This is a genomic window from Ruegeria sp. AD5 (assembly GCF_056542345.1).
Map to the genome: position 1 here is coordinate 1,070,441 of NZ_JBQFZR010000002.1, position 227,197 is coordinate 1,297,637.

220 protein-coding genes, 1 tRNA gene and 6 pseudogenes (2 of these 227 cut by a window edge) are annotated in these 227,197 nt (G+C 55.9%); 87 read left to right on the plus strand and 140 right to left on the minus strand.

The genetic code is table 11. The annotated features are described in order from the left end of the window. The 5 genes from ACR0JG_RS13890 to ACR0JG_RS13910 all read right to left on the minus strand — a co-directional run. Positions 1–886, minus strand: the 5' portion of a protein-coding gene (locus ACR0JG_RS13890; RefSeq protein WP_170403549.1) for an ABC transporter permease. The gene continues 110 nt to the left of window position 1, outside the view; 886 of the gene's 996 nt are visible here — the first part of the coding sequence; it begins with the start codon at positions 884–886; its stop codon lies off the left edge, out of view. Positions 887–889: 3 nt separating this feature from the next. Then, a complete protein-coding gene (locus ACR0JG_RS13895; protein WP_170403552.1) occupies positions 890–1,867 on the minus strand; it encodes an ABC transporter permease in 978 nt (325 codons plus the stop codon). Next, entirely contained in the window at positions 1,852–3,387 is a 1,536-nt protein-coding gene (locus tag ACR0JG_RS13900; RefSeq protein ID WP_255612040.1) for a sugar ABC transporter ATP-binding protein, read from the minus strand. The genes ACR0JG_RS13895 and ACR0JG_RS13900 overlap by 16 nt, the downstream gene beginning before the upstream one ends. A gap of 67 nt (positions 3,388–3,454) precedes the next feature. Then, positions 3,455–4,429, minus strand: coding sequence for an ABC transporter substrate-binding protein (locus ACR0JG_RS13905; RefSeq protein ID WP_170396129.1), 975 nt, complete (start codon positions 4,427–4,429; stop codon positions 3,455–3,457). Between the two features lie 55 nt (positions 4,430–4,484). Further along, positions 4,485–5,951, minus strand: a complete 1,467-nt coding sequence (locus tag ACR0JG_RS13910) for an aldehyde dehydrogenase family protein (RefSeq protein ID WP_480459264.1) — start codon at positions 5,949–5,951, stop codon at positions 4,485–4,487. Positions 5,952–6,189: 238 nt separating this feature from the next. Here ACR0JG_RS13910 and ACR0JG_RS13915 point away from each other — a divergent pair, with 238 nt between their 5' ends. Both ACR0JG_RS13915 and ACR0JG_RS13920 read left to right on the plus strand, forming a co-directional pair. After that, positions 6,190–7,218: a LacI family DNA-binding transcriptional regulator gene (locus tag ACR0JG_RS13915; RefSeq protein ID WP_170396944.1), complete on the plus strand. Its 1,029-nt coding sequence runs from the start codon at positions 6,190–6,192 to the stop codon at positions 7,216–7,218. 10 nt (positions 7,219–7,228) lie between these two features. Further along, positions 7,229–8,866 carry a GMC family oxidoreductase gene (locus ACR0JG_RS13920; RefSeq protein WP_480570519.1) on the plus strand — a complete coding sequence of 546 codons (1,638 nt, stop codon included), beginning with the start codon at positions 7,229–7,231 and terminating at the stop codon, positions 8,864–8,866. Positions 8,867–9,006: 140 nt separating this feature from the next. Here the strand turns inward: ACR0JG_RS13920 and ACR0JG_RS13925 are convergent. After that, a pseudogene (locus ACR0JG_RS13925) lies at positions 9,007–9,195 on the minus strand (cupin domain-containing protein); the annotation flags it as partial. Between the two features lie 19 nt (positions 9,196–9,214). On the opposite strand from ACR0JG_RS13925, the pseudogene ACR0JG_RS13930 reads away from it, so the two are divergent. Further along, positions 9,215–9,811: pseudogene (locus tag ACR0JG_RS13930) on the plus strand (recombinase family protein). A gap of 87 nt (positions 9,812–9,898) precedes the next feature. Next, entirely contained in the window at positions 9,899–10,894 is a 996-nt protein-coding gene (locus ACR0JG_RS13935) for a recombinase family protein (protein WP_480570523.1), read from the plus strand. Between the two features lie 429 nt (positions 10,895–11,323). On the opposite strand, the pseudogene ACR0JG_RS13940 reads toward ACR0JG_RS13935, so the two are convergent. Then, a pseudogene (locus ACR0JG_RS13940) lies at positions 11,324–12,034 on the minus strand (IS6 family transposase). 153 nt (positions 12,035–12,187) lie between these two features. Between ACR0JG_RS13940 and ACR0JG_RS13945 the strand changes: the two are divergent. The 6 genes from ACR0JG_RS13945 to ACR0JG_RS13970 all read left to right on the plus strand — a co-directional run bounded on the left by ACR0JG_RS13945 (position 12,188) and on the right by ACR0JG_RS13970 (position 16,756). Then, complete coding sequence (locus ACR0JG_RS13945; RefSeq protein WP_170399737.1) at positions 12,188–12,808, plus strand: glutathione S-transferase family protein; 621 nt, start codon at positions 12,188–12,190, stop codon at positions 12,806–12,808. Between the two features lie 36 nt (positions 12,809–12,844). Beyond that, entirely contained in the window at positions 12,845–13,513 is a 669-nt protein-coding gene (locus ACR0JG_RS13950) for a cupin domain-containing protein (protein ID WP_170511673.1), read from the plus strand. Positions 13,514–13,516: 3 nt separating this feature from the next. Next, positions 13,517–14,200 (plus strand): SDR family NAD(P)-dependent oxidoreductase, encoded by a 684-nt coding sequence (locus ACR0JG_RS13955; RefSeq protein ID WP_480561279.1) that lies wholly within the window; start codon positions 13,517–13,519, stop codon positions 14,198–14,200. Positions 14,201–14,203: 3 nt separating this feature from the next. Further along, a complete protein-coding gene (locus ACR0JG_RS13960; protein WP_170512677.1) occupies positions 14,204–15,265 on the plus strand; it encodes an NAD(P)/FAD-dependent oxidoreductase in 1,062 nt (353 codons plus the stop codon). 6 nt (positions 15,266–15,271) lie between these two features. Further along, a complete protein-coding gene (locus tag ACR0JG_RS13965) occupies positions 15,272–15,835 on the plus strand; it encodes a TetR/AcrR family transcriptional regulator (protein WP_480570526.1) in 564 nt (187 codons plus the stop codon). Positions 15,836–15,898: 63 nt separating this feature from the next. Continuing rightward, positions 15,899–16,756 (plus strand): SDR family oxidoreductase, encoded by an 858-nt coding sequence (locus ACR0JG_RS13970; protein ID WP_480570529.1) that lies wholly within the window; start codon positions 15,899–15,901, stop codon positions 16,754–16,756. 4 nt (positions 16,757–16,760) lie between these two features. Here ACR0JG_RS13970 and ACR0JG_RS13975 read toward each other — a convergent pair whose 3' ends face one another. Beyond that, positions 16,761–16,964, minus strand: a complete 204-nt coding sequence (locus ACR0JG_RS13975; RefSeq protein ID WP_480570532.1) for a CGNR zinc finger domain-containing protein — start codon at positions 16,962–16,964, stop codon at positions 16,761–16,763. A gap of 600 nt (positions 16,965–17,564) precedes the next feature. On the opposite strand from ACR0JG_RS13975, the gene ACR0JG_RS13980 reads away from it, so the two are divergent. Further along, positions 17,565–18,572 (plus strand): adenylate/guanylate cyclase domain-containing protein, encoded by a 1,008-nt coding sequence (locus ACR0JG_RS13980; protein ID WP_480570535.1) that lies wholly within the window; start codon positions 17,565–17,567, stop codon positions 18,570–18,572. Between the two features lie 297 nt (positions 18,573–18,869). On the opposite strand, the gene ACR0JG_RS13985 is transcribed toward ACR0JG_RS13980, so the two are convergent. Further along, positions 18,870–19,562: a class I SAM-dependent methyltransferase gene (locus tag ACR0JG_RS13985; RefSeq protein ID WP_480504124.1), complete on the minus strand. Its 693-nt coding sequence runs from the start codon at positions 19,560–19,562 to the stop codon at positions 18,870–18,872. A 51-nt stretch (positions 19,563–19,613) separates the two neighbouring features. Here ACR0JG_RS13985 and ACR0JG_RS13990 point away from each other — a divergent pair, with 51 nt between their 5' ends. Beyond that, positions 19,614–20,513, plus strand: a complete 900-nt coding sequence (locus ACR0JG_RS13990) for a LysR family transcriptional regulator (protein ID WP_170508695.1) — start codon at positions 19,614–19,616, stop codon at positions 20,511–20,513. A gap of 16 nt (positions 20,514–20,529) precedes the next feature. After that, a complete protein-coding gene (locus ACR0JG_RS13995) occupies positions 20,530–21,021 on the plus strand; it encodes a P-loop nucleotide/nucleoside kinase family protein (protein ID WP_170399709.1) in 492 nt (163 codons plus the stop codon). A gap of 99 nt (positions 21,022–21,120) precedes the next feature. Here the strand turns inward: ACR0JG_RS13995 and ACR0JG_RS14000 are convergent, their stop codons facing one another. Both ACR0JG_RS14000 and ACR0JG_RS14005 read right to left on the minus strand, forming a co-directional pair. Continuing rightward, positions 21,121–21,555, minus strand: a complete 435-nt coding sequence (locus ACR0JG_RS14000; RefSeq protein ID WP_170399705.1) for a DUF4345 domain-containing protein — start codon at positions 21,553–21,555, stop codon at positions 21,121–21,123. A 28-nt stretch (positions 21,556–21,583) separates the two neighbouring features. Further along, a complete protein-coding gene (locus ACR0JG_RS14005) occupies positions 21,584–22,411 on the minus strand; it encodes an SDR family oxidoreductase (protein ID WP_480570539.1) in 828 nt (275 codons plus the stop codon). Between ACR0JG_RS14005 and ACR0JG_RS14010 the strand changes: the two genes are divergently transcribed. Then, on the plus strand, positions 22,405–23,544 hold the full coding sequence (locus tag ACR0JG_RS14010) for an AraC family transcriptional regulator (protein WP_170399653.1): 1,140 nt from the start codon (positions 22,405–22,407) through the stop codon (positions 23,542–23,544). The genes ACR0JG_RS14005 and ACR0JG_RS14010 overlap by 7 nt on opposite strands. A 313-nt stretch (positions 23,545–23,857) precedes the next feature. On the opposite strand, the gene ACR0JG_RS14015 is transcribed toward ACR0JG_RS14010, so the two are convergent. From ACR0JG_RS14015 to ACR0JG_RS14025, 3 genes are read right to left on the minus strand one after another with little or no spacing between them, the layout of a single operon-like run. Beyond that, the gene (locus ACR0JG_RS14015; protein WP_480570542.1) at positions 23,858–25,831 is read right to left on the minus strand and encodes a pyridoxamine 5'-phosphate oxidase family protein; all 1,974 of its coding nucleotides are present in this window, start codon (positions 25,829–25,831) and stop codon (positions 23,858–23,860) included. Positions 25,832–25,857: 26 nt separating this feature from the next. Next, entirely contained in the window at positions 25,858–26,334 is a 477-nt protein-coding gene (locus ACR0JG_RS14020) for a nuclear transport factor 2 family protein (RefSeq protein ID WP_480570546.1), read from the minus strand. Further along, positions 26,331–26,969, minus strand: coding sequence for a glutathione S-transferase family protein (locus tag ACR0JG_RS14025; protein ID WP_480570549.1), 639 nt, complete (start codon positions 26,967–26,969; stop codon positions 26,331–26,333). Before ACR0JG_RS14025 ends, ACR0JG_RS14020 begins: the two co-directional genes overlap by 4 nt. Positions 26,970–27,076: 107 nt before the next feature. Between ACR0JG_RS14025 and ACR0JG_RS14030 the strand changes: the two genes are divergently transcribed. Both ACR0JG_RS14030 and ACR0JG_RS14035 read left to right on the plus strand, forming a co-directional pair. Further along, entirely contained in the window at positions 27,077–27,979 is a 903-nt protein-coding gene (locus tag ACR0JG_RS14030) for a LysR family transcriptional regulator (RefSeq protein WP_480570552.1), read from the plus strand. Between the two features lie 353 nt (positions 27,980–28,332). Further along, entirely contained in the window at positions 28,333–31,947 is a 3,615-nt protein-coding gene (locus tag ACR0JG_RS14035; protein ID WP_480570555.1) for an autotransporter domain-containing protein, read from the plus strand. A 624-nt stretch (positions 31,948–32,571) separates the two neighbouring features. Here the strand turns inward: ACR0JG_RS14035 and ACR0JG_RS14040 are convergent. Continuing rightward, positions 32,572–33,267: pseudogene (locus ACR0JG_RS14040) on the minus strand (IS6 family transposase); the annotation flags it as partial. Between the two features lie 228 nt (positions 33,268–33,495). Between ACR0JG_RS14040 and ACR0JG_RS14045 the strand changes: the two are divergent. The 3 genes from ACR0JG_RS14045 to ACR0JG_RS14055 all read left to right on the plus strand — a co-directional run bounded on the left by ACR0JG_RS14045 (position 33,496) and on the right by ACR0JG_RS14055 (position 34,759). Next, positions 33,496–33,834 (plus strand): hypothetical protein, encoded by a 339-nt coding sequence (locus ACR0JG_RS14045; protein ID WP_480570558.1) that lies wholly within the window; start codon positions 33,496–33,498, stop codon positions 33,832–33,834. A 10-nt stretch (positions 33,835–33,844) separates the two neighbouring features. After that, positions 33,845–34,138, plus strand: coding sequence for a metallophosphoesterase (locus tag ACR0JG_RS14050; protein WP_480570561.1), 294 nt, complete (start codon positions 33,845–33,847; stop codon positions 34,136–34,138). A 66-nt stretch (positions 34,139–34,204) separates the two neighbouring features. Next, the gene (locus ACR0JG_RS14055) at positions 34,205–34,759 is read left to right on the plus strand and encodes a hypothetical protein (protein WP_480570564.1); all 555 of its coding nucleotides are present in this window, start codon (positions 34,205–34,207) and stop codon (positions 34,757–34,759) included. A 596-nt stretch (positions 34,760–35,355) separates the two neighbouring features. Here ACR0JG_RS14055 and ACR0JG_RS14060 read toward each other — a convergent pair. The 6 genes from ACR0JG_RS14060 to ACR0JG_RS14085 all read right to left on the minus strand — a co-directional run bounded on the left by ACR0JG_RS14060 (position 35,356) and on the right by ACR0JG_RS14085 (position 39,440). Further along, the gene (locus tag ACR0JG_RS14060; protein ID WP_170402030.1) at positions 35,356–35,964 is read right to left on the minus strand and encodes a MarC family protein; all 609 of its coding nucleotides are present in this window, start codon (positions 35,962–35,964) and stop codon (positions 35,356–35,358) included. Continuing rightward, a complete protein-coding gene (locus ACR0JG_RS14065; protein WP_480570568.1) occupies positions 35,961–36,443 on the minus strand; it encodes a hypothetical protein in 483 nt (160 codons plus the stop codon). Before ACR0JG_RS14065 ends, ACR0JG_RS14060 begins: the two co-directional genes overlap by 4 nt. A gap of 12 nt (positions 36,444–36,455) precedes the next feature. Further along, positions 36,456–37,163, minus strand: a complete 708-nt coding sequence (locus tag ACR0JG_RS14070) for a hypothetical protein (RefSeq protein WP_170402024.1) — start codon at positions 37,161–37,163, stop codon at positions 36,456–36,458. Between the two features lie 14 nt (positions 37,164–37,177). Next, entirely contained in the window at positions 37,178–37,972 is a 795-nt protein-coding gene (locus ACR0JG_RS14075) for an SDR family oxidoreductase (RefSeq protein ID WP_170736344.1), read from the minus strand. A 68-nt stretch (positions 37,973–38,040) separates the two neighbouring features. Next, positions 38,041–38,808 carry a 7-alpha-hydroxysteroid dehydrogenase gene (gene hdhA, locus ACR0JG_RS14080; protein ID WP_480570571.1) on the minus strand — a complete coding sequence of 256 codons (768 nt, stop codon included), beginning with the start codon at positions 38,806–38,808 and terminating at the stop codon, positions 38,041–38,043. 98 nt (positions 38,809–38,906) lie between these two features. Then, on the minus strand, positions 38,907–39,440 hold the full coding sequence (locus tag ACR0JG_RS14085) for a helix-turn-helix domain-containing protein (RefSeq protein WP_480570574.1): 534 nt from the start codon (positions 39,438–39,440) through the stop codon (positions 38,907–38,909). Positions 39,441–39,799: 359 nt separating this feature from the next. On the opposite strand from ACR0JG_RS14085, the gene ACR0JG_RS14090 reads away from it, so the two are divergent. Further along, positions 39,800–40,432 (plus strand): tyrosine-type recombinase/integrase, encoded by a 633-nt coding sequence (locus ACR0JG_RS14090; protein WP_171329876.1) that lies wholly within the window; start codon positions 39,800–39,802, stop codon positions 40,430–40,432. A gap of 211 nt (positions 40,433–40,643) precedes the next feature. Here the strand turns inward: ACR0JG_RS14090 and ACR0JG_RS14095 are convergent, their stop codons facing one another. Then, positions 40,644–41,558 carry a LysR family transcriptional regulator gene (locus ACR0JG_RS14095; RefSeq protein ID WP_480570578.1) on the minus strand — a complete coding sequence of 305 codons (915 nt, stop codon included), beginning with the start codon at positions 41,556–41,558 and terminating at the stop codon, positions 40,644–40,646. A 189-nt stretch (positions 41,559–41,747) separates the two neighbouring features. On the opposite strand from ACR0JG_RS14095, the gene ACR0JG_RS14100 reads away from it, so the two are divergent. From ACR0JG_RS14100 to ACR0JG_RS14130, 7 genes are all read left to right on the plus strand, one after another. After that, entirely contained in the window at positions 41,748–42,368 is a 621-nt protein-coding gene (locus ACR0JG_RS14100) for a class I SAM-dependent DNA methyltransferase (protein ID WP_171329872.1), read from the plus strand. Positions 42,369–42,402: 34 nt separating this feature from the next. Then, on the plus strand, positions 42,403–43,059 hold the full coding sequence (locus ACR0JG_RS14105; RefSeq protein WP_010443832.1) for a DUF2306 domain-containing protein: 657 nt from the start codon (positions 42,403–42,405) through the stop codon (positions 43,057–43,059). 62 nt (positions 43,060–43,121) lie between these two features. Then, positions 43,122–43,541, plus strand: a complete 420-nt coding sequence (locus ACR0JG_RS14110; protein WP_010443833.1) for a DUF6326 family protein — start codon at positions 43,122–43,124, stop codon at positions 43,539–43,541. Positions 43,542–43,591: 50 nt separating this feature from the next. Next, positions 43,592–44,248 (plus strand): methyltransferase domain-containing protein, encoded by a 657-nt coding sequence (locus ACR0JG_RS14115; RefSeq protein ID WP_171329870.1) that lies wholly within the window; start codon positions 43,592–43,594, stop codon positions 44,246–44,248. Positions 44,249–44,296: 48 nt separating this feature from the next. Beyond that, positions 44,297–44,668 (plus strand): VOC family protein, encoded by a 372-nt coding sequence (locus ACR0JG_RS14120; protein WP_010443837.1) that lies wholly within the window; start codon positions 44,297–44,299, stop codon positions 44,666–44,668. 76 nt (positions 44,669–44,744) lie between these two features. Beyond that, a complete protein-coding gene (locus ACR0JG_RS14125; protein ID WP_010443838.1) occupies positions 44,745–45,218 on the plus strand; it encodes a GNAT family N-acetyltransferase in 474 nt (157 codons plus the stop codon). Between the two features lie 264 nt (positions 45,219–45,482). After that, positions 45,483–45,941: a hypothetical protein gene (locus ACR0JG_RS14130; RefSeq protein ID WP_480570585.1), complete on the plus strand. Its 459-nt coding sequence runs from the start codon at positions 45,483–45,485 to the stop codon at positions 45,939–45,941. 167 nt (positions 45,942–46,108) lie between these two features. Here the strand turns inward: ACR0JG_RS14130 and ACR0JG_RS14135 are convergent, their stop codons facing one another. Both ACR0JG_RS14135 and ACR0JG_RS14140 read right to left on the minus strand, forming a co-directional pair. Beyond that, a complete protein-coding gene (locus tag ACR0JG_RS14135) occupies positions 46,109–46,522 on the minus strand; it encodes a VOC family protein (protein ID WP_170403748.1) in 414 nt (137 codons plus the stop codon). Positions 46,523–46,703: 181 nt separating this feature from the next. Further along, on the minus strand, positions 46,704–47,636 hold the full coding sequence (locus tag ACR0JG_RS14140) for a VOC family protein (RefSeq protein ID WP_480570588.1): 933 nt from the start codon (positions 47,634–47,636) through the stop codon (positions 46,704–46,706). A 190-nt stretch (positions 47,637–47,826) separates the two neighbouring features. Here ACR0JG_RS14140 and ACR0JG_RS14145 point away from each other — a divergent pair, with 190 nt between their 5' ends. Next, on the plus strand, positions 47,827–49,137 hold the full coding sequence (locus tag ACR0JG_RS14145; RefSeq protein WP_480570591.1) for an MFS transporter: 1,311 nt from the start codon (positions 47,827–47,829) through the stop codon (positions 49,135–49,137). Positions 49,138–49,342: 205 nt separating this feature from the next. Here ACR0JG_RS14145 and ACR0JG_RS14150 read toward each other — a convergent pair whose 3' ends face one another. The 5 genes from ACR0JG_RS14150 to ACR0JG_RS14170 all read right to left on the minus strand — a co-directional run bounded on the left by ACR0JG_RS14150 (position 49,343) and on the right by ACR0JG_RS14170 (position 55,083). After that, the gene (locus ACR0JG_RS14150; protein ID WP_480570593.1) at positions 49,343–49,894 is read right to left on the minus strand and encodes a 2OG-Fe(II) oxygenase; all 552 of its coding nucleotides are present in this window, start codon (positions 49,892–49,894) and stop codon (positions 49,343–49,345) included. Between the two features lie 252 nt (positions 49,895–50,146). After that, the gene (locus tag ACR0JG_RS14155) at positions 50,147–50,416 is read right to left on the minus strand and encodes a hypothetical protein (RefSeq protein WP_480570596.1); all 270 of its coding nucleotides are present in this window, start codon (positions 50,414–50,416) and stop codon (positions 50,147–50,149) included. 402 nt (positions 50,417–50,818) lie between these two features. Next, positions 50,819–51,682, minus strand: a complete 864-nt coding sequence (locus ACR0JG_RS14160; protein ID WP_170403762.1) for a LysR family transcriptional regulator — start codon at positions 51,680–51,682, stop codon at positions 50,819–50,821. Positions 51,683–52,033: 351 nt separating this feature from the next. After that, positions 52,034–53,608, minus strand: a complete 1,575-nt coding sequence (locus ACR0JG_RS14165; RefSeq protein WP_480570599.1) for a trypsin-like peptidase domain-containing protein — start codon at positions 53,606–53,608, stop codon at positions 52,034–52,036. 452 nt (positions 53,609–54,060) lie between these two features. Beyond that, complete coding sequence (locus ACR0JG_RS14170) at positions 54,061–55,083, minus strand: helix-turn-helix domain-containing protein (RefSeq protein WP_480570602.1); 1,023 nt, start codon at positions 55,081–55,083, stop codon at positions 54,061–54,063. Between the two features lie 96 nt (positions 55,084–55,179). On the opposite strand from ACR0JG_RS14170, the gene ACR0JG_RS14175 reads away from it, so the two are divergent. Beyond that, on the plus strand, positions 55,180–56,691 hold the full coding sequence (locus tag ACR0JG_RS14175; protein ID WP_214648678.1) for a DUF1214 domain-containing protein: 1,512 nt from the start codon (positions 55,180–55,182) through the stop codon (positions 56,689–56,691). A 34-nt stretch (positions 56,692–56,725) separates the two neighbouring features. Further along, positions 56,726–58,219 carry a DUF1254 domain-containing protein gene (locus tag ACR0JG_RS14180; RefSeq protein ID WP_170380003.1) on the plus strand — a complete coding sequence of 498 codons (1,494 nt, stop codon included), beginning with the start codon at positions 56,726–56,728 and terminating at the stop codon, positions 58,217–58,219. Between the two features lie 138 nt (positions 58,220–58,357). On the opposite strand, the gene ACR0JG_RS14185 is transcribed toward ACR0JG_RS14180, so the two are convergent. Genes ACR0JG_RS14185 through ACR0JG_RS14195 form a run of 3 tightly spaced genes read right to left on the minus strand, consistent with a single transcriptional unit; the run spans position 58,358 to position 60,321 of the window. Then, the gene (locus ACR0JG_RS14185; RefSeq protein ID WP_214648679.1) at positions 58,358–58,660 is read right to left on the minus strand and encodes a hypothetical protein; all 303 of its coding nucleotides are present in this window, start codon (positions 58,658–58,660) and stop codon (positions 58,358–58,360) included. A 60-nt stretch (positions 58,661–58,720) separates the two neighbouring features. Then, positions 58,721–59,491, minus strand: a complete 771-nt coding sequence (locus ACR0JG_RS14190) for a nuclear transport factor 2 family protein (protein WP_170380001.1) — start codon at positions 59,489–59,491, stop codon at positions 58,721–58,723. 35 nt (positions 59,492–59,526) lie between these two features. Further along, on the minus strand, positions 59,527–60,321 hold the full coding sequence (locus tag ACR0JG_RS14195; RefSeq protein ID WP_480570605.1) for a VOC family protein: 795 nt from the start codon (positions 60,319–60,321) through the stop codon (positions 59,527–59,529). Positions 60,322–60,425: 104 nt separating this feature from the next. Between ACR0JG_RS14195 and ACR0JG_RS14200 the strand changes: the two genes are divergently transcribed. The 3 genes from ACR0JG_RS14200 (at position 60,426) to ACR0JG_RS14210 (ending at position 62,624) form a co-directional block, all read left to right on the plus strand. Beyond that, complete coding sequence (locus ACR0JG_RS14200; protein ID WP_170379999.1) at positions 60,426–61,307, plus strand: LysR family transcriptional regulator; 882 nt, start codon at positions 60,426–60,428, stop codon at positions 61,305–61,307. A 334-nt stretch (positions 61,308–61,641) separates the two neighbouring features. After that, positions 61,642–62,211, plus strand: a complete 570-nt coding sequence (locus ACR0JG_RS14205) for a peroxidase-related enzyme (protein WP_170403770.1) — start codon at positions 61,642–61,644, stop codon at positions 62,209–62,211. A gap of 68 nt (positions 62,212–62,279) precedes the next feature. Continuing rightward, positions 62,280–62,624, plus strand: coding sequence for a cupin domain-containing protein (locus tag ACR0JG_RS14210; protein ID WP_170403774.1), 345 nt, complete (start codon positions 62,280–62,282; stop codon positions 62,622–62,624). A gap of 401 nt (positions 62,625–63,025) precedes the next feature. On the opposite strand, the gene ACR0JG_RS14215 is transcribed toward ACR0JG_RS14210, so the two are convergent. Both ACR0JG_RS14215 and ACR0JG_RS14220 read right to left on the minus strand, forming a co-directional pair. Next, the gene (locus ACR0JG_RS14215) at positions 63,026–64,720 is read right to left on the minus strand and encodes an adenylate/guanylate cyclase domain-containing protein (RefSeq protein ID WP_480570608.1); all 1,695 of its coding nucleotides are present in this window, start codon (positions 64,718–64,720) and stop codon (positions 63,026–63,028) included. Beyond that, positions 64,717–65,199, minus strand: a complete 483-nt coding sequence (locus ACR0JG_RS14220) for a GFA family protein (RefSeq protein ID WP_170800053.1) — start codon at positions 65,197–65,199, stop codon at positions 64,717–64,719. The genes ACR0JG_RS14215 and ACR0JG_RS14220 overlap by 4 nt, the downstream gene beginning before the upstream one ends. 212 nt (positions 65,200–65,411) lie before the next feature. On the opposite strand from ACR0JG_RS14220, the gene ACR0JG_RS14225 reads away from it, so the two are divergent. Next, the gene (locus tag ACR0JG_RS14225; protein WP_170517372.1) at positions 65,412–65,906 is read left to right on the plus strand and encodes a DUF6714 family protein; all 495 of its coding nucleotides are present in this window, start codon (positions 65,412–65,414) and stop codon (positions 65,904–65,906) included. A gap of 179 nt (positions 65,907–66,085) precedes the next feature. On the opposite strand, the gene ACR0JG_RS14230 is transcribed toward ACR0JG_RS14225, so the two are convergent. The 3 genes from ACR0JG_RS14230 to ACR0JG_RS14240 form a co-directional block, all read right to left on the minus strand. After that, positions 66,086–66,226 carry a hypothetical protein gene (locus tag ACR0JG_RS14230; protein WP_170403785.1) on the minus strand — a complete coding sequence of 47 codons (141 nt, stop codon included), beginning with the start codon at positions 66,224–66,226 and terminating at the stop codon, positions 66,086–66,088. Between the two features lie 69 nt (positions 66,227–66,295). Next, positions 66,296–67,129 (minus strand): alpha/beta hydrolase family protein, encoded by an 834-nt coding sequence (locus ACR0JG_RS14235; RefSeq protein WP_170403787.1) that lies wholly within the window; start codon positions 67,127–67,129, stop codon positions 66,296–66,298. A 328-nt stretch (positions 67,130–67,457) separates the two neighbouring features. Beyond that, entirely contained in the window at positions 67,458–67,892 is a 435-nt protein-coding gene (locus tag ACR0JG_RS14240; RefSeq protein WP_282154233.1) for a hypothetical protein, read from the minus strand. Between the two features lie 346 nt (positions 67,893–68,238). Between ACR0JG_RS14240 and ACR0JG_RS14245 the strand changes: the two genes are divergently transcribed. Further along, complete coding sequence (locus ACR0JG_RS14245) at positions 68,239–69,150, plus strand: homocysteine S-methyltransferase family protein (RefSeq protein WP_480561245.1); 912 nt, start codon at positions 68,239–68,241, stop codon at positions 69,148–69,150. Positions 69,151–69,473: 323 nt separating this feature from the next. Here the strand turns inward: ACR0JG_RS14245 and ACR0JG_RS14250 are convergent, their stop codons facing one another. Then, complete coding sequence (locus ACR0JG_RS14250; RefSeq protein ID WP_170403795.1) at positions 69,474–71,033, minus strand: winged helix-turn-helix domain-containing protein; 1,560 nt, start codon at positions 71,031–71,033, stop codon at positions 69,474–69,476. A 172-nt stretch (positions 71,034–71,205) separates the two neighbouring features. On the opposite strand from ACR0JG_RS14250, the gene ACR0JG_RS14255 reads away from it, so the two are divergent. The 6 genes and pseudogenes from ACR0JG_RS14255 (at position 71,206) to ACR0JG_RS14280 (ending at position 76,919) form a co-directional block, all read left to right on the plus strand. Continuing rightward, positions 71,206–72,558, plus strand: coding sequence for a tetratricopeptide repeat protein (locus tag ACR0JG_RS14255; protein WP_480501175.1), 1,353 nt, complete (start codon positions 71,206–71,208; stop codon positions 72,556–72,558). Between the two features lie 74 nt (positions 72,559–72,632). Next, positions 72,633–73,178 (plus strand): GNAT family N-acetyltransferase, encoded by a 546-nt coding sequence (locus ACR0JG_RS14260; protein ID WP_170403801.1) that lies wholly within the window; start codon positions 72,633–72,635, stop codon positions 73,176–73,178. A 70-nt stretch (positions 73,179–73,248) separates the two neighbouring features. After that, on the plus strand, positions 73,249–74,712 hold the full coding sequence (locus ACR0JG_RS14265; RefSeq protein ID WP_170403804.1) for a cytochrome c peroxidase: 1,464 nt from the start codon (positions 73,249–73,251) through the stop codon (positions 74,710–74,712). Positions 74,713–74,966: 254 nt separating this feature from the next. Then, positions 74,967–75,755, plus strand: coding sequence for a hypothetical protein (locus ACR0JG_RS14270; protein WP_480570613.1), 789 nt, complete (start codon positions 74,967–74,969; stop codon positions 75,753–75,755). A gap of 144 nt (positions 75,756–75,899) precedes the next feature. Then, positions 75,900–76,085, plus strand: a pseudogene (locus tag ACR0JG_RS14275) (peptidoglycan-binding domain-containing protein); the annotation flags it as partial. Between the two features lie 165 nt (positions 76,086–76,250). Continuing rightward, positions 76,251–76,919 carry a hypothetical protein gene (locus ACR0JG_RS14280; RefSeq protein ID WP_480571137.1) on the plus strand — a complete coding sequence of 223 codons (669 nt, stop codon included), beginning with the start codon at positions 76,251–76,253 and terminating at the stop codon, positions 76,917–76,919. 251 nt (positions 76,920–77,170) lie between these two features. Here ACR0JG_RS14280 and ACR0JG_RS14285 read toward each other — a convergent pair whose 3' ends face one another. From ACR0JG_RS14285 to ACR0JG_RS14320, 8 genes are all read right to left on the minus strand, one after another. Beyond that, positions 77,171–77,851, minus strand: a complete 681-nt coding sequence (locus tag ACR0JG_RS14285) for an NAD-dependent epimerase/dehydratase family protein (RefSeq protein WP_170624466.1) — start codon at positions 77,849–77,851, stop codon at positions 77,171–77,173. After that, positions 77,835–78,314, minus strand: coding sequence for an SRPBCC domain-containing protein (locus ACR0JG_RS14290; protein ID WP_480562591.1), 480 nt, complete (start codon positions 78,312–78,314; stop codon positions 77,835–77,837). Before ACR0JG_RS14290 ends, ACR0JG_RS14285 begins: the two co-directional genes overlap by 17 nt. A gap of 187 nt (positions 78,315–78,501) precedes the next feature. Then, the gene (locus tag ACR0JG_RS14295) at positions 78,502–79,209 is read right to left on the minus strand and encodes an IS6 family transposase (protein WP_170403704.1); all 708 of its coding nucleotides are present in this window, start codon (positions 79,207–79,209) and stop codon (positions 78,502–78,504) included. Positions 79,210–79,466: 257 nt separating this feature from the next. Further along, a complete protein-coding gene (locus ACR0JG_RS14300; protein WP_170567740.1) occupies positions 79,467–80,429 on the minus strand; it encodes an ion transporter in 963 nt (320 codons plus the stop codon). After that, entirely contained in the window at positions 80,422–81,612 is a 1,191-nt protein-coding gene (locus tag ACR0JG_RS14305; RefSeq protein ID WP_120981189.1) for a low temperature requirement protein A, read from the minus strand. Before ACR0JG_RS14305 ends, ACR0JG_RS14300 begins: the two co-directional genes overlap by 8 nt. Before the next feature lie 200 nt (positions 81,613–81,812). After that, entirely contained in the window at positions 81,813–82,466 is a 654-nt protein-coding gene (locus tag ACR0JG_RS14310) for a DsbA family oxidoreductase (RefSeq protein ID WP_259462648.1), read from the minus strand. 3 nt (positions 82,467–82,469) lie between these two features. Next, positions 82,470–83,189, minus strand: a complete 720-nt coding sequence (locus ACR0JG_RS14315; RefSeq protein ID WP_170567742.1) for a glutathione S-transferase family protein — start codon at positions 83,187–83,189, stop codon at positions 82,470–82,472. Beyond that, the gene (locus tag ACR0JG_RS14320) at positions 83,176–83,784 is read right to left on the minus strand and encodes an NAD(P)H-dependent oxidoreductase (protein ID WP_170510850.1); all 609 of its coding nucleotides are present in this window, start codon (positions 83,782–83,784) and stop codon (positions 83,176–83,178) included. Before ACR0JG_RS14320 ends, ACR0JG_RS14315 begins: the two co-directional genes overlap by 14 nt. A 213-nt stretch (positions 83,785–83,997) precedes the next feature. On the opposite strand from ACR0JG_RS14320, the gene ACR0JG_RS14325 reads away from it, so the two are divergent. Further along, positions 83,998–84,282, plus strand: coding sequence for a winged helix-turn-helix transcriptional regulator (locus ACR0JG_RS14325; protein WP_259462647.1), 285 nt, complete (start codon positions 83,998–84,000; stop codon positions 84,280–84,282). Positions 84,283–84,378: 96 nt separating this feature from the next. Here ACR0JG_RS14325 and ACR0JG_RS14330 read toward each other — a convergent pair whose 3' ends face one another. From ACR0JG_RS14330 to ACR0JG_RS14365, 8 genes are all read right to left on the minus strand, one after another. Then, positions 84,379–84,732 carry a GFA family protein gene (locus tag ACR0JG_RS14330; RefSeq protein ID WP_170567744.1) on the minus strand — a complete coding sequence of 118 codons (354 nt, stop codon included), beginning with the start codon at positions 84,730–84,732 and terminating at the stop codon, positions 84,379–84,381. Between the two features lie 300 nt (positions 84,733–85,032). Beyond that, the gene (locus ACR0JG_RS14335; RefSeq protein WP_120981185.1) at positions 85,033–85,989 is read right to left on the minus strand and encodes an ABC transporter substrate-binding protein; all 957 of its coding nucleotides are present in this window, start codon (positions 85,987–85,989) and stop codon (positions 85,033–85,035) included. 28 nt (positions 85,990–86,017) lie between these two features. Next, complete coding sequence (locus ACR0JG_RS14340; RefSeq protein ID WP_120981184.1) at positions 86,018–87,679, minus strand: BCCT family transporter; 1,662 nt, start codon at positions 87,677–87,679, stop codon at positions 86,018–86,020. Positions 87,680–87,765: 86 nt separating this feature from the next. Further along, a complete protein-coding gene (gene dddP / locus ACR0JG_RS14345) occupies positions 87,766–89,112 on the minus strand; it encodes a dimethylsulfonioproprionate lyase DddP (RefSeq protein ID WP_170567746.1) in 1,347 nt (448 codons plus the stop codon). 260 nt (positions 89,113–89,372) lie between these two features. Beyond that, positions 89,373–90,371, minus strand: a complete 999-nt coding sequence (locus tag ACR0JG_RS14350) for a GlxA family transcriptional regulator (protein WP_170567748.1) — start codon at positions 90,369–90,371, stop codon at positions 89,373–89,375. 14 nt (positions 90,372–90,385) lie between these two features. Next, complete coding sequence (locus ACR0JG_RS14355; RefSeq protein WP_170567750.1) at positions 90,386–92,836, minus strand: GcvT family protein; 2,451 nt, start codon at positions 92,834–92,836, stop codon at positions 90,386–90,388. A 172-nt stretch (positions 92,837–93,008) separates the two neighbouring features. Then, positions 93,009–94,568 (minus strand): trimethylamine methyltransferase family protein, encoded by a 1,560-nt coding sequence (locus ACR0JG_RS14360; protein WP_170567752.1) that lies wholly within the window; start codon positions 94,566–94,568, stop codon positions 93,009–93,011. A gap of 263 nt (positions 94,569–94,831) precedes the next feature. After that, entirely contained in the window at positions 94,832–95,425 is a 594-nt protein-coding gene (locus ACR0JG_RS14365) for a helix-turn-helix domain-containing protein (protein ID WP_083829029.1), read from the minus strand. 85 nt (positions 95,426–95,510) lie between these two features. Between ACR0JG_RS14365 and thrC the strand changes: the two genes are divergently transcribed. Both thrC and ACR0JG_RS14375 read left to right on the plus strand, forming a co-directional pair. Then, the gene (thrC, locus tag ACR0JG_RS14370; protein ID WP_170567754.1) at positions 95,511–96,908 is read left to right on the plus strand and encodes a threonine synthase; all 1,398 of its coding nucleotides are present in this window, start codon (positions 95,511–95,513) and stop codon (positions 96,906–96,908) included. Then, positions 96,905–97,693, plus strand: a complete 789-nt coding sequence (locus ACR0JG_RS14375) for a hypothetical protein (protein WP_170733134.1) — start codon at positions 96,905–96,907, stop codon at positions 97,691–97,693. The genes thrC and ACR0JG_RS14375 overlap by 4 nt, the downstream gene beginning before the upstream one ends. A 144-nt stretch (positions 97,694–97,837) precedes the next feature. Here the strand turns inward: ACR0JG_RS14375 and ACR0JG_RS14380 are convergent, their stop codons facing one another. Further along, positions 97,838–98,767 carry a LysR family transcriptional regulator gene (locus ACR0JG_RS14380; protein WP_170567758.1) on the minus strand — a complete coding sequence of 310 codons (930 nt, stop codon included), beginning with the start codon at positions 98,765–98,767 and terminating at the stop codon, positions 97,838–97,840. A gap of 80 nt (positions 98,768–98,847) precedes the next feature. Here ACR0JG_RS14380 and ACR0JG_RS14385 point away from each other — a divergent pair, with 80 nt between their 5' ends. The 6 genes from ACR0JG_RS14385 to ACR0JG_RS14410 all read left to right on the plus strand — a co-directional run bounded on the left by ACR0JG_RS14385 (position 98,848) and on the right by ACR0JG_RS14410 (position 105,316). Further along, positions 98,848–99,897 carry an ABC transporter ATP-binding protein gene (locus ACR0JG_RS14385; protein ID WP_170567760.1) on the plus strand — a complete coding sequence of 350 codons (1,050 nt, stop codon included), beginning with the start codon at positions 98,848–98,850 and terminating at the stop codon, positions 99,895–99,897. A gap of 78 nt (positions 99,898–99,975) precedes the next feature. Further along, a complete protein-coding gene (locus ACR0JG_RS14390) occupies positions 99,976–101,220 on the plus strand; it encodes an ABC transporter substrate-binding protein (RefSeq protein WP_029622133.1) in 1,245 nt (414 codons plus the stop codon). A gap of 76 nt (positions 101,221–101,296) precedes the next feature. Beyond that, entirely contained in the window at positions 101,297–102,328 is a 1,032-nt protein-coding gene (locus ACR0JG_RS14395) for a carbohydrate ABC transporter permease (protein WP_170567761.1), read from the plus strand. Between the two features lie 10 nt (positions 102,329–102,338). After that, positions 102,339–103,220 carry a carbohydrate ABC transporter permease gene (locus ACR0JG_RS14400; RefSeq protein ID WP_010442720.1) on the plus strand — a complete coding sequence of 294 codons (882 nt, stop codon included), beginning with the start codon at positions 102,339–102,341 and terminating at the stop codon, positions 103,218–103,220. A 76-nt stretch (positions 103,221–103,296) separates the two neighbouring features. Then, positions 103,297–104,295 (plus strand): ester cyclase, encoded by a 999-nt coding sequence (locus ACR0JG_RS14405; protein WP_170567774.1) that lies wholly within the window; start codon positions 103,297–103,299, stop codon positions 104,293–104,295. A 25-nt stretch (positions 104,296–104,320) separates the two neighbouring features. Continuing rightward, a complete protein-coding gene (locus ACR0JG_RS14410) occupies positions 104,321–105,316 on the plus strand; it encodes a nuclear transport factor 2 family protein (RefSeq protein WP_170512638.1) in 996 nt (331 codons plus the stop codon). A gap of 891 nt (positions 105,317–106,207) precedes the next feature. Here the strand turns inward: ACR0JG_RS14410 and ACR0JG_RS14415 are convergent. The 4 genes from ACR0JG_RS14415 to ACR0JG_RS14430 all read right to left on the minus strand — a co-directional run bounded on the left by ACR0JG_RS14415 (position 106,208) and on the right by ACR0JG_RS14430 (position 110,066). Further along, positions 106,208–106,588, minus strand: coding sequence for a hypothetical protein (locus ACR0JG_RS14415; protein ID WP_170337130.1), 381 nt, complete (start codon positions 106,586–106,588; stop codon positions 106,208–106,210). Positions 106,589–106,702: 114 nt separating this feature from the next. Then, the gene (locus ACR0JG_RS14420) at positions 106,703–107,881 is read right to left on the minus strand and encodes a carbohydrate porin (protein ID WP_170337128.1); all 1,179 of its coding nucleotides are present in this window, start codon (positions 107,879–107,881) and stop codon (positions 106,703–106,705) included. Continuing rightward, the gene (locus tag ACR0JG_RS14425) at positions 107,878–108,642 is read right to left on the minus strand and encodes a DUF3299 domain-containing protein (protein WP_170337125.1); all 765 of its coding nucleotides are present in this window, start codon (positions 108,640–108,642) and stop codon (positions 107,878–107,880) included. Before ACR0JG_RS14425 ends, ACR0JG_RS14420 begins: the two co-directional genes overlap by 4 nt. A gap of 26 nt (positions 108,643–108,668) precedes the next feature. Next, positions 108,669–110,066, minus strand: a complete 1,398-nt coding sequence (locus ACR0JG_RS14430) for an amidohydrolase family protein (protein ID WP_170337131.1) — start codon at positions 110,064–110,066, stop codon at positions 108,669–108,671. A gap of 132 nt (positions 110,067–110,198) precedes the next feature. Between ACR0JG_RS14430 and ACR0JG_RS14435 the strand changes: the two genes are divergently transcribed. Then, positions 110,199–111,206 carry an AraC family transcriptional regulator gene (locus ACR0JG_RS14435; protein ID WP_170567763.1) on the plus strand — a complete coding sequence of 336 codons (1,008 nt, stop codon included), beginning with the start codon at positions 110,199–110,201 and terminating at the stop codon, positions 111,204–111,206. A gap of 404 nt (positions 111,207–111,610) precedes the next feature. Further along, positions 111,611–113,209 carry a GMC family oxidoreductase N-terminal domain-containing protein gene (locus tag ACR0JG_RS14440; protein ID WP_170565535.1) on the plus strand — a complete coding sequence of 533 codons (1,599 nt, stop codon included), beginning with the start codon at positions 111,611–111,613 and terminating at the stop codon, positions 113,207–113,209. A 272-nt stretch (positions 113,210–113,481) separates the two neighbouring features. Here the strand turns inward: ACR0JG_RS14440 and ACR0JG_RS14445 are convergent, their stop codons facing one another. After that, positions 113,482–113,925: a hypothetical protein gene (locus tag ACR0JG_RS14445; protein WP_010442727.1), complete on the minus strand. Its 444-nt coding sequence runs from the start codon at positions 113,923–113,925 to the stop codon at positions 113,482–113,484. Between the two features lie 37 nt (positions 113,926–113,962). Further along, positions 113,963–114,331: an antibiotic biosynthesis monooxygenase family protein gene (locus ACR0JG_RS14450; RefSeq protein ID WP_010442726.1), complete on the minus strand. Its 369-nt coding sequence runs from the start codon at positions 114,329–114,331 to the stop codon at positions 113,963–113,965. A gap of 103 nt (positions 114,332–114,434) precedes the next feature. Here ACR0JG_RS14450 and ACR0JG_RS14455 point away from each other — a divergent pair, with 103 nt between their 5' ends. Further along, positions 114,435–114,932, plus strand: a complete 498-nt coding sequence (locus ACR0JG_RS14455) for a MarR family winged helix-turn-helix transcriptional regulator (RefSeq protein ID WP_480570632.1) — start codon at positions 114,435–114,437, stop codon at positions 114,930–114,932. Positions 114,933–115,347: 415 nt separating this feature from the next. Here the strand turns inward: ACR0JG_RS14455 and ACR0JG_RS14460 are convergent, their stop codons facing one another. The 3 genes from ACR0JG_RS14460 to ACR0JG_RS14470 form a co-directional block, all read right to left on the minus strand. Further along, positions 115,348–115,884 carry a hypothetical protein gene (locus ACR0JG_RS14460; RefSeq protein ID WP_480570635.1) on the minus strand — a complete coding sequence of 179 codons (537 nt, stop codon included), beginning with the start codon at positions 115,882–115,884 and terminating at the stop codon, positions 115,348–115,350. Next, positions 115,868–116,638: a hypothetical protein gene (locus ACR0JG_RS14465; RefSeq protein ID WP_480570638.1), complete on the minus strand. Its 771-nt coding sequence runs from the start codon at positions 116,636–116,638 to the stop codon at positions 115,868–115,870. Before ACR0JG_RS14465 ends, ACR0JG_RS14460 begins: the two co-directional genes overlap by 17 nt. A gap of 74 nt (positions 116,639–116,712) precedes the next feature. Then, positions 116,713–117,228 (minus strand): DUF805 domain-containing protein, encoded by a 516-nt coding sequence (locus tag ACR0JG_RS14470; protein ID WP_117870863.1) that lies wholly within the window; start codon positions 117,226–117,228, stop codon positions 116,713–116,715. Between the two features lie 393 nt (positions 117,229–117,621). Here ACR0JG_RS14470 and ACR0JG_RS14475 point away from each other — a divergent pair, with 393 nt between their 5' ends. Together ACR0JG_RS14475 and ACR0JG_RS14480 are read left to right on the plus strand one after the other, a co-directional pair. Next, complete coding sequence (locus ACR0JG_RS14475) at positions 117,622–117,921, plus strand: hypothetical protein (RefSeq protein WP_170471152.1); 300 nt, start codon at positions 117,622–117,624, stop codon at positions 117,919–117,921. Between the two features lie 199 nt (positions 117,922–118,120). After that, positions 118,121–119,590, plus strand: a complete 1,470-nt coding sequence (locus tag ACR0JG_RS14480; protein WP_170791961.1) for a ShlB/FhaC/HecB family hemolysin secretion/activation protein — start codon at positions 118,121–118,123, stop codon at positions 119,588–119,590. A gap of 1,544 nt (positions 119,591–121,134) precedes the next feature. Here ACR0JG_RS14480 and terL read toward each other — a convergent pair. The 3 genes and pseudogenes from terL to ACR0JG_RS14495 form a co-directional block, all read right to left on the minus strand. Further along, the gene (gene terL / locus ACR0JG_RS14485) at positions 121,135–121,791 is read right to left on the minus strand and encodes a phage terminase large subunit (protein WP_170565491.1); all 657 of its coding nucleotides are present in this window, start codon (positions 121,789–121,791) and stop codon (positions 121,135–121,137) included. An 86-nt stretch (positions 121,792–121,877) separates the two neighbouring features. Beyond that, positions 121,878–122,585, minus strand: a complete 708-nt coding sequence (locus ACR0JG_RS14490) for an IS6 family transposase (protein ID WP_170565495.1) — start codon at positions 122,583–122,585, stop codon at positions 121,878–121,880. A 57-nt stretch (positions 122,586–122,642) separates the two neighbouring features. Next, positions 122,643–122,807, minus strand: a pseudogene (locus ACR0JG_RS14495) (IS6 family transposase); the annotation flags it as partial. 163 nt (positions 122,808–122,970) lie between these two features. Between ACR0JG_RS14495 and ACR0JG_RS14500 the strand changes: the two are divergent. Beyond that, entirely contained in the window at positions 122,971–124,782 is a 1,812-nt protein-coding gene (locus ACR0JG_RS14500; protein ID WP_170565501.1) for a BCCT family transporter, read from the plus strand. A 21-nt stretch (positions 124,783–124,803) separates the two neighbouring features. Here the strand turns inward: ACR0JG_RS14500 and ACR0JG_RS14505 are convergent, their stop codons facing one another. Then, positions 124,804–125,412: a TetR/AcrR family transcriptional regulator gene (locus tag ACR0JG_RS14505; protein WP_170565504.1), complete on the minus strand. Its 609-nt coding sequence runs from the start codon at positions 125,410–125,412 to the stop codon at positions 124,804–124,806. Positions 125,413–125,583: 171 nt separating this feature from the next. On the opposite strand from ACR0JG_RS14505, the gene ACR0JG_RS14510 reads away from it, so the two are divergent. After that, positions 125,584–126,978, plus strand: coding sequence for an aminotransferase (locus ACR0JG_RS14510; RefSeq protein ID WP_170565507.1), 1,395 nt, complete (start codon positions 125,584–125,586; stop codon positions 126,976–126,978). Positions 126,979–127,042: 64 nt separating this feature from the next. Here the strand turns inward: ACR0JG_RS14510 and ACR0JG_RS14515 are convergent, their stop codons facing one another. The 7 genes from ACR0JG_RS14515 to ACR0JG_RS14545 all read right to left on the minus strand — a co-directional run bounded on the left by ACR0JG_RS14515 (position 127,043) and on the right by ACR0JG_RS14545 (position 135,848). Further along, on the minus strand, positions 127,043–128,611 hold the full coding sequence (locus ACR0JG_RS14515) for a trimethylamine methyltransferase family protein (RefSeq protein ID WP_170565509.1): 1,569 nt from the start codon (positions 128,609–128,611) through the stop codon (positions 127,043–127,045). A 25-nt stretch (positions 128,612–128,636) separates the two neighbouring features. Then, on the minus strand, positions 128,637–129,836 hold the full coding sequence (locus tag ACR0JG_RS14520; protein ID WP_170565514.1) for an aromatic ring-hydroxylating dioxygenase subunit alpha: 1,200 nt from the start codon (positions 129,834–129,836) through the stop codon (positions 128,637–128,639). An 8-nt stretch (positions 129,837–129,844) separates the two neighbouring features. Further along, entirely contained in the window at positions 129,845–131,911 is a 2,067-nt protein-coding gene (locus ACR0JG_RS14525; protein WP_480570642.1) for an oxidoreductase, read from the minus strand. A gap of 94 nt (positions 131,912–132,005) precedes the next feature. Beyond that, positions 132,006–133,061 (minus strand): ABC transporter substrate-binding protein, encoded by a 1,056-nt coding sequence (locus tag ACR0JG_RS14530; RefSeq protein ID WP_170565520.1) that lies wholly within the window; start codon positions 133,059–133,061, stop codon positions 132,006–132,008. Then, positions 133,058–134,173, minus strand: a complete 1,116-nt coding sequence (locus ACR0JG_RS14535; RefSeq protein WP_170565523.1) for an ABC transporter ATP-binding protein — start codon at positions 134,171–134,173, stop codon at positions 133,058–133,060. The genes ACR0JG_RS14530 and ACR0JG_RS14535 overlap by 4 nt, the downstream gene beginning before the upstream one ends. A gap of 20 nt (positions 134,174–134,193) precedes the next feature. Then, the gene (locus ACR0JG_RS14540; RefSeq protein ID WP_170565526.1) at positions 134,194–134,988 is read right to left on the minus strand and encodes an ABC transporter permease; all 795 of its coding nucleotides are present in this window, start codon (positions 134,986–134,988) and stop codon (positions 134,194–134,196) included. Further along, positions 134,985–135,848, minus strand: a complete 864-nt coding sequence (locus tag ACR0JG_RS14545; RefSeq protein ID WP_170565529.1) for an ABC transporter permease — start codon at positions 135,846–135,848, stop codon at positions 134,985–134,987. Before ACR0JG_RS14545 ends, ACR0JG_RS14540 begins: the two co-directional genes overlap by 4 nt. Positions 135,849–136,040: 192 nt before the next feature. Here ACR0JG_RS14545 and ACR0JG_RS14550 point away from each other — a divergent pair, with 192 nt between their 5' ends. The 3 genes from ACR0JG_RS14550 (at position 136,041) to ACR0JG_RS14560 (ending at position 137,875) form a co-directional block, all read left to right on the plus strand. After that, on the plus strand, positions 136,041–136,682 hold the full coding sequence (locus ACR0JG_RS14550) for a TetR family transcriptional regulator C-terminal domain-containing protein (protein WP_170565532.1): 642 nt from the start codon (positions 136,041–136,043) through the stop codon (positions 136,680–136,682). A 473-nt stretch (positions 136,683–137,155) separates the two neighbouring features. Continuing rightward, a complete protein-coding gene (locus tag ACR0JG_RS14555) occupies positions 137,156–137,449 on the plus strand; it encodes a hypothetical protein (RefSeq protein WP_170567765.1) in 294 nt (97 codons plus the stop codon). Positions 137,450–137,488: 39 nt separating this feature from the next. After that, complete coding sequence (locus ACR0JG_RS14560; protein ID WP_170567776.1) at positions 137,489–137,875, plus strand: DUF805 domain-containing protein; 387 nt, start codon at positions 137,489–137,491, stop codon at positions 137,873–137,875. 182 nt (positions 137,876–138,057) lie between these two features. Here the strand turns inward: ACR0JG_RS14560 and ACR0JG_RS14565 are convergent, their stop codons facing one another. Next, positions 138,058–138,426: a helix-turn-helix transcriptional regulator gene (locus ACR0JG_RS14565; protein WP_480570645.1), complete on the minus strand. Its 369-nt coding sequence runs from the start codon at positions 138,424–138,426 to the stop codon at positions 138,058–138,060. A gap of 9 nt (positions 138,427–138,435) precedes the next feature. On the opposite strand from ACR0JG_RS14565, the gene ACR0JG_RS14570 reads away from it, so the two are divergent. Further along, on the plus strand, positions 138,436–138,681 hold the full coding sequence (locus tag ACR0JG_RS14570; RefSeq protein ID WP_480570648.1) for a hypothetical protein: 246 nt from the start codon (positions 138,436–138,438) through the stop codon (positions 138,679–138,681). A 375-nt stretch (positions 138,682–139,056) separates the two neighbouring features. On the opposite strand, the gene ACR0JG_RS14575 is transcribed toward ACR0JG_RS14570, so the two are convergent. Further along, positions 139,057–139,146 (minus strand) — tRNA-Ser (locus ACR0JG_RS14575). 204 nt (positions 139,147–139,350) lie between these two features. Here ACR0JG_RS14575 and ACR0JG_RS14580 point away from each other — a divergent pair. The 8 genes from ACR0JG_RS14580 (at position 139,351) to ACR0JG_RS14615 (ending at position 146,934) form a co-directional block, all read left to right on the plus strand. Then, positions 139,351–140,664, plus strand: coding sequence for an SPOR domain-containing protein (locus ACR0JG_RS14580; RefSeq protein ID WP_170635360.1), 1,314 nt, complete (start codon positions 139,351–139,353; stop codon positions 140,662–140,664). Positions 140,665–140,682: 18 nt separating this feature from the next. Beyond that, positions 140,683–141,849, plus strand: a complete 1,167-nt coding sequence (locus tag ACR0JG_RS14585; protein WP_170396992.1) for a D-alanyl-D-alanine carboxypeptidase family protein — start codon at positions 140,683–140,685, stop codon at positions 141,847–141,849. Continuing rightward, positions 141,846–142,478, plus strand: coding sequence for a dTMP kinase (gene tmk, locus ACR0JG_RS14590; protein ID WP_170612259.1), 633 nt, complete (start codon positions 141,846–141,848; stop codon positions 142,476–142,478). The genes ACR0JG_RS14585 and tmk overlap by 4 nt, the downstream gene beginning before the upstream one ends. A 1-nt stretch (position 142,479) precedes the next feature. Then, complete coding sequence (locus ACR0JG_RS14595; protein ID WP_480570651.1) at positions 142,480–143,598, plus strand: DNA polymerase III subunit delta'; 1,119 nt, start codon at positions 142,480–142,482, stop codon at positions 143,596–143,598. Next, positions 143,598–144,404, plus strand: a complete 807-nt coding sequence (locus tag ACR0JG_RS14600; protein WP_480570654.1) for a TatD family hydrolase — start codon at positions 143,598–143,600, stop codon at positions 144,402–144,404. Before ACR0JG_RS14595 ends, ACR0JG_RS14600 begins: the two co-directional genes overlap by 1 nt. Beyond that, positions 144,401–145,198, plus strand: a complete 798-nt coding sequence (locus ACR0JG_RS14605; RefSeq protein WP_480570657.1) for an MBL fold metallo-hydrolase — start codon at positions 144,401–144,403, stop codon at positions 145,196–145,198. The genes ACR0JG_RS14600 and ACR0JG_RS14605 overlap by 4 nt, the downstream gene beginning before the upstream one ends. A gap of 44 nt (positions 145,199–145,242) precedes the next feature. Then, entirely contained in the window at positions 145,243–146,175 is a 933-nt protein-coding gene (locus ACR0JG_RS14610; protein WP_170397001.1) for an AEC family transporter, read from the plus strand. 72 nt (positions 146,176–146,247) lie between these two features. Further along, on the plus strand, positions 146,248–146,934 hold the full coding sequence (locus ACR0JG_RS14615) for a CbiX/SirB N-terminal domain-containing protein (RefSeq protein WP_480570660.1): 687 nt from the start codon (positions 146,248–146,250) through the stop codon (positions 146,932–146,934). Between the two features lie 25 nt (positions 146,935–146,959). Here ACR0JG_RS14615 and ACR0JG_RS14620 read toward each other — a convergent pair whose 3' ends face one another. From ACR0JG_RS14620 to ACR0JG_RS14640, 5 genes are all read right to left on the minus strand, one after another. After that, positions 146,960–147,958, minus strand: coding sequence for a diguanylate cyclase domain-containing protein (locus tag ACR0JG_RS14620; protein ID WP_480570663.1), 999 nt, complete (start codon positions 147,956–147,958; stop codon positions 146,960–146,962). Next, complete coding sequence (locus ACR0JG_RS14625) at positions 147,955–148,542, minus strand: heme NO-binding domain-containing protein (protein WP_480570666.1); 588 nt, start codon at positions 148,540–148,542, stop codon at positions 147,955–147,957. The genes ACR0JG_RS14620 and ACR0JG_RS14625 overlap by 4 nt, the downstream gene beginning before the upstream one ends. Positions 148,543–148,665: 123 nt before the next feature. Further along, positions 148,666–150,225: a trimethylamine methyltransferase family protein gene (locus ACR0JG_RS14630; RefSeq protein WP_170663800.1), complete on the minus strand. Its 1,560-nt coding sequence runs from the start codon at positions 150,223–150,225 to the stop codon at positions 148,666–148,668. 113 nt (positions 150,226–150,338) lie between these two features. Then, positions 150,339–151,034, minus strand: a complete 696-nt coding sequence (locus tag ACR0JG_RS14635; RefSeq protein WP_480570669.1) for an HAD family hydrolase — start codon at positions 151,032–151,034, stop codon at positions 150,339–150,341. A 19-nt stretch (positions 151,035–151,053) separates the two neighbouring features. Further along, complete coding sequence (locus tag ACR0JG_RS14640) at positions 151,054–151,338, minus strand: DUF3572 domain-containing protein (protein ID WP_170397013.1); 285 nt, start codon at positions 151,336–151,338, stop codon at positions 151,054–151,056. Positions 151,339–151,421: 83 nt separating this feature from the next. On the opposite strand from ACR0JG_RS14640, the gene ACR0JG_RS14645 reads away from it, so the two are divergent. Further along, positions 151,422–152,828: a diguanylate cyclase gene (locus tag ACR0JG_RS14645; protein ID WP_480570672.1), complete on the plus strand. Its 1,407-nt coding sequence runs from the start codon at positions 151,422–151,424 to the stop codon at positions 152,826–152,828. 4 nt (positions 152,829–152,832) lie between these two features. Here the strand turns inward: ACR0JG_RS14645 and ACR0JG_RS14650 are convergent, their stop codons facing one another. From ACR0JG_RS14650 to ACR0JG_RS14665, 4 genes are read right to left on the minus strand one after another with little or no spacing between them, the layout of a single operon-like run. Further along, complete coding sequence (locus tag ACR0JG_RS14650; protein WP_480570675.1) at positions 152,833–153,306, minus strand: periplasmic heavy metal sensor; 474 nt, start codon at positions 153,304–153,306, stop codon at positions 152,833–152,835. After that, complete coding sequence (locus tag ACR0JG_RS14655; protein ID WP_170647710.1) at positions 153,303–153,647, minus strand: hypothetical protein; 345 nt, start codon at positions 153,645–153,647, stop codon at positions 153,303–153,305. The genes ACR0JG_RS14650 and ACR0JG_RS14655 overlap by 4 nt, the downstream gene beginning before the upstream one ends. Then, complete coding sequence (locus ACR0JG_RS14660; protein WP_170403958.1) at positions 153,640–154,254, minus strand: RNA polymerase sigma factor; 615 nt, start codon at positions 154,252–154,254, stop codon at positions 153,640–153,642. The genes ACR0JG_RS14655 and ACR0JG_RS14660 overlap by 8 nt, the downstream gene beginning before the upstream one ends. A gap of 6 nt (positions 154,255–154,260) precedes the next feature. Continuing rightward, positions 154,261–154,716, minus strand: a complete 456-nt coding sequence (locus tag ACR0JG_RS14665; protein ID WP_170403961.1) for an EF-hand domain-containing protein — start codon at positions 154,714–154,716, stop codon at positions 154,261–154,263. Positions 154,717–154,937: 221 nt separating this feature from the next. Between ACR0JG_RS14665 and ACR0JG_RS14670 the strand changes: the two genes are divergently transcribed. Together ACR0JG_RS14670 and ACR0JG_RS14675 are read left to right on the plus strand one after the other, a co-directional pair. After that, positions 154,938–155,336 carry a DUF983 domain-containing protein gene (locus tag ACR0JG_RS14670; RefSeq protein WP_170397024.1) on the plus strand — a complete coding sequence of 133 codons (399 nt, stop codon included), beginning with the start codon at positions 154,938–154,940 and terminating at the stop codon, positions 155,334–155,336. After that, positions 155,333–156,034 carry an NUDIX hydrolase gene (locus tag ACR0JG_RS14675; protein WP_480570678.1) on the plus strand — a complete coding sequence of 234 codons (702 nt, stop codon included), beginning with the start codon at positions 155,333–155,335 and terminating at the stop codon, positions 156,032–156,034. Before ACR0JG_RS14670 ends, ACR0JG_RS14675 begins: the two co-directional genes overlap by 4 nt. Here ACR0JG_RS14675 and ACR0JG_RS14680 read toward each other — a convergent pair. The 33 genes from ACR0JG_RS14680 to ACR0JG_RS14840 all read right to left on the minus strand — a co-directional run bounded on the left by ACR0JG_RS14680 (position 156,031) and on the right by ACR0JG_RS14840 (position 184,914). Then, the gene (locus tag ACR0JG_RS14680; RefSeq protein WP_170424091.1) at positions 156,031–157,698 is read right to left on the minus strand and encodes a ribonuclease J; all 1,668 of its coding nucleotides are present in this window, start codon (positions 157,696–157,698) and stop codon (positions 156,031–156,033) included. The two genes, ACR0JG_RS14675 and ACR0JG_RS14680, sit on opposite strands and share 4 nt — an antisense overlap. After that, positions 157,695–158,474: a type III pantothenate kinase gene (locus ACR0JG_RS14685; protein WP_170397028.1), complete on the minus strand. Its 780-nt coding sequence runs from the start codon at positions 158,472–158,474 to the stop codon at positions 157,695–157,697. Before ACR0JG_RS14685 ends, ACR0JG_RS14680 begins: the two co-directional genes overlap by 4 nt. 12 nt (positions 158,475–158,486) lie before the next feature. Continuing rightward, positions 158,487–159,236 (minus strand): biotin--[acetyl-CoA-carboxylase] ligase, encoded by a 750-nt coding sequence (locus tag ACR0JG_RS14690; RefSeq protein WP_480570682.1) that lies wholly within the window; start codon positions 159,234–159,236, stop codon positions 158,487–158,489. Positions 159,237–159,290: 54 nt separating this feature from the next. After that, the gene (nuoN, locus tag ACR0JG_RS14695; RefSeq protein WP_480570685.1) at positions 159,291–160,733 is read right to left on the minus strand and encodes an NADH-quinone oxidoreductase subunit NuoN; all 1,443 of its coding nucleotides are present in this window, start codon (positions 160,731–160,733) and stop codon (positions 159,291–159,293) included. A gap of 15 nt (positions 160,734–160,748) precedes the next feature. Further along, positions 160,749–162,293, minus strand: a complete 1,545-nt coding sequence (locus ACR0JG_RS14700) for an NADH-quinone oxidoreductase subunit M (RefSeq protein ID WP_170403976.1) — start codon at positions 162,291–162,293, stop codon at positions 160,749–160,751. Then, the gene (nuoL, locus tag ACR0JG_RS14705) at positions 162,293–164,422 is read right to left on the minus strand and encodes an NADH-quinone oxidoreductase subunit L (protein ID WP_170564948.1); all 2,130 of its coding nucleotides are present in this window, start codon (positions 164,420–164,422) and stop codon (positions 162,293–162,295) included. Before nuoL ends, ACR0JG_RS14700 begins: the two co-directional genes overlap by 1 nt. Before the next feature lie 6 nt (positions 164,423–164,428). Next, on the minus strand, positions 164,429–164,734 hold the full coding sequence (gene nuoK, locus ACR0JG_RS14710) for an NADH-quinone oxidoreductase subunit NuoK (RefSeq protein WP_005984024.1): 306 nt from the start codon (positions 164,732–164,734) through the stop codon (positions 164,429–164,431). A gap of 4 nt (positions 164,735–164,738) precedes the next feature. Then, complete coding sequence (locus ACR0JG_RS14715; protein WP_170397038.1) at positions 164,739–165,341, minus strand: NADH-quinone oxidoreductase subunit J; 603 nt, start codon at positions 165,339–165,341, stop codon at positions 164,739–164,741. Continuing rightward, positions 165,338–165,748 (minus strand): carboxymuconolactone decarboxylase family protein, encoded by a 411-nt coding sequence (locus tag ACR0JG_RS14720; RefSeq protein WP_010442761.1) that lies wholly within the window; start codon positions 165,746–165,748, stop codon positions 165,338–165,340. Before ACR0JG_RS14720 ends, ACR0JG_RS14715 begins: the two co-directional genes overlap by 4 nt. After that, positions 165,745–166,239: an NADH-quinone oxidoreductase subunit NuoI gene (nuoI, locus tag ACR0JG_RS14725; RefSeq protein WP_170397042.1), complete on the minus strand. Its 495-nt coding sequence runs from the start codon at positions 166,237–166,239 to the stop codon at positions 165,745–165,747. The genes ACR0JG_RS14720 and nuoI overlap by 4 nt, the downstream gene beginning before the upstream one ends. 1 nt (position 166,240) lies before the next feature. After that, entirely contained in the window at positions 166,241–167,278 is a 1,038-nt protein-coding gene (gene nuoH / locus ACR0JG_RS14730; protein WP_039534288.1) for an NADH-quinone oxidoreductase subunit NuoH, read from the minus strand. Then, on the minus strand, positions 167,271–167,486 hold the full coding sequence (locus tag ACR0JG_RS14735; protein ID WP_170424099.1) for a hypothetical protein: 216 nt from the start codon (positions 167,484–167,486) through the stop codon (positions 167,271–167,273). The genes nuoH and ACR0JG_RS14735 overlap by 8 nt, the downstream gene beginning before the upstream one ends. Further along, positions 167,483–169,504, minus strand: a complete 2,022-nt coding sequence (gene nuoG, locus ACR0JG_RS14740) for an NADH-quinone oxidoreductase subunit NuoG (RefSeq protein WP_480570688.1) — start codon at positions 169,502–169,504, stop codon at positions 167,483–167,485. Before nuoG ends, ACR0JG_RS14735 begins: the two co-directional genes overlap by 4 nt. A gap of 2 nt (positions 169,505–169,506) precedes the next feature. Beyond that, on the minus strand, positions 169,507–169,911 hold the full coding sequence (locus ACR0JG_RS14745; RefSeq protein ID WP_480570691.1) for a DUF5333 domain-containing protein: 405 nt from the start codon (positions 169,909–169,911) through the stop codon (positions 169,507–169,509). 98 nt (positions 169,912–170,009) lie between these two features. Beyond that, positions 170,010–170,369: a hypothetical protein gene (locus tag ACR0JG_RS14750; protein ID WP_170403988.1), complete on the minus strand. Its 360-nt coding sequence runs from the start codon at positions 170,367–170,369 to the stop codon at positions 170,010–170,012. A 76-nt stretch (positions 170,370–170,445) separates the two neighbouring features. Then, positions 170,446–170,949 carry a DUF3291 domain-containing protein gene (locus ACR0JG_RS14755; RefSeq protein ID WP_480570694.1) on the minus strand — a complete coding sequence of 168 codons (504 nt, stop codon included), beginning with the start codon at positions 170,947–170,949 and terminating at the stop codon, positions 170,446–170,448. Next, a complete protein-coding gene (locus ACR0JG_RS14760) occupies positions 170,946–171,362 on the minus strand; it encodes an MAPEG family protein (RefSeq protein WP_170424105.1) in 417 nt (138 codons plus the stop codon). The genes ACR0JG_RS14755 and ACR0JG_RS14760 overlap by 4 nt, the downstream gene beginning before the upstream one ends. A 5-nt stretch (positions 171,363–171,367) precedes the next feature. Beyond that, a complete protein-coding gene (gene nuoF / locus ACR0JG_RS14765; RefSeq protein WP_480570697.1) occupies positions 171,368–172,666 on the minus strand; it encodes an NADH-quinone oxidoreductase subunit NuoF in 1,299 nt (432 codons plus the stop codon). A gap of 7 nt (positions 172,667–172,673) precedes the next feature. Further along, positions 172,674–172,901: a DUF5337 domain-containing protein gene (locus ACR0JG_RS14770; protein ID WP_480570700.1), complete on the minus strand. Its 228-nt coding sequence runs from the start codon at positions 172,899–172,901 to the stop codon at positions 172,674–172,676. Between the two features lie 30 nt (positions 172,902–172,931). Then, the gene (gene nuoE / locus ACR0JG_RS14775; protein ID WP_480570703.1) at positions 172,932–174,032 is read right to left on the minus strand and encodes an NADH-quinone oxidoreductase subunit NuoE; all 1,101 of its coding nucleotides are present in this window, start codon (positions 174,030–174,032) and stop codon (positions 172,932–172,934) included. Then, complete coding sequence (locus ACR0JG_RS14780; RefSeq protein ID WP_480570706.1) at positions 174,032–175,255, minus strand: NADH-quinone oxidoreductase subunit D; 1,224 nt, start codon at positions 175,253–175,255, stop codon at positions 174,032–174,034. The genes nuoE and ACR0JG_RS14780 overlap by 1 nt, the downstream gene beginning before the upstream one ends. Further along, entirely contained in the window at positions 175,255–175,380 is a 126-nt protein-coding gene (locus ACR0JG_RS14785; protein WP_480570709.1) for a hypothetical protein, read from the minus strand. The genes ACR0JG_RS14780 and ACR0JG_RS14785 overlap by 1 nt, the downstream gene beginning before the upstream one ends. Then, positions 175,380–175,553 carry a hypothetical protein gene (locus tag ACR0JG_RS14790; protein WP_170397057.1) on the minus strand — a complete coding sequence of 58 codons (174 nt, stop codon included), beginning with the start codon at positions 175,551–175,553 and terminating at the stop codon, positions 175,380–175,382. The genes ACR0JG_RS14785 and ACR0JG_RS14790 overlap by 1 nt, the downstream gene beginning before the upstream one ends. Positions 175,554–175,556: 3 nt before the next feature. Then, entirely contained in the window at positions 175,557–176,159 is a 603-nt protein-coding gene (locus ACR0JG_RS14795; RefSeq protein ID WP_170511208.1) for an NADH-quinone oxidoreductase subunit C, read from the minus strand. 12 nt (positions 176,160–176,171) lie between these two features. Further along, the gene (locus ACR0JG_RS14800; RefSeq protein ID WP_010442777.1) at positions 176,172–176,705 is read right to left on the minus strand and encodes a NuoB/complex I 20 kDa subunit family protein; all 534 of its coding nucleotides are present in this window, start codon (positions 176,703–176,705) and stop codon (positions 176,172–176,174) included. After that, a complete protein-coding gene (locus ACR0JG_RS14805) occupies positions 176,696–177,061 on the minus strand; it encodes an NADH-quinone oxidoreductase subunit A (protein WP_010442778.1) in 366 nt (121 codons plus the stop codon). The genes ACR0JG_RS14800 and ACR0JG_RS14805 overlap by 10 nt, the downstream gene beginning before the upstream one ends. Before the next feature lie 182 nt (positions 177,062–177,243). Next, positions 177,244–178,026: a crotonase/enoyl-CoA hydratase family protein gene (locus ACR0JG_RS14810; RefSeq protein WP_480570712.1), complete on the minus strand. Its 783-nt coding sequence runs from the start codon at positions 178,024–178,026 to the stop codon at positions 177,244–177,246. A 3-nt stretch (positions 178,027–178,029) separates the two neighbouring features. After that, the gene (locus ACR0JG_RS14815) at positions 178,030–178,884 is read right to left on the minus strand and encodes a hydroxymethylglutaryl-CoA lyase (protein ID WP_170397063.1); all 855 of its coding nucleotides are present in this window, start codon (positions 178,882–178,884) and stop codon (positions 178,030–178,032) included. A 79-nt stretch (positions 178,885–178,963) separates the two neighbouring features. Continuing rightward, the gene (locus tag ACR0JG_RS14820; protein WP_480570715.1) at positions 178,964–180,892 is read right to left on the minus strand and encodes an acetyl/propionyl/methylcrotonyl-CoA carboxylase subunit alpha; all 1,929 of its coding nucleotides are present in this window, start codon (positions 180,890–180,892) and stop codon (positions 178,964–178,966) included. A gap of 3 nt (positions 180,893–180,895) precedes the next feature. Further along, positions 180,896–181,321 (minus strand): ASCH domain-containing protein, encoded by a 426-nt coding sequence (locus ACR0JG_RS14825; protein WP_480570718.1) that lies wholly within the window; start codon positions 181,319–181,321, stop codon positions 180,896–180,898. A gap of 1 nt (position 181,322) precedes the next feature. After that, complete coding sequence (locus ACR0JG_RS14830; protein WP_480570721.1) at positions 181,323–182,930, minus strand: carboxyl transferase domain-containing protein; 1,608 nt, start codon at positions 182,928–182,930, stop codon at positions 181,323–181,325. Then, a complete protein-coding gene (locus tag ACR0JG_RS14835) occupies positions 182,927–183,391 on the minus strand; it encodes a lysozyme inhibitor LprI family protein (RefSeq protein ID WP_170424125.1) in 465 nt (154 codons plus the stop codon). Before ACR0JG_RS14835 ends, ACR0JG_RS14830 begins: the two co-directional genes overlap by 4 nt. Then, the gene (locus tag ACR0JG_RS14840; RefSeq protein ID WP_480570724.1) at positions 183,388–184,914 is read right to left on the minus strand and encodes an AMP-binding protein; all 1,527 of its coding nucleotides are present in this window, start codon (positions 184,912–184,914) and stop codon (positions 183,388–183,390) included. The genes ACR0JG_RS14835 and ACR0JG_RS14840 overlap by 4 nt, the downstream gene beginning before the upstream one ends. Before the next feature lie 136 nt (positions 184,915–185,050). On the opposite strand from ACR0JG_RS14840, the gene ACR0JG_RS14845 reads away from it, so the two are divergent. Further along, on the plus strand, positions 185,051–185,656 hold the full coding sequence (locus ACR0JG_RS14845) for an OmpW/AlkL family protein (RefSeq protein WP_170404039.1): 606 nt from the start codon (positions 185,051–185,053) through the stop codon (positions 185,654–185,656). 47 nt (positions 185,657–185,703) lie between these two features. Here ACR0JG_RS14845 and ACR0JG_RS14850 read toward each other — a convergent pair whose 3' ends face one another. The 3 genes from ACR0JG_RS14850 to ACR0JG_RS14860 all read right to left on the minus strand — a co-directional run bounded on the left by ACR0JG_RS14850 (position 185,704) and on the right by ACR0JG_RS14860 (position 188,932). Beyond that, positions 185,704–186,867, minus strand: coding sequence for an isovaleryl-CoA dehydrogenase (locus ACR0JG_RS14850; RefSeq protein ID WP_480570727.1), 1,164 nt, complete (start codon positions 186,865–186,867; stop codon positions 185,704–185,706). A 163-nt stretch (positions 186,868–187,030) separates the two neighbouring features. Further along, positions 187,031–188,221 (minus strand): aminotransferase class I/II-fold pyridoxal phosphate-dependent enzyme, encoded by a 1,191-nt coding sequence (locus ACR0JG_RS14855; RefSeq protein WP_170424131.1) that lies wholly within the window; start codon positions 188,219–188,221, stop codon positions 187,031–187,033. A gap of 39 nt (positions 188,222–188,260) precedes the next feature. Next, on the minus strand, positions 188,261–188,932 hold the full coding sequence (locus ACR0JG_RS14860) for an HAD-IA family hydrolase (RefSeq protein WP_170424133.1): 672 nt from the start codon (positions 188,930–188,932) through the stop codon (positions 188,261–188,263). Positions 188,933–189,066: 134 nt separating this feature from the next. Between ACR0JG_RS14860 and glmU the strand changes: the two genes are divergently transcribed. Genes glmU through ACR0JG_RS14875 form a run of 3 tightly spaced genes read left to right on the plus strand, consistent with a single transcriptional unit; the run spans position 189,067 to position 192,936 of the window. After that, positions 189,067–190,419, plus strand: coding sequence for a bifunctional UDP-N-acetylglucosamine diphosphorylase/glucosamine-1-phosphate N-acetyltransferase GlmU (glmU, locus tag ACR0JG_RS14865; protein ID WP_480570730.1), 1,353 nt, complete (start codon positions 189,067–189,069; stop codon positions 190,417–190,419). Positions 190,420–190,422: 3 nt separating this feature from the next. After that, a complete protein-coding gene (gene glmS, locus ACR0JG_RS14870) occupies positions 190,423–192,246 on the plus strand; it encodes a glutamine--fructose-6-phosphate transaminase (isomerizing) (protein WP_170404054.1) in 1,824 nt (607 codons plus the stop codon). A 6-nt stretch (positions 192,247–192,252) separates the two neighbouring features. Further along, complete coding sequence (locus ACR0JG_RS14875) at positions 192,253–192,936, plus strand: DNA alkylation repair protein (RefSeq protein WP_480570733.1); 684 nt, start codon at positions 192,253–192,255, stop codon at positions 192,934–192,936. Here ACR0JG_RS14875 and ACR0JG_RS14880 read toward each other — a convergent pair. Beyond that, complete coding sequence (locus ACR0JG_RS14880) at positions 192,924–193,337, minus strand: hypothetical protein (RefSeq protein WP_480570736.1); 414 nt, start codon at positions 193,335–193,337, stop codon at positions 192,924–192,926. The genes ACR0JG_RS14875 and ACR0JG_RS14880 overlap by 13 nt on opposite strands. Before the next feature lie 91 nt (positions 193,338–193,428). Between ACR0JG_RS14880 and moaA the strand changes: the two genes are divergently transcribed. Both moaA and ACR0JG_RS14890 read left to right on the plus strand, forming a co-directional pair. Then, positions 193,429–194,436: a GTP 3',8-cyclase MoaA gene (moaA, locus tag ACR0JG_RS14885; RefSeq protein ID WP_170404063.1), complete on the plus strand. Its 1,008-nt coding sequence runs from the start codon at positions 193,429–193,431 to the stop codon at positions 194,434–194,436. Position 194,437: 1 nt separating this feature from the next. After that, positions 194,438–195,736: a 3-deoxy-D-manno-octulosonic acid transferase gene (locus ACR0JG_RS14890; protein WP_480570739.1), complete on the plus strand. Its 1,299-nt coding sequence runs from the start codon at positions 194,438–194,440 to the stop codon at positions 195,734–195,736. 74 nt (positions 195,737–195,810) lie between these two features. Here the strand turns inward: ACR0JG_RS14890 and ACR0JG_RS14895 are convergent, their stop codons facing one another. The 5 genes from ACR0JG_RS14895 to ACR0JG_RS14915 are packed head-to-tail and all read right to left on the minus strand — an operon-like array spanning position 195,811 to position 202,351. Then, positions 195,811–196,974 carry a M20 aminoacylase family protein gene (locus ACR0JG_RS14895; RefSeq protein WP_170511235.1) on the minus strand — a complete coding sequence of 388 codons (1,164 nt, stop codon included), beginning with the start codon at positions 196,972–196,974 and terminating at the stop codon, positions 195,811–195,813. A 17-nt stretch (positions 196,975–196,991) separates the two neighbouring features. Beyond that, on the minus strand, positions 196,992–198,155 hold the full coding sequence (locus tag ACR0JG_RS14900) for a M20 aminoacylase family protein (protein ID WP_170397097.1): 1,164 nt from the start codon (positions 198,153–198,155) through the stop codon (positions 196,992–196,994). A gap of 14 nt (positions 198,156–198,169) precedes the next feature. Beyond that, a complete protein-coding gene (locus ACR0JG_RS14905; RefSeq protein ID WP_170424149.1) occupies positions 198,170–199,336 on the minus strand; it encodes a M20 aminoacylase family protein in 1,167 nt (388 codons plus the stop codon). A gap of 22 nt (positions 199,337–199,358) precedes the next feature. Then, positions 199,359–200,525 (minus strand): acetylornithine deacetylase, encoded by a 1,167-nt coding sequence (gene argE / locus ACR0JG_RS14910; RefSeq protein ID WP_480570742.1) that lies wholly within the window; start codon positions 200,523–200,525, stop codon positions 199,359–199,361. 5 nt (positions 200,526–200,530) lie between these two features. Beyond that, the gene (locus ACR0JG_RS14915) at positions 200,531–202,351 is read right to left on the minus strand and encodes an ABC transporter ATP-binding protein (protein WP_170397103.1); all 1,821 of its coding nucleotides are present in this window, start codon (positions 202,349–202,351) and stop codon (positions 200,531–200,533) included. A 285-nt stretch (positions 202,352–202,636) separates the two neighbouring features. Between ACR0JG_RS14915 and ACR0JG_RS14920 the strand changes: the two genes are divergently transcribed. From ACR0JG_RS14920 to ACR0JG_RS14930, 3 genes are all read left to right on the plus strand, one after another. After that, positions 202,637–204,343, plus strand: coding sequence for a peptide ABC transporter substrate-binding protein (locus ACR0JG_RS14920; protein WP_170397105.1), 1,707 nt, complete (start codon positions 202,637–202,639; stop codon positions 204,341–204,343). Positions 204,344–204,437: 94 nt separating this feature from the next. Further along, positions 204,438–205,445 (plus strand): ABC transporter permease, encoded by a 1,008-nt coding sequence (locus ACR0JG_RS14925; RefSeq protein WP_170397107.1) that lies wholly within the window; start codon positions 204,438–204,440, stop codon positions 205,443–205,445. After that, complete coding sequence (locus ACR0JG_RS14930; protein WP_170397109.1) at positions 205,438–206,418, plus strand: ABC transporter permease; 981 nt, start codon at positions 205,438–205,440, stop codon at positions 206,416–206,418. Before ACR0JG_RS14925 ends, ACR0JG_RS14930 begins: the two co-directional genes overlap by 8 nt. Before the next feature lie 6 nt (positions 206,419–206,424). On the opposite strand, the gene ACR0JG_RS14935 is transcribed toward ACR0JG_RS14930, so the two are convergent. The 6 genes from ACR0JG_RS14935 to ACR0JG_RS14960 form a co-directional block, all read right to left on the minus strand. Beyond that, on the minus strand, positions 206,425–207,561 hold the full coding sequence (locus ACR0JG_RS14935) for an MFS transporter (protein WP_170397111.1): 1,137 nt from the start codon (positions 207,559–207,561) through the stop codon (positions 206,425–206,427). Positions 207,562–207,630: 69 nt separating this feature from the next. Beyond that, complete coding sequence (locus tag ACR0JG_RS14940) at positions 207,631–208,908, minus strand: DUF3422 family protein (protein ID WP_170404096.1); 1,278 nt, start codon at positions 208,906–208,908, stop codon at positions 207,631–207,633. 107 nt (positions 208,909–209,015) lie between these two features. After that, on the minus strand, positions 209,016–209,372 hold the full coding sequence (locus ACR0JG_RS14945; protein ID WP_480570745.1) for a VOC family protein: 357 nt from the start codon (positions 209,370–209,372) through the stop codon (positions 209,016–209,018). Between the two features lie 159 nt (positions 209,373–209,531). After that, the gene (locus ACR0JG_RS14950) at positions 209,532–210,986 is read right to left on the minus strand and encodes an NAD(P)(+) transhydrogenase (Re/Si-specific) subunit beta (protein WP_170397117.1); all 1,455 of its coding nucleotides are present in this window, start codon (positions 210,984–210,986) and stop codon (positions 209,532–209,534) included. A 13-nt stretch (positions 210,987–210,999) separates the two neighbouring features. After that, complete coding sequence (locus ACR0JG_RS14955; RefSeq protein ID WP_480570748.1) at positions 211,000–212,571, minus strand: Re/Si-specific NAD(P)(+) transhydrogenase subunit alpha; 1,572 nt, start codon at positions 212,569–212,571, stop codon at positions 211,000–211,002. Between the two features lie 132 nt (positions 212,572–212,703). After that, positions 212,704–213,153, minus strand: a complete 450-nt coding sequence (locus ACR0JG_RS14960; protein WP_480570751.1) for a methyltransferase family protein — start codon at positions 213,151–213,153, stop codon at positions 212,704–212,706. Between the two features lie 196 nt (positions 213,154–213,349). Here ACR0JG_RS14960 and kynU point away from each other — a divergent pair, with 196 nt between their 5' ends. Further along, positions 213,350–214,543 carry a kynureninase gene (gene kynU / locus ACR0JG_RS14965; protein WP_480570754.1) on the plus strand — a complete coding sequence of 398 codons (1,194 nt, stop codon included), beginning with the start codon at positions 213,350–213,352 and terminating at the stop codon, positions 214,541–214,543. Here the strand turns inward: kynU and ACR0JG_RS14970 are convergent. Further along, positions 214,536–215,114, minus strand: a complete 579-nt coding sequence (locus ACR0JG_RS14970; RefSeq protein ID WP_480570757.1) for a TetR/AcrR family transcriptional regulator — start codon at positions 215,112–215,114, stop codon at positions 214,536–214,538. The genes kynU and ACR0JG_RS14970 overlap by 8 nt on opposite strands. Positions 215,115–215,213: 99 nt before the next feature. Between ACR0JG_RS14970 and ACR0JG_RS14975 the strand changes: the two genes are divergently transcribed. Both ACR0JG_RS14975 and ACR0JG_RS14980 read left to right on the plus strand, forming a co-directional pair. Continuing rightward, on the plus strand, positions 215,214–215,678 hold the full coding sequence (locus ACR0JG_RS14975) for a (2Fe-2S)-binding protein (RefSeq protein WP_480570760.1): 465 nt from the start codon (positions 215,214–215,216) through the stop codon (positions 215,676–215,678). 3 nt (positions 215,679–215,681) lie between these two features. Next, positions 215,682–217,922 (plus strand): xanthine dehydrogenase family protein molybdopterin-binding subunit, encoded by a 2,241-nt coding sequence (locus tag ACR0JG_RS14980; RefSeq protein ID WP_480570763.1) that lies wholly within the window; start codon positions 215,682–215,684, stop codon positions 217,920–217,922. A gap of 51 nt (positions 217,923–217,973) precedes the next feature. Here the strand turns inward: ACR0JG_RS14980 and ACR0JG_RS14985 are convergent, their stop codons facing one another. The 5 genes from ACR0JG_RS14985 to ACR0JG_RS15005 all read right to left on the minus strand — a co-directional run bounded on the left by ACR0JG_RS14985 (position 217,974) and on the right by ACR0JG_RS15005 (position 223,272). After that, positions 217,974–218,849, minus strand: a complete 876-nt coding sequence (locus ACR0JG_RS14985; RefSeq protein ID WP_480570766.1) for an autotransporter outer membrane beta-barrel domain-containing protein — start codon at positions 218,847–218,849, stop codon at positions 217,974–217,976. Positions 218,850–218,885: 36 nt separating this feature from the next. Continuing rightward, the gene (locus tag ACR0JG_RS14990; protein ID WP_480570769.1) at positions 218,886–219,311 is read right to left on the minus strand and encodes a hypothetical protein; all 426 of its coding nucleotides are present in this window, start codon (positions 219,309–219,311) and stop codon (positions 218,886–218,888) included. Positions 219,312–219,715: 404 nt separating this feature from the next. Then, positions 219,716–220,495: a gamma-glutamyl-gamma-aminobutyrate hydrolase family protein gene (locus ACR0JG_RS14995; RefSeq protein WP_170397133.1), complete on the minus strand. Its 780-nt coding sequence runs from the start codon at positions 220,493–220,495 to the stop codon at positions 219,716–219,718. 134 nt (positions 220,496–220,629) lie between these two features. After that, positions 220,630–221,055 (minus strand): heme-binding protein, encoded by a 426-nt coding sequence (locus ACR0JG_RS15000; protein WP_170424166.1) that lies wholly within the window; start codon positions 221,053–221,055, stop codon positions 220,630–220,632. Between the two features lie 81 nt (positions 221,056–221,136). Next, the gene (locus ACR0JG_RS15005; protein WP_480570771.1) at positions 221,137–223,272 is read right to left on the minus strand and encodes a malate synthase G; all 2,136 of its coding nucleotides are present in this window, start codon (positions 223,270–223,272) and stop codon (positions 221,137–221,139) included. A 204-nt stretch (positions 223,273–223,476) separates the two neighbouring features. On the opposite strand from ACR0JG_RS15005, the gene pepN reads away from it, so the two are divergent. The 3 genes from pepN to ACR0JG_RS15020 form a co-directional block, all read left to right on the plus strand. Beyond that, entirely contained in the window at positions 223,477–226,029 is a 2,553-nt protein-coding gene (gene pepN / locus ACR0JG_RS15010) for an aminopeptidase N (protein WP_480570774.1), read from the plus strand. Beyond that, positions 226,026–226,454, plus strand: coding sequence for a hypothetical protein (locus tag ACR0JG_RS15015; RefSeq protein WP_170397141.1), 429 nt, complete (start codon positions 226,026–226,028; stop codon positions 226,452–226,454). The genes pepN and ACR0JG_RS15015 overlap by 4 nt, the downstream gene beginning before the upstream one ends. Before the next feature lie 126 nt (positions 226,455–226,580). Next, a protein-coding gene (locus ACR0JG_RS15020; RefSeq protein WP_480570777.1) for a hypothetical protein crosses the window boundary here: on the plus strand, positions 226,581–227,197 show its beginning. 643 nt of this gene lie beyond the right edge of the window; 617 of the gene's 1,260 nt are visible here — the first part of the coding sequence; the start codon lies at positions 226,581–226,583; the stop codon falls past the right edge of the window.

Genomic DNA, 227,197 nt, shown 5'->3' on the forward strand with positions numbered 1-227,197 from the left:
TGCCCTGACCGTTTTCAAAGTTTAGAACGTTGAAGACCAGCCCCAGCAACAGCGCGCCAGCGACCGTCGCAGGGATCGATCCCATCCCACCCGTCAACAAAGTGCCGCCTACAACCACAGAAGCGATGGCTGACAATTCCCATCCGATGCCTTCAAGGGGTTGCCCAGCTCCAAAACCCGAGGCCAGAAAGACTCCAGCTAGCCCCGCACAGCCACCCGACAGCAGGTAGACAAAAGCCTTGGCGCGATTGACCTTCAGACCCATGAGGTTCGAGGCATCCTCGCTGCCACCGATCGCCAAGACGGTCCGCCCGATGGTTGTTCTTTCCAGCACCAGCCAAAGTGCCAGAGTCAGTCCGGCCACGATGACGATCGCCCATGGAAACAGACCAAAGGCCTGCCCCATGCCAAGCTTGGTGAAGTTCGACCCCCAATCGACCGAAATTGTCTGGGCGCCCGAAATCACCAATGCGCCGCCTTTTGCGGCCAGCATGGTGGCCAGCGTGGCGATGAAGGGCGGGATCCGAAGGATGATTATGCAAAAGGCGTTGATCGCCCCGAAACCAACCCCGGCAAGAACGGCCCCCGGCAACGCAACCTGAATCCCATACGGGCTGAGATAGGCCGCAACAACCGAGGTAAACGCCGCCACGGATCCGACCGACAGATCAATCCCGCCGGTCATGATCACAAAACACATGCCCAGCGCAATCGCGATGAACATCGCGTTGTAATTCAGGAAAGACGAGAAATTGTAGGCGCTGCCAAAGTTGTCATAGCGCATCAGCCCGAACAGAATCAAAGCCAGCAGTGCGATCCACACCGTCACCGAGGCCGAATTACGTCGAAGGTATTTTCGCAGGTCAAAAGCCGTTTCATCCAACATCGATTAAACCCTCCGAAACTGCTGGACCCAAACGGCCAGGATAATGATGACGGCCTTGGCGATCAGTGCAACTTCGTCCTCTACCCCGTTGGCCAACAATGTATATTTGACCAACTGGATGATGACGGCACCCAGTATGGCACCAAAGATCGGCGCTCGCCCGCCTTGCAAAAGAGCCCCGCCAACAACCGCGGCCGCGATGGCATCAAGCTCCATCAGATTGCCGTTGCGCGCGGCGTCCGAGGCCGAGTTGATTGCAACCACGATCAAACCGGCTAGGCCCGCAAGCACCGCGCAGATGACATAGGCCCCGATCTTGACCCGTCGGACGGGACCACCCGACAGATAGGCCGCACGTTCATTGCCCCCTATGGCCAACAGGTAACGGCCCCATGTGGTTCTGGTGATCACCCAAAACAGCACACAGGCAATGGCCAGCGCCAGCCAGCCCTGGAACGGCAAACCAAGCACTTTACCAGTTCCAAGATAACTGAATGAAGGGTTTGAAAACGTCTGCAGGTTCCCGTTCGTCAAGACTTGGGCAATACCGCGACCAGAGATGAAGAGAATGAGCGTCGCAACAATGGGCTGCACGTTCAACACGGCAACCATCACGCCGTTGAATACCCCGCATAGCCCCGCAATGAACAGCGGCAGGACAATGGCCAAAGTGACGCCTAGCATCGGATTGGCAGCGCCCAGATCCGACAGAAAGATCAGCGGAGCAAGCGCCCCCGCCAGCGCCATGACCGCCCCAACCGACAGATCGATCCCACCCGTGGCGATTACCAGCGTCATCCCCATGGCCACGATGGCGATCGTAGCGACCTGGCTGATATTTACGAACAGGGTTTGCAGTTGCAGGAAATTAGGTGTGAAAAACGCGTTGAACACTAATAGGGCGACCAACGCGGCGATGCCGCCGTGAAAGCGGAAGGGCATTGATGCGACCCGTTGCGGCAACTTCATTGCGCGGTCCATGAACCAGTTCCTTCTTCATGATGCGCAAGCGCGCGCACCAGTATGTTCTCGGTGACCCCGGGGTTGGTCAGTTCCTTGACCGAGCGTCCCTCGTGCATGACAACGATGCGGTCAGCGCCTTCCACCAGTTCTTCGAATTCCGAACTGATGAGGACGACACCAAACCCCTTCTCGACATAAGACCGAATGAACGATTGGATCTCTCGCTTGGCGCCAACATCCACGCCTCGGGTCGGCTCGTCGAGTATCAGGATGTCGGGCTGCGTCGCCAGCCAGCGGGCAAGCAACACCTTTTGCTGGTTGCCGCCGGACAACTCGCGAATGGGCTGGTCCATATGCGCCGCCTTGATGCCCAGATCGTCGATGAACGCCTGAACGATTTCGCGCTCGCGGGCAAAGTCGATTTGACCACGGCTGGCCAGTTTCGGCAGCAGGGCCAGCGTCATGTTCTCGCGCACGGACATGTCTGGAATGATCCCTTCGGCCTTGCGATCTTCGGTCAGAAAGCCGACGCCGTTCGCGATCGCGTCACCCGGTCCGGACGGTTGACCGACCGTGCCATGCAACTCGATTGCGCCGCTGCGTTTCCCGTCCACTCCGAACAAAGCGCGCGCCGCCTCGGTCCGGCCAGAGCCCAGCAATCCGCCCAGCCCAACGATTTCCCCGCGGTGGAGCGTGAGGTCGAAATGCGTCAGCCGCGGGCCTGTTGAAACAGAGTCCGCCCGCAAAACGATATCGCCTTTCTTGGCCTTGGCACCTGCGAAGTCCGTCAGACCGTCTGCCGCGATCTCATCCTTGTTGCGGCCCAGCATGTCCGCGATCATTTCCAGTTTGGTCGTGTCCTGGACGTTACGCCTGCTGACGGTGCGCCCATCTCGCATCGTTGTGACTCGATCGCATATTTGGAACAGCTCATCGAGGAAATGCGAAACATAAAGAACAGACACGCCCTGTTTCTTCAACTCGCGCACAACACCGAACAGCACCTCGACTTCGCTGGCATCCAGCGACGACGTAGGTTCATCCATGATGACAAGTTTCGCATCCAGCGATACAGCCCGCGCAATTGCAACCAACTGCTGGATCGCTGTCGAGAAATTTCCTAACGGCTCGGTCACGTCGATATCTATGCCAAAGCGCGTAAGCACCTCGCGTGCGCGCCTGTTGCCCTCGCGCCAGTCGACCAGAAAGCCGAGACGTTTGGGCTCGTACCCCATGATGATGTTCTCGGTCACTGACCGCAGCGGTACCAGGTTGAGCTCTTGATAGATGGTGGCAATTCCGGATTCCTGCGCTTCGCGCGGAGTGGAGATGCGGCTCGGCACACCCGCCAGATGAACGTCGCCGGCATCCCGATCGTAAACTCCGGTCAGAACCTTGATCATCGTCGATTTTCCGGCACCGTTCTGGCCGATCAGCGCATGAACCTCGCCGGGCGCGATTTCCAGGTTGGCCTGGCTCAGTGCCGGTACGCCGGCAAACGACTTTTCAATTCCCGACATCGAGACGAGCGCATTCATGAGATGTCTTCCTCCGATTGCTTGCAGGCGGCGCCGACCACAGGCCAGCACCACCCACCAGGGAGAATCAATAGGCTTCGTCGATGTGATCGGCCGCATTGTCCTTGGTAAAGATGCGATCTTCGACTTTCACCCATTCCGGGATCGCCTCGCCAGCTGCGTATTTTTTCATGACTTCACAAGCCAGAGGGCCGAAGAAGGGTGAGCTTTCCACCGTCACCCCCATCTTGCCATCGATAATAGCCTGAAGTGCATCGCGTGTCCCGTCGATCGAAACGATTGTCACGTCCTCGCCGGGCTTGCGGCCGGCCAGTTCCAGAGCCTGGATCGCACCGATTGCCATCTCGTCATTGTGGGCGTAGACCACGTTCACATCGGGGTGCGCCTGCAGCAGGGTTTCCATCACCTGACGACCCAGGTCGCGCGCAAAGTCACCGGTCTGAGAAGCCACGATCTCAAAGCGGTCATCCGCTGCAATCGCGTCGTCGAAACCTTTTTTGCGGTCATTTGCAGGTGAAGAACCAGTCGTGCCCTCCAACTGGACGATGACGCCATTGTCGCCGTCGAAATTCTCCATCAGCCACTGTGCGGCCCGGTTGCCCTGATCAATAAAATCCGACCCAAGGAACGCCACAAAATGCTCGCCCGGCTTGGCAACGGCCGGATCAACCGAGCGGTCCACCAAAAAGGTCGGGATTCCCGCTGCACGGGCCTTCATAACGGCTGGGATCAACGGCTTTTCTTCCCGCGGGGGCAGGAACAGAACGTCGATGCCTTGGGCGATCATGCTGTCCACATCCGCAACCTGCTTGGCCGCAGATCCGGCCGCATCCGTCGCGATCAGATCCCAGCCACAGGCCTCGGCTGTGTCATGGAAAGATTTCGTTTCGGCAATGCGCCACGGGTTGTTCGATTCCATCTGCGCAAAGCCGACCTTGTAGCGATCCTTCTGCTCAAGCGGTGGCAGATCCTGCGCGATCACCGTGGTGCCCAACAGCGCACCCGCGACAACCGTCGAGATCAAAAGAGTTCTGCGTTTCATGGTTATTCCTCCTCCATTGGTGCGGTCGCCTCCGTTTTGACCGCGAGTTCTCAGGTCATGCCCAATTCATGTATGTCGTCTGTTTCCTCAGATAGCCATCGAAGCCATACGCGCCGTCTTCGCCCCCAACCCCGGACAAACCCCAACCGGTGTGAAATCCCTGTACGGCCTCACCATTGGAGCGGTTCAGGTACAATTCGCCGAACTTCAAACGGCTCGGGGCCTCCATCAATCGCCGGTGCGATCCCGTAAAGAGATAGGCAGACAGCCCGAATGATGTGTCATTCGCAAATTCTATCGCCTGATCAAAATCTTCGACTCGCATGGCTGTCGCCACAGGGCCAAAGACCTCCTCTTGCATCGCGGCATTGCCGTTGTCTGAGACCTCAAGAACCGTCGGGGACATCCAGTGTCCTTTGCGGTGCGCACTGTCCAACAGGGGCCCGCCTTCCAGATGGACCGTGGCACCTTCCGTGATGCTGCGCTTGATGATTTCGTCGACCTTGGACACCTCGGCCTTGCTGACTTTGGGACCCAGATCGCAGTCCTCCATCGGATCCCCGATCGACAAAGCACGGGCCGCAGACACGAATTTTTCAAGAAACTGATCCGCAATGCCGCGATGTAGATACATACGCTCGTTGCAGGTGCAAATCTGGCCGCAATTGGCAAACCGGGCGGCAATCGCGGCCGAAACGGCGGCGTCAATATCCGCATCCTCCATCACGATGAACGGAGCCTTGCCGCCAAGCTCGAGCCGGACAACCTTGATCCGGTCGGCCGCGGCGCGAAAAATCTCTTTACCGGCTCGTGTGCTGCCGGTCATTGTGATCAGTGAGGTATCGGGGTGTTCGACCAACCGCTGCCCTACCACCGGCCCCTTGCCTGTCAGAACATTCAGAACACCGGCCGGAAACCCGACCTTTTCGGCAAGCTCGGCGATCGCGAGACCGGACAGCGGCGTGATTTCGTGCCCCAACAGAACAACAGTATTGCCCGCGACCAGCGCAGGCCCGACTTTCCTGGCGGCCAATGCCAGCGGATAGTTCCAGGCCGTCAACGCAACAACAACGCCATAAGGATGACGCCGGATCTGGATTTCCTCGGACTTGTTGTCCGATGCCACTATGTCACCCGAAATCCTCCGGGCCTCTTCAGCCGCATGGCAAAGAAAGGTAACAGCGGCATCAACTTCACTTCGGGCCTGCGTGATCGGCTTGCCCTGCTCGACCGTGATCAGAGCGGCCAGACGCCCGGCGTCAATCCGGATGGCCTCGGCCAACCGCTGAACCAGTCGCGCCCGCTCGATCGCCGGGCGCGAGGACCACGAGCCAAAAGCACGATGGGCCGCCTCGACGGCCGCATCCGCATGAGCGGCACCGCCATCTGGAACTTGCGCAAAGATCTCTTCATTTGCAGGGTTCTCGACACCAACCGTGTCCGCGTCAGAGTCGGTAAAGCGGCCATCGATGAACATCGAATGCCGAACCACCTGACCCAACTCCCCCACAACAGACCGCAATTTCGCCTCCCGCGTTTGCTCGGTCAGACCACATTGGCGACCGCACTGCCGATCAAAACACTAATAATATTATTTCGTCAACACTAATATTAATTACTATTCACTAATATTAGTTGCGTGTCCTCCGCATAGTCGATAAAAAGGAAGCGAACAAAAAGGTTGAGCGATGAACGATCAAGCGAACAAGACCGGGCAGCACAGGGGCGTGGGACGAGTCGCGGGCCGGCAGCGCATAACGATGCATGATATTGCACGCGTCGCCGGGTGCTCACAGACGACAGTATCGCTCGTTCTAAACAAGAACGATTCCGTCAAAATCTCCGAGGACACAAAGCAAAGAGTCCTGGATGCCGCCAACACGCTTGGATACGCCATGCCCTCTCAACTCAGGAAACCCCAGGACAGCGCGCCTCGACCCTCGGCGTTAGACGGCACCATCGCTTTTGTCGTGGACGATCTGGCGTCGAGCCCCGAAATGGTAAACGCGTTTAATGGCGTGAAACAGGCCGTTCGGGACACGGGAAATCTTGTATTGCTGGCAGAAACCCAAAACGACCCCGAGGTCGAACCCAGAACGCTTAGGTATTTCCTCGACCAACAGGTTGCGGGCATCATTTACGCAACCGTTTTCACCCGGCGGGTGGTCGTTCCGGAAATACTCAGGCAGACCGCAACCCCGGTTCTGCTGCTGAACTGCTTTTGCGACGACCTCTCTTTTCCTGCGGTGATCCCCGGCGAAGTCGCTGCTGGACATACGGCGACCAACGCCCTGATCAAGGCGGGGCACAAACGAATCGCCACCATCACCGGCGAGCCGTTCATGGAATGCGCCGCAGGGCGAACGACCGGGTACAGAAACGCCCTTGCTTCCGCCGACATCCCATTTGACGAGGATTTGGTCATCGAGGGCAACTGGCTGCCCAGCGCAGGCTATGCTGCCACGCGCGAATTGATGGACCTGCCCTCTCCGCCAACCGCCATTTTCTGTCAGAATGACCGAATGGCAATCGGCTGCTATGAGGCGCTCAAGGAACTTGGCCTATCCATCCCCGAAGACATCTCGGTCATCGGATTTGACGATGACGAAACCGCGCGACACCTGTCGCCCCCCCTGACCTCGATGATCCTTCCAACTAGGGCGATGGGACGCTGGGTCATCGAACAGTTGTTCCACGGTCCGACGGATGGTCAGCGACACCCTCTCGTGAAGCTTGAATGCGAACTGGTGGAGCGCGACTCGATCAGCGAACCCAAACGCCGGGCCTGAAGGCGAACTCATGACGGAAACCTTCGATCATATCGTCATCGGCGGCGGCTCTGCCGGCGCAGCCGCTGCAGCGCGACTGGTCAACCAGGGCAAGTGCAGGGTTCTGGTGCTGGAGGCCGGGCATTCGCACCGCCATCCGTTGCTGGACATGCCGCCGGGTATCTTCAAGATGATCAACGGGTCCAAGTTCATGACCTACCACCAGACCGAACCGCAGGACCACCTGGACGGTCGCGTGCATGACATTCCGCAGGCCAACGTGCTGGGTGGCGGGTCGTCTGTGAATGCCCAGGTCTATATGCGCGGCCGCCCTTCTGATTATGACGCGTGGGACGACCTGCTACGACAGACCAACGACGGGGTCGGCTGGGGATGGGATGATGTGCTGCCCTACTTCCGTAGAATGGAAGACAATAACAGGCTTCACAATGACCTGCATGGCAGCAACGGTCCGGTGCAGGTCTCGGATCCGGGGCATATCGACGACATGTCACGTTGGTTCGTTCAGTCGGTCCAGGCCCTTGGCGAACCATTCAACACGGATTTCAACGGCGCAACGCAGCGCGGTGTCGGGTTCTATCAGTTCACCAATCGCGCCGGTAAGCGCAGTTCGTCGGCCTATGCTTTTCTCGCCCCTCTCGAGACGAACCCGAACTTGACCATCCAGCTTGGCGCAACGGTCAGCAAAGTCATCATCGAAAACGATAAGGCCGTCGGCGTGCAGTATCGAGACAAACGCGGAGCCCACACGGTCCGGTGCGATGGTGAAGTTGTCGTTGCGGCGGGCGCTCTGGTGACGCCAAAAATCCTAATGCTATCAGGCATCGGACCTGATGCACATCTTGCCGATCACGGTATTCCCGTGATCTGCCCATTGCCTGGGGTTGGCCAGAACCTGATCGACCACCCCGAAGTTCCAATTACCGCCTTTGCCAACGGTCCCTACGGATACTTCAAACAAGGTGAGGGCTGGCGGATGCTTCGCAACGGCATCCAGTTCAAACTGTTCGGCAGCGGACCGGTGACTTCCGCCGGAGTCGAAGCCGGCGCGTTTGTCAATCCGTCGATTCCTGATGGAGAACCAACCATTCAAGCTTTTTGCGTGCCAATTGTTTATCTGGATCGCGACGCTCTGGACGAGGTGCAGGATGACTTTGGCCTGACCGTTACGACCGTCGTGGTCAAACCGAAATCACGCGGAGAGGTCCGGCTTCGCTCGGCCGATCCTCACACCATGCCAGTGGTCTCGCCCAACCTTCTGAAGCATGAAGACGACATGCAGGAGATGATCCGGGGGCAGCGGTTCTTTCGCCGGGCATTCACGTCGGGCCCGCTTGCTCAAAGGGTTCGCGAAATCGTCATTCCCACAGCGGACGACGACCAGACGCTACGAGCACATTGTAAGCGATTCGTAAAAACCAACTATCACCCGGCGGGCACTGCCAAAATGGGCCGGGACGGCGACGGAATGGCCGTGCTGGACGCCAGGATGCGCGTGCGCGGAATTGAGAGCTTGCGGGTGTGCGACATGTCAGCCGTGCCCGACATCAACGCCGGCAACACAAACGCACCTGCCATGATGCTGGGCGAACGATGCGCCGACCTGATTCTCGGCATCGGATCAGCCCGCAAGATACGCAATTCCTAACCTGAGCTGCGGCGTCGCCCGTCATTGATCCGATTTCTAACGCAGAATATGGCGTCGCCCTGCCCGACCCACCGAAAATAGACTACCCTGCCTCAATGCGCAGAACGTGGCCAAAGGTCATGGCGCGGACGGAAAACGCCTTACAGAAAATTGTCCCGCCTGGGCGTGAAGCAGTCGATCAACTCTCCGGCAGCCAGGCAAACAAAACCATGGCTTACACCGGACGGAATGATCAGGCTGTCACCGGGCTCCAACGCTCGCTCCTGATCTCCGATGACAAAGTTGAACCGCCCGGATCGCACAAATGTCGACTGCACATGCGGATGGGCTCACCGGAAAGGTGGCCAAATGAGCCCGCGCCGCAAAATCCGATGCGCGATTTACACGCGCAAGTCATCTGACGAGGGGCTGGATCAGGACTTCAATTCCTTGGACGCGCAACATGAGGCCTGCGCGGCCTATGTCGCCAGCCAGCGACACGAAGGCTGGATCCTATTGGCCAAGCATTACGATGACGGCGGCCTGTCGGGCGGCACACTCGAGCGACCCGCCCTGAAGCGCCATATTGAAGAGATCGATGCAGGGCGTATCGACATGGTTGTGGTCTACAAGATCGACCGGCTGACCCGGTCGCTCGCCGACTTCTCGAAGCTGGTCGAACGGCTGGAACAGGCGAACTGTTCCTTTGTCTCGGTTACATAGGCCTTCAATACCTCCTCATCCAAGGGCCGACTGACCCTGAACGTGCTGTTGTCCTTTGCTCAGTTTGAACGGGAAGTCACCGCCGAACGTATCCGCGACAAAATCGCGGCGTCCAAGAAAAAGGGACTTTGGATGGGTGGCAACCTGCCCCTCGGCTATGACCGCCACCCCGATCCGAAGGCAAGAACGCTGGTGGTGAATGAGGAGGAGGCCAGAACGGTCCGGCATCTGTTTGGGCTTTAAGGCGAGCTGGGTTGCCTGCGCAAAGTAGAAGAACGGGCAACGGCAGAAGGGCTGCGGTCAAAACGGGTTGTTCTGGCCGACGGAAGCGTGAAGGGGAATCGTCCGCTGTCACGCGGCCAAATCTATTACCTGCTGCGCAACCCGGTTTATCTCGGAAAAATTCGCCACAAGAATAAGATCTGGGACGGACAACATACGGCGATCATCGACCAAGGCGTTTGGGACCGGGTACAGGAAAAAATGCGACAGGCCTCCAATCGCTCCCGTGCACGCGGCGGCTCCGATACGCGCCAACACTCCAATGACCCCGGCGCCTGGCTCACCGGTCTGCTGCAGGACGAAACAGGTAATCGGTTGACGCCAACCCACACCACGCGCAAAGGCCGACGGTTGCGCTATTACGTCTCCAATCGACTGATCTCGGGTGGCAAGGATATCTCCGGCTGGCGACTGCCCGGCCCGGCGCTGGAACACGCAGTCATTGATGTCATCGTCAGACATCTGCAAGACGCCGCCGCCGCGCACCAGGTGCTGGCGCAACCGGAGGCCGGGTCAACGGAGGCAGTTCAGACTTCAGCTGCGGATTTAGTAACTCGGCTTCGAGGCCAAGGCGCTCAGGTCGGTGCTGATATTCTGGCCAACGGCAGAATTGCACGCGGACAGATCGACCTCGAATTGAACCCTAAAACTCTGGCAAGCGCACTTGGCATCGCGGCCGATCATCTGAACCCGGATCTCACACACATCACCTCATCCTTCGATCTGCGACGACGCGGCGTCGAGGCCAAGGTCATCGCTGGAGACATGGCACCCCAACCCGATCCCCACCTCCGGTCCATGCTGATCCGCGCTCATGGCTGGGCGCGTGATCTAAAAGCCGGCGTTCAACTGATGGAAATTGCCCGCCGCGAAAACCTCCCCGGCGCCTTCATCCGTACCCGTGCTCAGCTCGCGTTTCTTTCACCGAAGATTCAGGTCGCGATTCTCGACGGCGCTCAGCCGACCGAATTCACACTCAAGCGTCTTGTCAGCATGACCCACCCACTAGACTGGTCTGAACAGGAACGCCTGTTCGGCTTCTGACATCTCCAAGTCCTTCGTCCCTGTTACAGGGTTTGCCCTCCCTGATCCGTAGGCACAATTCCCTGTTCCCACGAGAAAATTCCCTGTTCCACCTTTTAGGGAATTTGCAACATAAACCTCTGGAAAACATGCAGTTCCGATAGGAGAAATGACGGAACTCAGACCTGTTTCACGAAAATTCCCTGTAAATTGCCGGGTATCAGGGAAATCCCGCCCAAAGCGACCCCGCCAAAATGCGCCACAGAGACTGCGGCCGGAATTGCGCTCTGAGTGTGCGATCTGCTCCGTCTCTGATTGAAAGCGCATGCGCCAACTCGCGGGAATTGCGGCACAATTCCGGGTCAGAAAACACAACTGAAGTGAGACAGGTATGAGTGGCGGGGAGACAGGGATTCGAACCAGTCTCAGCTAGGCCAGTATAGCTGTCCTTCATTCGTCACAAAGACCCCGCCACTCGGCGAGAGCGGAGGTGAGTATCAGCTTGAAGGTGCCTCGGCTGGCAAGCGCTCTTTCTCGTTGAAGTGGTTGTAGACAGAGGAGTTGACGGCGGTGAGCTTCTGCAAACTTCGCATCCGCCTGAAACGTTGCATGGCGCGTTCGAGTCGTCGGAAAGGCAGGTGCGAATTCTCGACGCAGTTGTTGAGCCACCTGCCCGTTTTCTGTTTTTTTCAGCACCAAGCTCTCTGAAAGCGGTTCTGTATGGGGCGAAGCGATCTGTGACAACGTTTTCCGCTTTACCGTGTCGCTCCATCAATTTCTTGAGGAATTTCAGCGCTGCAGCTTTGTTTCGGCGTTTGGTGACAACGGCTCCCAGCACCTTGCCCTCATGATCTACGGCCCGCCAGAGGTAATGCTTCTTGCCATTAACCTTCACAAAACCTCATCCACATGCCACTTCCATTTCGAGAATGCACGCAGTTGTTGCTCCCGCTTTTGTCTGATCTCAGAGGCGAAGATCGGACCGAACCTGTTCCACCCATATCGGACAGTTTCGTGGCTCACGTCGATGCCTCGCTCGTGCAGCAGATCTTCGACATTCCGAAGCGAGAGCGGGAACCGGATGTATAGCATCACCGCAAGGCGGATGATCTCAGGACTAGTTTCGAAGTACTTGAAGGATGCAGGTCCGGTAATGGGCAATAGCTACGCAACACCCCTGCCCCACTCAAACAAAGTTCTTCTGACAAGACCATCAGAGCAATTCAATCTGAAGAGACGTAATAAAGGCTTGCAATGCATTCTACCTATAGATAGGTAGATTTGAGCACTGCAAGCCCCGACGGAGGTACTCAGATGAAGATTTATGATGTAGAAGGGTTCCCGAACCCTGCCCGTGTTCGTATTGCGCTGGCTGAGAAAGGCGCGTCAGACAAAGTTGAATTCATCCCTGTGGATGTGATGGGCGGCGAACATCGTACGCCTGAGTTCAAAGCCAAAAACCCCGATGCCGCGGTGCCTTGTTTGGAACTGGAAGATGGATCGCACATCGCTCAATGCAACGCGATCACTGAATATATCGACGCAACCTTCGATGGCCCATCATTGACCGGCGTGACTGCGCAAGAGCGCGCCCGAATCTCGATGATGAACCTGCGCGCGGAAAACGGTCTGTTGAATGCGGTCGGCACCTACTTCCACCATGCCACACCTGGCCTCGGCCCGGACCTGGAAACCTATCAATGCGCCGAATGGGGCAACAAACAGAAAGAGGTTGCCGGAAACACCATGGCCTATCTGGATGCGGTATTGGCCGAAAACGAATACTTGGCCGGGGACACATTCTCGGTGGCTGATATCACCGCCTTTGCAGGATTGGCGTTCGCCGATTTTGCCAAAGTTGAAATTCCTGAAACCCTGACCAACCTGCAAGCTTGGCGTGCTAAGATGGCGGCCCGTCCATCTATCGCCGGCTAAGCGAGAACTGCCATTTAAGTTGAAAGGACCCCTCCCATGGAACTCAACTCGGACTTCTCTTCGCGTGTCGTTGTTCACTCTGATCAGCTTGAGTGGCAGGCCTCGCCCATGAAGGGTGTGGACCGGCGCATGCTGGACCGAATTGGTGGCGAAGTCGCCCGCGCCACCACCATTGTGCGCTATGCACCAGGCAGCAAGTTTTCGGCCCACACCCATACAGGCGGTGAAGAGTTCATCGTTCTGGACGGCGTCTTTCAGGATGAGCATGGCGATTTCCCGGAAGGCACCTATGTGCGCAATCCCCCAACGACCGAGCACACGCCCGGCTCAGAACCCGGCTGCACGATCTTCGTCAAACTCTGGCAATTCGACATGGATGATCGCAATCAGTTCCGCAAAACCATGGCCGACGAACTGGCCGCACCCGTGAACGGGGTCGCCACTGCGACGCTGCACAAGGATGACCGCGAGGTTGTCACTTACAGCCATGTTGATGCAGGCACCGAGATTACTTCGAATGCGCCGGGTGGTATCGAGCTGTTAATGATTGGCGGATCGCTGACCTCAGGCGGTGACGTGCTGAAAAAGAACGACTGGCTACGCCTGCCTGAGGGTGAAGCGCTGTCGGCTATGGCTGGCCCAGACGGGGCGAAGGTCTGGATGAAGACTGGCCACCTGCCCTTTGCACAGCCACCGGTGGTTTAATTCATGAGTAGCAAGAAACCTCTGGCGATTGTCGCCGGTGCGGGGACTGGCCTTGGCCAGTCCCTTCTCGCGCGGTTTCAGGCAGGTGGCATGACGGCCATTGGTCTTGGACGGACGCAGCCGCAGGAAACGATCGCGCCGTTTCATCAGGTCGATCTGTCCGATCCGAGTGCGGTTGCGCCAGTGATTTCTGAATTGATCGCTACGCATGGCCCGCCGAAGTTCGTGGTACACAATACGGCTGAGCTGGTGATCGCGCCATTCCCCGAAACCGCATTGGAAGACTATCAGAGAACGTGGACATCAATGGTGCAATCTTTGGTCCTGCTGGGGCAATGTGTTCTGCAACCGATGGTGCGCGGCGGTGGTGGCGCGCTGATCGTTTCGGGGGCCACAGCGTCGCTGCGCGGCGGCCCACGGTTTTCCGCTTTTGCGTCGGCTAAGTTCGCCCTGCGCGGGCTGACACAATCGCTGGCACGTGAATATCAACCGGCTGGCGTACATATCTCGCACGTCGTTTTGGACGGGATCATCGATACACCCCGCTCGCGGGATTTGCACTCGCTGGATCCGTCGAAGATGATGAAACCGGACGAGATTGCCGAGGCCTACTGGCAGTTAGCCCATCAACCGCAATCCACCTGGACCCATGAGCTGGACCTGCGCCCGGCATCTGAGGGGTTCTGAGCGATGCAGACGCAAACTCTGATCATTGGCGCAGGCCTTTCTGGCCTCTGCCTTGCGCGACAGCTACAGGCACGAAACCATGACTACCTGCTGGTCGAAGCGCGGGGTCGTCCGGGCGGACGTATCTTGACGGAAAGGCTGGAGGGTGGGTACTTCGACATGGGTCCCGCCTGGTTCTGGCCCGGGCAGCCGCGTATTGCAGCGTTAATAAAGCGGCTCGGACTGGAGTGGTTCGAGCAATATTCAACAGGCGCTCTCAGCTTTGAAAACGAGATCGGCCAGGTCGAGCGCGATCGCGGGTTTGCCTCGATGCAAGGATCTTATCGCTTGAAAGGTGGTCTGGGCGCCCTCACTGATGCGCTTGCCGCTGAGATACCGTCGAAGCGGCTCATCTTATCCGCGCCAATCGTCGGGTTAGAGAAGTCTGCGTCTGGGATCACCACGAACGCTCAAACTGGGCAAGTCATCCATGCTCAGGAAGTCGTACTGGCCCTCCCTCCTCGCGTGGCGAGCAAGATCGCGTTCTCACCTGCTTTACCAGATGAAGCTTTAGCGGCAATGACCGGGATCGCGACTTGGATGGCCGGACAGGCCAAAGTCATCGCTGTCTATGATACCCCGTTCTGGCGCACGGCCGGGCTGTCCGGTGACGCGATGAGCCGCAGGGGGCCGATGGTGGAAATACACGACGCCTCCCCTGCCGAGGGCGGACCTTACGCGTTGTTCGGCTTTATCGGCTTACCCCCGCGCACCCGCAGCAACGAAGAACGGCTGAGGCAGTTGCTCAAAGAGCAACTGTCCCGGCTGTTCGGCGCCGAAGCTGCGGAGCCAAAGACACTCTTTGTCAAAGATTGGGCCTTTGACCCGTTCACCTCTATCGAAGCGGATCAACAGCCGTTATACGCTCATCCGCAATACGGGCTGCCCCATGCGATGACCCGTCTGTGGGATGGCCGACTAATCTTTGGCGGGACCGAAGTTGCACCACAGTTCGGGGGCTATATCGAAGGCGCCCTGGAGTCTGCGGAAAACGCGCTGGCCCTGATCATGACGGAAAAGGTTTGAGCACGTATGACGAGTGATACCAAGACGGCCCTTCTGGATGTTGCCGAACACGCTGCGCGCGCGAGGGGGTTTGACGGGTTCAGCTATGCCGATCTGGCAGAGGCGGTGGGTATTCGCAAGGCGTCAATCCACTATCATTTCCCGACCAAAGCGGCGCTGTCGGCGGCACTCATGGGTCGCTATCATGAGACCCTGCAGGCAAAGTGCAACCGCATCCGGGTAGAACACAAAACCGGGGCCGAGCAATTGCTGGCCCTGATCGACCTCTACCGGGATGCACTCAATGACGGGAAAACCTTGTGTCTCTGCGTGTCGCTCATCAGCAGCCGTGAAAGCCTTTCGGATGACGTGATCCAAAAGATCAGAAAATTCCGCGCCATGATGGTTACCCAAATTGAAGAGATCCTGAAGCTTGGCCAAGAGGACAAATCAATCACCGGCGCCACCGATCCTACCTCGGAGTCCCGCGCGGTACTGGCCCTTTTGGAAGGCGCGCATCTGACCGCACGCGCAGAAGAGAATGTGAATATCTTCGATGAGGCTTTGGGCGTTTTGAAGTCCCGCTGTTGACCTTCGCCCCGACACATCGGATCGTTGCCGCAAGCAATTCATTTGATATTCGGAGCTTCCATTATGCCCAAAGTCATTCTGATCACCGGCACGTCAACCGGCCTTGGTGTTCAAATCGCCGTACAAGCAGCCCAAGCGGGCCATACTGTCTACGCGACTATGCGAAACCTCGCCAAGCGCGGCATCTTGGATACGGCCGCCTCTGACGCTGGCGTCAATTTCAACGTGCTTGAGCTGGACGTACAGGACAGCGCCAGCGTAAACGCCGCAGTCGATCAGATCATCGCGAACGAGGGGAGGATCGATAAGCTGATCAACAATGCAGGCGCTGGATTTGTCCGCACAACCGAACAAGCCAGCGAAGAAGACGTCGCCTGGGTCATGGATGTGAATTTCATGGGAGTCGTGCGCTGCACAAAAGCGGTGATGCCACACATGCGCGCAGCACGCTCGGGTCACGTCATCACAATCTCATCCGTAGGCGGCCTAGTGGGTCAGCCGTTCAACGAGATCTACTGCGCCGCAAAGTTCGCCGTTGAGGGATACACTGAGGCTCTGGCCAGCTATGTCACGCCCAATTTCGGTATCCATTTCTCGACAGTTGAACCGGGCGGTATTCAATCCGAGTTTGCGACCAATGTGCTTAAACATGTCGAGGCCACGGGCGGGATGCTTGAGGATGAGTATCTACCTATTCTCCAGAAGTATATAGGCGGCGCTCAGGCGCGAATGGATGGCAGCGATATCTATCAAACTTCGGAACAAGTGGCATCAGTTGTCTTGGGCGTGATTGAAGCCTCTGACCCGCCGATCCGCGTTCGCACCTCAAACTGGGGTGAGGCGTTTACTCGCCTGAAAACCGAAGCAGACCCGGATGGAAAAAAGCAACAAGCAGCCGTGATTGAGCAGTTCCTACGCTAAAACCTTACTGGTGTAAGTCTGCTCTGAATGCAGCAGCCTTGCTGCAATTGCCACAGGTTTCCATGCTGCACCATCGGCGACGTCCGCTTTTTGCGATGTCGAGGAACACCAGCACGCGTCGATCATGCGTACAATCCCTGATCCTTTTCGGATCGGTTTCTGTCGGCAATGTCGTAAAGCTTTTCGCGACCAGCGCCATGAAAACCATTGCACGCGTCACGTCATTTCACTCTGTGATAGACCATTCAGCATCATCCAAATGTCGCCGTTTCTCGAATTGGTCTGGGGTATAAGCCAGACCGCTTAGAGAAAAGGTGCCTGTAGGCAATCGCGGCGTCCGACAATCCAATGATAACACCCCGCGGTGGGAGCTTTGCCTGATCCAACGCAGGGCCTTCGATCCGGTCGCCCGACAGACTCACCGTCGAACCCAACAATTTCGCACAGAATCATAAAAAAGCACTCGCTCGTTTATCTGGCACTCGCGGCACTCGTAAACGTGGGTAGACGCACTAAAGCGCGTTCGACAATCGGAAGCGCGAGCCAACTGGATTGCATTCAACGGCCCATACCAGGCCTTTGACCGACCTTGAGGGCGCTGCGGCGCGGCCCGTCAGACCGGACTATCGGCGCAATCGCAAGGCGGGATGGCAGACTTCGTACGATTTGCGGGTCAAAGCGCCAATTCGCTGCATTTGCCTATGAATTCTCCGCGTGACAAAGTGAATGCGCCGACCCTTGAAGTTCACGTTCCCGCCACCCAACGATTCTGATAGCAAAACAGAGAATTCTCGTTCCGGGGGCAGCGTTGATCGACAGACTAACAGCGATTTTTGCTTTGAAGGTCATTGCAGTTTCTATGTGCATTGGCGCGCTCACGCCTCTCATATTCGTAGACGGATACGAGAAACCAGTGGATGCAATTGTCGGCAGTTTGACCGGGTTAATCATTGGTGCAGGATGCCTAACGGTTGAGCTCACCTTTCTCTCTAATCAATCGATCCGATGGCTGCGGCAGACCCCGCTTATCGTAATAATCGGCTTTAGGGCCGTCATTTATAGTCTGATTATCGTTATCGGGATCATACTTCCCGCGCGCGTACTGCTTGATCAGAAACTCTGGCAGGAACCTGAGTTTGCATTCAACTTTGCTCTATCCGCTGCGATCGCTTCTGTCATTTCCACGTCAGTTGAACTGCTAAGACTGTTAGGCCGGGAGGCAACTTTGGCAATCTTCACCGGACAATATCGACGCCCCCGGCTAGAAAACCGAATTGTTCTTTTTGCCGACCTGGTAGGGTCGACCTCGCTCGCGGAGCGGATTGGCGATTTGAGATTCCACGAGTTCCTTTCTGACGTGTCCTACGATCTGTCCCAGCCCATAGAAAGCAGTGGGGGCAAAGTGCATCGATACGTGGGAGACGCAGTCATCGTGACATGGCCGACAGCAAGCCCGAAGAGTTACGAAAGGAGTTTTGCGTGCGCGAAGGAAATGCCCCGCACGTTAGAGAGTAAGACCGAAGAATACGTCGCCAGATTTGGGCAAGAGGCAAAGATCAGGGTGGCTCTACATTGTGGGCCGGTTGCGGCAGGTGAGATCGGGACATGGAAAAAGGAGGTAGCCTTGCTGGGCGACACAATGAACACCGTCGCCCGGATAGAAAGTGCTGCCAGAGACTTCGGAGTAGAAGTGGTGATCTCGGATGCTGTCAGGGAACAACTGTCCGATGAAGTTAACAAAATGCTATCCCAACTTCCCGCCTACAATGCCCGCGGAAAAACCGATCAAATGGCGCTTTGGACCATCGCTAAGTGATTTGCCATTGCAGAAGCTATCGAAATCTAAACACTTGGGCCGTTCGTGTGGACGGCTCAGACCTTCTATTGGCAAACAGTTCTCAACGCTGAATCGCGGCCCGACAGACCTTACTTTCGCCGCGGCCGCAACATCTGGTTCTTATAAACTCATGGTTTTCGGGCAACGCCGCCAATCGCAATAGCTTTCTAAAGGTGGAAACAAACCTGAATGCAGTCCATTCATTCACGAATGTACTGTTACTGGTGATGTGACACAGATAGCGTTTCCACTTGCAAAGCTGAATGAACTAGAGCTTCAAGGTTTTTGCGCGACAACATAACGACTCTGGAGCATCGAGGCTTGATCGGAAGTATACAGGATTTCAAAGCCTGCACGCTCAATTTTCCTATCAAGCATCGACATAGAAACGAAATTCACAAACGGGGCTTTCCCAAAAAACTGCATGATAGGGATCGCGACACGACTGATCATCGCATACTTGAACCCACCATTCTCAGGCGCACACACCGTTTTGGATATGAAAACCCCACCGGATTTTGTCAATTTGGCAATATGCTCTAGCGCTTGATCCAAATCAGGCAGGAGATGAAGCAGGTTATGCGCCAGAACCGCATCGTAACCACCTTCAACAGGATCGTGCTCGAGAACTTCGGCCACCTTGAAAGTGACATTCTCCAATCCTTCTTTAGCACGCTTCTCGTTGGCAATCTCGATCATGCCCGGAGCGAGATCCGAGGCGGTGATATGGTTGACATGCGGTGCAAGCAACAGCGCGGTTGAACCCGTCCCGCAACCGATTTCCAGTACACTGTCTTCTGCTTTTAGGTGCGACTTCGTACGTTCGAGTGTGTTCAGATACCCTTCCATGTTCCGGATTGGGTCCGCCGCATACTTTCGCGAGATTCTGCTCCAGAACGCGGCATCTTTGGACAAAGCAGCCATTTTATTACTCTCTTTCAAATTTGTTGTCGCATCCCATACATCCATACACACATTTACTAAATTGCCATAATTCGCAGAAGTGTTATGCATAAATGCATGAACTGGAATGCCATCAATTTCGACTGGAATCAGGTACGGACCTTTCTTGCGACGGCTGAAGAAGGCTCGTTTTCCGCAGCGGCGCGCGTTCTCGAGCAAACTCAACCTACTGTCGGTCGTCAGGTTGCGGCGCTGGAATTGGCGCTTGGGATCACCCTGTTTGAAAGAGTTGGTAAATCGCTTAGTTTAACGACCGCTGGCGCCGAGCTTTTGTTGCATGTCAGAGAAATGGCGGATGTCGCGCACAGGATCTCCCTTACTGCTACAAGCCAGTCGCAAACTGTCGAAGGGCAAGTCAGGATCACCGCGTCAGATGTGATGTCTGCCTATCAGCTGCCGCCCATACTGAAAAAGATCCGACTTGCAGCACCGCGTCTTGAGATCGACGTCGTAGCTGCCAATGACTTACGAGACATACAGAGACGTGAGGCTGATATCGCCATCCGACATGTACGCCCGACGCAACCAGATCTGACCGCAAAGCTTGTTGCCGAGGCGACGGCACATTTTTACGCAGCACCTGCGTACCTTGATCAGTTGGGAAGGCCGAAAAATGAAAACGAGCTCGCAAAGTTGGATTTCGTGGGGTTTGGCGACATTGACACGATGATCGGTTTTCTCGATCCGGCGGGCGTTAAGGTCACTCGAAAGAGTTTCCGGATTGGCTCGCAAAGCGGAATTGTATCCTGGGAGCTGGTGCGCCAAGGGTTTGGCATCAGTGTAATGTCGGATGACGTGGCTGCCTTGACACCAGGTGTGGAGCGCGTGCTACCCGACCGAGAGCCGTTTAAGTTCCCGATTTGGCTGGCGACGCACTCGGAATTACATACTGCGCGAAGGATCAGGTTGGTGTTTGATCAACTTGCAGATCAACTGAGCACAGGGGCCATTAGGTAGTCCGGGAGTTCACCCTATGTCACAGGTCCAACCAACGCTTCACTTGCTTTGTGGTAAAGTCGCCTCAGGAAAATCAAGTCTGGCGGCGAAACTTGCGAATAGCGGCGGGGCGGTGCTCATTTCAGAAGATGAATGGCTTAGCGTCCTATTCGGCGACCAGATGAACTCCCTGCAGGATTATGTAAATTGCGCTTTGAAATTGCGGCCGGTCATGGGGCGGCACATCGCATCGTTGCTGAAGGCCGGGGTTTCTGTCATTCTCGACTTTCCGGCGAACACAATTGAAAACAGAGCCTGGATGCGCAAGCTGCTGGAAGAAACTGCTGCGACGCACCAGCTTCACTTTTTAGACTTACCGGATGAGGTTTGTCTGCGCCGGCTGCACAAGCGCAACAGTGAAGGTGCGCATGCCTTTGCAGCAACGGAAGATCAATATTGGCGTTTGGCGAGGTATTTCGAGGCACCATCACCCGAAGAAGGTTTTAATGTCATAACTCACAATCGGTAGCGCCAGCCATTCAGTATTTCGCGGAGTCACTCAGATATTTTGGCCACCCACTCTGTATCGGTGAATGGCCAAATGCACTCAGGCAGCTTTCACTGTGTCTCAAATCCGAAGTTTACGCGACGACATGAGGTGCATGCCAGCTTTCGTTAGCCGCCCTTTGCTCGCGGCCCACAAACACAGCAGTCCAAGTACCATCTCTATCCCAAGAGCAGAAAGGATGCTGTCCGATGGTCGTCCATCAAGCATAATGCTGACCACGCGCCCCGCGGCAAAGGCGAAGAACACAGTGGCTCCAAGCCAAGCTGATGTCTGGGCCATCTTTTGGTATAGCGCTCCCGACAGAATGATCAGGCCAAGTGCAGCCAGATTGGCAGCAGGTGCGCGCAATTCGCTCATCAAGTTCGGTTGCGGCGAAATATCAATGCCGTAGCTGGAGTAAAAGGCCAGTGGGGCCAGCGTGATGATCAGCCCCAGGGTGGCTGCAACAAGACCCGCCAACCCCAGGACAAGCCTGCGTTTTACGTCAAACGTCATGATTGTGTTCCTTTGTCGTCAGACCGACTCATGCAGCTTGTGCCCAAGCGCCAGACTTTGCGGCTTCATCAGCAAAATCAGAGAAATCGCGCGGAACTCTCCCCAAGGCACGTTGAACACCGTCCGCAGTGTTCGCATTGCGACCATCAAGCGTTTCCCTCGCTATGTCAGTAATCACGTCAGCAATCATCTCTCCGCTCGCGTTGATGATTTCCGCATGGAAGTCTTCAAACGAAATCGGCACATATTGCACGGTTCTGCCCATTGCGCGCGAAAGTTCGGCAGCCATTTCGGCAAATGTCATGAGACGCGGCCCTGTAACTTCATACAGCTCACCAGTGTGTCCTTCCTCGGTCAAGGCGGCGACGGCAACGTCGGCAATGTCGTCCACGTCGATAATCGGTTCACGCACGTCACCTGCGGGCATGGGCAACACACCGGCCATTACCGGCTCCAGCAATGCACCTTCAGAGTAGTTTTGCGCAAACCACGCCGCACGGACGATCGTAAAGGGCACACCGGAGTTCCGAACAACCCCTTCAGCACGTTCGGCATGAAATTCTCCGCGACCTGTTAACAGCACAAGTCGCTGCAGTCCTTTTTCTCGAGCCAATGCCGTGAAGGCCGCAACTTGCTCGACCGCGCCCGGAAAGGCGATGTCAGGAAAATAGGAAATATAGGCGGCAGAAACACCGTCCAGGATTGCGGGCCATGTCTGCGGTTTTTCCCAATCAAATGGGGTTTTGCTATTCCGCGATCCACGCCGAACTGCATGACCCCTGTCTTCAAGGCGCGTCACGATACGTGATCCGGTTTTACCTGTTGCGCCAAGTACGAGAATGGTTTGCTGTGTCATCGGTCATCTCCTTAAAATCAGTCAATGACCCCAAAATAGGTAAGCACGAAGGACGAAAAAGTCTGCATTGTCCTAACTTTTTATCCATTCATCCAAATACTGTAGACAATTGGGAAGATATCGAACAGTCTGGTGCAGTGAGCCAGATCAACCCCCATATTCCCGACCCCCATGCACTGGCGCAGCCAATCGGTGATCCGCTCGGGGAAATTCTTCATCTTCTGAAACTGACGGGTACATTCTATTGCCAGTCGCGCATGTCTGCGCCTTGGGGCGTTTCTATACCGGGTTTCCCCGAAATACTGAGCTTTGCGGTCATTACGCACGGGCGTTGCTTTATGAGGGTCGGAGAAGATGTACCGTTTGAAGTCGAGAAAGGCGACTTGGTTCTGATGACAAATGGCGCGCCAGTTGGGTTCTCCAGCTCAAAAGACACCCCACTTTTGAAACTGGAAGAACTGCCCATACGCAAGGTGACCGAGCTCTACGAAACGCTAGAGCACGGCGGTGGTGGAGCCGAGACCGGAATCATGTACGGGCTCGTCAGGATAGATCACGCGGCCAGCGGCATGTTGATGGCCTTGCTTCCCGACGTACTCAAAATCGATCCGTGGGAAGAGGATGCAGGGAGCTGGCTACAAGCAACTTTGCAATTCATTGCAAGAGAGGCGCGTGAATTACGACCGGGCGGCGAAACAGTGATTACACGCTTGGCCGATGTGGTTGTCATCGAGGCTATTCGCCGATGGTTGAACAGTGCGCCCGACGCCAATCGAGGTTGGCTGAAAGCCGCCAGAGACCAACAGATTGGCCGCACTATTGTTTCCATTCATCGCGCACCCGCAGCAAACTGGACAGTCGAGTCTCTTGCACAGGTTGCAGGTATGTCCAGATCGGCATTTTCCGCACGGTTTACCGAGCTCGTCGGTGTGCCGGCAATACAATACCTTGCGACCTGGCGGATGCATCTGGCGCGAGAACGATTAATTGCTACCGATCAACCAATCTCGCAAATCGTGGCTGAGATCGGGTACCTATCTGAACCTTCTTTTAACAAAGCATTCAAACGGGTTTTTAACATGCCTCCAGGGAAAGTCCGCAAGCTGCAACATCAGTCACAAGGCGCTGTTTAGTCGAAAATAGACACGTCTTGCGAAAAGCGTATTTGCTTTGAGTCTAAACAGGTCGGCTTCAGGCTCGTTGCAGACTTCGGTGCAGACGCAGCGCAAGCGCCTTCCCCGTTCTCCACGATACATCCAACGGCCTAAACCGGGCCTTGCGCGGAGCGATCAGTTTCCGCGAGTGCAGCCCACATAGCGGTCATCGATCCGGGATAGCACTGAGGAAACCGGTATCGTTTCGACTTGGTGAAAACCTTTCCAACACTCAATCATAGAGTTGATTATGCTGCCCGGAGACGTCATGGGCAGGCTTTTTATCCCCCTATCAAAACACAAACGTCTCACGGTGAAGCCTTGCTTCCTCGAGGCCCAAATCGTTAAGCGCCGCTTCAGAACTGGTCATCAAAGTTTCAGGGCCGCACATATATACATCTCGCATTCCGAGATGCGCGACCGATTGAATGTCTTTGCTATGCATGCGTCGCTCCTGAAGCTGCAGCGGCTGATCGGTGAATGCTGCGTTCAGATCATCGCGTGCGGATTTCGCAGCCAATGCGTTTTCGCCTGCGCTTTGAAACGCGACAATACGCAGTGTCACCTGGTCCGAAACAGAGCTGTTTTTTTTCGCAAAGTGCTGCAGAACTGCAATGTCATCGTCCCGACCGGAAAACAGAAACACGATATCGATGGGCTGGTCCTGCGGGTAAGTCTCTACCACTTGTTTGACTCCGTCCCACATCACCATGAACGGGGTGATGCCAACGCCACCCGCGATCCAAAGCATCTTTGCTGGGAACTTTGGGGGGCTGCCCTCAGCCACTTCGGAAAAACAGGAAAAGCCCGCTCCGGTTCCCTTGAATTTAACTGGAAGATTGTACGTGATCAGCTTCTCCGCATAGTTGTGCAGGAGGTTGGACATCAGACCGCCTGGTTTGCGTTTGACCGTAACACTGATCCGATTGGTCGTGCGAAACGCGTTGTTCTCTTCGTCAAACTTTGGCGCTCCGGAAAGCGTCCATGTGCGGACGTAGTCCTCGTTCACAAGCTGAGGGTTTGTCTCGTTCATGTGGCTGTATCCGGCGTCCACCAGGTCGGAGAAGTCAAAGACGCCAAAGCCACCAGGCAATGGGGCATTGATTGCCTCAGACAACTCGAATTCGAAAGTACTGATTGTGCTGGACAGGGGTTTTGTAGCGATAAGCTTGGCGGTCAGCGGGATAGCGGCGTCGTGCGCCTTGATTGCATGCCCCATCTTCTCCAACTCTGCGCGCAAATATTTGACCGGCGGATTGTAGGGGGAGAGTTGCTCTTTTGATGCCAGCTTGAGGTTTAGGCCTCCACGCACAAAAACCGCGCCCGTTACCTTGATACGTGTCAGCAGGCTCACGCGCGGCATCAGCGCATCTGCGTCATCCCCAAGCAGATTTTCAGCATCCCCCGTAATGTAGAGGATCTCACCGGTTTCAAAGTCTGGAAAGACCAGCCCAACCTTCGGGTCCGTTTCGATATTGCCCAGCGACTGGTAGAAGCGATTGCCAGAATGATCGGGCAGAACCAAATAGGTCGTAACCCGCGCCCCGTCGTTCTCCTCGTAGAGCCGGGTAAAGCCGGGCGCGCCGCCGCGATGATTGACGCCCATATCGGTCTGAGCGCCTGCAGTGGTGGCATCGCTTGTATGTTTTGTCGCCAAGAACAAGGTGCTGGCGCGCGCCACGACGGATTTGGCCTCATTCGACAGCACAGATGAGTGCACATCGAAGCCGTCATGGATAATTTCAGGGTTGCGTCGCGTGTGCCCTAAGGAACGGACTGTAATGTACTTTGGACAGTTCCCCAAGTGCTGATCGGACAACAGTTGTAACCTGATCTTCTCCTCGCCCTCGACATCTGCGGTACGTATGGAGCCCGCAATTTTGTTTCGTCGGCGGTTACCGAAATCGATCCCAACCCCGGCAAAGAGCCGCGCTTCAAGGCCCGATGCGGGATCCTGGCTCACAGCACGCACAAAGGGATCATGCGGATTGGTTTCCGCGACCACATGCGTGGTGTTCTGGCCCGCAACCTGAATGCCAACAGAAGGGTCGCTGTCTGATTGTGTAACCAGAAGGCTGACCCACGGACGCCCATTACGATCAAGCGTTGCGAGCGGCAAATAGGACAGACCCGCAAAGAAATCCGCATGCTGTTTCGGCATGTCGCTTTCGATGTAGTGCGGAATCGCATCGCTCACCTCTTTGGGAGTGTGACGCCGCTCTTGCAGCATCAACTCACCTCTGTGCGATTTATGTATCTGTGCCATCGCTTGATCCTTTCACCTGAGCCACACTAGAGCCCGAGATCGCTCAGACCGGGGTGGTCATCCGGACGGCGCCCCGGCGGCCAGCGGAACTTTCGATCCGCCTCTTGGATGGGGTGTTCATTGATGCTGGCAAACCGGCGTTCCATGTAGCCATCCTTGTCGAACTCCCAATTTTCATTGCCATAGGCCCGGAACCAGTTTCCGCCGTCATCGTGGTACTCATAGGCGTAGCGGACCGCGATGCGATTGCCGTAATGTGCCCAAAGCTCTTTGATCAGACGGTAGTCCAGTTCCTTGGCCCATTTCCGGGTCAAGAACTCCTCAATCTGATCGCGCCCTTGGGGAAACTCGATCCGGTTGCGCCACTTGCTGTCCGGCGTGTAGGCCAGCGCGACCTTGGCCGGATCCCGGCCGTTCCAGCCGTCCTCAGCCAGGCGCACCTTTTGAATGGCGGTTTCTTTTGAGAACGGTGGCAAAGGATGCCGTTGGGCTTCGGTCGTCATGGGTTTGCCCTTTCACTCTGCAACAAGACCAACAGCCGTCGCCGGCATCGCTTCAAAACCGGGTATGGCCTCAAACCGAGCGAGCCAGGCGCGGACGTTCGGGTATGGCTCGAGAGAGACATTCCCCTCCGGCGCGTGTGCCGTATAGGAGTAGCTAGCCACATCAGCGATGGTGGGCTGCTCGCCAACGAGCCAGTCGCGACCCGTGAGCCCACGCTCCAGTTTCTGCATCGCTTTTCGGCAGTCGCGGCTGCAAAGTTCGGGTCCAGCGGCGCGCCAAAGACGGTGATCAACCGCGCAGCGCAAGAACCAAACGCAATCTCTCCAGCCGCTAAAGTGAGCCAACGCTGCACGTTTGCTTCTCCGACCGCATCACTTGGTATCCAATCAGGCGCATATTTCCGCGCAAGATAGACAAGAATCGCGTTCGAGTCGGACACAACAACCTCGCCATCCTCAAGAACGGGCACTTGCCCATTTGGGTTCATGGCAAGAAATTCAGGCGACTTATGCGCGCCAGCTGCCAGATCGACGGGAACAACCTCATGTGCAATCCCGGCAAGTTTCGCAAAGACCAAAGCGCGGTGTGCATGGCCAGATTTGGCGAAATGGTGAATACGAACAGCGTTGGACATGGGTTTCACCGGTTGGTTGCAGGTGTTGAACAAGCAATACACATTGCGCTTCTTGATGATAATCTCCTATATTTGACGAACTTTAAGCCCTCAGAAGGCGCAATGAGATGGACAAGATAGACCGCATGCGGGCCTTTGCGCTGGTTGCAAAGAACACGTCGTTCACCGTCGCTGCGCAGCGCATGGGGCGGTCTGCGCGTTTGGTCAGTAAGTACGTAGCTGATCTGGAAAACGCGCTTGGTGTACAGCTGCTCAATCGCACGACCCGCAGCGTGTCGTTGACAGATGCGGGTGCAACATACCTGATGTTGTGCGAGCCGCTTCTCGACGGATTCGACGAACTCGAAGACAGGGTCAGAAATGAGCAGGCGTCCCTTCGCGGTGTGATCCATATCTCGGCGCCAACGGGGTTTGGCGCATTGCGGTTGGTACCTTCGCTCGCAAAATTCGCTGAGAAACACCCCCATGTAGAGCTCGATCTGAAGTTTTCTGATCGCAGAGCGTCGATTGTTGAAGAAGGCCTCGACCTTGCTGTCAGGATTGGCCCAATGCGGGACAGCTCGCTCAAGGTTCGGCAGTTGGGCCGCATGCCCTTGGTTGTGTGTGCCTCACCCACCTATTTGGAACGCGCAGGGCGCCCGGACCATCCCCGGGCACTGGCCAAACATGAGTGCATCCTCGATGGCAACATGACAGAGCCTACAGTGTGGAGGTTCGACTTCGGCGGCCAAGAAGAGGCTGTCCAAGTGACCGGACGCTTCCGAATGAATGCTCCCGCTGCGTCAGCTCGCCTTGCTCAACAAGGCGCCGCCATCGCACGGTGCCCGGCATATACAGTCGCAGATGCCTTACGGTCCGGCGATCTGGTCGAGCTGTTTCCCGAGAACCGGGTGTCGCCATATGTCGTCGCTGCATTGTTTCCACAGAACAGGCGCATTACAACTCGGGTGCGCGCGCTTCTGGATCACCTAGCAGGCGACACGACTTTATGTCCTGATGGAAAGCGTTGACGGCCCGTTGCAGACATTCGACACGTATCCGAAGTTTTGCGCTAAGAGCGCTCAGCAGAAATTCGAGTGGGCACGAGTTCTAAACCCGTTTGGCATTCATGCAGACAGATGGAGGTTATTTGAATAATTCTATCATTCCACCGGATCCAAGTAGGGAGCTGCCGCTGGCCGGTTTTTTCAGAGCATGCATGTGATCAAATTGCATCATACAAAAGACCAGTCAGAAATTCGTTAATATATCGTTAATCGGAACATCAAAAAGCCATCTTTTTTTTTGCTGCTAACAAATACGCGGAGGTTTTCGCGCAAAAAAGTTGCGGTGGTTTCCAGACCACTCTTAAGGGGTGAACAAGATGTTACGAGTAAGCGGTTTGAACCGCAAAGCGCGCCGTCGTACAGCGGCACTTTCCAAAGCGCAGACGAGCAAATACCATCAAGGAAAATCCGCTGCATATCGCGCTTTCGCTGCTCCAGTTGCTGCCGGTGCGATAGGTTTGGGTGCATCGATTGGAGTGGCAACTCCTTCGATCGCGCAAACGGTTGTTCCTCCATCAAACGGTCCGTGCAGTGTTGCGGGTGACCTCGCCACCTGTACGGGAGATGTTTCAACGGGTGTTCAGGCAAACGGGCCAGCAATCGAAACGCTCAATATCAATAACGTGACTGCTCCGGGAATTGCACCAAGCGGTGGAACAGACGGAGTGGCTTTCAGCACACCAACAGGTAACGTAACCCTTAACATCCAGACGAATGGAACCGACGGCATTGTCACGACGGGGAACGGCGCGGATGGGATTGTTGTGGATGCGGACGGCGACGGGGATGTTTCGATCACATCGACGGGCGGAATTGCAACCGACGGACGTCGATCCTTTGGCATTCGATCCGATCTTGAGGGTGACGGTGCCATTTCGGTTAACTCGACCGGCAATATCACGACATCCGGACCCAGCAGAAGCGCCGGTATCAGCGCTACTCAACAAGGTGGTGATGGCGATGTGTCAGTGGTTTCAGCGGGTCGTATAAGCACATCGGGCAGCCGTTCAGACGGAATTTACGCCAATCAGGACGGTGGAGACGGCACGGTATCGGTCAACTCAGCGGGCGATATCAGCACAATTCGAAATCGATCAACAGGCATCACCGCACTTCAGAGTGGCGGCGAAGGGGATGTCTCGGTGGTGTCGAATGGCAATATCTCAACGGCTGGAAACAACTCTGGCGGTATACTTGGACAGCAAAGCGATGACGATGGCGATGTCGCGATCCTATCAACCGGAAACATCACAACAGAAGGAAACAACGCGAACGCCGTCTTGGCGCGTCAAAATGGCGGCGATGGGGATATCTCCATTGAATCCGAGGGCAACCTCTCGACTTCTGGAAATAACGCCCGCGGGATCTTTGCACGGCAAGACGACGGTGACGGCGATATCACGATCCGCTCGACCGGAAATATCACGACAGAAGGAAACAACGCTGACGGCATCTTTGCCCGCCAAAGGGGCGGAGACGGAGATATCAGCATCACTTCGTCGGGCAATATTTCGTCCGCAAGGGACGGCATCCGCGCGCTTCTGACCAATGATGGCGACATTACAATTTCGAACCGGGGCGATGTCAGCGGCGCAGCAGCGGGCGACGGTATCAACGCCACGGTGAATGGCGCTGGTGATGTCGTCGTCGACAGCATCGGGGATATTACTGGCAGAGAATACGGGATTTACGGCGTAGCAAATGGAACAGGCAACGTAACGGTCAATTCTAACGGCAACATTTCTGCTGAAGAAGAACATGCGATCTTTGCTGACGCGGAGGACGGGAATGTGACCGTCAATGTGACGGGCGACGTCCAATCCCTCGATAGCGATGCAATTGATGTGGAAACCGGCAGCCCCGGAGGCGTGATTGACGTGACTGTGGTGGGCAATATCACTGGCGATGCGATCGGCATTGACGCTGATGCCGAGGATTCCGGTGATATCAACATTCAGGTCACAGGTGATATCCGCGCCGGTTCGGATGACGGCATCGAAGCCGAAGTTGATGGTGACGGCGACATCTCGATCACGATTAACGGTGATATCGAAACAAGCGAACACGGGATCCGCAGCTTTGTTGCTGGCGACGGAAACATCTCGGTTGAAGCGTCGGGTGAAATTGCGGCGGAAAATATTGATGGCATTAACGCTGAAATAGACGGAAACGGCGATGTTACTATTTCGGCATCCGGTACCATCGATGCCGAAGTTGACGGAATCTTCGCCCATGTGACCGAGAACGGCAACATAAGCATTACAAACGCTGCATCCATAACCGCCAGAAACGACGAGGGAATTGACGCCGAAATCTTCGGAGATGGCGATGTCTTCATTAGAAACTCTGGGCGGATAACCTCTCGCGAAGACGATGCGATCGAAGTGGATGTCGAGGGAAGCGGCGATGTCAGCATTGTGAACTCTGCCCGGCTTACCGCCGATTCCGACGCGATCGATATCGAACTAAACGGTGACGGCGATGCCCGTGTGACCAACAGCGGGGCGTTGCGTTCGCTGGACAATAACGGGATCGAAGTGGACGTGGACGGAGCCGGTTCAATTACCATTGTGAACACCGGAAATATTGATGCGTTCGAATACGGTATCGAGATCGAAGATCGCGACAACAACGCCGCTGCAATAATCACAAACTCCGCCCGCATCACCGGTCGAGAAGGCTTTTCCATCGTATATGGCGGCGATGGGAACGACACGTTGAATCTCGAGCCCGGCTCGATTCTGAACGGATCGGTCGATTTCGGCAATGGCAACGATGGCATGGGGGGCACGAACCCGAATGACATTGACACGTTGAACTTTGCGCGCGGCATGAATTCGGTTGTAAATTTTGCTGATGCATCGGGTGACGATAATGACCTCGCATCCGCCCCCGAAGTCGTCAATTTTGAAGGGGCCGGCGTTGTGGCCAACAATGGCCTCACTGCGGTTTCGGTGGATACGACGGGATTCGTGGCCCAAGGTACTTTTATCAGCGATCTCACCGACGCGGTGTTCAATACGATTGACACCGCCAGCCCCTATGCGTCCGGCTCGTCCGGTGGCCAGGTTAGCAGAAACCTGGGTCCTTTCGGGTATGTTGAACAGGATAACGGCCCATATGTCTGGGGTTCAGCCTTCGGAGGAGATCGCGATGTTGAAGAAGACGGTTCAAATCTTGGATTCAGCCATCGTATGTACGGTTTCGTAGTTGGTGCCGAGACGAGTGAATTTATCGATAACAGCGATTTTGGTGTTCTTGTCGGATATGACGACAGCCATGTCTCGCTGGATCAAGACGCAGGAGATACCGATATCACGTCATATTTTGGGGGCGTTTACCTCGAAAGGGACTACGGACGATACAGCCTCAACGCAGCGCTTCTTGCTGGCGTAACCGACAATGAAGCGACCCGAAACGTTGATGGCGGCGAAGCGAAAGGCGATTTTGACGGCACGTTCGTTTCGCCATCGCTCTCGATCTCGGCACCCATCAACGCCTTGCCAATTCCTGCCTTCTTCAGTGCACGCGCAAGCTATGTCTTTCTGAAACTTGATGAATATACCGAAACAGGAACCGCGTATCCGCTGACTGTCGAAGATCGGAACGTTTCGCTGTTCAACACGCGGGCTCAATTGAACTTGCCCCGCCTCTACGAGGCCGCAAATGGATCGAGTACCTACCTGAACTGGGCCGTTGGAGTAGATGCAACTTTTGATGCAGGATCCGACGATGTGGACGCAATCGTAGCAGCGACACCCTTTTCTTTCGTAGCTTCAACAGAAGATGAAGCTGCAGGGTTTCTTGGCTTTACGCTTGAACATACCTCTGCAGATGGAAACCGATCGATAGGCTTCAGCGGCGAGTTTCAATCAACCTTTGGTGGTGGATCCAGTGTTGTCGGAGAACTCACAGCTTCCATAAGGTTCTAAACCAACGAATTGCCGTATTGTTTGGTCAAATGTTGGTTCTTAACAGCTTCTTCAAACTGACCGCCTGAACGTGGGAGCGTCTGTTTAGTTTCGTCACGCATGTCCAAGCCATCTACGCCTACGAAATCACACGGACTTTTTTGTATTTTCGAATCTAGCCGTAGGCGTCGACCGCGAAGGTCGGATTTCACCTCCGCTACCGGATAGGTTTACAACTGCAAAGAATGTCAGCTTCCCGCCCTTCGGGCCCAATGGTCAAGGTTTCGCTGGGCGGATCAAGGTCGACGATTGGCGCTTAACCTAGCTTTCTGCTCTAGCGCCACCGGGACCGCTCGCGATTGCGCTCCCGACGTTCAATGTTGATCTGATGATTGCGACCCAGCGCCCGATAGAAGCCCAGCTCCTTGGACCAATTAAGAAAATGGGCAAAGCTGTTGACCTGGTCGTCTTTGCGCCCGCGTGGAAAGGACTGCAATTCCCGTTTGAATGTCCGCAGCCAGGGCGCGTCTACGGGCAGATACACTTTGCCCTCTTCGACAGGACCGCAAGCGGACTGGAGATTGCTGTCAGACGAATTCGAACCAGTCTCAGTGTGCCGCGGAAACCGTGAACTTGTCCGGAACAAAGTTGACGCCACTCGCTAATTGCGGCGGCGCGGGTCAGCTTGAAGGTGTCTCGGCTGGTCAGTGATCTTTCCTGGTCGAAGTGGTTGTAGACGGAGGAATGGACGGAGGCGAATTTCTGTAGACTTCGCATGCGCCTGAAACGCTGCATCGCGCGTTCGCGTCGTCGAAACGGCAGGTGCGAATTCTCGACGCGGTTGTTGAGCCACCTGCCCGTCTGTTGTTTTTCAAGCGCGCCCAGCTCACTGAGCGCAGCTCTGTATGAGGCGAAGCAATCCGTGACGACGTTTTCCGCTTTACCGTGTCGCTTCATTAACTTCTCGAGGAATTTCAGTGCTGCAGCCTTGTTTCGGCGTTTGGTGACAACGGCTTCCAGCACCTCGCCTTCATGATCAACAGCCCGTCAAAGATAATGCCGCTTGCCATTCACCTTCACGAAAACCTCGTCCACATGCCACTTCCATTTGGAGAACGCGAGCAGTTGCTGAACACGCTTCCGCCTTATCTCAGCAGCAAACATCGGGCCAAACCTGTTCCACCAATACCGGACAGTTTCGTGACTCACGTCGATGCCTCGCTCATGCAGCAGATCTTCGACATTCCGAAGCGAGAGCGGGAAACGGATGTACAGCATCACTGTAAGGCGGATGATCTCAGGGCTGGTTTTGAAATACTTGAAAGAGGCAGGATTGGTCATGTGCAAAAGCTACGTAACCGCCCTGCCCGCCTCAAGACAAGTTCTTCTGACAAGACCGTTTTGCGAAGTAAACCACGAGAGGGATCAGGCGCTGAAGCTTATAGGCGCCTTAACGGATGTTCTGAACTGAGTTCCTTTTGTTCCGCTTGCGTCAGCAGGATTTGAAATTCACTGGACTTGCGAGGCCTCATACCTAAGCTTGTCGCATTTTCCGAAAGAGGGTTCGGGATGTTGACCAAAACCGCTTCACTTGTTTTCGCGGCATGGGTTTGGCTGTGTTTCACGGTTTTGTCTTCCAAAGCCGACGTGTTGCATAGTTGGGTCCAACTCGGACCCAATGATCAAATCATTGTAAGAGCAGTCTCTGCCTCACCTGACTGCCCTTTGTCGCAAATCGATGGTCAGGTTGTTGCGACGAATAAGCGAGCAATGCCAGAGGACCAGTTTCCTCATCTGGTTTGCGAATACCGCGCGCCAAAACTGGCGCAAAAAATAATGCTTGATGAAAACGCGCTGCCAACCCTCAATCCAAACGTGCAACGCATTGCGGTGATCGGTGATCGGTGATCGGTGATCGGTGATCGGTGATAACGGGTGCCGAATTCGCGGCACTAGAGTAAAGAATTGCAATGACCCGTCCGCCTGGCCCTTGAATTCCATCCTGGAGGAAATCGCATTCAGGTCACCGGATCTAGTTATCCATGTTGGCGACTACCTGTATCGGGCATCGGAATGCCCGGACCCAGAAAAATGCGGCGGATCTCCTTATGGTGACACCTTCAAATCCTGGTCCGCGGATTGGCTGGACCCAGCGGGTAGTCTGCTCGGGCGCATCCCGTTTATCTACTTGAGGGGCAATCACGAAACCTGAGGACGCGGCGACAAAGGGTGGTTCCGGTATTTAGAAGCCGGGTCCGTTCCCTTGAGTTGTCCTACTGTGACCCTGCCGTGGGTCGCTTCCGTTGACGGTCTTGATCTGATTTCGTTTGATTCCTCTGCCGGCCCGGCACCGCAAAGCAGCCCTGGCTTATCAAACGTCTACGGTCGAATGGCCAGAGACTTGTTTGGAAATACCGGCAGCGAAGCTTGGTTTCTCACACACCGACCGCTTTGGGTGAACATGCACGCATTTGGAGAGTTGATTGATGGTGACGACACACAGCGGGCGGCGTTCAGCGGGGTCATACCAGAAACAGTCAACCTTGTTTTGTCAGGCCATATCCACGCCTTTCAGGCCATCGATTTAATGGACGGGCCAGTGCAGGGGATAAGCGGCAATGGAGGAACGCAGCTTGATCCGATGCCCACCGAAATCGCTACCAACGTTGAAGTTGCTGGCAGCCTTGCAAGTATAGTAGTCAGCAACAGCGATTTCGGCTTCTTAATGTTGACCCGGGAGTCGAATGTTAGCTGGTCGATGGATGCAATAAATGCAAAGGGGAAAACTCGAAATCAATGCCGTCTTATCGGGCGCTCGCTTTCTTGTAAGTGACGCAAACCTGACTGTGGTTTGAAAGGTTTCGTAGCCGTCACTCGCGGCCCATTCCGGACACTGAGCACCCAGGCAAGATTCTGCGGTCGCAGCCCGCTTTGCGGTCATTCGCTGCAAGCGCAAAATCTGGTCTGGTTCGAATTCACAGATCGCAGGACGAAGCCGAAGTTCAACCCACGGACGGAAATGACTGCTCTCAGCCCCAAAACGGTCGTTCACAGTCCGACGCGGGATCGTTGGTGAGCGGACAAAGCCGCATATCGTTTGAAAACCACAAAGGTCAGTACTGCGACGCTATGCGGGCATTCAAGGCTAATCTCACAGGCCGTGTATATCTATATTGCTTTATCCCTATCAAGGCGCGCATGTCACCCACATCCTCCAAGCTCCTGACGAAGGATTTTCAGAGTTGGAAAGCCTTTCAGGGGACTGAATCGACGTCGAAGCTTTTCCATCAGTGCGTTGTTTGAATTCAAGTGTTTTGGTCAATTTTGCGCCGAACTTAAAGTCATCTTCCTTTGGAACGCTGAAAGCTATCAGCGGTAATTGTTCGCAACCGAAAATGAAGAACAGCGCGCAGCACCGATTTTGCCTGATCACGCTAGCATCATCACCGCATCGTATATGAACTGCAGTGACAAGGCGAGTTGCAACACACCGAAGACGGCACCAAAGAGTTGCAGAGGCACAGGTCCTATTGCACGCAAAATTGCTTTGGACCGCAACATCAGCATGTAGTTTAGCGCAATCATACCGAGCCCCATGGCGAGGATGCCAAGCTTGTTCTCAATCCCTGGAAAAGCTGTCGCAAAGATGAGCGGCACGACGACAGCAATGGGCGGAAAGATCCCAGGAAAAGCGATAGCCGATGCGTCGACCTGAGACGGATCAATTTGACGCGCCGGGGCGGGCTGGCTCAAAAGGTCCCGCAGCGACAGGGCAAACAACGCCACTCCGCCTGCGCCAATCAAGATCGGGAAGCTTACGCCCCAGGCTCCTAGCGCCCCGAAACCAATCACGACCGCGACGACGAATGCGCCCGCAACCAATGCACTGGCGCGCCGGGCGATTGCATTGACTGATGGATCTGCATCATCCGATCCGACGCGCGAGAACACTGCGATGGCACGAATTGGTCCCATCGTCATGAACAGCAGCCCAAACAGCTGTCCCCAAGGGACCTGCGCGAGTGTGTCGGAGCTCATGCCTGATCCTCGACAACAGCGGTGATCGTCATGTAATTCACTATGGCAGCGACCAGACCTGCGACGAGAGCAAGAAGCACAACTGCGGCTCCGAGACCCACCTCTACCGAGCCCATGGCGCGTTGCCAGACAACAGCCAGCGCAACCACGGCACCAAATGCGAACAGACCGTGCTTGATGACGAGCCACAGGGTCGTGGGCACGAATGGCTTTTTTGTACCTTTCACTGTGAAATGCGCCACTGCCGTCAAAATCATCGCCAATGAAACAGCCAACGGCACAGATGACCCGAGGACCGTATGTGCCTCAGTTCCGATCGAATCCACGGTGAGGGGCATCGGCATGGAATTTCGTAGCAGGAAGTACTGGATTGCCCCGTTGATCACGGCATTGATCACGCCGGAGATCACTGCGCCCTGAAGGATTTGGTGCTTCGTCAAGGTTAGGCCCGTAGCCGGCAATGAATTTGTGGTGGTCATGGTTTGCTCCTGTCACCGGCCTGCCGTAGCGACGTCGTCAAAACTGGGAAAGAACACCTCACGACACCGATCAAGCCGTTCGAACCGGCGTTCGAAATTTACGGTGGCGATGCGGAGGTCGGCTTCGCGGGCAAGCACGGTTTCCTCGGACAGGCTGCCACGTGCCTGCAACTGCCGGGAGCGTTCCAGCGACTTTTCGGCATAGGCCATCCACGCTTCGTTGGCGCGCGCCTCAATGGGGCCCTTGTCGCAGCCCGCTTCCCAACCGCGCAGGTAGATGGCGTAAAGCTCGCCCAAATCGACGGGAGTCCCCGCGAAATGCTCGTTCAGCATGCTGATCGCCGTCACCTGCGCCGCGACGGCAGCCAGGTTCCTTTCCGCGACTTGCAGTTGCAGCCTGTTCCACGCGTCCTTGAGTTGCGAAACCTCCAGCTCTAAAAGGGAAACGGCGTTGCGCTCATAAAGGGCGCGGTTGCGTTCCAGGATGGCAGCGTCTCGGTCAAGCTGCGCCTTGATGGTCTCCAGATGAATGCCGGACAACATGCTTTGATAGCCAACGGTTCGCCCTTGATCGGCAAACATCAACAGCATGACCTGATCCATGGTGGCGGGGCCTGTTGTCGGTATAACGCCGGAGTCTTCTGCGCTGGCTCCCGCACCGCCAAGAGCGACGAGGGCCAGCGAAAGCACAATACCGTGCAGGCGGGCAGATATGCGCATCGCCGGCCCCTTCATCAGCTGCCAAAGAGGCGCACAACAGCACCGCCGCCGTGCACGTTGATCGTCTGACCGCTGACCCAGCCCGCGGCAGGCGAGCAAAGAAACAGCATCGCATTGGCAATGTCCTGGGGCCGGCCCGGGCGGCCGGTCAGGTTATCGGGATGTGCCAGTTTCTCCTGCATCTCGGGCGAGATGCCGGCATCGCCGTATCCCGCCGTCATCACAGTGCCGATCAGGATGGAGTTCACTCGAACCCGTTTGTTCAACATGTGTGCCATGGACACCATCATCTGGTTCAGCGCGGCTTTCGCCGTGCCGTAGGGCAGAATGTCATAGGCTGGCACCGCTGAAGAGAACGAACCCGAGTTGGTAATCGAAGCGTTCTCGGCCTTCTCAAGATAGGGAAGACAGGCCATGCTCATCCGGTATGCGCTGATCGTATTCAGCTTGTAGGAGTTGATGAATTCCTCGTCCGGAATTGCGGTCGTGTCTGGCTGGCGCCCGCCCCAGCCAACATTGTTGACGAGCGTGGAGATGCCGCCAAACGCATCGACCGTGGCCTGCACCAAACCGTTTATGTCATCCTGCGAGGTTACGTTGCACGCCATACCCCGGCAATCATTGCCGGTCTCCTTGGCGATCTCGGCGGCTGTCTCGGCAGCCATATCACCGTTCAGATCGCCGATCATCACCTTTGCGCCGGCGCCCGAAAGCGTCTTTGCGATACCGGCACCAATGTTCTGCGCACCGCCTGTGATTATCACATTGTGGCCGTCTAGCCGAAATTCTGCAAAAGCATCAAAGCTCATGGTTATCTCCGTAATTTCATATGTGGTAGGCAACACAATGCGCGGTCGGCCTGAATGCGTTTCGGGTGTCAGTCCAGTTCCTGCACACCGCCGCCTGACACAGTAAGGATCTGACCGCTGACCCAAGCCGCCGCAGGCGAGCTGAGATATAGCGCGGCACCCGCGATATCTGATGGCTCACCAAGACGCTTGATTGGCGTATGCATGAGCATGGCCTGCTCAACCTCTGGCGTGAGAACCGTGGCCAGCGCTGCCGTCCGGATCGCGCCGGGCGCGATCCCGTTCACCCGGATCTTCCGGGATCCAAGGTCATGGGCGATGTTGCGGGTCAAATGGCTGATCGCGGCCTTGGAAGAGCCGTAAGACGCCATGCGCACGTTCTTGTTCTCGGCTGACATGGAAGAGATGTTAAGCACCGATCCCCCGCCGGCGGCTTCGATGTGCGGCGCTGCAAGTTGCGTTAGGCGGAAGGCAGAAAAGACGTTGATTTCATACGCCCAGCGGAAGTCATCCATCGGCATGTCAAAGGGCTTTGGCCCACCGCCACCAGCGTTGTTCACAAGGATAGTCAGCTTGCCGAAATTATCGATTGCCGTCTGAACTGCGGTCTCAAGGTCGCTTTCCTTGGTCACGTTGCACGCAATGCCCACGGCCTTGCCACCAGCTTCCACAATGCCCTTGGCCACGTCGTCAGCCGTCTCCTGCTTGAGGTCGCTCACGACGACCGCCGCTCCCGCGCCGGCGAACATCTCTGCAATGCCCCTGCCGATACCAGCGCCCGCGCCGGTGACGAGGGCCACCTGATTTTCCAATTGAAATGCCTTTGGATCGAACATGCATGTCTCCGTTTCACCTTTGGAATGCGAACTAGGCGTGCGGGAATGGTTGACAATAGAAGGGGTGCTCATTTTGAGCACCATAGTGCGACCTACTGCTATCTGCTCTTGGCGATCAGGTGCTGATGCTTTTCGACGATGGTCTCGAGATCGGCGACCAGCCGTGCAACGCGATCGATTGCCCGGCGATCCGTCTCTGCAAGATCGCGGCGGGCAGTGGATTGGCCCCCATTGGACACCAGCCGATACGCCCCGGCGTCATCCCGCTCGATCCAGCCGCGCGCCTCGAGTGACGCCAGCTTGCGTCGGACTGTTTGGCGCGGGATATTGGTGATGTCTGCGATCCTGGACGCGTTGGTGCTTTCTTTGGCAGCCTCGATGTCCGGCAGAGTCGAGCCCGGGCTGGAAGCAGTACGCACGGCGCCCAGCCGGGCTTGCCCAATAACCGCCAACACCAGCATCTCCTGATAATCCCCGTCGAAAGCACCCGCCGCGTCAACCAAATGAGCGATCAAAAACTCGACAAAAATGTATTGGTAGTCGGAATAAAAACTGTCAAACGCTGAAGCGACCGCATCCGCCCGACAGGATCCCTTTGGCGAACCGCCCGTGCGTGTTGCGCTTAAAGACAAAGTGACTTCCTTTTTCGACTTGACTGAATGATCCGACCATATCCGCCCGTCCAACTCGCTTCAGCAAGCAAATTTATTGGCTCTGTGGACGAAAACGCAGTTTGCTCATGTTCCGACAGGTGGCGCGGGGCGTTAGAGACCAATTTCAGCCTGGATCGCCGCCATCCTTCACAGGACAAACTCACATGTCGCTTGGAACGGCAGGTATGCTCGGTTTAGCAGCTGTCGGGGCACAAAACAGCATTAGGTACCTTGGGCTCATCGCGGACCTTGGAGGCAGCGCGGCATGCTGTGATAAAATTTTCCAGTCAACGTCGGGTTGTCGTTGTGGGCGGGCATGGCGGATCGGAGGATCAACCATGGAAACACCAAACTTACCTGCCATTCGTGCTCTTCGCCCAGCCTGGAACAAAGGACGCATCGTCGGCCAGAAGCGACCGCTGAAACCAAAACATGTCTGGGCAATCCGAGTTCGCCTCGAGCTTGCCGAAAATCATCGCGATCTTGCGCTCTTCAACATGGCAATCGACAGTAAGCTTCGCGGCTGCGATCTGGTGAAGATGAAGGTCGCCGATGTCATGTCATCGGGTCAGATTAAGGAACGGGCTTCGGTCCTTCAAAGCAAGACGCAGAAACCCGTGCGCTTTGAGATATCAGAGGGCACACGTGCCTCTGTTGAGAAGTGGATGGAAGATGAGCTGATGGTCGGTTCGGAGTACCTTTGGCCCGGCCGATTTCATGAACGCCTGTACATCTCGACACGCCAATATGCACGGATTGTCCGCGATTGGGTCACGTCGATCGGCCTCGAAGCAAGCGCCTACGGCACCCATTCCATGAGGAGAACCAAGGTCACTCAGATCTACAAGAAGACCGGAAACCTACGCGCTGTTCAGCTTCTGCTTGGCCATACTAAGATGGACAGTACAGTCCGGTATCTCGGCGTCGAACTCGAGGATGCCCTAGCAATCGCCGAAGCGATAGAGATCTAAAATCAACGGGCCGCTCTCGCGGGCGGCCCAAACCAGCCGTTCATCGCGAGATAAGTTGCCGCATTGCAGCTTCCCCAAAGCGGAAGTTGATCGATTGCGCAGCATTTCCAACATTAACGTACACTCATCGGACAAAACGAACTCGTGCAAGCGCAGCTTCAACTATTGCCACGCGACCTTACTTGCTCCGGGTTCGGCGCTTTTGCACCTGTTAATCGCCACCACTTCGGCGCTTCGCAACGTCTGACAGACCCCGGGCCAGCAGGTCGAATACGATCCGGATACGACGGCTGGTCTGTAACTCCCGATGGGTGACCAGCCAAATTGGAAACTCAAGCGAAGGGAAATCCGGCAAGACCTTCTCTACGCCAGATTCAGCCTCGCCCAACGTTTCGGGCTGCATAGAGACGCCGTAGCCCGCTTTCACCAATTCCCATGCGACGACACCGCTCTCGCTCGACATCACGAAGCTCTCTGCGCGAACGGGCACGCCCATGTTGTGCAGTGGGGCCATTAGCCTCTCGGGGTCGGCATTGCCGACGAAATCGAGTGCAGCCACATCGCGCGGTGTCCGTGGGCGGCTTGCACGATCGAGATAGTCGGTCGCGGCATAGAGAGTGGCGCGAAAGTCGCCCAAGTGCCGTGCGATCAGGTCCGGCTGATCTGGGCGGACGTGGCGTATCGCGATGTCTGCCTCGCGCTGCGTCAAATTCTGCATCTCACTCGACGCGAGAATGCGGACGCGGATGCCCGGCGCCATCTGTCTCAACGGCTTGAGCACGCCCGGCAGAATCGCTGCTGACAAGAGGTCCGTTCCCGTGACCGTGACCTCTCCGGTGACATCCTGAGATTTACCGTCGGCCACCATCGAGATGAGCGTCGCAGCCTCGCCCATCGTGCGCATGTGATCAATCAGGTCGCGCCCTGCTTCCGTCAAGGTAAGACCACGGACGCTGCGTTCTACCAACGTGACGCCAAGTGCCTCCTCCAACGCACCGATCTGCCGCCCTATCGTCGGCTGCGTTGTCTTCAGCACGCGCGCCGCACCGCTGAACGAGCCTTCCTCCGCTGTCGCGAGGAAGGCGCGTACCTGGTTCCAATCGAAGGAAACGGCCTGCCAGTTCATTCATGAGCGTATAGCAGGTGGACGAATTTAAGCAATCGACCTTTTATGAGCGCATGGATGATACCGGATGCGAAACGAGATCGGCCCGGTCTCTGCAATCGAAAGCGACACAATGCATTCCGCAGTTTCTTACGACTGGCGCATCCGCGCCGCTTCAAACCTGAAGTGCAACGCGCAAAGGAAACCGACATGACTGCCCAAGCCTTCTGGGACCGGCATGCGCCCAAGTACGCCAAGAAACCTATTGCCGATGTCACCGCCTACGAAGAAAAGCTGGAATGCGTCACTGCGCTTCTTCGATCGACCGATCGCGTTCTTGAAATCGGCTGCGGCACAGGCGGCACAGCCAGGAAGATCGCGCCTGTCGTCGCTCATGTGACCGCAACCGACCTCTCTGCCGAGATGATCCGGATCGCCCGGTCACGATCAGGTGGCGATGCCGCGGGAACACCAGAATTTCTTCAGGCGGAGGCGGCGCAACACATTCCTAGCCAACCGTTCGACGCCATTTGCGCGTTCAGCTTGCTTCACCTGGTGGACGACATACCCACCGTACTGGATGCAGCATTCCACCAAATGAAACCCGGCGGTCACTTCATATCAAAGACGGTTTGTCTGAAGGACGCGCCGCGCTGGATGCGAGCCATGGTTCGCGTGCTCATGGCCGTGCGGATCGCGCCTAATGTGATCATCTTGAGTCGCGCTGAATTGACCCGACACCTGATCCGCGCCGGGTTCGAAATCGAGCAGACGCGGTACTTCGGAAAGAACCGACTGAGCCCCTTTATCGTCGCGCGCAAGCCCGCCTGAGGCAGACCGACGCCTTATTCTGAGAGACCGAAGCATGCACTTTATCAGCCGTCGCGAATGGGCGTTCCTTGCCCTCGTGTTCCTCTACTCTTTCATTCCGGCAGTCGTAGGGCTGGTCCGGCTTCCGGAACTTCTCGGCGCTCGGGCGATCATCCCGCCGAACCCGCGTGCGGTGTTCGATCCCCTCCCGATCACATTGCATATCCTCGGCAGTTCAGTTTTCTGCCTTGTGGGGGCTGTGCAATTCCTGCCGAGCCTGAGGCGCTACCGCTCGGCCCTGCACAGGACCCTCGGGCGGATTGTGGCGGCAGCGGGATGCATCAGCGCACTAACCGGGCTCTGGATGACCGTGTTCTACGCATTTCCCGATGCCCTGCAGGGACCAGTACTTTACGGGGCAAGGGTCACGCTCGGCCTCGCGATGGTCACCCTCATCGCATGGGCCATCGTCGCGATCCGGTCGCGAAACGTCGCCGCGCACCGCGCCGCGATGCTGCGCGCCTATGCCATCGGCCAAGGGGCCTCAACGCAAACCGCGCTCTTTCTGGTCGCAATGGCCCTCTTTGACACCGAACTGCAGGGGTTTTCGCGAGACCTCCTGATGGTTGGGGCGTGGGCCATCAACCTTGCGATTGCGGAACTCCTTATCCGCCGCGCCTTTGCGACGCGTACATCCGGCGCGGTGATCTGAACCCGGTCGTGCTCTCGACCTGATACCGGCAAACTCCAGAAACACAGAAAGAAGACACCAAAATGAGACGGCTCGATCCCCGTATTCTTCTGTCGGCCCTGTGGCTGTTCATACTGCTCAACATCATCTTTCGCGATATTCACCAGTTTGTCCTCGCGTCCCATATCGAGATGCTGCTGACAGGCCATTACAACGGCATCGAGATCACCGAAGGGCTGATGCTTTTGGGCGGTTTCCTCGTCCAAGTGCCGATTGCGATGGTGCTCTTTTCGCTCCTGCTAACCCGCAGGATTGGTCGCCCTGTCACCTTTCTTGCAGCGATCGTCACAACCGGTACGCTCCTTTCCTCGGCCCCCACCGACATGGATGACACCTTCCACCTCGTCATCGAGATCGTGGCTCTAATCGCAATTCTCTGGACCGCATGGACGTGGCCCGAGAACGAACACACCGCGCCGCAATCCGACGCAAGTTCTCCGTAAAAAACGTGCGCGCACCGCGGACACGATGAATGAATAATAGGACCAAATAGATGTTGGAAGAAACGCCTTTAGACGATGCGTTTGATCTTTATGACAAGCTCGCACCTCGCTACGACAAACTTCATCATCGATGGCTGCGTCACGCAGGCGGCGAGGCGCAGGCCGCCCTGGAAGGTCTGGTGCGTGCACTTGCGACGCCGAATTCGAGGCTTTTGGATGCTGGCTGCGGCACCGGCAACCTGGCACGTAGACTGATCGCCGAGGGCATGCCGCCGAATTTGATGACCCTTCTCGACCCGTCCGCAGCGATGCTTGCACGCTGCGCCGACATTCCTGTGCCGAAGATACAAGGACGGTTGGAGTCCCTGCCGTTTGAAGATGGCACGTTCGATCTTGTGACGTGTGCTTGGGCTTTGGAAACCGTCCCCGATCCCCACCTGGCTTTGAGTGAGCTTTGCAGGGTTGTTCGAGCCGGCGGCGCGCTTTGTCTCGCGTTTTGCGCGGATGAGCCTGCCCGTGGTCTTGCCGGCAGCCTCATGCGCCAGGCGCTTTTGTTTCGCGGGACCGGCCGATTTATGTCCCGCTCCCGATTGATGCAGGCAATCGAGCGTTTCGAAAATTTTGAAGTGAGGGCAATTCCGAGCCATGGTCCGGCCTCGACCTTACTTGCTAGGCGGTCTGGCGCAGCAACCCAGGGGTCTTTGTAGCCGGGCTTAAAGTTGAAAATGACGACCACAGAACTACGGAGATCAAGCATGATCGGATATGTTACCCTCGGAACCAACAACTTCGAGGCCGCGCTGAAATTCTACGACGCCTTGTTTTCGAGCGTGGGCGCAAACCGTCTTTGGAAACACGGCGATATGGCCGCATGGGGCCGCTCAAGGGCCGAGCCTGCGTTATGCCTTGCTTGTCCATTCAATGGGGCACCGGCAAGCGTTGGAAACGGGGTGATGGTCGCTTTGAAAATGACCAACAGAAAAGCCGCCGATACGCTTCACGCCAAGTGCCTCGAACTTGGCGGAACAGATGAGGGACCCCCCGGCACACGCGGAGATCATGGTTTCTACGGAGGGTATTTCCGGGATCTGGATGGCAACAAACTGAATGCGTATGTCCCAGCGTGACAGCAGGCAAAGAGTTGGCTGTTGAAATATCGCGTCCAGCGGACAATGAGAGACGAGCACATCGAAAGACGCCGCAATGAGATCTGAAATAAAATTCGTCCGATTGTCGGAAATCGACCCAACCGAAATCTTAGCGCACATGTCCGACCCTCGTGTCGCCGAGCATATGCCGCTTCTGAGATTTACTTGGAATGCCGAGACAGTGGCGCGGTTTGTCGCCAAAAAGGAAGAGTGTTGGCACCGTGACGGACTTGGACATTGGGCATTCTTGTCCGATGACCGATATGTCGGCTGGGGTGGATTTCAAAAAGAAGGAGCCGAGTGGGATTTCGGATTGGTCTTGCGGCCCGACACGTTTGGCCTCGGGCCGCGCATCTCGCGAAAGGCGATCGACTTTGCAATTTCCGATGAACGCATCCCGTATGTGACCTTCCTTTTACCACCGTCACGCACGAACCTGCGGGCACTCGACAGACTTGGTGCTTGGCGGGTTGGCGAAGTCGACTATGACGGGGCGACCTTCCTCAAATTTCAACTTGCGACAGAGTGACAGCATTGTCCGATTTCTGGTACATCGCCAGCTCCAGAGTGTGTTGTAACTCGCGGCCCTGAACTGCCGTTCACCGACACATGTCGCCGCTGCGGTGCGGCCCGTAGAACCGGCCATTCGCTGCAGGCGCAAATTCTCAGGACGCACGGACTCACAGTCAGCGGACAAAGCTGACTCCGCAGGTCTGGCTACGAGTTCCCTTCCTAGCAATAAATTCCGTAGGCTCTATCATGCTGGCTTTGCCCCACTGTCGAAGGAAACAACATGTTGCGTTCAATGCTAATCCCCGCAGTTCTTATTGCACCTCATTGTCTGACTGCTGCAGAGAAAGTGTCGGTAACGAACTTCTATGTCGTCAACCAAGAGCAAATTTCCGCGGGCGAGGACGTGTTCTGGAAAGAGGACAACTATGGGACTTATACCGTTGACGAGGGACCAATCGATCCTGGGTTTGTCCGGTGCGTTGGCTCGGGTTTCGGCGGACCCAGCGGTGTCAGTGGCGGTGGCGTCTGCGTTTATGGTGAAGAAGAAGACACGTTCACCATGAGATGGGAGGTTGTTGCCTTCGGCGTCAACAACTGGCGGATCGTTTCCTCGACCGGCAAATACTCGGGGATGACTGGAAGTGGAACGACCAAAACACATGTGGCGTCAAAATTCCTGGCGCTACCGCACCGTATTTCTGACTGGGAAGGCGAGGTTGCCTTGCCCGCTAGGGATTGAAACTCGAACTGAAAAGGTCGGGGATGATGGTGATTTGAAAGGTTGGCAAAGCCCGCATTGGGCTCTCGCCGGACCTACACCGCCAGACGTTTGGGAGGACGTAGCGCAGCGCTTTTCGACAGTTTGTCAAAGCTCCGCATTTGGAGCACTGGTGATAGTTTGATGTCTCAACTGCTTTCACCATCTTTGTGGCAGACAACCTCGAGCTTAATGCCGTGTGGGTCGAGCCAATAGGCCGCATAGTGGATCCCGTATTGAGGAAACTCCTGGGGTTCGTCCAGAATATGTGACTTCCGCGAGAGTGCCCAATTGTACGCCTCATGCACGATCTCACGCTTTTCCACCGAGAATGCCAGGTGCTGTAGCCCGGTAGCGTGGCGCAAATAGTGCCCATCGTCCCTCGCCTGGTAGAAGAACAGCTGCGTCCCGAGTTTCCCATCCGGTCCGTAGTTGAATGCCGGTTCGGTTTTGAACCACTCCTTGAGGCCAAGGATCGGCATTAGCTCATCATAGTAGGCCTTCGCCGCCGCAAGATCCGGCACCGCGATGCCGATATGATCTATGAATCCCGTTCTGGGCATGACTGCTCTCCAGTTCTTAGAGCCTCATGGCCCCTACCTTAGCTGTGATCAGCCAGCTGATTTGTGCTCTTGGTTTCGACATCGAGGCTACAATGATTACTCTCTACGATGCAAAATTCGAAAAGCTTGTGCTCGTTCCCGACCCTGGTTGCGTGGCTGACATCGTGTTGCACTCCGTTTATTACGCCAGCCTGTTGCTTACCTCGACCAAATTGTCATCTGGATCGCGGAAGTACACGGACATAAGCCTGCCGACGGCGCCCAGTTTCTCAGAAGGACCTTCCACGATAGTGACGTCATGCGCGCGAAGCGTCGCGGTGATTTCCTCAATTGGTGTGTCGGTCAGTAGGCAGAAATTACCGCTTCCCGGAACGGTTTTATTCGCCAGATCCGGTGCTGTGCCCACACGTTGAAGACTGATTTTGTTTGAACCGAAGTGTAGGGACCATTTGCCGGGGCGTTCCTCTCGCGGGGTCATGCCTAACACTTGTTGATAGAACTCAAGCGTTACGTCGACATTATGAACGCAGAGAACGATGTGATCGAAGCAGTGGATGTTCATGGACAAAGCATACCTTTGGTCAGTTTCCCTGCAAGAGGTGAGCACCGTGATGTCGATCAGACCAAGCTGTCCGACCAAGCGGTTTTGAATTTGCTCGTTTGTCAGAGTTTCAATTGTCTTGCTCAGTATCCAAACATTTCCGAAAGGATCGCGGACGCGGCCCTCTCGCTTACCAGGAGGTCGGTCCTCGATTTCGATGACAACTTCCCCGCCGAGGTCCGTCATCGCCATGGTGATTTCATCCCGGATTTGCGAAACTCGGAGCTGACGCAGCATAAGCCCCTGCCCTGTTTTTCGAGACATTTTCAACGGCCCATTGCCGACTTTGAGCGAGGCCATCAGGTGTTGCAGCAGCAGCCCGCTTTGCCGACATTCGCTGCGGCAGCAAAATCTGGGCGAGCCTGAATTCACAGATCGCGGAAAAAACCGACTTTTGCAGCCACGACTTTTGCTCATGCTGAAAGTGCTCGCATCCGCAGCGGTAGATTTTTCGGTCGTGCAGTGATTTCCCGTTTGCGGCCATTCTACTGGGCGAATCCAGCCCGAGTTCAAGCTATGCTTTCGCTGGATTCAGCGCTTAAAATTGAACGCCAGCGAAGCGGGTTCCCAAAAAGAAAAAACGAAATTCAGTTATGGAATTTTTGTAACTTACACGATTAGCAAAAACGACATCGGGTCGCTGCCAGGAGAGAAAAAATGAGGAAACAGGTTTGACTGATTCCCAGTCCATTGAGCACTTCTCATGCATGAACGCCGAATACCAGAATGGCTTCGCCATGCGCCAGCACCCAGTGTGCCGGGATTCGCCATTCTGGCGGGATCAGAGGCGATTGCCAGGGGTATTTTGATCTCTGTTTTTCCGGTAGCGATATACAACGCGCTGAAGGATGCGCGATTTGTATCCGAAATTTATTTCGCCATTGGCACAGTTTCACTCTTGATCGGTCTTCTGGTTCCCTACCTGATCCGGTTTGTCCCAAGGAGATGGGTCTATGTATTCGGCACTCTTTCGTACGTCGCGGGTGCGGTTGTGACGACCGTTGCGACCCCTGCTGCCGTTATTGCGGGGCTCGCACTCACGACTTTCGCCGTTGTGACGACATTTGTGTGCTTCAACGCCTATGTACTCGACCATGTTGCCAGGATTGAACTGGGACGTTTTGAGACATCTCGGCTTTTCTACAGTGCGCTGGGTTGGACGGCTGGCCCTGCACTTGGCGCGATATTGTACGAGTGGTGGCAACCTGCACCGTTCCTGATTGCAGCCGGTGCAGCGATTGTCATGCTTCTCATCTTTCTTGTTATGCGCCTCGGAAACGGCAGGCTCATCACCAGAAGCCAATGCGCTCCCGCAAATCCGTTCGCCTATTTCGGGAGGTTTTTTGCGCAACCGCGATTGGTTGCCGGATGGGTATTCGCAGTCGTTCGTTCCTGCGGGTGGTGGATTTATGTCGTATATCTGCCCATCTATGCGGTTCAGAACGGGCTAGGCAGCCAGCTTGGAGGGATTGCTTTATCGATTTCCAATGCCGCCCTGTTTTGCACCCCGCTGATGCTTAGGTTTATGCAGCGCAGTTCGGTGCGCGCAGCAGTCAGAACCGGATTCCTCATGTCCGGGCTGCTATTTCTTTTTGCTGGAGTTCCATTCGGAATCCCTGAAGTCACAATCGCGTTCTTGATGATGGGCTCGATTTTCCTGATCTTACTTGATGTTTCCGCAGGTTTGCCTTTCCTTCTCGCAGTCAAACCTTCCGAACGAACTGAGATGTCAGCAATTTACGCGAGCTTTCGCGATGTTTCGGGTATTATTACACCTGGTGCCGCCTGGCTGGTTCTTCTCGTGGCACCGCTCTCTGGCGTGTTCGCCGCGGGTGGCGCGGGTTTGCTTTGGACGTGGGTTCTGGCTCGTAAGCTGCACCCCCGGTTGGGTCAGACACGCATATCTGTCGAAAGTACTTCAAAGGCAGCTGGCAAAGTTGCTTCTGATATGGTGAGCCTGCCAAACTTAGTCCATGAGAAATCAGTCGCCAGTCGCTTACCGACGGATACATAATAGAGGCCAGCCATTGAGTGACCAAAGCAACTCAGGCGTCAGTACCGTGCGGATTCCAGGATTTAGCAGATACGTTGGACTACAGGAAATGCCATTTCAGCGAATATGTTAAAGGCAAGCCTAACTCTTTCGACTCTGTTTCCTACATGAAAGGAATCGTTAGCCTTGTAGTCTCGGACTCTTAATCAAGCGAGTTCGGAAATCATCACCGAAACGCCGGGCCATGCGCCCAGACCGTCAACGAATACCGATCACCATTCTCGACCGGTGTCACCTGATGCAACAAGAAGCTGGGAAAGATGGTTGCGCTGCCCTGATGCCGGCTGGCCGTTACAGCATAAGCGCCCGGCATTATCTCCAAGTCTCCGCCGTCGTACATTCCGGGTTTGCTGAGTTGAACAACCAGCGACAGCTTTCTTTTTCGGGCAACGGGCCCGTCGCCAATATCGGAATGCCACGCAAAATGACCACCATCTGATGCTTTATAGCAGGCAATCTGCGGACTTTCGGCGAACTCGCTCAGATCGAAGCCAAACTTGTCGGTGTTGGAGCGACGGACCACATCAATCAGGCGTGACATCACCCAATCAGAGCCGTCGACGTCGTCCAGCCAAGTCACATCCGCTCTGCGCAGATTATGATCCTTGTTCTGCCCAACAAGCAGGGCCTCGTTTGCCGGGGCTTTTTGTGATTCAGCAACAATTTGCTCACATTCCCGCGCGGTAAAAGCGCCGGGAATCGAATGAACTTCCAGCATTCTGTACACCGTTTTTGATTGGTACTGGATTTTGCCAAAACACACAGAAGGCGCTGCGCTGTTTTCGACCTAAGAGGCCGAAAGCGACGTAATTTTTTTCCATAATCTCAAATGTATTCGGTCATGCTATCCGGAGTGGGAATTCATCTTCGGTGCGCTCGGATCCCAAACGGTATGCGATGCGGGATCAGGGGACGCGAGTATTGCGTCACCTGAGACTGTAATAACCAATGTTCAGGCCTTGGATTTCCCTCAACCTCCTTTGAATCGGTGATTGTGCCCGCGCCAAGGAAGTTCGCCGGTTGCTTCCCATTCGTAATCGCTCGGGCGCAAACGTCGTTCCCGGTTTTCTTTTTCCGGGTCGAATTCGGACGGGTCCCATATCTCGGCGGCATCGTCCCAATCTTGTGGGCTTTGCAAATCCTGCTGTTTTGCTGCCGAATGCTTCACGATCCCGAACCGTTGTGACGCAATGAAACGCCTTATGTGTTCGGTAACGCGATTAATCCAACGCCTATCCATCGAAACCTCCTTTCCCTCTGCTTCGATATTTTAGGGGATCAATCTTCGTTTTCGGAGTGCCAAACCTTATGATTTTTTCTCAACTGTGCTATCGATGATCTGAATAGATGTTTGTTTTCAGTATATTGCCTCTTTGAGGGTCAGTCCCCACGATTTGGCAGATTTCTATCCCTCCTTATACTGTTCTGGTCTCGATGGACGACCGTGGAGAGAAAAATGCGTTTGCACAGGTCTTTTGGTTGGAGGTACTGGGCCATCATGGGCGGCGTTTTGATGGTCGGGATTACTGCAGGTCTAATGTTCGAGTCTGGCAAAATGCAACCCGCAGCAACCGAAGCCCTGGAGGCTTCCGAAAACTGACCATTCGCCTTCTACATGGTAAGCCGTGAGTAGTCCGCCATCTCAGGCCGTGACGGGAAACTGTTCTTTTGCAAAGGCACTCAATAGCTGGGCGGCCTTGCAGGGGAGGCTTTCAGGATCATCGTCTGCAAAAACAGCATAGGCGGCATAAGCAAACCGAGGAGCATCCTCAATCACCTTCAACCAACCGGTTTCGACTTCCTGCGCTACTACCCGCCAGGGGAAAAATCCGGCTCCCGGCTGGGCTTTCAAGTAGTTCAGGCCAAGAGTGCCAATTCCAAGCTGCAACATTGGCGTCGGAATTTCCGGAAAGTTCAGCAGGTGATCGGCACGGAACTCCGGCCCCCAGTCGATTAGAACATAGTTTTCTTCAAATGGGCTTCGCGAGGTATCAAAATCGCTGCTTACGAGTACGAAATCATCTTCGAACAACTGCATTGCGGTCAGCCCGACAGTGTTTCGCGGATCATACATCACAGCCAAATCCAGCGCGCCCGCAGTCGTTTGGCTTAGCAGTGTTTCAGTTGAAACCGTAGACCCGTGAACCGCCACATTCGGAAACGCTTGCATAAACTCTGGCATCGCGTCGATCAGGAACCCGTCCCACAAACTGGGCACAGCACCGATTTCCAGAGCAGCTTCCACCGCATCAGGCAGGGAGGCGTCGATCCGGGCCTGTGTCCAGCACCTGACAAGTGCCTGCGCGTGTTTATGAAAGCGGTGCCCGGCCGGAGTAAGTGTAGCACCCGATTTTCCGCGCTCGAACACTGGTCGTCCAAGCTGTTGTTCGAGTGACCGAATACGCATGCTCACTGTTGATTGCGTGACGTAAACCTTGTTGGCAGCCTCCAGAAAACTGCCCGTTTCGACAATCGCCAGAAATGTTCGCGCGAGTTCAATATCCATGGGGTATCTATTCGATTTTCAAATATAATGCATGAAGCAATTTCGCTATTCAACTAAAACAGTATGTGGCAGATTTGGCTCGTAGCATGAAACTGCTGCCGCTGTTCGGTTGCGACCCCAGGGTCTCAGAGTCCCCCATCTCGAAGTGAGTGTCGAAGAACGGCTCCCGGCAGCGCGAAGCATCTTTCATGCTACACGACCTGCCTCAGCTGATCGGGTACGCGTTGGCCTGCGTTCCCGATCCATAACAAGGAATACAATGTTTAGACCCTAGCTAAGCGCAGAACTGATACAATTCTGAGCTATCTCTGTTGACGGTAACAGTCAGCGGGAGTTTCGCCCCAGTGGCTGCTACCGGATTTCCTCCAGAAGCACTTTGAGGTGCGATACAGGAACACCGATGTTGGAGCCGCCAAATTCAGGTAAGATCGCGGCATTGATAGCCACCACCTCGCCATTTCGGTTCAGGGCAGGTCCGCCGCTTCCGCCGGTTGTGGTTTCAGCATCATAAACGACTGCACCGGGACTGGTCTGGGCGACGATTCCCCGGCTGGCCAGAGGCCTGATCTTGTTCTGCTCTGAAAGATTTTTTGCAATCGTCCAGAAGTCGACGGCGCCATCGCTCTCCAGCGTTTTCAGAAAATCCGGCCCGGCCTGCACAATCAAGGCCTTTAGGCCAGTTGGAAATCCAAGCAGGAAAACTTCTTCACCTGCACGCGGCGGGTCAGGTGCCAGTGTAAGCCCAAGCCCTTGAACACGGTTCGCATCAACGGACAGAAGCGCCAGATCGGCCGTTTTGCTTGCCCTAAGCAATACCGCTTCCATTGGCTCGGATTGTTCTGGCAGATAAGCCAGCAGACTAAGTATCTCGGCTTCAAGCCCTGCTGCCTTCAGGGCCTGTGCCCGATCCCCGGTCGTCCAGGGCAAGGCGACATGACGGTTGGTCACCAACAGAGAGGTGTCCTGCAAAAGAAACCCGGTCCCGGTGAACTGAAACTCTGCCGGCGCGCCTGCCGCATCTGGCTCAATCCACGGTTTCCCGAATGGAGTTTTTAGTTTCTCCCCGTCTGGGCCAAGCACATGCCGCAGTAATTTGCCGCTTTCGGTTTGACGCAATCCGTAGGCCCCTTGGATAAAGGCAATGGATCGCGTCGAGCCCGTTATTACCCGCCTGGATGCACCAGCACGCTCTTCCAATGTCCCAAGGCGCTGTTCGGTGGAAAGCACCTGATTGTCAAACGCTTCTCTGAGCGCGACCAGATCATCCGCCGTCAATGCATCTTCTCGCGTCTGCGTAAGCATGACAGCAACCGCCTCGATCTTGAGAGATTCCTGTTTCAGGCTATCCGCCAGCTTCCGATCGTTCTGAAAAAGCAAATAGCCAAAGGCTGTAATCAGTAGAAGTAGACCGATAACGGTAAACCGGAACAAAACCGTGGTTTGTGATGTCAGTCGACGTCCGCCTTCGCGCAGCGCACTGGATATTTTGCTGGCGAAGGGTCGTCGGCTGGAGCGCGCATACACATAAGCGTCACCTATTATGTCTTCGACCGTGTGATGTGCAGGGAATGAGTGGTCACACATCCTGTAGCGCGACATGGGACCCTTTTCACCAAACTCGATCATGTCGCCATGCCTAAGAACTGCCGAAGCAGTCTTTTGACCATTGACCCAGATTTCCCGGCCGGGCAGCGCGTTTAGCGTGTAACCGCCTTGCGACCATTGAAAGGTCGCCACATCTTCGTCATGTGGGGGTACATCCTCTTTCCGCCTTATCTTCAGGATACGGTCTTGACCTAGTGAAGCGGACAAAGCGGTGCCGACAAGCCAGGTTACGGTTCCGCGAGACGGACCGGTCAAGCTTTCCAGAAATGCCCGGACATTGCCCGCTCCATATTCCGTATCGCTTTCATCCGGTAACCGCATGGTTCATCTCTGATCTTATGCGTTGCAAGCAGTTTATCATGCGCAATTGTGAAGCCGCCACAGCTTCCACGGAAAATGTTTGGATCGCGAGAACGGATCGTCAAGTTATAGATGACAACCCCATTTGTCCGGCTCAACTCCGGCTTGATAGACGTTCCCTCTACACGAGCAGCAGTGACCATACTTAACGTTTGCAACACTTCTGGTACTGCGGCTGCACCAAGCGAGAAATTCGAATTCACAGGCTAGGCTCACAGTTGACCTAGGGTGCATCACAGTATCAGCGACAGGGCCAGCAGACGGCCCAGAGCCAACTTTGAACACCACATCGAATTTCTGCGGTCGCAGCCCGCTTTGCGGTCATTCGCTGCAAGAGCAGCGTTTTGACAAGGCCGAGCTCACAGTTTGCAGGACAAAGCAGACATTGGAAGATTGCTCTCGCGACCCACAAGTCAACTATTGTCGGAGTTCATCTTGCGATAGTCAGAGGGCGTCAGTCCCGTCACCTTCCTAAATGCGCGGCTGAAATTATTTGCGGTTTCATATCCTAGCATGGAGGAGATACTGGAGACTGTCTCGCGCGTATCTGTGAGGAGTTCCTCGGCCCTTGCTACCCTGACATCGTTGACGATTTCGCGAAAATGAACCCCTTCGGTTGCTAACTTCCGTTGTAGTGTGCGAACGCCAAGATCGAGCGAACGCGCGGTGGCATCAATCGACATTTCCTCCCGATGAAGTTGTTGCCAAACCACTTCCTCGACTTGTCCTCTAAGTGTTTGAGGTGGGCCGCCCAATCGTTCGCGAGAAATATCTCCGACGGTTGTCGAGCCGCCGGTAAGTTTTTTGGGCGTGGTTTCGGCTCGCAAAGCCGATGCATCAAAATCAACCCCAAGCCGGGAGGCGTTCCAGATTACAGGACAAGCGTAGGTGTCTTCTGCCTCGACAAATCCAGGAACCTTCGGGAAGTCCAAGAGCACGGCAGATGGCTTCCAGTCGCTTCCTAAATACGCGCGGAATATGCTCAAAAAAACCCCAACGGCCGAGAAGCCGATGTCCGGATACGCGAAATGCGAGCGAAGTCCAAAACGATAACAGTAGCGCGCGCTTGTGCCCGAAGTTTCAAGCCACGCGCGATCCGTAGACGAATGAAATGGCATGACGGCAGAAGCTCGTATTAGCGCTGCCCCCAGCGTTGGAGCAGAAAGAACGTAACTCCCCCAGGCGCCGTAGTCAGCGACAGTGAGATACGGTGACCACAACAATCCGATGTTTTGTTGTCCCGTGGATCGTGCGGCTTCGTGCACAAAGGTCGCCAAGGCATGCTCCGAGATGTAACCGCCTCTTTCCTCAATGAAGTGAACAGGAAGATCGGCAGAGTCAAAAGCACGCAACAAGCGTCTTTCCCCAGCGGCCTCAAGCACAAACTGGGGCATCGCGCCCAAGGCCTTAGCCGAAATCATCGGTGGTAGGTTCAATCCGTCAACCCGCTTGTTCGCCCGCGTGTCGTGAAATGATACGCATCGGCTGAACGGATGTGCAAGCTTTCCCTAAACAGCAGGGAGCATTGCAATATGAAAATACTTCGGCCATTACACGGCGGTTTTTCGATGCATTTTTTGGGAATGGTGCTCGGCGCAGGTATTTCTGCTTCACCAGTTTTCTCCCAGTCCTTCAACGACACGGGCGACATCCTTGCACGATCAGCCGAGGTCGAGGACATCGAGTACAAGATTATGGTGCAGCGTGCCACCCAGACGGCCATCTGGGGAATGCCTGCCGCCGGTATGATCGATTTCCTCAAGGGCATTCGCCGCGACCTCGGTGGCGACTACAATGACATCATTTATCTCAACAAGCCGTTCGACTCCAAACATGGGTTTCTTACGGCCAACGATGTTACGGCCTATGCTTGGGCTTCAATGACCTCCGAACCCGGTCCCCTTGTCATTGAAGTGCCCGCTGCCACCGACAAGGTGAACTACTTCGGTACAATCGTGAATGCTTGGGATGTTCCTATTGTGGACGTAGGTCCCGATGGTTTCGATGAAGGTGCCGGCGGCAAGTACCTCATGCTACCCCCAGGCTACGAAGGGGAAATGTCGCTGGAGGAATTGACTGAAGCGGGATACCTTCCCTTTGAAACAGATACCTACGAATATGGTTTTTCGTTCCGGCCAAAACTGACGAATGGCGGAACGGACACCGATGCGGCCGAGTACGCTCAGACGATCAAAGTGTACTACCTGTCTGAGGCTGACAATCCACCACCCAACAACTATCTCGAAGCGTCAGAAGTGCCGTACGACTCGCTTCCATACTACAACGAGACCTTCTTTCAGGACTTGAATGATTACGTTCAAAACAACCCCGTCAGACAACAAGACAAGGTCATGGTAAATTTCCTGAAGGATCTCGGGATCGAAAAGGGAAAACCTTTCGAACCATCGGAAATTCAGTTGAAAGCAATGAATGAGGGTTTGTTGTTGGCGTATGCCTCTATGCAGAACTACTTTGTTACGCCCGGCAAAGCCATGATACCGCTCTGGGTCGACGATAGCGGCGAGATGAAAAGCCAGTGGCTGATATGGGACTTTGCCGAAGGTCAACCCGAGGCAGGCTTCCCGTATGAGACTGAGACAGAGGTACTTGTGGATGCGCGTGCGGGCGGCAGCTACTTCTGGATCACGTACCTGCCGAAACAACTCGGTGGCGGTACCTTTTATCTGACGGGCCTTCGCGACAGCGACGGCGACATGTACGACCACAATCAGACTTACAGACTTAACGTGCCAGCAGACACACCTGCCGACGATTTCTGGTCCGTGATTGTTTATTCGATGGAGACCAAGAGCTTCATCCGGAACGTTGATCCAGTGGGTCTGTCCGAGCGCGACACAGACTCTATGCAAGCCGATGAAGACGGTTCTTACGACATCTTTTTTGGACCGGAGGCACCGGAAGGCAAGGAAAGCAACTGGATACCAACCACAGAGCCGTACTTCCTTTTGTTCCGTCTATATGGGCCGCAAGACGGATGGTTGGAAAGTGGCTGGATGCTGGGCGATCTAGAAAAAGTAAACTGATCAAAACAAACAAAAATTCCCAATGGAGTGAACAATGAAAACAAAGTCGTTAGCCGTGCTGACCGCCCTGGTACTCGCATCGCAATCTCCAGCCCAAGAGTACAAGGCTGAAGTTCCGGATAGCATAATCGTACCGGATCAGGTGGAGACACGATTTGGAACGTTGGAATATTTTGACGGCTTGCCGACGCCGGATACAGCTAAGCTGTCGTATAACGCATTAAATTTCATGCGTGGCATGCAGGTATTCATGGATGGAATGCCTGCAGCCTCAACATATGCAATGTGTCACGGGCTCGAAGAGGGCGCTGGCGTTGATCCGATGAAGATCGGGATCTTTGAAGACCTGTATAACGCCCGTTCGCTTCTTCTCACGCCGAACACCACGACAATCTACATTCTTAACTGTACGGACCTGTCCGAAGGGCCAGTGGTTTACGACGTGCCGCCGGGCATGCTGGGGTTCGTGAACGATGCCTATATGCGTTATGTCACTGACATCGGGAACGCTGGGCCTGACGCTGGCGAGGGTGGGAAGTTCTTGATCGTTCCGCCCGACTATGAAGGTGAGTTGCCGGACGACGGTTACTATATTGTGAAGCCGCCAAGCTATCGGAACTGGTTTCTGTTGCGTGCGTTTTATGGGGAAGACGGCGTTGGAGCCGCAGTGGATCGTGTGAAGGAAACTCTTCGTGTTTACCGGTGGGAAGACCGCGACGCGCCGCCCGATCAGGAATTTGTGAACCTGACTGATCTTCAGTTCAACACGATACACGCCAATGACTTTTCCTTCTTTGAAGAGATGAAGGCCGTTGTAGACAACGAAGCGGAAGGAGCACTTCCCGATGAATTGATGGGAGCAATGTTCTCGCTGGGTATCCGAAAAGGTGAACCATTTGAACCCGATGACGAACTGAGGCTGCTGCTCACAGAGGCAGTCGCATTGGGCACGGCGGCGGCTAAGTCGTTGAATTTTGCTCCTCGCTCGCGTGCGCCATTCTACTATGACGAAGGGTATTGGAAGACGGCGTTCGTCGGTGGCAATCATGAGTTCCAGGCGGGGGACGTGAAAATCCTCGATGCGCGGACCCTGTTCCACTACTACGCGACTGGCATTACGCCTGCCATGGTTGCACAAAAGGTTGGTGTCGGGTCGCAATATGCGCTGGCAAACCGGGACAGTGACGGGAACTACTTCGATGGGAGCAACACCTATTCCGTCACCATCCCGCCAAATCCGCCCGCGCAGGATTACTGGTCTTTCGTCGTTTACGACACCCAAACCCGTTCACTGCTCGAAACTGATCAGAAACTCGCAGGGGTCGACAGCAACCAAGCTACATTGGAAGCGAATGAAGACGGAAGTTACACTGTCTGGTTCGCGCCTGAAGCGCCTGAAGGCAAAGAGGGCAACTGGATACAGACGATGCCGGGCAAATCTTGGTCGACCGTACTGCGATTGTATGGCCCTCTCGAGCCTTGGTTCGACGGATCGTGGCGCCCGGGCGAGATCGAACTTATGGAGTGATAGACTGTCAATTTAGCGCCCTAACAGTTCGCTATCGAGAACGAGATGTCGTGCCATGTGAGTGCGCATCCCGAACAACGCGACAACAACCAGGGGAGGGCGGCAACTACCTCGTAGTGCCGCCCTTCTGTTTGTCTGCTATCGCGCTAAATTGTAGCGTGTCATCGACATTGTGGTTGCATCGATCATGCTCATGAATCGTTCAGCAGCGGGTGCTGATGCAAAGCTATCCATGGACGCTTGGGCGTCTTCGGCACTTTCCCAGTTAACTACCACTGCCCATTTGCCATCTGTGAATGCAGCTTGGCGCGAGACAAAGCCTGGTTGTTTGCTGACATGCTCATCTTCGATGACTTTATCAACAGGTTCGAACTCTTGCGGTGTAACGCCTTCAGCAAGGTCCATCGTCACAATTTCAATGACGCCGACGTCTTGTGCCATTGCGTTACCTCCTACGAGCATTATCAGGGTGATCAAGAACGCTTTCATGATGGCACCCGATCAAAACTTTCCATTGTCGTGGGCCATCTCGGACGGGATGTCCGCGATTACGTCCCAATGCTCAACGATCTTGCCGTCTTCGACGCGGAACAGGTCATAGAAGGCAGTCGGCTTGTCGGCAAACGTGCCCTCGGAGGCGGTGAAGACAAAGTTGCCCTCGGCCACAACAATGTGGACGTCCGTGTAGATCATCTGGATGCCTTGCTCGGCCATGCCTGCAAGAGCCGCACCCAAACCGTCCAGACCGTCGGCAATGTTGCTGTTGTGCTGTATGTAGGTCTCCGTCGACAGAAATTCGGTTATCCGGTCAACGTCGCCATCCTTCAGGATGGTGTGCACAAAGTCTGTGACCAGCGCCTTGTTCTCAGCGGTCTTATCCAGATCGGTTATCTCAGTTGGACCATCGGTCTGAGTATGACCCGACGGGTTCGGCGGTGTGATTGGTGTCAGGTTGTCCCAGTGTTCTGCAACCTTTCCGTCCTCGACGCGGAAGACATCAAAGCCAACCAAGGTGTCTGCACCAAACGCCTGGGCGTTGTTGTAGGTGGTATGCAGGACGACGATATCGCCCTCCGTGATGACCCGGTGGATGTCCACCTCGATCCCGCTTTCCTTAAGACCGGGGATAAACCCCAGGATTGGAGCGGCACCTGTGGGTACAGCAGGGTTGTGCTGAATGTAGTCATTTGCCAGCAGTTGTTCGGCTGCGGTTGCGTCGAAGTTGACGAAAATGGCGGCTACAGCCTCCAATACGAGCTCTTTAGGTGTCATTGTTGTTGTCCTCTCTTGGTTTGATTTGACGATATTCACGCGGCGCAGGCTTGCGCCGAGTTGATCGTGAATTCAGTGCCCCACGGGTCGACCTTGCGGCCGGGCGTGAGAGTTTTGGGGTCTGCCAACAGCTCAACACTTGTGAGACCAGCGGCCCCAGCAGAGCGCGAGCCTGCTCCCTTGGATTGCCAAGCGTTTGTAGCTAGGTGGTGATGGTAGCCACCGGACCCGAACCAGCGGGCTGAGGGCAGCTCAAAGGTCTGAACCATACTCAGTTCGTCAGTAACGAATTTCGCTGCTTTGCTGACATCACCGACACGTAAATGAACGTGTCCGATGACTGTGCCTTGTGGTGCGCCTTGCCACTGTGTGGCATCTTCTGTGAGTGATTTCAGATCGAGCGGGTGCGTTGTCATGTGGACGGTGTCGCCCTCGCGTTTCCACATTTTGCGAGGCAGGTCACGATAGATTTCGATGCCGTTTCCTTCGGGATCGTTCAGATAAAGCGCCTCGCTGACACCGTGGTGGGATGCCCCGTCCAGGCGAACACCGCGCTCATCCGCGTAGATCAGCCATGCGCCGAGGTCTTGTTTGGAAGGCAACAGAAATGCCGTGTGAAACAGCCCCGCCTCTTTAGGAAAGGGTTTGGCGTTTCGGTCCTGGCGCAGCTCGATCAGCGTTCCAGCCTCGGTGCCGAGGTAGGCGCTTTCACCGTCGCGTTCGATCAGGCCGAGGCCAATCACGTCTTCATAGAAGGTGGCGGTCTTATCCAGATCGCGCACCGTCAGGGCGACCTGACCTATTGAGATGGGGGCGTCTGACGCTGCCATGTTCTTTTCTCCTGCGATTAAGCTTGAGAGGAACTTAGCGATGGTCTTTTCTCCATAAAATGGCGATAAGAGCGAGTGTGTATCGCGCAAATGGAGACAATTCTATGGACCGGATCGACGGGATGCAGAGCTTCGTGGCTGTTGTGGAATCCGGTTCTTTTGCCGCCGCCGGACAACGGCTTGGCATTTCAAACAAGCTGGTCAGCAAGCGTGTCGCACAGCTCGAAAACATGGTTGGGCTGAATCTTCTCCATCGCACCACCAGGTCTATGTCGCTGACCCACGAGGGGGAGCGATATCTGGAAGGAGCGCGACGAGTGCTGGCTGAGATGGAGCAGTTGGAGACTGAGTTTGACGCTTCAGAGGGCTTGAAGGGCATCGTTCGTGTGGCCGCGCCCCTTACCTATGGCGACACGGCGGTGGCTAAAGCAGCAAGCCGCTTCGTAGAGCAACACCCGAACGTCACGGTCGAATTGGACTTGTCGGATCATTATGCCGATCTGGCCAAGGGCGGTTTCGATATCGCAATACGGATCGGCGCGCTCAGTGACTCCAGTTTGGTCGTTCGCAAGCTTGGTGAAACGCATATGAAAGTCGTCGCGACCCCTTCCTACCTTGAAGAACATGGCGCACCTTCACATCCTGCGGAACTCTCGGACCACATTTGCATTCGAGATGCGAACAACCCGGATCCAAACCGCTGGCCCTTCCAGATCGAAGGGCAAACCGTGCAGGTGCCTGTCTCTGGCCCATTTCTCGCAAACAGTCCTCCCGCCTGCCTCGTTCCGACGCGCGCAGGGAGCGGCATCTTCATATGCCCAGATGTGTTTTTGGGGGACGACCTTGAAACCGGACGTCTTGTGCAACTCTTTCCGGAGTTCCATTCCCGCACTTTGCCGATCCAAAGCGTGCAGTTGCCTTCGGCCTTTCGAAAGCCGCGTGTTAAGTCCTTTGTCGAGTTTATGCGTGAAGAGATTCGAGCGTAGGAAGTCCAAAGCAGTCACTCGCGCTATGCGCAGCATTTGGTAGGTATGGGCTCATTCCGGACCTCGAAGCAGGTGCAGCAAGTCCCCTGCCCCGCAGTCAGTTGATCGCGTAGAACGGCCCATTCCAGCCATTCATCGTGTAAGCTCACGCTGCAATGCAGCTTCACCGAACCGGACTTTCGCTTCGGGAGCGATGTCCGTCGGTAGTCGAACTCACGGCCTAGCGGACCAAGCTGACATTTGTGAAGACCGAGCGAGATGTTAGTCTGATGCCAATGAGGCGTTTTGGGCAGCACATATTTCTGTCAAGATTTCTTGTCGTGGAGGACACCAAATGAAAAGGCTTTTCCCGTCACTTTCCGACGGCGCTACGCTCGGCGACGTATTTCAGATGTTTCCAAAAAAGTTGGCTCCATGGTGTGAGTATGAAAGCCTAGTAATGCGGGGAGAGAGCGAACTTTCTGCTTCTGAGCGGGAGCTTATTGCCGCCTATGTTTCTGGTTTGAATGCATGCTCATATTGCTACGACGCCCATACAGTCTTTGCCCGTGCTTATGGCATTGATCCAAAGGTGATTGAGGCACTGATGGAGGATCCAAACTCTGCCTCGGTGGATACTCGGATCCGGCCCATTCTCGCCTACGTCGCAAAACTCACACTCTCACCTGCCCGTATGACAGAAGAGGACTCACAGGCGGTCTACGATGCTGGATGGTCAGAAGAAGCATTGTTCGATGCTATTCAGGTTTGCGGCGTGTTCAATTTGGTGAACCGTATCATTGAAGGCTCTGGTATCAGCAAAATTGTGCACGACTCCGGAGCACTCGATGAGCAAACGCGCACAAAACTAACCAGCGATTCCTTCTACACCGATTTTGGCCGAGCCAACGGTCTCAATGTCTGAATTTGGGACGAAGCTGGCATATGGTTGCGCCGTTGTTATACTGCCCGTCTCAAAGAGAGGGACTTTCCATGTCTTGGCGACTTCTCCGAAAAGCTGACTGGGCTTCTAGCGACGGTTGGAACGGAAAGTTCGAAGGGGCGGATGCCGGCGTGGGCGTGTCATTTCTTTTCAATGAAGTCAGCGATGCGGGCAAAGGTCCCCCACTTCACAAGCATCCATACGATGAAGTCTATATCGTCAGGCAAGGCCAGGCACATGTAATTGTTGGAGACGACACAACGGAAGTGACCGTTGGTGATATTCTGATAATCCCGGCCGGCACCGCACACAAAGTCCTGACGGCGGGGTCAGGTCCGACCGAAATAATTAGCGTTCAATTGTCCGGAAAACTCGAGGTGCAATTCCTGGAGTAACGCCGTGCGTTTGAATCTTATTTGGCCTGACATGCTAAAGGCCCGCACCGGGATAATTGCTGCCATCAGTGTAATGGCAGTATCTTAAACCTGGCACTGTCTCGCTCTGTCGAGGACAGCCCGAACTGGACATTGAACATCGCCTCCGAATGCTGCTATTGCAGCCCACGCTCGCGGCATTCGCTGTGACTGCGAAAGTTAGCATCAGTAAAAATTGCCACTTTCCAGGGTTAAGAAATTTTCGCTGAACAAATCGTCATCGACGTCCGCATTGCGAATTGAGCGCTTTCACTGCTTGCAAATCCAAATTTAGGTTTAGGATTGTGAGCACGTCTCGTGGAGTTGGAAACCGATCATCGCATCCAACTCAAATTGCACACGACACTGTCTCGGGCGAACTTCTATTCAGGCAGCCCCACCGCGCGAAGCCCATCTAGGATTGCGTCCCACCGTGTGGGATCCTGAAAATGGAAACTGCGCACGCCGCTAATCCGGAAGTCCGGATCTGATGCCAAAAGGGCCTCCCGCGCCCTTTCTCCCTGAGCATTTAGACCGGCCTGACCCGCTGCGCTGGCAAGATACAATTGCGCGACCGGCAGCCCCGGCGAGTTTTGTAGAGCCCGGTTGGCATTGGCGATGGCATTCTCGAAGTCGCCCATAACCAGATATGTCTGGGCCAACGCTTGTGGGACACGGTGATATATCCGGTTCTTGGCCAGAGAAAATGAGCCCTTTTTGATGGAGTTCAGCGCTAACTCTGGTTGGCCCATCAGGTTCTGAATCCAGCCCAGTACCATATGTCCCTGGGCAAACTGCGGACTGATTTCGAACCCACGTTCAACACACCGCACCGCCGCATCCAAATCGCCGGTAATGCCGTAGTGAAAAATCCCCCGGATCAGGTGCACGTAGTCGCTTTGATCATTCAACGACACCGCCTTGCTCAGCCCGGCGTCGGCGGCTTCAATATCCTCCGGGCTTATCGGACGGTAACCCCATACCAATTCGCCGATCAACGTGTTCGCCTTCATCCCAACGGCCATGAAATTGCGTGGCTGGACCGTCAGGATCCTGTCCAACAGACGACCCGCCGCCTCCCATTCTTCGGGCTGCGATCCCATCATGTAATGCCCCGCAAGATTCAGCATTACCTCGGGGTCGCTTGTCTCAGTCTCGGCCGCGTGCTCAGCAATTCGTTGCAGAATTCCGTATCGGATCGTTGTCGCGATTTCCCCTGACAACAGATCTTCTGCCACGAAAGGGTCGGAAAGATCACCGTTCATCCGCTGGGTCAGATAGGTTGCTGACGTGCTCGTCTCGCGTAGCTTTAGGGTGGTACGGACCTGGTTGCCGGACGCCTGAAACACCGCCGTGGCGATATGATCCGGGTCCGCGTCGGGGGCGATCAGATCCAAACCCGTCAGATTGGCCAGCGCCGCCTCCACGGTGTGATTGCAGGCTTCTGCCAGCATCTTGGCATCATCATTGCTGCCAAGGGCTTCGAATGCCGCGAGGGCTATGGTCGGTTTCCTGGATGTACCACCGATGGGTGGTGTGCTGACACTGTCCTGCGCACCATCTTGGTCCGGGGGCCAAACAAAGGCGCGGATCGGGCGCGAGATGTTTTTTAATGTCAATTCACCGACATCCGCAAATAGCTCGTCCATTACGCCAACGATCTGGTCACGAACGGCAGCGGAGATGCAAATCCCGCCCGTCGGGGCTGCGCCCTCTAAGCGAACTGCGAGATTCACACCGTCACCATAGATATCGCCGTCATCAACAACCACATCGCCTATGTGAAGTCCCATGCGGTAACTGATCTGCCGATTTTGAGGAGCGGATTCTTCCTCTGAGCGAACTGCTTCTTGCGCCGCTATCGCAAACCGTACCGCTTCCACTACGCTTGAAAACTCGGCCAGAAATCCGTCGCCCGTTGACTTGATAATCTTACCACCTGCCTGCTTGATGCCGGGATCAAACACGGACACGCGCAGTTCTTTCTGACGCGCCAGCGTGGCTTCCTCGGCGGCTTCCACAAGCCGCGAGAAGCCGACAATGTCGGCAGCCAAGATCGAGGTGAGTTTGCGTTTCACCCTTCGGCTCGTGTGTTCAAGGAAATCCAACCGGTTTTATCCGGTTCAGCCACAGCAACCCCATCCCCACCGAACGATATTGGGACCGTCTGCCATTTCGGCAGGCCATCGGCCATGTCGAAAACACGCTCGCCGTAGAAGATGTGAAAGGCCGGCTCGAAGCTCAAACCAGATTCAGCCAGCGACATTGCGTAGACCGCGACGATGTCCTTTCCGGGTTTGATATTCACCAATGCACCCCCACATTTACCACAGGAAACACGATGGCTTTCATCATTCTTGTCCGAGTGAACCGTCGGTCCTGACAACGAGACATTGTCTGCCGACCAGAGGCACCAGGCATTGACCGGCGCCGAATGCCATTTTCTACAAGAGTGGCAATGACAATAAGCCATAACCATCGGCTCACCGACAGTAGAAACTCTACATGCGCCGCAGTAGCAGATTCCTTGGTAGGTTTCAGAATCGCCGCTCATCATCTTTTCCCAAATCGATCAAGGGCGCTCTTTGTAACACACTAAGGACACCCGGCTTCCGCAATACATTTCTAAACATACAACCCAATTTTGCTGCCCCAAAGTAGCTTCTTCATCTCCGCTGCTGAACTTCGAACGATATCCTGAAAAAGCCTTTGTCCGGTGTCCATGGCAATCACTCGATTTCGGGGTTTCAGCCAGTTTAATATGTCACCATGCCAAAGGTAACGACAACAACGGAAGCTCTTGCAACCCGGATCACTGCTGCATTTGACGGCCTTGATCCACCTGCTGATGATGAACTTCTTCACCCCGAAAGTATGGATGACGTGGATATTCTTGAATTCTATGGAGGGGTCAAATGGCATGAGATGACCGATCAAATGATCGTATACGGGTACGCAGCCCCCACTGCCTTCAGCGCCAAGGCCTTTCAGTATTATTTGCCCGCGTATCTGCTTTGGACTCTGCGAAATTCAGACAGTCCGGAATATGCCAGTGAAAGCATCCTACTTGCACTCGACCCCGGCACATCGAAAGAACTGCTGCATGAGTTCAGGAAGTCCAAGTTCAACCAATTGACGCCTGCACAGAACGAGGCCGTGTTGAGGTTTCTGTACTATTTTAGCGACCATCCTGATCTCGGTGAGTTAGCGGAAACTGCATTGGTCAACTACTGGATTGACCAAGGCGTGCGGTCACCGGGTTGATTATTTCTACCTATCTGATGTGGCTCTTCGCAGCGCTTTTTTGTCCTAACCGGTTTACTGCTGTCAGTGACTGAGAATGAGCAATGGCAACGGCTATGGGGCGGTTCCAGTGCGCTGTCACTTGGCCTTTTTGCAATATCCATGGCAGCGGGTGGTTTACTCAGAGGCCAGATAAGAATTCATTTTTCGATTATCCGCCGCTCCAGCCAGCCGCGTTTGTTCTTCAGCGCTATCGCATTGGTGTCCGCCGCCTGCGCCGGTGTCATCATTGCTGCTATCTGGGCAATTTCCTTTAAGGGTAAGTGAAGTTCACCCGACACGGTGTGCCTCGGAGCAAATGGGCTAGTTTTGGCTGAGCGATCACCCGACCGCTGTGATTTCGTGGTTCGTCAGTTTTCCAGGCTTTCGAACCAGTCGAGCGCCATCGTTCCCCATTCTTTTGGATAGCCGTGCCCACCGTCGTGCAAAAAGAGTTCAAGACTACCGTGTTCGCATTCCCACCGTTTGCGCCAAAGATTGGCCGTTACTTCGTTTTCTGTCGCGTTGTGTTGGCATTCGTTTCTTCGCCGCCATAACGCAAGACCCTCCCAGACATCGGCCTGGGTAATGTTGATATCGAACTCTTCATTGTGTATTGATCTGCCCTCAAGCGGCACAACCTTGTCAGTGAAACCGTGCGTATGAAGCATATGTACCGGGCCAAAACACTCCTCAGTCATGGGAAGCCAGAAGCCACCGGACGCAGGGGCATAGCCACGCGCCAGGTCAGGCGCGAGGCACGCAACTTCCCACACCATGGAACCACCTCGTGAGAACCCTGTCAGCAGCACCTGGTCCGGGTTTACGTCTGCACGGATCACGAGATCCGCCAGCACGTCACGGAGAAACCTGACATCAGAGCGGGGATAGGTAATCCACCCATCCCTAACCGACCAGTCAGCAGGTTTTCCTTCCAGCCATGGCAATGCGGTCGGTGCCACAAACGCATAACCCCGCGCAGTGAATGTTTCGACGAACTGCTTGTTTTTAAGTACCTTTGCTCCGGACCCGCCATAACCATGCAAGTGCATCACGACCGGCCCGCCCCGCCATTCATCTGGCAGGGCGATGTGGTATTCACCGGTGTCTATTTTGCAGGGATTGGATACATCTCCACAATCAAGCGCAAAGGCCTGCCCCGAAATCAGAAACATGGACAATGCGATTGTTACCTTTTCGAGCATATCTGGATCCCTCCCGATGTCTGACCGTACCATATTACGGAAAGGGCTTTTTTGAGACGGCGGTGGTGCAGAATTCCACTTTGCTGAGCAGCCTCACCTGACTGATCCAAAATGATCGTTAGTGCATCAGCGGCTTTTGCTCCATGGGTATGATGGTTTGAGGTGCTGGCGGACGATACACGAACTCACATTTCGTGGGACTAAGCGGACGTACGCCGCACTAATGCAAGTTATCCCGGAAGGATTGAGGCCAAGCCGCAAAAGCCACTTAAGACCGAATTAGTTCGAGACCAATCGAAACTGGACAGATACTAGATCCGCTGCCGTCCTAGTCCGGGATTTCCACGGTTCCGACAATATGAGTTCGCCTCAGGGGCAGCGCTTGGTATGCTGAGGCGATATCTGTTGTCGCTATGCCGCTGCCAGTCATTCCTTCGTAGCGCCCCGTCCCGGTGACGATTTCCCAAGTGTTTGCCTCGCCTTTTTCCCCGGCCTTCCATCGCATGATAAAAGTGTCATCACCTTCACCGAAAACGCATATTCCATTGATTGAGTTGGTGCCGTCTTCAAATCCAAATCCAGAACCCAAACATCTGGCAGGCCCATCATCCATTGGACCCTCAATTACTTCGAAACCACCCCGATTGTCTGTTAGGTGAAAAATGTGATCCCCAAGGTCAAAGTTCTCTTGATTTAGAGGGTAGACATTGTTGATTTCGATGCGTTGCTCGTCAGCACTGGCGGGAACACCGAGTGTCGCCAAAAGCAGGCTAATCCGTAGGACTCTCATCTGGTCCTCCAAAGATTGCCACTCATCTTAAGGGCCTTCAAAGCATTTACAATCAGCAATAACTCTGCGGACCCACCACTAATGGTGTACGGGGTTACGCGGTTCCAGCCAATTGATGGCGGCCCAGATCGGGCATCGGCAAGGGCTTGATGACGCTGCGGTGCAGTCCGCCGAAGGGGACACTCGCTGCAGTAGCGAGTTGCCCGGGAAGATGAGGTCATGCTCGCGGAAGACACTCTGTCGCCGCCCTAAGGTTCACAGGAGATCCGAGACAATGTAGATTTCTATGAAGATTTGACAGCAATAGGCGTGGATCAGAATGGCGCGACAGTTCCCACTCGAAGGTGACAAGACCTTTCTGGTTTATGCCGGCACTGGCACAGACCTGATATTCAATCATGGAGTCGAGCTACCCGGTTTCGCGTCGTTTCCATTGCTGGAAGAACCTGACACCAGGGCAATACTGGCTGGTCAAATGCAGGCACTTGTCGATCTCGCCGGTGAAATGAGTGTCGGATGCATCCTTGATGCGCCCACATGGATGGCGAACGCCGACCGGGCAGCGCCTTTGGGGTACGATGCAGAACGGCTCGTTGAGGTGAACAAAGACGCGGTCAGTCTAATGGAAGACGTGCGCCAAGCTTCCGCTCGCAATGATATACTGGTGTCGGCCTGTATCGGCCCGCGCTATGATCCTTACGCCGACATCCCTCCGGTGACGGTCGAAGATGCACGCCAATACCACGCCGCACAAATGCACAGCCTGAAAGACACAAGCGTCGACCTGGTCACCGCTTATACGTTCAACCGTTCAAGTGAGGCTGCGGGATGCATCCTCGCCGCCGGAGACGCAGATCTGCCGATCATCATGTCTCTGGTTGTCGAAACGGACGGGTGTCTGGCGGACGGGACCAAACTTGTGGACGGAATTGATCAGATCGACGAGGCAACCGACTCGGCGGCGCTGTTTTTTATGGTCAACTGCGCTCATCCGACCCATTTCGCCGGAGCGCTTGGCAACCACCCCCGGCTGAGAGGCATGGTGGCGAACGCTTCGAGTTGCTCGCATGCGGAACTTGACGAAGCAGATGAGCTGGACGAAGGCGATCCAATTGAACTTGGTAAGCAGATTGCCGCGATTGCGAGGCAGAATCCGTCGATCCAAGTATTTGGAGGATGCTGCGGTACCGACATGCGCCATCTGAAGTCGATTGTCAGCGAATTGGCGTAGCCAACTTGGTACAATCTGAGCGATAGCACTGATATATAAGGTGATACCGTGATTTTTTCCACAACTTGTTAGGAGACGGCCCAAAGGCGACATCCATCCCGCTCAGCATTGCTGCGTTGCAGCTTCCCTAAAGCGGACCTCTAGAGCGCCCCATCAGATTTGGGCCATTGTTTTGTTTGAGCGTCGGAGGGCACCCCAATCCAGACTTTCGCAACTAGGTTCTACGAATCTCGATCATAAGACCAGACCGACGTCTGCTCATGCAACAAATGCCGAAGATGCACTTTGCAGCTCGCGCCAATTCCAATTTTGCGTCGCGACCACTAGTCGGGAAGACCAAGCGCGATCGCAGCCTCTTCAGTTAAGGCGCGAAATTCGGTGTGACTATTCGGAACCAGAGCCTTTGCTTTTGCTTTGCTGAACCCCGGGTTACGGCGTTTCGTTTCTTTTAACCACCGCGACACACCGTCATCATTGCCAATCAATCGGTTTGTCATCGCCGCAAACATCGCGTGGCCCGCATGCGCACCAGGCGTCAGCGCGGTTTGCTGTGCCCACTGAACGGCAGCATCATAGTCCTTCGCGGCAAGCGCGATCCACATCTTGTTGCAGAGCATGCCGCCTCGAAGCGGGTCAAGCGGGCTAAGAGCAATTGCGAGGTCAGTCATTTCGTTTCCACCTTCGTAGTCCGATGTGAAGACCTTTGCCCAACTGGAAGCGTAACGGCCAAATGCGTAATTCGGACTTTCAAGGACTGCCCGATCAAACCAAGGTTTACTCGCTTCTGTATCTCCTGTCAGCCATAGGCTTCTGCCCATCACAACATTCGAAAACGGGTCACGCGGTTGAAGTAGAACACTTTCCTCGGCGCTGCGCCTGGCAGCCAGTCGGTCCGCGGCGAGGTCGGACGAATACCCCAGAAACACGCGTTGAAAAGTGGTGAACGAAATTCCAGCATGCGCGCGTGCCAATGTTGGTTCCAGTGTTACAGCACGTTCGAACATCTTTCGGGCTATTTCTGTATCTGACTTGTTGAACCGATACATATGACGAATTCCCAGATGCAAAGATGACCATGCATCCAGGTTTTCCGCATCATCCACTTCCAGAAGTCGCGCCTCGTGTTCGGGAAGCTCAAATTCAGAGATATTGAGCACGGCCCCGGCTATTTCGGTTCGCAATCGTTGCACCTCGTCAATCGGGGCTTCTTTTCGAATTGCCCAGACGACCTCACTGGTACGGGTATCGGCCATTTCTACTTCCACATAGAGACGGCCAGCCAACGCCTCCACCATTCCCGAGATGCAGTACTGTGCACCCAGTAGGGACTTTACGTCTTCAAACTCAATCGTCTGTCCTCGGAACCTGAATGACGATCCGTGTGCAATGACACGCAACCAACGCACACTGGAAAGCGATCTGATCAATTCGCGCGGGACTGCATCCGCCAGTGATCTTCCGATCTCCAGGTCGCCGATCGCCGAAAACGGCAATACCGCGATACATGGTGGCGCCCCGACTGTTTTCTGCTCGGCTGTTTCAGACGCTTCCAGTGCCGTGGCACTTTCTACCGATACCAATTTGGCGGGTGCCACAAAGCGAAACCCTTGCCCGCGCAACGTACGAACGTATTTCTGAGCGCTCCCATCATCGCCCAATGCCTGACGTAGCGATTTTACGCGGCCGAGGATGGTCCAGTCCGAAACCACGCGTCCAAACCATACGCGTTGGACAATCTCATCCTTGGAAACCACCCGATGGCGATTTTCAAGCAAAAGAACTAACAGATCAAAGACTTGCGGCTCAAGCGCGACAGCGGTCGCACCATGGCGAAGCTCGCGGGTGTCAGTGTCTAACGTAAAGGCATCAAACTCGTATCGCATTCTCGTACTGCTCCCTCGGTCTTGCCATTTTATCCCAAGTGAAGTCTCAAATACAGATTTCCAATGATCTCCCAAAAATCTCCCAGTTGGCTTCAAGCAGAGCAGGCGGCGGCGCGGTAGAGCCATCGCATTCGGGCAATCCGCCCAGTCAATAAAGAGTTTGGAGAATGACATGTCCCATCAAGAAACGAGATTGTCCGGAAACTGGCCTGCTGCGGGCTCAAAAGAAGTCGCCGCAGACTATTTCAACGCCGCCATGCGCGCGTTCAACATCTACAGGGGCGATCCCGTGGCGCTCGTCGACCAGGCGATTGAGGCCGCTCCGGACTATGCGATGCCGTATATTCTGAAAGCCTATCTGTTCGGATTGGCAACCGAGCCTGATGCCGCGGTCGAGGCACGGAACATTTTGGCGACAGTCCGCCCACTTGCCAAATCCGACCTGGAACAATCGCATGTCGATGCCCTGAATGCGCTTCTTGCCAACAATTGGACAGAAGCTGCCGTCAAGCTGGATCGTCACAACATGTCGTTTCCACACGACATTCTGGGCTTGCAAGCTGGTCACCTGATGGACTTTTACCGCGCCAATGCTCGCGACATGCGGGACCGAATTGCACGGGTCCTACCGAAGTGGTCGGAAGACCAGCCGGGCTATTCCATCCTCCTGGGCATGTACTCCTTTGGGCTGGAAGAGACTGGTGATTATGGCCGTGCTGAAGCCGTCGGTCGGGAAGCGATTGAACGCGATCCCTTAGACTGCTGGGCGCAGCACGCTGTCGCGCATGTGCTGGAAATGCAGGGGCGTGCTGAGGACGGCATCGAATGGATGGCGTCGCGCGAACTGAATTGGTCGGGTGATGACAACTTCTTTAAAGTCCACAACTGGTGGCACAAGGCGCTTTATCACCTCGACCTTGGTCAGGCCAATGAGGCGATCAAGCTGTACGATGCGCGGATCCGCGAAGGAAAAAGCGACGTGGCACTGGATTTGGTCGATGCCTCGGCCTTGCTGTGGCGCTTGCATCTGGAAGATCACGACATTTCCGACCGCTGGGCCGATGTTGCAGCGTGCTGGGACAACCACGCCGATGGCAAGCTGTACCCGTTCAATGATTGGCACGCAGCCATGGCCTATCTGGGATCCGGTCGCGATGAAGAGGTCGATCGTATCGTTGATCAATATCGCAATGCACCCGCCGGTGGCGGCGAGACATCGCTGTGGGCCGCGGCAACAGGGCTGCCCTTGATCGAAGGGTTCCGGGCATTTTGGCAGGGCCGCTACGAAGATGCGACCGAAGCGCTTCATGGTGCGCGGTTTATCGCGAACTCGTTTGGCGGCAGTCACGCGCAACGCGACATCATCGATTGGACGTTGACCGAAGCTGCGCTGCGTTCTGGTAATCGAAATGCGGCAGAAGCGCTGGCAAACGAGCGGATTGCTGTCAAACCACACAGCCCCATCAACAAACGCTTTTTGGGTCGTGCGAATGCGCAGCCCCAAGGTTCCATGATCGTGGCCTAGAAGCCGACGTCGCAAAGAATCTGGCGCGGGCAAATATTCGCGCGCGCCAGATGACCTGATTGAGAGGACAAAATATGAGAATTGAAATCCGCCATGTCGAAGCACAGGACGTATCGGACATCAAACGCATATTAACTGATGATTCCGTGATGTTGGGCACAATGCGCCTGCCACATGTTGCAAACGCCAATGTCGAAGCGCGTATCAACACGGGACCGGGCGACTACAAACTGGTGGCTGAAGTAGACGGTAGTGTCGTTGGCATCTGCTTTATGTCGTCGACGCCGGACGTGCCACGCCACAATCACGCAGGCGAAATTGATCTGGTCGCGGTCCGCAGCGACTTTCAGGGCAAGGGAATAGCCAAAGCGTTGTTGGGCGCGATGCTGGATCTCTGTGATAACTGGTTGCAGCTGGAACGAACCGGCCTCTTGGTGTGGTCGGACAACACTCACGCCATCGAGCTTTACGAAGCATTTGGATTTGAGCGGGAAGGCGTCATTCGCAAATACGCCCGTCGTCCGGGCGGCTTTGTCGATGCGGTGATGATGGGCCGATTGTCGGATCATCATGCGGCGACTGATTTGCGTGTCGGCCACCAGGCAAACCATTCCAATTAACCAGCGAACCCAAAGCTGCTGCGTTTCAATCGAACGTGGCGAGAGGCGTCAGCTTGCGAAGGGAAAAGACATGACTCTCAAATATTGCGCCAAGCGCTCGGCGAAGCTGATCATCTCGATAGTATGCCTGACAATGGTGATAGCCTGCAGGGCTGCGCGGGCTGACGTTCAACACCTGCCCCCGCCTCTGATGGATACAGATTTTCTGTGGGATGGAAATCCTGACCAGGCGCTCGTCACTCTTGGACAAAATCTCTTCTTTGACCCCATTCTTTCGGGCAATCGCAACATTTCCTGCGGAACTTGTCACGACCCGTCGCTAGGTACTGGGGACGGATTGGCACTGGGTATTGGCGAGGGCGGCCAAGGCGCTGGTCAGAAGCGCGAGACGAAGGACGGCGTTATCGGACGCGTACCACGCAATGCCCAGCCGCTCTACAATATTGGCGCGAAAAGTTACACGCGTATGTTCCACGATGGCAGGCTGGAGCCCGATGATCAAAAGACCTTCCCAAGCGGTTTCTGGAGCCCCGCGCGCGAACACTTGCCCGCCGGACTGCCCAACGCGCTGACCGCGCAGGCAATGTTCCCTGTTCTGTCGCCCATCGAAATGGCAGGCCAAAAGGGTGAAAACCCGATCGCGACCGCAGTAGCCGAAGATCGGGTAACTGATGCTTGGGACCTGATCGCTGAGCGACTGGGCGGTATTCCCGGATATCAGCACCTTTTTGAGGAGGCTTTCGGACCGGGTCAGATAACTTTCAGTCAGGCTGCCGAAGCCCTGGCGGCGTTTCAAAGCGTGGTGTTCCGGTCAGTGGACAGCCCCTTTCATTGGGCTTTGGCATCCTCTGATTCTTCAAGTCTATCGGACAGCTCTCAAAGGGGGATGGATCTGTTTTATGGCTCTGCAGGATGTGCGGAATGCCATGAAGGGCCGCTTCTTACGGATCATGAGTTTCACGCAATTGCGATGCCGCAGATCGGCCCGGGCAAAGGTCACGGAAAGGATACAGGCTACTGGCGGGCCTCTGGTTTTATGGACCGGCTCGAGGATGAGGGGCGCTATCGCGTAACCTACGAGGTTGAGGATCTTTTTCGGTTTCGCACGCCGTCACTGGTCAACGTCGCTTTGACAGGGCCATGGGGACACAGTGGAGCATATGACACGCTTGAAGATGTGGTTCGGCATCACACTAATCCTTTGGAAAGCCTTGAATCCTATGACGCGCCGCCTTTGCAGCGGATCAACGACGTAATCGAGCAGACTGGAAGAGGCTCAGTTCTGATCTTTCAACCGCTGAATCCTGCGCGGCGGCACGCGTTCGATGCGCGGGACGGGTTTGTTCAAGGCTCAGAACGATTGCGAGGTCGCATCGCCGAAGCCAACGATCTTATGCCCAAACCAATGACGGACAAAGAGATCGCCGACATTGTCGCATTTCTCAACGCCTTGACCGACCCAACGATGACTGACTTGTCCGCGCTGGTTCCTGACAGCGTGCCGTCGGGGCTTCCACCACAACCAAAGCGTTGAACCAATAGCAAGTTTCCGATGACACATTGCGCAAAACCCTACTTTTTCTGGTTGGTCAAATCCGAAAGCAATCCGTGCCGCTTAGCTTCCGTTCGTCGTGTGAATGTGACGCGGTGCAAGTATTGCGACCATCTATCCGGCTTTCTGATGCGTGACGCGGGCCTGCCCCACAACGCGCATAGAAAACTACTCAGCCCGCGCTCCCTAGGCGCATTTTGAGAAGTTCATCTGCGAAAATTGAAAAGGAGATTCCCATGCTTCGCATTTTGAAAACCACAACTGTTCTGTTTTCGATGACCCTTACGGGCATCGCTGCGGCAGATGATTTCAGCCACACAGAATACGACTCGGGAGGTGCCGTTGGGCCGATTGAACACGCGCCCGAGGTCAACATCATGATGGCCGCCTATGAAGCAAAGCGGACAATGTCGCTCAGCTTCATGTTCCACATAGACGAAGGGCTGACCGAGCAGGATGTTTTCTTCGAAAAAGTCCCTGGCTCAGGCGAGGTGTTCCGCCCGACGGCCGCAACACGCGATATGAATGCGCCGCTCTTTGCTCCAGCGAATCCAGTGCCACACACACCGCTACAAACGGAAAACACTGGACCGTGGCCGAAAGGCAAGCCGCTTGGTATCACGCTTGGTGAATGGTTCGCCGCCAAAGGTGAGGGTACGTACCGGTGCGAGGACGGCACAGGTGAGGTGGATTTGCGATTTGAGAATCTCGTGCCAAACGGTCTTTACACGATGTGGCACGACTTTGCCGTCTGGCCGCCAACCGATCCGTTCAAAGGGTTTTATGACCTGCCTTTTGGCGCCCTCGATGGTTCGGAAAACGCGTTCAGGGCCGATGCTGACGGGTTCGCACATTTCCAACGCACGATAACGCCTTGCCTTCAGCTTACCGGTGAACAGCTAATTTCAGAACTTGCCATTGCCTGGCACAGTGATGGGCAGACCTGGGGACCGGACACAGGTGAATTTTCGACCAAAACACACGTCCAACTCTATGTTCCGTTACCAAAGCGGCACGGACTTTGATCCTCTGGTGAGTCACTCCTTCAATGCACTCTGCGTAATGCCATTCAAACGCAGAGTGTTCTCTCTCTCAATCCATACACCTCATCCCGCAACCTCGAGTGTCCAGCGGGAAAACCGAAGCTGACTTTGAAAAAGGAATTTACGATGAAGAAATTACAGAATGGATCAAAAGGCTCTGACGTCAAATCCCTTCAGAAAGCCTTGAACACTTCAAAAATTAAGGCGCGCTTAAAGGTCGACGGAAAGTTCGGCGCCAAAACGGAAGACGCGGTTCGAAAATGGCAAAAACACAGTCGTCTGAAAGTGACTGGAGTTGTGGATAAAACAACACTTGCCTCGCTTGGTCTTGGTGGCAGCACATCGCGGCGATCAAGACAAGAATATCCTTTTGTGGCCCCAGACTCGATAGTCATTGATGCCAAGAAACGCCGAAACGAAGGCCGTGCACGAATGCAAAAGGTCATGCGCCTTGCCGCCAAAAGCAAGGTTCCCAAAATGTCATACAGGCAAAAACTCATGCCCAAAGTCTGGAAAACGGCAGAAGCGCGATGGCGTGAGGTCGAAACGCCAACAATTGCATTGGTCTTTGCCGAAGGCGTCTTCATTTCCGCAGATGGTCAAGACCCTCGGACGAAATCCAAACTTCTCAAAGATGGCAAAGCCAACCTGGCTAGGGCGCTGAGGGCTTTGAAGTCCTACAACAAAGCGATGGACGAAGTGGAACGCATCATGGGCGATATGGAGCAAATCGCGCAAGACGAAGTGCTTTACACACCAATTCTGTTGACCGCCCGCAGTTTGCTACGTGACATGAAGAAATGGCGAAAGGACCAGCAAGACAGCGTTCTGCAGAAAATGAAAGTCTGCAACACCTATCGCAGGCCTGAGTTCGAGGCAATCCGTCGGCGCTACTTGCAGATTGAATCGTTGCTGGACAAGAAATTCAAAGCAGTTTGGACTCATCAGGAGATCCTCGCCAACCAAGAGGACATGTATAACAAATACATCAATTCAAAACCCCGCCAATCGCTGATCGATCTCAAGAAACGGATGGAACGACAGAAAAAGAAGGTCGATTCCGTCGTTGCTTCATGGGACGCGGTCAGCCAGCAAAAATACGCTTTGGATGACGAATTGTCAGCTTTGGCGCGAGCGGCGGCGTAAACTTCCACCTCATCGTGAACTGACAAGGGCTGCTTTGGCTGAGTTGGACCAACAACAGACGTGGAAAGCAATGCAACATCCACTCGCAATTCCACCAATACGCCATCACTAACGGCCCAGAGCCGCCGTCCCTGCGAAAGTTGAATGCTGCATTGCGGCTTCCCAGAAGCGGACATTGAAAGACGCCTGTTCAAAACTGAACAGCTCGAGGCGCAGCAAAGAGTGGATTATACTCAGGCGCAGCCGCAGCCTCATCCGAGCAACCTACGCATCTCACCGTTTTCGAGGACAGCGGTACGACGTGGATCGTGAATCGCAGTATGAAGCATGGCTTGAGCCAATTCATCGGAAGTTACACCGATGGACGGCATCAGCCTTTGGAGCGGTTTGAAAAGATAATCAGCCATCTTCCATGTGTTCTTCAGGCCTGACGGCGCAATATAGCCTGGACGAAAGGCGAATTTCCGTTCGAGGTCAGATGCAAACAATTTGCTCTCCGCTTCGCCCTTAGTCTTCAACGCAAAGGACATGCCACCGCCATCTGGCCGAGCACCTTGAGCGGAAAACAAGCAGAACGTCGCATTGGGCGCTGACCTCTCGCAAGCCGCCAGCAAAGCGCGCAACCAATCGACTGTGATCTCCTCATATTCCACTCGGCTGACTCGCGCGGAATAGGTGGCAAGGCAATGGAAAACAGTGTTGATACCATCGAGGTGGGGCTCAATGGATTGAGTTTCGTCGAATGCTACAAACTTCACATCGATCAGCATTGGGTGATCTAAACCGGACGGCCTGCGCCCAAGCGACACGACCTCACACACAGTTTCTTCGCTCAGCAATGCCGCAAGTACCGATGAACCCACCATCCCCGTCGCACCGGTCAGCAGGACACGTCCAAGTGGTCGAGATGTCTTGTCAGGCAGACTGGGCACGGCGCTCTGCCTCGGCTTTCAAGCCGCGATTGAAAGCTTGGTAACCTTCGACATACATTTTTGCCAAGCGCCCGCCCATCAGGAATGTGATGCCCCCCATGATTTCATCGGATTGTACGAAGCGGGTTTTGCCACCCTCCAACGGCTCAACACAAAAGTGGTGGTTATCGCGAATGCCACCCGGCCCCTTTTCAGCCCAGAAAAACTCCGTCCCCTCCACGACTGAAATCGTGTGATCCAAGGTGGTCAGTTTCTCCTTTGATGAATCAAGCTGAAAGTCGACAGTAATTGTCGATCCATCCTTGATTTCTCCCTTGATACCCACAAGGAACACAGCCCAGTCCTTGTAGTTTGCCGTGTCGGTCAGAACCGACCAGACCAAGTCCGCCGACGCATCGATCAAAATGTCTGTGTGGATTTTGTGATGTGAGAGGTTCACTTTTTCCGATGATCCGGTTTCCATGACTGTCCTTCCGTTGCGGTCTCAAGCGTTCTGTGGCGAGACGCGATCCCCGCCCTGAATTGTGATCCGCCCAAAACGATCCCGCATGCGCTTGGATCGAAAAAGGTAGGTCGAGATGATGATGTAATTGACGCGGTGCTGTCAGACGAATTCGAACCAGTCTCAGTTTGCCGCGGGAACCGTGAACCTATCCGGAACAAAGTTGACGCCACTCGGCAAGAGCGGCGCTGCGTGTCAACTTGAAGGTGTCTCGGCTGGTGAGCGATCGTTCCTGATTGAAGTGATTGTAGACGGAGGAATGAATGGAGGCGAATTTCTGTAAACTTCGCATGCGCCTGAAACGTTGCATCGCGCGTTCGCGTCGTCGGAAAGGCAGGTGCGAGTTCTCGACGCGGTTGTTGAGCCACCTGCCCGTCCTTTGTTTTTCGAGCGCACCCAGTTCTCTGAGCGCGGCTCTGTATGAGGCAAAGCGATCCGTGACGACGGTTTCCGCTTTGCCGTGTCGCTTCATTAACTTCTTGAGGAATTTCAGTGCTGCAGCTTTGTTTCGGCGTTTGGTGACAACGGCTTCCAGCACCTCGCCTTCGTGATCAACAGCCCGCCAAAGACAATGCCGCTTGCCATTTACCTTCACGAAAACTTCGTCCACGTGCCACTTCCATTTGGAGAACGCGCGCAGTTGCTGAACACGCTTCCGTCTGATCTCAGCAGCAAACATCGGCCCGAACCTGTTCCACCAATATCGGACAGTTTCGTGGCTCACGTCGATACCTCGCTCGTGCAACAGATCTTCGACATTCCGAAGCGAGAGCGGGAAACGGACGTACAGCATCACCGCAAGGCGGATGATCTCTGGGCTGGTTTTAAAGTACTTGAAAGAGGCAGGCTTGGTCATGGACAAAAGCTACGCAACCGCCCTGCCCCGCTCAAGCAATGTTAATCTGACAAGACCCTTGAAAGAGGCCAGATTGGTCATGGGCAAAAGCTACGCAACAACCCTAACTCGCTCAACCAAAGTTCTTCTGACAAGACCTTTTCAGTTTCATTGACTCCGATTTTTGGGATCAACGAAAGAGCGCACGCTAAAGAACTGACAGACAGTTTTTCCCCGCAAATCTCGAACTCCGTAGACAAGCAGTCCGATGCTGGCGTTCACGACTTGGCCTTTTGCTTGGTCGGCTGACCACATGTGGGACAGTGATCGACCTGTGATATTGTTTCGGCATGCACGCGGTTTCGGATATGATCGGCAGCTCGGCGCGAGAGACCCAATTGCTTGCGAACTGCGTTTATCTCTTTCTCATCGGCCTCGCAGATATCGCCGTCTTCCAAGGCCTTTCGAAATTCACGTTCCAGGCTGGCCCGTCGGCGGTGCAACTGGTCGTTCAGGCCGCTGGCAATGATCCCTGCAGGCAACGCAGCCATACCGATGCCAATCACGGTGATCGCAGCGCCGAAGATCTTACCGGCAACTGTCACGGGCGTCACGTCGCCATAACCAACGGTCGTCAGCGTTGCCATCGCCCACCACATCGCTGCGGGGATCGAACCGAAGGCATCCGGTTGCGCTTCGTGCTCGGCCAGCCAAGCACCACTGGCCGCAAAAATCAGCATCACCATCAGGATGAAGAAACCTGCAAAAAAGGCGCCAGCCTCTTCCTCAAACACAGCAAGCAGCATGCCGAGCGCGGGGGAATACCGCGTGAGTTTAAGCAGTCGCAACATGCGGAAGGTACGCAGCAGACGCAGGTCAACCGGGAAGATCAAGTAGAGCAGCGCAGGTAAAATCGCTAGTAAATCGATGATGGCGATCGGGGAGACGGCCCATGCAGCGCGCGTTTTGTAACTTGGATTTTCAGTGGCGACCCACAGCCTTGCCGCGTATTCGACCACGAAGACAAACAGAGAAAGACCCTCAAAGAGGTTCAGAGCCAGGCCCCAACGGAAATATATGGAGTCAACCGTTTCCAGGATAACGGCGGCCACGTTCAGCGTGATTAGGGCAATTAGAGCTATTTCAAGCAACCAGGGACCGGTGGCCGCCCGGTCCGGGCGCTCGAGCCACCAATAGACTTTTCTTTTTAGATAGCCTGAACTTGTAAGTGCCTCACTCATGTCGAAACTGCGTCCAGGCGCGCGTCAGGGGGATCGCGATTTGCGATAGCAAAGCTGTCCCCCAGATCAGATTGCCTAACAAAGAGGGGACATGTGGGACGACAAAGAAACAGATGATTGCCAGCACTATCCCGAATACACGCACGTCCCATCGCCCGAAATCCGACGCCAAACGATGTTCTATGACGTTTTGAAGCACCCAAAGCATGGCAATGTAACCGGCAAGACCGAAACAGCCTATGGCGGCATATTCGGTTGGATATGGCTCCCAAAATCCGACTTTGACCTCGGCAGCAAGAGCCACGCCGACCATGACGCCGCAAAGCATCAAAATCAGGTGCGCAAGCCACCAGATGACCAACGTCGACACCTTTTTGTCTTTTGGTTTGGCATTGCCGACAAAGTCGAAATAGATCCAACACATCACGAACATCGAAACGCCACCGATGACGAAGTTGACGAGTACGTCCGGTGATACTTTGTAAATTCCTTTTTCGGACAGGGTGACGACCAGTTTGAAGAACCCTTCGCCTAATACGATCAACGTTAAAAGAGCAAACCGTTCAGCCATATGGCCAAGACGCGGGACAAACCTCTCGAAACGCAGGACTGTGACACCGGGGATCATATACATTGCCTGCGTGGCCACCATCGCGACGGCAAACACCCAGTAAGCAAGAGGAGCAGGCAAAAAGGCTGCAATCGCAAAGATCACCGCAAAGACCGAGAAATTGCGGATCTGGGCCGTCGACATCGACTCGCCTGATGAATTGGCCCGCCGGGCTCGATAGTACAGCGCCGCGATCATGGCCCTGTTCGCAGCAAATCCTAACGCGAAGAAAACCCAACCCTTTCCGTCAATAGCCGGGATCGCCGCTGCCATGAACATCACCGTGCAGATCATCACGGCCATAATCAGCCGATGCCAAAAGTCGGTACTGACGTAGATCGAGTTGAATATGCTGAGTTCGCCCCAAGCGTACCAGAGCGTTATGAAGACTCCGGCGAACACAAGAAACCCATGCAGATCGAGATGATGCGACAGGTAATTGCCCAATAGAAAGATCGTCACGACGTGGATCAGGTCGTAGAACAGCTCGGCCCAGTGGACATGGTCGTGCGCGTGGTCGAGGTCTTGGTGATGTTGCGGCTTCCGCCAGATGGGGTGATCATGCAGTGCCATAAATTAGGAACTCTTCCAAGTTGAAGGGCTGTAGCGGCCGGCATGCGGCCACTCCGACTGAGTTTTTAATTTAAGAGGAAGGTTGTCGCGGAGACTTACGTCATGCAACCCCCACAATGGTTGTTCAGCGATGGCAGGCCGGGCGACACCTGTCCGATCGTGGTTTTTTTTGCGCCGGAAGTGCCTGGTATTCACTGGTGTCACGCGGCCCTGTCGTCTCGTAGATGCAGCAGGATGCGGGCGTAGTTTTCCTCGCCCTGCGCACCGGTCACGAGGTGACGTTGATCGAACACCATTGCAGGCACGCCCCGAACACCTTGGCTGATCCAGAATTGCTCTTTTTGGCGCAAGTGATTGGCCCGATCTTGGCTTTGCAACATGTCTAGCGCATCCACGCGGTTCAGCCCGATGCCTGCGGCCGCGTCGGCGAGAACCTGCATGTCCGAGACGTCCTCGCGACGGGTGAAGAAGGCCGCAAAAAGTGCCTGCTTCATCTCGTGGCCTTTTCCTAGTTCCGTTGCCCAGTCAATCAACTGATGCGCTCGGAAGGTGTTATACATCCGCATGTCATCAGCGTAGTTGAACTTGAACCCAAGTGCTGCGCCCATCTCGCTGAGGCGGGCACGCGCCTTGATCGATCCTTCCAAAGTGGTCCCGTATTTTGCCGCCAGATGTTCGCGTAGGTTCTCGCCACCCTCGGCCATCTGCGGGTTCAGCTCGAATGGATGCCAATGGATATCTAGTTCGGTCTGGGTGTCGCGCGCAGCTTTGGCAAGTTGGTGGTAGCCGATCACACACCAAGGGCAAACAACGTCTGACACGATATCGACGCGAATGGGCAGAGCAGCTTGCACGGTTCAGGTTCCTTTTACATCGCTGGAAAAGCGCGACGCGTTTTCCTTAGCAAAGGCGCTGGCATCTGCGTTGGTATCCCAGAATTGGGGGTTGGCCTTTGGGATGGTCAACGCCCGTTGCACGGCCGGCCGGGCGTCAATACGGTCGAACCAGGCGTTCAGATGCGACAGGTCCGACACATCTACCCTTGCCCAGACATATGCACGCGCCCATGGGAACAGCATCATGTCAGCTATGGTGTATTCGTCTGCAGCAATCCATTCGCGCCCGTCCAGACGAGAGTTCATCACCTCCATCAAGCGGCGGCTTTCGTCCACGTAGCGACGGATTGAAAAGGGCTCTTCATGGCCATTAGGCGCAGCGATGTGCTGGAAATACATCGCCTGTCCCATCATCGGTCCTACGTGCCCAACCTGAAACAGCATCCATTGCATGACCTCGGACCGTTTGACCGGGTCCGATGGCAGAAATTTTCCGTATTTCTCGGCCAGATACCACAGGATCGCGCCGGATTCGAAAATCGCGCGCCCTTCCGAACGGTCTTCGATGGTCGGGATCTTTCCGTTCGGGTTCAGCGCCAGATAATCCGGCGCTTTTTGTTCCTGTTTGGAAAAGTTGATGTGAGTCAGGTCGTATGGGACACCTGCCTCTTCCAGAAAGATGACCGGCTTGTAACCGTTCATCGTACCGGCGGTGTAGAGATGGATATCAGGCTGGGACATGTTCAACCTCGGCAAACGTGGTTTTCAGATGCGCGTCAAAACGAGCGAAATCGGTGTCGATTTCTGGGTTCTTCATTACATCAAATGCCGCAAAGGTCGGAAGCGGCTGCATCGCAAAGAACTTTGCGTTCAGGTGCATCGGGCGCAGCAAATCATCGACGCTACCACCGGCAAAGAACGGTTCGGCCTCATTGTTAAACGCTTCTTTCGGGGCGTTGAACGTCACTGAAAGCATGTAAGTCTTATCGCTCAGCGCGCCTCCCATCCCATAATTGGCCTTCGGTGCTTCTGCCGTCCGACCGTCACCGGTACTTAGCCGCCCATCCATTCCAGCGGTGTAAACTTCATCCATGTACTTCTTGAAAACCCACGGAACGCCCATCCAATTCACCGGAAACTGCATGATGACCGTATCGGCCCACATGTGCGCCTCAACCTCAGCATTCGCGTCATAGCCGTCGGCGACAGTTGCCACGCGTACCTCGTGACCCATTGCGGTAAGCATGTCGCGCGCGCGCTCCGTTAGGCTGGCGTTCAACTGCCCGGGGGCGAATTCGTAGGGCTGAGTACCGTTCACGATCAGGATTTTTCTCATGTCCATATCCTATTTGTGTAATCTTGAACCCTTGACTTTCTTCGGGCTCAGAGAGCATTTGATGGTACAGGTGTTGGAAATCAACTAGTATACTTTTGGTAACCTAGTTGCCTAAGCTAAAGGATGACGATGCGAGCGCGGATTGACGAAGATGCCAAAGGGCGCCGACTGGTCTCGGAGGCCTGTGTGGAGCCATGTGCAATAGAACGAGGTATGCGGATCATTGGCGGAAAATGGACCGGGTCTATCTTATGGCACCTCAAAGATGGTCCTGTGCGTTTCAACGATCTGTCGCGCATGATCGGCGGGGCAAGCAAGAAGATGATCACCGAGCGATTGCGTCAACTTGAGGAGCAGGGCTTGGTTGCGAGGCAAGTAATGGATACTGCCCCTATTTCCGTTCAATATTCCATTACCAAGTTTGGCAGAACGGCGCTTGGATTTCTCGATGAACTGCGAAAGTGGAGTGAGGAGTTACCCAACGGTTTGAATCGATAGCATCGGTGTGTGTTATTGTTTCTTCTGATCGCCGTTTGTCAAAATGCAACGACTCGATTTTGATGTGTACAGTTCCCTTCAGACGTCTTGGTTGCGTCAGAGATTTCTTCCGTCATAGATTATCTCAGGAAGGCGAAGTGCGTCCAACTCATCTATGCATCCCAGGTTAACTCGATAGTGGCCAGGGTTCAGCCGCGTCTCGACGAATGTATGAATTCCACAGCGATTGCAAAAATAGTGCCGCGCCGATTCTGTGCCAAATTGGTAGGTTGAGAGAGCGCCCTGCTCACTTCTGATTTTAATTTCTTCAGGCGGGATAACCGTTGCACTCATCACCATGCCTTTGCGGGAACATAGTGAACAATCGCATCGCATTGCATGATCGATGTCGGGTATCGAAAACGTGAATTTTATAGAACCGCAATGACAGCTGCCTTCGAATTTTTTCACCTTTCACTCCACCGGTTGAGTGCGGAAAGAGCGCCCACAAACGATCTGTAGTCACTCAAGGATTGTTCACACTTTTATTCGGCACAATTGGGTCCGTATCCGGAACTGTAGAGGTAAGACCAACTGCGTTCCGGCGGCTACCGTTGATGATTGCCTTGATCAGAGCAAGGCCGATCAGCGGCATTGCCAGCCTCCCGGTCTTCTGGACCGGAAGGCCTAAGGGTATCAGACACTTAAGCCGAATTCACTTCCAAGCTTGGAATTCGTTACCGCCTAAAGCATTCTTGGAAACGTATGTCACTACGGGAACCAACTGTCGACAACAGCCGAGTTGTCTTCAACCCATTGCTTTGCAAATGCTTCGGGGTCCTTTTTCTCGACCGCCAAGGCAAAGGACATTTCCGAGAGCATCTCGGTCTCCAACTTGACATTGCTTAGCATTGCGACGGCATCAGGCTGCGCGCTTTCCAAACTGGTCGCATAACTGACATGAAGATCGTCAGTATCCCAGGCAACGCTGGCGGTCGATTTCTCCAACCAGCCCGGGATCGAGTTGGGCGGCACGATAATCCACTTTGAACTTACGTGCGCTGGCTCGCTCAGAACGACAAGTTCGTGCACTTCGAACATGTAGTGCGGCTGATAACAATAGAATACGACATTCTCGTTCTGTCCGGCAGCAGCCCCCAGTTCTGCCAAGGCGTCGGCTTCATCCATGATCCTGAGGCTCATAGTCTTGTGATAGCCGTAGGAACGTGCACGGACTTGTTCGATGGAAGTGGAAGTCCAACCTTCAGCGCCGATCCAGACTTCACCTTTTCCGTCTCCGTTACTATCAAATTTCTGAGCCATTTCCGGATCGGAAAGCTGCTTGATATCCGTGATACCAGTGCGTTCCGCCGTGCCCTTTGTCACGCACATTCCTTGCGCCCCCTTGGGGCCACTGGACTTTACCTGAACCGTTTTTCGGCCGTCGACATATTCCCGTCGAAGGTAGTCGAGACTGGGCAGCCAGACCTCAGGATGCACATGCAGGGTTCCGGCATCCATAGCCGCAAACATGGCTGCATTGGTGCTGTCCTGCAGTTCGACGTCCAAGTCCAGCCGACTTTCCAAGGCAACCTTCAGAATATGTGCGGTGGCTTCCCCCGATGGCCAGTTCGGGACGCCAATGACCATGTCGGCCGCCGAGACTGTAGAAGCGGCAGTTACCGCGGACGCCACACTGATAGCTGCAAAAGATTTACGCGTTTTCATCTCGAAGTCCTTTCATCACTATCAAGCTTCATTCCGCAGCAGATGCCGGGGCGGTGGTCGGAACACCTTCGGCAATTCTTCGACTATCGTTGTAGATCGCCTTAATCAGTGCAAAGCCCATCAGAACCATCGCCAAACTGAATGGCAAAGCCGCAATAACCATCGCGGTTTGAATGGCTCCCAGACCCCCAATGACAAGCAGGGCTCCGACCACCAGTGCCAGGGCGACACCCCAGAAATAGATGTGCGGCTTGGCTTTCGGGCCGTCATCGCCTGCGGCGTTGATTGTATTTACGATCAAAACAGCGGAGTCTGCCGTGGTCACAAGATATGTCAAAAGAAGTACCACAACGATAACTGAGAACACCCATGTCAGATTGTCGTTGAGAATAACGGCCAGTGTCGCAAACAGCTGGTCTGAGATTCCTGCGCCCAGAATCGAGCCCCCAGCCTCACCTGTAAGTTCAAGGTGGATGGCCGTACCGCCAACAAAGGCGAACCAGATGAAACACATCATTGCCGGGACAAGCATTGCACCCAACACAAACTCGCGCACTGTGCGCCCACGCGAAACTCTGGCAAGAAACAGACCAACGAACGGGGTCACTGCGATCCACCAGGCCCAGTAGAACACCGTCCAGCCGCCTTGCCAGCCGGCAAGTGCGGCGCCCGTTTCGGTTCCATCATCTGACCAGACGGTAAAGCTGATTCCCGGCAGCGCCAGCAGGTAATCCCAGATACCGACGAACATGGCCGTCAGACTGAAGAATGTTGCACCGAAAATCAGGAAGAACGCCAACAAGAAAAAGCTCAGCCCCATATTGATATTGGACAGCCACTTGATCCCCTTGCCGACACCGGAGAGTGCGGACAAGGTCGAGGCACCCATGATAACCACAAGAGCGAAGATGATGGCGGCAAAGGACGCTTTTTGTGTTCCTCCCTCGCCGGTCACCAGCAACCAGTCACCGAAACCAATCCGATTAAGGCCGGCTACAAACTGCTCGACACCAAATCCAAGGGTCTGGGCAACGCCCAGGATAGTTGCCACCACGGCCACGATATCGATGACATGACCGATTGGGCCCGAAAGCGATTTGCCGAAAAGCGGGATGAGCGCGGTGCGCACCGTAAGTGGCAGGCCCCTTCGGTATGAGAAATACGCGAACCCCAGTCCGGCAATTGCATAGCATGCCCAGGCCGATAGCCCCCAATGCGCAAATGACCAGATATAGGCTGACCTTACGGTTTCAGCTGTCTGAGCGGGCACGTCTCCCATAATCACGTGGGGGTTGTTCTGAAAATGGTAAATCGGTTCAGCCGTCGCAAAAGTCAGCATCCCAATGCCGATCCCGGCGCTGAACATCATTGAAAACCATGAGAAATTCGAAAATTCAGGCCTTTCATCGTCCTGGCCCAGCCGAAGCCTGCCAGAAGCCGGCAATGCTGCGAGAACAAGGCAAAGTATCAGGAAAAACGCTACCGCGTAGATGTACCAAGAGTTAAAGCTTGCCAGAATGAAGCCATTCAATGCTCCTAGTGTCTCCGCGGCACTCTCCGGAAAGGCTACGGCCCACACGATGAGCAAACCCACGAGGATTTTCGCGGACACGGCAACGTTCTTTGAGAACCCTTCATAAAAGCCGCTCTCGGAAACTGGAATGTCCAATTCGCCTAAAGGTGGTTTCATACTTTCCTCCATTGTATGCTGATTTTGAACCGTCAGCGGACCGTGTCATGGGTTTGCTGGCGGGCTTTGGATATTGTGAATGCCAGCTAGGCCGTTTCTCCCATCAGGCGCTTATCGAGCGGGTAGGTCGAAATCGTTTCGAACCCGCTTTCAGTCACAACTCCCTGATCCTCCAGCTTGACCATGTGGTCGCCGCCGACCTCACCCACCAGCGCTTCGACACACAGCGTCAGCCCAGGTTCGAGAATGGCGTCGAAGGCGCCGTCCACCAGTCGGTCGGGATAGGCGATCAATGGCCATTCGTCGCACAGGCCCACACCATGCATCGGAGAGGAATATTTCAGCGCCTGATACTTGTCCTGCAGCACATGCAATGAGCGTGTCAGCTCCTCCATGTGGAGGCCGGGGCGCAGGAGCGCCGTGTTGTAGCGGATGTGCTCGACGGCCTCGGCGTAGCTCTCGCGCATATGCTTCGGCGCCAGTTCGTCACCGATCCACCATGTACGGCTGAGGTCCGCGCAAATGCCATATGGCCCGATCAGATCAGTGTCGAAGGCGAGGATCTCGTTCTCGGCGATGACCCGAGGTCCACATTCCTGAAACCACGGGTTCGTGCGTGGCCCCGAGGTGAGCAGCCGTGTCTCGATCCATTCGCCGCCACGCTTGATGTTCTCGGCATGGAGCACGGCCCAGACATCGTCCTCGGTCACCCCGCCCTTTGGAATTTCTGCGCGCGCGAACTCTTCCATGGCGGCCATCGAACGCTCGCAGGAATGTATGGCGCAGCGCATGGCGCGTAACTCGTGCTCGGTCTTGATGCCCCGTGTGCGTTCGGTGACTTCCTCGCCGTCGCGATACTCCAGCCCCGCTCGGCGGATCGCGTCCAGTCCCGCAGGCTGGATCTTGTCTATCCCGATCTGTGTATAGCCCGGCGCATGGGTGGCCAGCAGGTCCGCCACCTCGGCAGCGAAGGTGTCGGCCGCTGGCCCAATCCGGTCGCCACGGGCGAAGTAGAACATGTCAGCGCCAGATCGGCTCTCGCGGACAAGCGGATTATACTCGGCGAGGAACGGCGCATTCTTGTAGTCCCAAAGCACCATGTATCCGTCGGCACATAGCAGGCAGGCTCGGAACGGGTTGTGGGTGTTCCACAATTGCATGTTTGTCGTGTCGGTCGCATAGCGGATGTTCAGGGGATCGAACATCAGCAACCCCCCATAGCCGCGGGCCACAATAGCGTCGGTCAGGCGCTGATGCCGGGCCTTGCGCATCTCGGTCAGATCGGGCAACGCCAACCTCGCCTCGCGCCATTCAGCATGTGCAAGTGCGGTCGGCCCAATCTCGACCCGGTCGCCGTCATTTGCCGTCCCATCGCCAAGACGAACGCCCTGGCTAGGGTCAATCTTGCGCCGATGACTGTAATGGGTGTTCATACTATGGCTTCCTTTCAGGCGCTTGATGGCAAGCAAAAAAAGGCCGCGTCCTGACGTGCGCGGCCTTTCATTCAAGCTGCGTTGATAGCTTGATCTGCGAATTCCCCCATTGACGTATCCGGGGTGCGATCTTTTGCAGTGTTGTTGATCGGAACACCGAAGGCACAAGGGATCATTCTGCGCTCTGCTTCGCCGTAGGCACAGTTCAATTTCGTTGTGATCAGTGTTGTCTGAGTCGATTGCATTGCCGTTCTCCGAAGCTAGTGCGCAAGCACAACCTTTTCGTCACGAGGCAGTATCCCGAAGTGTCTTTTGTAGTGTTTGGAAAACAGGCCTTGTGTTGAGAACCCGCAGGCCGTGGCAACGTCGATCACGCGCATCTGAGTTTGCTGCAGCAATGCCCTCGCCCTCTCGAGCCTCAGAACCATCATGTAGGTCTTAGGACTCATCCCCAGATATCGACTAAACAGCCTTTCAAGTTGTCGTGTCGATATTCCGACCTGGCGAGCGACTACCGACGGTGAAACAGGCTCTTCCCAGGTTTCCTGCATATAGCTCAGCGCTTTGGATAGCTTTTCGTTCCGGTGTTTCGGACCATAAAGACTGGAGATACTCTGACGGCAATTTCCGTCACGCATAGACCCACAAAGGAGCTGGTCAGCAACCTGACTAGAGGCTTCCGGACCTGCTTTTTGGCGGATCAACGCAGAAAAAAGGTCCAGAGTGGCGGCACCTCCCCCGCAGGAGACGATATTTGAAGCCTCTTCAAAAATTGTGCAGGTAGGCTCCAGATCCAGATAGCCTTCCTCAAAGACAGGCTTCATTCTCCAGTGTGCGCTGATGGGCCCTTCGATCGCTATGCCGATCCGGGCGAGAAACAGTGCACCACCTCCTAGACCGCATAGTCGTGCTCCTAGTCTTGCGGCTTGCCGTAGCCAAGCCGCAGTCCTTCCAGACTTAGAATAGTTTTGGGAATTGAAGGCGCAGCAAACAACGATGCAATCTCCACGGTGCACATCAGGCAGGGCACTATCGACTGCTACTTTCAGCCCTGAAGAAGATTTTATGCTATCGCCCGTTTCGCTGGCTGTTTTCCACTGAAAGAAGGCCTTACCCATTGCTTCGTTGGCGGCGGCCAGAGAGTCGATGCCGGATCCCAGTTCCAATGCCGAGAACCCGGGCATCAATAAGAATACGAAGCGGTTCACCTCAACAAGTTCACTTAGAACCACATCTATGTCTTTCTCTGGCCGCCCCATGGTTTTTCTCCTGATCAAGAACGCATGTTTGCGCCGTTGGCGTCGTAGATTGGTCCTGCCAGAACCAGCGCGTCGTAGAAGTTGCCCAGAATTTCCACCTGAAGCGTCGTTCCCGGCAGTGCGAACTCGGCTGCGACGTAACCCATCGCCATCGACTTGCCGACATGGTGCGCATAGCCGCCCGAGCTGACGTAGCCGACCGGTTCACCATCTTTCAGGATCGCCTCGTCATGGGCCACGTCGATCCCCTCGACGTCGATGGTCATTGTCACCAACTTCTGCGAGACCCCTTCATCGCGGGCTTTCAGCGTTGCTTCTTTGCCGACGAAGTCCTTCTTCCAGTTGATGAAGACATCCATGCCGGATTCGACAGCGTCGAAGTCGGGACGGTATTCCATCGTCCAGACACCCCAGCCCTTCTCGAGTCGCATCGACAGCAACGCACGCGCGCCGTACCAGCGATAGCCCAGATCGGCGCCGGCCTCTTCGATGGCGTCTGCCAGGCGCATCAGGTATTGCGGTTTGCAATAGATTTCGTAGCCCAATTCGCCAGAGAAGCTGATCCGGTTGATGATCACCGGCACGCCGCCGACAAAGGTCTGGCGCAGGTCGCGGAACTTGAAGGCTTCGGCTGAAACATCGTCCCGCGTGATCCGGGCCAGCAGGTCTCGCGATTTCGGGCCAGACAATGCAATGCCGTGCCAGTCGTCTGAAACGTTGGCATAAGAAATGCCCGCAGGCAGGTCTTTTTCGAACCAGCGGCGGTGTGCCTCTTGCATCGCGCCCGAGCCGAACAGCATAAAGTGATCCTCGGCCAGGCAAGCAACCGTCAGGTCGCCGTAAAGCTTGCCCTTGGGCGTCAGCATCGGCGTCAGCGCCAGGCGTCCGGGCTTGGGAACGAACCCGGCAAGGATTTGGTTCAGGTATTCGCGAACACGCTCACCCTTGAACTCATGCTTGGCAAAGTTGGCAATCTCAATGCCACCTACGGCCTCGCGCACGGCCTTGATCTCCCGTCCGACATAATCGTGAGACCGGTTGCGCTCGAACGAGGGAACCTCATGCGCATCTTCCGGGCCGTCGGCATACCAGAGTACGTTTTCGAGGCCGAAACCCTGATCCATCACCGCACCTTTGGCGATCATGCGATCATAAAGCGCGGTGGTCTTCTGCTTGCGGCCCTTGGGCAGGGTTTCATTCGGGAAGGTCATCACGAACCGGCGTTCGTAGTTTTCCGACGACTTGACTGTACCCCAATCCGGTGTCGCGAACTCTCCAAAACGCGCCACGTCCATCGCCCAGACATCGATGGATGGCTCGCCGTCGATCATCCATTCCGCAAGGGTCAGGCCCACGCCGCCGCCCTGGCAGAAGCCCGCCATGACACCAACCGCCACCCAGTAGTTCTTCATGCCCGGAACAGGGCCGATCAGCGGGTTTCCATCAGGGCCAAAAGTGAACGGACCGTTGATCACATCCTTGATCCCGGCATTGGCCATGGCCGGAAGGCGTTCAAATGCGGTTTCCAGACGATCTGCCACGCGATCCAGATCCGGCGGCAGCAGTTCATGACCAAAATCCCAGGGCGTTCCGCCGACTTTCCACGGGGTCGCCTGGGCTTCATAAGTACCCAGCAACATGCCCTGCCCTTCCTGACGGCAGTACACGTTGGCCTCGAAGTCGATGCCGTGCGGTAGCTGCTGACCGAAGTTCACGACTTCGTCCATGCGCTCGGTGATCAGGTAGTGGTGCTCCATCGGCTGAACCGGCAGATGAAGGCCCGCCATATGGCCCACCTCACGCGCCCACAGACCGCCGCAGTTCACGACATGTTCTGCATTGATCGTGCCTTTGGGGGTGACAATGTCCCAGCTGCCATCGGGGCGCTGTGTCATATCGGTGGCGCCACAGTGGGTGAAATACTGGGCGCCATGCGCCTTGGCCGCCTTGGCAAAAGCGTAGGTCGTGCCGGACGGGTCCAGATGGCCGTCCTGTGCGTCCCACAGAACCGCGTGATAGTGGTCCGGATCGATCAGCGGATGACGCTCGGCCAGTTCCTTGGGCGAGATGAATTCCTGATCCAGCCCCATGTAGCGCGCTTTCGAACGCTCGCCCTTCAGGTAATCATACCATTCCTTGGTCGAGGCGGCATAAAAGCCACCAGTTTGATGTAGACCAACGGATTGCCCGGACAGTTCTTCGATCTCTTTATAAAGATTGATCGTGTATGATTGCAGGCGCGAGATATTCGGATCCGAGCTGATGGTGTGGATACCGCCGGCCGCGTGCCAGGATGAGCCGGATGTCAGCTCGTCACGTTCAAGCAGGACCGCATCCTTCCAACCGAACTTGGCCAGGTGGAACAGGATCGAGCAACCAACAACGCCGCCGCCAATAACAACGACTTTGGCGTGCGACGGCAGTTTCTTTCCGCCTGTGGACTCGTCGGTCTGAATAGTAGGCATATTTCGTTTTTCCTCAGGAATTCAGCTTTCACTCTGACTGCATTTGGGTGCGCGCTCCTCGTTTTGACCCAAAGCATCTATCTCGGAGAAAAGGGGTTCTCTTCTTTGCAGTGGATTGCTGGTAAGCGGAACGATCCCGGTTGTCGCGACCGTCCTGGCGAACCTGCAAGTGTCAGAAATCCGTGGCAGCACCGCCCTCGGCCTTGCGCTTGACGACAAAGGCGTCAAGCTCGTCCCTGATCGCCGGGTCCAAGGCCGGGGCCTCATAGGTGGCAAGGCGGTTTTTCCACTCTGCGTTGGCACGCCCAATCGCAATCGGCGATCCCGCCTCCTGCCAAGTCTCAAAGTTGCGCCAGTCACTCAGGATTGGCGAATAGAAGGCATCGCGGTAACGCGCCTGGGTGTGTTCAGTGCCAAAGAAGTGACCCGCTGGCCCGACCTCATTGATGGCTTCCAGCGCCAGGTTTTCCGGGCTGGTCGAAACAGGTTGAAGGAATTCCGTGACCATCTGCAGCAGGTCGATATCAAGCATCACCTTCTCATACGAGCAGCACAGCCCTCCTTCGAGCCACCCTGCCCCGTGCATGAGCATGTTGGCGCCGCCATTGATCGCACCCCAAAGCGAGAAGACCGCCTCATACGCCGCTTGCGAGTCAACCGTATTGGCCGCGCACACATTCGAAGAGCGATACGGTATGCCGTAGCGCCGCGCCAGCTGTCCACCGATATGCTGCGCCTTCATGTATTCCGGTGTGCCAAATGCTGGCGAGCCGGTCTTCATATCCACGTTGGACGTGAAGCCGCCATACATCACCGGCGCACCTGGCCGCACAATTTGGGTAAAGGCCACACCCGCCAGAGCTTCGGCGTTTTGCAGCGTGACGGCACCCGCAATCGTAACGGGCGCCATCGCCCCTGCCAGCGTGAAGGGTGTGATCACAACAGGCTGGCCCATCTCGGACAACGCCATCACGCCCTGCATCATCGGAATATCGAGCTGGAGAGGAGAGTTCGTGTTGATGATCGAGAACATACAGGCCTGATCACGCATCTGGTCGTGCGTCAGACCATGGGCAATCCGCGTCATCTCGATTGCATCGGAGACACGCTCCTCACCAAGTGAGTAGATGCAATAGGCCTTGTCGGTCAGCGTGATGTAATCCTGAATACAGTCAAGATGGCGGATAGATGCGTGAATATCGACAGGCTCCACCGGATACCCACCCGTCACGTGTAGAACGTTGTGCATCTGGGCCAATCGGAGGAAGTTGCGAAAATCTTCCTGATTGCCTGCGCGCCGGCCCCGATCCGTATCCGAACAATTCGGCGCGCTTGCCATCATGTTGAATACAATGTTGTTTCCGCCCATGGTCACGTTGTGCTGGGCGTTTCGCGCGTGGAGCGTGAATTCAGACGGCACGCTTGCAATGGCTTCGTTGATCAGATCAGGATCGAAGCGCACACGTTCTTCACCGTCCCGGACATCAGCCCCCGCTTTTTTCATCGCTGCACGCGCGTCGTCATGCAAGACATCCAGGCCGGTTTCTGAAAGCAGTTTCAGGGATGCCTGGTGAATGTGTTCAACCTGATCATCCGAAATCAGCTCAACGGCAGGATAGGAACGCTTAAGCTGCGCGAACGGGCGCTGCACGATTGCCGGGGCTGGTACCCCGCCATCACGGCGACGCCCACGGCGCCCGCGCGCTTTCTGGGCCAGTTGTTCAGTTGTCATCCGATAGTACCTTCATTGCCGGAGTTAAGCCTGAGAACGAGTGGATTGGGCGTTACGCCTCAAGTCATTTGCTGCTTACGGCGGCAGGCAAAGAAACCTGACCGCGATTCGTCGCTCAATCCTGCGTGGGCCCGCGAACGGAAAAGTCCGCTATTACTTGGAGGTACCAGTCGCTGTTTCATTTTTAATTTTCCAATATGCCGCACGAGATACGGTATATTGGATAAATACCATATTTCAGTCAATAGGTTTTATAGGCCCTCTCAGACTGACGCTGTAGGTTCCTGATATTGAGTCGGCTGAGCCACAAGAAGGATGGCCTCCGTTTCTCCATCCGCCTCGTTGTTAATGCGATGATTGCAGTCACTGCGGTATCGCAATGTATCGCCCGCCTCAGCCCGAACAGTTCGTCCAGCGACCGTTACCGACAGTGAGCCGGACAGGCAGGTCAGGTGCTCGAAGGTTCCAGGCGCATGGGGCTTTGAATCAAGCTCTGCTCCGACCTTCATTAGAAGCCTGTGCCACTCTACGGGAAGAACAGTGCGTCGCGGGCTCAGCATATAAATCTCGCATTTACCGTCCGCACTTCGCTGCATCGGCGTGGAATAGTGATGAAGATGCTCGATTGGATCCTCGCCACCAGGCGTGCCCTCAAGCAAGCTAAGGTCAACGCCAAGTGCCTGAGAAAGGGCCCAGACTATGGAAAAGGTCGGGTTGGTGGCACCCCTCTCAATGGCGGATAGCATCGATCGGGACACCCCTGTACGCTCAGAGAGTCGCTCAAGGGTCAGGCCCAGCGATTTCCTGGCTTCCTTCATAATTTTCCCGATTTCAGGTGTAGGTAAAGGTGTGTTCATTCCGTAATTCCACTATATTAGATTTTTGTTTACGAACGATAGAGGTCTTGCTAAATCCACAATATTAGAAATCTTGGAAAATGCCATGCTCTACTCAAGTACTCGCGGGAACGCACCCGCTCGATCTCTCCGAGAGTTGCTAAGCCGTGGAACTGCCGAAGATGGCGGTCTTTACGTGCCTGAGGCCTGGCCCGAACTTACATCCAGCGAATTGGCCACGCTGAGCGGGCGGGCCTACGACCAGATTGCATCGGATGTTCTGGCACTGTTTGGCGGAGCTGAGTGGCAACAGTGCGACTTCACCGCAGGCATAAGAAAAGCGCTGGCCGGTTTCGAACGCAATGATGGCCCACCTCTGTCTCGCCTGGATGACCAGATGTGGAGCATGGAGCTTTTCCATGGCCCCACGCTCGCTTTCAAGGATTACGCCCTCGCCCCTTTGGCGGAAGCGATCGATCGGGAACTCACAATCACTGACAAGCGCGCGACCGTACTCTGCGCAACGTCGGGAGATACTGGCGCAGCCACCGCAAATGCCTTTGCGGGACGTTCGCGAGCCAATGCAGTAATTCTGTTTCCGGAGGGCCGCGTCTCTGATGTTCAACGCAAACAGATGACCTGCCTGGGAGCCGCAAACGTTCAGGCAATTTCCGTTCGAGGCGACTTTGATGACTGCCAAAGCCTAGTCAAAAACCTGTATCAAAGCGAAGTTGCCAAAGAATATAGCTATACGGCTGTGAATTCGATCAACCTGGCCCGGATCCTCCTTCAGACGTCCTACTACATTTACGCTTCGGTCAAAATCCACAACGATTGCGGCCAACCCGTGAACTTTGCTGTCCCCAGCGGGAATTTTGGAAATGTCTTTGCGGGCTATATCGCGAAGCAAATGGGCGCTCCCATTGGGAAGTTGATCGTCACATCGAACGAAAATGATGCCCTCCCCCGGCTGTTCGAGACCGGTATGATGTCGAAGGCAGAGACAATACCGACGATCTCGCCAAGCATGGATATTCAGGTTTCCAGCAACTTTGAGCGTATGCTGTGGATCCTGAAAGGACGCGACGGGAACGCAACGCGCGACATGCAAAAGCAGCTCGCTGAGAAGTCTATTTACGAACTTTCGCAATCCGAACGTTCCCGACTGACCAAAGACTTCGACGCGTTAAAGTGCGGCAAACACGATGCCTTAAACACCATGCGCCAGATCCATAAGCAGTTCGGCAAGATCATTTGCCCACATTCGGCAACCGGCTACTTCGCGGCGGATCAGCTGAGGGCAACGCTTAACGGACCCATTGTTGTCGCTGAAACAGCCCATCCGGCAAAATTCCCGACGGCAGTTGAAGAAGCGCTTGGAACACTCCCAGAAACTCCGGCGCGGCTGGAAGACTTGTTAGCCCGCGAAGAAGAGTTCGCAACCGTCGATCCGACGGTTGAAGCGGTGCAAAGTGTGATTGATGGAATATTCGCAACACCATGAAGCTGACGTGTGTAACCCCGGAAGTTCTATCTCTTCTGAGTGAACCGCGTGACATCCTTCTGATCGGGATGTCGGGAATTGGAAAGACGCTCCTTTCGAGCTTTTTGAACCAATCCGGGGCGTGGCGCTATGTGTCGATAGACGCCCAAATCCAAGGGCAGTATTTGCGCAAGCAGATACTTGACGCATTCAATGCCGAGGTCAGCAAGGGAGCTATGCTTTCCAGGCTGCAGGAACTGGGCATTCTCAACTTGGACGACGAATTGTGCAAAGACACGCTTGCGCCATTGACTTCCTATTTGGGGATGCCTGGAGACCCAGACAGAGGCGGGATTGAATTCAACGAATATGTGAAACGGCAGAACTTTCATAGGCAGGCTGAACTTACCGCAGTCGAAGACCTTCTTAGCCTGGAATCCGATCAGCCAGTTCTGGCTGATTCAAGCGGGTCGTTCTGCGAATTGTTTGCGGCCGGTGATCCCACATTTTCTGCTTTGAAAGACAGGTTCCTCATCGTTTCGCTTAGGGAGAACGATGAACTCGTCCAGAACCTGATAGTCAGGTACGTTGAGAACCCAAAACCAATTTACTATCCTCCAGACCTGCTTTCTGAATATTGGAGCGAGTATTCAGAAATGGCCGGAGACCGAGACGGTGACATCGATCCAACGATGTTCGCGCTTTGGTCGTATCAGAAGCTAATTTCGGTCAGGCGAGATAAATTTGCGGCACTAGCTAGGCACAGCGACATATCTATTAGTGCCGCAGATTTGCGATACGCCTGAGTCTTCATCGACCAACGAGCCAGGCCATGTTGAGAACGATCATTCTTCGAACACTATTATGTCTTGCGTCAAGTTGACCTCCATCACAGATACCAGCTTGTTTCATGTCGGAAAGTAGATGTGAGCCCCTTTTGTGAACACGGCCTAATCGGAAACAACTTCTATCAGTTGATTGATTAGCCAGATGTGTAGAGGACTATTGGCGTCTCGAATATGACGAACTGCATGGAGTTTGAATATTCCCCCTGCGATCGGTAGGGGTCGGTGGGATATATCGAACCTCCGAATGTTGTTATTTGCGGCCCGCTTAGGCAATGTCATCACAAGGTCGGAGCTTTCCACAATCGAAAGAGCGGAAAAAAGTGAAGGCACAATCGTCTGAATGTTTCTTCTAAACCCTTGAAGTTGCAGAGCTTGGTCGACCAAGTTTCTAGTAGGACCATGCGGTGAAATGAGCAGGTGGTTCGCCCTGGCTATTCGTTCAAATGTCAAATCTTCCTCCAAAAGAGGATGACCCTTGCGACCTACCAGCACGTAATCTTCTGAAAAGAGCTCTTCTGAAACAAAGTGATTTTCACTTTTTGCCGGAAAGTCGAAATATCCTATCGCGAGATCAATGCGCCCCTGCGTCAGGGCCTCAAGAGCTTCGTCGTTGAATAATGAAAATGCGTGGATATTGATGCCCGGACTCACCTTGCGCAGCTTCGCAACCAGCGGCGGAATTACCCCGGTAAGCTCGTAGTCAAATGCACCTATCTTCAAGTCGGTGGAAGTAGAACTCGGTTCGAATTCATCGGCACCTTCTAATGTTTGTGAAATGAGTCGAACAATTCTGCGAACTTTCGGTTCCAATTCGTGCGCTAAAGCAGTTGGTTCTAGCCCATGCGCGCGCCTTAGAAACAGCGGGTCATCATAGAGTTTTCGAAGACGCTTTAAGGCATGGCTGACGGCAGGTTGGGTCAGCCCCATCTCGCGCGCGACGGCTGTGGCCTGCCTGTGGCGCATGGCCCCGAGAAACACCAGGAGTATGGTGGTGTCGACAAGTCTGAGATCAATTTGATTTATATCACTCATAGAATGAATTCATTATTCTGAAAGTGGCTGACCGTCTAGCCTTATCTGAATCGTATGCAAGGCGATTCCGGGAGGGATAGATGGCGGAAATCCAACTTCGCAACATTGGCAAGCGTTGGGGCAGCTTCATTGGGGTGGACAATTTCGACCTTACGATTGCGGACAAGGAGTTCTTAGTCCTTCTGGGCCCTTCGGGCTGCGGCAAAACCACAACCATGCGGATGATTGCAGGGCTCGAAGACGCCAGCGAAGGCGACATTTTGATCGACGGCCTGCGGGTTAATGAAATGGAACCAAAGGATCGCGATGTGGCAATGGTGTTCCAGAGTTACGCGCTTTACCCGAACATGAACGTTTATGAGAACATTCGCTTTCCGCTGAAAGTGCGCGGCGTCGATCCAAATATCCATGACGAAAAGGTGCGGCGAGCCAGCGCGATGGTTGAGTTGGATGACTTCCTACATCGGAAGCCTGCTGAACTATCGGGCGGACAGCGGCAGCGTGTGGCGTTGGCTCGGGCAATTGTACGTGAACCAAACGTTTTCCTGATGGACGAACCGCTTTCGAATCTGGATGCGAAGCTTCGGGTTTCGACGCGGGCGCAGATCAAAAACCTGAGCCACGAACTGGCGGTGACCACCATTTATGTAACCCACGACCAGATTGAGGCGATGACCTTGGCGGATCGGGTTGTGATCATGAAACAGGGTGTTGTGCAGCAAGTGGGTACACCTGTTGAGATCTACGACAGCCCCGCCAACGCTTTCGTCGCCAGCTTTATCGGCAACCCTGCAATGAACCTGATGGATGGCGATATGTCAGGTGGAACTTTCCGCGCACAACATGTCGACGTGCCGGGATTGAGTGCACCAGATGGCAAGGTCACCCTTGGCTTCCGGGCCGAGGACGCCAACGTCGTCGAAATCGGCGGCCAGATCAACGCTCCAATCTACACGATGGAACTCCTGGGTGACGCGACCATGGTTTCGGTTCGCATCGGCGGCGCGCTTGTCTCGGTAAAAGCAGACAAATCTTACCGCGCCGAGATCGGTGAAATTGTTTCGATCAACGTCGCCCCTGAACACTTCCATCTGTTTGATCAGAAATCTGGAGCACGCATCGGAAGCTGACACATAGCACATTCCGAAACAGCCGAGAAACCGGGTGCAAAGTTACAAGATGCGCCCAACATCAAAGGGAGAAAACACATGCTCATCAAAAAACTATTCGTTGCTGGAGCAATGGCAGGACTAATGGGGACGACTGCTTACGCGGCAGATTGCGGCCCGTCTGATCAGTCCATCCGTATACTTGCGAGTGATTTTCCCGCCATTCACGCTGTGGCGGGCACCGCAGAAGGAAATTGCGCTGAAGCAGCCTCAGAGTTTTCGCGCAATCATACGACCGAAGCCCGACAGATCATGAACGCAGCGCTCACTCCGGATCCTGCCGAATACACCAGCGTAATTGTAGCTAATTCAACACTGACACAATTGATGAATGATGGACTGGTCCGTCCGCTGAACGATCTAATCGAAAGCCACGGTCAGAATATTCCCGACAATCTAAAGATCGCCATTGACGGCAATGTCATGGCCATTGCTTTCATGGCTAATGCGCAGCACCTGTTCTCACGCTCCGACATTCTGGCGCAAGTGGGGATCGACAGCGCTCCGAGCACCTATGACGAGGTGATTGAAGCTGCAAAGGCGATCCGGGATGCCGGAATCATGGAATATCCCATCGTCATGAACCTGAAGACCGGCTGGAATGTAGGCGAGTCCTTTAATCTGGTCTTTCTTGCGCACGGTGGTGAGTTCTTCAAACCCGGCACCGCCGAACCAACTGTCAACAGCGAAGCTGGTATTGCTGCCTTGGAAACACTGAAAGCGATGGTGGAATACGCGCATCCAGACCATCTTACGCAAGCCTCGAACGAAACGCAGGGACTTTGGGAAGCTGGCGAGGCCGCACTTGGTATCATGTGGGGGTCTCGTGGAGCGCCAATCCTCGACGATGAAGGGTCAAGCGCGGAAGTTACATCGAATACAGTTCTATCCGCTGCGCCCTCAGTTGAACCGGGTGGCATCCCCGGAGCAACACTATGGTGGGATGGCTTCACAATCTCCACGAATGTATCTGACGCTGAAGCAGAAGCGACATTCGCTGCACTGGCAAGCGCGTTGACGCCGGAAATGGTCGCGGCCAACAACGACGACGCTGTTTGGTTGCTCGAAGGATTTACGCCTGGCCCAGCGGCAGCTGGTGTTGCGGCAACTGTTCAAGGCGGGGCGCAACCGTACCCGATGCTTCCTCAGATCGGATTGCTGCACGCTGCATTGGGTTCCGAGCTGTCGGACTTCCTAAAAGGTGACGAAAGCGCCGAGAAGGCGCTTGCCGATGTTGAGGCAGCATACAGGACAGCGGCGAAAGAAGCGGGCTTCCTTCAGTAACTCCCCTGATCGAGCGCGCGAGGGGGGTACTTGTAAGCCCCTCTCAACCTAACACCCACCGACGGGGACATTTGACATGAAGCATCGCACATTCTTCTGGTTCATCCTGCCAACTCTTTCAGCAATGATTTTGTTCATCGCTCTGCCAATTGTTTCTGTCTTTATCCAATCGCTTTTCGTTCAACACGAACAAGTTCTGGTTGTTTCGGAAAGTTGTGGACCATTTGGATGCAAGGAGTCCACCTCGGTCGATCTTGAGGCGACACAGAAACTTCGTGATGAAGCACCTTTAGGCAAGTTCAATGGATTGGGTACCTATACAAACCGCTCGCACCTGGCCTTTGCCGAAATTGGCGAGGCTTGGGCAAACACCGAGACAATGGGCGCGTTCTGGCGAGAGCTGGGTGACCTGCCATTTTATAATGCTCTCACCTTTACCCTTGCATACACGCTCATAGTAACGCCGATGGTCCTGATCCTCGGTATGGCCGTAGCGGTGGGTGTGAACACCCTGCCGCGCAAGCTCAAGGGCGCAGCGATCTTTGTCTCACTCTTGCCCTTCCTTGTCACACCGCTGGTCGGCTCGCTGATCCTGTTCTGGATGGTGGATGGCGACGGTGTCATCGGCGCAACCATTCAAAACATCTTTAATGACCCGAACCTCAGCTTGAAAGCTTCCACCGGTCTCATGTGGTTCATGCTTATGGTATATGGTGTCTGGCACACTTTGCCTTTCAGCTTCATCACATTTTATGCCGGGCTACAAACGGTTCCCGCGGACACAATGGAGGCCGCGCAGATCGACGGAGCCTCGAAGTGGCAACGCTTGGTCTACGTCGTAGTGCCACATCTGATGCCACTCGTGACCTTCGTGACACTGATGCTAATCATGGACAATTTGCGGGTGTTTGAACCGATCGTGAGTTTCTCTGCCGAGGCCCACGCCCGGTCACTGAGCTGGATTATCTTTAACGACCTGCGCGAAAGCGGCAACCCACTCTACGGTTCGGCCGGGGCAACGTCTTTGATCACAATCTTCTTGGTTGTCATCCTGATGATGCCGGTACTCGTTCGCACTTGGCGCGATTTCACGCGCAAATCTCACTGAGGACAAGATCATGGCGAGAAAAGCAGAAACACGCATGACCCCACTGAAACTGTTCTCCTTCACGATGGTAGGGTTATGGCTGCTTATCGCAGCGTTCCCCTTCCTTTGGACCTTCTGGGGAAGTTTCAAGGTGCAAGCCGATTTCCTGTCCAAAGCGGATTGGATGAACGCCGTGCGAGGGACCAACACACTCGAACAAACCGGCAGCACATTCACTGGACAAGGCTATTACGGCGCGTGGGTGACGGAAGATTTTTGGTTCAACTTTAAGAACACCAGCATTGTCGTGTTCTTTACAGTCGTCATTTCTCTGACGTTCGGCACGCTTGGAGGCTATGCGCTGGCGCGCTCGGGTTTTCGGTATGCATTTTGGATTCTCATGGCCGCACTCGTGTTTCGTGCCATGCCACATATAACATTGGTTTCGGGTTATCTGTTGTGGTTCTTCGAGTGGAATGTCTGGGGCATATTGCCGACCACAATCATAGTGTTGGTGGCAATAAATCAACCCTTTACCCTTTGGATGCTGCATTCGTTTTTCAAGAACATCCCTAAAGACATGGACGAGAGTGCCATGGTCGACGGTTGTACACGTTTTCAGGCCTTCAGACACGTGATTGTTCCCGTAATGTGGCCTGGTGTAATCACCACCGGTTTGTTCAGCTTTCTGCTGGCGTATAATGATTTCACCGTCGCCGTGATGCTTCTCAGCGAAGAGAACGAGACGATAATCCCCGCAATCAACAGCTTCATGGGGACCACTCAAGTCGAAGGCAAGGTAATGTATGCGGTTGCCGCCGTGGTATCCGCAACAGCACCGCTGTTCGTCCTGATCCTATTCTTCCAGCGCCAAATCGTAAGCGGTCTGACCGCTGGAGCAGTCAAAGGCTAATACTATGAACGACGCTAGTCCCGTCTCAGACATACACACGCGAAACAAGGCGATCTTGGAGCCTCTTCGAAATGCGATGGTCAATTTTGATCTAAGTAACGTTCGCTCGGCCATTGCCGATATCTTTACGGCAGATGCGGTCATACACATGCCGCACCCGTTTGGTGATTTTTGCGGCCCGACGGACTTTTTCGACGCCTGCTATGTGCCACTTTTCGAAGCAATGCCCGACCTTGAGCGTCGAGATTGGATTGTAATGGCAGGCCGGACCGAGCGGGGGGATGATTGGGTCGGATGCGGCGGCCACTACGTTGGCACCTTTGTAGGGCCGTGGTTGGACATTCCGCCAACCGGGCACCTGACACATATGCGTTTTCACGAGTTCTATCGGATTGTGAACGACAAAGTTGTCGAAATTCAAACCCTTTGGGACATTCCGGAAGTGATGATGCAAGCCCAGGCTTGGCCGATGGCGCCGTCATTGGGGCTAGAGTTTTGCATACCGGGCCCCGCCACAAACGACGGCATCATACCCGGACCGTGGGACGAAGTGAAGGCGAACGCATCCTGCGACCACATCGTTACAATGCTGAAGCATATGAAAAAACACCCGAGTCAGGGCGGCCCCGAAAAGATGGAAATGCCGCGTTTCTGGAGCGAACGCGTCAACTGGTACGGCCCGGCCGGAATTGGCACAGGCCGAGGCATCGCTGGTTTCCGCAATTGGCATCAGATCCCATTTCTGAATGGGATGCCGGATCGCGGCCGATACGTAGATGAAATAACCTATCACTTCTTCGGTGACGGCAACTATGCAGCCGTGACCGGGTGGCCGAATATGATCCAAACCGTGACCAACGATGGGTGGATGGGTATTGCACCCACGGGTAAACGCATCACCATGAAATCATTGGATTTCTGGCGCCTGGAAAACAATAAGATTCGGGAAAACTGGGTCATGGTTGACCTTCTGGATGCCTATCAACAACTCGGCGTGGACGTTTTTGCGCGATTGCGTGAATTCAACAAGGTGCGCGTTCCGGGTCGACTATCCTTCCCGATTGGAGACGCTTGATGCCGTCATACCAAGGACATTAGACATGAACGGTTTTGACCCAAAGTTTGTCGATTTGCCCGACTATATCATCAGCATCACGAAAGAACTGTGGGAAGACCGCCGCATCGCCAAACTGCACGACTATTACGCCCCAGATATTGTCGTTCGCTCGCCCGCGTCGGTTGTTGTAGGCAACAAGGACGTGATCGCAGCGACTATGGCGACGCTTTCAGAGTTTCCAGACCGCAAGTTGCTGGGCGAAGATGTGATTTGGTGTGGTACGCCAGAAGACGGAATGCTGTCATCTCACAGGCTTTTGTCGACGGCGACGCATACGCATCCCGGCGTTTACGGCGCACCCACGGACAAACAACTTCAATACAGGATCATCGCCGATTGCCACGTCATCAACAACCAGATCAACGACGAATGGCTTATTCGCGATCAAGGCGCAATTGTGCGACAATTGGGTCTGAACCCGAAAGAATACGCACGCGGTTTGATTGAACGAGAAGGCGGACCGAGCAAATGCGTCCAGCCCTACTCTCCAGCGAATGATATCAGTGGTCCGTATTCCGGGACAGGCAATAGCAATATCTGGGGCACGCGATTGGCGAACTTGCTTGAACGTTTGATGCACGCCGAATTCGAAGCAATCCCCGAAGAATATGAACGTGCCGCGCAGTTGGAGTATCCAGGTGGGGCAGCAGCTGTTAGCTTTGACGGTGCAGATCAATTTTGGATGGGATTGCGGGCCAGCTTCCCAACGGCTGAATTCAAGATACACCATATAATTGGTCGTGATGATCCCGCGATGCCACCTCGTGCCGCCGTTCGCTGGACGCTTCACGGAATACACGAAGGATATGGCGCATTTGGTGAGCCGACAGGTGCCGAGGTTTTCGTCCTGGGCGCAACCCACGCCGAATACGGTGAATTGGTTACAGGAAAACCAAAGCTTCGTCGTGAGTGGACCCTTTACGACGAAACAGCCATATGGAAACAGATCCTATTGCAACCGAAAGTAGGGTGTCATTGAGCGTTCAAGACAATGTTGAATGTCGCCAGTGCCTGCGGTGTCTTTGCAAATTCGTATATCTCCAAAGTAATAGTCGTATCACCGGCAACACATTTTGGGCCGGCGAAATCAAAAGTGCAAAAACGTCAAAAAATCTACGTTCGACGCCGCATCCCGATTAATGCTCTCGCTCCAAGAAACCCGAGTCGTCTCAGAATTGCGCCGGGTTTAGATCTGGTTTCTGAAATCCGTCATTGGGCGCAGTGCCACGAGATCACACTCTATTGCGCATTGCGACAATAGTGGACGGACTGTCACATGGCATGCTTTGCGACCACCGGATGTTCTGCGCCACGATAACACAGTACGAACATCGCAGTAGGGGTGTTATGTGAACCGCCTTATGGTTGAGCGCACCACCCATCACCGCTTGTCGCGAACCACCCCACAAGTCTTCTGCCCATTCGGCCCGCAGAGTTGCCGTGACTTTCATCCAAAGCGGGCATTCGAAGACTCTACACCCGCCGTTCGGGCAGAATGCGGAAAACGGCGGGATTGAGCCCAAACTTACTGATGCTGCACGAAACTCCAATGACAGCAATGCGCAGAAAGCAGACTTTGCAAAGTCCGGTTGACCACATTGTCCACCAAAGGCGACAGTTCTGCTTCGCGACTGGGCTATACATAGCCCTCAAAGCGTATTGTTTGCGGGACTTCAGTTGCACCGTTTTCCTGAGCGAGTAGGGCGCGTGCTGACGAAAAGGTAGCAAGCGCAAAAAGAACAAGAAGGGCCTTTATCATCGTAGCGCCTCGGATCCGGGTTTTGAACTTGGGCCGGGGTTCACAAATGATCGCCCCGGCCAGCGTCAGGGCAAACGAGGTAGTTCTTGCCCTGAAACATCGTACTTTCGCCTAATTTAGAAGATCACCGACGATGCCGACGGCATCGACCACGGTAGACAGGTCATTCGTAACTTCGAGGACTTCGTCATCGACCAGAATGTAGCGGTTTCCTTTGCCCGGCTCCCCAAGCTTCCATTTGGAAAGGTCCCCAATATCCTCGAACTCCAGGTCAGATGGGAGCTTGGCACCGCGCGTGTAGCGCTTGATCTGTCCAGGTGGTACAGCTTTTGGGCCTTTGCCGGGTTTGTCTTCTATCTGAATGCTGACATCACCGTTCTTGCCCCCCTTGTTCGGCTTTTTACCCTTGTTGTCTTTGGCATGGGCATCGCTGCCTCCAAGGATGAAAAACACAACTGCTAAGGCTGCAAGAATTCCGTATGCAATCTTCATAGATTGTTCCTTTGCTTCCCAACTTCATTCGACCGGCGTTGAAAATTCCGGCACGCGCTTGATCTCTCTTAGTTGCCCTTTGGCACACCCCTTAGTGACTGCCTTCACCCCGCATTAGAAAACGATCCGGGTTCTTAGACCGAACAGGGTAATCCGGTCCTGATCGGGATTTAGAAGCGGGTCGGAAATGAATTGTACCGATGGCGTGATCTGCAGTCCGGGTGAGATTGAAAAGCGGTAGAAAGCTTCAAGCGTGAACTGATCGCCATCTATGCCTCTTGCTTCGGCCCAGTTTAGGCCCAGACCGGCCAAATCGGTGTTGCGACCATAGTAACCGAGACCGGCAGAAATCGACCGTTCATAAAGCGCTGCGGTTCCCTTCGAGGCCCCTGCACGGAAGAACGGCATCCATTTATTGTCAACAAACCATGCGGCGGAAAACGCTGCGCCGTAATCTTCTGCTCGACTGCCATCGTCAGCCGCATCTGCATGCCAGAGGGTCAGATGGATATTGTCGAAGTAGATGCGATCAAAGCCGGACGTGTACCCAAGTTCGAGCGACTTGAAGAGATTGCCGTCGCTAAACACATCAAAGTTTGGATCGGACGGGTCGGCGTTTGCGTCTGATACGCTGGCAACGGCGTAGAGGTTCTCGCTCAGCTTTACCCCACCGGCAATACCAAGGCCTTGGTTGGGCGTGTTGATTGTCGGGTTGGTATTGAAAGACAGGTTTTGAAAACCACTGTAGGGGCTTACCAACCCGTAGATATCCACAAAGTCCGTTACATCAATCTGGCCGACTTGCAGCGCCCACGACCCATTCTCAGCCCTTTGGGTCCAGAACAAATTGGTCAGAAGCAAACCGTTGTCATTGAAGGCTGTTCCCGTGATTGAAAGGGCTCCGCCATCCAGCCCGAGAAATTGCGGAGCAACGTCAGTATAACTGTGCCTGTCTTCGATCTTGAATGTCAGAGACCCCCGTTCAGTTGCCTGCCAACTGCCGTAGAACCGCGCAATTCCGCTGGCTGCTTCGCCGGTTCCCAGATCAGCATCCGTGGTTTGGCCCAATGCCAGGTAGTCAATGTTGAACCGAAAACCACCCTCAGCCAGTCGGTCTTTCCACTGAAACCAACCCGGTGCGATGTTGCGTGGAAAATCGGAACGATATTGCGGATCGGTGAGCCCGTCTCCGGGCGCAAGATCGGCTTCGACTGAAGATGGCCCGGATAGTCCCTGAGCCGACGCTGCGCCAGCAAATGCAATGCTCAATGCGGCAACCAGAAGTCTTATCATTTTGACGCCTGTGCCCCACCGGTCTTGCGATTTCCTGCCGCGCGGATGCGATCAGCAGCACGCTGCTTCCATTCCAACCTGTCTGCCTCGGTTTCCAGAGTTTCGACACGTTCCGCCTCTAGCTGGAAAGTCGCATTCATAGGCATGAGGCCATCCACAACCATCATATTATGAACGGAAGGATCGATAGTCAGCGTGCCTGTCAGCCGAACGGGTTCGTGGAAATAGCTAGGCGCCCAGTCCCCGTTCAACCGCACACGGATCATCTGGTTAGGCGGAGGTGGAGGCATGTGGCTGCACATCCCTCTTTCTGGCACCAAATACGCCACAGGCCGGCCGTCCGGATCGCTTGGAGCAGGAATGGCAAAGCCCGCGAGTGTGATTGTTCTGCCGTCGAATTGCGGGTTTCCGCTCGTTCCAGCCTTTCTTCGACGTTCAGTCACAACCTCGCGCTGATCGAGTAACCAGTCGACGTCAATTCCGTCTGACACCAAGGCGTCTTCGGTCTCTGCTAAAAGCAATTGCCATTTCTGCCGTTCTTCGGCGCTGCCAACCTCCTGCTGCAACCTGCCGCGTATACGCACAACGAAAAGAACATCGTCGAACTGTTCGGGGCTGAGTTCACGATAGGGGTCATCAAAGACCTGCGCAGACGGATCTGGCAGATCTGCCCAGTCCAACGCGGTTCCAGGCGTCGCCGCAGCATCATAACCGCACAAAACCAACCCTGCGAATACTGCGGAGCAAAACCAATTTCGCATGAATGCTCTCCGGCTGCTTTATCTGGTCAATCCAGTGTGTTTTTGTAGATCACACCGTCCTTCATGATCAGGCGGATTGTTTCCGGGCTGTCCGGCCTCGGGTCCGCACCGAACCACTGATCGCCTGTTCCAACGACAGAGAAGTCTTCGAGGGGGTTGCCGTCTATCAGCAGGATGTCGGCATAGGCGCCTTCTTCGATCACACCCAGTTTGCCTTCCGGATAGGGGTTCATGAAATCACCGCTAAGTGCCGCGATCTCGCCACCTACCGAAGTTAGGGTTACCATCGACGCATAGGGGCCGAAGAAATGGTTATTCAGATGTTTCTCGTAGGCGATCTGGATGTTGCACGCTTCGACCGAGCCGACGCAATCGGTTTGGAAACCGCGCGGCGCCGGGCATTCCTTCATACTTGGAATGTAGGCTTCGAAGGTCGCCGAGGCCGATTTGGCCTTCCTCAAACTGTTGGGGTTGTTTTTCACGGAAGGAACATCAAGTAGGCCTGGATCAAATGCTGTGATGTTCGTCGTGATGTACGCTCCTTTTTCTTTCATCAAAGCAGAAATCTCGCAGTCAAAGTGAAATCCGTGTTCAATGGTTCTGACCCCTGCATTCAGGGCATTGATGATCGCTTCTTTGCGGTAGGAATGTGCCATGACATAGGTGCCGTACTCGTTGGCAACCTGAACAGCGGCCTCGATCTCTTCTTTCGAACCGGCGAGCAACTGCCATGGATCGAATGCCGAAATCACCCCACCTGATTGCATGAACTTCAATTGCGTGGCACCCATGCGCAGGTTGTTGCGGCCATACATGTAAATTTCGTCAACACCGTTGACCTGTTGGGCCATATTCAGAGTCCCAAAGTTGGTCACCCCACCCGGCGGAGATGTGAAGGATGCGAAATCGGCGTGACCACCACGTGTTCCGAGAAATGCCCCGGAAGGATAAAAGCGGGGGCCGACGATCTGGCCGGCGTCAATTGCGCGCCGCAGCCCGCCCCCAGCGCCCCCGGCATCGCGAACGGTCGTGAAGCCCTGCATCAGGTACATTTCGGCCATCCGGGTCCCGTGGATGGCGAAATCCTCCCAGGTCGAGTTGGTTTCCATCTCGGCAATCGATGGCCCCATGAGCATCAGGTGCGCGTGATTCTCTATAAAGCCCGGTGTCAGAGTGCGCCCACCGCCGTCGATAACCGTCGCGCTCGGCGCATCAATGGCATCGGTTGAGACGGACTTGATCAGATTGCCCTCGACCAGAACACTGGCATTTTCAATGCGTTGCTCATTCACACCGTCGAAGACATGCACGTTGGTAAACAGCGTTTGGGGTTCTTCTTGATCCTGAGCCTGCGCGGTCGCCGAAAAAGAAAGAACTGCCGCGACAATTGCCGTCGAGCAAAGAGACATTCGTAAGCCGGACATAAGTACTCCCTTCATATTCATGTTTTGCCAACTATAGTCTGGAATTCATTGGCTCGGTTGCCCCTTTTGAATTAAGATGTACGAATGTGACTGCAAAAATGGCCACTTCTTAAAGCTAATCCAACAAGGGTTATGAGCTTGCCTTTCAACTCCACCTCCCGAGAGCATAGCGAGGGCTTTGTTCGCCTCTCTTTAGCCGCTCCCTTTCTGCAATATCTCACCGAACGTAAGATCAATCCGCAACCAGCATTGGATCAGGTCGGCTTGAAAGCTGAACTGATGACTAACCCATCCGTGTTCGTTCACTCCGAGTTGGTTTACGGCTTGGTAAATGCTTTCTCAGAAGTATCAGGGGATCGATACCTAGGACTGAATGTAGGGGAAGCGTTTGACCTGCAAGAGTGGCCGCCCTTCGCTCAAGCCTTGCAATCTACAAAAACGCTGTTCGAGTTTTTTACCCGCTTTGTTGAGCTCGTGCCGCAGGAGTCCAATTCTGTGCGGCACAGCCTTGTCATTGAAGCAGACAAAGCGACTTATCGTATCGAGAGGCAACAGGAACCAACCGTCCCACCCATTCAGGTGACCGGTTTTGGTGCCGCAATCTATGTACGCCTATTGCAGACCGTCGTCGGAGAGTCCTGGGACTCTTCCCGTGTGCGATGGGAAAGCAGATACATCAATGGGCTGCCTATCGACTACAAAGGGATCGAGGTTGGCCTTGGAACCGATCCCGGAATGCAAATTAGTTTTCCTGTGGAATGGTTGTTTTTGCACCATGTCTCTGACGGCTCTGCCAAGCCGATGGCCTCACCGCGACAAGATGAAGAAGTAACTGTGGTGGCTGCTTTGCGCTCTGTGTTGCGCGGCAAACTGGATGAACCCGATTTGGGGCCGGAGATGGCGGCCGAGTTGCTGGGAATACAGCCGGAACGGTTCCTGAAAGCGCTTCATCAACAAGGCACAACGTTACCGCGCGAAATCAAACGGCTGCGTATCGATGTCGCCAAGGAGCACCTCAAACAAAACCAGATGACAATTGCAGAGATCGGACTGATGCTCGGCTATTCTGACAAGTCCCATTTCACTCGCTTTTTCCGAGGTCAGACCGGAATGACACCGACCAAGTTCCGAAGCAAGTAAATGTGGTCGAGCCAAATGAACGCTTCGAAGATTAGGTCCTCGTGGGATCAGTTCGGAGAAGTTGTAGTGCGACGTTGAACAGGTTAGTCGACGACATGAATGGTTGGTTGCCACCGCCGATACAACCTCTGCAACTGGCCGTTTCGTTGTGTATTTCGGAGTTAGCAAAGCTTGGTTGCGAAGGTCCGCTTCGGGCTGACTGCGGTTCTTTGGAGTAATATTGCGGATGTCCGCAGAATGGTCATTCGTCGCAACTCTGTTCAATGTCTGCTTCGCAGGACAAAGCTACCTTTGCTCGCATAAATCCCAACGGCTGCTTTCATAAAAAACACACCCAAAGCTTCGCGGGTTAACTATGGACTAGGGCGGCCTATTGGTGCTTGGATCGATTTGGGGGGAACGCAATGCTCAATCCAAATAATTTGTTCGATGTGATAATAGTAGGGGCCGGCAGTGCAGGATGCGTGTTGGCAAACCGCCTGAGCGAAGATTCGAACCGTCGGGTGCTTTTGCTCGAGGCTGGTGGAAACGACGACGATCCTCGCATTTCGACGCCCGCGACTTTTGGTACCCTGCCTAACACTCGGTTCGACTGGGGGTTTCGCACCGGGCCGCAAGAGCACCTTTCACGGCGTCAAATCAACTACCCGCGTGGTCGATGCATCGGTGGGACTGGGTCGATCAATTACATGATCTACCTGCGGGGTCACCCCTCGGACTACGACACATGGCAACAGCTGGGAGCTACGGGTTGGGGCTGGCAGGATGTTCTCCCCTATTTCCGTAGAGCAGAGAACTGGCAAGCGCCCGGCCAATCCGATTTGCATGGCGACGAGGGCCCTTTGACCGTCAGCCAACAGACCGAGCGATCCCCTTTAACCGAAGTCTTTCTAGTAGCCAGCCAGCAAGCGGGCATACCGTTTAACGAGGACTTGAACGGTGAGGATATTGAAGGCTGCGGTTATTTTCCTGCGACCTTGTTCGAAAATCAGCGCGGGAGCACGGCGCGGACATACCTTAAACCTGCCTTGGACCGGCCGAACCTTGAAGTCGTGACCGGAGCAACGGTTCTGCGCCTCAACATGGACCGCCATCGAGTTTCGGGGATTAGCTATCTCTGTAATGGCGAGGTGCATATCGCAACAGCTCAGGAAACTGTCCTCTCGGCTGGGTCAGTAGGATCTCCACATATTCTCCAAGTCTCGGGCATTGGCCCTGCTAGTGTCCTGGAAGCCGCAGGCGTGCAAGTCCGCCACGACCTGTCTGGCGTGGGAGAAAACCTGCAAGACCACCTGCATTACCGCAGCAGATGGGAGATCGACAAACCGCTCACGTTCTTTGGGCGCTCTGCCGAGGATTTGGCCGAAGCCCAAAGCCAATTCGAACAGGGGCGCGGGCCGCTGACCACGAACCATTTTGAATCCGGCGCCTTTTTGCGGTCAAATCCGGGGGCGGAGGCCCCTGACATCGAACTCCTTATGATTCCCTACTACATCAGTCTCGGAGCGCCTGAGATGCGTCCACCAGACAGACACGGTTTTACTATTTCAGGCTTTCCACTTAGGCCCAAAAGCACGGGCCGGGTTGCCATCGTCTCGGACAATCCTTTGGACAGGCCAATGATCGACCCGGGATACCTCAGCGACCCGGCTGACATAGACCTCATGCTGGGTTGTATCCGAGAGGCGCGGCGGATTGTGTCGCAACCCGCGTTCAAGGAACTTGGGGTAAGGGAGATATCTCCGGGTCCGAAGCGTGAAAGTGACGCCGACCTCATATCTGACATCCGTGAGGTTTCATCGACCTCGTGGCATCCGGTTGGCAGTTGCCGCATGGGACAGGACGACGGAGCGGTCGTTGCCCCTGATCTGAAGGTGCACGGTCTCGAAGGCCTCAGCATTGCAGACGCCTCGGTCATGCCGCGAATGAATACGGGACACCCGAATGCCCCAACAATAATGGTAGGGGAAAAAGCCGCCGATTTGGTCATAGGGCGTAGCTAACAGAGCACGGTTTTGAGAATTGCAGAAGTCGCTGAGCAAGGGTGCGCTTTAAGCGCTTTCTCAACGCGCCAAAATGCAGAGGCGAACTCGGCATGGCTTAGGATCGCAACGAAAGCAGCCTTTCGCTGTGCTGCAGCAACCTGGTAGGTTTGGGCTCAGAGCAGACATTGAACATAATTCGTTGAATGCCTGCTATGCAGGACAGAGCGCCAATTCGCTGCGTTTGCTCGAATGTCGGCAAATTGGCCAATGTATGGATTGGAACCACATTTTCAGCGAGGCCTCCGAATTCTACCGGTCATTCGCAAGCCGTCGCGAATGTTCAGTCCCATCATAGTGAGGTTGGCAGCCCCGGCGATCAACTCAATTACCTGAACCGTGTAAAAGGTGCTGTCAAATTCACCAGCGGCGGCTTTTCCAGCCAGAAACCAAGCGGCAGGTACGAGGATGAACAAGCCGTTCAGCGCAATGACAGGCATGCGGCTTTTCTTGGCCTTCGTAAGTGCATCCTTGCGTTTCCGGCCCATTGCCATGCCCGACCCGCCAGCGATGGCCATTGCCGGGATGAGGATGAACATGCCTTTCAAGATCAATGCCTTGACGGTTGCGACTGTTTCATGGCTCGCAAAGAGCTCGCTGGTGGCCGTTGATGTCCAGAAGAGCAGGATCATCACAAAGCCGATGCCCCCTGCAATAGCGTGAATCTTTGTTTTCATAGCGGCTCACTCAAATTGGCATTTGGAAAGGATTTCGTCAGGCCGTGCAGCAATTCGGCACCGCAACCTTCTCAAACAGATGGGGGGCGGTCACAGCGCTTGAGGGATAATGGCTGAGCTGCTGCTGAAACTCGGGGTTTGAAAACGCCGCGCGGAAGTTCGCAACAGACTCCCAGATCGCGTAGTTCATATACATGCTGCCGTCACCAACAGCTTTGTGCAGTTGGGTGCTGATGTAACCTGGCTGCTTTTGCATCCATTGGGCATCGCTCTTCCAGGCTTCAACCAAGGCGTCTTGTTCATCGGGATCGACTGTGAAGAGATTGACGAGAACGACGGGTCCAGCGTCGATGCCCAATTGCCGCTCAATGGGAAACTCAGGGTCGAGTGGTTTGAAACTTACCATTTCGGTACTCCTTGAAAGTAGCTTCGTTTTGGTGCCATGTTGTCATATTTGGGAAACATCAAACATAATGACAACACGTTGTCAAATCAAATGAGGAATCGACATGCCGGATGCGCGAAGAACCGAAGAAGGAGAAGCCGTGACAGCGTTGATACTGGATGTGTTTCGGCTAAACGGTCGATTGCAGCTTGCCGGTGATCGCCTCGTGTCAGAACTCGGTCTTACAAGTGCTCGATGGCAGATTCTTGGTGCCATCGCATATTCTGATCGACCGGAATCCGTTGCCTGGCATGCTCGGATGATGGGCGTTCACCGGCAGGGCGTACAAAGGATCATCAATGAATTAAGCAAAGAAGGCATAGTGGAGTTTCAGTCGAACCCACACCACAAGCGGGCGCACTTGGTTGTCATGACTCCAAAGGGGCAGGAGTTGTACGAAGCTGCGATTGCGAAGCAAGTCCCATGGGTGAATGAACTCTCGGAAGGTCTGTCGCCAGATGATATTGCGACAGCGCAAAATGTTGTTGACCGTCTTAAATCACGTCTCGAAGAAGCATCAATGCGACAAGATCAGAGCCCGTCTCAAAGCGGACGTTCATAGAGAGCGCAGCATCGGTCATTTTGGGCTCAGTGTTGCCGTTCTCCGCAGCAAGCATGATTGGCTGGTCCCAGCCTGAAGCAGGCATTCACAATCACGCTTTTCAGTTTTGCACCAAGCCATTGACTAGGACATGCGCGACGTTCAGGAAATCATGTTGTCTGCTGTAAACGACTGAATTGGGCTCGGTGCCATCGTTGTCTGCTGTTAGCATGATTGGCCGCACGCAGCCCGAAGCGGACATTCGTAACAAGATTTTGCAATTTCCGAGACTGGGTGTAGGTGCGTTTAAACTGCTACATGTATAAGATTGATTTTATAAATTAATATGCTGAAACTTCGCCCAAAAGTTTGCATGCTACAGAGAACCCATCGAACAAACAGGCTCTCAGGCTTCTATACGGTGCCCAATTGCAGTTTACTCCCAATCACCAGCAGACGAGCGCCACGTTTTAGCTTCCGCGTCCCAAACACTGGCCGTAACGCAAGGCGTTGGGTTTATTCCGTCGCAATTGGATCCATGAATACCTGCCACAACAACGCGTTGGCGCCCAAGATCAACGACTGTCCAGCCTTGATTGAGCAAGGAGTGCACCTCTTCACCAACCCAAAAATGCGACATGCATCCGCCAGTTCCGCAATAAAGAGATGCGGCGCTTGAACACGCGAAACCAGACTCATTCAGAACCCAGTCGCGTCGTAGATCTCCGTCGAGATCGGCCCTCTCAACCGCACCCCAGTCTAAGTCAAACTGACCGTCGTTGAACTCCGCGCAGGCCTGTGCCGCCAGATCAACCTTCGCCTGCAAACCGGGCGGAAGTTGCGATACATCAGCCGCGACAGCTGGTGAGTTCCATACTAGACCAGAGACCAGCACAAACCTGGAAACTAAACCTTTCAATTGACGCACTATTTGGGAAGCTGTTTGGAAGGTGGCATCAATTGCACTGATCATATCTGTAGTCCCCGTATTCCAGCCAGTTTACCGAGCCTTCGCTAAAAATCAGAAACTCGGACCTGTCTTCCCCAAGCAGGGCGACGACAAATCCGGCGGGAGGCTCATAGTTTCCAAAGTAACTGTAGGCCGTCATGGCTCTGATCGACTTGCCGTTGACCGTTACTCGCGCGTCCCATTCTCCCTCCGGGTTGTCCAAAATTACCGGTTCGATGACACGCTCTACCGCTCCGCCACCACAATAGACGATGCCTTCTGGGGGTTCGTAGGAGGCCCCCTGGCTAGCACCTGAATCGCAGGCGGAGCGAAGCGACCGAATTGCCGCGCTGGAACCTTTTAAGTCAAAGATTCCGTAGCTGACATCCTGATCAATCATGGACAGGTTAACGGATGCATTGGCCGCGAGCTGTTCCAGTACAAAACCATAATACTGCTGACTATTGAAACTGACCTCGACAGGATAATTGTCGACGATCTGCACGTCAGCGTTTTCTGCGCCAACCTGAAATGCCCCGACTTCGGTGGTGCCGTTCTTCAAAAATCGAATGGAGAGCCCCTGCTTTTCCACGATGTCCTGGCTATCCTCATACCCAGCCGGAGCAAAGCGGATACGATTACACTGAAGTTCCAGCGTCATGTTTCCGGTCTGAAAAAAAGCATTGGGGTTAGGCCCGGAGTTGAACGACCACTCCGCTGATGCCGTAGTCGACATAGCCATCAGTAGCATTCCAATGGAAATCGATTTGAAACTCATTTTCTCTCTCCATGGTGTTGTGGTTCGTACTGTCGTTCAGCCAGAGTTTCCGGCCCGTTACTCGGGCAACCAGGTTAGGAAACAGGTGCGCCGTATTCGTTTGCGCCTTCTTGGGAAGGTCGCGTCAGCCACCAGATCATCAGGATGGACAGAACCAATTGAAGAATTGAGACAACAACAATGCCGGTCACGCCCAGGACGGCCGCAGGTCCTCGCAATGCATCGGGGTTTTCGGTCCCTTGCTCCAATACCGAGAAGAACGCCACCCCACCCAGCATAACAAAAAGAGTTACAATGCTGAGCGCCATCGGCAGTAGCAAGTACCAGCCAGGTCGTCCTGTATCGTGCAGCCTCCGCCAACCGGCGGCCAGCATAGGTATGAGAACGGCCAGTTGGAAAACAGAGGACAAAACCCGTGATCCCTGCCCCGTTTCAGGGTTGGTCCCGAATAGGATCGTATCCAGCACAGCTAAAGCCGCACTCACGAGAACCACAAACAAGAAGAACCACCAGTATTCTGAGCGTATAGCCCGACCGGAAAACTGGAAGTATTTCGAGAAACACGTTTTAACGGCTTCACCAAATCCCATTTTTCAATCCTTTCTTAGTTTCTGTGCGGCCTCAGAACGCCTCGCGGACCCAAATGCACGCCTTCGCCCTTCTGGGTTTTCCCGCCTTCTATTTTTGTTTGAACGCCAAAAACCTATCTTTCAAAAAGGTAGCGAAATTTACGCGCGGAAAAAATGTTGATTTATGAAAAATAAGATTCAAACATGCGAATTCGACTAAGCTTTATTTGACCCACGTTGTTATCGGCCCCGGCAATCAACTCGATATCGTTCCCCCGACCAATCCGTTGGCGACAAATCTTTGAGATAGGTAAGCACCGGATCGAGCTGTGCTCAATTGGCTGAGTAGAAGCGGACGCTTCAAAAAGGAGCATCCAATTTCACTAGATTCGATGGACCCTGATGGAGAAGAAAATGACCAAAAAGACAGTGATGATTGCAGGCACAACTTTGTTTGCATTGCTTGCGGCATGTGATGAAACGAGTACGTCTAGCGCGTCCGCCGAACCCACACCCGCTCAGCAGGCATGTTTGCGAGATGTGGCCAAAACCACGAACAATTCGCAAGTGGTTGTGCTCTCGTCCGCGTTTAGCGAAGCTGGAACACAAGTCACTGTCGGCGTTGGTGAGGATCGTGCTCCTTGGAATTGTATTGCTTACACGGATGGTGCGACAGCTGGTATCGAGTTCCTGGGCGACGAAGGCGCACTGTAATCTGGTCGCTGTGTATCTCGAAAGCACCAGTCGTGATCAAATTTGAGTACCGGTAAGCTCAGACATTCAAACCTCGTAATAGGATTGGGTTTTAACATGCTCAATCATGCTAAGGTTGTAGAAAATGCCCGTAACCAACTCGGTTGTAATTGCGATCATTTGCACTTTTTTGGCTATTGTATCAGTCCCAAAATACAGCATGGCCCAAACTTGGGACATCGCATCCCAGCACTCTGTCAGTGGCGTAACGGTGTATGATACCGATGAGCTGTTAACGTTTGCCGGTCAGTTGGCCTTTGACCGGTCGGGGCGCATCACAGCGGCGGATGTCGCATCAACGATTACGCAGATCTACCGAGAAGACGGTTACTTCTTGGCTGAGGCCTGGCCTGGTCCCGATGGGCAGAGCATAGTTGTTGATGAAGGGCGTATTCAAACCATCGAAATAGAGGGGGTAGATACGCGCACGTTCCAAACCTTGGAAAATATCTTTCGCCCCCTCACTACCGCATATCCTATAACTCTAAAACGATTTGAGCGGGCCGTTATGTTAGCCGAGGACATACCCGACTTGGACGTGTCGACCGAACTTGATTACCCGGATCAGGCTGGTGCTCGGCTGAGAGTGTTAGGAGAACCTCTACGCAAACAAGCCGGCAGTGCGACACTCGACAACCCTCCGCGTGAGCTTGGAGAGGCACTCAGCTTCTATATCGTACAAGAGTTTTATTCGACGCTGACCGTCGGCGATTTGCTGCGCTTTGAGGGGTCAGGCAACTACAATTGGGACAAAGACGACGAACATTCATTGTGGGGCGCTGTTACCTATCGCGCACCGTTGAACAGCAATGGCCTGTATGGTGAGATTTTCTACGGAAACATAAACGCAAAACGTGACCTCTCGGGGGATTTTGCGAGAACAGATGTTGATGGCGAGAACTTCACCGTCGCGTTGGGTTACCCAGTGATCCGCGATGTGGCCCGCTATGGGTACCTTCTGCTGGACTATCGCCTTTCCGAAGCGGACTCAGTCAGTGGCGGCGTTCCATTGTCTAGTGACGCGAGTGTCGTTGGCCTTACATATCTTTACGGGCAAAACTATCCAAAAGGACAAGCTCTGGAAGCGGGACTAACCTTATCTTTTGGCGATAACGACAATGACACGACGGACGCGAATTTTGACGACGGAGACTCTTCGTTCTGGCATCTGCGGGGCGGCATTGGATACGAAAGCCCGCTAACGAGCTTGTCGCCCAACACAGCTTGGCGCACTGAGATTTGGGGGCAGTACACCACCGACCGGCTGCCCTCGGTCGAGGAGTACTTCCTTGGTGATCGTTATGCTTTGCGTGGATATCGGTTTGACGAAGTGGATGGTGATTCCGGGATTTCCGCGATTTTCGAAGTGTCTCACTCCTACTTTCCAAGTTCCCAAAGCATTCATCGCTTAACGCCCTTTGTCTTTTTCGACGTGGGCTACATCTCGAACAATGACCCTGCGAGTTTTGAAGTTGATAGTGCTACACTGGCCTCGACAGGTCTGGGTTTGGACATTGAGTTTAAGCAAAACCTATTCCTGTCCGGATATGTCGGTGTCCCTTTGAGAGACGGTCCGTTGACTGACTCTGGCGATCCTGGCGCGTATCTTGCTCTGACAACAAGTTGGTGAGGATGTTATGAAACGGAACCGCATTGTTTTACTTTCCGCAGCTTGTTTGGTCGCAGAGCTGGCCGCCACGCAGGTCGTCGCCCGCGGCAATCATTACGGGTGGTGCCGTGGCGTAGGGAACCCACACCAATCGAGCCAAGGATGTGGGCAGGCCGGCGGGCAAGGGGCAGGCAACCAAATTACCGGTCCAACGCAGCCGGTGGCAAATCAGTTGCCACCTCAGGGAACGCCGCAAACGCCCACCTCCGTTGCTGTGCCGGTCCTTGCGCCGGGCGCGGTCCCGAATGCAATTCCCGGTCGGGTTCCTATCGCGACGCCAATAGCGATTCCCGGTCAAGTTCCAACGCCAATCGTAGCGCCGATCATAGCTCCGCCCTTGGTGCCAAATCCAACACCAAACCAGGTTCCGACAGCCGTTCCCAATCAGGTTCCGCCATTGGCTACTGTGCCGCCGCAAGTTCCGACTGCGACTCCTAATCAAGTTCCGATAGCTGTCCCTGGCCAGGTGCCGCCTCAGCCTAATGTGCCGCCCCTTGTGCCAACCGCGACACCCAACCAAATACCAGTCGCCGTTCCTGGTCAGATTCCTCCTCAGCCTACCGGCCAAACTGCTGTGCCACCGCTCGTCCCGTCCGCGACTCCTAATCAGGTTCCCATAGCGGTTCCTGGCCAGGTTCCACAGTTGACACCAAGACCTACGGCAACTCACATAGCCGTCCCAGGACATAAGAATCCACAAGGTGTCGTGACAATCATGCGCCCTAGGCCGAGGCCAACAACCGGTACTGTTCAGCAACCTGGCTCAACACAAGTGACCCACCACTTAAGTCACCAAAGCAACTCAAAGAAACACGATCACGTCGCAGCGACACCGGGACGGCATGACCCGCACGACCTACCGAGATTCCGCAACGCGGCGGCCAAGGAAAACTGGGAATGTGTTGCCAGCGGATTCGGACAGCGCCGGTATGATGCTGGGCGAGGCGTATTGCTCAACAACGGAGCGTTGCGGCACCTCGGAAACGTGGACGCTATGGCACGAGATGTCCCTGCACGGCATCCAAAACACTCTGGATGCATTATTTCGGTTAAACGAAAGCAGCGCTGAAGCTCACTTGGTGGGTTTTGCTCGGACAATGAGATTAATCGACCAAAAGTTCCTCAATTGTCATCTGGATAATTGGATTTCGTATTGCTTTATTCCCTGGCGATTACGTTGGCCGACGTAGCCCGACAATGCTCCGCACCTAAATTTACTTCAAATAGGCCAACAATCGATACTGCCGCACTTCCACGAAGAGCCTCCGACCATCTGGGCCGGTCAGGTTAGGCACGCGAAACTTTGCAAAGTCAGCTTTCTGCGCATTGCTGTCATTGGGGCATCGAGCAGCATCGGTCAAAGTGGGCTCGAAGCAGTCATCCGACGGCATTGGCGATGAGACTGGTTTGTGGTTGCGAGCGGTCATTGGGGCCGCTCTCAGGATTGGTCCGACATCGGCCCTCCCAGCAATATTCAACGAGTTTTCAAGCTTGACGCTGAGGTTCTACCGCCGTCTGACCCTCTCTCGATTGCGCTCCCGACGTTCGATGTTGATCCGGTGGTCCCGGCCCAATGCCCGGTAGAAGCCCGGTCCCTTGGACCAGTTCAGAAAATGGGCAAAGCTGTCGACCTGATCGTCGTTGCGCCCGCGTGGAAAGGACTGAAGCTCTCGTTTGAATACCGGTAGCCAGGGTGCGTCTGCAGGCAGATACACCTTGCCCTCTTCGACAGGACCGCAAGCGGACTGGAACCGGGTTTCCTTGTCTTTGTCGGGTTTAATGCGTTCGTAGCGCCGACGGTTATCACGAAACAGCTCGTCCAATAGCGGTTTGCCTGGGGCAGCATCTTCGATCAGAACACGATCGGGATCCCAACGACCGACAAGCTGCAGTGCCTTGGCTTTTAGGTCTGGGTAGTCTACCTGCCCGCGCCAGACGTCGATAAGATACCACGCATTTTCTCGGAACCCCCAGGTCGTACAGGCCGAGAAGTCGGATCGCGGATCCGCAGACATCCCCGTATCCCAGCTTTGAACAACCAGTTGGAACCAGCGACGATCTTCGATGGTCTCGTAGGTCCCGAACCATTCCCAGCGCAGCGGCGATCCGTCTGGCGCAACCGGGTTCTGCTGATACTGGCAATTGAACACAGCTGCGCCCATTTCACGACGCTTGGTATCCAGCGTGTCCTGATCGGTGCTGTCAGACTAATTCGAACCAGTCTCAGTTTGCTGCGGAAACCGCGAACCTATCCGGAACAAAGCTGACGCCACTCGCTAAGAGCGGCGGCGCGTGTCAGCTTGAAGGTGTCCCGGCTGGTGAGCGATCTTTCCTGGTTGAAGTGGTTGTGGACCGAGGAATGGACGGAGGCGAATTTCTGCAAACTTCGCATGCGCCTGAATCGTTGCATCGCGCGTTCGCGTCGTCGAAACGGCAGGTGCGAATTCTCGACGCGGTTGTTGAGCCACCTGCCCGTCCTTTGTTTTTCAAGCGCGCCCATTTCTCTGAGCGCAGCCTTGTAGGAAGCGAAGCGATCTGTGACGATCTCTTCGGCGCAACCGTGTCGCTTCATCAATTTCTTAAGGAATTTCAGCGCTGCAGCTTTGTTACGGCGCTTCGTTACAACGGCTTCCAGCACCTCACCTTCGTGATCAACATCCCGCCAAAGATAATGCCGCTTGCCATTCACCTTCACGATAGCCTCGTCAACGTGCCACTTCCATTTGGAGAAGGCGCGCAGGTGTTGAACACGCTTCCGTCGGATCTCAGCTGCAAACATTGGACCAAACCTGTTCCACCAATATCGGACAGTTTCGTGGCTCGCGTCGATGCCTCGCTCGTGCAACAGATCTTCGACATTCCGAAGCGAGAGCGGGAAACGGATGTACAGCATCACCGCAAAGCGGATGATCTCGGGGCTGGTTTTGAAGTACTTGAAAGAGGCAGGTCTGGTCATGGGAAAAAGCTACGCAACCGCCCTGCCCGCCTCAAGCCAAGTTCTTCTGACAAGGCCGTTCCACCAATATCGGACAATCTCGTGGCTTATGTCGATGCTTCGCTCATGCAGCAGATCTTCGACATTCCGAAGCAAGAGAGGGAAACGGATGCACAGCATCACCGCAAGGCGGATGACCTCGGGACTGGTTTTGAAGTATTTGAAATAGGCAGGTCCGATCATGGGCAAAAGCTACGCAACAACCCTACCCCGCTCAATCAAAGTTCTTCTGACAAGACCAATCCCGCTGCTACACTCCTAATCTGGCTGGAATTGAAATAGTCTGAAACCCAGCGCCTGACACCGCGGCGTGCAAAGCAGTCAATTTATGTAAGACCGGGAAAATATGGCGCTTGAAGAACCTTTCACAGAACTCAAAATAAGAACTCAGGGAACTGGCTTTTACAAAGGATATAGCCTGCCGATTGCGCTGGTAAGCAAACTTTCGGTTTCTCTGCTCGTTCTCTGGGCGCTGGTTTGGCCACTATCTGCGAACGATAAACTGCGATCCTGGAAGTCAGGAGTGCTGGCCGAGTTCAACACATTTTACAACCTTTCCGTTGGATTATTTGTATTTTTCCTTTTCCTTATCGCGCTCATACCTTCAACCGGCCGGATGAGGCTGGGTTTAGAAGATGAGAAACCGGAATTTTCAAACTTCTCTTGGTTTTCGATGATGTTTGGGGCGGGTCTAGGCGTGGGCCTAATGGTCTATGCAACCGCCGAACCACTCGGCCTTTGGGAAACAAATCCATTGACTATTTCCGGGGAAGTCGCACCCAAAAGCGAGGACGCTATTGATGGAGCCTACCGCTATACCTTTTTGCACACCGGATTTCACGCCTGGGCAATATACGTCGTCACCGGCCTTAGCCTTGCCTATTATGCGTTTACAAGAGGCATGCCGCTAACAATCCGCACCGCACTGACCCCATTGCTTGGAGAATACTCAAACGGTGTTGCAGGCCATGTGGTCGATGTACTCGGCGTCGTTGCGACAATACTCGGCGTGGCGGTAACGATCGGTTATGGCGTTTCTCAATTGGTGGACGGTGCGTTTCTAATTACCGGTGCGAATTGGCTTGTTGAAAAAGAAGTAACCAAAGTGATCCCGTCGACCGCCGGCCTAATTACGGCGTTGATCGTTGTTATGATTATGTCGACACTCTCAGCCGTCTCTGGCGTGGGGCGTGGTGTCAAATACTTGTCAAATATTAATCTTCTCTTTTCACTGGTATTGCTGGCGGTATTCATTGTTTATGGTTCACTCGCTTTTGCGGCGACGACCTACGCCACAGCGCTGGTTGACTATATCAAAAACTTTGTCCCGCTGAGTTTCCAAGCTTTTCGACCGATTTCCGAAGGCGAGTTTGGCTCCGTATTGCCAGCGGAGGCCGCGCCCTTCATCGGCGAACTCTTCGCGGGTGCAACTGATCCATGGGGAACAAAAACAACCTATCTTGAGGGTTTGAGCAACGATACAGCCGATCTTTCTGATGCGACCAAGACTGCAGCTTATGACGCGGGTACACGAGGCAGGTTGTTCGGATGGCAGGCCGGATGGACTACATTTTATTGGGCATGGTGGATCGCGTTTTCGCCCTTTGTCGGCCTTTTCCTTGCGCGTATCTCCAGAGGGCGAACCGTACGCGAGTTCATATTTGGCGCGGTCATTGCCCCGTCCCTCGTTTGTTTCGCGTGGATGGCCATTCTGGGTGGAGCGGCCATCGATCTGGAACTAAATGGGGATGCAAATGGATCAATCCTCGCAGCTTCAACGACGGCAACACTGTTCGTCACATTGGGGGAAATGATATCGGGCAACTTGCTTGCGGTAGTGAGTGTCATGTGTGTGCTCTTAACCATGACATTCCTTGTCACGTCCGCCGACTCTGGCATCCTTGTGATGAACACGATCATGTCCGGCGGGTCTGAAAACACCGGCCTTCTTCATCGTATCCTTTGGGGCGTTCTTCTGACTCTAGTAATTGGAACTCTGCTGATCGCTGGCGGCGGCGGATTGGAAGCATTGACCAATTCGATGATCATCGGGGCATTGCCGTTTAGCGTCGTCTTGCTACTGATGTGCGTCTCTCTGGCCAAAGCAATGATCAACGACTTGCGCCGATTGAACCACAAGACTCGAACGGGTTCGTGATTGCCCGTGGCTAGTTCCCAGTCACCTACTCCCGCGGATCGACCGAGTGCCAAAGTGTTTAGGAAACATCGATTGCAGCACAAACAGGCAGATCTTCAAAGCCTCGGAGGGGTTGAAGATATCTGAGTGCAAATGGTAGTCGGTCCAAAGCCCTTCCAACAAAGCAACCAACGCGTCTGTTGCAAGTTTGGCGCTTACATCCTCGTATTCGCCTTCACCCTTTATTTGTTCCAACAACTCCAGGATCACCGCGCGGAAACCTTTGTCGCGCGAGTCGATGAAAGGAAATATGTTCGGGTTCGAGAGCGCTTCAGCCCGAAAGGAAAACCAGATCGCGACGTCCCGCGCATTTAGGACCAATGGGTCGAAATCTGCCTTTATGATAGAGACTAGCTTGTCTGCCGGGTCTAACTCTGGATTGACTGCAATGGCCGTCCACTGCTCCGCGTATCGGACTGACAATTCCTCAGCCACTGCAAGCAGCAGCTTTTCCTTGGAACCAAAGTGTAGGTTGACCATCCCTTGCGATAATCCCGACAATTCTTGGATTCTTGCCGAAGTTGTTCCGCGTATTCCGTATCTATAAATGGCGTCCGCAGCCGATTGGATCAGCAGCTTTCGGTTCTGCAATTTACCCAGGTCTCGGGCATTGGTTGGTATATCACGCTCGAGATTAATCTTATTTCTCCTTCGCTGGGGTAGTCTCCTTTGTCTTCTCGCATTTAGCGTTAAGACAGTTCAAGGATTGACATTGAATAAATGCTTGTTCATTTTGTGATTTATATTACATTAAGGTGCTGCATGACCCTTTTCAACTCCGACTTTCGGTCAATACGAGAATGGGACAACGAACATTTCCTGCACCCTTGGGAAGGGATGTCACACCTTGGCCAAAATGAACGAACCTTTGCCGAAAGCGGCCTTGGCGTTCATGTCGTCACAGAGGACGGAAAGCGCCTGATAGACGGCCCTGCTGGCATGTGGTGCATTCAATTGGGCTATGGAAACAACGAGATTGCCGATGCGATGGCTCAGCAGGCGAAACAGATGGCGTATTTTTCGCCCTTCAACAACGCCAACTCAACTCCGGCCCGTTTGGCACATGAAATCGCCAAGAGAACGCCGGGCGATTTGAACCATGTGTTCTTCACGACCGGTGGTTCAACGGCCGTGGATAGCGCTCTGCGGTTTGTACAATTTCGCAATAACCTGTTGGGAGAACCTCAAAAGAAAATCGTGATCTCGCGCCAGAAAGCATATCACGGATCGACCTATTTGGCGGCCTCGGTATCCGGAAAAGAGCGCGACAAAGGGTGGTTGGACCAAGCCTCGGACCTGACGCGGTTTTTGCCGAACGTGAATCCGTATATACGTCGCCCCGATCAGACGGTCGATGACTTTCTGGACGAAAAAATTGCAGATCTGGAGAACATGATACTGCAAACCGGAGCAGACAAGGTCGCTGCCTTCATCGCTGAACCGATACTGTGCTCTGGTGGCGTCATTGTGCCTCCGCAGGGGTATCATCAGCGCTGTCTTGAAATCTGCCGGAAATACGATGTCCTGTATATTTCAGACGAGGTCGTAACCGGATTTGGGCGGCTTGGACATTGGTTTGCTTCAGAAGACGTCTTTGGGATTAAGCCCGACATCATAACCTGCGCCAAAGGCATGACGTCTGGGTACGTACCCATGGGGGCTTGTATCATCTCTGACCGGCTGATTGCAGATGTAAGCGGAGACAATGCGCAGAACGCTACGTTTTCAAACGGCTTCACTTACTCAGGCCATCCAGTAAGCGCGGCGGCAGGCCTGAAGACGATTGAAATCATGGAGCGCGACGGCGTTCTGGAACATGTCCGCGCAATCACGCCGCTCTTCGAAGAGCGCCTCCAGGCTCTGGCAGATTTGCCGCTCGTCGGTGACGCGCGCGGCATGGGGCTCGTTGGCTGCGTCGAATGTGTTGCAGACGCAAAAGCAGATAATGCACTGGACCTAGATAAATCTGTCGGCGCTTTGATTGATCATCATTGTCAGGAGAACGGGCTGATTCTGCGGCCGATCATCAACATGTGCGTGTTTTCCCCACCTCTGATCATTACCGAAGGCGAGTTGAACCAGATGTTCGACGTCCTTGAAAAAGGTATCCAGCTGGCAACCGAAGACCTAAAGCAGCAGGGTATATTTAAACCTTAGGAACTGCCTCGGCGCGCCATCGCGATTTTCATGGTTGCTATGCCTTCGCTTAAGTGCGCTGCGTTTAACCTGCCCGCATCACCTCTGGTGGCAATTTGATCGGGAACTTGGACCGAACCTCCGCATCCGCCTTGCTGCCAAAATAGTTTGGATAGTGATTGGATAGAATGTCGTTCACGACTGACCGGCTCCGTTCAAACATATCCTGACGACCGGCTTTTTGCCAAGTATCGGTTAGCTCCCGATCCATCAGGGTTGGATAGACATACTCAGTCTCCATGTATTGCAAGGTCTGCGTGTTGCCGAGGAAATGACCGGGATCAATTGCACATTCGTGGATGACGTCAACCGACAGAGTGTCGTCGCTCACCTCGATACCACGCAGGGTTCGTGAGATCATACCCGCGGCCTCGTTGTCGATGACCATGGACTCAAAGCTGCAACCCATCAGGCTGCCGAGCATACCGCCAAATTCGCAGAGCCTGTTGGCCCCAGCATGAGCCGCTAATGCGAAAGTCAACGCCTTTTCCAGACCATATTGTGCGTCAGGAATCTTGGAATCCGTCATGCCGCAACCAACGCTGGTCGGCAGGTTGTAGAAATTGCCCATTTGGATAGCCGCCGCGGATATCAATGCTTGCTCACCACTGCCACCCGTAAATGAACCAGTTCGCAGGTCAGTAATAAACGGCCAAGCTGCAAAGACGACGGGGGTGCCCGGGTTAATCAGGTTGGCAATTGCGACGCAAGATAGGGTCTCGGCTACGGCTTGCGCCAAAGTCCCGGCCAGAGGCGCAGGCGACGTCGCCCCAGCCTGTGGCGGAACAGCTAAATCGCAGACAAGCCCCATCTTCGCTGTATCAATCAGGATCTCCAAGTTTTCCCGCCCAAACCGGAGCGGGGATACTATGGGACAACCGCCAAAAATGACTGAGGGTTTCTCGAGGAATTTACCCTCCCCGCCTGATGCCAGATCGAACAGATGAATCGCGTCCTGAATATGCTCTCGAGTACGGAACGTCAGGCAAGATGGTTTTTCGCTACCCGCCAGAATGGCGTAGAGCATGCTCATGTCGTGCTCGTAGTCCTGTGGCACATCCGTTGCCAAAACCGTATCACCGGTCATGTGGATATTATCGAGCCGGTCAACCAATCGGGTAAAGTCGTAAATGTCTTTGAGCGTCGACGGCCGGTAACTGCGAGTTTCCGCATCAAACGTTGTCACAGCGGTGCCGGAGTTCGCATAGTACACCTTGTCTTTGGTGCAGTGCATGTCATCCTTACCGGCCCGCGATCCGCGTGCATGGACATAGAACTCACGGGCCGCCTTAGCCAAAAGATCTTCCATCAACGCGCGAGGAAAGCACAGCCTACCATGCTCGTTCAACGTCGCCCCTTTGGACAGCACGAGATCGAGAACTTCCTGCGTTGGATCACCGACGCCCGTACGCTCCAGAATGCTAAGGGCGGCCTCGTGAATATTTGACATGTCAGCATCTGAAAGGGGCTTGTAGCGCCCACCCGAAATGCCCGGCCAGATCGCTTGCGAAGCGACGTTGCTGGTTCGCACGGCTGCACGTGCTTCGCGCCCACCCCCGCGCCGTCTTGATCTGCGTTTCGTTAATTCTGTCATAGTATTTCTCCGAATTCTGAGCGTGTCAGATCATGCTGAAGTAATTGCGATAGAAACCCGGAATGCTCCATTCCATCTCGGACAGCGGTCCCGGCACGAAGCGGTGGGAGTTCACGCCCTCTTGGTTGTGACGGATGATCCGCTCATCATCGAGCGACGTGACATGCCAGAGCCATGTAATGGCATCCTTGTTATAGTCCCGACCTTCTTCAGCATCGCCGCGCACATACCAGACGATTTGAATATCCGTTTCCTGCAGCGCGCGTGGGACGAACCGGTAGCCAACCATGTGATCTGCATAAACAAGGAAGTAGTTCAGCGTCCCGATCCCCAGATCGGTGGCACCGCCATCGTGACCTTTCAGTTCACCCAAAGGCGGCGCCAGCGAAGCGCCATCCTTACTACCGGTCAAATAGCCGGGAAACAGCGGGTAGCGGCGCCAATAGACATCTGCACCCGGGGCGAGCGCGTTATCTCCGGTCAGGTCCAGCTCCTCAACGGGCACTCCGGCTTCTTTCATCCGCTCATGAAGTGCGCCGCTGAACTCCAGAACCTGAGCGGGGTCTTTCAACGAATGGCTGCGCGAATAGTCCTGATGAGACGGCGCGCAGTGGTAGCATTCCAGGTAATTCTCCAAAGCCAGTTTCCAATTTGCTGGAACTGGGTATGAGGCTTCATGAGCGACCTTCAGGTTTTCAAATTCGAACGGTTTTGACAGTGGGGCCAACTGCACCAACGCAGCATCTAGCGGCGGGGCGTCTTCAGCTGCGCAGACAAAAATCAGACCTTGGAATATCTTCACCTGAACCGGGAGCAATCCGTATTGGCCCGGGTCGAAATTCGACCCCATTGAACGCCCGTTTCGTAGCTTGCCGTTCAGATCAAAAGTCCACGCATGATAGGGGCAGATGAAATTGCGTGCCTTGCCTTTCCGTTCAATGCAAACCCGCGATCCCCGGTGGCGGCAAACGTTCAGATGCGCGCGCACCTCACCTTCGCGATCCCGAACGATGATGATGGACTCGGGCCCATAGTCGAACAGGAAAAAGTCCCCCGGTTCTGCGAGCTGACTAACATGGCCGACCCAGATCCAGTTACGGTTCCAGAACGCGCCGATATCGTTCTCGTATACTGCTTGAGACGTATAGAAGTGACGAGGCAGGGCGAACCCTTCCTGTTGCGCGTCCATCAAATCGCGCATTACTTGCAGGTCATCTTTTGGCATTGCGCACCTCATGCAGACTCAAGGGAAATGACTTCCCGGCGGAAGAATTCACGGTCGATGTCGTCCGCGTTACGTTCGAAATTCCGGGCAGCCATGTGACCCGAATATACAGCATCCGCGATCAAGCCGGGGTTTGCGGCATCTCCGATTAATTCCAACGTTTTCAGCGGACTTGCCGTCAAACCGCAAAGCTCGTCGTAAAGAGTGGTTTCTCGCATTCGCTGCGTCACCAGTACCACAGAGCTGCATTCAATGGAGTTCTCTCGCCCCGTGTAGACGCACTGCAATGTCGCCTGGCCGGGCGCGATACCGGCCAAGGTCTGGGACAGGTTCAGACGAACGCCTTTTTCCAACAGACTGCGTTGCACTTTAGTCTGCTCCAACGTCAATTCGGTAAACGGCGAAACTATTGAGGCCGGCGTTACAAAGACAACCTCTCGCCCAACCTGAGCCAAATGATCAGCCAAGACTCCACCGAGATAGGCTTGATCATCATCGTAGACCACAATCGGGCCGTCCTGCGGCATGACTCCGGCCACAATGTCATCCGGAGTGAAAATCTGAGAACCTAAACCGATTGATACACCGTGAAATGCAGATTTCCCGCGCCCGTCTCGCCGCCATTTTGCGCCGGTTGCAACAAAGACGTTCGGTATACCCAACTCGATGACCTCACTTGCTGACAAACGGCTGTCGGTGAACAGTTGAACGTTCCCGCGTTGTTGCAGGTCGTAGATTCTGTGATCTGTCACGCGCTTCCAAGCGGATAGCCCGGTCAGGGCAGCTTCCTGCATCACACGGCCGCCGAACTCTTGCTTTGCTTCCGCCAGAGTTACCTCGTAGCCCCGCCGCGCCAATTGCATGGCGCATTCAAGTCCGGCTGGTCCGCTGCCGACAACAAGCGCAGCTTCCTCGTTTACCCGACGATCAATGATCTCAGGATGCCATTTCCTCCGCCACTCTTCACCCATAGTCGGGTTTTGAGTGCAGCGTATTGGGACGCCGAGAGAGTCGGATGAAACACAGATATTGCAACCGATACACTCACGTATTTCTTCGATGCGATCTTCCCTAATTTTGTTAGGCAGAAACGGATCGGCGATGGATGGTCGCGCCGCGCCGATAAAATCAAGGATGCCCTTCCTGACCAGTGACGCCATCAAGTCCGGCGACGTAAGGCGCCCGACGCCCACAACAGGCTTAGAAGTCACCTGTTTCACGAACTCGATATATGAGGTCTGAAAGCCGTCGCGGGGCTCGAACCGGGTCGTAGCAGAGTCGTTGCTCCAATCCGCCACATTAACATCCCAAAGGTCTGGAAGCTCGGCCAGCAATTCGACTACTGCACGGCCTTCTTCCTGCGCTTGCATCCCCTCTGACCCGAGCATTTCATCAACCGCGAACCGAAGGGCAATGGCGCAATCATCTCCGACCTCTTCCTTGGTTTCTTCCAGAAGCTCGCGGGTAAGTCGCACCCGGTTCTCCAACGAACCTCCATATTCATCCGTCCGATCATTGAACTGTGGCAGCAGAAAATGATGAGGCAATGTCATGTGATGCCCCGCATAGACATACACAATGTCGAACCCGGCTTCGCGCGAACGACGAGCCGCCGCGCGATGCCACTTGCGAAATTCTCGAATGTCAGCCTTGTCCATTGCCCTTGCCTGTTTCGGGTATGGAGTCTGCAAGACAAGTTCTGATGGGGCCAGCAGAGGCGCGCGGGTCAGGTGGTTTTGGGCATGGTGCCCGTTATGCGCCAATTGGATTGCCGCGAGCGAGCCCTTCTCATGAATTGAGTTGGTTATCAGACGCAGTGCGGGAATATCCTGATCGTCCCAAATTCGGTTTTCAGAATAAGGAGACAAATCCGAAGTCGGATGAATCTCGGCCTCCTGAGTAGACACCACTGCCCAACCGCCCTCGGCTTTCATCGCCCGCATGGCAGCTTCGGCCTGAGGTCGCAAATGACCCAAACCATTGCAGTGGGGCACCTGGTAGAACCGGTTTCGAGCCGTTACTGGCCCGATCTTGACCGGTTCGAAGAGAACAGAATACTCGTCAGCGCCTGACATTGCCGCGCTTCCTCCAAGGAAATTGGAAATTGGTTCGTGGGAATGGAAGGATTTCTACCTCCCCACCATTCCCGGGTGTGTTGTAAGAGTGCCCTTAGAAGCCAGCTTTAATGCGCTCGAATTCCTTCAACATCTTGGCCTCCAGCTCGGGGTTAACAGCGTCAAAGAACAGGCTGCCTTCAAAGAAGCTGTCCACATCCGAAAACCCGTAGGTTTCGATCAGCTCTGGGTCTGCCTGTGCAAAAGCGTCTTCGTTGGCGTGGGCGTAACCCCAGCTTTCAATAATGTATTTACCGCTTGCCGCAGAGCTGAGCGCGTTCAGCATGTCATAGACTTGCTCATCCGACTGCTTGGCAGATTTCAGATGCACATAGCCGCAGACCCAAGTCGCGATACCTTTGTCTACATCACGCATCATGACCGCTGGCGTTTCGTTCCAGATCAGGTTCAGTTCCGATTGGTTCCATCCCCAACCCAGCGTGACCTCACCGCTGGCAATTGCCTGATCCAGTTGGCCGGCGTCAGACCAATAAAAGCGCACGTTCGGATGAATCGCGCGCAAGTAGTCCGCCGCTTTTTGGAATTCCTCGTCACTCATATCGGTATAGCTGGAGGCGCCGGTTGCCAATGCCGCCATTGCAAAGGCACTGGAAGCGGCGTCCGGAATGGCGACTTTGCCCTGATATGCAGGATCGGCAAGCAATTGCAGCGAAACGTCATCTGCCGAAATCATATCTGTTCGATAGATAAGACCAGTATTGCCCCATTCGAACGGAACCATGTAGGTCTGCCCATCAATGGTGATGCCATCGACCTCTTTGATCTTGGGCATCAGCTTGTCCCAGTTTTCCAGCTTGCTGGTGTCAATCGGCTTGATCATGTCTGCCGCTACCCACTTTCTCAGGGCATCCGTGCAGGGATGGGCCAAATCAGCTTCAAAACCGGACTGAAGCTTTGTGAACGCTTCTTCCACGCTGCCAAAATAGGTGTAGCTAGGCGCGCCGCCGTATTTTTCGACATAGTCGCCGTAAAAGCCCTGATCCTCATATCCGGACCAGTCAAAAACGGTCAGATCAGCGGCGTTCGCCAGAGTTTGGCTGGCGGCAAAGGTGGCAACTACTGCTGCCATAAGTGATGCTGTTTTATTCATTTGTCTCCTCCCAAAGATTCACGTTTACCCAAGTCAATCACCGAGGCGCTTTGAACGCCAAGCCAGACGGTATCGCCGCGCGTGTGATCGACCGTGTGAAAGTAGTTTGGTACTGCGACGGCGATACTGTCTTTCAGACCATCGACGCGCACATAATAGTGGACACTCTCTCCATAAAAGGCGACGTCCGAAACCTCGCCCTGAACAAGAGCATCGTACCCATCCGGCTTTTCCGCACTGATTTCCAATTGCTCAGGACGAACGCCGACAAGAAGTTCCTTGTCATGCACCTGGACGTTGGGGTTCACCCCGATTTCCATCTTCCCTAAGCCCTTAACGTTGACTTCAAGCGTTTCAGCATTCTCTGCAGTCACTACGGCATCCAGAAAGTTCATTCCACCGATGAAAGAAGCCACTTCCCGGTTACACGGTTGGGAATACAGGACCTCTGGCTTATCCACCTGCTTGAGCTGCCCCCCAAACATGACGCCAATACGGTCGGACATGGTCATCGCCTCGTACTGGTCATGCGTGACCATTACAAAAGTTATTCCAAGCTTCTGCTGAAGGCGGCGCATTTCCAATTGCATCGCTTCGCGCAGATTCTTGTCCAACGCAGATAAAGGCTCATCTAGCAGTAAAACCTTGGGTCGCATGACGAGTGCGCGGGCGAGCGCTACTCGTTGCCGCTGACCTCCCGACAATTCGTTGGCCTTACGGTCCTGCAGGCCGCCCAGTTCAACCATCTCAAGCGCCTCGGCAACGCGTTCTTTAATTTCCTGCCGCGAAAGCTTGGTCTTGCGTAATCCGAAGCCAACATTGTCGCCGACATTCAGGTGAGGAAAGATCGCATAACTTTGGAACACCATATTGGTGGGACGCTTGTTCGCAGGCACCTCTCCCATCGTTCGACCATCGATCCGGATCTCGCCTTCTTCGTGATCTTGAAAACCCGCGATGATGCGCAAAGCCGTCGTCTTGCCGCATCCCGAAGGGCCAAGCAGCGAAAAGAACTCACCCTCTTTCAAGGTCAGGTTCAGATCGGACACAGCCACAAAGGAACCAAAGCGTTTTTCGACGCCCTGAATTTCGATGATGTTCTGTTCGCTCATCTTATTCGTTTCCTTTGGCTTCAATCTGACGATTGGATGGAACGGCGGCGGAAGTATTCGGCGATCAACAACAGCAGCACCGAGGACAGCAAAAGCAGCGATCCTAGGGCCAACGTGTTGGGCAATTTTGCCGGGAAGCGGATCTGGCTCCAGATATAGACCGGCAATGTCGGGCTGTTCCCGGATAAGAAAAAGGCCAGGACGAACTCGTCAAACGACACCGTAAACGTGACCAAAAGGCTGGCGACAATACCCGGCGCTACGATTGGGAGGGTAACACGCCGAAACGTTCCCACGACGCTTTCACCAAGATCGAATGCAGCCTCCTCCAAGGACTGGTCGAAATCGTCAAATGCAGATTTCATAATCGACACGGAAAATGGCAACGCCACAAACACATGCCCAAGGATCACGGTGGTCAGCGATGGCTTCAAGCCGATGCTGATGAACAGGACCAGCATCGAACTGGCCACGATGATGCCGGGAATGACCAGTGGAAGCATGACCAGTCCCTCAGACAACTCACGCCCCGTGAACCGATAGCGGACATAGGCGCGCGCGGCGAACAGACCCAGAGACGTCGCCATCAGGGCGGTCACACTGCCGACGATCAACGAGTTCACCATAGCCTGTAGCAGAGTGTCCTGCTGCCCCAACTGGGCGTACCACTTCAAGGTGAATCCCTTTAGTGGAAAGGCTACGATAGTTCCGTCGTTGAACGAAAACAGTGGCAATAGCAAAACCGGCAGGTAGAGAAACACCAGATAAGCAATCGCATAAAACAGCAACCATGAGAAACGAAATGCCTTGGTCATCTGATCCTCCGGCCCAATGCGGTAACGACCATCACGAACAGGATTGCAACGCAGCCGACTGAAAGCATGGCAAGAAGAGACAGGGTTGCACCCAACGGCCAGTTATTGGCGGCACCAAACTGCACTTGGATCAAGTTCGCCACCATTTTGCCCTGCGATCCACCGACTAAGGCCGGAGTGACGTAATCGCCCACCGTTGGGATGAAAATGATCAGACAGGCCGCAATGACCCCCGGCACCGTCAGAGGCAGTGTCACGCGAACGAACCTTTCAAGCTTGTTGCAGCCAAGGTCGGTTGCAGCCTCCAATAGGCTGCGGTCGATCTTTTGCAGCGATACATAGATCGGCAGGATAGCAAACGGTGCCCAGGCGTGGGCGAGCGTAAGGACAACAGCGAATTCGTTGTAGAGCAAGAATGTCAGCGGCTCTTGTATCAAACCAAGTGAAATCAGCGCAGAATTCAACACCCCATTGAAGCCAAGAATTAGTTTCCAGCTGAACACGCGCAGAAGGTAGCTGCTCCAAAAGGGAATAGTGATCAGCAACAGCCAGAAGGTCTTCTTCTGTGTCCGAAACGCGATGAAGTATGCAATCGGATAGGCCAGACAAACAGTTGCCAATGTCACCGCGCCTGCAATTGCGACCGAACGGAACATTAGGTGTCGAACCAATGGGTCGGTAAACGCCTCTTGGTAGTTTGCCCAAGTCAAGGTCCGGTCGATCTCGACATAGTTCTGGGTCCAAAAACTGTATGCGACGAGAATGCAAAGCGGCACGACGACAAGCAGACCGACGTAGAGCGTCGCAGGTGCGCTCAGTGCGAGGCCCTTGCCCGTTTCACTTCGTAGTACTCCGGCCATGCTTCCCTGCTGAACTTTGCTTTTTTGGTGGCGCGACCATGTCGATCACAAAATGGACAATCGTCCATTTAAATCTGGAATTTTTGGACTAGTTGTGTCAACTGATAAATTCGCAACCGGGGATGGCCAATTTCACACTGGCCGTTAGAAGGGACCGCAAGAGACTGAAAACAAACAGAGCCGCCTGATCCAATGACTGGAAGACGACAAGAAATACGCGAGCGAAACCGCCTTTCCCTGATCGAGGCAGTACTCGACTCGGTCGCAGAAAAAGGGATTTCCGAAACCTCCGTCAGTGAAATCATTCAACGCGCCGAGTTGTCCCGTGGCATGATTCATCTTCATTTCGGTGGCAAGGACAACTTGGTTGACGAAGCCGCCCGCTACTCCTCCGAACAATACTACAACGGAATTTACGACTTGTTGGAAACGACCGGGCAAACCGGACAGGAACATATTGAGATGATTGTTCGGGGCGACTTAAGTGAAACCATTCTCAATAAGAAAAACGTTTCCATTTGGTACGCGTTTCGAGGCGAGGCCCGAAATAGAACAGCAATCGCTGCGTTTTCAGATACCCGCGACGCTAAGCTTCGGAACCTAGTTTTCAACGCTTTCGCTCGAATTGCGAAAGAAGCCGGAACCGAACGCCCTAATCAAGTTGCTAGGGACGCTACACACGGCACACTCGCAATGCTGGAAGGCATGTGGACCGATTACCTACTCCACCCGGATTCATTTGACCGCGACGAAGCGATGAGAATTGTTTTTCGTTTTCTGCGCGCAATGTTCCCGAAGCATTTTGACCTAAGCGGCGCTTTGTTGTCTGAGTAAAGCTTGAGACAGGTTTCCTATCTGGCTGCTTTAGAAGTGGACAATACCCATCTTCCAGTCAACATGATATCAGCGCACATTGGACGCAAAAAGTACAATTGAAGAAGCTGCCAAGTGCTGTCAGAAAAATTCTGAACCAGTCTCAGTTTGCTGCGAAAACCGCGCACCTATCTGCTGCTGTTGCAAGGTGCGTAAAGCGGGCTTCGGCATCTGGTAAGCGAACGACAGAAAAGTCCGCACAGTGGACATTCAAGCAAGTTGCAGCAAACGACCGGTATGCAGGACAAAGCGGACTTTCGCCAAGCCTGTGTGAACGGCTGCTTGTTTACTCATTCTTTGCTCGTGTTGAAGCGCAATCAAAGACTTAGTTTTTGCGTGAGGGTTAGGTTTCACGCTAGGGTATCCGGTACTATCTGGGCAAGTTTTGAACTCAACCGCGATCAATTCAGTTATGTTTAAAGGAAGAGAGGCAAATGAGAACGGCAACAGGAATCTTCATTCTCGCACTGATCGGTGTGCCTGCGGCCGCATTCGATCGTCAAACAACAGAGGCGTTGACTGCGTGTCATGATTACGTTTGGAACGTCCCACATTTTTCTAGTCTACCAAATGCGGCAATAAGTGTTTTCCCTGGTTGGGAAAACGAAAACCAGTATGTTGTTTTCTGGAATGTGTATTGGGACGACCCCAGGGTCAGACGGGCGGGAAACTGCACCATTAAGGATGGTTCCGTAGACGGTTTTGAAGACTATACTGAAATGAAATAGTTGAGTTCTTTTTGTGAGGGAGGTCGGGCATTGGGAAACATGATTGCTGCCACAGGGAAAGTTCTTTCCAATTATGCCACGTTTTCAGGGCGCGCGTCGCGACCAGAGTACTGGTGGTGGTTTCTTTCTCTTCTTCTGGTCTTAATTGTTGTTGGCATTCTGGACGCTTTGTTCATTGCGCCATTACTTGGCTTTCAGATTGGCGATGAGAATGCAGGTCAACCGCTGTCAGTTTTGGTGAGCCTCGCAGTAATTCTTCCCAACCTTGCGGTAGGTGCAAGGCGATTGCACGATACCGGCAGATCAGGATGGTGGCTGTTGATAGGTTTCGTTCCGTTGATAGGTGTTCTGGTGCTAATTTACTTTTTCGTACAGCCAAGTGACCAAGAAGCAAACGCGTTTGGCGATAAGCCGAATTGGCGATAGACATTATTACCAGATAAACTTCGGACGAAAGTTGCGGCGCAGAAACTAAACCTAAGTTTTCGCGGTATATGGGTCGCGACACGATAGAACCACCATCAATGTAAGTCTTGTGTCGGCATTGGGCTCAAGGCAGACGTTCCTCTAAACTCGTTGAACGTCTGCTGAGCGGACGCAAGTCTGCCTCAAGCAACTTTAACCAGTAGTGTCTGTACCTCACCCCATTGCCTCGGCGATTGCCCATACATGCGCCTGAACTCGCGACTGAACTGGGACGGGCTGACGTAACCAACGTCCATTGCGGCTTCGTTCACAGGCATCCCGCCCGCGATCTTCATGGCGGCGTTGTTGAGGCGCATCGTCTTGACGAACTGGATTGGAGTCATCGTCGTGACCTGCTTGAATTTACGATGGAAGACGGCCCGGCTCATGCCCGCTCGGCTTGCCATATCGTCAATCGAGACCGGCGCATCCAAGTGTGACGACACATGTGCAATTGAACGTGCGATGGCGTTGCCAGCACCGAATGCCTGCCGGGCGAACCCGATCCTCACCTCCGGTCCATGCTGATCCGCGCCCATGGCTGGGCGCGCGATCTAAAAGCCGGAGTTCAACTGATGGAGATCGCACGCCGCGAAAGCGTCCCCGGCGCCTTCATCCGCACCCGCGCCCAGCTCGCCTTTCTCTCCCCGAAGATTCAGGCCGCGATTCTCGACGGCACCCAGCCGCCCGAACTCACACTCAAGCGTCTGGTCAGCGTGACCCACCCACTTGATTGGTCCGAACAGGAACGCCAGTTCGGCTTTTGATAGCTTCAGATCCTGCGTCCCTGATACGGGGTTCGCCCTCCCTGATCCGTCGGAACAATTCCCTGTTCCCACGAGAAAATTCCCTGTTCCATGATTTAGGGAATTTGCAGCCTAAGCTATTGGAAAAAATAGAGTTGTGACATCTGAAATGTCGGGTTCCAGACTTGGTTTGCAGAAATTCCCTGTAAATTGCCGGGTATCAGGGAAATCCAGCCCAAAGCGACCCCGCCAAAATGCGGCACTGAGACTTGGGCCTGAATTGCACTCTGAGTGTACGGTCTGCTCAGTCTCTGATTGAAAGCGCATTCGCCAACGCGCGGGAATTACGGCACAATTCTGGATCAGAAAATTCGACTGAAGTGAGACGGGTATGAGTGGCGGGGAGACAGGGATTCGAACCCTGGGAACGCTCTCACGTTCAACGGTTTTCAAGACCGCCGCATTCGACCACTCTGCCACCTCCCCGCGTGAGGCTGGGTCTATGACGAGTTGAGCGCGGAGGCAAGCCATAAAGCGGGAAATCTTGCCGAAGCGAATGTAGCAGTCTTTCCATGGCCCGATGCCCGCGCTATGATCTGCGGGAAAGACCGCACAAGACTGGCAACAAGAACCAGCAATGACGCGGTGGGGCGCGGCCGGAATGGCCTTGTCAGGCAAGGGATTGAGAAAATGGAGCGAGCTACGGGCACACGCTTTGGGCCACAACGGCTGGCAATTTTGGTCGTGACGATGGCAGCATTGGCAGGATGCGAAGAAGGGCTACTTACTACAGAGGACCCGCCTGAGGATACGGCCGCCGAAGATGCGGACAACACAAACCGGTTCGAACTGTTCCCCGAGGCTGCCGCGACCAATCAGCGCGATGTTGAAGCCCCCGAGGTTTTTCAGGTCACCGAAGCAGGATTGTGGGACGGGCGGCCATCGCTGGGTGGTATCTGGGTGGCGCATCCCGATGTGACTCAACCCGAGCGGGTGCTAATCAAGAATACAGCCAACAACAAATCGGTAACGGGTGCCCTGTTCCGCCGTGAGCGGAATTTGCCAGGACCCGCGCTGCAGGTCTCGTCATCCGCTGCCGAGCAATTGGGAATGCTGGCTGGTGCTCCAACCAGGGTGCAGGTTGTCGCGTTGCGACGTGAGGCTATTGAAGAACCCCCTGCACCTGTCGCCGCGGAACCTGCCGAAGAGACAGATAGTGCAGAGAGTTCGGAAACAACCGAAACCGCAGAAGCGTCGGAAACGGGCGCTGCTGAAAAGCCTCAAAAGCGGAAATGGTGGCAGAAAAAGCCAAGCACCGAAGCAGCGACCGGAGCTGCAGTCGTTGCTGGGGCTGCCGTTGCTGCATCGTCGAATGAAGATGCGCCCAGTGCAGAAGCCCCGACCAATGCAGAAGCCCCGACCAGTGAATTGGCCGCGAATGAGGCCCCAGCCCCAGAGAAACCGGCCAAACGCAAATGGTGGCAGAAAAAGCCAAGCGACGAGACTGCAGTCGCTGCAGCTGGCGCAGCAACCGCAGCGGCTGCCGAGACCGAATCCCCTTCGTCAGAAACACAGACGGCAGCATTGTCGGATCCCGAACTGACGGCACCGGCTGAAAAACCGGCCAAGCGCAAGTGGTGGCAAAAGAAAGACCCTAACGCAATCACCGAAACGCCTCTGGACCCGATTGCCGGAGCGGCAGCGGCCATCGAGGCCTCTGAACCAACGGCCGCGGCACCAGCGACGGCGAGTGCTGCGACGACAAGTGGGTTGGCAAAACCTTTTGTTCAGGCGGGCACCTTCAGCGTAGAATCCAACGCCAAGAGCGCGGCGGACAAGATCCGGCGCAATGGCATGGCCGCCGAAGTCATGGAACTGAAAAGCGAGGACAAGTCGGTCTGGCGCGTTTTGGTTGGACCCGTTGCAACCCGCGCGGAACGTCGGGCGATGTTGAACGATGTGAAAGACCTTGGGTTTACCGATGCTTTCACGGCAAAGAACTGATCAAACAGGAGGCCCATGATGCTTTCCGCTTTGCGATCCACCACACTGGCCCTCGGGTTGGCGCTGTTGGCACTGCCCGCCCATGCCTTCGACACCACCGCGCGTGCGGCTTATGTGATGGACCAGAAAACCGGCACTGTGCTGTTGTCTAAAGACGCCGATCAGCCTCTGCCTCCAGCGTCCATGTCGAAGCTCATGACGCTTTATGTGGCGTTTGAAGCCTTGCGCGATGGCCGTTTGACGCTGGACGAAACTTTGCCCGTCTCGGAACATGCAATGAGCTATGGCGGCTCGACCATGTTCCTGAACACGCAGGATCGTGTCCGGGTCGAGGATCTTTTGCGCGGGATCATCGTGCTTTCGGGCAATGACGCCTGTGTCGTGATCGCCGAAGCGCTCAGCCCCGACGGAAGCGAAGCCGGATTCGCCCGTTTCATGACTCAGCGGGCGCAGCAGATGGGCATGAACAACTCGAACTTTGCCAATTCCAACGGCTGGCCTGCTGCTGGGCACATGATGTCAGTGCACGATCTGGCAGTTCTGGCCGACCGGCTGATCACCGATTTCCCCGAGTACTATCCCCTGTTTGCCGAAGAAGAGTTCGAATTCGATGGCCGAGCGCCCTCGAACGCGCGGAACCGCAATCCGCTGCTGAAGCTGGATATCGGGGCCGATGGCCTCAAGACTGGCCATACCCAAGAGGCAGGATATGGTTTGGTCGGTTCTGCCAAACAAGGCGACCGACGGGTTGTCTTTGTACTTTCAGGGCTCGACAGCACTGCCAAGCGCGCAGAGGAGGCTGAGGCCGTGGTTAACTGGTCGTTTCGAAATTTTGTCGAGAGGACAGTTGCCAAATCAGAAGAACCGGTAGCCCAGGCCAAGCTTTGGATGGGGGCGGAAAAGACTGTGGGATTGGTGCCCGAGGGTGATCTGACCCTGCTGTTCCCCGTTTTGGGCGACAAGGACATCAAGGCCGAGGTTGTCTATGACGGCCCTATCAACGCACCGGTCAGCAAAGGCCAGCAATTGGCCGAGTTGGTGATCCAACCCGAAGGATTGCCCGAAATCCGCCGCCCGCTGGTGGCGGAAAAGGATGTTCCCTTGGGCGGGTTTGTCGTACGTATGTTGACCGTGGGTGGCATCGTTCTGAAAGAAGTGATCAACACCCCGCTGGAGCAAATGTGACAGCGCGCGGAACGTTTCTGACCTTCGAAGGCATTGACGGATCAGGCAAGTCCACGCAGGCGCGCCTGCTGGCCGAGCACTTGCGGCATCAAGGCCGCGACGTCGTTCTGACGCGCGAGCCCGGCGGATCGGACGGGGCCGAAGAAATTCGCAGCCTTGTGCTGCAGGGCGATCCGGACCGCTGGTCGGCCGAGACCGAGATCCTGCTGTTCACCGCCGCCCGGCGCGATCATCTTGAGCGCACGATTGAACCCGCGTTGGCAGAGGGCAAGGTTGTGATCTGCGATCGCTTTGCCGACAGTACCCGGATGTATCAAGGTCTGTCGCGCGGCGATCTGCGGGGTTTGGTGGATCAGTTGCACAGCTTGATGATCCGGCGAGAGCCAGATATGACCTTGCTGATCGATATGGACCCGGAAACCGGCCTGTTGCGCGCCAAAGGTCGTCAGGGCACCGAAGAACGGTTCGAAGATTTCGGTTTGGATCTTCAACAACAGATGCGGGCAGGTTTTCTGGGTCTGGCTCAAGAATTCTCTGACCGTTTCCACGTGGTCGACGGCAATCGGGACATGGACAGCGTTGCGCGGGATGTGACAGATATTGTCATGACGTCCCTGCAATTGAGCTGACATGAGCGACGATATCCAAACACCGGATCAGGCCCCTGGTGCCCCGCATCCGCGCGAAACTCTCAAGCTGTTCGGACAGGATGCGGCCCAAGAGGCGTTTTTAACCGCGTATAACTCGGACCGGCTGCACCACGGCTGGTTGCTAACGGGGCCGCGCGGCGTGGGCAAGGCTACCCTTGCCTGGCGCATTGCACAGTTTTTGTTGGCCACACCTCCGGCAGATGATGGCGGGTTGTTTGGTGCCCCTCCTGCGCCTGAGACGTTGGACATCGACCCGGACCACCCCGTCGCTCACCGAATCCAGGCGGGGGCCGAGCCCGGCCTTGCCGCAATCACCCGGTCCGTCAACGATCAGGGACGGCTGCGCAACGAAATCGTTGTCGATGACATCCGCAAACTGGGCAAGTTCTTCGGCCTGTCCTCTGCCGATGGTGGTCGCCGGGTTGTTATCGTCGATTCAGCGGATGAAATGAATGTCAGCGCCGCCAATGCGCTGCTAAAAATGCTCGAAGAACCCCCAGCGCGCACGACGCTGCTGCTGGTTTCACACCAACCTTCGCGCCTGCTGCCGACCATCCGTTCGCGTTGCCGCACGCTGCGGCTTTCACCCCTTGGCGCAGATGACATGCAGGCCGCGCTAGCGCAGACCAGCACAGAAATCCCGAGTCGGGCCGAGCATTTGGCAGCCCTCGCCGCCGGTTCAGTGGGTGATGCCGTCCGCTTGATCAATCTCGGCGGGCTAGAGCTTTATGCCGAGCTGATTGCAATTCTGAGCTCCCTTCCCCGGCTCGACCGCCAGCGCACCCTAAAACTGGCAGAAGCGGCAGCTCAGCGGGGGGCTGCCGAACGGTTTGATCTGCTGCTTTCACTGATCGACGTTGCGCTCTCGCGTTTGGCGCTGACAGGTGCAAAAGGTGCCGCCTCCATACCCGAGGCCGCCCCGAATGAGGCTGAAACTCTATCGCGCCTCTCTAACTCGCAGCACAAGGCCCGCCAATGGGCGGAGGTCGCCGCGCTCATCACGGCGCGCGCGCGGCATGGGCAGGCGGTCAACCTTGACCCTGCCTCGCTTGTCCTAGATACGGTGTTCAAGATACAGGAAACCGCCGGTCACAGCTGATGAGCCTCACCCCCGAAATTACCGACAGCCACTGCCATCTGGATTTCCCTGATTTCGACGGTCAGTTGGATGATATCGTCGCCCGCGCTGCCGAGGCTGGCGTGACCCGCATGGTGACCATCTGCACCCGGCTGCGCAACGAACCCGCTGTGCGCGCCATCGCCGAGGCTCACGCACCAGTCTTCTACGCTGCAGGCACCCACCCGATGAGCGCCGCTGATGAGCCGATGGCCACGGTCGATGAGTTGGTCGCATTCGCTAAGCATCCCAAGTTCGTGGGCATTGGGGAAAGCGGGCTTGATTATCACTACACGGCCGAGTCGGCGGATGTGCAGAAACAATCGCTGCGCATCCATATCGAGGCCGCCCAGCGCACCGGCCTGCCATTGATCATCCACGCGCGCGCTGCTGATGACGACATGGCCCGCATTCTGACCGAAGAGCATCGTAATACGCCCTATTCCTGCGTCATGCATTGCTTTTCTTCGTCGGCAGAACTGGCCCGGGCCGCGCTTGATCTGGGCTTTTACCTGTCCATGTCCGGCATCGCGGCCTTCCCAAGAAGCCAGGAACTGCGCGATATCTTCGCTTCGGCCCCTGTTGATCGAATTCTGGTCGAAACCGATGCGCCCTATCTTGCCCCCCCACCATATCGCGGTAAACGGAATGAGCCCGCCTATACCGCACACACCGCCCGTAAAGGGGCTGAAGTCTTCGGATTGGATTACGCAGATTTCGCCGCAAAAACGCAGGCCAATTTTGATCGGCTCTTCACTAAAGCCGCCACATACAAGGCGGCTGCATGAGCGAGCTGCGCCTGACAATTCTGGGCTGCGGGTCATCCGGTGGCGTCCCCCGTCTCGGGGGGCATTGGGGCGATTGTGATCCGGAAAACCCGAAAAACCAGCGGCGGCGATGCTCGTTACTGGTCGAACGGGACGGGCCGGATGGGACTACGTCGGTTCTGATCGACACCTCACCGGATATGCGTAGCCAATTGCTGGACACCGGGACTGGGCGATTGGATGGTGTCGTCTATACGCATTCCCACGCGGACCACATGAATGGGATCGACGATCTGCGGATGATCGTTTTCAATATGAAAACCCGCGTCCCCGTCTGGGCCGATGGTGACACGCAGAACGATCTGCTCAGCCGGTTTGGCTATGCCTTCGTTCAGCCCGAGGGATCGCCCTATCCGCCCATACTCGACCTCAAGACAATCAATGGGCCGTTCGAAATTCCCGGCCCAGGCGGCACGATCCCACTTCGGCCATTTCGCGTGAACCACGGATCGATTGATGCGCTTGGCTTCAGAATGGGAAACATCGTCTATCTGCCTGATGTAGCAGAGCTTTATGATGAGAGCATGACTGAACTGGCGAATCTGGACTGCCTGATTATTGACGCTCTGCGTCGTTCCCCGCATCCAACCCATGCCCATCTGGAAAAGACGCTGGAGTGGATCGACCAATTGAAACCAAAACGCGCCGTTTTGACCAACATGCATATCGATCTGGATTATGCGACGGTCGATGCGGAAACACCGGATCATATCACGCCTGGCTATGATGGCATGGTGATCCGGCACGCCCTGTAAGGCATGCTGCTGCACGCGCTTACGATACCCCGTATGGCGCCGCCATGTTACAAAGCCTGATTGATGTCATCCTGCCGGTGTTTCTGGTCATCGGTGCCGGATACACGGCGACGAGGTTCGGCTATTTTCGCGAAACCCATATCGATGGGTTAATGAGTTTCACGCAGAACTTTGCCATTCCCTGCCTACTGTTTCTCGCCATTGCCAATCTCGATCTCGGCACCAGCTTCGATCCTCGGCTTTTGGTCAGTTTCTATTCAGCAGCTGGTCTGTGTTTTGTCGCTGGTATGATCGGTGCGCGCCTGATCTTCGGACGAGCGTGGGAGGATTCGGTTGCTATTGGATTTTGCTGTCTGTTTTCAAACTCGGTCCTCTTGGGGTTGCCTATTACCGAGCGCGCCTATGGGGTCGAAAATTTAGTTGGCAACTTCACAATCATCGCGTTCCACTCACCCTTTTGCTATTGCCTCGGCATCACGGTGATGGAGGTGCTTCGAAACCGCGGCAACGGCGGAGTGCTGATGTTGAAATCCGTGCTGTCGGCCATGTTCAAGAATGCACTCATTCTTGGGATCTCGTTGGGGTTTGTCGTAAACCTCACTGGACTGGCCATACCCGGAGTTGTAGACGAAGCCTTGAACCTGATCACCCGCGCGGCCTTGCCCGGTGCCCTGTTCGCGCTGGGGGGCGTGCTGGTTAAGTACCGACCCGAGGGCGATCTGCGTACCATTATTTTCGTCTGCTGTATCTCATTGATGCTGCACCCGAGCCTGGTTTGGTTCTTCGGGTCAACTCTGGCGCTGCCGCAAGACCTGTTCCGCTCGGGCGTTCTTACCGCAGCGATGGCGCCGGGGATCAATAGCTACATCTTCGCGAACATGTACGGACATGCCAAACGTGTGGCCGCGTCGTCGGTTCTGATCGGAACAACCGCGTCAATATTGACGGTCTGGTTGTGGCTGACTCTACTGGGATGACGAAATTGCCAACACCGCATTGACTCTGCCCACCAGCAATACATCTATCGCAGAACCTATCCGGAGCCCTGCATGACACACGCCGTTATCGTCGCCCATGGCCAACCCTCGGACCCTGCACCTGCAGAAGCTGCGCTAGCAGCCTTTGCGCGAGAGGTAGATGAGTTATGTCAACGGGTTTCGGTATCGTCGGCCACATTGGCAGCCCCGCAGGCGTTGGAAAATTGCCTTGATGGATTGACCAGCGACACGGTTATCTACCCCTTATTCATGGCGCGCGGCTGGTTTGTCACCAGCGCTCTGCCAAAGCGGATTGGCCAGCGTTCTGTCACGATTCTGGACCCCATGGGTATCGATCCCGAACTGCCTGCCCTGATTACAGCGGCCATACATCAGGAACTGACGAACAGGGTTTGGAGCGCGGCGGACACAGATCTTGTGATCGCTGCACATGGCTCGGGCCGCAGCGCCAATCCGGCCATTGTCGCAAAGGGTTTCGCCGAGAATCTGGGTCGGCTTACCGCGTTCAATAGCATTCGCACCGGGTTCGTTGAGCAAACCCCATCAATTGCGGACGCCGCCACCGGGTGCGGTGGCAAGGCGCTGTGCCTGCCGTTTTTTGCCTGCACCGGAGGCCATGTTTTGGAAGATGTGCCCGAGGAACTTGCCCACGCCAGCTTTCACGGACACGTAATGCCCGTGATTTCAGAGCTTCCTCAGGTCAAACGACACATCGCGGCGGTGTTGGATACACAGTAGCGAAGCAATGGGGGGCCACCTGCAGTCAACCGGATTGCTGCGCATCCGATAGCTCGCAATAGAAACGGTGGCAGGATCGCCCGCTTCGTTTCGCGGCGTATAGGGCCAGATCGGCGGCATGCAGAATATCCTCGGCCTTGGGCACCTCAAATTGTGTTGAGAGTGCCGTGCCAATGCTCGCCGATATCCGGCAGGTTGCCCCATCAAACTGCATAGGCTTGCACAGGCGTGAAATCAGGCGCCCTGCTATACCATCAAGCTTTGTACGGTCTGTCATGCCCTTGAAGATCAAGACAAACTCATCACCCCCGACGCGGGCAACCGTGTCATCGCTGCGTGTGACGTCCAGCATGATCTTTGCGGCTTGCTGCAGAACATAGTCCCCTGCAGCATGCCCCAATCGATCATTGACCGATTTGAAGAAATCCAGATCCAGATGCATCATTGCAAAACTCGATTTCGACGAAATCAAATGCCCCAGTATATGATCCATCGCGCGTCGATTTTTCAGCCCGGTCAACGTGTCCGTATAGGCTTGTTCTTCTGCCGCCAGCATCGCACCTTGCAGACGCAAGTTCAGCGAGCGTGACGCTTCCATCGCGGCAGAATTTGCCTCGACCAGATACAACAATTCTATGGCCAGATCAGTGCCCGGGAAATCGGTGCTGGTCAGAGAATAGTCGCGTACCGCATCCAGTATCGAAATTCCAAACGACAGGTTGATGACCGCCCCGCTACCGCCAGGAAACGGCGCGATCAGACCTTTGAACGCAGTCTGCGGCCGGTCTTGAAACCTGAGGTGTAGCTTTCGGTCCGGCACCATCATCAGCGCAGCTACTGTCGTGATTGAGCGAGGGCGCACCAGTTCAAAGACATCCAGAAAGCTTCGGCCGACCATAGGCCGATCCGAACGTAACTTCTGCAGAGTTGGTCCAACCTGCCCGATCCGCCCCATGTCATCTACAAGGACGAACATCGGACATAAGGTGTCCAGCAACTGTCCGAGATCTGCGGTCTTGATCATGATTTACGTGCCCCAAGATCAAAGTGACGCCCTTCGGCAAACGCGCTTTCGATCAATGTGATTGAAATCAACTCAGCCCCGTTTTGGCACCCTTCATTGGATAGGATCACCAACGCCCCATAGTCATCCGCCATGGCTCGCAGTACACCGGTCATGACGCTGGAATACCCCGGCAAATCAGGAGTGCAATGCAGGTGATATTCCCCGGGCGAGTGTTCCTGCAATTCCAAATCCGGCAATCTCAGATCGGACACAGCAAGGCGGACGCGATCCGACAGATCATCAAGCGAATGCAGAAACTCCAAATAGGTGACCCCGCCAAAACGTAATAACCTGCGTAGATCTTCCATGTTCGAGTGTGAGACCAGATAAGTGCCCAAATCCTCAAGAAATTCGGATTTTGGGCGGTTCAAGTCAGCGCACAAAGCGTCGAGCACTCGGGTCGATATCTCCGTGTCATAGATCAACATCGCCTCGAACTCGTCAAATCCCAGCCCGGCCGTATGAGTCGCGCGCAACCAGCATTGACACCCGTAGGTGGCGCAGACAAAGGATTGGATCGCCCTATTGATCAGCCCGTGCATGAGTCGCCTCAGATTGAAAGACACTCTCAAGTGATCGCAGAAAGCTTAACAAACACCCAAAATCCGATACGGGATTATGAGAATCCGATCTAATCCCAAACTGAAGGGCTGATTGGGCAGCGATCAGAAATCGGTCGGCGCACCGCCTTCGGCCTTGCGGCGCTCAACAAACTCGGCCAGCTCCTCGCGGATCGCCTCATCCATCTTCGGGGCATCGAAATTGTTCACGATCTCCTTAAACATCCGATGGGCACGTTCCGCAGTCCAGATACCACCAGCTGCTTCCCAGGCTTCGAAGTTTTTCCAGTCACTCAGGAACGGCTGATAAAATGCGGTGGTATAACGATCTTGCGTATGTTGGATGCCAAAGAAATGCCCGTCGTTTCCAACAGACCGGATCGCTTCAAGGGCGATGTCATCCGGGCCCGTTGCTGTCAGTTCCGGCTGCATATACCGCTGAATCTGCTGCAGGATTTCGCAATCCATGATGAATTTCTCGGGGCTTGCGATAAGGCCTCCTTCAAGCCAGCCTGCCGCATGATATACCATGTTGGTGCCTGACTGCACCGCCGCCCAAAGGGAATTCGAGGTTTCCCAAACCGACTGCCCATCGGGCACATTTGCCGCGCAAACGCCCGAGGACCGCATAGGCAAGCCATAATACCGTGCCATCTGCCCAGTCATCTGGGTCGAGCGCATGTATTCCGGTGTCCCGAATGCAGGCGCACCGGATTTCATATCGACATTCGAAGTAAAGGTCCCGATCACGCATGGAATACCCGGGCGAACATACTGAAACAACGCAATCGCGCACAGCGCTTCGGCAAGCGATTGTGCCACTGCGCCAGCCATCGTTACAGGGGCCATCGCCCCGGCCAGAGTGAAAGGCGTCACGACAATTGCCTGCCCACGCCGCGCAAGCCGCAGGCAGCCATCGATCATTGGATGGTCGTGTTTCAACGGTGAGGTCGAGTTGATGTTAGTGTACATGCGGGGCGTGGCCTCGAATTCCTCGTGGCTCAGGCCACCCGCGATACGCACCATCTCCATCACGTCTTCGACGCGCTCTTTCCCCAGCGAATAGGCATGCATTGCCTTGTCGGTCAGGGTCAGCTTGTCATAAAGCACATCAAGGTGCCGTATGCTGGCGTGGATATCGACCGGCTCAACCGGATATCCACCTGCAAAGTGGATACAGTTGAAGTATTGCGTCAGCTTCAGCAGGTCCTGACACATCCGCCGGGTGCCGGGCACTTTTTTTCCGATTTCCATGTCCCAATAATTTGGTGGGGATGAAACATTGCCGAACAGAATGGTCCTGCCACCAATCTCGATCTGATGCTCCGGGTTGCGCGGCGTGATGGTAAATTTGCTGGGCGCCTTGCCCACCATTTCCATCACGAAATCCCGGTCCATACGGACGTTGTCGCCGGAAATTGTACAGCCCGCCTTGCGCAGGATCCCGATGGCTTCTTGATTGTAGAACTCGATGCCGATCTCTTCGAGAATCCGCATGGCACCTTCGTGAACCGCTTCGATTCCCTCGGGTCCCAACGGCTCGATTGGCTTGTCGATGTTTGTGGGCGGGTTCCAGGGCATCTGCTCGATCACCGCCGCGCCGCGCCTCGCGGCTGCGCCCGCGCGTCCACCACCGCGACGTTTGCGTGTCTTGCTCTCAGCCATCACCATCCTCCGCGCTTTCACTCCTATGAAAGCCCCGAAGATTCAGTATCGCCGTTCTGTCTGCGACAAGAGTTGTCGGTTTTATTATCCAACCCGGCGATTTGGAATCGAGGTTATTCGGTTTTCGACAACCAGCCGGGAATGTGCCCGATGTTGGGCAAGACGACATCCGCCAGCGGTTCGAGTGTTTTGGCCGTCGCCATGCCGGTCAGAACCCCGATGGTGACCATCCCTGCGGCGCGTCCCGCCTCTAGATCGTGAAGACTGTCACCAACCATCGCAACACGAGATGGCGCGACCTCGACATGCTGAGCAAAGGCCAATAGCTGCCCCGGACCTGGCTTGTAACCATGTCCGCTGTCATATCCGGCTACAAAATCAAAATGGTCCCGCACACCAACGGACTGCAGGTGCTGCAGGGCCGGCATTTCAGCATCGTTCGTCGCAACGCCCAGTTTCAGCCCGGCGCGCCGCAGCTCGGCAAGGAATGGTGCCAAGGGAACGGCTTGGATCTGCTCTGCGTTCGCTGACGCCCGGTTGAGTGTTTCGATCAGGTGCCCCAGAGATACCTCAGGCAAATGCGGTGTCAGGGCTGCAGCAACTTCATCGACCGTTCCGGCGATGACTACGCTATTCGGGTCGTAGCTCTCTTGTTCAAAATCAAATCCGATGGCCTTCCCCAACTCGGTCGCGCGCTGCACATCTCCATCAGAGAGCTGCAGCATCGCGATACGCCCGAACCCACCCCAAGTGGCTGCAAAATCAAAAAGAGTACCGTCCTTGTCGAACACGAGGGCGTCGATTGCCATGAAACAAATTTCCTTTGGGTTAGGTCCAGTGCATATCCGAAATTCCGGACAACGCGGCACGGGCTTGACCCGGCTCTTCGTAGGGCACGGAATTGGCGTCACAAAAAGCGATCACCCATGAATCGTCAAGCAGCAGAAAGTCCAACACAGACCCAAGAAATTCAGCCTCACCCGCACGGTCGCGCAAATCTTGTTCCGAGGCACCTGTCGCCCCCAGGAAAACGGGCAGCAACTCATCATTTCCCACCAGCCAGCCCAGCACATTCAGGGCCAGAGTTTCAGCGGAATTGGCGGAGATCGGCATAAACTGGCCTCGGACACTGTGTTGGAAAGGGTTTGTTAACCAGACTCATAAACACTTTAGCAACGCATGCAATCAAACGGTGAATGGCTATGTCTGTACAAGGCACCATACTCGTCCTCGACGGTGTTTCGACCAATCGCATAATGCTCAAGGTTCAGTTGACGGCCGCCTGGTACCATGTCGTGCAGGGTGAGAAAGTGGCCGGGCTTGGTGCATTGCTGCGGCGGACACGGCCTGATCTGGTTCTTACAGCGCAAACTCTGCCCGACGGAAGCGCTGCGGATGTTAAGAAAGTGATGGCGGCAGATCCTGCTCTGATCGATGTGCCGATTGTTGCGATTGCACCGCAAAACGACAAAGCAGCGCGTTTGAAGGCACTGTCGGACGGGCTGGATGATGTGCTTGGCTATCCGTTCAAGGATACACTTCTATTGGCCCGCGTGCGCAGCTTGTTACGTACACGCGCCGAACGGCAGGAATTAAACATCGAAGGTTCGGCCCAAACCATTGGCTTTGGCGAGGCGCCACAGGTGTTGATCGCCCCGCCATCGACGGCAGAGATCGCGATCCTGACGCAAACAGTTCGAACCAGCGCGTTGTGGAGTAATGCTCTGACCCATCAAACCCGGCATCGTGTGACCGGCCATACTCTGCCTGATCTCAAAGGCATCCTGTCCGGAACGATCCCGGACGCGATTGTTGTTGAGCTTGCACCGAATAGCTCGGGGCGGAACCTACTGGCAGATCTTCGGTCGCGCGGTGCGACACGAAATACGGTGCTGATCGGTGTGTTGCCGGATGGTAATCCCGCACTTGCGGCCGAGGCGCTGGACCGAGGCGCTGATGCGGTCTGCATGGGCGGGTTTCAGACAGATGAGATATGCTTGCGGCTTGAAACTCTGATCGCCCGCAAGACCCGAGACGACAGATTGCGAGCGACATTGCGCAGGGATTTGGCCGAATCCGTGATTGATCCGCTGACCGGACTGTTCAATCGCCGCTATGCGATGCGCGCGCTGGACCAGATCGCGCTTCAGGCCCCAGAAACGGAACACGGATTCGCTGTGATGCTGGCCGATCTGGACCACTTCAAGGCAATCAATGACCGTTACGGTCACGCCGCGGGGGATTTGGTTCTGACCGAAACCGCGAAAAGGCTGCGAGTCGTGATAGGAAAAACCGGTTTTGTCGCGCGTATCGGCGGCGAAGAGTTCATGATCGGGCTACCGAATACCTCAACCGACCAAGCGCTGAAGCAAGCGAAACAGATTTGTGAAACAATTTGCGAAAAACCCTTTCAGCTGCCGGATCGTCCGGCCCCAGTACCCGTAACGATCAGCGTGGGGGTGAAATTATGTACCTCGCCCGAACTCTCTCATCCAGGCGAAACAGACCCGGTTGGTCGATTGATCAGCTCGGCGGACAAAGCACTTTATGCCGCCAAAAAAGCGGGCCGCAACCAGGTACAGATTCGGCAAAGCGCAGCGTGACTAGTTAGTCCCGTTTTTTGTGTTTGCGCGGGCCGCGTTTAACCACGTCCTCCAGCCGGTCCGCGTAAGCGGCACGTTGGTCATCATTCATGGCCGATATCTGGGCCAGCCATTGCTGATGAAGCGCAGTCTGCAGATCAGCAGTTGCCTTCGACTGCTGTGCCAAAAGACTCGCAACCGCTGCGGGATCGAAAGGCACGGCCCTAAGCACTTGACTGAGAGCAGTAAAATCCTGCTTGCGCCGATATGATCCTTTTCCGCGCAGGTCCGACAACTCACCCCTCAGAGCCTTTCGATCCGACTTTGGCAGCGCATAATACAGCGCCGGGCCAAATCCCGGAGGCGCATCGGCATGAGCGCTTCCTTTAAAGCGCAATGCCGCACCCAAAATGACTCCGACAATCAGCAGATTCAAAGCAAGAGAGACAACCAGCAATATCGGCATCCATTTGCGTTTGGGTGCGGGATGATCGCTCATTCTGCGTCCTCCAGATAGTTTTCGTCTAAATTCAGATCGGCCATCAGATAGGTCGTCTCTTGTGAGATGAAATAATCAACAGGGTCCGGCAAGAAGGTCGGCGCGGAGAACCCGATCCAGACGCCAGCTGCGCTTGCGGCCACAAGACCGCTCAACCCTTGCCACCCCCCGATAACGCCTATCTTTTGCCGCCATGTCCGCCGCTGCGGTCTTGCAGTCCGGGCCAGACGTATGGCTTCGGCATCCGTTTCGATGCGAACAGCCAGATCGTCGGGAAGCACATCCCGCGCCGCACGCGCCTGTGCAAACAGATGGTCGAGTTCGTTATCTTGATCAGCCATGTTCGTACCCCAGTTCATCCCGACGCCCCGCCAGTATCGCGGTAAGAGATCGTTTGCCACGCGCGGTCAGGCTTTCAACCGCCTCGACCGAAATATCCATGATCCCCGCGATTTCGGGATTGGACAATTCTTCGATGTGCCGCAGAACCACAGCCTGCCGCTGCCGGTCCGGCAAATGCTCCAATGCAGCCTGCAACGCGTCCTTGCGGGCACTCTCCTGCATCTGGTCGACCACACTGGCAGTCTCATCTTCGGGTTCGGCCACATTGTCCAACGCTTGAGGCCGCTTTTTCCGGCGCAAGTCCACACATAGATTCAGTGTTACGCGATAGAGCCAGGTCGATAACTGCGCCTGCCCCGGCACCCAGTCAGGTGCCATCTTCCAAAGGCGCATCATCGCTTCTTGCGTCACGTCCTCTGCTTCTGCTGGGTTTCCCAGCATTCGCAAAGCCACGGAATAACTTCGCGGCCCCAACCGCCCGGTCAGCAGGCGGGCCGCCGTAGCATCGCCATCAGAAAACCGGCCCAGCAACTCTTCGTCGCTGGGCTCGGGCATGGCAGGTGTTCCGCCATGCTCGATGTCGGGATAAGAGGTCAGATCCTCCATCCCGCATCAGTTGTTGTCGGTGTCCGACTTCTGATGCCGCTTGTGTTTCCGGCCCATTTTGTCTTTTGCATCCGCGTATTCCTGTTCTGAGATCGAACCGTTGCCGTCGGCATCGATGCGCTCGAACATCTTGGAGGCGCGGCGCGGTTTCGGCAATTCATCTTCGCTAAGGAAACCATCCGCATTTGCGTCGTGCTTTTCGAACATCTTGGTGACACGCTCGTTGGCCTTGGTCTGCGCCGCAGCCTGCATTTCTTCGACGCTCAGTTGGCCGTCGCCATCCGTATCGGCAGCGGTGAATTTCTGGTTGCGATGTGTCTCGATCTCGGCCTGAGTCACCTGCCCGTCCCCGTCGGCATCCAGTTCCTGAAATGTCGCACGCGGGCCCTTGGCCAAAGCGGAAGTGCCGGTCACAGTAACTGCAGCTACGACGATTGCCGAAATGAAGCTTTTGGTTTTCATTACATAGTTCCCTGAATTTGGCGGCCATTTGCCGCTGTTGATACCTGTTCAAACGCGGCTTGGGCGGGTTTCCGTCGCTTCCGGCACAACTTTTTTTGCTTTATTTGAAACGCCAATAGAAAATGATACGCTAAGCAGCAGCGCCACAAAGCGACGCACCCCCCTTTTCCGTTGGGTCTGATCCTGCCTATATGCCTTCAGGAAAGATGCGCGAGATACATATGATTGACCAAACTATTGACAGTTCGCTCGAAGAAGACCGCCCAACAAAACCCGCATTGATCCGAGGGTTCCGGTGCAAATGCCCGAATTGCGGTGAGGGTGCGCTGTTGCACAGCTATCTCAAGGTGAATGACACCTGTTCGGAATGCGGGCAGGAATTGTTCCATCATCGCGCTGATGACGGCCCGGCCTACCTGACGATCCTGCTGGTGGGGCACCTTCTGGCACCCGCCCTTCATGTCTCTTACGTGCAGTGGCGTCCCGATCCATGGACCATGGCGATTGCATTCTCGATCGGCTGCGTCGCGCTGTCCCTGTTCCTTCTGCCCCGTCTCAAAGGGGCCGTGGTCGCCTATCAATGGGCACGGCGGATGCACGGGTTTGGCAAGGCCGGATGACGGCGGATAAAACCGCAATCCGGGATGCTGCTACCGTAATCGTATTGCGTGATCGGTTCACAGACCCGTCGATCCTGATGGGCCAACGCGGTGCCAAGGCTGCATTCATGCCGAACAAATTCGTATTCCCGGGCGGCGCGGTTGATGCTTCCGATGCAGGCATCCCGCTTAGCGCGCCATTGCCCGATCTATGCACCGATCGCCTGTCACAACAATCAGCGCCAAACTTGCAGACCTCTCTGGCTGTCGCGGCGATCCGAGAGTTGTGGGAAGAAACCGGGCTTGTTCTGGGACAACAAGGGAATTGGCAAGGCGCGATCCCGGCCGATTGGCAAAGCTTTGCGGCGATGGGCTACCTGCCGTCTGCGGAAGCACTGCAATTTGTCTTTCGCGCAGTCACACCACCTGGGCGACCCCGCCGGTTCGACGCCAGGTTCTTTCTGGTCGATGCGGGCGCGATTCAGGGGGATCTTGACGACTTCACGCATGCCTCGGACGAGCTATCGCATTTGCAATGGGTCAAGATCAGCCAAGCGCGAGAGTTCGACCTGCCCTTCATCACCGAAGTTGTTCTGGCCGAAGTCGCCGCCCGTGCAGAGGACCCGAACCCGCCTGAAACTGTTCCCTTCTTTCTCAACAACGAAGAGGCCAGCCTTTTCCTGCAGCTTCGGGGCTATCCGATGCCCTATGCAGATTAACGCATTCGGCTAACAACCACTGTTACCTCGGGTTTCTTGCCGATCTCGGCCTGCGCGGTCTGACGTGCGATCCGGCGCAACCCTTCTTCCAGTTTGTCGTCATCACGCAGCGTCTTTGCGCCCGCACGCATCAGGAACTGGTTCAGGTCCTCTTCCAGCACCTCAATCAGCCCCGCGCGGGATGATCCCATTTCGGGCAGGCCCATCGTATCGCACCACGGCTCACCCAGCGGTTCGTCTTCTTCGTCCAATATCACGGTGATGGTGATATGGCCGTTCAGCGCCATGCGAATCCGGTCGCGTACCACGCCGTCCAAGGCGCCGATTTTGACTGTACCATCCAGATAGGTCCGGCCAGTCTCGATATAGTCCGCCACTTTGGGCGCATTCCCAGTCAGATCCAGCATAGTGCCGTTAACAGCGAGAATCCCAGTACGTCCGCCCGTTTCGGCCAGTTTGGCATGCTCACGCAAGTGGCGGTGTTCGCCATGCATCGGGATGACCATCTGCGGATCGATCAGAGCGTGAACCTTCTCAAGATCAGGCCGGTTGGCGTGACCCGAGACGTGATACAGACCAGAGCTGTCATCGACTACATCCACTCCCTTCTCACTGAGCTGGTTCATGATGCGGATCACGCCACGTTCATTGCCGGGAATAGTCTTGGACGAGAACAGAAACAGATCGCCCTCTTTCGCTTCTAGTCCGCGATACTTACCGCGCGCCAGTTGGGCGCTGGCTGCGCGGCGTTCGCCTTGGCTGCCAGTCACAATCAACATCAGGTTCGCGCGCGGCACGTCGACGGCCTCTTCGGCGCTGATAACCTTTGGAAAATCGGTCAGGATGCCGGTCTCGGTCGCCGCCTCGATCATACGCCGCATCGCACGACCCAGCAGAACGACCGAACGGCCGGCTTTCTGTCCCGCCTCTGCCAGCGTTTTCACGCGTGCCACGTTCGAGGCAAACGTGGTTGCGATGACCATGCCGCTGGCCTCTTGAACCAGACGGGTGATCTCGGGGCCGACTTCGGATTCCGAACGCCCGGGATGGCTTGAGAACACATTAGTACTGTCACAGATCAACGCTTTGACGCCGGGCTTTGCCACCTCGGCCCACAGATCGGGATCGAATGGTTCGCCCACGACCGGGTTGGAATCGAGCTTGAAATCCCCCGTATGCACCACGCGTCCGGCAGGCGAGTCGATAACGAGCCCTGCACTTTCAGGGATGGAATGCGAAACCGGCAGGAAACCAACGGTAAACGGGCCAGCCTTGATCTGTTCGGGCCATGGAGACGCAGTTTGCACCGCCTCGGTCGGGTGGCCGCGTTCTTCCATCTTGCGACGCGCGATATTGGCGGTAAAAGCGCGCGCGTAGACCGGCGCGCCTAAAGCCTCATAACAGTGGGCCACCGCCCCGACATGATCTTCGTGCGCGTGAGTGACAAAAACTGCTTCCAGCTGATCGGCGCGCTCTTTCAACCAGGTGATGTCTGCAAAGATCAGATCCACGCCGGGCGAGGTGTCCATGTCCGGGAAGGCAACGCCAAGATCCACAAGGATCAACCGCTCTTGCCCCGGCTTACCGTAACCATAGACATAGGCATTCATGCCGATTTCGCCTGCACCGCCCAGCGGCAGATAGATCAGTCGTTCACTGCTCATGTTGAGCCATTTTCCTTGTTATAGCGATGTATCACGGTCAACCCGTGCATCGTCAGATCATCCTCGATAGCGTCAAAACCCACGTCAGCCTGGTCAAACAGAGGCGCCAGGCCCCCGGTACCGACGACTTTCATCGCCATTCCGTATTCAGCTTTCACGCGCGAGATCAGCCCTTCGATCAGGCCGGAATATCCCCAATACACGCCGGACTGGATACAGCCAACCGTGTTTGTTCCAATCACTTTTTCGGGCCTCGTGATGTCGATATGCGGCAACGCCGCGGCACCCTGATGCAGTGCCTCAAGGCTCAGGTTCACGCCAGGGGCGATGATACCACCGACGTAGGCGCCGTCGGCTGCGACTACGTCGAAATTCGTAGCCGTCCCAAAGTCAACCACAACCACATTGCCGCCATGGCGGTCGAACGCCGCCGCCGCGTTGGCCAACCGGTCCGGACCGGGCACGGTGCCTTCGTCCACGCGCGGATTGACCGGCAGCAGGCAATCTGGCTTGCCAACAACAATCGGCCGGCATCCAAAAAAGCGATCAGCAAAGACCCGCAGGTTGAACACCACGCGTGGCACGGTTGAGGCGATGATCACATCCGAGATATCAGCTTCGATACCGTAGTGTTTCACCAAGGTTGAATACCAAGTGAAATATGCGTCCGCTGTGCGGGCATGATGAGTTGAGGTGCGCAGGGTGCACAGAAACTTTTCGCCATCCCAGATCGAGAAAACGGTGTTGGTATTGCCGCAATCAATCGCCAGAAGCATCCCGCGCCCCTTTCAGAAGTAAACATCCGCAGCCGGAATGCTGACCCGGCCCTTGGCGGTGTTTAGGACAAGGCTGCCACCCACGTCTACCGTTTCGAAGGTTCCAACCGTTTCGGACGTGGCTGTACGAGCGGTTATGACTTCGCCCAACCGCGCTGCTCGGGATAGCCAGGCGGTGCGGATAGGTTCGAACCCGTAAGTCATGAACTGGGTCTCATTATGCGCATAGGCTACCGCCAGTTCGGTCAGAAAATCCTCGGGGGTGGTGAGCGCGCCGGTTTCCGAAAGCAGAGAAACAGGTCGCACCGCTCCGGCTTCGACGCGATCAGTGCCCGGTGCCTCGGACAGGTTCACCCCAATACCTATCGCCAGATGTGACACACCCCGGCCCTGCCCCGTGCTTTCTAGCAGGATACCCGCTAGTTTTCCGCCGTTGAGCAGCACGTCATTGGGCCATTTCAGTGCCAAACCTACTGCGCGCCCCGTTACCGCCACACAGGCATCATACAGGGCGAGCGCTGCGACAAAACTTCGAAGGGCCGCCTGTTCCGGATCACCCGGCGGGCGCATCAGCAAAGTCGCTGCCAGATTACCTTTGGGGTTGGCCCAAGCTCGCCCGCGCCGACCACGCGCGGCGGTCTGATGATGTGCCATGATCCAGACCGGACCGGTCGCTGTTGGCGCAAGCCGCACCGCCTCATTCAGAGTACTGTCGACTTCTTTCAGTATATGCAGGCCATATCCCTGCGGCCATTCGCTCATGTCAAAAAGGCCCGGTCGCGCGACCGAGCCTCGGTTGATCGAAACGCGGCAGTATCAGTTGACAAGCGTCGCCGCAGCAGCTGAAGCTGCCCCTTCCACACCGAACTGATAAAATACGCCAATCAACATCAGAGCCGCAGAGCCCATCAGCGCTGCCCACAAAACCGGGGTCGAGCGGATCTCGATCGGGTCTTCATTCTCCGCCCCGAAATACATGTAGAACACGATCCGCAGATAGTAGAACGCACCGATGACCGAGGCGATGGCCGAGACGATCACCAGCCCGAACAGGTCGGCATCGATACCCGCTTGCCAGACGCCGAACTTGGCGAAGAAGCCCAGCATCGGTGGCACGCCCGCCAGACTGAACATCAGGATCAGGACTGCCAGAGCTTTGCCCGGATCGCGCTTCGAGAACTGACGCAACGCATCGATATCGGTGACAGGTTTGCCATCACGCTCCATCATCAGGATGAATGCGAAGGTTCCGATATTCATCGTCACATAGATGGCCAGATACATCAGCATTGCCTTGATGCCCATCTCGGTCCCAGCGGCCAGTCCGATCAGAGCATATCCCATATGGGCAATCGACGAAAACGCCATCAGCCGCTTGATGTCCCGCTGCCCGATAGCCGCAACCGCGCCCAGCAGCATCGACAGGACCGAAAGCAGCACGATCACTTGCTGCCAATCCTTGATCACGCCTCCGAATGCGTCATGCATCAGGCGCGCGAACAAGGCCATCGCAGCCACTTTCGGAGCGGTGGCGAAGAACGCGGTAATCGGGGTCGGTGACCCTTCATACACATCCGGCGTCCACATGTGGAACGGCACGGCCGAGACCTTGAAGGCCAGACCCGAGATCATGAACACCAGGCCAAACAGGAGGCCAATCGAGACATCTCCATGATGCACCGTTTGGATGATGCCCGAGAACAGCGTGGTGCCAGTGAAGCCGTAAACCAGCGACGCACCATAGAGCAGCAAGCCAGAACTCAACGCGCCCAGCACGAAGTATTTCAGACCGGCTTCGGTGGATTTGGCACTGTCGCGCCGCAAGGCGGCCACGACGTAAAGCGACAGCGACTGCAGCTCAAGCCCCATATAAAGCGACATCAGATCGCCTGCGCTAACCATCATCATCATGCCTACAGCCGCAAGTGCGACCAGCAGAGGATATTCAAAGCGCAGCAGATCGCGGCGCGCCATATATTCTTGGCTCATCAGCAATACCGCAGCGGCGGACAGCAGAATCGCAACCTTTGCAAATCGAGCAAAGCCGTCATCCACAAACATGCCGTTGAAGGCCACGTTGGTACCTTCGCCATTCATCGCAATCCAGATTGCCAACACCGCCATCAGACCTGAAGTGGCCCAGACCAGCATGGGGGCCAGAGCATCCTTGGTGGTGTAGACAGCCCCGATCAGCGCCGCCATCGCATAAATTGCCAGAACAATTTCCGGCAGGATGATTGTCAGATCAGCCTGGATCATGTCTCCAAAGCCCCCTTAATGCGAAGCGGCTGTCTGGGTTGCGGCTTCAGCCGCGGCCAGAGCCGTGTCATAGTTCGAGATTAGCGCTGCGGTGGATTGCCCGATCACATCGGTCACCAGCGAGGGATAAACCCCAAGCAGAATGGTCATCACGATCAGCGGCGCGAAGATCAGCCGCTCGCGCGAGCTCATGTCTGTGATGGCCTTGAGGCTTTCCTTGATCAGATCTCCAAAGACTACCCGGCGATAGAGCCATAGCGCATAGCCCGCCGAGAAGATCACACCGGTTGCAGCCACAGCCGTCACCCAGGTGTTGACCTGGAATGCGCCCATCAGGGTCAGGAATTCCCCGATGAAGCCCGATGTACCAGGCAAGCCGACATTGGCCATGGTGAACAGCATGAAGACCAGAGCGTAAGCCGGCATCCGGATGACCAAACCGCCATACGCCTCGATATCGCGGGTGTGCATCCGGTCATAGATCACGCCAACACACAGGAAGAGCGCTGCGGAAATGAACCCATGACTGAGCATCTGGAAGATCGCGCCATCAATGCCCTGCTGGTTCGCTGCAAAGATACCCATGGTCACAAAGCCCATATGCGCGACCGAGGAATAGGCGATCAGCTTCTTCATATCCTCCTGCACCAGCGCGACCAGAGAGGTGTAGACAACAGCAATCGCCGACATCCACAGCACCACATCGGTCATCACCGCAGACCCCACCGGGAACATCGGCAGGCTGAAGCGCAGGAAGCCATAGCCGCCCATCTTCAACAGGATCGCCGCCAGCACGACCGAACCTGCCGTCGGCGCCTGAACGTGCGCATCCGGCAACCAGGTATGCACCGGCCACATCGGCATCTTCACCGCGAACGACGCGAAGAAGGCCAGGAACATCAGCGTCTGCATGCCGCCGACGATATAGATGCCCAGTACGCTGAACCCTTCGGACGAGAACTGATGGCTCATCAGCGCCTCGATATCCGTGGTGCCCGCATCCGCATACATCGCAACCATCGCCACCAGCATCAGCACCGAGCCGAGGAAGGTGTATAGGAAAAACTTGAAGCTGGCATAGATGCGGTCCTTGCCACCCCAGATACCGATGATCAGGAACATCGGGATCAGGCCCGCCTCGAAGAACAGGTAAAACAGCACGAGATCCAGCGCCATGAACACGCCCAGCATCAGCGTTTCCAGCAGCAGGAATGCGATCATGTATTCCTTGACCCGGTCCGTGACCTGCCAGCTGGCCAGAATGGTCAGCGGCATGATGAAGGTGGTCAGCAGCACGAAAAGAACGCTGATACCATCGACACCCATCTTGTACTTCAAGCCCAGCAGCCACTCGCCCTCTTCCACCATCTGGAAGCCGGTGTTGGACGGATCAAAGCCGGTATAGATGCCGATTGAGACCAGAAAGGTCACGGTTGTGGCCACCAGCGCAACCCATTTGGCGTTGCGCTGCGCGGCTACGTCCTCGCCATGCAGAAACAGGGCCAGAATGCCTGCTGCGATGGCGGGGATGAAGGTGACAATAGATAGGATATTGTCCATTAGTTTGCGCCTCCGCCGATCGACATCCAGGTGACAAGAGCGGCGATGCCCAAAACCATCCAGAAGGCGTAAGTAAAGATGTAACCCGTCTGAGCTTTGCCTGCGAGGCGGGTGAAGAAGGGCACCACGCCCATCGAAACCCCGTTCAGGAAGCCATCAATCGTGTTGCCGTCACCGCGTTTCCACAGGAACCGACCCAGCGCAACGGTAGGTTTGACAAAGATCGCGTCGTAGATCTCGTCAAAGTACCACTTATTCTTGAGAAACAGGTACAGCGGCCGCTGGTTCGCCGCCAGACGAGCGGGCAGCGACGTGTTCACGATGTAGAACCAATAGGCGACGACAAAACCCAGCAGCATAGCAACAAAAGGCGATACTTTGACCCATTTCGGAGCCTCATGCGCATCGTTCAGGACATTGTTGTCAGGTGCCATATACAGCGCGCCTTCGCCCGGCTCACCGCCAAAGCTGGCATGCTTTTTGTCCGCCTTGTAGTCACCCTCACCTTTATCAGCCTTCGCGTCGACTTGGTCGTCATCTGCCTTGGCCTCACCATGAGATGCGTCTGCGGCAACTTCGCCATGACCGCCGGTCTCTTCCGCCAGCGGAATGCCGTAGAACTTGGCCACTTTATCGGTGTAGCCGAAGAACTGGTTGTACCACAGCATCCCCGAGAACACCGCGCCCAGCGACAGCACGCCCAGTGGGACCAGCATGACCATTGGACTTTCATGCGCGTGCTCATGCGTGTGCTTGTCGCCACGCGGCTCGCCATAGAAGGTCAGGAATATCAGACGCCAGCTGTAGAATGAGGTGAACACCGCTGCGATTACCAACATCCAGAAGGCATAACCTGTGCCACCTACAAAGGCGCTTTCGATTATGGCATCCTTCGACAGGAACCCGGCGAAGCCAAACGTGGTCAGCGGGATGCCCACACCGGTAATGGCCAGCGTGCCGATCATCATCGCCCAGAACGTATAGGGGATTTTCTTCCGCAGACCACCGTACTCGGTCATCTCCTGCTCATGATGCATTGCATGGATCACTGAACCGGCACCAAGGAACAGCAGCGCCTTGAAGAACGCGTGCGTCAGCAGATGGAACATCGCGGCTGAGTACATGCCAACGCCGGCGGCGACAAACATGTAACCCAATTGCGAACAGGTCGAATACGCAATGACCCGCTTGATATCGGTCTGCACCAAGCCCACGGTTGCTGCGAAAAACGCAGTCGAAGCGCCAAGGAAGGCTATGAACCCGGTGGCCCCCGGTGCGAACTCCATCAGCGGCGACATACGGCAGACCAGGAACACACCTGCGGTAACCATGGTCGCAGCGTGGATCAGCGCGGACACAGGGGTCGGACCTTCCATCGCATCCGGCAGCCAGGTGTGTAGTATCAACTGCGCCGATTTACCCATCGCGCCAATGAACAGCAGAACACAGATCACCTCGATCGCAGTCCACTCACCCCAGAGGAAGCTCAGTTTTTCCTCCGCCAATGCCGGGGCCGACGCGAATATGTCTGAGAAATTGATGCTGTCGGTCAGGAAGAACAGCGCGAAGATCCCCAGCGCAAAGCCGAAATCGCCCACTCGGTTCACGATGAACGCTTTCATCGCCGCTGCATTGGCGCTGGGCTTGCGATAATAAAACCCGATCAGCAGGTACGAGGCGACACCCACGCCTTCCCAGCCAAAGAACATCTGAACCAGATTGTCCGCCGTCACCAGCATCAGCATGGCGAAGGTGAAGAACGACAGATAGGCAAAGAAACGCGGCTTATAGCTTTCGCCTTCACGCCATTGCGGGTCGTGATCCATGTAGCCGAACGAATACAAGTGAACCAGCGCCGAAACGGTCGTCACCACGATCAGCATGATCGCCGTCAGACGATCCAGACGAATGGCCCAGCTTGTCGACAACGAACCGCTTTCGATCCAGCGCATGATCTCGATCTGCTGGGTGTGGCCGTCAAATGACAAAAAGACAATCCAGCTGAGCAGACACGCTAGAAACAACAGGCCCGTAGCGGTCCACATGGCGGCTTTTTCGCCAATGAAACGCCAGCCAAAACCGCAGATCAACGCACCCACGAGCGGGGCAAAGAGGATGGTGGTTTCCATATTCTCTTACCCCTTCATCATATTGACGTCTTCAACCGCGATGGTGCCACGGTTGCGGAAGAAGCAGACCAGAATGGCAAGACCAATCGCCGCCTCAGCCGCCGCAACTGTCAACACGAACAGCGTAAAGACCTGCCCGACCAGATCGCCGAGGAAACTAGAGAACGCCACGAGGTTGATATTCACCGCCAGCAGCATCAACTCGATGCTCATCAGCAGGATGATGACGTTCTTGCGGTTCAGAAAGAGACCGAAGATGCCGATGACGAATAGCGTCGCCGCGACCGTAAGATAGTGTTCAAGTCCGATCATCGTCTCAAAGTCCCTGCCCCGGTTTCACGTCCTTCAACTCCATCGCTTTGGCCGGGTCGCGCATCATCTGGCCGATGATGTCCTGACGCTTGATGTCCTGACGGTGGCGCAGTGTCAGCACAATGGCACCGATCATGGCCACCAGCAGGATCAGGCCCGCCAGTTGGAACAGAAGGAAGTATTGATCGTATAGAATGACGCCTAGCGCCTCAGTGTTGTGGCGGTCGCTCGGTACCGGCTGCGCCAGATTGGCGGCGGCACCCTGCGCGCTGTCCCATGCTCCGATGGCCATGACGAACTGCATCAGGATCACCAATCCGATCAACAGCGCCAGCGGCATGTAGCGCGCCATCTCGGCCTTCAGCTCGGCAAAGTCCACATCCAGCATCATCACCACGAAGAGGAACAGAACCGCGACCGCGCCGACGTAAACGATAATCAGCAGCATCGCCACGAACTCGGCCCCCAGCAGCACGAACAGGCCCGCCGAGGACAGAAAGGACAGGATCAGCCACAGCACCGAATGCACCGGCTGGCGGCTGATCACCGTGAACAGCCCGCCGGTGATGGCGCTGATGGCAAACAGATAGAAGGCAAAGACGGTCATTGATCCTCATCCTCGTTATCACCCATGACCTCTTGCGCCAGATCCAGCGCACGGGTCATGGCCGGGATGCCGGCAAAGACCGACATCTGACCGATCGTTTCCACGATCTCTTGTTTTTTGGCGCCAGCTTCCAGCGCGTGGCGCACGGTCTGACGCACCGCCGAGTCCGCCTGAGCGCCCTGACAGGTCAGCCCGGCCAGCGTCAGCAGAAGGCGCGTTTTGGCGTCCAGCCCGTCCTTGTTGACGGTATTGCCGAACATCATCTCCATGACCTCTTTCGGCATGGTCGGCCACAGCGCCTCGAACCCTTTGGGCGAGAAATTTTCCATCGCCGGGTTCATCGCCTTGGCCATGTCCTGAGCTTGCTTCATCATCAGCTCGAACGGATTTGTCGGACTGTCACTCATCTGTACGGCGCGTCCATTTCCAGATTGCGAGCGATTTCGGCTTCCCAGCGTTCGCCATTATCCAGCAGTTTCTGCTTGTCGTAGAACAACTCTTCCCGGGTTTCGGTGGCGAATTCGAAATTCGGGCCCTCGACGATGGCATCAACCGGACATGCCTCCTGGCAGAAACCGCAATAGATGCATTTGGTCATGTCAATGTCATAGCGCGTGGTGCGGCGGCTTCCGTCTTCGCGCGGCTCGGCATCGATGGTGATGGCTTGTGCAGGACAGATCGCTTCGCACAGTTTGCAGGCGATGCAGCGTTCCTCACCGTTCGGATAACGGCGCAGGGCATGTTCACCCCGGAACCGCGGGGACAAGGGCCCCTTTTCATGCGGGTAGTTCACGGTGGCTTTTGGGGCGAAGAAATACTTCAAGCCCAATTTCATTCCGACCCAGAAGTCCTGCAGCAGGAAATACTTGGCGGCGCGGGTGTAGTCGATTTGAGTCATATCAGCCTCCTACGCTCCAACGGGCAAACGCGCCCCAGAACCAGTCGAATTTCGCCGCGAAGGCCACGAAGACGACCCAGACGAGGCTGAACGGCAAGAACACTTTCCAACCCAGGCGCATCAACTGGTCATAGCGGTAGCGGGGTGTGATCGCCTTGACCATCGCGAAGATGAAGAAGAAGAACGCCATCTTGGCAACCATCCACAATACGCCGTCAGGCAGGCCTGGGATCGGGGACAGCCAGCCGCCAAAGAACAGCAGTGTGGTCAGAGCACACATCAGGAAGATGGCGATGTATTCACCAGCCATGAAAAGCAGGAAAGGCGTGGCCGAGTATTCGACCTGATAGCCTGCAACCAGTTCCGATTCCGCCTCGGGCAGATCGAAGGGTGGACGGTTGGTTTCAGCCAATGCCGAGATGAAAAACAGGAACACCATCGGGAAATGCGGCAGCCAGTACCAGCTGAAGAACCCGAACGAGCCATCCTGTGCGCGGACGATATCACCAAAGTTCATCGAACCGGTCGAGATGATGATGCCGATGATGATCAGACCGATGGATACCTCGTATGAAATCATCTGCGCGGCAGAGCGCAGCGACCCAAGGAATGGATACTTTGAGTTCGACGCCCAACCACCCATAATCACGCCATAAACCTCAAGCGAGGAGACTGCGAAGACATAGAGGATGGCGACGTTGATGTCCGACAGGACCCAGCCATCGTTGAACGGGATCACCGCCCAGGCGATCATCGCGAGGACAAAACTGGTCAATGGTGCGAGGATAAACACCGTACGGTCGGCACCTGCGGGAATGACGACCTCTTTCACCACATATTTCAGTGCGTCCGCCACCGATTGCAGCAGGCCGTATACGCCGACAACGTTGGGGCCGCGACGCATCTGGACGGCGGCCCAGATCTTGCGGTCGCCGTAAACGAGGAACAACAGCGAGATCATCACGAACGCAACAACAGCAAGCACTTGCGCCAGAATGATGATGGCTATTCCGCCTGGGGTGTTAAAGAAGTCAGCCATTGGTCCTCACACCGTGGGTATTTTGGTTTCCGCGTGCGATGCAAAGGCCAGATGCCTGCGCAATCTGCGGCTGGGTCGGCGCGTTGGTGTAAACAGCATCTGCCGTCTGTACGCCACCCTTAATCTTCAATTTCACACGCAAATCCGGCGCGGCTATCTGCCACCCGGGCACCGCGTACGTCTGCGATATGAAACGTTTCTGGTTCATTCAGCCGCAATCTTCTCAGTCTTGCGGGTCTGCGCCTGTGCCGATAGTTCGGCCATCAATTGCGAGGCGCGGGCAATCGGGTTGGTCAGGTAGAAATCCTTGATTGCATTGCGGAAGCTGGCTTCACCCAATTTTCCGGCTTGTAGCGCCGCTGCTTCATTCTCAATCACCTCATCAATGCGCGCCAGATGCGGAACAGATTCGAGCAAGGAGGTTCGCAATTGAGCCAATGTATCGTAGGGCAGAGTAGCCCCCAGCTCGGCAGACAACGCCCTTAGGATTGCCCAGTTTTCCTTGGCCTCTCCCGGTGCAAAGCCTGCGCGCATGGCGAGTTGAGGACGCCCTTCGGTGTTCACGAAAAGCCCGTTTTCCTCGGTATAAGCCGCGCCCGGCAGGATCACATCGGCGCGGTGCGCGCCCCGATCACCGTGGCTGCCTTGATAGATCACAAACGCGCCTTCGCCGATTTCAACCTCATCGGCGCCAAGGTTATAGATCACATCTGCCGCGCTGATTGCGTCCATGCCACCTTCATTCGTGGCATCTACGTCCATCGCACCGACGCGCGCGGCGGCGGTGTGCAGAACAATCAGGCCACTTTCGGTATTCGCCGCAATGCTTTGCGCGGCGGCCAGAACGGCAGCACCGTCTGCCTCTTGCAGCGCACCCTGACCAACGATGACCAACGAAGGCTTACTCTTGATCTCATCATCGCCGCCCATATCGACCGCTTTTTGCAGCGTGGCACGGTCATCACCCATATGCTGATAGTCGTAAGTCAGGTCGACAGCAGGCCCAACCAGAGCCACCTCAGCCCCATGCGCCCACGCCTTGCGGATGCGTGCGTTCAGAACCGGGGCCTCTTCACGCGGGTTGGTTCCGATCAGCAAGATACGCTCAGCCGTGTCGATATCTTCGATGGCTGCTGTCCCGACATAAGCACCGCGATTTCCAGCGGGCAGTTTTGCCCCATCGGTGCGGCATTCGACGATGCCAGCCTGCCCTTCGATCATCTGTTTCAGTGCGAATGTGGCCTCAACTGGAGCCAGATCACCGACAATTCCGGCTGGCTTCTCAGCCCCTTTCAGTGCCTCAGCGGCTTTGGTCAATGCCTCGGGCCAAGTGGCTGGTCGCAGCTTGCCGTTCTCACGCACATACGGTTTGTCCAGCCGTTGGCGCCGCAACCCGTCCCAGACAAAGCGGGTCTTATCACTGATCCATTCTTCGTTCACGCCATCATGGTTGCGCGGCAGGAAGCGCATCACTTCGCGCCCCTTGGTATCCACGCGGATGTTCGAACCCAGAGCATCCATCACATCGATGCTCTCGGTCTTGGTCAGTTCCCAAGGACGGGCGGTGAAGGCATAAGGCTTCGAGGTCAGCGCCCCAACCGGGCAAAGATCAATGATGTTGCCCTGCAGGTTCGAGTCCAGCGTCTGGTTCAAGTACGAGGTGATCTCGGCATCTTCGCCACGCCCGGTCTGGCCCATCTGAGTGATCCCGGCAACCTCGGTGGTGAAGCGCACACAGCGGGTGCAGCTAATGCAGCGCGTCATAGCAGTACCAACCAACGGACCCAGATCCAGATCATCCACTGCCCGCTTGGCTTCTTTGAAGCGCGTCCCTGACAGACCATAGGCCATGGTTTGATCCTGCAGGTCACACTCACCGCCCTGATCGCAGATCGGGCAATCCAGCGGGTGGTTGATCAGCAGAAACTCCATCACCCCTTCGCGGGCCTTCTTGACCATGGGCGAGTTCGTCTTGACCACCGGTGCCTGCCCTTCGGGACCCGGACGCAGATCGCGCACCTGCATCGCGCAGGAGGCCGCTGGTTTCGGCGGGCCGCCCACGACCTCGACCAGACACATCCGGCAGTTCCCGGCAATCGACAGACGCTCGTGATAGCAAAAGCGCGGCACTTCGACCCCGGCCTGCTCGCAGGCCTGGATCAGTGTCATCGCGCCATCGACTTCGATTTCCTGCCCGTCGATATTGACTTTGCGGAGGTCAGACATCGCTAGTTCGCCTTCAAATACACGCCGATGGCGCTGTTTCTTTCAATCTCTTTCCGCCCTAACGTGCAGAAAGAATTGGGATTTTCATAAGACACGCCGTTTTGGGTCAGATACGCCTCACCCTTGGCACGCATCCTGTCTTTCTCGGCATCCGAGTCCACATAGGCGCGAATTTCCTTATCCGAATATCCCAGTTTGTTCGCCTTGGACCGCAGATCCCACATCACCCCAATCGCCTTAAGTCGACGCCCGCTGATCGACGGACAGTACTCCGAAATCTCATTTGCGATCGCGATGTAGTAGAGTTCGTTGTCGATCTCTTTGACATCCCTCAAGGGTGGTTTGGCTTCGGCCATTACAGGCATCGAAATCGCGCAAATCGCGGCCAGAAGTCGTACAACAGTCATGACATTTCCTTTCGTCTTGGGATTCCCAAGACGGCGGTCAGCTGGGCTGCTATGCAATAACAGCCCATGGGTTTTGCCGTGATATGCGATACGGTGGCTCATGGTCGCTGACAGCTTCCGGCATATGTCAGCTTATCGTTTTCGATCCGTAGATTTTGCGGCTCGGTCTCCGGCCCAACCTTCCATACAATTCTGGACGATCCAAAATTCTGGATGCAGAATTTTGTGCCCTCATAACGGCCTGCTTCGCGTGCGCCTTCCAATGACTGCGAAACGCCATTCACAGTCACAGTGAAATCGGTAGGTGTCGTCTTCTTATCCACGTGTTTAGCGTTGGCGTTGAAGAAAATGCCGTCAAACGCCACGCGGGTCGCCCTCGATTTCGCTGTACCGCAGGCAGATACAAGTAAGCTTCCCACCAATACCATTGTCATTACGAATACGCGTTTCGCCATCATAACCACTCCTGTTTCGTGGCTGGCGCTTGTGGCATCCGCTGATGCGCAGGAGAAAGCGTATGAATCAACATCCCGTTCACTCCGCCGCGACCTGTACGCAACGATTGTCGCGCCACTTGCTGGCCTGTTTCAATTCTGCCCACCCAAAGGCATGCTCGCTGGGTCCTTCCGAGCGCAGCTTTTCCAGACGATCCAACGCTTCGGCCAAACTGGGGCAATGCCCTTCCCGCACCCACCACATGACAAAATGTTGTTCGCCAAGGATTTCGAACCACTCTTGCCGACGCTCGTAGAACTGTTTGTGGATAGTCCCCCAAACAAATTTCTCAAGGCTGGCGGCGTCTTCCCAAACCGTCAGGTTCGCGACGAATTGCGGGTCGTCCCCGATGCTGTTTTCGGTGTTGCCTGTTCCCGGCTCGCCCGAGCCTTCCATCATCCAGACAAAGCCGGACATCCGCTTGCCAAGCCCGTTGACGCGATCCAGGTTGGCCATGAATTCAGCCACACGCGGATCGTCTGTTGACGCCAACAAACGGCCGACATTCAACTCGGCCAGATGATATCCTTCGGGCTGGATCAAAACGCGGCCACCAAAGCAATAAGGCCAAGAATGAACATGCAGGCCCATCCAACCACATAAGCAACAGACCGGACCCCGCTATGCGGCTTGCCGATCCCGCGCAGGTGGATCACCAACATGACAACCCGCGCCAGCAGCGCTACTGAGGCCAGCAGGTTCACCCAGAACGGGCTGGCCCCCAACAGGATCGCCGCGACTGTAACAGTCAAAAAGGCAGGCAGTGTTTCTGTGCCGTTCAGATAAGCGCGGTTCAAACGATAGGCCCTGTCCGAATAATCCTGATCCGGAGTGGCCCCCGGAGCCAGCCCCTTACCCGCCTTTGCAAGCGCCGAGAACGGCGACATGAACAGAACGATCAGGGTAAAGATCACCAAAGCGGCGATCGCGTGGGAATATTCGGCATAGACTTCCATCGATTTTACTCCGCTGCCATCGCACCCATGCGGCCCGATTTCTGGGCCTTGATGCGGTCCTCTATTTCTTCTCGGAAATTGCGGATCAGACCTTGGATCGGCCAGGCCGCCGCATCGCCAAGGGCGCAGATCGTGTGGCCTTCAACCTGTTTGGTGACGTCAAACAGCATGTCGATCTCTTCCAGTTCGGCTTCACCGCGTACAAGACGATCCATCACGCGCATCATCCAACCAGTGCCTTCACGACATGGCGTACACTGGCCGCAACTTTCGTGCTTGTAGAACTTCGACAACCGCCAGATTGCCTTGATGATGTCGGTGGACCTGTCCATCACGATGACTGCTGCCGTGCCCAGACCCGAGCCCAGTTCTCCGCGCAGATAGTCAAAATCCATGATCGCGTCGCGCATGTTCTCACCGCGCACGCATGGCACCGAAGACCCGCCGGGTATTACCGCCAGCAGATTGTCCCAGCCGCCACGAATGCCGCCGCAATGGGTTTCAATCAGCTCTTCGAAGGAGATCGACATCGCCTCTTCGACGACACAGGGGTTGTTCACATGGCCCGAGATCGCAAACAGCTTGGTGCCCGCGTTGTTCTGACGGCCAAAGCCTGCGAACCAGTCGGCACCACGCCGCAGAATCGTGGGCACAACGGCAATCGATTCCACATTGTTCACCGTGGTCGGGCAACCATAAAGACCCGCACCTGCCGGAAACGGAGGCTTCATGCGCGGCATACCCTTCTTGCCCTCAAGGCTTTCGATCAGAGCAGTTTCCTCGCCGCAGATATAAGCCCCAGCGCCGTGATGCAGGAACAGATCGAAATCCCAGCCCGAGCCAGCAGCGTTCTTTCCAAGAAGACCAGCGTCATAGGCCTCATCAATCGCGACTTGCAGCGCCTCGCGCTCGCGGATGTATTCGCCGCGCAGGTAAATGTAGCAAGTATGCGCATTCATCGCGAAAGACGCGATCAGGCACCCCTCGATCAGCGTGTGCGGATCATGACGCATAATCTCGCGGTCTTTGCACGTCCCGGGTTCGGATTCATCCGCGTTCACCACCAGATAAGCCGGGCGACCATCGCTTTCCTTGGGCATGAAAGACCATTTCAGACCGGTCGGGAAACCCGCACCACCACGGCCGCGCAGACCTGAATCCTTCATCGTCTGGATGATCCAGTCGCGGCCTTTCTCGATCAGGCCAGCGGTGCCGTCCCAATGCCCCCGGGCCTGCGCGCCTTTCAAAGTGCGCTCGTGCATCCCGTAGATGTTGGTAAAGATCCTGTCCTGATCCTTCAGCATCGCTCAGTTACCTTTGGCTGTCCTGACGCATGCGCCAGAGTTGAAATATGTTGACGCCCGCATAGATGAATCCTGCCAAAGCGGCAAAATCAAACAGCAGCGCATAGCGCGCGGTCAAGCCCAGCGCCGGGCCGATGAACAAATTCATGGCCAGCCAAATCACCATCGTCACGGCGATGACGATGCCGATATGTCGGCCCTTGCGGGCTATGGCCAGTTCCTTGTCCGTATCCATCTTGTCCTGATGCCCTAGGCGGGCACTCGTTTAATCTTCGTAAGTGCCGTCTTCTTTGGCACGTTTGGCAAACTCGGTTTCTTCACCTGCAGCCAGTTTCGCGGCTTGTTCGATCCACCCGTCCCGCTCGATCCGGCCTTTGAATTTCAGCCGTGCATCGACCCAGGCCACCTGCTCAGGCGTCCATGCAGCGATCTGGTCATAATGATAAAAGCCCAGCCCGTTCAGGGTTTCTTCCAGCTTCGGACCAACGCCCTTGAGCATCTTGAGATCATCCGGCTTGCCACCCCGCGCTTCTTTCAGCGTTTCCGGCTGATCCTCTTTCGCTGCTTTCGCTTCTGCGGCCTGTTTCACAGCAGGTTTCGCGGGGGTCGGCGCTTTGGGTGGCTTCGGCGCGGCTTTGGTCGCTGCTGCTTTGCCATCCTTGCCCAACCACGGGGTCAGGATCGGAACCTCGGTCCCGTCGATGCGCTTGACGGTATCACCCAGATCGCTCGCTAGCTGGACGCTGGCGTTATACTGCGTTCTGCCGCTGTCATATTCTGTCAGGCTTGTCAGCCCTTTGAGGGGTTCCGCCGCATAGCGCCCGTTCTGAGGACCCGGAGTCGGCACTTTGCCCGCCACCAGATCATCGAGAATCTTGCCAAAGCTCTCGGTCGTCAGATCTTCGTAATAATCCTTACCGATCTGCGCCATCGGGGCATTGGTGCAAGATCCGAGGCATTCCACCTCTTCCCAGCTCAGCTTGCCATCAGCAGACAGTTCATGCGGCTTTGCAGCGATCTTTTCCTTGCAAACCGCAATCAGGTCCTCGGCCCCGCAAATCATGCAGGACGTAGTGCCACAGACCTGAATATGCGCAACCGAACCAACCGGCTGCAGTTGGAACATGAAGTAGAACGAGGCAACCTCAAGAACGCGGATATAGGCCATACCAAGCATGTCGGCGACGGATTCGATCGCCGGACGGCTCAGCCATCCCTCCTGCTCCTGCGCGCGCCACAGCAGCGGGATGACCGCACTGGCCTGACGCCCCTCGGGATATTTGGTTATTTGCGCTTCGGCCCATTGCTGGTTAGCAGCGGTGAAGGCGAAGCTTTCGGGTTGTTCGGCGTGAAGACGGCGGAGCATTAGCGGTCAATCTCTCCAAATACGACGTCCATGGTGCCGATAATCGCGGCGACGTCGGCCAGTTGGTGGCCTCCGGCGACGTGGTCCATGGCTTGCAAGTGCAGGAACCCCGGCGCGCGGAGTTTGGCGCGGTAGGGTTTGTTAGTGCCGTCGGCGACCAGATATACGCCGAACTCGCCCTTGGGGGCTTCGACAGCGGCATAGACCTCGCCTGCGGGGACGTGGAAGCCTTCGGTGTAGAGCTTGAAGTGATGGATCAGACTTTCCATCGAGTTCTTCATGTCCGAACGTTTCGGCGGGGTGATCTTTCCGCGCGCCAGAACGTCTCCGGGACAGTCGCGGATTTTGGCGATGGCCTGACGGATGATCAGCAGCGACTGGCGCATCTCTTCCATGCGCACCAGATAGCGGTCATAGCAATCGCCGTTCTTTCCGACTGGAATCTGGAACTCGAACTCGTCATAGCATTCATAGGGCTGCGCGCGGCGCAGGTCCCATGCCAGCCCCGATCCGCGCACCATTACGCCCGAGAAGCCGTATTTCTGAATGTCATCCTCGGTCACGACACCAATATCGGCATTGCGCTGTTTGAAGATGCGGTTTTCGGTCAACAGGCCGTCAATGTCATCGAGAACGGCGGGAAACTCGTGGCTCCAAGCCTCGATATCGTCCAGCAGTTCCGGCGGCAGGTCCTGATGCACGCCTCCGGGGCGGAAATAGGCGGCGTGCAGGCGGGCACCACAGGCACGCTCATAGAACACCATCAGCTTTTCACGCTCTTCAAAACCCCACAGAGGCGGGGTCAGCGCGCCAACGTCCATGGCTTGAGTGGTCACGTTCAGCAGGTGGTTAAGAATACGACCGATCTCGGAATACAAAACGCGGATCAAAGAGCCGCGACGCGGTACTTCAACACCGGTCAGTTTTTCGATGGCCAGACACCAGGCATGTTCCTGGTTCATCGGTGCCACGTAATCAAGACGGTCGAAATACGGCAGATTCTGCAGATACGTCCGACTTTCCATCAGCTTTTCGGTACCACGGTGCAATAGGCCGATATGCGGGTCGCAACGTTCGACGATCTCGCCGTCCAGCTCAAGTACAAGTCGCAGAACTCCGTGCGCCGCAGGGTGTTGCGGGCCGAAGTTAATGTTGAAGTTGCGGATCTTCTGTTCTCCGCTCAGCGCGTCCGTGCTGCCGTCATCGTATCTTGAGCCGTCCATCAACGCCCTCGTTTCTTCTTCGCTTCGGCCCGTACCCGGACCTTTTCCGCCTCAGCTGCCTTGGCAGCGGCCCCAGCCAGCAGAACCCCAAGCGCCCCAAACGCAATCAGTTCCCCCAGACCCATCAGCGGCGCTCCATCTCTTGCAGTTTCATGGCCATGATCCAAATCAGGATCAGCGTTCCAATCGGGATGACGCAGGCTACGACCCAGTATTTCTCGATCCCGAAATGCGGTAGCAGTTTCAGCATCGGGATAATCGTGGCAACCGTGACGGCAATCCAGATCAGGAACTCCATGACTTACGACTCCTGTTTTTCATCCCCCGGAAGAATGTAGTTCGCACCTTCCCACGGGGACATGAAATCAAATTGACGGTATTCCTGAACCAATGAGACCGGTTCGTAGACCACGCGCTTTTGCGCTTCGTCATAGCGGACTTCAGTATAGCCAGTGGTCGGGAAATCCTTGCGCAGCGGATAGCCGCGGAAACCATAATCCGTAAGGATGCGTCGCAAGTCTGGATGACCCGAGAACAGGATGCCGAACATGTCGAACACCTCGCGCTCGAACCAATTGGCAGAGGGGTGCACGTCCACGATTGAAGGCACCATGTCATCTTCTCGGATCGAGACTCGCAAGCGAATGCGCTGGTTCTGATACATTGACAGGAAGTGGTAGACCACATCGAACCGCTTGGCCCGTTCGGGGTAGTCGACGCCGGTGATGTCAACCAGGGTCGAGAACTGGCAGGTCCGCTCACTTTTGAGAAACTCAATGAATTCCACCAGATTCGAAGGAGCCACATCGACGTTCAGCTCGCCATGGGTCACATCCCAGGCCAGAACGCAATCTGCACGTTTCAGCTCCAACTGAGCGCCGAGTTCTTTGAGTGCTTCGCTCATCTGCCCTCTCCCTTAGCGTACAATCGTGCCGGTGCGGCGGATTTTGCGTTGCAACTGCATCAATCCATACAACAACGCCTCAGCGGTTGGAGGGCAGCCGGGCACGTAGATGTCCACCGGAACAACCCGGTCACAGCCACGAACGACCGAATAGGAATAGTGATAGTACCCACCACCATTCGCGCAGGACCCCATCGAGATCACATAGCGCGGCTCGGGCATCTGGTCATAAACCTTGCGCAGCGCCGGAGCCATCTTGTTGGTCAGCGTTCCAGCGACGATCATCACATCAGACTGGCGCGGAGACGCACGAGGCGCGATGCCGAACCGTTCCGCGTCATACCGTGGCATCGAGGTGTGCATCATCTCTACCGCGCAGCAGGCCAGACCAAAGGTCATCCAGTGCAAGGATCCGGTCCGCGCCCAGTTGATGATGTCCTCGGTCGAGGTCAGCAGAAATCCCTTGTCCTGCAGTTCTGCGTTCAGGGCCTGGGTGGCGACTTCCTTGTCGACGCCGGCGGTGTTTGCGCCCGTCATCACTCCCATTCCAGGGCCCCTTTCTTCCATTCATAGGCAAAGCCGATGGTCAGCACCGCCAGAAACACCATCATCGACCAGAACCCAACATCGCTGATGTCTTTGAAGCCAACGGCCCAGGGGAACAGGAAGGCGATTTCCAGATCAAAGATAATGAAGAGAATCGCGACCAGATAGAATCGGACATCAAACTTCATCCGCGCATCGTCGAATGCGTTGAAGCCACATTCATAGGCGCTGACCTTTTCGGGGTCGGGATTGCGGACAGCCAGGACCACAGCAGCCAGAATCAGTACGATTCCAAGGCCTACGGCAACGGCCAGAAACACCAGAATCGGGAGGTACTCCCGCAGCAGGTCTTCCACGTATAGCTCCTTTCCTGCGCAAGTCCCGAAAGGGTGCGCCGTCAATTGGCGATTTGACTGGACATTCTCTATCCCTGTGGGGTCAGAGGGTCAACCGAACAGAAACGCGCAGGTCGGCATTGTTACAATCATCCAGCGGGCTATTGCGGAGAGTACTTCTGGAACAAAGTGATCGGCTAAACCTAACTAATCCATGCAGGTTTTCGTTTGTCGAAAAAGGCGCCGATTCCCTCTTGCGCCTCATCAGTTTCCCAACGCGCGACAAGCTGTCGAATCGTGTGGTCAATCACCGCGTCATCAATTCGCGGCCCAAGTGACTGGATCAGCTGCTTGGCCGAAGACACCGCACCGGGTGCACAGGACAGATAGGGAAGCACTTCAGCGTCGACCGCCTCGGCCAACGCCACAGCGGGCACCGCGCGGGTCAACAGGCCCAGTTCGACCGCTTCCGCCGCTTCGAACAGGCGGGCAGACATAAAGACGCGCCGCGACCGTGCTTCGCCCATTCGGGCAATGACATAGGGTCCAATCGTCGCCGGGATCAGGCCAAGCCGCGTTTCGGTCAGACCCATCTTCAGGCTTTCCACACCGATCGCCACATCGCAGACCGAAGCCATCCCGACACCTCCTCCAAACGCGTTTCCCTGCAACGCGCCGATCAAGGGTTTGGGCAGCATATTTAAGGCATTCAGCATCTCAGCCAGCTTGCGCGCTTCGGCAAAACGCGTCTCGGGATCGGCAGCCATCTGCGCCTGCATCCAACCCAGATCACCCCCGGCGCAAAAGCTCTTGCCCGCGGCGGCCAGAACCACCACCCGCACCGCATCATCATTTGCCAATTGCCCAGCGGCCTTGGTTAGTTCTGCAATCATCTGCGCCGACAGTGCGTTGTGCTTCTCGGGTCGATCCAGCGTCAGAGTAGCCACGCCACGCGCGTCTGTGTTCAGCGTAATGGTCTCGAACATATCTTATTCCGCCCGCATTGCCCGCGCCATGCGCGCCGCCTGTTCCAGAACCGGTACATCCAGACCGGTCTCATATCCCAACCGTTCCAGATGTGCGGTCACGGCTTCGGTTGCGACATTACCGGCCGCGCCCGGCGCATAAGGGCAACCACCCAGCCCGCCCACGGCGGTATCAAATACCCGCACACCCAAGGCAAGCGAAGCGTCTATGTTGTCGATTGCCCGCCCGTTGGTATCATGAAAATGTCCTGCAAGCCGGGTAACCGGCACTCGTTCGCGCACGGCCAGCAGCATATGAGCAATCTTGTCCGGCGTTCCCTGCCCAATTGTGTCCCCCAGCGAAATCTCATAGCAGCCATGGGCAAACAGCGCGTCCGCCACCTCGGCCACCTTCTCGGGTGGGGTCGGGCCGTCATAGGGACAGTCGGTCACGCACGAGACATAGCCCCGGACGGGCAGATCAATATGTCGTGCCGCTTCGAGAATGGGCACAAACCGTTCGATGGATTCGGCAATCGTCGCGTTTATGTTCGCTTTCGAGAATCCCTCGGACGCCGAAGCAAACACCGCGATCTCATCTGCCTTGGCTGCCAACGCGTCCTCATACCCGCGCATATTCGGCGTCAGCGCAGCGTACCGCACGCCTTCGGTCCGTGTGATTCCAGCCATAACTTCACCGCTGCCCGCCATTTGCGGGACCCATTTCGGTGAGACAAAACTGGCAACTTCGATCCGGTTGAAACCGGCCCGGCTGAGGCAATCGACCAAGGCGACCTTCTCGGCCACCGGGATCTCGCGCTGTTCGTTCTGCAGGCCGTCGCGTGGCCCGACCTCGAATATTTCGACCCGTTCTTTCATCAGCGCATCCCTTCCCGGTTTCTTATCGTTTCAATTGCGGATGGCCCGACTTTGCCACGCAATCCGCGGGCCGAACAGATCAATCCTCGGCCAACCGAACCAACGCTGCACCGGCCTCGACCTGTGCCCCCGCCTCGGCCAGCACTTCCGCGACCACCCCATCTCGGGCGGCCAACAAAGAATGCTCCATCTTCATGGCTTCCAGAATGGCCAGCCGGTCGCCCTCTTTCACCGCTTGCCCTGCTGCGGCAAAGACGGCCTTGACCAAACCGGGCATCGGCGCCTCGATCACGTTGGTGTCGCCCGCCGCACTTGCATCGCGATCCAGAGGATCGATAACGTCAAACACCTGCCCGTAGTCGTCGAACACGGTGACCTGAGATCCTGCGATGGCGACGTTGGGCATTGGCTTTCCGTCAATAATCCAACCGCCATTTCGCTGCGCAATCACCTGCGCGCCGTTAACAGTCCAAACCTGCCGATGCGGGTTTTCAACCTGCACGTCCAAATCAATGACCTCTCCGTCGCGCATTAGCTGCACAGCCCGGTGCAATGCCCCCCAAAGGGTGAAGCCTGTCTCAGAGGCAGTCTCTATCAGGCCCAGCGCCGTCATCGCCGCAGCCACCGTTGACGCATGACCTGAATCAGCGACCTCTACCAGAGCCTCAAGATCGCGCCCGATCAGCCCGGTATCCACGTCGCCCGACGCAAACCCGCTGTGCCGCGTCAGAGCACCAAGGAAGGCGAGATTTGTGACAGTCCCGGCGACCTCGGTCTGGCGCAAGGTCCGGTGGAGATTTTCCAAAGCGACCGCGCGTGTCGGGCCATGCACCACGACCTTGGCGATCATAGGGTCGTACCATGGGCTGATCGCATCCCCGCCGCGCACGCCACTGTCGGCACGGCAGCCTTCCGGGAAGCGCAGATGAGTCAGCGTACCGGTCGCGGGCAGGAAGCCCTTGGGTACATCTTCGGCATAAAGCCTCGCCTCAAAGGAATGTCCGCGGATCGACAAATCGCCCTGCCGCTTCGGCAGGCTTTCACCCGCTGCTACGCGCAACTGCCATTCGACCAGATCAACGCCGGTAATGGCCTCGGTCACCGGGTGCTCGACTTGCAGGCGCGTGTTCATCTCCATGAACCAGAACCGATCCGGGCGCAGCCCGTCCGAGGCATCGACGATGAACTCAACCGTCCCTGCACCTTTGTATCCAATCGCCTCAGCCGCGCGCACGCCCGCCTGCCCCATCGCCTCACGCATCTCGGCAGTCATTCCAGGGGCTGGGGCCTCTTCGATCACTTTCTGATGTCGCCGCTGCAACGAGCAGTCGCGTTCAAACAGATGCACCGCATGGGTGCCATCGCCGAACACCTGCACCTCGATATGGCGGGGCTTGGCGACGAATTTCTCGACAAGTACAGCATCATTACCGAACGCCGTCTTTGCCTCACCGCGCGCGCTGTCCAATGCAGCCGAGAACTCCTCGGGCGCCTCGACCAGCCGCATCCCCTTGCCACCACCACCTGCAACGGCCTTGATCAAAATGGGATACCCGATTGTGTCTGCCGCGCCAGCCAGATGTTCGGGGTCCTGATTGTCGCCATGATAGCCGGGGACGACGGGAACTCCTGCGTCCTCCATCAACACCTTGGCCGCATCCTTAAGGCCCATCTTGCGGATCGCGTCCGCCGATGGCCCGATGAAGGTCAGACCTGCAGCCTCGACTGCATCCACAAAATCCGGGTTTTCGGACAAGAACCCATAACCAGGATGGATCGCCTGCGCTCCTGTATCCAGCGCCGCTTGAATGATCACATCACCCTTCAGATAGCTTTCGGCTGGGGCCGCGCCACCAATATGCACCGCTTCATCCGCCATCTGCGCATGCTTGGCCGATGCATCAGCATCCGAATACACAGCCACACAAGATACGCCCATCTTCTGAGCAGTTTCCATGACCCGGCAGGCGATCTCGCCGCGGTTGGCAATCAGGATTTTGTTAAACATAGCTTACCCCTTAACCGCCAGATCTTCGACAAGGCGGAAGCGTTCGCACAGCAATTCCATCTTGGGATCGAACCCGCCATTGCGTTCGAAATACCGGCGATGATCCTCGCGCCATCCCTCAAGCGTTTCATTCTCACCCTCGGCCAACGCAAAGTCTTCGGTCACATCGCAATATCGGCAGGTCGAGACCTCGACCGTTTCGATCACCAAAGCGGGGCGATCATCCCATTCCAGCGCAATATCCTGACGCCCAACGACCGGAGTATCTGCACTGCCTTCGGGGTAGTCTCGCAAAGCACCACATGTTGCCGTTTTTCGGCCTGATCTTACCAGCGCCAGCAGCTCGGCGTTTAGCGATGCGCTGTCTCCAAACTTGAAGGTCTGCGCGCCCGGGTAGCGGGCCATTACTTCATTCAATGAAACGCTCATCTTACATCCTGAACACGCCGAAACGTGTCTCCTCGATCGGGGCGTTAAGTGCGGCGCTCAGCGATAGGGCCAGCACGTCACGGCTTTTGCGGGGGTCGATGATGCCGTCATCCCAGAGCCGGGCCGAAGCGTAAAGCGGGTGTGACTGCTCCTCGAACATGTCCAGCGTCGGGCGCTTGAATTCAGCTTCTTCCTCAGCCGACCATGTGCCGCCCTGTCGTTCGAGCCCGTCGCGTTTGACAGTCGCTAGGACACCTGCAGCTTGCTCGCCCCCCATCACTGAGATACGCGAATTCGGCCAAGTCCACAGGAACCGAGGCTGATAGGCGCGTCCTGCCATGCCGTAGTTTCCAGCTCCGAAGGACCCTCCGACAAGCATTGTGATCTTTGGAACGCTCGTCGTCGCCACCGCCGTCACCATCTTGGCCCCGTGCCGCGCGATGCCTTCGTTTTCATATTTCCGACCAACCATGAAGCCGGTGATGTTCTGCAGGAAGACCAGCGGGGTTTTGCGCTGCGAACACAGCTCGACAAAATGCGCACCCTTCTGCGCGGCCTCGGAGAACAGCACGCCATTGTTGGCAATGATCCCAACCGGGCAACCTTTGACATGGGCGAATCCGGTCACCAGAGTTTCTCCAAAACGCGGCTTGAACTCATCGAAGCGCGAGCCATCGACCAGCCGCGCAATCACCTCGCGGATGTCATAGGGCGTGCGCAGATCGGCCGGAACTACGCCCAAAATTTCCTCGGGATCATAGGCAGGCTCTTCCGGTGTTTCGAACTGTAGGCCAGGCTTCAGCCCGGCACCCCCCAACGACCCGACGGCCCGCCGTGCCAGGGCCAACGCATGCGCATCGTCCTCGGCCAGATAATCCGCCACGCCGGACAGGCGCGTATGCACATCGCCGCCACCCAGATCTTCGGCTGTCACAACCTCCCCCGTCGCGGCCTTGACCAAAGGCGGTCCGGCCAGAAAGATCGTCCCCTGATCGCGCACGATAATGGTCACATCCGACATCGCGGGCACATAGGCCCCACCCGCCGTACAGGACCCCATCACCACCGCGATCTGAGCAATCCCCTTCGCGCTCATCCGCGCTTGGTTATAGAAGATGCGACCAAAGTGGTCGCGATCCGGGAAGACCTCATCCTGATTGGGAAGGTTCGCGCCACCGCTGTCGACCAGATAGATACAGGGCAGATGGTTTTCCTCGGCAATCTCCTGCGCGCGGAGGTGTTTCTTGACCGTCATCGGATAATACGTGCCGCCCTTCACGGTGGCGTCGTTGCACACCACCATGACCTCGCGCCCCTGCACCCGACCAATGCCCGCGATCACCCCGGCACAGGGTGCTGCGTCACCATACATCCCATGCGCCGCCGTCGCGCCGATTTCCAAGAACGGAGAACCCGGATCGAGCAGGTTCGCCACCCGACGACGCGGCAGCATCTTGCCCCGCGATTCATGCCGCGCCCGCGATTTTTCACCGCCACCCATGCGGGCCGCTTCGGCGGCATCCGCAATATGTGCCAGCGCATCCAGATGTGCGGCTCGGTTCGCCTTAAACCCCTCAGAGGTCGGTGTGGCTTTGGATTTTATTTTCATTCCATCTTCCCCAAGTCGCGCAATTCCACAGCGCGTTCAGCGGTTTCGGTCAGCAGGCAATTTGCGGCAACAATCGAACGTATCGTTCCATCAGACCATATGCCGTAGGCCAGAGCACATTCAGCATCCCGAAACCCGATCCATGCGCGTTGAGCATCTCGCAACTGGTCCGAAAGTTCGGGACTTTGTTCAGCCAGTTCTGCTCTACGCAGTTTATACTGTTCGTTTAGATATGAATCCCAAATTTGGGTTTCGGCTTGAATACACTCGGTGATGCCAAGGGTTGTTTCATTTCCCGGTATCGTTTGGCAGGCATTGGCAGCTGCGCCGAGACATGATGACATGCTATCGCCCTGCTGCGTCTGAGAAAAACATTGTTGAATATACGACTGGTCTACCCAAGCGCCCTGAGCGGAAACAAGCGATGGTACTAGCATCGCAGCAAGTGCAATTCGCATCATGTAATTGCCTCCCCTGCAGCCCGCGCCTTCAATTCCTTCCGGATCACCTTTCCCGTCACCGTCATCGGCAACTCTTCCAGAAACGACACCTCACGCGGATAGGAATACTGCGCCAAACGGTCCTTAACCCAGTCCTGCAACTCAGCGCCCGACGCCTCAGCCCCCGGCTTCAATACCACATAGGCCTTCACGATCTCGGTCCGCAGCTCATCGGGCTTGCCGACCACGCCCACCGTTGCCACTGACGGATGGGTCAGCAGGCAATCCTCGATCTCAGCCGGGCCAATCCGGTAACCTGCCGAGGTAATCACGTCATCATCCCGACCGACAAAGCGCAGATAATCGCCCACCCACACGCCACGGTCACCGGTGATCAGCCAATCACCTCGGAATTTCTCAGCCGTTGCTTGCGGATTATTCCAGTATTCCAGCAGCATTGAGGCCGAACCGCGCCGGATGGCAACATCGCCTTCCTCCGTCGTCGGTAGGCCGTGATCGTCAATTACCGCCACCTCATGACCAGGCACCGGTTTACCGATACAGCCGGGTTGCACGGGAAAGTCCTCGGCGCAGGAGGATACGACCATGTTACACTCGGTCTGGCCATAAAACTCGTTGATCGTCAGACCAAACGCCTGCTGGCCCCAAGCCAACATCTCAGCGCCCAAAGGCTCGCCCCCAGACGCCACCGACCGCAATCCCGGTATCGACTGATCCGCAGCTTTGAGCATCCGTAAAGCCGTCGGCGGAAAGAAGACGTTCCGCACCCCGGCCCGCGCGATCACATCGGCGCAGGCCTGTGGGGTGAATTTGTCCAACCGCGTGGCGACCACCGGAACGCCCAGCGCAAGCCCGGGCATCAGAACGTCGAACAAGCCGCCGATCCACGCCCAGTCTGCTGGCGTCCACAGGCAATCCCCTTCACGCAGGTGGTTGTGGCTGATCGAGACGCCCGGCAGGTGGCCCAGCAGCACACGATGACCATGCAGCGCACCCTTGGGGCTGCCAGTAGTGCCGGACGTGTAGATTAGGACTGCCGGATCCTCGGGGCCGGTATCAGCAAAGGGCACCGGTTGCCCTTCCTGCCTAATCTCATCAACCAAAAGCGGTTGGGCCAATTCACCCAGTAACGCAGACCCTTCCGCATCGGTCAATACGATCCGCGCACCTGCATCTCTGACGCGCGATGCCAGCGCATCGTGTTTGAACAGCTTGAACAACGGCACCGAAATCGCGCCGATCTTCCAGATCGCCAGATGCGCGGCGGCACACCACGGCGACTGGCTGAGCAAGACGCCAACCCGGTCCCCTGGCTGGACCCGAGCTATCAACGCGCGAGCGATGCCATCAACCATAAACTCCAGTTCGCCAAATGTTACCACGCTCGGATCGCCCCGGGTCAGGTCCAGCAAAGCAACCCGATCGGATTGTTGCGACAGGCATTGCTGCGCCATGTTCAGCCGATCAGGCATCGCCCAGCTTTGGTCGCCGCGCAAACCCGGTATGCTCTCAGCGGGATGCATGCTGATTTTCCCTTATTTCATTAGCGGTTGCAGCTAGCCTCCCCGATTCAGCAATTTCCGGAGTTTGATGCAGATCAGAGCATTTCTGCGCCGCGGCATCCAAAACATCAGCATCAACGCAAGCAAAGGCACGAATATGACAAAGAAACTCGCCGCTTTGACCCTTTCTACCGCACTTGTCGCTCTGGCTGCCCCAGCCTTCGCCCAATCCCAAGGCGATTGGACAGTCGGTGTTGGTGTCGGCTATCTGGACCCCAAATCCGACAATGGGACTCTGGCCGGGTTCGACGCCGAAATCGACTCGGACACCCGTCCGATTTTCACCGTCGAATACTTCGTTCAGGACAATCTCGGGATCGAGCTCTTGGCCTCGACCCCCTACAAGCATGACGTCACTCTCGGTGGCAGCGTTGACGCGGGCAGCGTCAAGCATCTTCCGCCTACTCTGTCGCTGAACTATCACTTCCCGACCAATAGCGCGTGGAAGCCCTATGTCGGCGCTGGTCTGAACTACACCATCTTCTTCGAGGAAGACTCGCCTTTGGGCGATCTCGATCTGGACAACTCCTTCGGCGTTTCTCTGCAGGCCGGTCTGGATTATATGGTCACGGAAAAAGGCGCGGTGCGTCTGAACGTGCGCTGGTTCGACATCGACTCGGACGTCAAACTTGACGGCAACGACATCGGCACCGCCGAGATTGATCCCTTCCTGATTGGTCTGTCCTACGTTCATCGTTTCTGATCCAATCGCAAAAAGCCCCGTGGTTCAATGAACTGCGGGGTTTTCCGTCACAACATCTCGTTCATCATTTCGCGCCCAATCAGCATGCGGCGGATTTCGCTGGTGCCCGCGCCAATCTCCATCAGCTTTGCATCTCGGAAAATCCGGCTGACCGGCGAATCCGACAGGAATCCGGCACCACCCAACGCCTGAACGGCTTGATGCGCCTGCACCATCGCCTGTTCCGAGGCATATAGGCAGCACGCTGCAGCATCCTGACGGGTTACATCCCCGCGGTCGCATGCCTTGGCAACTTCGTAGACATAGGCCCGCGCCGAATTCATTGCTGTGTACATATCCGCGATCTTGCCCTGCATGAGCTGGAAGCTCCCGATCGGTTTTCCGAACTGCTTACGCTCGGCCAGATAGGGCATCACTTCATCCAAGCAGGCGGCCATGATCCCGGTTCCAATACCCGCAAGAACCACACGCTCATAGTCCAGACCGGACATCAGAACGGCTACACCCCGCCCTTCTTCGCCCAGAACATTCTCGAACGGCACTTCAACATCTTCAAAGATCAACTCAGCGGTGTTCGAGCCGCGCATGCCAAGCTTGTCGAAATGAGGCGAAGTCGAAAACCCGATCATCTCTTTCTCGATCAGAAAGGCCGTGATCCCCTTTGACCCGACGTCCGGATCGGTCTTGGCATAGACGACCAGAGTGTCTGCATCCGGCCCGTTGGTGATCCAGTATTTGTTGCCATTCAGCCGATAGTGATCGTTTCGCTTTTCTGCACGTAGCTTCATGGAAACCACATCCGACCCAGCCGAGGACTCGGACATAGCCAACGCCCCGACATGCTCACCCGAAATCAGACGGGGCAGATATTTTTTCTTCTGCTCTTCTGTTCCGTTCAACTTGATCTGGTTCACGCACAAGTTCGAATGCGCGCCATAGGACAAAGATACCGAGGCCGAGGCGCGCGCCACTTCCTCAACTGCCACCGTATGCGCCAGATAGGACATACCGGCCCCGCCATATTCTTCAGGGACTGTGACGCCCAACAAACCAAGCTCACCCATCTCTTTCCACAGCTCATTCGGAAAGGCATTGGACGCGTCGATCTCGGCCGCCATCGGCTTGACCCGTTCCTGAGCCCAGCGGTGCACCATCTCACGCAAGGCGTTCACGTCCTCGCCCAGATCGAATTGCATTGTGGCCATAAACATGCAGGGCTCCTCCGATTGCATTAATGAACAAGCGTTCAATAATTAGATAGCAGCGTTTCCTCCTCGGGTCAATGACGACACGCAGGCCAACGCAAAACGCCGCCCGGCAAGGGGCGGCGTTTTCAGATAAATCGAGCGTGCGCTGAAAGCGCACTCCGCTGGACTATGACTGATAGACAGCGCTGACTTCAGCCCGGATAATGCGTGCAATTTGGGCACAATCTTCCAGCGAAAAGGTCAGTGGAACGCGCATATCCATGATCCCTGCCAATATCCGATCACTGACCGGCATCGGGGCGCTGTCGGCATAACGCCAACTGTCATAGCGTGAGGTAAAGCCCGACGGTTCAGTCCCCCCGAACCACTTCAGTTCGACCCCGCGCGCGGCGCAACGCTGGATTACCTCGGCAATGCGCTCGGGTGTCCAGTCCAGCAACAGGAATTGTATCGATGAACCGACATAGGTCTCAGCATCAGGCCGCTCCACCATCGTCAAACCCGGCGTTTCACGCAGGCCACGCTCAATCTCAACATAGCGTTCGTTCCAGCGCTGCACCTGCCGGTCCAGATCGCGCAACTGCGGGCGCAGGATCGCCGCACGCAGATTATCCATCCGGCCCGAGACATTGGGGGTGGTGTATTTGATCTGCTCGAACACCTCCGGCCCAGGCGCGGCCAGATGGCGTTCATAAAGCATATAAGACCCGGACAACATCGTAGCCTTGGCGGCCAGTTCCGGATCATCCGTGATCAGCAACCCGCCCTCGCCCGAATTGACATGTTTATAGGTCTGGCACGAGTAACATCCAATGGCCCCCTGCCGCCCAGACAGTTGTCCGCGCCACGCCGCACCCATGGTATGCGCGCAATCCTCGATCACGATCACGCCGGCGGCGTCGCACATCTGCATCAGCCGATCCATATCGCACAGATGCCCTCGCATGTGGCTAAGCATTAGTACTTTCGCCTGATCCAGCTTGGCCTCAAGATCATCCAGATCGATGGTCAGGGCTTCGGTCACACCAACAAAGACCGGCTTTGCCCCAACCGACGCGATCGCCCCGGGCACCGGGGCCAGAGTGAACGCGTTGGTCAAAACCGGATCGCCCGGCTTAACCCCCACCGCCCGCAGAGCTGTGGCCAAAGCATACCCCCCAGATGAGACTGCCAGACAGTATTTCGCACCCATTTGGGCGGCGAATTCCTGCTCCAACAAAGCCGTCTCGCTCAATTCGCCAGGGGCAACATTGTAGCGGTGCAAACGACCATGGCGCAAAACGGCCATGGCGGCCTCGATCGCCTCTTCGGGAATGGGTTCTTGCTGGGTGAAATTACCTGTGAATGTCTCAGTCATGAATCCGTTTTTATGCTGAGTGTTAAGCGGGTCAAGGGATCAGGCCGCCGCTCCGATCAAATCGGAGACCAGTTTCGGTAAATCATCAAAATGATGCAACAACGCCTCGGGCTCCAGCGCAGCCATCTCATCGCCCGACGGGCCGAATGTCACCAGTACCGACGGCACTCCCGCAGCCCGCGCCGTATTTCGGTCGGTATCTGAGTCGCCGATCAATACGCAGTGGTCAGGGTGCCCTCCGGCGCGGCGCGCTGCTTCGCGTAACGGTTCAGGGTCGGGTTTCCGCACCGGCAATGTGTCTGCACCGATCAGTGAAGCAAAGTGATCACGGACACCCATCCGGGTCAGCAGCAGATCAGCCAGGCCTTCGGGCTTGTTGGTGCAAATCCCCACGCCATAACCTGCATCTTTCAGTGCTTCGACGGCTTCAAGCGCACCGGGATAGAAATAGGTATGCGTATCGATCGCTTGCCCATAGACGTCCAGAAAGACCGGATAATAGGCTTCAACGACGTCCGCGTCATAGGCGCCGACCCGCTTCAATCCATGGGACAACATCAAGCGTGCACCGCGTACCGATACCGCCGCATCAAGCTCGGGCGACAGAACATCCCCATGACCCATCTCGCGAAAACAATGGTTTGCAGCGGCCAGCAAATCACCAGATGTATCCGCCAAAGTTCCATCCAGATCAAAGATTACCGTTCGCATGCTCACCTCCTGAACCGGCGGGATTCCGCCATGTCGTGTTGCAAACGGCAATCTTCTTTGATGGCTGAACCGCTTGCGCCTTTGCCCACAGCGGATAAAACGGGCGGCGACAAAACAAAAGAGAAAACGATTTCATGAGCACTGCCCTTGTCATTCTTGCCGCCGGAAAAGGCACAAGGATGAACTCTGATATTCCCAAAGTCCTGCATCCGATCGCTCAGGCCCCAATGCTGGTTCACGCCATGCGCGCCGGTGCTGTCCTGTCGCCCAAGCGCACGGTGATTGTTACCGGCCACGGTGCGGAAGCAGTCGCGCGTGTGGCTGAAGCCGAAGATGAAAACGCCAGCATTGCGGTGCAGGAAGAACAACTTGGCACCGCCCACGCTGTTGCGCAGGCGCGTGCAGCGCTGGAGGGCTTTCAGGGGGATGTGGTCGTCCTCTATGGTGATACCCCGTTTCTACAGCCCGACACCCTGCAGCGGATGATCGAAGCGCGCGCAAAAAACGATCTGGTCATTCTTGGATTCGAAGCTGCAGACCCCGCCCGTTATGGCCGCCTTGTGATGAACGGAGACGCCCTAGAGCGGATCGTCGAGTTCAAGGATGCCACAGATGAAGAGCGCACTATAACCTTCTGTAACTCTGGTCTTTTGGCATGTGATGCTGAAACTTTGTTCTCGCTGATCGATGCCGTTGGAAATGACAATGCCTCAGGTGAATACTACCTGACCGACGTAGTCGAGATCGCCCGCAGCCAAGGGCTGTCCGTAACTGCGGTTGCCTGCGACGAAGCTCAGACGCTGGGCATCAATTCGCGCACTGACCTGGCGGCGGCTGATGCGGTGTTTCAGGTGCAAGCACGGTCTGCATTGCTGGATCTGGGGGTCACTCTGATGGCCCCTGAAACCGTGTATCTGGCCGCAGATACCGTCATTGGCCGCGACACTGTCATTGAACCCAATGTGGTTTTCGGCCCCGGAGTGACCGTGGAAAGCGGCGCAACGATCCGGGCGTTTTCACATCTCGAAGGCTGCCACGTCAGCCGAGGTTCGGTGGTAGGACCCTATGCCCGGCTGCGTCCGGGAACAGAGCTGGCTGAAAACGCCAAAATTGGCAACTTTGTCGAGATCAAGAACGCCGAAATCGCCGAAGGCGCTAAGGTGAATCACCTCAGCTATATTGGCGATGCCTCAGTCGGGGCGGCGACAAATATTGGTGCGGGAACCATCACCTGCAACTATGACGGCGTGATGAAGCATAAAACGACCATCGGGGAAAACGTGTTCATCGGATCGAACACGATGCTGGTGGCCCCGGTCACTCTGGGTGATGGCGCAATGACCGCCACGGGGACCGTAGTGACCAAGGATATTGAGCCAGACGCATTGGCCGTAGCGCGTTCCAAGCAGGAAAACAAACCCGGCTATGCGCGTAAATTGTTTGAAATGTTGAAGGCGAAGAAGGCTCGCCGCGACAAAGGAGCCTGAGTTATGTGTGGAATTGTTGGTGTTCTGGGCAGTCACGAAGCTGCCCCTATCCTGGTCGAAGCACTGAAGCGGCTTGAATATCGCGGTTATGACAGCGCCGGTATTGCGACCGTGAACGATGGCGCTTTGGGCCGCCGACGGGCCGTCGGCAAGTTGGTGAACCTAAGCGACCTTCTGGTTCACAACCCCCTTCCGGGTAAATCCGGTATCGGTCATACCCGCTGGGCCACCCATGGTGCCCCATCGGTTAACAATGCACATCCGCACAAGGCCGGGCCTGTCGCCGTAGTGCACAACGGCATCGTTGAAAACTATCGTGAATTGCGGGCTGAACTGGCCGATAATGGGGTCGGTTTCGTGACGGATACCGACACTGAAACCGTTGCCCTGATGACGGAAAGGTACATGTCCGAAGGGCTGTCTCCGGTCGACGCCGCGTTTAAAACCATTGATCGACTCAAAGGTGCATTTGCGCTCGCCTTTCTGTTCGACGGTCAAGAAGACCTGATTGTTGCGGCGCGCAAGGGCTCGCCCCTTGCAATTGGTCACGGCGATGGTGAGATGTTTGTTGGGTCTGATGCGATCGCGCTGGCCCCCCTGACGGATCGCATCACCTATCTTGAGGAAGGCGATCGGGCGGTTCTGACCCGCACTTCGCTTGAGATTCGAACCGAATCGGGAGAGCTTGCCAACCGCGAAATTCGGCAAATTCAAATCGATCAGACCCGTGCCGACAAAGGCGGCCACAAGCATTATATGGCCAAGGAAATTGCCGAGCAGCCTGTTGTGGTGGCCGAAGCCATCCGCTCGTATCTTCCGACCGGAGGCGATCAGGTTGTATTGCCCGGTGACGGTCTGGATTTCACCAAGCTGGACCGTCTGACCATGGTGGCTTGCGGCACGGCATTCTACGCTTGCCTGACGGCAAAATACTGGTTCGAGCAGTTGGCCAAGATGCCGGTTGAAGTCGATATCGCCAGCGAGTTCCGCTATCGTGAGCCTCCAATCTCGGACCGGACGTTGGCGCTGTTTGTAAGCCAGTCGGGCGAAACCGCCGACACGCTTGCTGCCCTGCGCTATTGCGAAGGCAAGGCGGACAAGATTGTCTCGGTCGTGAATGTCGCGGAAAGCTCGATTGCGCGCGAAAGCGATGTGGCGTTGCCGATCCATGCGGGCGTCGAGATCGGTGTTGCCTCGACCAAGGCGTTCACCTGTCAGCTTAGCGTGTTGCTGATGCTTGCCCTCAAGGCCGCTGCAGATCGAGGCACGCTTAGCGATGAAGAGATCGCCGATCACGCGGCCGCCCTTCGCGGTTTGCCGACTGTTCTGAATGCTGCGCTGGATCAGAACGACGCTATTCGCCAATCCGCCCAACGCCTGTCCGAAGCGCGCGACGTGCTGTTCCTGGGCCGTGGCCTCATGTACCCGCTGGCGATGGAAGGCGCGCTGAAACTCAAGGAAATCAGCTATATCCACGCCGAAGGCTATGCCTCGGGTGAGTTGAAGCACGGCCCCATCGCCCTGATCGACAAGCATATGCCGGTTGTTGTCATGGCACCACGCGACGCAGTTTTCGACAAGACAGTTTCAAACATGCAGGAGGTGATGGCGCGCAAGGGCAAGGTTATCCTTGTCTCGGATGATGACGGTATCGCTGAGGCAGAAGAAGGAGTTTGGAGCACGATCCGTATGCCACATGTGCACACCAGCCTTGCCCCGATTCTCTATTCGGTGCCCGCGCAATTGCTGGCCTACCACACGGCGGTGGCCAAAGGCACAGATGTTGATCAGCCCCGTAATCTGGCAAAATCCGTCACGGTTGAGTGATCGGGCATGCGAGCCTATCTGGATCAGATCAAAGCCCATTCCGATCCTGAACGCGCAGAACAGGTGGCGGCCTACCATAAGGTAGACCGCCCCTATCTGGGCGTTCCGAACCCGGTTTTGAATGATCTGACCAAGGCTTGGCGGCGCGAACTTGAAGTCATCGACCGCATCGCTGTCGCCGATGGCTTATGGCAGACCAACATTCATGAAGCGCGGGTCGCGGCAGCAAAGCTGCTGACCCAAGCCCGTATCCGACCGGATGACGCGGTGTGGGACCTGCTGCAAAGCTGGCTACCGGATTTTGACGCCTGGGCTGTGGCTGATCATGCCTGTATGGCGATGCAAAAGCGCCTTTCGGCTGATCCAACCCGGCTGGATCAGGTCGAACGTTGGACCACGTCGGGCCACATGTGGACCAAACGCGCCGCGCTGGTCGCCACCTTGCCCTGGACCAAACAGAACCATCCCAAACCGGAAGACCTGGCATGCCGCGACCGTATACTCGGCTGGGCTGCCACGTATGTCTCCGATCGGGAATGGTTTATCCAGAAGGCCATCGCATGGTGGCTGCGCGAATTGTCAAAGCATGATCCAGAGCGCGTAGTCGCGTTTCTGGAAACGCACGGCGCAAACATGAAACCCTTTGCCCGCAAAGAGGCTGGGAAATACCTGCGCGCTCAGTCGGAATAGACTTCCAGTTCCACCAACTCGTCATATGGCACCAACAGCGCGCGCATGGCTTCAAGCGACAGCCGTCCGCCACCGCCTTCGGGGCCTGGTGCGGGAACAAGCGTGACATAGGCCTGCGCACCCGTGCGCGGCACAACCACGCGGCCGTTGATTTCAGTTTGTACCAGAGGCGTCTGCAACCAGCGCCCCGGTGTGTTGGGATCGCCCAGCCCGGCAACGGTCGTTTTGGCGCCAGACCACCCTGCGGCAGCCACAGGTTCAGGAGTTACCTCCGTCGCCTCTGCTGTAACGGGTTCAGCCGCCGTCTCGTTGGATGAACTTCCGAACACCCGATCCGTCGTGGACCGAACGGAATCGCAACCGGCAACGAAGCTAAAAGCTAAAACCAAAGCATATTTCATAACACAAAACCTAGAGCGCTGCGCCTAACTGTACCAGTCCAAAACGCAGATGGCACTTGCCGCGAACATGCCTCCGCTTTACCTATGAGCCATGACAGCTCCGCTTATAGACCCGTTTGCCCGCGCCATCACCTATCTTCGCGTCTCCGTTACGGATCGCTGCGATTTCCGCTGCGTCTACTGCATGTCCGAAGATATGAAGTTTCTTCCCAAGAAAGACCTTCTGACTCTGGAAGAGTTGGATCGTATGTGCACGACTTTCGTCAATTTGGGCGTCGAGAAATTGCGCATCACCGGGGGCGAACCACTGGTTAGGCGAAACATCATGTCATTCTTCAACAGCATGACCCGACATCTGGACAGCGGCGCCCTGAAGGAGTTGACGCTGACAACCAACGGATCACAATTGCACCGATTTGCGGATGATCTTTACGCAGCGGGCGTGCGGCGCGTGAATGTATCGCTCGATACGCTGGATGAAGACAAATTCGCCAAGGTCACCCGATGGGGCCGCCTGAAACAGGTGCTGAACGGCATTGACGCAGCGCAGAAGGCTGGCCTGCGGATCAAGATCAACGCTGTCGCTCTGAAAGGGTTCAACGAGCCCGAGCTACCCAAGATCACCGAATGGTGTGCCGAACGTGATATGGATCTGACCTGGATCGAGGTGATGCCCATGGGCGACATCGGCAACGAAGACCGGCTGGATCAGTATTGGTCGCTCAAAGACGTCCGCAAGGAATATCAGAACCACTATACGGTCACTGATCTGGCCGAACGGACAGGTGGTCCGGCGCGGTATGTCAGGCTTGAGGAGACCGGTCAAAAGATCGGTTTCATAACGCCACTCAGCCATAACTTCTGCGAAAGCTGCAACCGCGTGCGCCTGACCTGCACTGGTGAGATCTACATGTGCCTTGGCCAGGAAGATATGGCTGATCTGCGCGCACCCCTGCGCGATCATCCCGATACCGAGAAACCGTTGGAAGACGCGATCCGCGCAGCCATCAATCTCAAGCCCAAGGGCCATGATTTCGACTATTCCCGGCAAGCCGTCGACGGTCAGATGAGCCGCCACATGAGTCATACGGGCGGCTGAGATGCCCGGCACACCCGCGCAGCCAACGCTGCTGTACAAACTGTACTGCGGCCTCATTTCAATGGCCGAACCCTTGGTTTGGCGAAAAGTCCGCAGCAAACTGCACGCTGCGGGCGTTCCCGAAAGCCGCCAGCAAGAACGGCTTGGCCATGCCAGTTTGCCGCGCCCAGATGGGCAGCTGATCTGGTTTCACGCGGCCAGTGTGGGTGAGAGCCTATCGGTTCTAAGCCTGATCAACCGTCTGGGGCAGCGCCTGCCGAATGCTGAGTTTCTCATCACCTCAGGCACCCCGACCTCGGCGACGTTGATTGCTAAGCGCTTGCCTGCGCGGACGCGCCACCAGTATCCGCCATTGGACAGCGCCGCTCCGGTGCGCGAGTTTCTGGACCACTGGAAACCCGATGCAGGCATCTTTGTAGAAAGTGAAATCTGGCCCCGGCTGATCGTAGAGGCCGCAAATCGCGGCACGCCACTGGCGCTCTTGAATGCCCGGCTATCTGACAAATCAGTGGATAGTTGGAACAAGCGCCCGAACACTGCGCGCTTCATTCTGGATCATTTCAAGGTATTTCTGACCCAGAACGACAAAACCGCCGCTAATCTGATCGCAATTGGTGCCGACGCGGATCGCGTACAGCCCGGCACCAACCTCAAGGCCATGTCTGACCCGCTGCCCGTAAATCAGGATGTCCTGACCAAAACCCAAGCGCAGATAGATGGTCGCCCGCTATGGATTGCCAGTTCGACCCATGCAGGGGAAGAAGAAACGGTTCTGGCAGCCCACAAAGCGTTGCTACAGCGCTGGCCCGACCTGCTATTGCTGCTGATCCCTCGCCATCCGGAGCGTGGAGACGACGTTGCTAAATTGGTGAGTGATGCTGGTCTTTCGCATGCACGACGCAACGCTGACCAACAGATAGCATCAGACATACAGGTCTATGTCGCGGATACATTGGGTGAAACCGGAACCTGGTACGCCCTCTGCCCCATCGTTTTCCTAGGGGGATCGCTGAAAGAGATCGGCGGCCATAACCCGTTTGAACCGGTTCAGGCGGGGGCTGCGGTGATCACCGGCCCTGGTTATTTCAATTTTGCCGAGACATTTGAGCCGCTCATCAAAACGGGCGGCGCCGTCCGGATCAACTCGGCCAACGCATTGTCAGATGCTGTCACCCTCTGGCTGTCGGACAAAGCCGAACTGCACACCGCTCGAATGGCGGCCGACGCCTGCGTGAAAACACAGAGTTCGGCGTTGGATGCGGTGATCGAAACGCTCTGCTCCCGCCTGTCTCTCGGCTGACAAAACACACCGATCCCACTTCATCTGGCTTAAAATACCTCGGGGGTGTGGGGGCAGAGCCCCCACCCTTCCCATCAAGCAGCAGGCATCCGCTGCTCAACAATCTCGGCCCACCAACTACACCCGGCAGGAATGGCCTCGTCGTTGAAATTATACTCGGGATGATGAACCATGGCCGTATCTCCATTGCCCACCAGAATATAAGCCCCCGGACGCTCTTCGAGCATAAAGGCAAAATCCTCACCCCCCATGACAAGGGGCGCCTCGTCACAGCTGCCCGAGACCGATTTCGCCACCTCGGCCGCGAAATCGGTCTGCTCGTCACTGTTCACCATCACCGGATAGCCACGAATATAGGTCACATCCGCCGTGCCACCAAAGGTCGCTGCAACTCCTGCGCAAATCTCGTTGATCCGTTTCTCGGCAAGATCGCGCATCTCTTTGCTCATGGTGCGTACGGTGCCTTTGATCTGCACTGTTTGAGGAATGACATTGAACGCCTTCGAGGATGTCTCGAACGATGTCACAGACACCACGACCTGATCGATCGGGTCGGCATTGCGCGAGGCAATCGTCTGCAACGCCAACACGGCCTGCGCGGTCATCACGGTCGTATCCACGGTCTCCTGCGGTTTCGCGGCGTGGCCACCGCGACCTTCAAAGGTGATGTCGAACTGATCGGTCGCGGCAAAGAACGAACCCGGACGGATAGAGAAACTGCCGACCGGACGGCCCGGCCAGTTGTGCATGCCGTAGACTTCCTGAATGTTCCAGCGCGCCATCATGCCGTCTTCGCACATTTCGCGACCACCGCCGCCACCTTCTTCAGCGGGCTGGAAGATCACCACTACAGTACCGTCAAAATTACGCGTTTCCGAAAGGTATTTCGCCGCCCCGAGCAGCATCGCCGTATGTCCATCATGGCCACAAGCATGCATCGCCCCATCGGTTTTCGAGGCGTAATCCAACCCCGTCGCCTCGTGAATCGGCAGCGCATCCATATCAGCACGCAGACCGATGACTTTGCCACTCGAGTCTGATTTGCCCTTGATCACACCGACAACCCCGGTGCGACCGATCCCGGTAACGACCTCGTCGCAGCCGAACTCTTTCAGTTTGTCCGCGACCAAAGCACTGGTGCGGTGGGTTTCAAACAGAATCTCGGGGTTTTCATGAATATCCCGTCGCCATTCGGTGATTTCGGCCTGCAATTCGGCAAAGCGGTTCTTAACTGGCATGTCTTCTCTCTCCTAATTCAAGCCGCCGGCATCCGGCGCTCGACCATTTCGGCAAACCATGAGCATCCCATCGGGATGATCTCATCGTTAAAATTGTATTCAGGGTGGTGCAGCCCGGCGCTGTCGCCATTGCCCAGCACGATGAACGCTCCGGGGCGTTCTTCCAGCATGAACGAGAAATCTTCGCCGCCCATCACCATGGGCGCTTCATCACAGCTGCCACCTACGGAAATGGCGGCCTCAGCGGCAAATTCCGTCTGTTCTTCGGCGTTGATCGTCACCGGAACTCCACGCGTGTATGAGACTTTGACAGTGCCACCGAAGGTTTCAGCAATACCCTCAGCCACCTCGCTTAGCCGCGTCTCGATCAGGTCGCGCATTTCGTTCGAATGCGTTCGTACAGTACCGCGCACCTGCGCCGATTGAGGGATCACATTGAACGCTTTGGATGAGGTCTCGACCGAAGTCACAGACAGAACCGCCTGTAAAATAGGGTCCGCGTTACGCGACACGATGGTCTGAAGTGCCACGATCAGTTGCGACAACATCACTGTAGTATCAATTGTTTCATGCGGTTTCGCCGCGTGGCCGCCTCGACCTTCCAGATGAATGTCGAACTCATCCGCAGCCGCCAGCAGCGGGCCAGACCGGATCGCGAACTGCCCCGTCGGCACACCTGGCACATTGTGCATGGCATAGACTTCCTGAATGCCGAACCGATCCATCAGACCGTCTTTGCACATCGCTTCGGCCCCATTGCCGCCTTCTTCCGCTGGTTGGAAAATCACAATGGCCGTGCCGTCGAAATTCCGCGTCTCAGACAAGTATTTCGCCGCGCCCAACACCATCGCCGTATGGCCATCATGGCCACAGGCATGCATGGCGCCATCGGTTTTCGAGGCATAATCAAGGCCCGTCTGCTCCTGCATCGGCAGCGCGTCCATATCGGCACGCAGGCCGATCACACGGCCCTGCGTGTCGGTCTTGCCCTTGATGACGCCAACAACACCGGTGCGGCCAATGCCCGTCACAACCTCATCGCAACCGAACTCTTTCAGCTTTTCAGCCACCAAGGCGCTGGTGCGGTGGGTGTCATAAAGGATCTCAGGATGTTGATGAATATCCCGCCGCCAACCGGTGATTTCTTCGTGCATTTCGGCAAGTCGGTTCTTGATTGGCATCTGATCCTCCCAAATCAGGCGACGGGTAATCGTCGTTCCACCAGCTCGGCAAACCAGCTGCAACCGGCGGGAATGGCGTCGTCGTCGAAGTTGTATTCCGGGTGATGGCACATGGCCGTGTCCCCGTTCCCGATAAAGATGTAGGCTCCGGGCCGTTCTTCAAGCATGTAAGCAAAATCTTCTGACGGCATGATTGGATCGGTGCTGTCATTGACCTTGCCTGCCACGGCCTGCGCGGCCTCAGCAGCATAGATGGTTTCATCGTCCGAATTCACCGTCACCGGATAGCCCGGTGTCCACGTCATCTTAGCCGAAGCTCCAAAGGCCGAGGCAGTGTCCTCGGCGATCCGGCGCACGCGTTCTTCAGCGACCTTTCGATATTCTGGGTCAAGTGTGCGAACAGTTCCCCGCAACCGCACCGTATGGGCAATCACATTCGAGGCCACACTATCGGTTTCAAATGTCCCGACGGTCAGCACCACCCTTTTGATAGGGTCCACGGTACGCGACACCACTGATTGCAAAGCTACAACAATGTGCGACGCAATCAGCGTTGTATCTACCGCCTCATGCGGGGCGGCAGCATGACCGCCTTTACCCGTTACAACAATTTCGAATTCATCCGAAGAAGCCAGCAATGCGCCTGGTCGAATGGCAAACTCACCAACCGGCATCCCAGGCATGTTGTGCATGCCATAGACTTCTTGAATACCCCAGCGCTCCATCAGCCCGTCCTGACACATGGCCAGACCACCTGCCCCGCCTTCTTCGGCAGGCTGGAAAATCAACACAACGGTACCGTCAAAATTCCTCGTCTCGGCCAGATACTGCGCGGCGCCCAACAGCATCGAGGTATGACCGTCATGACCACAGGCATGCATCTTACCAGAAACGGTCGAAGCATAGTCCAGTCCCGTCGCCTCTTCTATGGGCAGCGCATCCATGTCGGCACGCAGCCCGATAACACGGCCTAGCGTATCCTGACGTCCCTTGATGACGGCAACCACGCCAGTCTTGCCGATGCCGGGCGTGATCTCATCCACACCGAACTCCTTCAGTCGGTCGACCACAAACCCTGCCGTTTCCTCAACATCATACATCAGCTCGGGATGCATATGCAGGTGACGACGCCATTTGGTGATCTCGCCATGCATTTCGGCGAGCCGGTTCTTGACGGGCATCTTTAACCTCTCCTTTGAGATGTTATTCGCAGAGCCTCTTTACCAGACGCTCCATAAATTTTTGACCTGCGTTGAATTGAGAAATCGTAATGAACTCATTCGGCTGATGGGCCTGCGCGATATCACCTGGGCCGCAGATAACAGCGGAATAACCGGCTTCCTGAAACTGCCCCGCCTCAGTGCCATAGCTTACCACATGTGTCGCATTGTCACCGGTGAGCGCGCGCACCAGCGTCTCGGCCTCGCCATCTTCTTCAGGCACAAGACCTGGGATCGAAAAATGCTCGGACAGCTCGATCCGGGCGTCGGGATGAACCGCTTGCATCCGCGCCTCGATCTCACGAACCTTATCGAAATAGGCCTTCTGCCAGACCGATTTTTTATCGTCCGGAACGGTGCGGAAATCCATCATAAAGCGACAGTCTTTGGCGGTGATATTATGCGCGGTTCCGCCTTCAATCATTCCCACGTGGCAGGTTGTCCAAGGGGGGTCGAAGACCGCTGCAATATCCGAAGGTTGTGCCGCCATGCTCTCGGCATTGCGCTGGTTGGCCCAATTGATCAGCGGCGCGGCCTCCATAATTGCGTTGACACCCGTATGCATGATCGAGCTATGCACCTCAAAGCCAACGATATGAGTGTCATAGCCGAACCCGCCCTTATGGCCAGTAACGGCCTGCATCATCGAAGGTTCACCCACAATCACAGCCGAGCCCTTGGGTAATACGTCCTGCATGCGAGCGATCATTGGCGGCGCGCCGGTGCATCCGACCTCTTCATCAAAGCTCAGCGCCAGTTGAAGCGGACGTTTGATACCTGAATGATGTGCCTCGACCAAAGCCCAAATCGCCAGAGCGTCGAACCCCTTCATGTCGCAAGTACCGCGACCGAAGTATTTGCCGTCTTTCTCGGTCACAACGAAAGGATCGGTATCCCAGGGCTGACCATCGATGGGAACAACATCAGTGTGACCTGATAGGACAATCGCGCCCTCTTCCCACGGGCCGACATGCGCGAACAGAGCCGCCTTATGCGGCTGATCCGGATCAGGCCAACGATGCGGTTCGATCCCGTGGCTTTGCAGATACGCCTCGACCCAATCCACCAGCGGTAAATTCGTATCGCGACTGACAGTCGGGAATGAGATCAGCTTAGTCATGATCTCTAGCGGAGACAGGCGCTCAGCCATGAGGGTCAATATCCGCTGTCAGTGGTCAAAACAAAATGGCCCGGTTCAACCTCGTTGTATTGCGAGGGTTCGGGCGCGTATCCAATCGGATGAATTGGCGACGGGATCGGTTTGAAGTTCAAGTCTTTTTCCGACTTGCGCTTGTTCGGGTCGGCAATTGGTACCGCCTTCATCAGTGCCTGCGTATAAGGGTGCTGTGGGTTCTCAAATACCCGAGCACGCGGGCCCAGTTCGACAATGCGGCCCAGATACATCACACCGACATGGTGACTGACCCTCTCGACCACCGCCATGTCATGGCTGATGAACAGATAGCTTAGGCCAAGTTCCGATTGCAGCTCCATCATCAGGTTCAGCACCTGCGCCTGAACCGAGACGTCCAGCGCCGAAACGGCCTCATCCGCGATGATTAGCTTGGGATTCAGCGCCAGTGCTCGCGCAATTGCAATCCGTTGCCGCTGACCACCCGACATCTCATGCGGGAAGCGGCGCATGAAGCTGCGCGGCAGTTGCACCTTGTCGAACAGTTGCGCCACGCGGTCCTGCAGTTCTGACCCCGACGCAACCCCATAGTTCCGCATCGGTTCAGCGACCTGATCAACCAACTGCATCTGAGGGTTCAGCGAGGCGAACGGATCCTGAAAGATCATCTGCATGTCCAGCCGCGCTTTGCGCAGGCCGGCCTGGTCCAGCTTCATGATGTCGACACCGTCCAGATCAACCTCACCCGCCATCGGCTCCACCAATCGCAGGATCGAGCGCCCTGCCGACGACTTGCCACACCCAGATTCGCCAACGAGGCTGAGAGTCTGCCCCCGGTTCAGCGTGAACGAGACATCTTCGACTGCATGCACGTTCGAGATGGTCCGGCGCAGCAATCCGCCTTTCACCGCAAATCGCGTGGTCAGGTTCTTGACCGTCAGCAACACTTCGTTCGTACCCGGGATCGGAGCGATCTTCTGGCCTTCCTCACCCAGCAGTTTCATTGGCTCGGGCGCGGCTTTGCCCTGCATCTCGCCCAATTTCGGAACCGCCGCCAGCAGAGCCTTGGTGTAATCGTGCTGCGGGTTTTCGAAGATTTCTTTGACGGTGCCTTCCTCGACCTTGTTGCCACGGAACATGACCACCACCCGGTCCGCCATCTGCGCGACGACAGCCATGTCATGGGTGATAAACATTACTGCCGTACCGGTCTCGCGCTTCAGGCGGTCCATCAGCGCCAGAATCTCGGCCTGGATGGTCACATCCAATGCAGTAGTGGGTTCATCCGCAATCAACAGGCGTGGCTCACACGCCATGGCCATGGCGATCACCACACGCTGGCGCATGCCACCGGACAGTTCATGCGGATATTGCTTCAAACGTCGCTCGGGCTCGGGGATGCGCACCTGACGCAATAGTTCCAGCGCGCGCTCTTCGGCCTGCGCTTTGTTCATGTCCTTGTGGATTCGCAATCCTTCGGTGAGCTGCCGTCCGACGGTGAAAACCGGGTTCAAGGCCGTCATCGGCTCCTGAAAGATCATTCCGATCTCATTTCCGCGAATCTGCTTCATCAGATCTTGATCGGCGTGGGACAGATCCATTTCCTCGCCGCCGCGGCGATCGAAAAGCAGTTGTCCGCCAGCAATTTCACCGCCGCCGAACTCGACCAAGCGCATCAGCGATAGAGATGAGACTGATTTGCCCGACCCCGATTCGCCCACGATACAGACGGTTTCGCCTGGGTTAACCTCGAACGAGACGTCCTCGACGCCCACCACCGGGCCATCTTTAGTTTGAAATTCGACCCGCAGTTTTTTGATCTGGGCAATTGGCTGATCCAGCACGCGCGCTCTCCCCTTGGCGGCTTTTCGGATTGGGTGCCAAACGCTAAGGCGGGCAGATGTGAAAAGTCAAACCGATAGGTCAAATTTCGCAAGGCAAGGCTTGCAATTTTCCAAAACTCTGTTTCGATACGCCGCGTAACCGTTCTGGGGAGAGGTCTGAATACACGAAGGCGATACAGTCGTTTCCGTTTGATTCCAAATCCTTATCCCTTTTGACGGCCACGCCTAACCCGCGGGCATCGCGGAGATAATCGAGACACGTATGTGTCCAACATGGAGTGTATGATGAAAATCAAAACCCTTTTGCTTGGTGCGATTGCAAGCACGGCAATGGCCCCGATGGCCATGGCCGAGCGTGGATCGGACGGCAATGTCAGCATCATTTACTGGCAAGCCCCATCGATCCTGAACCCGTTCCTTTCGGGTGGCACCAAGGATGTGGAATCCGCGTCGCTAGTGATTGAGCCGCTCGCCCGGTACAATCAAGATGGCGAAATGGTTCCGTTCCTGGCATCCGAAATTCCGACAGTTGCAAATGGTGGCGTCAGCGAAGACCTGACCTCGATCACTTGGAAAATCGCGCCGGGAATCACCTGGTCAGACGGCACACCTTTCACCTCCGCTGATGTAGTGTTCACTGCAAACTATTGCATGGACCCAGAAGGCGGTTGTGCGCAGGTGACCAAATTTGAAGGTGTCACCAATGTCGAAGCTGTCGATGATCTGACCGTCAAAGTCACATTCGATGCGCCGACCCCGTTCCCTTACGGCCCGTTCGTGGGTGGTGAGAGCCCGATCATCCAGGCGGCACAGTTCGCGGATTGCATGGGAGCCAAAGCGCCCGAATGCACCGAGCAGAACTTTAACCCGATCGGCACAGGCCCGTTTGTTGTCACCGAGTTCAAGCCAAATGACGTGATCACTTTCAAGGCCAATGATAACTACCGTGACCCGGCAAAGCCTGCGTTCGCAACGGTGACATTCAAAGGCGGTGGCGATGCAACTGCTGCTGGTCGTGCGGTCATGGAAACCGGCGAATTTGACTATGCCTGGAACTTGCAGCTTGCGCCTGAAGTGATCGCGCAGATGCAGGAAGGCGGCAAAGGTACTCCGGTCGCAGGCTTCGGCCCGCTGGTGGAACGCATCATGCTGAACCAGACCAACCCGTCGCCAGATCTGCCGGAGGGCGAGCGTTCGACTGCAACGCATCCGCACCCGTTCCTGCAGGACCCTGCTGTTTACAAGGCCATGTCGCTGGCCATCGACCGGCCGCTGCTGGTTGAAATCGGCTACGGTCAGGCCGGTAAGGTTACCTGCAACTGGGTACCTGCGCCTGCCGCGGTGAATTCCGACACATTCAGCTGCGATACTCAAGATATCGAAGGTGCCAAGAAGCTTCTGGATGACGCGGGTATCGTTGATTCCGATGGCGATGGCATCCGTGAAAAAGACGGTGTACCGCTGAAGATTGTCTATCAGACCTCTACCAACGCAGTTCGCCAGGACTTCCAGGCGCTGATCAAAGAATGGTGGAGCCAAATCGGTATCGAAACTGAGCTGCGCAACATCAATGCTTCGGTCTTCTTTGGTGGTGATCCGGGTTCGCCTGACACCTTCCAGAAGTTCTATGCCGACGTTGAAATGTATGCCAACACCTTCAACGGCACTGACCCGCAGTCCTATCTGGGCAACGGCCTGTGCGACAAGGCACCCAAGCCTGAAAGCCAGTGGCAGGGCGAGAACATCAGCCGTTTCTGCAACGAAGAGTTCGACAAGCTGCATGGCAAACTGGCCGAAACCGCAGGTGCGGATGAGCGCGCGCAGATCGCGCGTCAGCTGAACGACATCATGGTTGAAAATGGCGGAATGATCCCGCTGGTGCACCGTGGTCGTCTGTCGGCACACGCCAATACGCTGGGTGGCGTTGTCCTGAACGTTTGGGACAGCGAGCTGTGGAACATTGCGGACTGGTACCGCAAGACCGGTTCCTAAGCGTTAATCTTGCAAAACCGCGCCCCGACCCATATCGGGGCGCGGTCATTTGCAGACCACTCCAACAAGAAGACGCATATAAAGGCGCCTCTTAATGCTCAACTTTACCATCAGACGACTGGTGCTGGCCGTTCCCACGCTACTGTTCATCAGCCTCGTCATCTTCCTGCTCCTCGAACTCGCACCCGGCGATCCGATGGCGCAGGTTCCACTTACCGTCCCCCCCGAAGTCAAAGAGAAGATGCGCGAGGCACTGGGCCTCGGTCAGCCGATGCATATCCGGTTCTGGAAATGGATCGTGCAGTTCTTCTGGATCGAACCGCAGGTTCTGGTCGACTCGATCTTTGGTACAACCTTCTCCGAAGGTGACCTGCGCGTGATTTCGTGGCAGACCCGCTCACCCGTCATGGACATCGTCGTTCAGCGCATCCCGCAGACCCTGTGGGTTGTCGGCACCGCTTATGTGGTCGCCATCCTGATCGCCCTGCCCATCGGCATCTATTCGGCCTATCGCCAGTATTCCTGGTTCGACCAAATGGGCACATTCGTGTCGATGGTCGGCTTCTCGGTACCGCCGTTCTTCTCGGGCGTATTGGTGATCGTGATCTTCTCAGTCCAGCTTGGGTGGTTCCCGTCGATCTATGACACTACCCATGTGGTCAACAGCTGGGACAGCTTTGTTGTACAACTGAAACAGATGATCATGCCGGTCATGGTCCTGGCTCTGCAGATCACCGCGCAGCTCAGCCGATTCATGCGCGCCTCGATGCTGGACAACCTTAATCAGGATTATGTCCGCACTGCCCGCGCCAAGGGCCTCAGCGAATACACGGTCGTCATGGTCCACGTCCTGCGCAACTCGATGATCCCTGTGGTCACCGTTATCGCGCTTGGTATTCCGGCCATCTTCGGCGGAGCGATCATTACCGAGCAGGTGTTCAAAGTGAACGGCATCGGCCAGTTGCTGATCGGTGCCATTCAGGCCAACGACCTGCCGATGGTCCAAACCCTGACCTTCATCTTTGCCGTGCTGATCGTCCTGTTCAATCTGATCGCCGACGTTCTCTATGGCATTCTGGACCCGAGGATTCGTTATGACTGATCATGATCGTACCGATACACTGGTCCCGGACGAAGGGCTTGCGCCCGCCTCGACAGCGCTGCCAACCACCGATGTGATGGAAGAACTGGCCACCCCACCGCGGAGCCAATGGCGCGATGTCTGGGATCAGTTCAAGACCCACAAAGGCGCGATGATCGGAGCGATTCTGTTCATCTTCATCGTCGCAGGCGTCTATCTGGGACCATACTTATGGAGCATCGACCCCACTCAGATCGACATCCGTTCGCGCAATCAGGGCCCCAGTTGGGCGCATCCCTTTGGCACCGACCAGTTGGGCCGCGATATCCTAGCTCGCATGATGTCAGGCGGTCAGACATCGGTGTCAGTCGGCATCACCGCGATGCTGTTGGCGCTGTTTCTGGGCTCGTTCATCGGTGTTCTGGCCGGGTTTTTCAAGCGGCTGGATGGCCCACTGATGCGCCTGACGGATCTGTTCTTGGCCTTGCCGTTGCTACCGCTGCTGCTGGTCATGATGCTGCTCTTCCGCGAGCCGCTATCTGCTGCCTTCGGGTTAGAACGTGGAATCTTCATCCTGATCGTCTGCGCCATCGGCATCACCTCATGGATGCCCACAGCGCGGATCGTGCGCGGCGATGTGCTGGCGATCAAAGAGCGTGAGTTCGTTCTGGCCGCCCGGTCCATCGGCACCAGCAATGGCCAGATCATCACCCGGCACATCCTGCCGAATGTTCTGTCTCCGATCATGGTGTCGGCCACGCTGGGGATTGCAACTGCGATCATCACCGAAAGCGCGCTTTCCTTCCTCGGCCTCGGATTTCCGCCGGACTTCCCGACATGGGGTCGGCTGCTCTTCGATGGCGTCGACTATCTGCAGCAATACCCCGAGCGCGTGTTCTGGCCCGGACTGGCGATCTCACTAACCGTCCTCAGTGTAAATTATCTGGGTGACGGCCTGCGCGATGCGCTGGATCCACGTATTCGCGGACGATAAGCGAACTTAGTCGGCGCGCTTCAGCGCGCCGGCCAATACGATGATAAGAACGGCCAGCGGTAAAAGAACTGCAAAGGCAAATCTCAGCGTCATCAACTCGGCCAGAAATCCGATCAGAGGCGGCCCGATCAACAACCCTCCGTATCCCAAAGTCGCGACGCTTGCGATCGCCTGTCCGGGCGGGACATGCGGGTCGTTGGCCGCACGGCTAAAGGCCAGAGGCATGATTACCGCATAGCCCACTCCCATCAGAGCAAAACCTGCCAAAGCCAATCCTGCCCCTCCCGCCGATACTACGCCAAACACGCCCAGCGCGGCGCAAACGCCGCCAAATCGTGCTGTTGCAACAGGCCCGAAACGCGCGATCACCACCCCGCCCGCAAGCCGGAACGCAACCATCGTGACCGAGAAGACCGCATAGCCCAACGCCGCGATACTCTCAGCCGCACCGGTGACATCGCGCAGGAAGATCGCACTCCAATCCGCAACAGCCCCTTCGCCCAAAGCGCCGCACAGCGCTGTGAAACCCACAAGGATCAGGGCACCCGATGGCAAGGCGAACACCGATCCAGGTTTCGAAGCCGATCGTTTCGAAGTCCAGCGTACCCAAGACAAAACAAGCGCAAGCGCGACGACAACGCCACCCGCTAGCAGAAAATGTTGCAACACCGACAGCCCCATCTGTACGGCACCGTATCCGCTGAGCGCCCCCAGCCCGGCTCCAAGGCTCCACATCGCGTGAAAGGACGACATGACCGGTTTGTCATAGGCCTGTTCAACCTCCGCCGCCCAGGCGTTCATCGCAACATCCATCGAGCCATGGAAAGCTCCGAACACAAACAGAAACGCCGCAAGCGACCAGAACCCGCCGGCGAGAGCCAAAAGAATCAGGGAAAAGGTGTAGAGAACCGCGATAACCCGCGTGATCGCCACCGCCCCAAACTTGTCGGTCAAACGGCCTGTGATCGGAAACGAACACACGGCCCCTGCAGCCATGAACAGCAAACCAAGCCCTAGCGCCTCGTGCGTCAGATCCAGCCTGTCCCGAACCGCAGGTATGCGCGATGCCCAGATGCCGAACAGCGCACCGTTCAGGATAAACATGGCGGCCACAGCCCGCCACGCCGCAACAATACCGATCACAGGGAATCCTCATAAAATCTGCCAAACGCCACCCGTTCTACAGATCATTCGTCGCCCGGCATAGACCGCTTATTCAATTCGCTTCCGGATCTGGCGCACCCCGAACCAAACGGCAAGGATGACAGGCACGGTCACAATTGCCGTCAGCATCCCTTTGCTAATCCCGGCCTGCGTCAGTGGGTAGAGCAAGTAGCTGACCAGAGACACCGCATAGTAGCTGATCGCCACCACAGATAATCCCTCGACTGTGTGCTGCAATCTAAGGGCCAGATCAGCACGCCGGTCCATACTTTCCAGCAGAGCCTGATTTTGAGCGCTGCGTTCGACATCGACACGGGTACGCAACAGGTCGCCGGCGCGAATAGCCCTGTCGGACAAGGCCTGCAAACGTCGCTCGGTTGATTTCACCGTCCGCATCGCGGGGTCATAACGACGCATCATGAAATCGGCAAAACTCTGACGTCCATTGAATCTTTGTTCACGCAACACCTCGATGCGCTGATTGACAATCGCCTCATAGGCACCCGTTGCGCCGAACCGAAAAGAACACCGTGCCGAAAGTGTCTCAAGCTCGATCGAGGTAGACAGAAGATCCGGCAACAATTCGTCCGGATGGGCTGTTTCGTCGGACATCTGCCCCATCAGGCGGGTCAATTGACCATCCAGTTCGCCGATGCGCGGCATCAGTTGCTTGACCCTCGCAAATCCCAGCATCGACATTGCCTTGTAGGTCTCAATCTCGCACAACCGCTGAACGATCCGCCCGGTCCGACGCCGCCCGGTGCCTTTCTTGACAAACATCGCAAGCCGCATATGCCCCGCCGGATCAATTCGGAAATCACAAGCGCAGATCGCAGCATCATCCAGCACCCGCGCCACCGCAAGGCTTTCCGGCTCGAACCACTGAGCCAGCGAAGCCTTTGCCGCCTCATCCCCCTCGTACTCGACGACGCGAATTAAGGCCGATGTCACGCGCTGCCCCGGGCTCGCCATCAACCAATCTGGCGGAAACACCTCAAAGTCTGCCGGATTGAATGCACGTTCACTGACGTTCGGAGTGATCGCGGTATAGGTCACAAACTCGGTATGTTGTTCCCATTTCAGCCAATGACGCCCGATCTGACCCGCGTAGTGAGTGGCTTCTGGCTGAGGGTGCTGCGCGCCGTGGCGATCCAGCAGATTGATCAGGTGGGCCATATCCTCGCCACGATCGCGCGTAACCGCTTCTTTGGGCTTTTTGATCGCCAGAAACACAACCGTGCTGGGTAAAGGTGCAACCGGAAATGGGCGTGCATGCAGTTCATTGGCCAGCGTATAGCGAAGCGGATGATTGTCTATGGGCGTCATGTAAGGCTCCGGTGTATCACCGGCACTATAAGGCAGACCGACACAACATCAATTGTTTATTTATTTCAATTACTTACAAGGATACAACGGTATACAATCCCGCTATCTTATTGATTCGGCTCCCATAGCTCGATGGGATTGCCTTCAGGATCGTGGATGCGGGCGAATTTCCCGAGCTCGCTGTCCCACTCCGGGTTCGTCTCGACGGTGATTCCGGCGATCTTTAGTTGGTCGATCAACGCGCTCAGGTCATCAACTCGAAAATTGATCATCCATTGCTGCTCGGAGCGGCCAAAATACTCGGTGTCCTGCGCAAAGGGTGCGAACACCGTATATCCTTCCCGCTGCTTCCAGGGCACAGGATCGTAGTGATTGACGCCCAAATGCTTCTCATACCAAGCACTCAACGCCTGCGGATCACGGGCCCGAAAGAATATCCCGCCAATTCCATTTACCTTCTGCATGGTCTGCCTCCGACTATCCCGAACACTCGCCAAGTTTAACACTGCCCGCTTGCTTCATATCGCTAAAAATCCTTGAGGGGGTTGGAGGCAAGCCCCCATCTCATCACAAAAGAAAAGGGCGCCCTCAGGCGCCCTTTGCAATCAGATTGTCCCTTCTGATCAATCGATCATGGGCAGCAGCTTGTCGAGCGAAGCCTTGGCGTCGCCATAGAACATGCGGGTGTTCTCCTTGAAGAACAGCGGGTTCTCGATGCCCGAATAGCCGGTGCCCTGACCACGCTTGGACACAAACACCTGCTTGGCTTTCCAGCATTCCAACACCGGCATCCCGGCGATCGGGCTGTTCGGGTCTTCCTGCGCCGCTGGGTTCACGATATCGTTCGAACCGATAACGATGGCCACATCTGTATCCGGGAAGTCGTCGTTGATCTCGTCCATCTCCAGAACAATGTCATACGGTACCTTCGCCTCGGCCAGCAGCACGTTCATGTGGCCCGGCAGACGACCGGCAACGGGGTGGATCGCAAAGCGCACGTTCTTGCCCTTGGCGCGCAGCTTGCGAACCAGCTCGGACACCGATTGCTGCGCCTGCGCCACGGCCATGCCATAGCCGGGAATGATGACGATACTATCTGCATCATTCAGCGCCGCCGCGACACCATCTGCCTCGATGGCGATCTGTTCACCCTCAACAGCCATCTGTTCGCCCTGCGGGCCACCAAAGCCGCCCAGAATTACGCTGACAAAGTGACGGTTCATCGCCTTACACATGATGTAGGACAGGATTGCACCAGACGAGCCCACCAATGCACCAACCACGATCAGCAGGTCGTTGCCTAGCGAGAAGCCGATGGCCGCAGCCGCCCAACCCGAATAGCTGTTCAGCATAGATACAACCACCGGCATGTCGGCCCCGCCGATGCCCATGATCAGGTGATAGCCGATGAACAGCGCTGCCAGCGTCATCAGGAACAGCGGGAAGAAACCGCCCGAATTGGTGTACCAGATCAGGCAGATGAACGACAAAGCAGCCGCACCCGCGTTCAGAGCATGACCGCCCGGAAGCTTGGTCGCCGCCGAGGTCACCTTGCCCGCCAACTTGCCATAAGCCACGACCGATCCAGTAAAGGTGATCGCACCGATGAAGATACCGAGGAACAGCTCAACATGCAGGATCGCCAGTTCGGCCGCGGTCTTCTTCGCGATCAGCTTGGCGAACGCCCCCAGATCGGACAGGTCCGCCTGAGACGCGCTGTCAGCAATCGCCATGACTTGCGCCACATTGCCGATCTCGAAATGGGCATTGAATCCCACGAACACAGCCGCGAGACCCACCAGCGAATGCATCGCGGCCACAAGCTGCGGCATCTCGGTCATCTGCACGCGTTGCGCCACGTACTGACCGATCAGACCACCGCCCGCGATCAGCAGCAACGACAGCAGCCACAGGCCTGAACCCGGACCAACCAGCGTGGCAAAAACCGCCAGCGCCATACCAACAATGCCATACCAGACCGCCCGCTTGGCGCTTTCCTGGTTCGACAATCCACCTAGAGACAGGATGAAAAGGACAGCCGCAACGACATAGGCGGCAGTAGTGAAGCCAAATTCCATGTGCCCGGCCTCCTTAAGATTTCTGGAACATGGCGAGCATGCGCCGGGTTACGAGGAAGCCGCCGAAGATGTTGATTCCGGCCATGAAGACTGACAGCGCCGCCAGCAGAATGACCAGGAACGACCCCGATCCGATCTGCATCAAGGCTCCAACGATAATGATCGACGAGATCGCGTTGGTGATCGCCATCAGTGGTGTGTGCAGGCTGTGGCTCACATTCCAGATCACCTGGAAGCCCACAAAGATCGCCAGCACAAAGACGATGAAATGCTGCATGAAGCTGGCCGGAGCGATCAACCCCACCAGCAACATCAACGCACCGCCGACGCCCAGCAACGTGAACTGTTGCTTGGTCTGCGCTTTGAAGGCCGCGATTTCCTGCGCCCTTTTCTCTTCCGGTGTCAGTTCCTTGACCTCGGCCTTAGGCTGTGCCGCAATCGCCTGCACCTTGGGCGGAGGTGGCGGGAAGGTGATCTCGCCTTCATGGGTCACAGTCGCGCCACGGATCACGTCATCTTCCATGTCGTGATTGACCTTGCCGTCCTTCTCGGGTGTCAGGTCAGCCATCATGTGACGGATATTGGTCGCGTAAAGAGACGATGACTGCGCCGCCATCCGGCTGGGGAAGTCGGTATAGCCGATAATGGTCACGCCATTGTCGGTCACGATCTTCTCATCCGGCACCGTCAGTTTACAGTTACCGCCCTTTTCCGCTGCAAGGTCAACGATGACCGAACCCGGCTTCATGCTTTCGACCATATCTTTGGTCCAAAGCTCAGGTGCCTCACGGTTGGGGATCAGCGCCGTGGTGATGACGATGTCCATCTCGGGTGCCAGTTCCCGGAACTTGGCAAGCTGGGCGTTGCGGAATTCTTCCGACTGGACCGATGCGTAGCCGCCAGTCGATGCACCGTCCTGCTGTTCTTCCTCAAAATCCAGATAGACGAACTCAGCCCCCATGGATTCGACCTGCTCGGCCACTTCGGGGCGCACGTCGAACGCATAGGTGATCGCACCCAGCGAGGTTGAGGTCCCAATCGCGGCCAGACCAGCCACACCAGCACCAACGATCAGCACCTTGGCAGGCGGCACCTTACCGGCCGCCGTCACCTGACCGGTGAAGAAACGGCCAAAGTTGTTGCCTGCCTCGATCACAGCACGGTACCCGGCGATATTGGCCATCGAAGACAGCGCGTCCATCTTCTGCGCGCGCGAGATACGCGGGACCATCTCCATCGCGATCACGGTCGCGCCCTTGGATTTGGCGGCCTCCATCCCATCTTCATTTCCAGCCGGGTTAAAGAAGGAAATCAGGGTCTTATCCTTGGTCAGACGCTTAAGTTCGGTGGCATCGGGCTGACGCACCTTGGCAATAATATCCGCCGCCTTCCAAAGCGAGGCGGCGGTCTTCATGACCTCAACGCCTGCGGCTTCATAAGCGGCGTCCGAAAACCCCGCAGCAGCGCCTGCGCCCTTTTCGATCAGGCACTCATAGCCCAGTTTCTGCAACTGCAAAGCCGAGTCCGGAGTCATCGCGACCCGGTTCTCGCCCTTGTACGTTTCCTTTGGCGTCCCAATTTTCACCAGTCGGTTCCCCCTAATTTTTGATTCAGGCCAGGTGGGTGTTCAGCATAGAATGACAAGCAGACATGTATCCTGCGCAAGATTATTTCGCAAGCGCAGCAATTATAACGCTGTGTCATGATGACCACACCCTTATATCCATCGTCTTGTCTTGCGTTCATACTGGGCGAAATCGGCGCGGAATGTGCGGCGCAGACGGTCTTCCTCGGGTATGATAAAGCGGCGTTCCAGCACCCAGACAAAAATCGGGATCAGCACCAGCGACAACACCGCGTCAAAACGCAGGATCAACCCGGTCAGGATCAACACATCACCCACATAGATTGGATTGCGGCTGCGCTTGTAAATCCCAGTCTGCACCATGGTCGAGGGTATTTCGTGCGGAAAGACCGTGGTTTTGTGCCGGCGGAACTCGATCACCGCCATCACGGCCAGAATGATACCGCCACCGATCAGTATGCCGCTGAGCAGATCTGTCACCGCCCCATCCAGAGACAACCCCAGCGGCAACACGCGGGCCTGGACCCAGGCGAGCAAGGCAAAGCCCACAAGCCAAACAGGTGGTATGTCGATTAGGCGCATGGCTGTCCCTTCACGCGGCGACACATGGTGGCAGATGTCGCTTCTGATCGCTCTCCTATCGTTTTCTGACCGCATTGGCAAAAGCGCAGGGTGTCGCATCGACCCAGGGCGCTGGACAACCCGCACCAATAGACAGACACAACGGGATCAGATAGCCAGTTACAACCTGACTGTTTCAGAAAGACAAAGCCTCGCCATGACCGATTTCGCCAAAACCAAATCCATGTTTCACCTGCCCGAGGGCGTTCTTTATCTCGACGGTAACTCTCTGGGCCCGTTGCCGAAATCAGCCGGTGACCGTGTAGGAAGCATGATGAAGGACGAATGGGGTCAGTTGCTGATCACCGGCTGGAACAATGCCGGGTGGATGGGTATGCCGACCGGCCTGGGGGATCGGATCGGACGGCTGGTCGGGGCAGAGCCCGGCAGCGTCGTGGTGGGCGATACTCTGTCGATCAAGGTTTATCAGGCGGTCGCCTCAGCGCTGGAACTGAACCCGACCCGCAAGCTGGTCCTGTCGGACAACGGCAACTTCCCGTCGGATCTTTACATGGCAGATGGGCTGTTGCGATCACTGGGGACGGATTACGAACTGCGCGTGGTCGATCCCGAAAACGTCGCTGCACATATCACCGAAGAGGTCGCCGTTCTGATGCTGACCGAGGTCGATTATCGCTCCGGCCGTATGCATGACATGAAGGCTTTGACCGAACTGGCCCATGCGAACGGTGTCGTGACCGTCTGGGACCTTGCCCATTCTGCGGGGGCAATCCCGGTCGATCTGTCCGGTTGCAACGCGGATTTCGCTGTTGGCTGCACGTATAAGTACCTCAATGGCGGTCCCGGTGCGCCAGCGTTCGTCTATGTCGCTCCGCGTCTGTCGGATCGCGTGCGCCCGGCGCTTTCGGGCTGGTTGGGGCATGAAGCCCCCTTTGCTTTCGATCTCGACTATCGCCCCGGCGCGGGAATCGAGAGGATGCGGGTCGGAACCCCTCCGGTCATTCAGATGGCAGCGCTGTCGGCAGCGATGGATATCTGGGACATGGCTGAAATGGCCGATGTGCGCGCCAAGTCAATCGAATTGACCGAATTGTTCATTACCCGGGTTGAGGCTACCTGCCCGGGATTGACACTCGCAAGCCCCCGCGATCCAGCCCAGCGCGGAAGTCAAGTATCGTTTCATTTTGATGAAGGTTACGCTGCCATGCAGGCTTTGATCGCACGTGGCGTGATCGGCGATTTCCGAGCGCCCGATATCATGCGGTTTGGCTTTACACCGCTATATGTCGATGAAGGGGATGTAGAACAGGCCGCCCAAATTCTGGCCGATATCATAACCAACAAGCTGTGGGACAAACCGGAATACAAAATCCGTCAGCGCGTCACCTGACCTCAAGCGCCGCGCCCAAAAGCGTGGCCAATTGCGAGATACCCTGCTCAAACTCTTCAGCGCTGGAGGCTGTCATCTTGACACCCTTCAGCGATGTGGTGATTGTCTTTGCGGCCTCATCGGGGCCGACAGGCAAATGGGCGCGACCTGCCGCATCCTCGCGCCGTAACCATTCGGCGTAAAGTCGCGTCAATTTGGCCTCACCCTCCTGAACGATATCCGTCGACATGGATTTGGTCGCGTCCAGCATTTCAAGCCCATGAGGTGAGGCCAAAATTTCAGCCATCCCGCTTGATTGCGCCTCGATCGCCTGCGCGAGGATCTGAGGCAAAGGACCTTCGCTGGCCAAGGCTTCAGCGACTAGGGTGACTTTCTCGCCATAATAAAACTGCGTCAGTTCGCGAACGATGGCCTCTTTATTCTTGAAATGCAGATAGACCGCAGGCCGGGACATCCCTGCCCCTTTGGCAATGTCATCCATCGAAGTTTTCTTAAACCCATAGGTCGCAAAGGCCTGAAATGCCGATTTCAGAATGGCCGCTGTCTTGGAATCTTCACTTACGCTCGTCATGCGAGAACCTCTGACACTTCTTGTTCATTTTGTCAATTGACAAGATGACACATTTCATTAATTATGTCAGAAACCAGCCAAAGCTAAGAGAGGTGCGCCATGGCGACGGCCCTTAAGATCAACGGAAAGACCCATCAGGTTGATCTGCCTGATGATGTGCCCTTGTTATGGGTTCTGCGTGATGAGGTTGGACTAACCGGTACCAAGTTCGGCTGTGGTGTGGCTGCCTGCGGTGCCTGCACCGTTCATATTGATGGTGAGGCCGTGCGGTCCTGCCAGGTAGCGCTCTCGGATGTTTGGGGTGATGTCACCACGATCGAGGGGCTTGGCACGCCTGAAGCCATGGCAACGATCCAGAAGGCCTGGGTTGATCACCAAGTGGCGCAATGTGGTTACTGCCAGTCGGGCCAGATCATGCAGGCCGCATCGCTACTGGCTGAAAACCCGGCCCCAACGGACGAAGACATCGACGATGCGATGCAAGGCAACCTTTGCCGCTGTGGCACCTATCCTCGCATCCGCGCGGCCATCCATGATGCCGCTGCCAAGTTGAAGGAGGCTTGAGCCATGGGACGTATCGGTAAAATCGTTCGCCGCACATTCCTGATCGGATCTGCCGCCATCGTAGGTGGAGTGGCCTTCGGCGCCTACTACGTCACGCGTCCAGCTGCGAACCCGCTGAAACCGCGTGACGGGGAAACCGCGCTTAGCCCCTTTGTTCTGATCGACCAGCGGGGCGTGACCCTGTTCGCCCCCCGCGCTGAAATGGGTCAGGGCGTTATGACCACCTGGGCAGCACTGATCGCCGAGGAGCTGGATGTTGAGCTGGACGAAATCCGTGTGCTGCACGGACCTGCTGCTGCCGCCTATTACAACCATGCTCTTATGGGGGAAAGCCTGCCAGGCAAGGGCTATGACATCTCGGATTTCCAGCACAATCTGGGTGAGGCACTGGGTGTTCTGGGCAAAACGTTAAGCCTGCAGGTTACCGGCGGCTCAACCTCGATGAAAGACGGGTTCGAACGGATGCGGATGGCCGGCGCTACTGCGCGAGAAACCTTGAAGCAGGCTGCCGCGGACCAACTGGGGGTCGATCGCGATCAACTCATGACCGAAAATGGTGCTGTGGTTGCCCCGGATGGCACGCGCATTCCCTATAGCGAACTGGCCGAGGCCGCAGGCCAGATCGAACCGCCCGAGGTTTCCCTGCGTGATCCGTCCGAATGGCGTTTGATCGGCAAATCCCTGCCCCGCGTCGACATTCCGGGCAAATCCACCGGCACCGCCACCTTTGGCATCGATGTAAGGCCAGAGGGCCTGAAATTCGCCTCGGTCCGCATGAACCCCAAGCTGGGCGGGGCAATGAACGGCTTTGACGCCAGTGCTGCAGAAGCCATGCCCGGCGTTGAAAAGATCGTCGATCTGGGCACGGGCGTCGCGGTGATTGCCAACAACACTTGGCTTGCCATGCAGGCGGTCGAGGCGATTGACGTGGATTGGGGCGATGCCCCCTATCCGCCCGATACTGATGCGGTATTCGCGCAAATTGCCAAGGCGTTTGATGACGCCCCGAACTCGACCATGCGCGATGAAGGCGATGTCGAAACGCTTCCTGAAGGTGCCACCGAGATTACGGCAGAATATACCGTGCCCTATCTGGCCCACGCCACAATGGAACCGATGAACGCCACGGCGCTCTATACCAGTAACAAGCTGGACCTGTGGTGCGGCAATCAGGCCCCGACCCTGATCCAGATCCGCGCAGCCAACACCGCCGGTCTAGATACCGAAGCGGTTGAGATTCACACCACCTATCTGGGCGGCGGTTTCGGACGCCGGGGCGAGTTGGATTTCGGCGAGATCGCCACAAAGGTCGCCATGGCCATTCCAGGCACCCCTGTGCAAACGACGTGGAGCCGCGAAGAGGATATGCGTCACGATTTCTACCGCCCCGGCGCGATGGCGCGCATGCGGGGGGCAGTGAAGGATGGCAAGGCCGTTCTGATCGACGGTAAGGTTGCTTCGCAATCCCCGACCCACCAAGCGGTCGAACGTGTGACGGGTTTCTCTGGCGGCGGCCCCGACAAGGTTCTGGTCGAAGGCTTTTTCAACCAGCCCTACGCGGTGCCGAACTACAGAATGAGTGGTCACGTTGCCGATTTGGCTGTACCGGTTGGTTTCTGGCGCTCGGTCGGCAACAGCCACAATGCCTTCTTCCACGAGACCTTCCTGGATGAAATGGCCCATGCCGCCGGGCGCGACCCGCTGGAGTTCCGGCTGGAGTTGGCAAGGTCCGAGTTCGCCCCGGCTGCGGGGTGCCTGGAGGCCGTGAAAGAGATGTCAGGCTGGACCGGCAAAACCCCCGATGGTGTCGGACGTGGTGTGGCAATGGCCTACAGCTTTGGCACCCCTGTCGCACAGGTCATCGAAGTGGTGGACGAAGACGGCACCATCCGCATCAACAAGGCCTGGATCGCCTGCGATGTCGGCTTGGCTTTGGATCCGGCGACGGTCGAGGCGCAGATGATCGGCGGCATGATCTACGGATTGTCTGCCGCCGTTCAAGAAGAGATCACCTTTGCCGATGGTGAGGTCGAACAGTATAATTTCCCGGATTATGATGCGTTAAGGATGCAAAGCACACCGATCACGGAAGTCCGGATACTCGAGACCAACAAACATCTGGGCGGTGTCGGTGAACCGGGGACACCGCCGTCGATGCCCGCTTTGGGCAACGCGCTGTTCGACCTGACCGGCCAACGCGCGCGCAGCTTGCCGCTGAACAAGCAGTTCGACTTGCTCGTATGATCAATTTGCGCCGACCCGGCTATGGGTCGGCGCTCGCTCTTTCTGATGGCCTTAGAAGTTGACAGAAAGAAAGATTGCAGCTTCCGTCGCTTCAAAATCACTTTCGAACATGTCGAGATATCCGATTGAAGCCTCCAGAAACACCGTCTTGCTTGTGCGTCCTCTCACACCCAAACGGGTTGACCAAACAACATCATTGTCAGTGTTTGCAACTGTTCCACCCCCTAAGTTCTCGCGTTCAAACCAATAGGTCGCGCTGAGCGATGCATAAGGTGAAATGACAGAGCTGCCATTGAAGAACGGACGACTTACTTCGACCTCCGGCGTTAGGGCACTGTATTTTGCTTCTTGGATTTCACCAATAAACTCGGCTGGATTTCCCATATACGTCCCGGTGAGATCGTAGTCCTCGGCACTGTAATGATAGTAATCAAACGAGATCGACGGACGAATTAAGTAAGCTCCAGCCTCATATTGTCCGATTGCCTCGAGATTCGCGCGCCAACGGGTGCGATCAAAATCACCGCTCAGCTCCAGCACATCCACATCCGTGGAGAAGCGACCGATCGTGGCGAGACCGTTTAGAACCCACCTCTCAGACATCCGCCAGGCGAAATAGGGTCCGATCGCGAATCCCGAAGTATCCTGAGAAAACTGCCCCTGAAAGCCGTCCAGCTGAGTGTTTTCGTATTCAAGCTGCAAACCAAGCACGAGGTTTTCTTGGACAAGACGGTCGATCCCAATTTCGAAAAAGCTGTCGTTCACATCCAGTTCGCTGTTTCCACGGGTGTCTTCAATGTCTGTGTAGGTGAAATTGGTCCATACATTCCAAACAGATCCTGGCCCAAACTCGCGCCCCTCCGTCAGCGGAGGGCCGACAACCGGATCGCACAAGGCAGGGTCAAGCTTACCCGTCGCATCCGCCACGCAGGCTTGGTCATCGCCCGAAGGTCGCCCACTTACTTAGAGCGGATTAACGGGTCGACCTGTCTCGCCTATGTTGCCAATTCCACCGCCCGACCCTCCGGAACCGCCACCAGAGCCACCACCGGATCCGCCACCAGAGCCACCACCGGATCCGCCCGAGCCGCCGCCACCGCCGAAGCCACCCCCGGAACCGCCGCCTCCAAAGCCGCCCCCGCCTCCGAATCCGCCACCTGATCCACCCGAGCCGCCGCCCCCAGAGCCACCGCCAGAGCCACCGCCGGATCCACCCGAGCCGCCTCCGTTTCCTCCCCCGCCGCCACCATTGCCACCACCCCAACCCGGCAGCGTCCAATCTCTTTTTTGGTTTTGCGTATCGATCAGACAGTCGCGCCCATTTGGTGCCCCTCCGCGTTTGAACAGACGATGAACGCCCCCTGATCCATTAGATACGAAGGGAGACAAGCTTAGATGAACTCCAGGCCGAGATCGGCTCCAGGTATCAACGGTCGTGTTGCCCTGTGCAGCTTCCAGACGAAAAGCACCGCTTTCCGTCTGCGATAACCACAATGAGGATGAAGAGTCAGGTGTTCGCCCGATGTAAAGCAAGTCTCCGGCCGAGCTGCATTGTTGCGCATGCCCAGCAGTTCCCAGGACCGCCAAAAAAAAGTGCCGCAGGAACGAATTCTCTTAAACCGTGAGGGTACTTTCCTGAAAAGCTGTGCATGAACTGCTCCGAACCCAGTCAGATTTGAATATTGCCAAAGGTATCTCGGCGCAAATTCGCGGTTCAGGGAAGATATCCAATTATCTTTTTATTCGAATGTTGCCGGCAAACCTTAGAACGATCCATCGACAGATTAGCGTGACTAAGCAGACTGCCGGATCGCCCCGACCGTTTTCGCGTTTTTCCAATCGTATACGGCGCGACCAAATTCCTTGAACAATGGCCGCGAGACCGGGTCATTCGCCGCGTCCCATTCAGGGTGCCATTGGACTGAAAGGGTAAAGCCGGGGGCATCCTCGACATAGATCGCCTCGGGCGTGCCATCAGGCGCGTGGCCATCGATCACCACATTCTCGCCCAGCGTCTTGATCCCTTGTCCGTGTAACGTATTGGTCATCACTTCGGCCGCGCCCAGCAGGCGGTGGAACACACCACCTTCGGTTAGCGACACGACATGACGCAGAGCAAACTTCTCCTCCAAAGTGCCGTCGGGTGGCATCCGGTGGTTCTGACGCCCCGGGAGGTCACGAATCTCAGGGTAGAGCGTACCACCCAAGGCGACGTTTACTTCTTGAAACCCGCGACAAATCCCAAAGAACGGCTGGCCCCGCTCAGCACAGGCCCGGATCAGAGGCAGCGTGATCGCATCCCGCGCGCGGTCAAACTCACCATGCGCCTCGGTTGCGGGCTCGCCATATTCTTCGGGGTGAACGTTCGGACGGCCGCCTGTCAACAGGAAGCCGTCGCAAACCTCGAGCAACTCATCAACCGCAACATAACGCGGGTCGGCGGGGATCAGTAGCGGCAGACAGTCAGACACGTTCGAGACCGCCTCGGAATTCATCGTTCCGCCCGCATGGGTCGGATACTGATCATTCATCAGATAAGAGTTGCCGATTATTCCAACGACGGGGCGCGCCATTCCAAGTCCCTTGTATCGCTCATTTCCTGCAAAACCTATCGGCAGGTTTGGCCGCGCGCAACGGCACAGACCCTGCATGGTAGCGCAAGCGCGTGTTCAGCGACGCACATCCCCGATGAAGTTCGGCGTAGGGGTCAGATCTCGCCCGTCAACCCAGCGGCTTCGATACCTGCCAACGCGGCCGCTGCGTCATTATCCGAAGTGTCGCCGGTTACACCCACGGCACCGATCACCGCGCCCTTGCGGTCACGCAGCAGCACACCGCCAGGAACCGGAACAACCTGACCGCCATAAACCCCGTTCACGGCCGCCATGAAATAGGCCTGCCCTTCGGCCCGCTGCATCTGCGCGGTCCCCGCCATACCCAGCATTACCGATCCGTAGGCCTTACCATGTGCGATAGCAAAACGCCCCGGCGCAGCACCGTCTTCGCGTTCGAACGCGATCACGTGACCGCCGGCGTCCAGGACAACAACCGAGAGCGGTTTCAGCTCCATCTCGCGCCCTTTTTCCAGAGCTTTCCGAATGATGGTCCGCGCTTTGCGCAATGAAATGTTCATGCCCGATCCTTTTCATCTGGCCAAAAATACCTTCGGGGGAGCACGAGGGGGCAGACAGCCCCCTCGTACCTGCCGTTGCCCCTAGCTCAAACTTGCCTTCAGTTCCAGGCGACGGGCGTGCAGCACAGGCTCGGTATAACCCGAGGGCTGCACCCGCCCCCGGAACACCAGATCACAAGCCGCCTGAAACGCCACCCCGTCAAAACCCGGTGCCATGGGCCTGTAGGCCGGGTCTCCTTCGTTCTGACGGTCCACTACCGCGGCCATTTTCTGCATCGCCGCCATCACCTGTTCCTGACTGACCACATCGTGATGCAACCAGTTGGCCAGCGCCTGCGAAGAAATCCGACAGGTCGCGCGGTCCTCCATCAGTCCTATGTCGTTGATATCCGGAACTTTCGAGCAGCCAACACCCTGATCAATCCAGCGCACAACATAACCCAAGATTCCTTGTGCGTTGTTTTCGATCTCACGGGTGATCTCACCAGCGCTGAGATTACGACCGCCCAGCAGAGGTATGGTCAGCAGATCATTCAACGTACCACGAGCCCCATCAGCAGCCAATTCATCCTGGCGCGCCAACACATCGATCTTGTGATAGTGGGTTGCATGAAGCGTTGCCGCAGTAGGTGACGGCACCCAGGCGCAGGTTGCACCGGATTGCGGGTGGCCGATCTTGGTCGCCAGCATGTCCGCCATCCGATCGGGCATGGCCCACATACCCTTGCCAATTTGCGCTCTGCCTTTCAGGCCGCAGACCAGTCCGATATCCACATTGCGATCCTCGTAAGACGCAATCCATGGCGTATCCTTGATATCGCCCTTCGGCAGCATCGGGCCTGCTTCCATAGAAGTATGAATCTCATCCCCCGTCCGATCCAGGAATCCGGTATTGATAAAGGCCACGCGCGATTTTGCGGCCCGGATGCATTCCTTGAGGTTGGCCGATGTGCGCCGCTCTTCATCCATAATGCCCAGCTTCACCGTATTGCGCGGCAGGCCCAGGATGTCCTCGACCATGTCGAAAATCTCGACCGAAAACGCCACCTCCTCGGGCCCGTGCATCTTGGGTTTGACCACATAGACCGACCCCTTGACCGAGTTCCCGCCCTCGCGCTTCAGGTCATGCATGGCGATCAGCGTTGTGCAGAGCGCGTCCATCAAACCTTCACCAATCTCGCGCCCTTCGGCATCCAGCACTGCGGGGTTCGTCATTAGATGGCCCACATTTCGCACCAGCATCAGCGACCGACCTTTCAGAGTGGCTGGCGTGCCATTCGGAGCCATGTAGGCCAAATCCCCAGCAAGCTTGCGCGTGAAGGTTGTGCCGCCTTTCGTAACCTCTTCGGTCAGGTTGCCGGCCATCAAGCCAAGCCAGTTTCCATAGGCCAACACCTTGTCGGTCGCGTCGACACAAGCAACAGAATCCTCGCAATCCATGATGGTCGAAAGCGCGGATTCCAAACGGACATCAGAAATACCTGCAGGATCGGTGGCGCCAATTGTGCTATGCGCATCAATCTTGACTTGAATGTGCAACCCGTTGTTGCGCAGCAGTACAAACTCCGGTGCTTCAGCTGCGCCAGCGTAGCCTGCGAACTGAGACGGGTCGGCGAGCTTCGGCATCAGCGCACCGTCCTTAACGCTTAACCCGGAGACCTCCGCCCAGGACCCTTCGGATAGCGGCACAGCCTCATCCAGGAACGCCTTGGCCCAGGCGATGACCCGCGCACCGCGCCCGGCGTCATAAGCCTTGCCTGTCGGCAGATCGCCTAACGCATCTGTTCCATAAAGCGCATCATATAAACTGCCCCAGCGCGCATTTGCGGCATTCAACGCAAAGCGCGCGTTGGTGATCGGCACTACCAATTGCGGTCCGGGGATTAGCGCGATTTCAGGGTCGACATTGGCTGTCTCGATCTCGAAATCGTCGCCTTCCTCTACCAGATACCCAATCTCACGCAGAAAAGACTGATATTCAGCCGCGTCAATGGGCAACCCCCGCCGCGCCGCGTGCCAGCCATCGATCCGGCCCTGAATGTCAGCCCGCTTGTCCAGCAGCGCCCGGTTTTTCGGCCCAAGCTCATTGGCCAAGCGCGCCAGACCCGCCCAGAAATCAATTGCCGAAACTTCCGTGCCCGGCAGCGCCTTCTGTTCGATGAAATCCACCAGAACCGGGTCAATCTGCAGCCCGTTGCGGGTCTCTCTGCTGCTCATATTCCGAATCCCCTACGATTGTGTGCCATTGTATGCGCTCCTCAATTAGGGCGTTCGTTTCCGATAGGCAACTTCTGTCCCGACATGAGGGGCATTTGACCCAGCGCGAACCGTCTCAAATGAACAGCGGCAATGGCACATCGGTTGCAGCGTCCGCGCGAAGCCCATAACGTCGCGCCAGATTCCCAGTCGATGAGGCCCCCGATGCGCGACGCCGCCCCCACAACGATTTATCTGAAAGACTACACTCCGTTCGGGTTTCTAGTGGACAGTGTGCATCTGACCTTCGATCTGGCCGCACACGCCACTCGCGTCACTTCCCGCATCGCCTTCCGCCCGAACCCCGAAGCGACCGACCGCACGTTTTTTCTGCATGGCGAAGAGCTAAAGCTGATACGTGCTGCAATTGATGGCGACGTGATCACGCCTGAGGTGACCACCGAAGGCCTCACCGCACCGGTTCCAGACGCGCCTTTCGTGTGGGAGGCCGTGGTCGAGATCGATCCCGGCAATAACACCGCGCTTGAGGGGCTGTATATGTCGAACGGCATGTATTGCACCCAATGCGAGGCCGAAGGGTTTCGCAAGATCACCTATTACCCCGACCGCCCGGATGTGATGTCTACCTTTACGGTGCGCATCAATGGCGACCTTCCCGTGCTGCTATCGAACGGCAACCCTTCGGGCAAAGGCGAGGGCTGGGCTGAATGGGTCGATCCATGGCCAAAACCCGCCTATCTGTTCGCGCTGGTCGCCGGAGAGCTGATCGCCCATCCCGGCCAGTTCACCACCAAATCCGGTCGCGACGTCGAACTAAATCTCTGGGTCCGCCCCGGCGATGAAGGCAAATGCGCCTTTGGCATGGAAGCCCTTAAAAAGTCGATGAAATGGGATGAGGACGTCTATGGCCGCGAATACGATCTGGACGTGTTCAACATCGTGGCCGTGGACGATTTCAACATGGGCGCTATGGAGAACAAGGGGCTGAACATCTTCAACTCCTCCGCCGTTCTAGCCAGCCCTGAAACCTCGACCGATATGAATTTCGAACGGATCGAGGCGATCATCGCACATGAGTATTTCCACAACTGGACCGGCAACCGCATCACTTGCCGTGACTGGTTCCAGCTGTGCCTGAAAGAGGGCCTGACTGTGTTCCGCGACGCGCAGTTCACTTCGGATATGCGCTCGGCTCCTGTGAAACGTATCCATGATGCCATCGACCTGCGCGCGCGGCAATTCCCCGAAGATAACGGGCCACTTTCACACCCGGTCCGGCCCGAGAGTTTTCAGGAAATCAACAACTTCTACACCTCAACCGTCTATGAAAAAGGCGCCGAGGTGATCGGGATGCTGAAACGGCTGGTCGGGGATGAGGCCTACAGCAAAGCACTGGACCTGTACTTCGATCGCCACGACGGGCAGGCCTGCACGATCGAAGATTGGCTGAAAGTATTCGAAGACACTACGGGCCGCGACCTGACCCAGTTCAAACGTTGGTACAGCCAATCCGGTACCCCCCGTGTCTCAGTTGCCGACGATTGGACCGATGGCACCTATACCCTGACGCTGCGCCAACGGACCGAGCCGACGCCGGGGCAAGAAGACAAGCAACCTCAGGTCATCCCTATCGCTGTGGGTCTGCTTGGCCCGAACGGGGACGAGATACGTACGACCGAAGTGCTGGAACTGACCGAAGCCGAGCAGAGTTTTACCTTTACCGGTCTCGCGGCCAAACCTGTGCCCTCGATCCTGCGTGATTTCTCGGCCCCTGTGATCCTTGAACATGAGATCAGCAATGCCGAACGCGCCTTCCTTCTGGCTCATGACACCGACCCGTTCAACCGCTGGCAGGCAGGGCGGTCGCTAGCCGAGGACACCCTGCTGCGCATGATCACCGATGAGGCAACGCCTGATACCGACTACCTTGACGGCTTGCTGGCAGTGCTACGGAATGAGGCGCTGGACCCGGCCTACCGGGCACTGATGCTGGGTCTGCCGACGCAATCGGAACTGGCCGCAACACTATTTGACAAGGGCATCACCCCCGACCCGATGGCGATCTGGCGAGCGGTGGAGACTTTGCGTCAAGCCACGGCGCAACACGTTCAAGACCTGCTCCCCCGTCTGAACAGTGAAACGCTGGTGGACGCGCCTTATCAGCCGGACGCTGAACAATCAGGCAAACGCGCCTTGGGCAGCGCGGCGCTTGCGCTGACCTCGAGACTGGATGGAGGTGCCAAGGCCGCAGAGCAATATGCACGTGCTGACAACATGACCCTACAGTTGGCCGCGTTGTCTTGTCTGCTACGCGCGGGCAAAGGCGAACGTGGGCTGGCCGCCTTCTATGATCAATGGCAGCATGACCGGCTGGTCATGGACAAGTGGTTCGCCATGCAGGTCTTGATGACCGGACCGGAAAAATCGGTTGAGACAGCGCGCAGGTTGACCGAGCATGCTGATTTTAATTGGAAGAACCCAAATCGTTTCCGCGCCTTAATGGGATCCCTGGCAGGCAACCACGCAGGCTTCCACCAAGCGAACGGAGCAGGTTACGCGCTGCTGGCAGACTGGTTGATCCGACTTGATCCCGTAAACCCGCAGACCACCGCCAGGATGTGCAGCGTGTTCCAAACTTGGAAACGCTATGACGCCGACCGTCAGGCCTTAATACTTGCACAACTGAATCGCATTGCCGACACGCCGAACCTGTCCCGGGACACGACCGAAATGGTCACGCGCATCTTGGGCGCATGACCGCGTTTACGTTCACTCGACAGAACCGAAATCAGCGAACGGTTCTGATCCTGATCGGCGTTTACGCGATGTTGATCGCTTTGATGATCCTGCTGAACGCGGTCTGGTGGCTGATGGCGCTTCTGGCCCTGACTACCCTGCCCGCGCTGTGGGATGTCATCAAGGACACCAGCGCAGGTATGGAGCTGACCGATGAAACCCTGCGTTGGCACACCGGCCAACGTCAGGGACAACTCAAGCTGTCCGAGGTGGATCGATTCCGGTTTGACACGCGGTGGGATTTCTCGGTGCGCGTCTCAGCGGTTCTGAAATCCGACAAACGCGTGCGTTTACCCGATGAATCACTGCCACCACACAAGCAATTCGAAATGGTCCTGAATCAGGCGGGATTCGCGGTCGAACGACATCATTTTAGAGTTTTCTGAAACGATTCATGGAGTCTGGGCCACATTGGCACCTGAATCACGGGTTCTCCGCGACGCAGTCTTGATTTGAGCAGTTTTTTTGGCAAACTGGACGGGTTACAAGTTTGTTCCAGTTCGAGTTTTGCCATGTTTTGGTCTTTGAAGGCTTTTGCCGCCCGTATTGTCGGTTCTTCTGATCCCACCCCTACACCTCTGCCTGCGTCCGTCGCCGATGCTACTGCATGGCTTGTTGCCTCGGGGCAGTTGAACATCCCAATCGCAGAATCAGATGAAAATGATGCGATCGGGCATCAGGTGATCGAACGTGGCCGCCATCTGGCGCGGCAGGATATGTGGGCAGAACTGTCGCTGGAGATGCGCACTGCAGATGAGGGGCGCAAGGCTACCCCTTGCGGGCAACCGATCTCCGAGCTGTTGGCATTTGGGGCCCGGTCCGATGTGGTTTTGGCGGCCGAGCACGCGCTGTCGGACGGCAAAGCACTGTCAGACTATGATCTGCTGGGCGGGATCTCGGAATTGGAAGGCGAGTTTCAGAACCATCCCGATGATCCGATGATCACGCTTGTGGTTGCCTTGGCCCATATCGATTTGGCGTGGGCCTGGCGCGGGACGGCGCACCCGGACACGCTGCCGGCGCTGCACCAATCCCGTTGTGCCGCGCATTTCGACCGGGCTGCTGCGCTGCTTCCGAAATGCCGCGCTGCGCTGCCCGACAGTCCGGCGATTGCTGCAGCGGATTGCGC

Bases quoted from the DNA above. Each gene is read 5' to 3' on its own strand.
- ACR0JG_RS13895 (WP_170403552.1), bottom strand. From the start codon at position 1,867: ATGGACCGCGCAATGAAGTTGCCGCAACGGGTCGCATCAATGCCCTTC.
- ACR0JG_RS13900 (WP_255612040.1), bottom strand. From the start codon at position 3,387: ATGAATGCGCTCGTCTCGATGTCGGGAATTGAAAAGTCGTTTGCCGGC.
- ACR0JG_RS13905 (WP_170396129.1), bottom strand. From the start codon at position 4,429: ATGAAACGCAGAACTCTTTTGATCTCGACGGTTGTCGCGGGTGCGCTG.
- ACR0JG_RS13915 (WP_170396944.1), top strand. From the start codon at position 6,190: ATGCATGATATTGCACGCGTCGCCGGGTGCTCACAGACGACAGTATCG.
- ACR0JG_RS13920 (WP_480570519.1), top strand. From the start codon at position 7,229: ATGACGGAAACCTTCGATCATATCGTCATCGGCGGCGGCTCTGCCGGC.
- ACR0JG_RS13945 (WP_170399737.1), top strand. From the start codon at position 12,188: ATGAAGATTTATGATGTAGAAGGGTTCCCGAACCCTGCCCGTGTTCGT.
- ACR0JG_RS13950 (WP_170511673.1), top strand. From the start codon at position 12,845: ATGGAACTCAACTCGGACTTCTCTTCGCGTGTCGTTGTTCACTCTGAT.
- ACR0JG_RS13955 (WP_480561279.1), top strand. From the start codon at position 13,517: ATGAGTAGCAAGAAACCTCTGGCGATTGTCGCCGGTGCGGGGACTGGC.
- ACR0JG_RS13960 (WP_170512677.1), top strand. From the start codon at position 14,204: ATGCAGACGCAAACTCTGATCATTGGCGCAGGCCTTTCTGGCCTCTGC.
- ACR0JG_RS13965 (WP_480570526.1), top strand. From the start codon at position 15,272: ATGACGAGTGATACCAAGACGGCCCTTCTGGATGTTGCCGAACACGCT.
- ACR0JG_RS13970 (WP_480570529.1), top strand. From the start codon at position 15,899: ATGCCCAAAGTCATTCTGATCACCGGCACGTCAACCGGCCTTGGTGTT.
- ACR0JG_RS13975 (WP_480570532.1), bottom strand. From the start codon at position 16,964: ATGGTTTTCATGGCGCTGGTCGCGAAAAGCTTTACGACATTGCCGACA.
- ACR0JG_RS13985 (WP_480504124.1), bottom strand. From the start codon at position 19,562: ATGGATGTATGGGATGCGACAACAAATTTGAAAGAGAGTAATAAAATG.
- ACR0JG_RS13990 (WP_170508695.1), top strand. From the start codon at position 19,614: ATGAACTGGAATGCCATCAATTTCGACTGGAATCAGGTACGGACCTTT.
- ACR0JG_RS13995 (WP_170399709.1), top strand. From the start codon at position 20,530: ATGTCACAGGTCCAACCAACGCTTCACTTGCTTTGTGGTAAAGTCGCC.
- ACR0JG_RS14000 (WP_170399705.1), bottom strand. From the start codon at position 21,555: ATGACGTTTGACGTAAAACGCAGGCTTGTCCTGGGGTTGGCGGGTCTT.
- ACR0JG_RS14005 (WP_480570539.1), bottom strand. From the start codon at position 22,411: ATGACACAGCAAACCATTCTCGTACTTGGCGCAACAGGTAAAACCGGA.
- ACR0JG_RS14015 (WP_480570542.1), bottom strand. From the start codon at position 25,831: ATGGCACAGATACATAAATCGCACAGAGGTGAGTTGATGCTGCAAGAG.
- ACR0JG_RS14020 (WP_480570546.1), bottom strand. From the start codon at position 26,334: ATGACGACCGAAGCCCAACGGCATCCTTTGCCACCGTTCTCAAAAGAA.
- ACR0JG_RS14025 (WP_480570549.1), bottom strand. From the start codon at position 26,969: ATGTCCAACGCTGTTCGTATTCACCATTTCGCCAAATCTGGCCATGCA.
- ACR0JG_RS14030 (WP_480570552.1), top strand. From the start codon at position 27,077: ATGGACAAGATAGACCGCATGCGGGCCTTTGCGCTGGTTGCAAAGAAC.
- ACR0JG_RS14035 (WP_480570555.1), top strand. From the start codon at position 28,333: ATGTTACGAGTAAGCGGTTTGAACCGCAAAGCGCGCCGTCGTACAGCG.
- ACR0JG_RS14045 (WP_480570558.1), top strand. From the start codon at position 33,496: ATGTTGACCAAAACCGCTTCACTTGTTTTCGCGGCATGGGTTTGGCTG.
- ACR0JG_RS14060 (WP_170402030.1), bottom strand. From the start codon at position 35,964: ATGAGCTCCGACACACTCGCGCAGGTCCCTTGGGGACAGCTGTTTGGG.
- ACR0JG_RS14065 (WP_480570568.1), bottom strand. From the start codon at position 36,443: ATGACCACCACAAATTCATTGCCGGCTACGGGCCTAACCTTGACGAAG.
- ACR0JG_RS14070 (WP_170402024.1), bottom strand. From the start codon at position 37,163: ATGCGCATATCTGCCCGCCTGCACGGTATTGTGCTTTCGCTGGCCCTC.
- ACR0JG_RS14075 (WP_170736344.1), bottom strand. From the start codon at position 37,972: ATGAGCTTTGATGCTTTTGCAGAATTTCGGCTAGACGGCCACAATGTG.
- hdhA (WP_480570571.1), bottom strand. From the start codon at position 38,808: ATGTTCGATCCAAAGGCATTTCAATTGGAAAATCAGGTGGCCCTCGTC.
- ACR0JG_RS14090 (WP_171329876.1), top strand. From the start codon at position 39,800: ATGGAAACACCAAACTTACCTGCCATTCGTGCTCTTCGCCCAGCCTGG.
- ACR0JG_RS14095 (WP_480570578.1), bottom strand. From the start codon at position 41,558: ATGAACTGGCAGGCCGTTTCCTTCGATTGGAACCAGGTACGCGCCTTC.
- ACR0JG_RS14100 (WP_171329872.1), top strand. From the start codon at position 41,748: ATGACTGCCCAAGCCTTCTGGGACCGGCATGCGCCCAAGTACGCCAAG.
- ACR0JG_RS14105 (WP_010443832.1), top strand. From the start codon at position 42,403: ATGCACTTTATCAGCCGTCGCGAATGGGCGTTCCTTGCCCTCGTGTTC.
- ACR0JG_RS14110 (WP_010443833.1), top strand. From the start codon at position 43,122: ATGAGACGGCTCGATCCCCGTATTCTTCTGTCGGCCCTGTGGCTGTTC.
- ACR0JG_RS14115 (WP_171329870.1), top strand. From the start codon at position 43,592: ATGTTGGAAGAAACGCCTTTAGACGATGCGTTTGATCTTTATGACAAG.
- ACR0JG_RS14120 (WP_010443837.1), top strand. From the start codon at position 44,297: ATGATCGGATATGTTACCCTCGGAACCAACAACTTCGAGGCCGCGCTG.
- ACR0JG_RS14125 (WP_010443838.1), top strand. From the start codon at position 44,745: ATGAGATCTGAAATAAAATTCGTCCGATTGTCGGAAATCGACCCAACC.
- ACR0JG_RS14130 (WP_480570585.1), top strand. From the start codon at position 45,483: ATGTTGCGTTCAATGCTAATCCCCGCAGTTCTTATTGCACCTCATTGT.
- ACR0JG_RS14135 (WP_170403748.1), bottom strand. From the start codon at position 46,522: ATGCCCAGAACGGGATTCATAGATCATATCGGCATCGCGGTGCCGGAT.
- ACR0JG_RS14145 (WP_480570591.1), top strand. From the start codon at position 47,827: ATGCATGAACGCCGAATACCAGAATGGCTTCGCCATGCGCCAGCACCC.
- ACR0JG_RS14150 (WP_480570593.1), bottom strand. From the start codon at position 49,894: ATGCTGGAAGTTCATTCGATTCCCGGCGCTTTTACCGCGCGGGAATGT.
- ACR0JG_RS14155 (WP_480570596.1), bottom strand. From the start codon at position 50,416: ATGGATAGGCGTTGGATTAATCGCGTTACCGAACACATAAGGCGTTTC.
- ACR0JG_RS14160 (WP_170403762.1), bottom strand. From the start codon at position 51,682: ATGGATATTGAACTCGCGCGAACATTTCTGGCGATTGTCGAAACGGGC.
- ACR0JG_RS14165 (WP_480570599.1), bottom strand. From the start codon at position 53,608: ATGCGGTTACCGGATGAAAGCGATACGGAATATGGAGCGGGCAATGTC.
- ACR0JG_RS14175 (WP_214648678.1), top strand. From the start codon at position 55,180: ATGAAAATACTTCGGCCATTACACGGCGGTTTTTCGATGCATTTTTTG.
- ACR0JG_RS14180 (WP_170380003.1), top strand. From the start codon at position 56,726: ATGAAAACAAAGTCGTTAGCCGTGCTGACCGCCCTGGTACTCGCATCG.
- ACR0JG_RS14185 (WP_214648679.1), bottom strand. From the start codon at position 58,660: ATGGCACAAGACGTCGGCGTCATTGAAATTGTGACGATGGACCTTGCT.
- ACR0JG_RS14190 (WP_170380001.1), bottom strand. From the start codon at position 59,491: ATGACACCTAAAGAGCTCGTATTGGAGGCTGTAGCCGCCATTTTCGTC.
- ACR0JG_RS14195 (WP_480570605.1), bottom strand. From the start codon at position 60,321: ATGGCAGCGTCAGACGCCCCCATCTCAATAGGTCAGGTCGCCCTGACG.
- ACR0JG_RS14200 (WP_170379999.1), top strand. From the start codon at position 60,426: ATGGACCGGATCGACGGGATGCAGAGCTTCGTGGCTGTTGTGGAATCC.
- ACR0JG_RS14205 (WP_170403770.1), top strand. From the start codon at position 61,642: ATGAAAAGGCTTTTCCCGTCACTTTCCGACGGCGCTACGCTCGGCGAC.
- ACR0JG_RS14210 (WP_170403774.1), top strand. From the start codon at position 62,280: ATGTCTTGGCGACTTCTCCGAAAAGCTGACTGGGCTTCTAGCGACGGT.
- ACR0JG_RS14220 (WP_170800053.1), bottom strand. From the start codon at position 65,199: ATGATGAGCGGCGATTCTGAAACCTACCAAGGAATCTGCTACTGCGGC.
- ACR0JG_RS14225 (WP_170517372.1), top strand. From the start codon at position 65,412: ATGCCAAAGGTAACGACAACAACGGAAGCTCTTGCAACCCGGATCACT.
- ACR0JG_RS14235 (WP_170403787.1), bottom strand. From the start codon at position 67,129: ATGCTCGAAAAGGTAACAATCGCATTGTCCATGTTTCTGATTTCGGGG.
- ACR0JG_RS14245 (WP_480561245.1), top strand. From the start codon at position 68,239: ATGGCGCGACAGTTCCCACTCGAAGGTGACAAGACCTTTCTGGTTTAT.
- ACR0JG_RS14250 (WP_170403795.1), bottom strand. From the start codon at position 71,033: ATGCGATACGAGTTTGATGCCTTTACGTTAGACACTGACACCCGCGAG.
- ACR0JG_RS14255 (WP_480501175.1), top strand. From the start codon at position 71,206: ATGTCCCATCAAGAAACGAGATTGTCCGGAAACTGGCCTGCTGCGGGC.
- ACR0JG_RS14260 (WP_170403801.1), top strand. From the start codon at position 72,633: ATGAGAATTGAAATCCGCCATGTCGAAGCACAGGACGTATCGGACATC.
- ACR0JG_RS14265 (WP_170403804.1), top strand. From the start codon at position 73,249: ATGACTCTCAAATATTGCGCCAAGCGCTCGGCGAAGCTGATCATCTCG.
- ACR0JG_RS14270 (WP_480570613.1), top strand. From the start codon at position 74,967: ATGCTTCGCATTTTGAAAACCACAACTGTTCTGTTTTCGATGACCCTT.
- ACR0JG_RS14280 (WP_480571137.1), top strand. From the start codon at position 76,251: ATGTCATACAGGCAAAAACTCATGCCCAAAGTCTGGAAAACGGCAGAA.
- ACR0JG_RS14290 (WP_480562591.1), bottom strand. From the start codon at position 78,314: ATGGAAACCGGATCATCGGAAAAAGTGAACCTCTCACATCACAAAATC.
- ACR0JG_RS14295 (WP_170403704.1), bottom strand. From the start codon at position 79,209: ATGACCAAGCCTGCCTCTTTCAAGTACTTTAAAACCAGCCCAGAGATC.
- ACR0JG_RS14300 (WP_170567740.1), bottom strand. From the start codon at position 80,429: ATGAGTGAGGCACTTACAAGTTCAGGCTATCTAAAAAGAAAAGTCTAT.
- ACR0JG_RS14305 (WP_120981189.1), bottom strand. From the start codon at position 81,612: ATGGCACTGCATGATCACCCCATCTGGCGGAAGCCGCAACATCACCAA.
- ACR0JG_RS14315 (WP_170567742.1), bottom strand. From the start codon at position 83,189: ATGTCCCAGCCTGATATCCATCTCTACACCGCCGGTACGATGAACGGT.
- ACR0JG_RS14320 (WP_170510850.1), bottom strand. From the start codon at position 83,784: ATGAGAAAAATCCTGATCGTGAACGGTACTCAGCCCTACGAATTCGCC.
- ACR0JG_RS14325 (WP_259462647.1), top strand. From the start codon at position 83,998: ATGCGGATCATTGGCGGAAAATGGACCGGGTCTATCTTATGGCACCTC.
- ACR0JG_RS14335 (WP_120981185.1), bottom strand. From the start codon at position 85,989: ATGAAAACGCGTAAATCTTTTGCAGCTATCAGTGTGGCGTCCGCGGTA.
- ACR0JG_RS14340 (WP_120981184.1), bottom strand. From the start codon at position 87,679: ATGAAACCACCTTTAGGCGAATTGGACATTCCAGTTTCCGAGAGCGGC.
- dddP (WP_170567746.1), bottom strand. From the start codon at position 89,112: ATGAACACCCATTACAGTCATCGGCGCAAGATTGACCCTAGCCAGGGC.
- ACR0JG_RS14350 (WP_170567748.1), bottom strand. From the start codon at position 90,371: ATGGGGCGGCCAGAGAAAGACATAGATGTGGTTCTAAGTGAACTTGTT.
- ACR0JG_RS14355 (WP_170567750.1), bottom strand. From the start codon at position 92,836: ATGCCTACTATTCAGACCGACGAGTCCACAGGCGGAAAGAAACTGCCG.
- ACR0JG_RS14360 (WP_170567752.1), bottom strand. From the start codon at position 94,568: ATGACAACTGAACAACTGGCCCAGAAAGCGCGCGGGCGCCGTGGGCGT.
- ACR0JG_RS14365 (WP_083829029.1), bottom strand. From the start codon at position 95,425: ATGAACACACCTTTACCTACACCTGAAATCGGGAAAATTATGAAGGAA.
- thrC (WP_170567754.1), top strand. From the start codon at position 95,511: ATGCTCTACTCAAGTACTCGCGGGAACGCACCCGCTCGATCTCTCCGA.
- ACR0JG_RS14375 (WP_170733134.1), top strand. From the start codon at position 96,905: ATGAAGCTGACGTGTGTAACCCCGGAAGTTCTATCTCTTCTGAGTGAA.
- ACR0JG_RS14380 (WP_170567758.1), bottom strand. From the start codon at position 98,767: ATGAGTGATATAAATCAAATTGATCTCAGACTTGTCGACACCACCATA.
- ACR0JG_RS14385 (WP_170567760.1), top strand. From the start codon at position 98,848: ATGGCGGAAATCCAACTTCGCAACATTGGCAAGCGTTGGGGCAGCTTC.
- ACR0JG_RS14390 (WP_029622133.1), top strand. From the start codon at position 99,976: ATGCTCATCAAAAAACTATTCGTTGCTGGAGCAATGGCAGGACTAATG.
- ACR0JG_RS14395 (WP_170567761.1), top strand. From the start codon at position 101,297: ATGAAGCATCGCACATTCTTCTGGTTCATCCTGCCAACTCTTTCAGCA.
- ACR0JG_RS14400 (WP_010442720.1), top strand. From the start codon at position 102,339: ATGGCGAGAAAAGCAGAAACACGCATGACCCCACTGAAACTGTTCTCC.
- ACR0JG_RS14405 (WP_170567774.1), top strand. From the start codon at position 103,297: ATGGTCAATTTTGATCTAAGTAACGTTCGCTCGGCCATTGCCGATATC.
- ACR0JG_RS14410 (WP_170512638.1), top strand. From the start codon at position 104,321: ATGAACGGTTTTGACCCAAAGTTTGTCGATTTGCCCGACTATATCATC.
- ACR0JG_RS14415 (WP_170337130.1), bottom strand. From the start codon at position 106,588: ATGAAGATTGCATACGGAATTCTTGCAGCCTTAGCAGTTGTGTTTTTC.
- ACR0JG_RS14420 (WP_170337128.1), bottom strand. From the start codon at position 107,881: ATGATAAGACTTCTGGTTGCCGCATTGAGCATTGCATTTGCTGGCGCA.
- ACR0JG_RS14425 (WP_170337125.1), bottom strand. From the start codon at position 108,642: ATGCGAAATTGGTTTTGCTCCGCAGTATTCGCAGGGTTGGTTTTGTGC.
- ACR0JG_RS14430 (WP_170337131.1), bottom strand. From the start codon at position 110,066: ATGTCCGGCTTACGAATGTCTCTTTGCTCGACGGCAATTGTCGCGGCA.
- ACR0JG_RS14435 (WP_170567763.1), top strand. From the start codon at position 110,199: ATGAGCTTGCCTTTCAACTCCACCTCCCGAGAGCATAGCGAGGGCTTT.
- ACR0JG_RS14440 (WP_170565535.1), top strand. From the start codon at position 111,611: ATGCTCAATCCAAATAATTTGTTCGATGTGATAATAGTAGGGGCCGGC.
- ACR0JG_RS14445 (WP_010442727.1), bottom strand. From the start codon at position 113,925: ATGAAAACAAAGATTCACGCTATTGCAGGGGGCATCGGCTTTGTGATG.
- ACR0JG_RS14450 (WP_010442726.1), bottom strand. From the start codon at position 114,331: ATGGTAAGTTTCAAACCACTCGACCCTGAGTTTCCCATTGAGCGGCAA.
- ACR0JG_RS14455 (WP_480570632.1), top strand. From the start codon at position 114,435: ATGCCGGATGCGCGAAGAACCGAAGAAGGAGAAGCCGTGACAGCGTTG.
- ACR0JG_RS14460 (WP_480570635.1), bottom strand. From the start codon at position 115,884: ATGATCAGTGCAATTGATGCCACCTTCCAAACAGCTTCCCAAATAGTG.
- ACR0JG_RS14465 (WP_480570638.1), bottom strand. From the start codon at position 116,638: ATGAGTTTCAAATCGATTTCCATTGGAATGCTACTGATGGCTATGTCG.
- ACR0JG_RS14470 (WP_117870863.1), bottom strand. From the start codon at position 117,228: ATGGGATTTGGTGAAGCCGTTAAAACGTGTTTCTCGAAATACTTCCAG.
- ACR0JG_RS14475 (WP_170471152.1), top strand. From the start codon at position 117,622: ATGACCAAAAAGACAGTGATGATTGCAGGCACAACTTTGTTTGCATTG.
- ACR0JG_RS14480 (WP_170791961.1), top strand. From the start codon at position 118,121: ATGGCCCAAACTTGGGACATCGCATCCCAGCACTCTGTCAGTGGCGTA.
- terL (WP_170565491.1), bottom strand. From the start codon at position 121,791: ATGGGCGCAGCTGTGTTCAATTGCCAGTATCAGCAGAACCCGGTTGCG.
- ACR0JG_RS14490 (WP_170565495.1), bottom strand. From the start codon at position 122,585: ATGACCAGACCTGCCTCTTTCAAGTACTTCAAAACCAGCCCCGAGATC.
- ACR0JG_RS14500 (WP_170565501.1), top strand. From the start codon at position 122,971: ATGGCGCTTGAAGAACCTTTCACAGAACTCAAAATAAGAACTCAGGGA.
- ACR0JG_RS14510 (WP_170565507.1), top strand. From the start codon at position 125,584: ATGACCCTTTTCAACTCCGACTTTCGGTCAATACGAGAATGGGACAAC.
- ACR0JG_RS14515 (WP_170565509.1), bottom strand. From the start codon at position 128,611: ATGACAGAATTAACGAAACGCAGATCAAGACGGCGCGGGGGTGGGCGC.
- ACR0JG_RS14520 (WP_170565514.1), bottom strand. From the start codon at position 129,836: ATGCCAAAAGATGACCTGCAAGTAATGCGCGATTTGATGGACGCGCAA.
- ACR0JG_RS14525 (WP_480570642.1), bottom strand. From the start codon at position 131,911: ATGTCAGGCGCTGACGAGTATTCTGTTCTCTTCGAACCGGTCAAGATC.
- ACR0JG_RS14530 (WP_170565520.1), bottom strand. From the start codon at position 133,061: ATGAATAAAACAGCATCACTTATGGCAGCAGTAGTTGCCACCTTTGCC.
- ACR0JG_RS14535 (WP_170565523.1), bottom strand. From the start codon at position 134,173: ATGAGCGAACAGAACATCATCGAAATTCAGGGCGTCGAAAAACGCTTT.
- ACR0JG_RS14540 (WP_170565526.1), bottom strand. From the start codon at position 134,988: ATGACCAAGGCATTTCGTTTCTCATGGTTGCTGTTTTATGCGATTGCT.
- ACR0JG_RS14545 (WP_170565529.1), bottom strand. From the start codon at position 135,848: ATGGCCGGAGTACTACGAAGTGAAACGGGCAAGGGCCTCGCACTGAGC.
- ACR0JG_RS14550 (WP_170565532.1), top strand. From the start codon at position 136,041: ATGACTGGAAGACGACAAGAAATACGCGAGCGAAACCGCCTTTCCCTG.
- ACR0JG_RS14555 (WP_170567765.1), top strand. From the start codon at position 137,156: ATGAGAACGGCAACAGGAATCTTCATTCTCGCACTGATCGGTGTGCCT.
- ACR0JG_RS14560 (WP_170567776.1), top strand. From the start codon at position 137,489: ATGATTGCTGCCACAGGGAAAGTTCTTTCCAATTATGCCACGTTTTCA.
- ACR0JG_RS14570 (WP_480570648.1), top strand. From the start codon at position 138,436: ATGCTGATCCGCGCCCATGGCTGGGCGCGCGATCTAAAAGCCGGAGTT.
- ACR0JG_RS14580 (WP_170635360.1), top strand. From the start codon at position 139,351: ATGGAGCGAGCTACGGGCACACGCTTTGGGCCACAACGGCTGGCAATT.
- ACR0JG_RS14585 (WP_170396992.1), top strand. From the start codon at position 140,683: ATGCTTTCCGCTTTGCGATCCACCACACTGGCCCTCGGGTTGGCGCTG.
- ACR0JG_RS14595 (WP_480570651.1), top strand. From the start codon at position 142,480: ATGAGCGACGATATCCAAACACCGGATCAGGCCCCTGGTGCCCCGCAT.
- ACR0JG_RS14600 (WP_480570654.1), top strand. From the start codon at position 143,598: ATGAGCCTCACCCCCGAAATTACCGACAGCCACTGCCATCTGGATTTC.
- ACR0JG_RS14605 (WP_480570657.1), top strand. From the start codon at position 144,401: ATGAGCGAGCTGCGCCTGACAATTCTGGGCTGCGGGTCATCCGGTGGC.
- ACR0JG_RS14610 (WP_170397001.1), top strand. From the start codon at position 145,243: ATGTTACAAAGCCTGATTGATGTCATCCTGCCGGTGTTTCTGGTCATC.
- ACR0JG_RS14615 (WP_480570660.1), top strand. From the start codon at position 146,248: ATGACACACGCCGTTATCGTCGCCCATGGCCAACCCTCGGACCCTGCA.
- ACR0JG_RS14620 (WP_480570663.1), bottom strand. From the start codon at position 147,958: ATGATCAAGACCGCAGATCTCGGACAGTTGCTGGACACCTTATGTCCG.
- ACR0JG_RS14625 (WP_480570666.1), bottom strand. From the start codon at position 148,542: ATGCACGGGCTGATCAATAGGGCGATCCAATCCTTTGTCTGCGCCACC.
- ACR0JG_RS14630 (WP_170663800.1), bottom strand. From the start codon at position 150,225: ATGGCTGAGAGCAAGACACGCAAACGTCGCGGTGGTGGACGCGCGGGC.
- ACR0JG_RS14635 (WP_480570669.1), bottom strand. From the start codon at position 151,034: ATGGCAATCGACGCCCTCGTGTTCGACAAGGACGGTACTCTTTTTGAT.
- ACR0JG_RS14640 (WP_170397013.1), bottom strand. From the start codon at position 151,338: ATGCCGATCTCCGCCAATTCCGCTGAAACTCTGGCCCTGAATGTGCTG.
- ACR0JG_RS14645 (WP_480570672.1), top strand. From the start codon at position 151,422: ATGGCTATGTCTGTACAAGGCACCATACTCGTCCTCGACGGTGTTTCG.
- ACR0JG_RS14650 (WP_480570675.1), bottom strand. From the start codon at position 153,306: ATGAGCGATCATCCCGCACCCAAACGCAAATGGATGCCGATATTGCTG.
- ACR0JG_RS14655 (WP_170647710.1), bottom strand. From the start codon at position 153,647: ATGGCTGATCAAGATAACGAACTCGACCATCTGTTTGCACAGGCGCGT.
- ACR0JG_RS14660 (WP_170403958.1), bottom strand. From the start codon at position 154,254: ATGGAGGATCTGACCTCTTATCCCGACATCGAGCATGGCGGAACACCT.
- ACR0JG_RS14665 (WP_170403961.1), bottom strand. From the start codon at position 154,716: ATGAAAACCAAAAGCTTCATTTCGGCAATCGTCGTAGCTGCAGTTACT.
- ACR0JG_RS14670 (WP_170397024.1), top strand. From the start codon at position 154,938: ATGATTGACCAAACTATTGACAGTTCGCTCGAAGAAGACCGCCCAACA.
- ACR0JG_RS14675 (WP_480570678.1), top strand. From the start codon at position 155,333: ATGACGGCGGATAAAACCGCAATCCGGGATGCTGCTACCGTAATCGTA.
- ACR0JG_RS14680 (WP_170424091.1), bottom strand. From the start codon at position 157,698: ATGAGCAGTGAACGACTGATCTATCTGCCGCTGGGCGGTGCAGGCGAA.
- ACR0JG_RS14685 (WP_170397028.1), bottom strand. From the start codon at position 158,474: ATGCTTCTGGCGATTGATTGCGGCAATACCAACACCGTTTTCTCGATC.
- ACR0JG_RS14690 (WP_480570682.1), bottom strand. From the start codon at position 159,236: ATGAGCGAATGGCCGCAGGGATATGGCCTGCATATACTGAAAGAAGTC.
- nuoN (WP_480570685.1), bottom strand. From the start codon at position 160,733: ATGATCCAGGCTGATCTGACAATCATCCTGCCGGAAATTGTTCTGGCA.
- ACR0JG_RS14700 (WP_170403976.1), bottom strand. From the start codon at position 162,293: ATGGACAATATCCTATCTATTGTCACCTTCATCCCCGCCATCGCAGCA.
- nuoL (WP_170564948.1), bottom strand. From the start codon at position 164,422: ATGGAAACCACCATCCTCTTTGCCCCGCTCGTGGGTGCGTTGATCTGC.
- nuoK (WP_005984024.1), bottom strand. From the start codon at position 164,734: ATGATCGGACTTGAACACTATCTTACGGTCGCGGCGACGCTATTCGTC.
- ACR0JG_RS14715 (WP_170397038.1), bottom strand. From the start codon at position 165,341: ATGACCGTCTTTGCCTTCTATCTGTTTGCCATCAGCGCCATCACCGGC.
- ACR0JG_RS14720 (WP_010442761.1), bottom strand. From the start codon at position 165,748: ATGAGTGACAGTCCGACAAATCCGTTCGAGCTGATGATGAAGCAAGCT.
- nuoI (WP_170397042.1), bottom strand. From the start codon at position 166,239: ATGACTCAAATCGACTACACCCGCGCCGCCAAGTATTTCCTGCTGCAG.
- nuoH (WP_039534288.1), bottom strand. From the start codon at position 167,278: ATGGCTGACTTCTTTAACACCCCAGGCGGAATAGCCATCATCATTCTG.
- ACR0JG_RS14735 (WP_170424099.1), bottom strand. From the start codon at position 167,486: ATGAACCAGAAACGTTTCATATCGCAGACGTACGCGGTGCCCGGGTGG.
- nuoG (WP_480570688.1), bottom strand. From the start codon at position 169,504: ATGTCTGACCTCCGCAAAGTCAATATCGACGGGCAGGAAATCGAAGTC.
- ACR0JG_RS14745 (WP_480570691.1), bottom strand. From the start codon at position 169,911: ATGACTGTTGTACGACTTCTGGCCGCGATTTGCGCGATTTCGATGCCT.
- ACR0JG_RS14750 (WP_170403988.1), bottom strand. From the start codon at position 170,369: ATGATGGCGAAACGCGTATTCGTAATGACAATGGTATTGGTGGGAAGC.
- ACR0JG_RS14760 (WP_170424105.1), bottom strand. From the start codon at position 171,362: ATGGAAGTCTATGCCGAATATTCCCACGCGATCGCCGCTTTGGTGATC.
- nuoF (WP_480570697.1), bottom strand. From the start codon at position 172,666: ATGCTGAAGGATCAGGACAGGATCTTTACCAACATCTACGGGATGCAC.
- ACR0JG_RS14770 (WP_480570700.1), bottom strand. From the start codon at position 172,901: ATGGATACGGACAAGGAACTGGCCATAGCCCGCAAGGGCCGACATATC.
- nuoE (WP_480570703.1), bottom strand. From the start codon at position 174,032: ATGCTCCGCCGTCTTCACGCCGAACAACCCGAAAGCTTCGCCTTCACC.
- ACR0JG_RS14780 (WP_480570706.1), bottom strand. From the start codon at position 175,255: ATGGACGGCTCAAGATACGATGACGGCAGCACGGACGCGCTGAGCGGA.
- ACR0JG_RS14785 (WP_480570709.1), bottom strand. From the start codon at position 175,380: ATGGGTCTGGGGGAACTGATTGCGTTTGGGGCGCTTGGGGTTCTGCTG.
- ACR0JG_RS14790 (WP_170397057.1), bottom strand. From the start codon at position 175,553: ATGGAGTTCCTGATCTGGATTGCCGTCACGGTTGCCACGATTATCCCG.
- ACR0JG_RS14795 (WP_170511208.1), bottom strand. From the start codon at position 176,159: ATGAGCGAAGCACTCAAAGAACTCGGCGCTCAGTTGGAGCTGAAACGT.
- ACR0JG_RS14800 (WP_010442777.1), bottom strand. From the start codon at position 176,705: ATGGGAGTGATGACGGGCGCAAACACCGCCGGCGTCGACAAGGAAGTC.
- ACR0JG_RS14810 (WP_480570712.1), bottom strand. From the start codon at position 178,026: ATGTTCGAGACCATTACGCTGAACACAGACGCGCGTGGCGTGGCTACT.
- ACR0JG_RS14815 (WP_170397063.1), bottom strand. From the start codon at position 178,884: ATGAAAGAACGGGTCGAAATATTCGAGGTCGGGCCACGCGACGGCCTG.
- ACR0JG_RS14820 (WP_480570715.1), bottom strand. From the start codon at position 180,892: ATGTTTAACAAAATCCTGATTGCCAACCGCGGCGAGATCGCCTGCCGG.
- ACR0JG_RS14825 (WP_480570718.1), bottom strand. From the start codon at position 181,321: ATGAGCGTTTCATTGAATGAAGTAATGGCCCGCTACCCGGGCGCGCAG.
- ACR0JG_RS14830 (WP_480570721.1), bottom strand. From the start codon at position 182,930: ATGAAAATAAAATCCAAAGCCACACCGACCTCTGAGGGGTTTAAGGCG.
- ACR0JG_RS14835 (WP_170424125.1), bottom strand. From the start codon at position 183,391: ATGATGCGAATTGCACTTGCTGCGATGCTAGTACCATCGCTTGTTTCC.
- ACR0JG_RS14840 (WP_480570724.1), bottom strand. From the start codon at position 184,914: ATGCATCCCGCTGAGAGCATACCGGGTTTGCGCGGCGACCAAAGCTGG.
- ACR0JG_RS14845 (WP_170404039.1), top strand. From the start codon at position 185,051: ATGACAAAGAAACTCGCCGCTTTGACCCTTTCTACCGCACTTGTCGCT.
- ACR0JG_RS14850 (WP_480570727.1), bottom strand. From the start codon at position 186,867: ATGTTTATGGCCACAATGCAATTCGATCTGGGCGAGGACGTGAACGCC.
- ACR0JG_RS14855 (WP_170424131.1), bottom strand. From the start codon at position 188,221: ATGACTGAGACATTCACAGGTAATTTCACCCAGCAAGAACCCATTCCC.
- ACR0JG_RS14860 (WP_170424133.1), bottom strand. From the start codon at position 188,932: ATGCGAACGGTAATCTTTGATCTGGATGGAACTTTGGCGGATACATCT.
- glmU (WP_480570730.1), top strand. From the start codon at position 189,067: ATGAGCACTGCCCTTGTCATTCTTGCCGCCGGAAAAGGCACAAGGATG.
- glmS (WP_170404054.1), top strand. From the start codon at position 190,423: ATGTGTGGAATTGTTGGTGTTCTGGGCAGTCACGAAGCTGCCCCTATC.
- ACR0JG_RS14875 (WP_480570733.1), top strand. From the start codon at position 192,253: ATGCGAGCCTATCTGGATCAGATCAAAGCCCATTCCGATCCTGAACGC.
- ACR0JG_RS14880 (WP_480570736.1), bottom strand. From the start codon at position 193,337: ATGAAATATGCTTTGGTTTTAGCTTTTAGCTTCGTTGCCGGTTGCGAT.
- moaA (WP_170404063.1), top strand. From the start codon at position 193,429: ATGACAGCTCCGCTTATAGACCCGTTTGCCCGCGCCATCACCTATCTT.
- ACR0JG_RS14890 (WP_480570739.1), top strand. From the start codon at position 194,438: ATGCCCGGCACACCCGCGCAGCCAACGCTGCTGTACAAACTGTACTGC.
- ACR0JG_RS14895 (WP_170511235.1), bottom strand. From the start codon at position 196,974: ATGCCAGTTAAGAACCGCTTTGCCGAATTGCAGGCCGAAATCACCGAA.
- ACR0JG_RS14900 (WP_170397097.1), bottom strand. From the start codon at position 198,155: ATGCCAATCAAGAACCGACTTGCCGAAATGCACGAAGAAATCACCGGT.
- ACR0JG_RS14905 (WP_170424149.1), bottom strand. From the start codon at position 199,336: ATGCCCGTCAAGAACCGGCTCGCCGAAATGCATGGCGAGATCACCAAA.
- argE (WP_480570742.1), bottom strand. From the start codon at position 200,525: ATGGCTGAGCGCCTGTCTCCGCTAGAGATCATGACTAAGCTGATCTCA.
- ACR0JG_RS14920 (WP_170397105.1), top strand. From the start codon at position 202,637: ATGAAAATCAAAACCCTTTTGCTTGGTGCGATTGCAAGCACGGCAATG.
- ACR0JG_RS14925 (WP_170397107.1), top strand. From the start codon at position 204,438: ATGCTCAACTTTACCATCAGACGACTGGTGCTGGCCGTTCCCACGCTA.
- ACR0JG_RS14930 (WP_170397109.1), top strand. From the start codon at position 205,438: ATGACTGATCATGATCGTACCGATACACTGGTCCCGGACGAAGGGCTT.
- ACR0JG_RS14940 (WP_170404096.1), bottom strand. From the start codon at position 208,908: ATGACGCCCATAGACAATCATCCGCTTCGCTATACGCTGGCCAATGAA.
- ACR0JG_RS14945 (WP_480570745.1), bottom strand. From the start codon at position 209,372: ATGCAGAAGGTAAATGGAATTGGCGGGATATTCTTTCGGGCCCGTGAT.
- ACR0JG_RS14950 (WP_170397117.1), bottom strand. From the start codon at position 210,986: ATGGAATTTGGCTTCACTACTGCCGCCTATGTCGTTGCGGCTGTCCTT.
- ACR0JG_RS14960 (WP_480570751.1), bottom strand. From the start codon at position 213,153: ATGCGCCTAATCGACATACCACCTGTTTGGCTTGTGGGCTTTGCCTTG.
- kynU (WP_480570754.1), top strand. From the start codon at position 213,350: ATGACCGATTTCGCCAAAACCAAATCCATGTTTCACCTGCCCGAGGGC.
- ACR0JG_RS14970 (WP_480570757.1), bottom strand. From the start codon at position 215,114: ATGACGAGCGTAAGTGAAGATTCCAAGACAGCGGCCATTCTGAAATCG.
- ACR0JG_RS14975 (WP_480570760.1), top strand. From the start codon at position 215,214: ATGGCGACGGCCCTTAAGATCAACGGAAAGACCCATCAGGTTGATCTG.
- ACR0JG_RS14980 (WP_480570763.1), top strand. From the start codon at position 215,682: ATGGGACGTATCGGTAAAATCGTTCGCCGCACATTCCTGATCGGATCT.
- ACR0JG_RS14995 (WP_170397133.1), bottom strand. From the start codon at position 220,495: ATGGCGCGCCCCGTCGTTGGAATAATCGGCAACTCTTATCTGATGAAT.
- ACR0JG_RS15000 (WP_170424166.1), bottom strand. From the start codon at position 221,055: ATGAACATTTCATTGCGCAAAGCGCGGACCATCATTCGGAAAGCTCTG.
- ACR0JG_RS15005 (WP_480570771.1), bottom strand. From the start codon at position 223,272: ATGAGCAGCAGAGAGACCCGCAACGGGCTGCAGATTGACCCGGTTCTG.
- pepN (WP_480570774.1), top strand. From the start codon at position 223,477: ATGCGCGACGCCGCCCCCACAACGATTTATCTGAAAGACTACACTCCG.
- ACR0JG_RS15015 (WP_170397141.1), top strand. From the start codon at position 226,026: ATGACCGCGTTTACGTTCACTCGACAGAACCGAAATCAGCGAACGGTT.